Source organism: Priestia sp. YIM B13551 (assembly GCF_042787905.1).
Taxonomy (GTDB): domain Bacteria; phylum Bacillota; class Bacilli; order Bacillales; family Bacillaceae_H; genus Priestia.
In genome coordinates, this window is the sequence record NZ_JBHZOX010000005.1 from 113,281 (window position 1) to 343,966 (window position 230,686).

The following is a 230,686-nucleotide window of genomic DNA, read 5'->3' on the forward strand; positions in this document are numbered from 1 at the left end:
AACGGTGAGAAACTACTGCTGTGTAACCAGCACGTTTAGCCATTTCGATAGCTTCGAACGTTTCAGTTAATGTACCGATTTGGTTAACTTTGATAAGGATAGAGTTACCTACGCCTTGTTCGATACCTTGAGCAAGTTTTTTCGTGTTTGTTACGAATAGATCGTCACCAACAAGCTGTACTTTTCCGCCAATGCGCTCAGTTAATAGCTTGTGACCATCCCAGTCATTTTCGTCTAAACCGTCTTCGATTGAAACGATTGGGAATTCGTTAACTAACTGCTCGTAGAAATCTACCATTTCAGCAGAAGTTACGCCTGTACGGCCTTCGCCTGCTAAGTCATATTTACCAGTTTCTTTGTTGAAGAACTCAGAAGAAGCTACGTCCATACCTAATTGGATGTCTTTACCAGCTTCGTAACCAGCTTTTGTGATTGCTTCTACAATTACTTCTAATGCTTCACGGTTAGAACCTAAGTTAGGAGCGAAACCACCTTCGTCACCTACAGCTGTGTTTAAGCCTTTAGCAGATAAAACAGATTTTAACGCGTGGAATACTTCAGCACCCATACGGATTGCTTCTTTAAATGTAGGAGCTCCTACAGGTAAGATCATGAATTCTTGGAAGTCAACGTTGTTATCAGCATGAGAACCACCGTTGATGATGTTCATCATTGGAGTTGGTAATTGCTTAGCGTTGAATCCACCAAGGTAACGGTATAATGGAAGACCTACGAAATCAGCTGCTGCGTGAGCTACTGCCATAGATACACCAAGAATAGCGTTGGCACCTAATTTACCTTTGTTTTCAGTACCGTCTAACTCGATCATAAGGCGGTCGATACCGATTTGATCAGTTACGTCCATACCTACTAATTCAGGAGCGATAATTTCGTTTACGTTTTCTACTGCTTTTAATACACCTTTACCTAGGTAGCGAGATTTGTCACCATCGCGTAATTCTACTGCTTCGTATTCACCAGTAGAAGCACCACTTGGTACTAAAGCGCGTCCGAAAGCGCCTGATTCAGTATATACTTCAACTTCAACTGTTGGGTTACCGCGAGAATCTAATACTTCGCGTGCATAAATGTCAAGAATTGCTGGCATTTTAAAACTCTCCTTTATAATTAATTATTTAATTAATGTTTTACCTGTCATTTCTTTTGGCTGTGCTACGTCTAGAAGAGTAAGCATCGTAGGAGCTAGATCTCCTAGAATCCCGTCTTCACGAAGCTCTAAGCCTTGTTTGGTTACGATTACTGGAACAGGATTCGTTGTATGAGCCGTCATTGGATTACCTTCAAGCGTAATCACTTCATCAGCATTACCATGGTCTGCTGTGATGATTGCTGTACCGCCTTTAGCTAAAATTGCATCTACAATTTTGCCTAAGCACTCATCTACTGTTTCAATCGCTTTTACAGTTGGTTCTAACATACCTGAATGGCCTACCATATCAGGATTTGCAAAGTTTAATAAAATAGCGTCTTGCTTATCGCCTTCGATTTCTGCAAGCAACGCGTCCGTCACTTCATAAGCACTCATCTCAGGTTTCAAGTCATATGTTGCTACTTTTGGTGAATCGATTAAGATACGTGTTTCACCAGGAAACTCTGCTTCACGTCCACCGCTCATAAAGAACGTTACGTGAGGATATTTTTCTGTCTCGGCAATACGAAGCTGCTTTAAGTTATTTTGAGATAATACTTCACCAAGCGTGTTATCCAAGTTAATTGGCTTAAAGGCTACATATCCGTCAACTGTTTCGCTGAAGTGAGTTAAACATACAAAATGTAAGTGTTTTGGATGTTTTTCACCGCGATCAAATGAACGGAAATCTTCGTTTGCGAACGTATTTGAAATTTGAATTGCGCGATCCGGACGGAAGTTGTAGAAAATAACTGCATCTTCGTCTTGAATTGTCGCAACTGGCGATCCGTCTTCTTTTGTAATAACAGAAGGTAAAACGAATTCGTCATAGATTCCATTGTCATACGAATCTTTTACGCACTCTTCAGCGCTTGTATATGATGGACCTTCGCCGTACACCATTGCGCGATATGATTTCTCTACGCGCTCCCAGCGTTTGTCGCGGTCCATTGAGTAGTAACGTCCTGAAAGTGTTGCAATTTCACCAACGCCGTACTCTTCAATTTTTTCATTAAGTTCTTTTAAATACGTTTCAGCAGATTGAGGTGCTACGTCACGACCATCTAAGAAGCCATGAATGTAGACTTTTTCTAAGCCTTCACTCTTAGCTAGACGCAATAATGCATATAGATGTTCGATATGACTGTGTACACCGCCATCAGATAAAAGCCCGAAAAGATGAAGGTTTGTACCCTTTTCTTTTGCGTGCTTTACAGCTGCTAGAAGCGTTTCGTTTTGTTCAAACTCGCCTTCACGAATTGCTACGTTTACACGAGTTAAGCTTTGGTACACAATTCGGCCTGCGCCGATGTTTAAGTGACCTACTTCAGAGTTACCCATTTGGCCTTCTGGTAAGCCTACAGCTTCTCCAGACGCCTGAAGTGTAGCATGAGGATACTCGTTCCAGAAACGGTCGAAGTTTGGTTTTTTTGCATGTGTTACCGCATTACCTTTATCTTCATCGCGTAATGCAAAACCATCTAAGATGATTAATGCTACTGGCTTTTTACTCATTACTTACCAGCCTCCAAAAGCTGTAAGAAAGAATCTGCTTCTAAGCTTGCTCCACCTACTAAAGCTCCGTCAATGTCTGATTGAGACATATATTCTTTAATATTAGCAGGTTTTACGCTACCTCCGTATTGAATACGTACAGCATCTGCAACATCTTGAGAGAATTGTTCTGCAACAACGCTACGGATGTATGCACAAACTTCGTTTGCACCTTCAGCAGTTGAAGATTTACCTGTACCGATTGCCCAGATTGGCTCATATGCGATAACCGTTTGTTTTACTTGCTCATCAGTTAGACCAGCTAATGCTTTTTGTACTTGATTAGCTACAACTGTTTTTGTTTGATCTTGTTCGTACTCTTCGTTTGTTTCACCGCAGCAAACGATTGGTGTTAAACCGTGTTTGAATGCAGCAATTGTTTTTTGGTTTACTGTTTCGTCCGTTTCAGCAAACATTTCACGACGCTCAGAGTGTCCTAAAATGACATAGTTCACACCTAAGTCTGCTAAAGCAACAGGGCTCACTTCTCCAGTGAACGCACCGTTTTCTTCAAAGTGCATGTTTTGTGCACCAATTTTTAAGTCTGTGCCTTTAGTCGCTTCTACTAAACGATCTAAAAATAGTGCAGGTGCACATACTACTGATTCTACGCTTTCAGGAGATGGTACTGCTCCTTTTACTTCTTCAACAAAGCTAGTTGCTTCAGAAAGTACTTTGTTCATTTTCCAGTTTCCTGCAATAATTGGTTTACGCATGTATAACACCGTCCTTTGTTTATTGTGGGTTTTCCCTTCACGCGTTGGATGTCCAAGAGGGTGCTGTTAAAAGTGATTCGGTCCCTTTTATCTCTTGGTCATCCATCTTCGCTGCTTGATAATTTTTTATATTATCAGTCGTCAGGTCGGTCCTCCGTCTTACTGAAACATAAACTTACTTATCGTTTAATGCAACTACGCCTGGAAGTTCTTTACCTTCCATAAACTCTAGTGACGCACCGCCACCTGTAGAAATATGGCTCATTTTATCAGCTAAGTTGAATTTTTCAACAGCTGCTGCAGAGTCTCCTCCGCCGATTACTGAATATGTGTCAGTTGCTTCTGCTAAAGCTTCTGCTACTGCTTTTGTTCCGTTAGCAAATGCATCTAATTCAAATACACCCATTGGTCCATTCCAAATAACTAACTTAGAGTTTTTGATTACGTCAGCATAGATTTCACGCGTTTTCGGTCCTGCGTCTAAGCCTTCCCAATCGCTTGGAATATCTTCAATTGATACAACTTGAATATTAGCATCATTTGAGAAGTCATCTGCTACTACCACGTCCACTGGCATGTAGAAGTTTACTCCGTTTTTCTTAGCTTTTTCCATGAAAGATTTTGCAAGTTCAATCTTGTCTTCTTCAAGAAGTGATTTACCTACTTCATGGCCTAGTGCCTTAATAAATGTGTAAGAAAGTCCTCCACCGATGATTAAGTTATCTACTTTATCAAGCAAGTGGTCAATTACACCGATTTTGTCTTTAACTTTTGCTCCACCAACGATTGCAGTAAATGGACGTTCTGGGTTTGATAATGCTTTTGAAAGCACATCAAGCTCTTTTTCCATTAAGAAACCTGCTACTGCTGGAATATGTTGTGCAATTCCTTCTGTTGAAGCATGCGCACGGTGAGCTGCACCGAATGCATCGTTTACGTACACGTCTGCTAATTCAGCAAATGCTTTTGCTAATTCAGGATCGTTTTTCTCTTCACCTGGGTAAAAACGTACGTTTTCAAGTACTAAAACATCGCCTTCGCTCATACCGTCGATTGTTTTCTTTACTTCTTCGCCAAAAGCTTCGTCAGCTTTTGCAACGTCTTTACCAAGAAGAGCTTGTAAACGTTCTGCAACAGCATTTAGACGTAACTCTTCAACAACTTCGCCTTTTGGACGTCCAAGATGGCTAGCTAAAATTACTTTTGCACCTTGTTCTACTAAATATTGAATAGTAGGAATAGCTGCACGAATACGAGTTTCGTCTGTTACTTTTCCGTCTTTCATTGGTACGTTAAAGTCTACGCGACAAAATACTCGCTTTCCTTTTACATCGATGTCTTTCAACGTTTTTTTGTTCATCGTTAAAAGGCCTCCTTAAGTATTTATGGTACTAAGCAAGTAGGCTTCTATGTAATCATCAATCCACAAACCACCGTACATTTCATTTTATATATTGGCGCCTTTCTATATAAAGTGAAACTCCAGTTAGCTGCTTATGATGCTTTTTCATGTAGAAGCCAATACATAAATCAAGGAAGAGGGGGTATGCCCCTCTCTTCCTTAGCAAGTCTTATTATAGTCGTTCTATTTTCAGATATCCAATAAAAAAGGAAAGTCTAGTCGATTTCTGTCTTATTGAATCAAATAGAAGCGAATTTTAAGTTATTCTTATAGTCCTTTAGCAGCGATGTATTGAGCAAGGTCTACTACACGGTTAGAATATCCGCTCTCGTTATCGTACCAAGAGATAACTTTAACCATGTTACCTTCCATTACCATTGTAGATAATGCATCGATTGTAGAAGAGTTGATGTTACCATTGTAGTCACCAGATACTAGTGGCTCTTCGCTGTAACCAAGGATGCCTTTAAGATCGCCTTCAGCAGCTTCTTTAAGAGCGTTGTTTACATCTTCAACAGTTACTTCTTTGTCAAGTTCAGCAACTAAGTCTACTAAAGAAACGTTTGGAGTTGGAACACGCATAGCTCCACCGTTTAATTTACCTTTTAATTCAGGTAATACTAGAGATACAGCTTTAGCAGCACCAGTTGAAGTTGGGATGATGTTTTCAGCAGCTGCACGAGCACGACGGTAATCTTTATGTGGTAAGTCTAAGATTTGTTGGTCGTTTGTGTAAGAGTGAACTGTTGTCATCATTCCGCGTTTAAGACCGAACTTGTCATTTAACACTTTAGCAAATGGCGCTAAGCAGTTAGTTGTACAAGAAGCGTTTGAAATTACGTTGTGGTTAGCCGCATCGTATTTGTCTTCGTTAACACCCATTACGATTGTGATATCTTCGTCAGATGCTGGAGCAGAGATGATTACTTTTTTAGCTCCTGCTTCTAAGTGTTTCGCAGCGTCAGCGCGTTTTGTGAAGAATCCAGTAGATTCAACAACGATTTCTACGCCTTGTTTGCCCCAAGATAATTGAGCTGGGTCACGTTCAGCAGAGATTTCGATTGTTTTACCGTTTACTACTAAGTTGCTACCATCTACTACTACTTCTGCATCTAATTTTCCGTGTACAGAATCATATTTTAAAAGGTGAGCAAGCATGTTAGCATCTGTTAAGTCGTTGATTGCTACTACTTCAACGTTATCATTTTTTAAAGCTGCGCGGAATACATTACGGCCGATACGACCAAATCCGTTAATACCAATTTTTACTGCCATGGGTATTTCCTCCTTGAATGTAAAAAGTATTTTTTATATGAGGGATTAATTAAAATCCCTTACTAACTCTTTTGCGGCGCCTTCATCTGTAATGAGAATCGAATCATGCGCTTGTTGCATAAACGCTTTAATTGCCTTTGCTTTTGATGAACCTCCTGCAACAGCAATAACACATTTATTGTTCTTTAAATCATCGAGTTGTATGCCAACTGTTTTAACTTTATGAACAACTTCGCCTTGATGATTAAAATAGTATCCAAATGCCTCACCTACAGCATGTCCATTTTTCACTTTTTCTAAGTCAGCCTGTGGTGTTTTACGGCGTTCTGCCATTGTCATAGCGTCTCCTATTCCGTGAACAACCATACCAGCGGACTTGATTAAATGAAGCATGTCTTTAATAGATGGCTCACCGATAATGGATCGGTATGCTTCATCACTAAGCTGATCTGGAACATGAAGCAAGCGATAGTGACTCATGGACTTTTCAGCCATCTTAGCACAAATCGTGTTTGCTTGGTTTTGTACATTTTCACCTAGCCCTCCGCGAGCAGGTACAAAAAGTATATCAGGGTGTTTTGAATCAGGTGTCATCATTTCGGCAACGGCGGCAAGCGTTGTACCACCTGTAACAGCAACGGTATTTTTTTCACCAACAAGGCGCTCCTTGATACACGAAACAGATGCTCGACCCATTTCATTTTTGACCCAAGGAGACTGATCACTATCTCCAGATACAACAACAACTTCTGATAAAGAAAACGCCTCTTTTAATGTTGTTTCCAATAATCGAAGTCCTGAAACTTCCTTCATTACTTCTTCTAATTCAGCTAGAAGTAGTTCTCCCTCGTTTGTAAGCGTCATCCCACTAGGGTAAATGTCAATCAAATCTTGTTCTTTTAAGAATGTTACTTCGCTTCGTAACACACGTTCTGTTAGCCCAAGGCTTACAGCTAAGTTTCTGCGGCCAATCGGCTGCATTAAACGTATGTATTGCAAGATTTGATAGCGCTTTTGCATAACTGAGAGAAGTTCAGGTAATAATTTTCGTTGTACTTCTATTAAAGAACGCATGTTAAAATCCCCTTAAGGCATAAACTCGCTGGACATATTTTGTCCCGTATAGACATATTATGTCCCACCTTGCGCAAAAAAAATTCACCCTGCTACAAAATCTATTCTAACAGGAGTGAATCCTTTATTCAACTCATGTGTTGCCTATTTTTAAAAGTAAGCGTTTTCTTAATGGAATACCTGTTATTTTTCCATATTCCACTTCTTCTCCATCCATTTCTACTACAGGAATCGCAAGGTGATACTTTTCCAGCCACTCATCGTTTTTGTAAATATCTCGTTCAATAAGCTGCAAGGGAAACTCAGACTGCATCTCTGCAAGCAGCTTCTTTGCATCATCGCATAAATGACAGCCATTTTTGGTATACAGTACGACTTCCACATTCTCACTCCTTTACTGCGTCACAAAAAGTTTTCGTTGACTGGATGGTAGAACGTTTAATTGGTCTCGATATTTGGCTACCGTTCTTCTTGAAATAGTAACGTTATAATTGCTTTGCAAGACGTTAGCCAACTGCTGATCTGAAAGCGGACGCTGTTTGTTTTCTTCTGCTACTAGCTTTTTAAGCAGTTCTTTTACGTGAGTTGTAGAAGTCGCTTCGTTGTTGCCCAGTTGAATACTAGTTGAGAAAAAAGATTTCATTGAAAAGGTGCCAAAAGGCGTTTGAATATATTTGTGCCGAGTAGCACGGCTAATCGTTGATTCATGCACAGACGTTTGTTCCGCTACTTCCTTCATTGTTAACGGCTTCAAATACGAAGGACCCTTTTTAAAAAATGCTTCTTGTTCAACGAGTAAGGTATTCATTAATGCGTTTAATGTATCTTTGCGTGTGTGTAAACTTTTCATAATCCATTGGAATTCACGATATTTCTCTTGCAAATAAGAAAACATTTCTTGGTTCTGCCTATTTTTCAGCTGAAGTTTGTATTGTTCATTCACTGAAAGTCGAGGTTCCAAATCCTCATTTGCATAAGCAACGACATTTCCATCTTCAATTTTCACAATAAAATCCGGTACAATGAATCGTTCATTGGACTTCATATAAAACGATCCAGGACGAGGATTTAATTTCTTAATCTGTTCATGTAATTGTTGAAGAGCTTCAAGTGAGATTTGACATAACTTTGAGATTTTCATCCATTTTTTATACGCAAATTCCTCAAAGTGATGTGTCAAAATTTGCTCTATTTTTTCTGTCCATTGATTATTCCTTTTTAATTGAAGCATTAAGCACTCTTGTAAACTTCTTGCCCCTACTCCTGCCGGGTCCATCTGCTGCACAAGCTGGAGAGCCTTTTCAACCTGCTCTTGACCTTGGCCAAGCTGGTTAGCAAGTATGATTAACTCATCGTGCAAATAGCCAGCATCATCCAGACTATGAATAACAAACTCAACGGCTGCCTGCTCACATTCATCTAATTTTAACAATGCGGATTGATTCATTAAATGTTCGTACAGCGTTTCTTTAGGAGCTGGTATACTGCTCATATAATCTGTTGAATCAGAAGTTGCATGATTTTTTTGATTGTGAGATGTATAGACGGGCAGCTCTGAAAAATCTATAAGCGGATTTTGAAGCGCCTGCTCATGTAAAAACGCTACAATATCCATCGATGAATATTGTAAAAGAGAAATAGCTTGTGATAATTCTTTTGACATCGTCAGCTTTAACGACTGCTGCTGAAATAATCCAATCTCCATTATTTCTCCCCTCCCCTTCATCTATTTTACTATAAAAACGCTTTCAAAGAGCATGTAACTATTTTTTATATGTAATTTTTTCATCAAAAAATCTCCGTCAACCTTTGTTAACGAAGCGGTTCATCCTATTTTTAATTACTAACCATCAAAAAAGTAATAGAGCTATGCACCTTTATAACTTTTCATTATAATTCGCACCAACCACATGATCCGAGTAATAATCCGACATGACGTTTTCTTCGTCATGTCGAATTTTCTGCATGTGTATAATATATAGAAGAATTACTTATTGAATGGTTTGTGCCATTTGCATAAACTTGTCCAAGTTTTCTTCGTCGTTTTTCGTGAAGATGGTTAGCTTCATTGGTTTCTTTCCTTTAACCAACACAGCGTTTACCGTATGATCGCCAGATGTGGCTTCATACCAAACAGAATCTTTGAAGATTCCATTCTCTTCAAGATTCTTTTTCTCTGCTGCATTTTTATTAACTGCTGTTGCCGTTTGTTTAACAGATTGAGCAGCGTCGTCCATCGATGCTTTTGATGAAAGCATTTCGATACGCATAAATTGAGAATCATCTGAAGTTAATACTAACGCATCTTTTCCTGGTTCTTCACCCGTTAGTTTATAACCGTCCATTACTTGAATAGAATAATCTTGTTCTGGGCTTTTTGTTAGTTTTGTTTCTGAAGAAGACGTTGACTGTTCATCATCCGCTGTTTCGCTAGTTGATGATTGACTTCCTGAAGGTTTGGCTGAGACCTCGGAAGAATCCGCATCTTTTTTCGAATCTTCTTTTGCAGCGCCTGATGTTTGATCAGATTTAGAAGCTGTGTCCTGCTGAACATTTTCTGCTTGATCATTAGACTTCGGCTGAGCAGAATCTTCGTTCGTCCCGCATGCAGACAGCAATAGTGCTAACGATGCACTGACAATGAAAAGTTTGTTCATATATTTCATATTTATTCCTCCTCCGTGTTTCTTTTCCTTATATACTGTTTTATAGTATTCTGACAAATTCCGCAACCGGTACAATGGAATTAATTTCTTGCTTCCTTACGCGTATAAAGGGTTATAGGAGGAAAATAAATATTATTTTTTGAGAAGATGAGCCTTTTTACTCAAAATAAAAAACGTTGCGTAATCCGCAACGTTTTAAGACGCCCTCGACAGGATTCGAACCCACCCTAAGAGAACCGGAATCTCTTGTGCTATCCACTACACTACGAGGGCATATTTGTCACAACTTCCATTATAGGAGAGAAAACTTCTCTTTTCAATAGAATACTACGTTTATTTTTTTTAGAAGGGGGAAAAATTTTAATAATGTCAAAGAGGAATACATAGTCTTTTAAGCGAATATGTGTAGTAGAGGTTCTTTTGTTTGACCTTTATTGACCATACGTGTATTATAGGTACATAACAAATTATTCTTGTTAAGGAGGAATTTAATATGAACTTAATTCCTACAGTTATTGAACAAACAAACCGTGGTGAACGTGCTTATGACATTTATTCACGTTTATTAAAAGACCGCATTATTATTTTAGGTAGTGCTATTGACGATAATGTAGCTAACTCAATCGTTTCTCAGCTTCTATTCTTAGCTGCTGAAGACCCAGAAAAAGATATCTCACTTTATATCAACAGTCCAGGTGGCTCTATTACAGCTGGAATGGCTATCTACGATACGATGCAATTCATTAAGCCAAAAGTTTCTACAATTTGTATCGGTATGGCTGCATCAATGGGTGCTTTCTTACTGGCTGCTGGTGAAAAGGGCAAACGTTTTGCTCTTCCAAACAGCGAAGTAATGATTCATCAACCTCTTGGTGGTGCTCAAGGACAAGCTACTGAAATCGAAATTGCGGCAAAACGTATTCTATTCTTACGCGAAAAACTAAATTCAATTTTAGCTGAGCGTACAGGTCAACCGTTAGAAGTGCTACAACGTGATACAGATCGTGATAATTTCATGACTGCTGAACGCGCTTTAGAATACGGTCTAATTGACAAAGTATTAGAAAACGACCCTAAATAAGAAAAAAGCCTTTCCCGCTTTGGGAAAGGCTTTTTTATGCATCGTTCTCTACGTAAGCTACTAACGCATCCATTGCTTCTTTTTCATCTACCCCTTCAACAATGAGCGTAATAAGAGACCCATTATTAATCGCTAAGCTCATTAACCCCATGATACTTTTAGCGTTGACTACTTTCTCATCTTTCTTCAAGTACACATCAGATGTAAAACGAGTTGCTTCTTGCACAAATAGTGCCGCAACACGAGCCTGTAATCCCGTTTTTAATTTTACTTCTACTTGTTTTTCCATGATAAAATCCTCCCCCTTGCAATTCCCCTTATGTGACTGGCTGACCGGCGCGAAGCTTGTCTGCTATTTGGTCAATTTTACGCAACCGATGGTTAATGCCCGATTTGCTAATTTGACCTCCAGATACCATCTCACCAAGCTCCTTTAACGTAACGTCTTGGTATTCCACACGCAAACGAGCAATTTCTCTTAGCTTTTCTGGTAAGATGTCTAATCCAGCTGTTTCATCAATATAACGAATGTTTTCCACTTGACGAATAGCCGCTCCGATCGTTTTATTTAAGTTAGCTGTTTCACAATTAACTAAGCGATTAACGGAATTTCGCATATCTCGGACGATTCTTACATCCTCAAACCGTAACAGAGCGTTATGGGCTCCAATGATATTTAGAAACTCCGTAATTTTTTCAGCTTCTTTCAAATAGTTAATATAGCCTTTTTTCCGTTCTAATGTTTTACTATTCAATTGAAATTCGTTCATTAAATTGCATAAAGCTTCGTTGTGCTCTTCATACAATGAAAAGATTTCAAGATGGTACGATGATGTCTCTGGGTTATTAATAGAACCCCCGGCTAAAAATGCGCCTCTTAAGTAGGATCGCTTACAGCATTTTTTTTGTACTAGCTCTGGTGAAATACGATGTGTAAACGTGAATCCTTCTTCTACAATTTTTAAGTCTTCCAAAAGCATTCTCGTTTTCTCTACTAATCGAACAATATACACATTGTTTTTTTTCAACCGCATTTTCTTACGCACAAGCAGTTCTACTGAAACATCATAATTTTTCTTAAGCAGGACATAAATGCGCCGAGCAATCGCTGCGTTTTCTGTTTGAACATCAACCGTGAATTTTTTATTCGAAAAAGAAAGTGAACCATTCATTCGAATTAATGCAGAAAGCTCTGCTTTTGCACAGCAATCTTTGACTTCTAAATTCGTTAACTCTTTTTTTGTTTCTGATGCAAATGACATAACTTCACCTCCAATCTACATACGGAAATAGTGTTAAACACCCGTATTCGTTTTACCTTGCAGCGATGTCAGCATAGAATACACAAGCTTTGCTACTTTTTTTGTATCATGCCTAATTACGCTGCCGTCATACTGAATAATTTGATCTTCAATCACTTCTAACCCTAATTTTAGCAATACTTCACGATCATATTCTACAGGCTGAGCCTGCTCTACTTGGTATTTCTTTTTCAAAGGTGCTGGAATAGGTGCATTATTGACGATAATCGCATCTAAAAATGCACAAGGCATATGATTGTAAAGCGCTTTAATATGATCACTTGCCTTAAAGTCCAATGTCTCACCCGGCTGCGTCATCACGTTGCATACGTATACTTTCTTTGCTTTTGTCGAACAAAGCTCGTTACAAATATCCTGCACCAGTAAATTCGGCAAAATACTTGTATAAAGACTTCCGGGCCCCAACACAATTAAATCAGCTCGTCGAATCGCTTTTATTGTCTCGACAAGCGGTTTCACATCGGCGGGCGATAAAAATACTTTATTAATTTTTTTATTAACTTCTGGAATTTTAGATTCACCTGTTACGATGGATCCATCTTGCATCTCCGCATGCAGCACAACACTTTGATTAGCTGCTGGAAGTACTTTCCCTCTGACGTTTAGTACTTTGCTCATTTCTCGTATAGCATGCACAAAATCGCCAGTAATAGACGTCATAGCTGCAAGCAACAAATTGCCAAGAGAATGGCCTGTAAGCTCATTTCCTGTATCAAATCGATGCTGAAAAAGCTCTTCAACTAGTGGCTCTACATCAGATAAAGCAACTAGCACATTTCGAATATCACCAGGAGCAGGGATTTCAAGTTCATCGCGCAATCGGCCAGAACTTCCCCCGTCGTCTGCTACGGTTACGATGGCTGTAAGATCAAGAGGGTATTCCTTCAACCCTCTTAACAGCACTGGTAAACCCGTTCCTCCCCCAATGACGACAACTTTTGGAAGCTGTTCACTGCTCATCTATGATTTTCCTTTCTCCTCTCAATGTCACGATGAGAAATATGAGTTTTGTATTCATTCTGGAAATGGTGACCTAAATATTCAGCTAATGTGACGGAGCGATGCTGTCCGCCTGTGCATCCTATAGCAATGACCAGCTGGCTTTTACCTTCTCGCTTGTACTGTGGAAGCATAAACGAAAGTAAGTCTACTACTTTTTCAATGAACTTTTGAGTTTCCGTCCATTTTAATACGTAAGAAGAAACCTCTTCTTCAAGCCCTGTTTTAGGACGCATATGGTCAATGTAGTGAGGGTTTGGCAAAAAGCGCACATCAAAGACTAAATCAGCGTCAATAGGTACACCATATTTAAAACCAAACGACATCACATTAACAGTAAAAACCTGTGAAGCGTGCGACGAAAACTGAGTTAAAATCTTTTCTCTAAGCTCTCTTGGTTTTAACTCTGACGTCTCATAAATAAGCTGAGCTCTTCCCTTTAACTCCTCAAGAAGCTCACGTTCCATACCAATTCCTTCTAAAGGTAAACCCGAAGGAGCTAGCGGATGTGAACGTCTCGTTTCTTTATAGCGCGTCACCAATACAGAATCTTTTGCATCTAAAAATAAAATTTGTGGCGTGACCCACGTTGTTTCACTCATGTTATCTAATGCTTCAAACAGGCTTTCAAAAAACTCTCTGCCTCGCAAGTCCATAACAAGAGCAACTTTATTCATTTTATTCCCTGACTCTTTCATGAGTTCTAAAAATTTCGGTAGCAATGTAGGGGGTAAATTATCTACACAAAAGAACCCTAAATCTTCAAAACTCTGAATTGCTACTGTTTTTCCTGCACCTGACATTCCAGTAATAATCACTAATTGAATATCGCTTACAGACCCAGTACTCATTTTCCATCCCCCTCAATCTATGCATACATGTCTATTTATCATTAACAAGGATCAATTCGATAAGATAATAACTCGAAATCCGTTGTATACGTAAAGTTGCCATAAATAACACCCGACCCTTTTGCTACATAATCGATAATGTGATGATCTCCCGGTGCCATCGGCAATTCACTTACTTCACTCAAATTATGCCAACCGAGTTTGCCTTCTTCTGATTCTAGCACATTTGTCCCATCAAAATCTGTAGCAAAAAAAGTAAACATCATCCATTCAGATGAAATTTGATCGTTTTCTTTCATCGTAAAAGTAAAGATACCTTTTACAGTGGGATTTTTCAAATAAATTCCCGTTTCTTCACGAAATTCTCTCACAACAGAGTCTTTTACAGATTCTCCTTGCTCCATTTTCCCACCCGGGGCCACCCACCAGTTTCTTCGTGGCTTTTGAAGCAACAATACTTTATCGTCTTTCATTAATACACAATTTGTGACCCTTTGCATGTTTTCCACCTCATCATATGTATACTGACATTTTCTTTTATTATACTACGAAACAAACTTCTCTCACAACGGAGATGAACTAACTATTACTAAATTTTCTGAAAATAATCCATTGCTGTTATATACGGAAATTCAATCTGTTATAGTCACAAAAAAGAGGCATAGGAACACGTCCTATGCCCGACATACATATATTTTATAAAAGGGGGTCAATTACTATCTATATAGTACCCCATCAATGTTTCACAGGTGTTACAGAACAGTTAAAACCGAATTACGTTTTGTAAAAGATTGATTTCAGCCTTATTGCTGAATAGCTTTTAACTTTTCTTTTAACTCTTCTACATAGTGCTGAGCCGCTTGAGCAGCAATGCTGCCATCACCTGTAGCTGTTACAATTTGACGAAGAGCCTTTTCACGAACGTCTCCAGCTGCGAACACACCTGGTACTTTTGTTTCCATTTGCTCGTTCGTTTCAATATATCCTTCTTTATTCGTGATGTTTAGGCTTTCGAATGGTTTTGTTAGTGGAACCATTCCAACATAAATGAATACGCCGTCCGCACCGAACTCGCGCTCTTCACCTGTTTTTGTGTCTACTAACGTTACGCTGCCTACTTTACCGTCTTTTTCATTTACTTCTTTGACCGTTGTATTCCAAATAAAATCAACTTTTTCGTTGTCAAATGCACGCTGCTGTAGGATTTTCTGCGCGCGAAGCTCATCGCGTCGGTGAATAATTGTTACTTTTGTTGCGAAGCGTGTTAAATATACGCCTTCTTCAACCGCAGAGTCTCCACCGCCTACAACGACTAGCTCTTTACCTTTAAAAAATGCGCCGTCACATACAGCACAATAAGATACGCCGCGGCCGCCTAGTTCTTTTTCTCCTGGCGCGCCTAATTTTTTATATTCTGCACCAGTAGCAACGATTACTGAACGTGTTTTATATTCTTTGCTGCCTGCACGAACTGTCTTGTATTCTTCTCCGTCGATGATTTCTTTAATATCACCGTACGCATATTCCGCACCGAATTTTTTTGCATGCTCAAACATTTTGTTAGAAAGGTCAGGGCCAAGGATATGATCATAACCTGGATAGTTTTCTACATCTTCTGTATTAGCCATTTGACCGCCTGGAATTCCGCGTTCAATCATTAGTGTTGATAAATCTGCACGAGATGTATATACAGCAGCAGTCATACCTGCTGGACCTGCCCCAATAATAATGACATCATAAATTTTTTCTTCTGTCATTGCTTTACACTCCTTTTAGGAAATTCCTTCGTAGTTGATTCCAAATTTATGGATAATTATTTCGTTACCACTATCCTAATATGTTCTTCCTATTACCGTCTATTTTTTTGCTCAATTTAATAACGTATTCACAATTTTACTGTACTTTCTAACTGTTGCAGCGGAAATGGAATATTGTTTTGCCGCATCGGCTTGAGTAATAGCCTGCCTTTTTTCTTTCGCCCATATATATGTGACGGCTGCGGCCCATGCATTTACGTTCACATGCTGAAAATCATAGGATTGTTTATATACCTGTACATATACATAAAACCAAAAGCTTAAAAGATCCTGGGTATCACTTTCATTCTGCGATTCCATCTCCAGTTCAATAACATCTGCCACCTCAAAAATCACATGTTGTTTATCCTGCCATACATACGTATATACTTCATCCAAAAGTGTACTCATATGTATGGACGACTTGATTTCTTCTAAAAGAAGCAGACGCTGCTGTTCAGGAAGCTTTTTTGCCATATACAAGCTGTAAAGCTGATCGTGAACATTTTTTGTTGCACACTTCTTTTTCGCTGTAACATCCACTTTCGATTGAAAAACCTTCGCAGCTTTTTGACTGATGCGCCAAGGCTCCTCTCCTTCTTTATCAGGAACGTCTTCCAATGCCAGCTTCCACATTTCTTTAGCGAACGCTTCACGTCCGGTATAGTAAGAGGCATATGAGAGCCAATAATGAAATGAGTTGTCTCCTTGAAATCCTTGTGTATAAAGCTTTTTTAACCATCTGTATGATAGTTTGTATTGACCAATCAATGCAAATGTTGCTCCAAGCTTATAGCGGTGTTCAAATGACATTGGATAAACGCGGCTAAGCCCGTCTGTAAGCTCCTCAACTTCTTTATGCTTATGGCAATAATAATAGAAAATCAGCTGATTGCATAACGCATGAAGATTTCCAGGGTTTTTCTCCAATACTTCATTCAGCAAATCCATTGCCTCATCAATTTTATTTAAATAAAAATAAGCTAACGCTAAATTATTATATGCAGACCAGAATTCTGGATACTCATCAATTATTTCAGTTAACAAATCCACTGCTTCTTCAAAATTCGTTGCTTCAAGCAGTCGTTTTGCTTGTTCTTGTTTTATAATCAGCATGTCGCCTAGCTGATTTTTAGGCTCTTCATCTTCTTCATCCACATCAATTGATAGTAAATCTAACAGATCTGTAGCCGATCGAAAGAGGTCACCATTTGGAAAATGCTCAATGTAATACATCGCGTATTTTTTTGATTCTTCAAACAGTCCAAGATGCGCATAGCTGTTGGCTATATAGTAGTAACAGCTTCCTAATTTATCGTCCATATGATGAATCACATGGAGAAAAAGCTCGTTGGCATCTTGATAATCTCCCTGCTCCGTTAAAGCTACTCCAACGTTTGTAAGAAGCTGTGGATTACGGGCATTCTCTTTGTTTGCACGCGTTAAATACTTGAGCGCTTTATCCGACTCCTCTTCTTCAAACGCCTGCAGCGCTTTTTCGAAATAGAAGTCACCCGTTTGCGAAAATGGAATTACTTGTGCCATTTTTTGAATTACTTTTGAGTGTTTTTCCATTAAGCCCTCCAAATAAGTTGATAATTTCGACGTTCGTAGTATATCACATTTGCCAAGAAGTTTAATACCTCTATTCAAAAAAGGAGCCTGTAAGCAGTCGTTTCTTGACACAAATAAGAGAAGGTTTTGCCTCTTTTATCTAAAATGAGACAACTCCTTCTCTCCTTTCACTATGTAGCTATTAGCTAGAGTGACGCTCTTTTAATACTGATAGGACATCGTCTAAAGGCAGCTTTTGCTCACGAAGTAAAACAAGTACGTGGTACAATAAATCTGCAACTTCCCACTTCAGCTCATCATGGTCACGATTTTTTGCTGCAATAATCACTTCACCAGCTTCTTCTCCTACTTTTTTGAGGATTTTATCTACGCCTTTATCGAATAAGTACGTCGTATAAGCTCCTTCTGGCATTTCAGCTTCACGCTTAGCGATTACTTCTTCTAGCTCATTAATAATAGCAAACCGATTATCGTTTTGTTTATTTTCGCCAAGAATTGTTTCATTAAAGCAGCTGTAAGCGCCCGTATGACAAGCAGGACCTTGAGGCTCCACTTTTACAACAAGAGAATCGGCATCACAGTCATATGCCATGCTCACAATTTTTTGTGTGTTTCCAGAGGTTGCGCCCTTGTGCCACAACTCTTGTCGAGAACGGCTGTAAAACCATGTTTCACGTGTATCAATTGATTTTTGAAGTGATTCTTCGTTCATATAAGCCAATGTTAAAACTTCTTTGCTCACAGCATCTTGTACAATAGCTGGCACAAGTCCATCACTGTTGAATTTAATGTTTTCAATCGTCATCGAATGCTCACTCCTTGTTGTTTTGCATAGCTTTTAATTTCTTTTACAGATGTTTCTTTATAGTGAAAGATCGAAGCCGCCAAAGCCGCGTCAGCTTCCCCTTTTTCAAACGCATCGACAAAATCTTGACCATTTCCTGCGCCGCCAGAAGCAATAACAGGAACGCTCACCGCTTGGCTGACTGCTTTGGTTAATGCTAAATCAAACCCTGACTTTTCACCGTCTTTATCCATACTCGTTAACAAGATCTCACCCGCACCGCGCTTCACTGCTTCTCTTGCCCAGTCGATTACTTCCCAGTTCGTTGCGTTGCGGCCTCCGTGTGTATAGACTCGCCATGATTGTAAGCTTTCATCGTACTTAGCATCGATGGCTACCACAATACACTGAGCTCCAAAAAAATCGGACCCTTCTGTAATCAGTGTTGGATTGAGTACGGCCGCTGTATTTAATGACACTTTGTCTGCACCAGCACGAAGCATTCTTTTCATATCTTCTAATGCATTAATTCCTCCGCCCACCGTAAAAGGAATCGCTAGCTGAGATGCTACTTCTTCTACAACATGTACCATCGTTTTGCGTCCTTCATGAGAAGCAGAAATGTCTAAAAAGACTAATTCGTCTGCGCCTTCTTCATCGTAAAATTTCGCCAACTCTACAGGATCTCCTGCATCTCGAAGTTCCACAAACTGAACTCCTTTTACCACACGGCCGTCCTTTACATCTAAACAAGGAATGATTCGTTTTGTAATCATTACGCTTTCACCTCTTGAAGTGCTTCAGCTACTGTAAACTTATTTGTATAAAGTGCTTTCCCTACAATCGCACCAATAACGCCGTCAGCTTCATATTTCTTTAGTGCATCTAGATCAGCAAGTTTACTAACTCCCCCTGATGCAATCACACCTTTTCCAGTAGCCTTAGCCATTTCAACAATTCCTTCCACATTAGGACCAGACAGCATACCATCAGTAGAAATATCCGTGAAAATAAATGTTTCCGCACCAGCATTAGCCAATTCTTTTCCTAGTTCTGTCGCTTTGATTGTAGATGTTTCCACCCAGCCTTCCGTTGCAACATAGCCATCACGTGCATCAATACCAATAGCAATACGCGCACCATATTCCTTCAGCATTTTTTTCACAAATTCAGGATTAGAAATAGCTGCACTTCCTAAAATAACGCGGTCAATTCCGTTTTCTAAGTAGTAAGCAACGTCAGCTTCTGAGCGAATGCCTCCTCCAATTTGCACACGTACATCTAATTTCTTTTTCACGCCTAGCACAAATTCATCATTCACGCGCTTGGCCGCTTTTGCGCCGTCTAAATCAACCATGTGAATCCACTGAGCGCCTTCACTTGCGAATTGTGTGGCCATATCTACCGGAGAATCTCCGTACACCGTTTCTTTTGTGTAATCTCCTTGAAGCAAACGGACGCACTTTCCTCCGCGCATATCAATGGCTGGATATATTTCAAATTTGCTCATACGATGGGCTCCTTTTCTCTAAGAAGTTTGCATAATTTTGCAGCATTTGCATTCCGATTGCACTGCTTTTTTCAGGGTGGAATTGAGTGCCAAATACGTGTTCTTTTCCAACAACTGCTGGAACTTCAACATCATAAGGACTTGTTGCTAAAAGCACGTCTTGATCATTTGTTTTTACGTAATAAGAGTGAACAAAGTACACGTGACCTTCACTGATTCCATCAAGCAGAGCAGACTGCTGATGAAAATCTAAAGAGTTCCAGCCCATATGCGGAACTTTATATGTCTGTCCTTCGGCAGTAATGCCGGGAATACGCTCCACTCTCCCTTTTAACAGTTCCAGCCCTTTTGTTACGCCGTTCTCATCGCTTTCTTCAAATAAAAGCTGCATACCTAAACAAATTCCAAGCAAAGGCATTCCTTTTGCTACTTCTTCTTTAATAAAGTCCGTCAGCTTTGTTTGATTCAGCTGTTCCATCGCATCTTTGAATGCTCCAACTCCAGGAAGAATCAGCCCTTTTGCCTTTCTTAGTTCTGCAGGATCTGCGGAGATAATATAGTCATAGTTTAATCGTTCAAGAGCTTTACTTACGCTGTATAAGTTGCCCATCCCATAGTCGATAATGCCAATCATTTACAACATCCCTTTCGTCGAAGGCACACCTTTGACACGCGGATCAATCGTTGTCGCTTCGTCCAAAGCACGTGCTAATGCCTTAAATACCGCTTCAATAATGTGGTGTGTATTTTTACCGTAGTGTACAATTACATGTACATTCATGCGAGATTCTAATGCAAATTTCCATAAAAATTCATACACAAGCTCTGTATCAAATGTACCGACGCGCGACGCGGGAATGTCACCTTTAAATTCAAAATGAGGACGATTGCTTAAATCCACTACGACTTGAGCCAAAGCGTCATCCATTGGTACAAAAGCATTTCCATAGCGTTTAATTCCTTTTTTATCACCGAGCGCTTCTTTGAACGTTTGACCAAGGCAAATACCGATATCTTCCGTTGTATGGTGATCATCAATCTCCGTGTCTCCATCTGCTTTTACATCAAGGTTAAACTGTCCGTGTTTTGTAAATAAATCGAGCATATGATTTAAAAAAGGAACGCCTGTATCAATGTTCGCTTTTCCTTCTCCATCGATTCCAATGGCTAATGCAATATCCGTTTCGTTTGTTGTACGTTTAATACTTGACTCTCTCATTGTGAAACTCCTTTCAACTGTGCATGTAATAAGTAAAGAAAAGAACATTTCTACTCTTTTCTTTTAATCTCCACCTTATTTTTTAAAGCGTTCTTCAACCGCCCTTGCATGAGCTTCTAGCCCTTCTAAACGAGCAAACGCTGCGATTTTCGAGACATTTTTTTGCAGAGCTTGTTGGCTGTATGAAATGATACTAGACTTTTTCACAAATGAATCAACTGATAAAGGACTTGAGAATTTTGCTGTCCCATTTGTTGGAAGAACATGGTTTGGTCCCGCGAAATAATCGCCAACAGGTTCTGAGCTGTATCTTCCTAGAAAAATAGCACCGGCATGACGAATGGAACCTAAAAGTTCAAGCGGACTTTCAGTCATAATTTCTAAATGCTCAGGAGCTAATTGATTAACAGCTTCAATCGCTTCTTCTAATGACCCAGTCACATAAATAGCGCCATGGTTATCAATAGAAGGTTTTGCAATTTCTTTACGAGGTAAAGATTCCACTTGTCTTTCCACTTCTTCTTTAACAGCTTCGGCTAATTTCATAGAAGGTGTAACTAAAATGCTTGAAGCTAATTTGTCATGTTCTGCTTGAGACAATAAATCAGCGGCCACTTCGTTCGGCTTAGCCGTATCGTCTGCTAGTACGACAATTTCACTAGGTCCAGCAATTGAGTCAATGTCTACTAAGCCATATACTTCTCTTTTCGCTAATGCAACAAAGATATTACCTGGCCCTACAATTTTATCGACGGATTGAATTGTTTCTGTTCCATAGGCAAGTGCTCCTACTGCCTGAGCTCCCCCTACTTTATAAATCTCTTTGACCCCAAGCTCACTCGCTGCTACCACTACTCCAGCAGGAAGCGCGCCGTCTTTTCCTGGAGGTGAAACCATCACGATACGTTTTACACCTGCCACTTGAGCAGGAATGACATTCATTAAAACGGAAGAAGGATAAGCCGCAAGGCCTCCCGGTACATAAACACCTACTGCATCTAAAGGCGTTACTTTCTGCCCTAAAATGGTGCCGTCTTCTTTTGTTGTCATCCAAGACTGCTCGACCATTCTTTCGTGGTAATCACGAATGTTGTCAGCAGCTTCACGAATGGTTGACAGCATATCTGCATCAACCAGCTCATAAGCACGCTTCTTTTCTTGTTCTGTCACAAGCAAAGAAGAAAGCTCAACGCCGTCAAATTGGGCTGTATACCGTTTTAAAGCTTCGTCTTTTTGCTCTTGCACCTGCTTTAAAATATTTACGACAATTTCTCTTTGAGCACTTGTCCCTTGATCAATCGTACGCTTTAAGCTCACTTGTTCTGTTACACGTGTAATTTTCAATGTATGTCACCTCTTTTATACAGGTTGAACCACTTGGGCTAAACGATTCACTAAATCATCAATTCGTTCGTCTTTTAAACGATAGCTCACAGGGTTCACAATCAAACGCGATGTAATATCTTCAATGTGCTCCAATTCAACAAGTCCGTTCTCTTTTAGTGTTTGTCCCGTTGATACAATATCAACAATCCGATCAGCCAGGCCGATTAAAGGCGCTAATTCAATCGAACCATTCAATTTTATAATTTCTACTTGCTCTCCTTGCTCCCTGAAATAAGTAGATGCTACATTTGGATATTTAGTTGCCACTTTTTGAGCAATTTCTGATTTTTTAGCATTAGGCAAACCGGCAACGGCCAGATGACATTTACTAATATTTAAATCCAACAGCTCATAGACATCTCGTTCTTCTTCTAACATTACGTCTTTACCTGCAATACCAAGATCCGCTACTCCGTATTCTACATAAGTAGTAACATCCATTGGTTTTGCTAAAATAAAGCGCATGTTCTCTTCAGGAATATCTACAATCAGCTTGCGCGAATCGTCAAATTCTGGCGGCAATTGAAAGTCTGCTTGACGCAAAAGTTCAGCTGCTTCTTCAAAAATACGTCCTTTTGGCATTGCAATTGTTAATAGTTCACTCATTATTGTCCCCCCTTGCCTCGTTTTCCAATTAGAAACGTGACTTCTTCAAACTGTGCAGTAAATACATCAACATCATCAACGCCTGCAATTTCCTGAGTCACTACCCGGTATCCTTGCTTGCGCTGTTCAGCAGCTAAAGCTAATGCCTCATCCAAACGCTCCTGGCTATATAATATGCCGTATACTGCTGAAGGCTCATATACTTCTTCGCCCAGCGCTTCAATTAAGCGGTCCAGCTGAATTCCAAATCCTGTAGCTGGTGTTTTAGACGCAAATTTTTCAAGAAGCTGGTCATAACGTCCTCCATTACCGATATGGAAACCAACGTTTTCAGCAAAGACTTCAAATAAAATACCTGTGTAATAGCTCATATGACTGACTAAGTTAAAATCAATTTTAATTTCATCCGTTACACCGTATGCATCAAGCATATTCCATAGCTTTTTCAAATCGCCGGCTGCTTTTTTACCAGCTTCGTTTTCAACTAGTTCAACCGCTTCTTCAATCTTCTTTTCATCTCCGCGCAGGTTAAGCAGCTGAAGGAGACGCTGTTTATCAATAGAAGATAGATTCAAATCTTTTACATGATTACGATAGCCCACGTAATTTTTCTCATATAAAAAGCGGCGAAGCACGTTAGCACGTTCTTCATTTCCGACAATTTCTAAAAAAAGCGAATTAACAAACCCTATGTGGCCAATTGCCACTTTAAATGATTTAAGTCCCGCTCTTTTTAATGCGCCGATCATGAGAGCAATCACTTCAGCATCGCTGCTCATCGTAGCGTCTCCAATTAGCTCAACGCCTATTTGTTCAAACTCCGCCGGGCGGCCGCCCTCACGCTGCTGAGCTCGGAATACATTTGCTTCATAAGCTAAGCGCAAAGGAGAATTATTTAAAAGTTTTGAAGCGGCCACACGTGCAAATGGTGTTGTTACATCCGGTCGCAGCACAAGCGTATGCCCTTCTTTATCTAAAAGTTTAAACAATTGTTGATCTAAAATAGCTGATGCGCTTCCTACCGTCTCGTAGTATTCCACAGTAGGCGTTGCCATATATTGATAGCCCCAGCTGCCGATTTCATCTGCCAGCTGATTGCGAACTTGTTTTTTTCTTTCAAAAAGAGCTGGCAGGGTATCCCTCATTCCAAGAGGTTTTTCAAACATAAATAACTTTGACATTCCGACACGTCCTTTAAGCTTGATTTTATCTATTAAGGAACCATTGATAGGCTGATTTTACTTTATTACGCTAATGTATTAGCGAAATAACAAATTAAAGTTATTGATAGTTTACACCCGATAAAGTCAGCCGTCAACCGCCAGCTGTTCAAATTTACAAAAAAAACCACAGCTTAGTTCTTGCTAAGTTGTGGCTTTAGGTTCTGCTTCCCTGCGCTTTTCCATTTCTTCTTTTGTATAGATGACACGCATAGGGTTACCTCCAACAAAGAAACCGGGTGCTACATCTTTATGAACCACCGTTCCAGCCGCTACAACCGCTTCGTTGCCGATTGTTACGCCTGGAAGGATGATGCTATTTGCTCCAATCATCACTTCATCCCCAATGATGACATCTCCAAGACGATATTCCGTTATCAGATATTCATGAGCGAGAATAGTTGTATTGTATCCGATAACCGTATTGCGTCCTACTTGTATTTTTTCAGGAAACATAATATCGAGCATCACCATAAGGGCAAAGGATGTTTGAGGTCCTACTTTCATCCCTAAGCACGCTTTGTACAGCCAGTTTTTCATCGAAAGAAAGGGCGTATAGCGAGCGCATTGAATGATTAGGAAGTTGCGCACTACTTTCCAAAAAGGCACGGTCTTATAGACATGCCAAAGGGAATTAGCTCCTTTAACCGGATAGCGCGTCGTTTTTCTCACTGACGTTCTCCTTTTAATATATCAATTAAATCCGTCATATTTTCTAAAATAATATCAGGATTATAAGAAGCGATATGATCTCTTCCTTTTGCACTCCAAGCAACTCCAGCTGTTTTCGTATAAGCTCTTTGGCCAGAAACGATGTCATGATGGTTATCTCCCACCATCAGCGCTTCTTCAGGTTTAGCATTAAGCAGCTTCAGTGCTTTTTCTACTGGCTCAGGATGCGGCTTTGCATTTGTCACGTCTTCAATTGCGACAATCGTATCAAAGAACTGATCTAACTTTGTTAACTTAAGCCCCATCATGACCGTATTTCTTTGCTTTGTTGTGACAATACCTAATTTATAATCCTGCTCGTGCAGCCATTTAACTGTTTCAAGTACGCCTTCAAATTCTTTAACAAGCAAATCGTGATTGGCTAGATTATGCGTGCGATACATCTCAATCATTTCGTTTACTTTCGTTTTATCCATTTCTACAAACGTGTCGTATAAAGGAGGTCCCATAAACTGTAAAATATCTTCACGAGTATATTGTTCAGGATAATAGTGATTAAGCGTATGAGTAAAAGAGGCAATAATTAATTCATTTGTATCAATTAGCGTACCGTCTAAATCAAACAAAACCGTATTAATCGTCATTATTCATTTCCTTCCCTTGCGTCAAATCAAGTTTGTGTAAACCTTGTAGCTTTTCTTCATTTACGCCTTAGATTGTTCTTCTTCATTCTCTAAGTATTTCTGTTTACTCATTCCCGTCACGCGGCGGATAATAATTAAAATAATGGCTATTACAATCAGTGCAAGTGAAACAACTTGAGCGATTCTGAGTGTATGCGTCAGCATTAAGCTATCCGTGCGAAGCCCTTCTACAAAGAAGCGTCCAACTGAGTACCAGATTAAATAAGATAAGAAAATTTCTCCTTTTCGCAGACTGGTGCGGCGAAGTACCATCAACAGGATAAATCCAGCAAAATCCCATAATGATTCGTATAAAAACGTAGGATGATAATATGTACCGTTAATATACATTTGGTTAATAATGAAATTTGGAAGGTGCAACCCTTCTAAAAAAGCACGGGTAACCGGCCCCCCATGTGCCTCTTGATTCATAAAGTTGCCCCAGCGCCCAATGGCTTGGCCAAGGATTAAACTAGGCGCAGCAATATCAGCCAACTTCCAAAATGAAATCTTTTTTACTTTCGAATACACAATGGCAGTTAATACGCCTCCGATTAAGCCTCCATGAATGGCAATCCCACCTTGCCAAATCTGAGGTATTTCATTTAAATGCTTTGAATAGTATCCCCATTCAAAGGATACATAATAAATTCGCGCACAAATAATAGCTATTGGCACAGCAAATAAGATAAGATCAACAAATGTATCTTTTGATAAGCCTCTTCTTACGCTTTCTCTTGTCGCAATATAAAGACCTAATAGAACACCTGCACCGATAATTACGCCGTACCAGTAGACCGTTAGAGGGCCAATTTCAAGGAAAACGCGATCTAACGGCTGAATAGTTGCTTCCACAAGTTAACACCCTTTCTTATAAATCTTCACGATCTCCTTCTTCAATTACATCTGTTAGGCGTGCAGAAAATTGTTCTGCTGCGTTAATACCCATACGCTTTAAGCGGAAGTTCATTGCTGCCACTTCAATGATAACAGCTAAGTTTCGTCCCGGACGTACTGGCAATGTAATTTTTGTAACGTCTGTATCAATGATTTTCATTTTATCTTCTTCTAAACCAAGGCGATCATAATGTTTCTGCTGATCCCATGTCTCTAACTGAATAACAAGTGAAATTCGCTTATAGCTTCGTACAGCTCCTGCGCCGAATAGCGTCATCACATTGATGATCCCTAGTCCTCGAATTTCAAGCAAATGCTCGATTAAACCAGGCGCATTTCCTACAAGCGTGTCTTGGTCTTCTTGACGGATTTCCACACAGTCATCGGCTACTAGGCGATGTCCCCTCTTAACAAGCTCTAGAGCTGTTTCACTTTTACCAACGCCGCTTTTTCCCATGATTAATACACCAATTCCGTATATATCAACTAATACGCCGTGCAGGGCAGTAGTAGGTGCTAGCCGGCTTTCAAGAAAATTCGTTAAATGGCTGGAAAGTCGCGTTGTTTTAAAGCTTGAACGCAGCACAGGAACTGACTCACGCTCTGAAGCTTCAATAAGTTCTTTCGGTACATCCATTTCACGCGAAACGATGATAGCCGGCGTGATATCTGTACACATCTTTTCCATTCGAACTTTTTTTTGTTCATCATCTAACTGTTTAAAAAATGATAGTTCTGTTTTACCTAACAGCTGGATACGTTCCGCTGGGTAATATGTAAAATAACCTGCCATTTCAATACCTGGACGTGAAATATCACTCGTTGAAATAGGACGGTCGATTCCTTCTTCTCCGCTAATAAGCTCTAATTTAAATTTCTCAATGATGTCTTTTGTACGTACTTTAACCACCGTGCATCCTCCTTTTATGAACAGTCATATACCTGTTCATGTCTACAGTATATCCAACTCTCGCTTTTATGTCGCGTTTGGTTCTACTAGCCACTTTATTTTATCATTAATACGGAAAGAAAAGAAAAAAAAGATGGCATAGGCTGCATCGCCTTACCATCTTTTTTAGAAAATTAAATATTGCAAGAAAGTTATCTTCTATTTTGAAGCGGTTCAACAATCACTCGTTGAATAAGCGCATTTAAAAGCGACATGATTACCGAGGCTAAAAGCGCTGTACCAAACCCGTCAATATTAAAAGAATCTCCCATAACACTTTGTGTAATCATCAGCGTAATGGCATTAATAACGAATAAGAATAGGCCAAGCGTAAGAAATGTCACCGGCAGGGTAAGTAAAATTAAAATCGGCTTAACAAACACATTCAAAATCGATAGAATCAAGCTCGCGATAATAGCTGCACTGACTGATTCCAAGTGAAAGGTGTCAATATAACCTGCGATTACGATTAATACGAGGGCATTGATTAAAATACTAATGATTCCACGCAATAACATTTTTAGAAATCTCCTTCTTCATTTGGAACTAAAAACACAAAAATCATATATAAAATGACCGGGGTACCTACTGTAAAAAATAAACTGATGATAAACAATACGCGCAGTAGTGAAGCATCTATTCCGATATACTGAGAAATACCGCCGATAACACCCGCAAGCTTGCGATTTGTTCGCGAACGATACAACTTTCGCACGTTAATCATCTCCTTTGCTTTTTTACTAAACCAAGCGTTTTCTATTTTATAACAATTGAGCCCGTTTTGGATTCAGCTAACAATTTATAGCCTTTAGGCGAAGCGATATTGGCTTTGAAACGAAGTTGTTTCATCACCGTTTCTTTTTTCTCATCTACTATTTCCATCTCAGGAAGTGTACATGTAAAATTCCCAAAGTTAGATTTCAAATCTCCATCAACGGAGAGGTGGGGCGGCGTATAGAGCGTAATGCTCCCCGTAGTCGTTTTGAAAAATGCTTTTTCAATGCGCTCTCCTTTTAAATAAGTATCAATATCTCCGTTAAATGTTTGAACGTCAATTTTCTTTGTATCCCCATCAAATTTAACCGTTCCATTGATTGTTTCAAGCTCACATTTTGAAGCGAGTATTCGAGAAAGTTCCATATGCCCATTTGATGTCTCCATTTCAAGAGAATGGCTATTCACATCGTAAAAGCGGATGGTACCATTAGCTGTTTTGGCTTTCAGGTCTCGTACGCTTAGTCTTTCCCCATCGATTGAACCATTAAACATACGGAGCTTGACGCGTTCATATTCCATTTCTGGAATATAAATAATCGCCTTCACCTTCATTTGCTTTTGCTGAATTGCAAAGCGCAATTTGCCATTTTCAATGGAAAATGCCGTATGCTGCAAGAAAGTGCGGCGCGCTTCATCCGAATTCTCTACTTTGTAAATAGCAGCTTCACATTCTATTCGTACTTCTGTACTTCCCCAAGGGCGGAGTTGGACGCTTCCATTTGCTAAATCTACGTCAATCTCTTGAATATATGCTTCTGATTGTTGAAAGATGTGCTGAACGTCAATCGAAGGCCCAAAGTTAAAATCTAAATCTCCTTCTTTTACTTTTTTTACCGTTTGATCTACAAATGTAAATAATTTTTCCTTTAAAGAGCTTTGAGATGATTTAGAAGCGTACGTTTTTTTCTGTTTTCCTCCTACATAAGGGGATAGCTCAGCTTTATCAGGCGTAGCATAGGAAGAATCATTAGCTGAGTCTTTTTCCAGTGAATTTAGCAAAGTTAAAGCCTCATCCACGCTAAGTTTTCCTTCTTCTACCATCTGTAAAATTTGTTTGCGCTTTTCACTCATACGTTCCATCTCCTCTTTACGTTTTAGTCATTTAACTTTCTATTTGCTTAATATTTGTATCCCTTTTACAATATTCCATACAAACACCACAACATTAACTAAAGAAACAACAACTAAAGCTACAATTAAAAGAATAAATACCGTTCCACTAGAGCCAGTAAGAGCAGGAAGCAAGAAAAATAAGAATAAGATCGCTGTAGCGATAGGTAATAAATGTGACAAAAATGCAGTTTTTGCATGTTTCTTTACTTCTATGTTATGAACAACAAAATAAATAATAATAGGTAATAAAAATGGTGCAAAGAAAACGCTAAAATAATTTAAGGAAGATAGTATGCGATTTCCTTCCATAATAATCAGCTCCTTATATCATGTATTACGGTTTAATGAGTTAAAAAGTTTCATTCTTTATAAAAAAGACACCAATGCTGGTGTCTTTTAACGAGTTAATGCCTCTGCTTTTTCAACTTTTTTCTCCATACGCTTACGGTCACGTTCTAAAATTGGCTTCAAATAATGACCCGTATAGGATTCTTTTACTTTTGACACTTCTTCTGGCGTACCCGCAGCCACAATTTGTCCGCCTTTATCTCCACCTTCAGGTCCTAAATCAAGCAGGTAATCAGCAGCTTTGATGACGTCTAAATTATGTTCGATCACTAGAACCGTATCTCCATTTTCAACTAAACGCTGGAGCACTTTTAATAATCGTGCAATATCATCGACATGAAGACCGGTAGTCGGTTCGTCTAAAATGTACAGCGTTCTTCCTGTTGAGCGGCGGTGAAGCTCTGAAGCTAACTTTACACGCTGTGCCTCTCCACCAGATAAAGTAGTAGCCGGCTGTCCAAGCGTGATATAGCCAAGTCCTACATCGTAAATTGTCTGCAGCTTGCGCTTAATCTTTGGAATGTTTTCAAAGAAGTGAAGCGCGTCTTCAACGGTCATATCCAATACATCTGAAATGTTTTGATCTTTGTATTTCACTTCTAAAGTTTCACGGTTATATCGTTTGCCGTGGCAGACTTCACAAGGGACGTATACATCTGGCAAGAAATGCATTTCAATTTTAATAATACCGTCTCCTCGACAAGCTTCACAGCGGCCGCCTTTCACGTTAAAGCTAAAACGACCTTTTTTATATCCACGCACTTTTGCTTCGTTTGTTTGGGCAAATACATCTCGGATGTCATCGAATACACCTGTATACGTTGCAGGGTTCGAACGAGGCGTACGGCCTATGGGAGACTGATCAATATCAATGACTTTATCTAAGTGTTCAATGCCTTTGATTTCTTTATGTTCTCCTGCTTTGCTTTTTGCTTTATGCAGCTTTTGCGCCAATGATTTATGAAGGATATCATTTACCAGCGTACTCTTACCTGATCCAGATACACCTGTAACAGCCGTGAACATACCTAACGGAAGCTTTGCCTTTACATTTTTTAAATTGTTTTCTTTTGCTCCTATAATTTCAATCATTCGATCTTTATCTATTGACCGTCTTTCCGCTGGAAGAGGAATAAACTTCTCTCCTGATAGATATTGACCCGTTAAAGAGTTTTCATCCTCCATCACTTCCTGAGGCGTACCTTGAGAAACAACAGCACCCCCGTGTACGCCAGCTCCTGGTCCGATATCAATTAAATAATCAGCTGCCATCATCGTATCTTCGTCATGTTCTACAACAATCAACGTATTTCCAATATCGCGCATATCTTGCATCGTGCGAATTAAGCGATCATTGTCACGTTGATGAAGACCGATAGAAGGTTCATCTAAAATATAAAGAACCCCCGTCAAACGAGAACCAATTTGAGTAGCTAAACGAATCCGCTGTGCTTCTCCTCCTGAGAGAGTTCCAGCAGAGCGGTTTAATGTTAAGTAATCAAGTCCCACGTTAATGAGAAAGCTTAGACGCTCACGAATTTCACGCAGTATCATATCCGCAATCTTCATGTCTTTTTCAGATAGGCTGAGACTTTCAAAAAAATCATATGCTTCTTTTACCGAGAAGCGGGTTGTATCTCCTATATGCTTTTCGTCAATAAGCACCGCTAAGCTTTCACGTTTTAAGCGATTTCCTTTACATTTTGGACAAGCTTGCTGAGCCATGTACTTTTCCATTTGCTCACGGATATAATCTGAACTTGTTTCATGATAACGGCGCTCTACGTTCCGAAGCACGCCTTCAAATTCGATATGATTTTCTCTTACTTGGCCAAAATCATTTTCATAGCGAAAGTAAATTTTTTCTTTACCGCTGCCATATAATACTTTATCAAATAAATGTTCCGGGATATCTCGCACCGGCACGTCCATATCGATGCCGTAATGTGTGCATACGGCTTCAAGCAGCTGCGGATAGTATTGAGAACTTGTTGGCTCCCAAGGTGCAATTGCGTGCTGACGAAGCGTTAAGTCATAGTTAGGAATAACTAAATCTTTATCCACTTCCAATTTCGTTCCTAACCCGTCACACGTTGGACACGCCCCGTACGGACTATTAAATGAAAACATGCGGGGCTCAAGTTCTCCAATGGAGAAACCACATTTTGGACAAGCATGATGCTCACTAAAAAGCAGTTCTTCTTCACCTATCACATCAATAATTACTTTCCCTTCTCCAAGGCGAAGAGCTGATTCCAAAGAGTCCGACAAACGAGCGGCTACACCTTCTTTTACAACAACGCGATCAATCACTACTTCAATGGAGTGCTTTTTGTTTTTTTCCAGTTCAATTTCTTCTGTTATTTCACGCATTTCTCCGTCTACTCGAATGCGAACGTACCCTTCCTTTTTAATATCTTCTAACACTTTTACATGGGTACCTTTTCGTCCAGATACCACAGGTGCCAGTACTTGAAGTTTTGTGCGTTCAGGGTATTCTAAAATTCTATCTACCATTTGCTCAATCGTTTGAGATGTAATTTCAATTCCATGATTAGGACAAATCGGCTTTCCTACACGAGCAAACAAAAGGCGTAAATAGTCATAGATTTCCGTCACAGTTCCGACGGTTGAACGAGGGTTTCGGCTCGTTGTTTTTTGATCGATTGAAATAGCAGGCGACAATCCTTCGATCGAATCTACATCTGGCTTATCCATTTGACCTAAAAACTGTCTTGCATATGCCGAAAGCGACTCGACATAACGTCTTTGTCCTTCTGCATAGATTGTATCGAAAGCCAAAGAAGATTTACCAGAACCTGATAACCCTGTTAACACCACTAATTTGTCTCGTGGGATTTCAATATCGATATTTTTCAAATTGTGGGCTCGTGCACCTTTTACCACGATTTTTTCCATCGCCATGTTTTGTCACCCTTCCGCTTTTAATTCTAGAATCAAGTCACGAAGCTCAGCTGCGCGTTCAAAGTTAAGCGCTTTGGCTGCTTCTTTCATTTCTTGTTCCATTTCTTCTACGAGCTTTGCTTTTTCTTTTTTGTTGAGCTTATCAAAGGCCGGTGCTTCTTCATACGTTTCTGTATCTTCTGCTACTACTGTTGCACGAATTGAGCCTCGAACTTCTTTTTGAATCGTTGTTGGTGTAATACCATGCTCTTCATTGTAAGCTTCTTGAATACTTCTACGACGCTTGGTCTCATTGATAGCAATGTCCATGGAGTTTGTGATGCGATCTGCATACATAATGACATGTCCATTAGCATTTCGCGCAGCACGTCCGATGGTTTGAATAAGCGATCGTTCTGAACGCAAGAATCCTTCTTTATCCGCGTCTAATATGGTTACTAACGAAACTTCCGGAATATCTAAACCTTCACGAAGTAAGTTAATTCCTACAAGCACATCGTACTTTCCAAGCCGCAGCTCTCGGATAATTTCAATACGCTCGAGCGTCTTCACTTCAGAGTGAAGATATTGAACTTTAATGCCGATTTCTTTTAAGTAGTTCGTTAAATCCTCAGACATTTTCTTTGTTAACGTCGTAACGAGTACTCGTTCATTTCGCTTAATCCGGTCATGAATTTCTCCAATTAAATCATCAATCTGCCCTTCAATTGGTCGAACTTCAATATTTGGATCTAATAATCCCGTTGGACGGATAATTTGTTCAATCACATCAGGTGCCTTCTCAAGTTCATAAGGACCTGGTGTTGCGGAAACATGAACAATTTGGTTAATATGCTGTTCAAATTCATCAAATTTAAGCGGGCGGTTATCTAATGCGGACGGCAAGCGGAAACCATGGTCCACTAACACTTGTTTACGCGCTTGGTCTCCATTGTACATTCCTCTAACTTGAGGAATCGTAACGTGTGATTCATCCACAACAAGAAGGAAATCTTCCGGGAAGAAGTCCAGCAGTGTATAAGGTGTAGAACCAGCGGGACGAAGCGTTAAATGACGAGAGTAGTTCTCGATTCCCGAACAAAAGCCCATTTCTCTCATCATTTCTAGGTCGTAGCGCGTGCGCTGCTCCAAGCGCTGCGCTTCTAAAAGCTTGCCTGCTTCTTTTAGCTTCTCTAGCTGTTCTTCTAGTTCTTTTTCAATATTTTGAATGGCAACACGCATTTTTTCTTCTCTCGTGACAAAGTGAGATGCCGGGAAGATAGCTACATGTTCACGATCACCAATGATTTCTCCTGTTAGAGCGTCAACTTCTCGGATGCGGTCAATTTCATCGCCGAAAAACTCGACGCGAATACAGTGTTCATCTCGAGACACAGGGAAAATCTCCACAACATCACCGCGAACGCGAAACGTTCCGCGCTTAAAGTCAATATCATTTCTTTCGTACTGTACATCTACTAGCGTACGAAGCAGCTGATTGCGCTCTTTTTCCATTCCTACTCGAAGAGATACGACCATTTCTTTGTATTCTTCCGGAGACCCTAAGCCATAAATACAGGATACGCTGGCAATAATAATGACATCTTTTCGTTCAAAAAGAGAAGAAGTTGCCGAGTGACGAAGTTTATCAATTTCATCATTAATGCTCGCATCTTTTTCAATAAATGTATCTGTTTGAGGTACATAGGCTTCAGGCTGATAGTAATCGTAGTAACTGACAAAGTATTCGACTGCATTATTAGGAAAAAACTCTTTAAACTCACTGTACAATTGACCAGCAAGCGTTTTGTTATGAGCCATAATTAGTGTCGGCTTATTTATTTCCTTAATAACATTAGACATGGTGAAGGTTTTTCCCGTTCCTGTAGCACCTAACAAAACTTGATGCTGCTTACCTTCTTTAATTCCTTTCACGATCTTTTCAATTGCCTTTGGCTGATCACCTTGCGGTTGATATGGGGATACTAATTCAAACTGATCTTTCAAATGAAGGCCTCCGTTTCTATTTTCTTGTTTTATCTATTTTTATTACGATATGTAAAAACCGAAAACACGAACTGATATTCGTATTTTATCACTTTATAATCATAAATGAAACTAATGAGTATTAATCTTATATAGTGTTTGTTTGTTTTTATTTTTTACCCTGTTACTTTATTACCCACTAAATTCTTATACTACCCTTTTCGAAGGGAATACAACTCTTTAGATGAAAGCAACAAAAGAAAGTAAGCTGCGTTATTGTTTGAAAAAGATAGGCTTTTGCGCCAATTTCTAAATTATGATACAGTATAAAAAATATGTACTGAGAGGGGTTTAGTATGGCAAGCGTTGATCAAGTTCTTATAAATAACTCCTTTACAACAGTTGAAGAATCAACTTCTTTAGCTAAAGTGAAATCTGAACTTTCAAACTATGACTTCGTTGTAGTCACAGCAAATACCTTTTATGTAATACACAAAGATGAACGATACCTTTTAACAGGTCATGACAGGGCATCTTCCATAAAGAAAGTAATAGCGGATACAAATTGGCCTTCATCTTCTACTTCTACGTTAGCCAATTTACAAGCCAACACAAACTGGAACAGACCAGTCCTCATTCAAGCAGAAAACCAAGAAACCACAATAGGACTTGTAACACCTTCACAGTGGATTACACATTTGCATAGCCAAAATGAGATATTAGCTTCCTATTTTGATACATTGGCAGAAACCATTAATGATGCAGTGACAGCGGTCGATAATGAAGGAAATGTAATCTTGTGGAATACTGCTGCGGAACATACGTATAAGATTCAGAGAGATGATATTATTGGTAGAAAAATCGGAGAGCATTTCAAAGATGAATCCATCATTCTACATACGATTCTAAATGAAGGGCGCCCTGTTCGCGGAACGTATCATCGTCCTAATGAACAAACTCACGTGCTCATCAATGCATCTCCTATTATAAGAAACAATCGAGTCATAGGTGGAGTCGCAACTGAACATGACATTACCAATATTGTAAGATTAAATGAAGAAATTGATGTGTCTCTTCTCATTCCGAAAGATAATCCATTTTCTTCTTTCGCGGGTATCAGTCCTGAAATTAAGCAAGCCGTTGACATTGCCAAAAAAGTGGCATCTACAGATATGCCTATTTTATTAACAGGAGAACCTGGTTCTGGGAAAGAAATGCTGGCTCAGGCCATCCACTACGGGGGATCCAAACATAAAGAACCTTTTTTATCTTTAAATTGCGCCACTATTCCATCGGGACTCCTGGAAATTGAGCTCTTTGGTCATCAAAAAGATGTCTTTTCAGAAGATCCAACGACCATTGCGGGAAAACTGGAGCAGGCTCATAACGGGACGTTATTTATTGAAGAAATTGATAAAATGCCTCTTGAAATTCAAGTGAAGTTTCTCCGTTACTTGGAAGAACGATCCTTTTATCACGTTGGAGGCACGGAAGAAATTCAAGTCCAAACCCGAATTGTAGCCTCTACCACGACGCCTTTGGAAGAGTTGCTAAAAGCCGGTGAATTCCATGAAAATCTTTACTATTTGCTGACCGTCATCAACATTATTATTCCGCCGCTTCGAGACCATAAAGAAGACATCGAAGCATTGACTCAGCAATTTGTACAGGAATTTAGTAAAAAGTATAAAAAGAAGGCTCCTTTCATCAGCTCTGAAGTTCTCGAAGCCTTTATGCAATACGACTGGCCAGGCAATATTCGCGAGCTGCGAAATACGATTGAACGAATGATTTTTCTAAGTGATCAGTCATTGATTACCCTTACGCACCTTCCTGACAACCTGAAGGATGCAAGTTCTTTCACAGAAGTTCAAAAAGAGGAAGATTCTCTTCAAGAAGCTAGGCTAATAGAAGAGACTCTTCAAAAAACCTATGGAAACAAAAGTGCAGCAGCAGATCTGCTTGGCATTTCACGCGGCACCCTTTATAACAAAATCAAAGAATATGGATTAAACTAATCAAAAAATTCGACACAAGCATCTTTAGCTTCGTGTCGAATTTTTTGATTTCCTTTAGACTGAACTTATTTCTGTTTTCTCGCTGTCATCTTCCCTTGTGTAAATAATAGAAGATAATCATACCCTCCGGCTTTCGAGTCCGTTCCGGACATATTAAAACCTCCAAAAGGATGAACGCCAACTAATGCTCCTGTACATTTTTTGTTAATATATAAGTTACCGCAGTGCATAGTAGCTAACGCCCTTTGAATTCTCTCTTCGTTTTCAGAGAAAAAAGCTCCCGTCAAATCGTAGTCAGTTTCATTGTAAATCTCAATGGCTTCTTCCCAGTTAGCTGCTTTTGTCAACGCAAGGACTGGTCCAAAAATCTCTTCTTGCATAATTCGTGCTTTTGAATCCACATCTTTGAATACTGTAGGCTCTATATAGTAGCCATTTCCAGGAGCTTTAGCTCCCCCGGCAATAAGCTTTCCTTCCTCTTTGCCAATTTCAATGTAGGCTAATACTTTTTCATACGCTTTTTGATCAATAACAGGCCCCATAGAAGGATTGTCTTCAGGCAGTCCGACGGTTAATTCTTTTGTTAATGCGGTTACCTTTTGGGCAATCTCTTCATAAACAGATTCTACAACAATCGCTCGAGAGCCAGCAGAACACTTTTGTCCTTGAAATCCAAACGCAGATGCTACGATCGCTTGCGCTGCCGCATCTAAATCTGCCGTTTCATCTACCACAACGCCATCTTTTCCTCCCATTTCAGCAATGACGCGTTTCAGCCAAATTTGTCCAGACTGTACTTTTGAGGCACGTTCATAAATGCGACATCCTACTTCTCTTGATCCCGTAAAAGAAATAAAACGAGTTTGAGGATGTTCGACTAAATATTCTCCAACTTCTATGCCATCTCCAGGGATAAAATTCAGAACACCAGACGGAAGACCGACTTCTTCCATTAATTGAACAAATTTCGCAGCAATAATCGGTGCAGAATCAGCTGGCTTTAAAATAACCGCATTTCCAGATACAATTCCCGCTACAGTCGTTCCAGCCATGATGGCAAGCGGAAAATTAAAAGGTGAAATGACTACTCCTACGCCTAAAGGAATATACGTCATCTCTGTTGTTTCACCTTCTACCGGCGTTAAAGGTTGATGCTCATTCGTTTCACTTAAACGAATCATTTCTCGCGCATAAAATTCCATAAAGTCAATAGCTTCCGCGGTATCCGCATCAGCTTCTGCCCAGTTTTTCCCCACTTCATAAACGAGCATGGCAGAAAATTCATACTTTCTTTCTCTCATCAGCTCTGCTGCTTTGAATAAATAATCAGCACGTTCAGCAGGCGGGACGTTCTTCCATAATTGAAATGCTGCTAACGCTTCTTGCATTGCCTGCTCAGCATAAGCTTTAGTGCTACGGCTTACTCTACCAATCACTTCATCTACCTTTCCCGGGTTCGTAGAGACAATCACTTCTTCTGTTGAGATTTTATCTTTTCCAATCGTGAGAGGATACGTTTGTCCCAGTTCTTTTTTCACTTTCACTAACGCCGCTTGCATCGCTTGTTTATTCTCTTCTAATGAAAAATCAGTAAACGGTTCATTTTTAAAAACTGAGTTTTTTGTACTTACTGTCATTTCAACCAGTCCCCTTTAATTAGAAATTTATTTCGCGAAGTTTTTCAGCACAAACCATACGTTGGCGGGACGTTCGGCTAGGCGTCTCATGAAATACCCAAACCAATCAATGCCGTAAGGAACATAAACCCTGACTTTATATCCTTCTTTTACTAGACGGTCCTGCAGCTCTACACAAATTCCATAAAGCATTTGGAACTCAAATTGGTCATTTGAAATACCATTTTCTCTTACTAATCGTTTTGTGTACTGAATCATTTCTTCATCATGACTTGCTACAGCTGTATAGTGCCCATTTAATAAATGCATTTTAATGATTTTTTTATAGTTTTCATCTACGTCTTTCTTTTCCGGAAATGATACTTCTGGTGATTCTTTATAAGCTCCTTTTACTAGACGTAAATTGGCTTGATATTGATGTAAGTCATTCATATCTTGTTCTGTACGATAAAGATACGCTTGAATCACAATTCCAACATTATCGAATTCTTTGCGTAATTCTTTATACATATCAAGGGAGATTTGGCAGTGCAAGTAGTCTTCCATATCAATTCGAACAAAAATATTATTCATCCTGGCCGTGTGTAGAATTCTGCGCATATTTTCCATACAAAGCTCTTTGCTAATATCCAATCCTAAAGAAGTCATCTTTAATGATAAATTTGATTGAACGCCCGATTCTGCAATGGCTTCTAGTGCCTGAATGCACATGGCAGTAGACAACCTGGCCTCCTCTTCTGTAAAAACAAATTCTCCTAAATGATCGAGTGTAACAACTTTCCCACTATTGTTAAGCTCCTTGGATGTTTGAATTGCTGATTCGGTTGAGTCTCCAGCAACAAAACGAGCTGCCCCCATCCTCAATCCATACTTTTTAGCTAATTTGTTCATTGAATGATTTTTGCCAAGCGACTGAAACATCGTTCTCATTAATACTTCCATCAATCCTAAACCTCCTTTTATTTTTAAAAATCAAAAATAAACTAAATTTTCAGATTAATAATTTTATTTTTCTATACCCTTCTCACATTTCTGTACACTTATTTAAATAGATTTATACACAAGTGTTTAAAATATTTTATACATAAACATATTTGTCTAATTAATTTGATTATACTCGTTCATTAAATGAACCGAAACAATATTGTTATAAGTTCTAACTCATTTTTTTACATAAAAAAGCTCTCCACGTTGTGTAGAGAGCTTTTGTGTACAGTTTAATAATAAGCGATTAACTTATCATCAAAGCAACAATCTTTATTTTCCAGCAGCTAACATGCTTTTTGCATATATAAAACCGATGGCTGCTGAAAGTAAATCTATTAAAATAATAAGCGGATAATCTGCGTACCCTTTATATACAGAAACAGCTATCAACAAAAGCGTCAGCGCTGTGGCAACATATAAGTTATATGTTACTCTAGCAAACAGAACAAGCAATATGGCGGGTAGAAAAACTGCGGCAATCGTTTTGACTTCCACAAACATTTCTCCTTTTTATCCGTCTTTTAACCAGCTTGTGAATCACGTTTTGTATAATTGTGTACAAACAAAATACCTAGTTCATGATGTTCGTTGTCATACAATGCTCGCTGAGTAAAGCGAACTTCTCCATTTTCGTCAATAACTTCTAGCTTACAAAAAGCACGGTTATTAACTTGTAATGCTTCATAAAATTTATGGACCTCAGATACAGCGATTCCATTTACCTTAATAATCACTTCTCCTACTTTCAAACCCATTTTCTCTGCCGGAGAATGAGGGATGATTCCTAATACAACCAAACCTTGTGTACGCTTAGTAAACAGTGCGGGCGCCTTTTCATCGCTTCGACGCTGCTGCAAACGAATCCACTCTCTTCCTATGATCGCTAGAATAACAACAGCTACAGCGGCAAGAGGATAAAAAATAGCAGCAATCGTAATAATCGTTAATCCCACGCCTAATGCTAATACACGCTTACCGGTAAATTCAATAGATTTAAACGGCACCATACTTTGAATTCGCTGATAAAAACCGATAGCAAAAGGAACAAAAAACAGGCTAAATGATGTTCCGTCAATAGATAACACAGGCCACCATGGAAACACAGACGTAATGGCGCTGCCTGGAATTAAGACAAAAAGCGGGACAACCCATAATTTTTGAGAGTAATGAGCCCCAATTTCCTGCCCTCTTTTACTTTTCACAATGGCTGGAGACGTACCTTTTGCTCCAAATTTCCAAATTAAATATCCTTCTGCTAATACAAGCAGAGACATTAAAATAGTCAGAGAAGGTAAATCTGCGTTATGAGCTTGCACAGACCACGTTTGAATAAATCCTTCACCGAAACCAGATGCCGGAATAACCAAGGTTGCAAGCACAGCCAGTCCTACGGTGTAAGAAGGAGAAAGCCATTTAAACGTCCAAGGGCCGCTTATGATAAAAGTTAAAACAGCTACAAGCACAATCATTCCTATAGATACATAGACACCTAGCAACACGGTAACAACGGATAAAATCAACCCAATAATGATACCTGGAAAAAATAAATATTTTGCTTCTAAAATAAAATCAAACACGCGAACATGAAAATTCTGACGCTCTCTCTTGACGCGAGAAAGACCTACAAAAAACGAGACGAGCAGAAATAGATACGTTAACGGATGCAAAAACAAACGCCCGATACCTTTTAAGAGCTCTAATGCAAAATCCATTTTTTCACCACCTGTATTTTTCACATTTTTATTACAACATTTACGATTGATTGTTATGTATCATAGGCTTCTTTATTTTATCAAAATGCATCACTAACCGACAATGTTGTTTTTACTAAAAAAGTTCCGTGCTTTGGAAAAGCACGGAACTTTTTCTACTTCTTATTGACTAGCTAGCTTTAAAGCCGTTTGAAGCTGACGATCTTCATCTTTTGATTTAATTTTTTCTAGAAGTTTTGTTTGTAAAAGCGCTGCTGTATCTTCATCGATTTCACCTGTAGCTTTTTGCTTATTGGCTTTTTGGAATGCAGTTACAGCTGTTTCTGTCTCTTTACTAAAATATCCGTCTGTACGTCCAGGTTCAAAGCCAAGGCCTTTTAGCATCACTTGAGCATTCTTCACTTGGTCACCTGTCATATCACGTGTTAATGGCTTTTTATCAACTTGAATTGGATTTGCATAATAATAATCCGGCTGTTTGACTTCTACCGTTGGTTTTATACCTTTTTCGTTAATCCAGTTTCCATCAGGCGTTAGCCATTTATAGAACGTTAGTTTTAAATTACTGCCGTCTTCCATTGGAACAGCTTGTTGAACCGTTCCTTTTCCATAGGATTTTTCACCGACTAGCTTGTATCCTCCTGCTTCTTTTAATGCCCCGGCAAGAATTTCAGAAGCGGATGCACTTCCTCCATCAATCAAGGCCACAATTGGATAATCCTTTTGCTTTTTCATTGAAGAAACCACTTTTTGACGTTCACCGTTACGATCTTCAATTTGGATATATGGCTTTTTATTCGTTACTAATTTATCGAGCATTTTTTCAACACTCGTTAAATAGCCACCAGGATTTCCCCGAACGTCTAGAACTAAGCCATCAATATTTTTATTTTCAAGTTTTTTCAACTGTTTCGTAAATTCGTCTCCCGTTGACTCAGAGAATGACGTAATTTCCATGTAGCCAATTTTTTTATTGTTTACATTTTTAACAGAAGAATAGACGGTTTCAATTGGAATCTCATCTCTTACAACTTTTACTTTCATCGTTTCTTTCACGCCTGGTCGTTGAACATCTAATGTCACGGTAGAGCCTTTTTTACCGCGAATTTTTAATACTGCTTCGTTCAATTCCAGACCCGCGATACTTTTACCATCGATCTTTAAAATCTGATCATTTGGTTTTAATCCTGCTTTTTCCGCAGGAGATTGTTTAAACGGAGCTACGATTGTTACTTTTCCATCTACCATGCTTACTTCAGCACCAATTCCCTCAAACGATGAATCAAGAGACTGCGTGAATTGCTGTGCCGTTTTCTTATCCATGTAAGATGAGTGAGGGTCTCCTAAGGTTTGTACCATTCCTTGGATTGCGCCATCTAATAATTTTTTGTCATCTACATCTTTGTAATATTTTGAAGATATCAGTTCATAAGCTTGCTTGATTTTGTCTAGCTCTTCCTTTTCCACTTTACTATCATTTGAAGAAGTTGTAAGGGGGGTACTGACCGTTCCAGCATTTGCATACTGAATGCCAAAATATGTACCTGCTGCTCCAACAACTAAGGAGAGTGCCATTAATAGTGCAACGATTTTCCGATTCAAGTTCTTTCATCCTCCTCAACCTTAAGCCATCTCTTCTTATTATAATAGATACAACCAAAACTATGTAATAAAAAGGATGCATGTGTTATTTGTAGCAAAAGGCACCACACAAATCAAGTGCGATGCCTTTTTGTTAAACTATATGTTGAGCTTGTACCACGTATGCTAGGAACTTAAAATTTAATATAACTTTCAGGGTTTACAGCGGAACTTTTGCCTTTCCAATCGCCTTTATGCAATTCAAAATGCAGGTGAGCACCAAACGAACGTCCTGTGTTCCCTATATAACCTAATTGTTGACCTTTATTGATAGATTGACCGCTTGAGACGCTGTAGCTCTCTAAATGAGCATAAACTGTAACCCACGTCTGACCTTCTACATTGTGACGAATAAATACAGCATTACCAAAAGAAGAAGAATGATATGCTCTAATTACCTTTCCGCTTGCTGCGGCTACAACTGGCACACTTTCTCCTCGCTTTCCAATATCAATACCGTAGTGTCCTCTTCCAAACGTTTCTCGATACCCAAAATGAGATGTTACCGGGCCCTTTGCCGGCCTCATAAACGACCCGCTTGTAACAGGGGGTGCCTCCTCTGTTGCCCCGGCTTTTTCAATTTCTTGCTGTTGAGCTTGTGCTGCATTTTTTTGATCAGCTAAAATAGAAGCTTGCTCTTCTAATCCAACGGCTTCTTCATTAAATTCTTTTTCCTGATCTTTGAGCGTTTGCATGAGCTGATTCTTTTCATCCACTTGTTTTTGCAGCTGCGCACGAAGATTTTTAAGTTCTTCAAGCGCTTGATTTACTTCCGTTAGCTTGTTTTGAACTTTTGTTTCTTTCTCTTCTTTTGCCTTTTTATCAGCTTCATGCTGCATTAACAAATCGCGGTCAGCCCCTACAATTGTCGAAACCGCACTCACTCTGCTAATAAAGCCTCCGAAGCTTTCAGAGCCTAGCAGTACATCTATGTAATCCACAGACCCGCCATTTTCCTGTAAAGCACGAGCACGTTTTTTTAATAGCTCATTTCGTTTGTCAATTCGTTTTTTTACAACGTCAATCTCGCTTTTCAGCTTTTCGATGTCTTGCTTTGCTTTTTCTACTTCAGATTCACGGCTGCGGATATCTGCATTCGTTTGTCCGACTTCTGAATCCAAGCGCGCGATCTCAGCTTCTTCGTTTTTTTGCTTTTCTTGAACCTCTTTTAATTTCTCTTTATTTTGATTAATATTTTGGTTCACATCATCACTTTTTTTCTCTAAATCACTGAGTTTAGTAGTGCTGGCACTTTGTGCATAAGCAATTTTTTCATTACCTATCCAAGCCGCACTTAGTCCAACTAAAACTGCTGCTGTCATTACTAATGTCTTACGTGTCATTTGTTTCTCCCCATCTGCACATATTTCCCCGTATAAACGGGCATTAGCAAGACCCCCATTAGCACTTTTTTCTATTTTTATGTGTAATTACACAACAACCTCACATTTGATAAGCATCAAATGTGAGGTTGTTGTAATCTATTATGTTAAAAATCTATTCTTATTTTCGCAAGAACTTACGGATGGATAATGTACTTCCCCACATCCCAATTAGACCGCCGATCACTAGTAATAATAGCGACACTTGAAGCACGAATGGAAAGGCAGGTAAAAGTTCAAAGAATCCATCAAACTTAGGTTGAACTTCATTATATAAAAGGCTGTACACACCGATAATAACTGCAATTGGCACAATAGAACCAAGCACTCCTAAAAACAGACCTTCAATAAAGAACGGCCAGCGAATAAAGGAGTTTGTGGCTCCAACTAAGCGCATAATTTCAATCTCTTCACGGCGAGCTACAATCGTAATTTTAATTGTATTTGAAATTAGGAACATTGCTGTAAATAGAAGCCCTAAAATCAGCACTACTCCGATATTACGAGCTACTTTCAGCACTTTAAATAACTTTTCAACTTGATCTTGTCCGTATTGAACTTTTGCTGCATACGGATATTTCTCAATTTGTTTAGCTACTTTTGCGACATCAGTCGGCTCTTTTGTTTTAACAACAAATACATCATTTAATGGGTTTTGCTGTTCAAACGGTTCAAAAGCTTGTCCTTCATCACCCATACTATTAATTAAATCTTTTAACTCTTTATCTTTAGAAGAAAACGTCACCGTATCAACTTGCTTAATTGCATCTAGCTTTTCTTTCATTGCTTTTCGATCATCTGCTGTCGCTGCAGCATCAACGTGAACGCGAATTTCCACATCATTTTCAATCAATTTAGCAATGTGGTTTAAATTCATCATCAACATAAAAAATACGCCTACAAGCAAGAGCGTCACGGTAACAGCACTTGCAGATGCGAATGTCATCCAACCGTTTCTTCCTAAACTTTTAGATCCTTCACGTAAGTGGCGACCGAATGTCCTAGCCTTCATATCCGTATTCACCTCTTACTTCATCGCGCACAACATTTCCATTTTCAATCGCAATTACGCGCTTTCGAATTGCATTTACAATTTCACGGTTATGCGTTGCCATTAAAATAGTCGTACCGCGTTTATTAATCTCCTCAAAGATATCCATGATTTCCCACGAAGTCTCCGGATCAAGATTCCCTGTCGGTTCGTCGGCGATGACAACCTTAGGACTATTCACAATTGAACGCGCAATAGACACACGCTGCTGCTCTCCTCCAGATAGTTCATCAGGGAAAGAATCCATTTTACCCTTTAACTTAACAAGCTCTAGCACCTCTAGCACTCGCTTTTTAATTTCTTCGGGACTTTGCTCAATTACTTCTAGTGCAAAAGCAATGTTTTCATAGACCGTTAATTTTGGAAGCAGCTTGAAATCCTGAAAGACTACACCAATATGACGTCTAAAGATAGGAACTTTGCTATCTTTTATTTTTGCTACATTTGCACCGTTTACAATGATATTTCCTGAAGAAGGCTTTTCTTCACGATACATCATTTTAATAAAAGTGGATTTTCCTGCTCCACTTGGTCCTACGATATAAGCAAACTCACCTTGATTAATCTTGATGCTAATGCCATTGATTGCTTTTACACCGTTCGGATACGTTTTATATACATTTTGCATTTCAATCATAAGTAATCACCTAATCAAGTGTGTTATTTTAATACTATGTAAAACTTGTCAAAATACGACAAAACTCTACAATTCAAACCAAAAATTCGACTCTTCTCACGCGCTTTCTCATTATAACATCACTCTTCGTGAAAATAAGCCCCAAAAATATTACATTTTTATTTCAAATATGACATAAGTAGGATATTTTTAGTAAGGCATGAGAATTTATCCTTATTTTTAATTTTGTTATTTTTTACTGTTTATTTGCTTCTTATGAATATCGTTAGGCAGAGCACATTTATGTCTACTTTTGTACAAACAAGGTATGATAAATAAGAAAAAAGATGAGGAGAGATAGCATGATCACCATTTATGGAAGTTCACGAGAAAATGGAAATACGGAAGAATTGGCTAAAGCAGTCTTAAGTGGCATTGATACTGAAGAAGTTTACTTACGTCAGCATACCATTCACCCCATTACTGATATGCGTCACGATGAACTTGGGTTTACCAATCAACAAGATGATTATTATGATATAGCGAAAAAGATGGCAGCGCATGACACTATTTTATTTGTTACGCCTCTTTACTGGTACGGTATGAGCGGATTAATGAAGAACTTTGTGGATCGTTGGTCTGAAAGTCTTAGAGATTCGACAATCAACTTTAAAGAACAAATGAAAAATAAGCGCGTGTATGTATTAGTAGTAGGAGGCACAGGCGCATCTGTAAAGGCTCTTCCTCTTATTATGCAATTTCAATACATTGTCGATTTTATTGGCTCTTCTTTTAGCGGATACATCATTGGAGAAGCAAATGCACCTGGAGACATAGCGAAAGATGTCAAAGCTCAACAGCAGGCCGTTGTCTTAAACCAAAAATTAAAGCAGTTTTAACACAAAAATAAGACGGATATCCGTCTTATTTTTTCTTTGCCAGCCAAGCGGCAACTTTTTTTGCATCTTCTTCATTAATCAGTCCCTTTGGCATACCGCCTTGACCATTATTGATAATGTTTTCAATTTCAGCTTCTGAGTGCTTGCTGCCTACATGCTGCAAGCTCGGCCCATTTGCTCCTCCTAAATCTACACCGTGACAGCCTGTACAGTTTTTCTTCACAATATCTTCTGCACTCGCTGAAGATTCACCAGCAGATTCATTTTTAGAGCTTCCTCCGCCGCACGCGGACAAAACAAGCGCTAGACCGATTGTTAACGTCAGTAATACTTTTTTCAAGCCTTCTCCCCCTTGCTGTAGAGTTTTCACTCTATTATAACCTACTCCAGAATGTTTAAAACACTCTGTTTACAAGGACTTTGTTTCAATTTCATGAATTCTCTCATCACACTTATGTATACGATTAAGCAATTGATTCGTTTCCTAAACGTTTTTTGTATACTACGCGCGAAATTGTCACACTGAGCTCATATAAAAGCAGAAGTGGGACAATAACTAAAATATCTGAAATAAAATCAGGAGGAGTAATAAGTACGGATATCACAATTAAAACAAAATATGATAGCTTCCTTGCTCTAGCTAACCTTAATGGATTTAGAACCCCTAAGCGCGTTAAGAATAGAACAACTAAAGGCATTTCAAATAAAAAACCAAACGGTAAACAAAGATTAAGCATAAAACGAAAATAATGCTCAGCCGTAAACATCAGTGAAAACTGATCATTCGACAGGCCCGTTAAAAATGCTAAAACCATTGGAAATAAAACAAAATAACCGAATCCCAGCCCGCTTACAAACAAAAGAAAAAAGAATGGAATGAAGGTAATCAGAACCTTATATTCTTCCTTTTTTAACCCAGGTGAAACAAACTGAAATACTTGATAAGCAGCTACTGGAAGTGTAAAAGCAAGCGCAAAAACAAATGCAATCACCATATAAATCCATACGATTTCACTTGGTCCAAGTACCGCAAGCTTGCCGTCCAAATCTTTCACTAGCCACTGATAAATATCTTGTACAAATACAAAACTGACAATAAGTAAAACTACAAATGCACAAAGTGTTTTAATAATACGAACACGCAATTCTTCAAGGTGCTCCATCAAGCTCATTTCTCCCATTGTATTTCTCTCCTTTCTGACAAGTAGAAATAGACGAGTTTCCTCGTCTATTTCCTTACTTACAATGTGGATTCATTCTCTTTTTGTTCAGAAACGGTTGCAGTCTGCTTTTCTTTAACACTTTCATCATCTGATACGAGCCCTTTTGCTGCTCCTTTAAATTCAGTTAATGTTCGTCCAAACGCTCGTCCAACTTCCGGCAGCTTAGACGGTCCAAAAATTATTAAGGCAATGACTAAAATAATAACCAAACCAGGGATTCCAATATTAGAAAACATACTTGACCTCCTTTTCCTTACTCAGTTTACTGCTGGACTTTTTCTTTCTTTTTCAACTCTTGTTTTTCATGTGCTTTCCCGTGTGCCCGCATACGATCTTCCTCTACTTCCTTAGAAATCTTTAGTCCACGCGGTACGTTATTTACTTCAACTTCCTTCATACCTTTGCCATCTTTTTTATATTGAAAGGAAGCTCGAGTTGAAATTTCTGCACCAGGTTCTGTTACAAAAGGCACAACGCGATAATCGGCTTGCCATACATCAGGAGTCACCGTACACCTTACATATCCTCTGTAATCATTAAAAAATGTGAGGTGTGGATTTTGACTTAAAATTTTATCCGTATCAGCTCGTTTATCTGCTCCGTCCCCTCCGGAAGTGATGGAGGTGCCGATGAACTCTGCACCAATAATTCTTGAATTAAGGTTAGCAAAATCCGCGTATAAGTTAGAAGCCCAGTTAGCGTGTACATCTCCAGTTAGTACAATGACGTTGTCCAACTTTTTCTTTTCAATAAAATCAATGACGCGCTGACGATTCGCCGTATACCCATCCCATGCATCCATGCTGTATGTAGGCTTAGCAGCCGTTCCAAATTTTCTTGGCGCAAAGAAAATTTGTTGAGCCAGTACGTTCCAATGACACGCTGACTTTTCAAGATTAGTAAACAGCCATTTTTCTTGTTCATTCCCCAATAGCGTACGTTTGGGATCAAGAGATTCTGGCGTTTGCGGCTTTGTTCCGTCTCCGTTTGCTTGATCGTCTCTGTATTGACGCGTATCCAACACTTGAAAAGAAGCTAGTTTTCCATATGAAAAGTCACGATATAATCTCATATCCGCTCCGTGGGGCAAAGATGTTTGACGCAAAGGCATGTGTTCGTAATAAGCTTGATAAGCTGCCGCGCGGCGTTGGATAAATGCTTCTACTGATTGGCCTTTTTCAGGAATTACATTTGCATAATTGTTTTCTACTTCATGATCATCCCACGTCACAATCCACGGAAAAACAGCGTGAGCAGACTTCAAATTGGCATCTGACCTGTACTGAGCATGCCTGTTTCGATAGTCTTGCAGCGTTTGAATTTCTGCGTTGCTGTGAGTACGAACGTTTCCGCTTGCAGCCACGTACTCGTTTGGTCCATATTCATAGATGTAATCACCCAAATGAACGACAAAATCTAATTGTTCTTTAACCATATGCTCATAGGCTGTAAAGTACCCATGTTCATATTGCTGACACGAAGCAAATGCAAACGTCATACTGGCTACTTCTGCATTTGCTGAAGGAAGTGTTTTTGTTTTTCCAACCGGGCTTAACTCATGGCCGCTTTTAAATCGATAATAATAAATATGACTCGGCTTCAATCCTTTTACATCAACGTGAACCGAATGAGCAAGTTCAGGTCTAGCCACTTCTGTTCCTCGTTTGACAATTCGATGAAAGTCTTCATCTTCACTAAGCTCCCATTTTACTGGAATAGGTTGATTAGGCATTCCCCCGCCATTCAACGGGTCTGGTGCTAATCTTGTCCAAAGAACAATGCTATCTGCTAAAGGATCTCCTGATGCGACGCCTAGAGTGAACGGATAACTTGAAAATTTAGGCGCTGCAGCTGAAACTTCTACTGCATTTAAACCAATAGACTGAGCAATTGTTAAGCCAAGTGATACTCCCGCTACTTTTCCAGCTCCTTGCAAAAAACGCCGTCTATCAAACCCTTTACTCGAAGAAAAGCTATTCTGTTTCACTTGCTCTATTAATTCGTTTAACGATTTATTTTCCACTGCACATGCCCCTTCCTCATGATTTAACTCAAATTATAAATACTGTTTGTAAAAGGAATATAAAGGATTGTAAAGAAGCACTTACCGCAAAACAGGTATTTTTAACCATTTTGTTTCATTGACAAAATAAGCGAACTGACGACAGCAACCTTTAAATTTCTGCATTTTCTTAATTTTCTTTTTAACAATAGTTCTTTACGCTCGTTTTTCTTCATCCAAATTTCACAAAGTCCCAACAACTAAAAAAAGGCAGCATACCTAAGTATGCTGCCTTTTGATTAAATATGAGAACGTAAATACGCATCGATAAACGGATCTAGATCTCCATCCATTACGCTTTGCGTGTTTCCGACTTCCGTATTTGTGCGGTGATCTTTTACTAATGAATACGGATGGAATACGTACGAACGAATTTGACTTCCCCACCCAATATCTTTTTGTTCTCCGCGAATTTCAGCTAGCTGTTCTTGCTGCTTTTCAATTTCTAATTGATACAGCTTAGATTTTAACATTTTCATTGCTTGCTCACGGTTTTTAATTTGTGAACGTTCCGTCTGACAAGATACGACTACATTAGTTGGGAGGTGAGTAATACGAACAGCTGAATCTGTTGTATTGATATGCTGACCTCCGGCACCGCTTGCACGATACGTATCAACCTTCAAATCTTCCGTACGAATATCAATTGAAATTTCATCATTAAATTCCGGCATTATGTCGCACGATACGAATGATGTATGACGACGGCCTGATGAATCAAACGGAGAAATACGAACGAGACGATGAACGCCTTTTTCAGCTTTTAAATACCCATACGCATTATGACCTTTAATTAAAAGCGTTACACTTTTAATACCAGCTTCATCTCCAGGTAAGTAATCAAGCGTTTCTACTTTGAAACCTTTTTTCTCCGCCCAGCGCGTATACATACGTAGTAACATTGAACCCCAATCCTGTGATTCTGTTCCACCAGCACCTGGGTGCAGTTCTAAAATGGCATTATTTTTATCATACGGCTCGCTTAAAAGCAGCTGTAATTCAAAGTCATTCATGCCTGATATAAGCTCTTTTAATTCACTAACTAGTTCTTCTGCTAAATCTTCATCGTATTCTTCTTTTACAAGTTCATAAGACACTTGTAAATTTTCATATGTTTCATCCAAGTGGTTAAATTGATTTACTGCATCTTTCAAACCATTGGCTTCATTAATAACAGTCTGAGCTGCCTGCTGGTCATTCCAAAAATTTGGATCAGCCATAGTCTCATCTAATTCATCGATACGAGCTTGTTTTGTATCGAGGTCAAAGAGACCCCCTAAAGTCCGCTAATCGCTTAGCTGTTTTGTCAAGTTCTTGCTTAATTTCTACTAAATCCATGAGTTGAACACCTCTATTTTATTTTTGACGCACAGGAAGGAAATGAGAAGACTCATTTCCTTCCTGTACTAATTCATTCTATACTAATTGACTCTTACTTTATGATTCTTTACCGCAGCAGTTTTTATACTTTTTGCCACTTCCGCAGATACAAGGATCATTTCGGCCAACTTCTATCGCATTTACTTTTGGCTTCTTCTTAGCCGGCGCGTCTCCTTCTTTTGGATGAACAGCCGCCTGACCTTGCGCTACCTCTTGACGCTCAAGGTTGTTGTTAATTTCTGCTTTCATGATATACTTCGTCACTTCTTCTTCAATGGTTGCAATCATGTTTTCAAACATCGCAAAACCTTCCATTTGGTATTCGCGAAGAGGATCTGTTTGGCCGTACGCACGAAGGTGGATACCTTGGCGAAGCTGATCCATCGTATCAATATGATCCATCCATTTAGAATCAACCGCTCTAAGAACAACAACTTTTTCAAATTCACGCATTTGTTCTTCAGGGAGCTGCTCTTCTTTTTCATTATAACGAGCTTTTGCATGATCTACCAGCAGTTCTACCATTTCTTCAGGCTCTTTACGGCGAAGATCTTCTTCTGTGACTTCACCTTCCTCAAGAACATTAGCATTTACGTAATCAATAATCGCTTGTAAATTCCATTCTTCTTCTAATTCTTCACGCGGTGTGTTTACTTCAACCACACGCTGTAGCGTTGATTCAATCATACGTTCTACAATCGCACGCAGGTTGTCTGAATCAAGCACTTCAAAGCGCTGTTTGTAAATAACTTCACGCTGTTGACGAAGCACGTCATCATATTGAAGCAATTGTTTACGCGCATCGAAGTTATTACCTTCAACGCGTTTTTGAGCGGATTCAACAGCTCTTGTTACAATTTTACTTTGAATTGGCTGTGAGTCATCCATGCCAAGGCGATCCATCATTGCCATCATATTATCTGAACCAAATCGGCGCATTAATTCATCTTCCATGGATAGATAGAATTGAGATACCCCTGGATCCCCTTGACGTCCAGCACGTCCGCGAAGCTGATTATCAATACGGCGTGATTCATGACGCTCTGTACCAATTACAGCAAGACCTCCAGCTTCAACGACACCTTCACCTAGTTTGATATCCGTACCACGACCGGCCATATTTGTTGCGATTGTTACCGCACCTTTGTGACCCGCATTTTCAATAATATCCGCTTCACGCTCATGCTGTTTTGCATTTAACACGTGATGGCGAATTCCTTTTTTCTTTAATAAAGCTGATAAAACTTCAGATGTTTCGATCGCAACTGTACCAACAAGGACAGGCTGTCCTTTTGCGTGGCGCTCGGCAATATCTTCTACTACCGCATTAAACTTGCCTTCCATTGACTTATAAATTAAATCCGCTTTATCATCACGTGAAATTGGCTTGTTTGTCGGAATAACAACAACGTGCATGTTGTAGATATTACGGAATTCTTCTTCTTCCGTTTTAGCTGTACCCGTCATACCTGATAATTTTTCATACATACGGAAGTAGTTTTGGAATGTAATTGTAGCTAATGTCATGCTTTCATTTTGAATCTCAACGTTCTCTTTAGCTTCGATAGCTTGATGCAAGCCGTCGCTAAAACGTCTTCCTTTCATTAAACGACCAGTAAATTGGTCAACGATTACGACCTGATCTTCATCAATTACATAATCCACATCATTTTGCATCGTTACATGTGCTTTAAGCGCTTGGTTGATGTGATGATTTAGCGCTACGTGTGAAATATCAAATAAGTTTTCAATGCCAAATGCGCGCTCTGCTTTTGACATACCTTCTTCGGTTAGCTGAACGCTTTTTGTTTTGATATCAAAAGTAAAATCGGTTTCTTTATCAAGCGTGCGAACGAATGCATTAGCTTGAATATAAAGAGCAGTCGATTTCTGTGCGCTGCCGGATATAATAAGCGGCGTACGTGCTTCATCAATTAAGATAGAGTCAACTTCATCGATTACAGCAAAATGAAGCGGACGTTGAACCATTTGTTCTTTGTACAGCACCATGTTATCACGTAAATAGTCAAATCCGAGTTCATTATTTGTACTATACGTAATATCGGCTGCATATGCTTCTTGCTTTTCTTCACGCGTTAAATGGTTTAAGTTTAATCCTACTTTCAAGCCTAAGAATTCGTATAAACGACCCATTTCACTAGCATCACGGCTCGCTAAGTATTCATTGACTGTTACTACATGTACACCTTTTCCTGTAATAGCGTTTAAGTATACAGGCATAGTAGCTGTCAACGTTTTACCTTCACCCGTTTTCATTTCCGAGATATTCCCTTCATGCAGAGAAATACCCCCCATTAGCTGAACTTTGTACGGATACATGCCTAACACACGTTTCGCTGCTTCACGTACAACCGCAAAAGCTTCATCTAATAAGTTATCGAGCGATTCGCCATTTTGGTAGCGTTGTTGAAATTCAGCTGTTTTTTCACGAAGCTGATCGTCCGTTAAAGACGCTATTTCAGGACCTAACGCATCAATTTGGTCCGCCATTTTTTCTAAACGGCCGATTTGGCGTTGATTGCCGTCAAACACTTTTTTAAATAATCCAAGCATATTAAAACGCTCCTCTATTTATAATCAGTACATTTTATACTATTTTCATTCATATCTGTATCTTTCATTATAAAACATTCTGAGTAAAATTGTAACATTGCAGCTAAACAAGTAGCAACTTGTACCCTTTTTCGTCTGTCTCTTTACGAGTACTACTCTCTTAACGAGTTATTTTCTATTGTGATTTCCCCTACCTCACTCTTACAATAAAAAAGGGGAATGTAGAATGAACGTTCAATCGATTACAAAAGAACAAGCTTGGGAAGTCAGACATACCGTCATGTGGCCTGATAAAGATTTCAGTTATATTCAGCTTAAAGATGATCCATCAGGCATTCACTATGGACTGTTTGAAGAAGGAGAGTTAAAATCAGTTGTTTCCTTATTTATAACAGGTGATGAAGCTCAATTTCGAAAATTTGCTACTCTCAAAAAAGAACAAGGAAAAGGATATGGCAGTCGTCTACTAGAGGAGGTTTTTCTCAAAGCCAAGAACCTTGGGGTACGAAAGGTCTGGTGTAACGCACGAGAAAATAAAGTCTCTTTTTATCAGGCGTTCAACATGAAAAAAACGGCGCGTGTATTCACCAAATCTTCTACACGCTATATAGTGATGGAACTATTTTTTTAAGCAGCTAAAAAGCAGCGTGCGGAGGCACGCTGCTTTTACTTTACCGCTCTTGTTTAAGAGAGCCTATAATCTTAGTTTGGTTCAATCAATCCATATCGTCCATCTTTTCTTCGATATACAACATTTGTAATATTGGTCTCAGCGTTTGTAAATACAAAGAAACTATGTCCTAACATATTCATTTGCAAAATAGCCTCTTCACTATCCATTGGCTTTAAGTTAAATCGTTTTGTACGAACTAGCTCTAATTCATCTTCTTCAGTTGCAACAGCTACGTTCGCTTCGCTTTCTAATGCTGCGAACAGATACTTCTCAGCGCCTTTTTCACGCATTTTTCGATTTACTTTTGTTTTGTGTTTACGAATTTGACGCTCTAATTTATCTAGGACAAGATCGACAGCTGCGTATAAATCACTGTGTGTCTCTTCAGCTCTCAATACGAGATCATTCATTGGGATTGTGACTTCTATTTTTTGATCGTTATTGTAGACTTTTAAGTTTACATTTACGTCAGCAGTTGGTGTTTCGTCGAAATAACGCTCTAACTTACCAAGCTTTTTCTCTACGTATTCCCTAATTGCTGGAGTCACCTCAATGTTTTCACCGCGAATGTTATACATCATGTTCGAACTCCTCCTTTAATCCATTGCTATACCTCTACAATTCTACAATACCCGACACAATCCCTTCCTAAACTATTAAAATTTTTTGAAAATTTAGTGAAAATTTATGGAACCTGAGAAAAGTTTATGAAAAAACCAAAAAAATAGACCTTCTTCATAAGAAGAAGGGTTGTATTTTTTTACGTAGAATTAATTTTTTTTATCGTAAAACATCCCATCAAACGTTTTTGTTTCGTAAGGGTTTACATAGCTGTTACTATGCTTTTTTTTCGCTTTTAACAAACGGAGATCTACCATAATTTGATGCCGAATTAAGATCAGCTTTTGATCAATTTCCTTATTCATTTCGACAATTTTTTTACCCATCGATTCATTATCCCTACTTTTTGGCGGCAGTTTCTCTATGAGGTCACGTCTTTTTAATAGAAGATACTCTAACTTTTGAATGCCTTCTTCTCGATTTTTGTCAGAAAATGTTTGAATAAGCCGATAAATCTCATCCGTTAGCTGATATAGGTCGTTAATCATATTTATGCTTGACCGCCGCTTCCATGGACTTGCTGGCGGTGAAGCTGCACAACTTGCTTCCATGTATCGCGGAATTCTGTTACATATTGTTCGGCTTCATCCAAGCTTGCTGTGTCATTTTTTGTATTTGCTTCAATTAAACGCTGGTTAATATAGTCATACATAGCCATCATAGACTTAGCAACTTGCACGTTTGTATCAAGGGTAATCATTAATTCTTGAATAATATTTTGTGCTTTTAACAGATTCGTATTTTTCAGCTCAATATTTTTTTCCTGTATGCCTGTTCGTGCAAGCTTGATAAATTTTAAACATCCGTTATACAGCATAAGCGTTAACTCTCCTGGAGAAGCAGTCTGAACAGCTCCTTGCTGATACGCTTGATATGGATTATTTGCTGCCATAAACGTTCACTCCTTCTTAACTAAAATATTGCGATAACTGCGCGCTTTGAGCATTTGCATTTTGAATGGCTTTTTCCATTGCTGTAAACTGACGATAATACCGGTCCTCTACTTGTGTGAGCCTGCTTTCAAAACTAGTGATTTGGCTATTTACGCTTTTTAAATTCCGCCCAAGCAAAAATTGTTCACTTGTCCATGTTGAACGGCCAGCGCGCTGCTCAACTTTGGATACGGTTTGAGTAATCGTATCTCGTAAACGTCGTACAATCCCTTTTTCACTTGTTGTACTTCCACTTTTCATAAATAAATCCATCACAGACTGCGGATCTTTTTCAATTGCTTCTTTTAATTTAGTTCCATCGCCTTCTATGACTAGCTTGCCTCGATCGCTATAGTTTGCGCTAGTTGAAATACCAATGTCGGTTAGCTGCGAAAATGCTCCACTCACTCCTGATACAGAGGCATACCAGTTAGAACGCATTTGGTTTAGCCCGCTTGATAAAATTGAGTCTCCTTTTAACAAACCGCTTTTCGCCTTTTCATCCCACTGCTCAGCTTGTTTATCCGTTAGTTTTTCTCTTTCTTCATCAGTCAAAGGCTGATAGTTCCGGTCTCTTTCTTCCGTAATCTTTCCATTAATTTTCTCAATCAGTTCATTGTATTTGGTCACGAAATCTTTAATGGTATCAAATACTTTCTGCGTATCATTGCTTACGTTAACGCGCACATCTCCTGTGAAATTGTTTTGAAGGGTATAGGTAACGCCTCCCGTTGTAAATGTATTGGACTTACGAGTTGTTTCTAGACCGTTTAGCGTAAATTTTGCGTCTGTTCCACCGGTTTCTTTTTGAGTATCTAATTTTAAGAAATTTGTTAAAAACGCTCCTGAAAACACCATCTTTTGACCGCCTGCACCACCGGCTTTTGACAAATCTCCTGTGTCTTTGCGAGTAAAGACAACTTTATCTGTTCCTTCATCGTAAAAGGCTGAAATACCTACTTTTGAATTACTAAGTTGGGTCAAAACAGTATTTAATGACGCTGAGCCATCAAATTCAAATGACATACTGCCGTCTGCATTATCTCCTGTTGCTTTTCCGCTGCTGTCATACGTTGTAATAGAAAACTGGAGGACATTTTGCTTATACGTAAATCCTTGAACAGTGCTACCGTTTGTTAACGTGGAACCGAATGTCATTTCGCCCGTATTCATATTAACGAATACATCATTCTCTCCTATTAAAGTAGGATCGCCTGTAGTTTTTATATTAAATTCTTGAGAAGATTCTCCATTTTTCACTTGAATAGAAGAAGGCAGGCTTCCCTCAAAAATAGCTCCTTTGGATAACTTGGCAGTCTTTGTATCATCACTTATTGTAATATCAGGTTGCTTGACCTCTTTTCCACTCCACGCACTGCCAAGCAAGTTTTTTTGCTCCCATAAACTTTTAGCAGGGTCAATAGTGCCTTCTGAAATTTTCCCATTACTGATATTTTGCGCAGCAGTCGCCATTGTCACGTTTGAAAGTGTATAAGACGCGTTACCTGCTGAGGAAGTAGCTGCTGCTTTTACTTTCGTTTCATCCGATGAAGATACCGTTTTGGATGAATAAGAAGACTGCAAGGTCATATTAAAAGCGAGATTATTAAATTCCGATAACAGCAGGTTCATAGAGCGATAATCATCTCGCTGCCACTCTAACGTTTGCTTTTGTTTTTTCATTTTATCAATAGGCATACGTTCAGCCTTCATTAAATCACTGACAATTTGATCAATATCCATTCCGCTTGCTAACCCACTTACTCTTACCACTTACCATCACCACCGTTTTTTATTCATCTATTCATCAACTGTTAGCCATAAAACATGAGTATATTTTTTCGAATCACCCTATTCGTTTATAGGTTCAACACTTCTCTATTTTGTATCGGTAAAACAGTCATTTTTTTCATAGGTCAAATGGTGCAAGATAGAAAAAGCTCACTTATTTTTCTACAATAAGTGAGCTTTTTATTATTGGCCAAACAAGTTCAGTTTCTGGGATAAATTTCTTTGAATATCCTTAGGAATAAGATATGGTGCTAGATTTATAATATCTCGTAACGAATCAATGGTTACAGAGGCAGATAAATTTATATATTCATCCGTTGTATCTGCTTGCTCAAACGAAATGGAATCTGGCAAATTATTGAGCAGAGTAATTTCATTCATTTCTTTATCAACCGTGACATCAGAAGCCTTATCAATATTTAAGCGATCCCATACAACAGACATCGGAATCGGCATTCTTCCTAAATGCACGCTATTCACCTTTAAAACAAGCTTTCCATTTTCGGCATTTGGTGTTACGTCAACTACAAACTGTGATTCCATAAAAGATACTACATGTTTATTAATATAAAATTTTATATGTTCCGGAAGCAACTCGGCTTCTGCTCCGTCAACTGTTTCATCACTTTCATAAAGGTAGCTGCGCAAATAATCATTAACATCGCTCTCGCTTAACCGGTATCCTAGAACAGGAGATCCGCCGTTCAGTTCTAGCGATGTGGCATGATCGGACTTTTCTTGTGCCAGTGAAGATAATGAAGCAGTATGATCAAGCTTTTCAACATTTCTAACGGGACTAACGAAAAAATACACCCCAACTAAAAGAATAATAAATAGAAAAAGAACAGCTATAAATTTTTTCAAACACACGCACCCTCTCAAACATTCTTCTTGGAATATAATACCGATTTCTCTTTTATCATACAAGATATATAAGATAGTTGTCGAAAACTTGTATAAAATGTACGTATATACCAGACATCCCAAATGGCGAATAAGTCTATGATGAATAAATCGAGTCTTTTTTGACTTAAAATGCGTCAATTTTAGTAACTTAAAGTCGATTTTTATAGGAATTTGATAATTGGCACACTTCTTGCTTATTATAAAGGTAAGGGGAGGAATTTCTATTTATATTTTCAGAATTTACTTTATTTTCTAATAGTCTTTCGATAATTTTAAAGGAGTGAATACGATGGGAAACAAAACAGAATCACACGGAAAGTTAAAGCAACGTCACGTTTCCATGATTTCCATTGCAGGTATTATCGGAGCCGGCTTGTTTGTAGGAAGCGGATCCGTTATTAACGCAACAGGCCCAGCAGCAGTAGTTTCATATGCAGCAGCCGGACTGCTAGTCGTTCTATTGATGCGTATGCTCGGTGAAATGGCTATGGTAAACCCAGATAAAGGCTCATTCGCAACATATGCTCAGCAAGGAATTGGCGCGTGGGCAGGTTATGCTGTTGGATGGCTTTACTGGTTTTTCTGGCTAATTGTAATTGCGATTGAAGCCACTGCAGGAGGAGCAATTGTTCATGAATGGCTCCCTTCCGTACCAATTTGGCTTTTAAGCTTAATCTTAACCTTTGCATTAACTCTAACAAACTTGTTCTCTGTCAAATCATTTGGAGAATTTGAATATTGGTTTGCTATGATTAAAATTGTGGCAATCGTTGCTTTTATGGGAATCGGTTTAGCTATTATTTTCGGATTGATCCCAGGTACATCTTCACCTGGTCTAGCTAATTTAACGGGCCACGGAGGCTTTATGCCAAAAGGTACGAACTCTATCTTTTTAGGAGTTATTACCGTTATTTTCTCTTATTTTGGAGCTGAAATTGCGGCTATTGCAGCTAGTGAATCAGAAAATCCAGCAAAAGCTATCACCACTGCTATTCGCAGTGTCGTATGGCGAATTTTAATTTTCTATATTGGTTCAGTTGCTATTTTAGTAACTCTTTTACCTTGGAACTCAGCTGATTTACTAAAAAGTCCATATGTAACAATGTTAGAAATGGTCAATATTCCAGCAGCTGCACAAATTATGAATTTAGTCGTATTAGTATCCGTTTTGTCTTGCTTGAACTCTGCTTTGTATACGAACTCACGAATGATTTTATCATTAGCTCAAAAAGGACAAGCTCCTCGCGCTTTAGCAAAAGTAAGCAAATCAGGCGTGCCGGCAAGAGCTGTATGGATTAGCACAGCTGCCGCATATGTATGTGCTATCTTTAGCTTCGTTTCGCCGGATAAACTCTTTTTATTCTTAGTTAATGCATCGGGAGCCATTGCTCTTATTGTGTACTTAGCTATCGCTATTTCTCATTTACGCCTGCGTAAGAAAATGAATCGAGCAAACCAGCCAATTAAAGGGATGAAAATGTGGTTGTTCCCGTATTTAACATACGTAACAATTGCTGTTATTACCGTGATCTTCTTATCAATGGCATTTATTGATTCGATGCGCTCACAGTTTTTCTTAACTCTTGGATTAACCGCTGTGGTTCTTCTTTCATACTCGTTCATCAAAAAAACAAACAACAAGCGACCTGACGATCAATTTTCCGAGTCAGAAAATATTGCAAAATAAAAAAGCCGCAGATGCGGCTTTTTTATTTTGCTTTTGATTATTTCTCAACCGATATGTCACGATGAAGATTTCGAAGCGGCTGAGGAGGGCAAATACGTCGCGTCGCGTAAGAAACGATAAGAATAGTTAACAACCCGCCTACCATCGCAAATGTACGAAACGGAAACATGACCACTCCGTCTTCAATCATCGGATACGGAAGTAGCGCTTTTAAATGAAGCAGCGGTTCTCCTCCACCTATTCGAAGAACAAGAGACACAATAAACCCAGCCAAAGATCCGTACCAGTTAGCTCCTTTAAAGAATAAAGCACAAACCAACTGCGGAAAAAGTATACAATACACTAGGTCCCCTGATAAATACCATAAAGAGTAGACACTCTCAGAGTTTAAAGCAATTAGAGTTGCTCCCGTTCCAATGATAATGATAGAACGTTTAATAACTTTATCTAACTGCGCCTGTGTCGCATTTGGTTTTACAATCGGACGATACACGTTCCAGGCTGCCATCCCCGACGCTGAAAGCAACGAAGCCGCTACTGCAGCCATAACGGCAGCAGCTAGGCCTCCAAGCGCAATCGCTCCTACTAAATCGGGCGTTAGGTATTTAAATACATACGTTAAAATCATGGACGCGCTCTCAGGGCTTGACGCTCCAAATGAAGACCAGTCTGCACTATAACCTATCATTCCTATTAAAGTTGGAGGCAAGGCCGCTAACGCGCAAAAGATGCCGGCTGTAATAGATAGCCACATTGCTGCTTTTTCATTTTTAGCAGATAACACGCGCTGAAAATAAATTTGCCATGGAATACCACCAAAAATAAGTAAAAATGTGCTATCCCACCATTGCCAATATGTATTTCCCCATTTCGGATCTTCCCAGCCTTTTAATGGAGGAAATAAATGAAGAGAACCAGTCATGCCTTCTGAATAAGTAGAAAAAACGGCTCCCACCCCTCCCGTATTCGAAAATGCAAAGGGAAGCACCAGAAATAGCCCTAAAAACATAATAGAAAGCTGTAAGATATCGGTATGTGCTACTGCCCACAAGCCGCCAATCACGGTGTATGCAATGGCAATAAGTGCGGAAAGAATGATGGAAATTGAAAAACTGAGGCCTAAAATCACACCGAATGTTGTTCCTAAAGCAGTTAAGATAGCTGCGCTCCAAAACAGCTCTCCCAGTATAGCTGGAAAATAAAGAACCGTAGCCATTTTCTTACCGAAACGAGATTCTAGAGGATCGAGCATTGTCATAAACTCAAACCTTCTCATCTTTCTAGCAAAAAAGATACCGCCTAAAATCAAGCTGATTGAATAACACCATGGCGCTTGAGTCCATGTCAGCCCTGAGGAATAAACGGTTTCGGCCGTTCCAGCAATATACCCTCCACCTACCCAAGTGGCGGTCATTGTGAACATTGAAATCCATAGCGGCATAGATCTTCCTGCAACAAGCATATCATCTGATTTTCCTTTTTTACTTGCAGCGGCTCGAGCACCAATAAAATAAATAACACCATACATAATGAACATTAAAATGAGGCCTGGCCAATAGAGATCTGGATTATAGAGAGAATAGATAAATGCGACAACCATAAAGATGGAAAATCCTATAATAGTTGTCCATAAGGGGGTTAGTAGACGGTTGTTCCTGTTTGATTTCCCTGAAAAGTCAGAAGTCTCATTCGACTTTTCAGGCCTGGCTTGTTGTGTGTCTGAACGAAATGGTTTTTTAGCATTTTGCATCGTCTCACATCCTTTAAATTGATAAAGAAATCTAAAGACAAACTTGTCCTCTATTCCTTTTTCCTACCAGCATACAATTAAACCTAAAAATAGATTTTTTAGAATAAAATATAAATAGTTGGATTATAAATACCAATGCGAAGGGGAGAAATTACGTTTATATAATTATATTAAAATAATTTAAATCGACTTTTTTTATTGAACTCACAATTATTTTTCATCTTCCATCTAAACTCCTTTCTTAATTTCCACATTCAAAATCCTTTGTTTTTCAAGGTTTGTATGCAAGCAGATATAGTACTATGGTTAATATATCTGAATGTTTAGGATATTGTCAAAAAAGTTTGAGTGTTTTCATATAAAAAAAGAATAATATTCTCATAGCTCATACATAAAAAAACCTTTTGTATCAAGGGACATAGCAATCAGTGATTTTTTATCACTTTTTGTTAAATTTTTTCTTAATATCCGAATGATTAGTCTCTTACAGAGCAGATAATCTAATAAATTCTGAACATTTTGAGTTTTTGGATTTGACTAAATTAAATAACCGATGCTATAATTCGAATTGTTAAGAACGTTAAATATAAATTTAACAAATTCTATTATTTGGAGGTTGATGCTATTGGAACAAACACTTACGCTTGAAAAAATGCACATAAACGGCGAATGGGTTGAAGCACGCAGCGGCGAGAAAAGAGAGATTATAAATCCTTTTAATCAAGAGGTTATCGCTGTCGTTACAGAAGGAAATCGTGCTGATACTGTAGAAGCTATTGAAGCAGCTAGAAAAGCTTTTGATGCAGGTCAATGGTCTAAATTTACAGCGGCCCAAAGGGGTTCTTTACTATTTAAAGTAGCGGAAGAAATTCGTAATGATCGTGAAGAACTCGCAAAACTTGAAACCTTGAATACTGGAAAAACCCTCGTTGAAAGCCTGGCAGACATGGATGGAATTGCTGATGTCTTTCAATACTATGCTGGATTAGCAGATAAAGATGGTGGACAGATGATTGAGTCACCTAATCCCGATTCTGTTAGCCGCGTTGTCCGCGAACCTGTAGGTGTATGCAGCCAAATTACTCCTTGGAATTATCCTTTATTGCAAGCCTCTTGGAAATTGGCTCCGGCACTTGCTGCTGGGAATACAATTGTTATTAAACCAAGCGAAATCACCCCTTTAACAACTATTCATATGATGAAAATTTTTGAAAGAGTTGGCTTTCCAGCAGGCGTCATTAACATTGTACTCGGCCCGGGTGCGACCGTTGGACAAGAAATGGCAGAAAGTCACTTAGTAGATTTAGTTTCCTTTACAGGTGGCGGTGTATCTGGACGTAAAGTCATGCAGGCTGCCGCAGGCAACTTTAAAAAAATCGCTCTTGAACTTGGTGGGAAAAATCCGAATATCGTCTTTGCTGACGCTGACTTTGACACTGCAGTTGACTATGCATTAAATGCGGTCTTCTTTCATGCCGGTCAAGTTTGTTCAGCTGGTGCAAGATTACTCGTTCAAGATGATATTCACGATAAATTTGTTTCAGCAGTTATTGAACAAGCCAAAAAAATTAAGCTAGGAGACGGCATGGATGAAGCCACTCAAATGGGACCCGTCATCTCAAAAGAACACCTAGCTAAAGTGGAACATTACATTGAGCTTGGCAAACAAGAAGGTGCTTCCCTTGTTTTAGGAGGCAAACGTCCAACTCAGGACTCTTTACAAAAAGGCTTATTTATCGAACCAACTATTTTTACAAACTGTCATGGAGATATGAAAGTTGTCCAAGAAGAGTCATTCGGTCCGATTATGACCATTGAGCGCTTCAGCACTGAAGAAGAAGCAGTCGCACTTGCTAACGATACGATTTATGGATTAGCTGGAGCTGTTTGGACAAGTGATATGAATCGAGCTGAACGTGTAGTGAAAGCACTCCGTATGGGAACAACTTGGATTAACGATTATCATCCCTACTTCCCGCAGGCTCCTTGGGGAGGATATAAGCAATCTGGGATCGGAAGAGAGCTTAGCCACATTGGGCTAGAAGAATATACGGAAATTAAACATATTTATACGAATACAAATCCACAGCCAATGCGCTGGTTTCAATAAAATTCAAGGGGGAATGTAAAGATGTTTATGCGATTTGAAAGAATGGAACGTTTAAAAAGCTTTGAGATGCCAACGGTTGTAAAACATGGAATTGGTGCTGTAAAACATACTGGAGAGGAAGTAAAAAACCTAGGTGTGTCTAAGGTTTTACTAGTAACAGATCCTGGTGTAAAAAAAGTAGGTTTAGCAGATCCTGTAATCGCTAGTTTAAAAGAAGCGGACGTAGACGTTATTCTATTTGACCAAGTAGAAGCCAACCCTTCTATTCACGTGGTAGCAGACGGCACAAAAATGTACAAAGAAAATGGATGCAACGGACTAGTAGCTGTTGGAGGCGGAAGCTCAATGGATACGGCAAAAGCTATTGGTGTAGAAGTAGCTCATAATGCTCCCGTCTTAGATTATGAAGCAGCTGAAGGAAAAAAACCTTTAACAAAACGTATCCCTCCTTTAACAACCATTCCTACAACTGCAGGTACAGGAAGTGAAGTCACACAATGGGCTGTCATTACAGATCCTGTTCGTGAGTTTAAGTTTAATACAGGTGGACCTTTAATTGCTGCCCACTTAACAATTATTGATCCAGAACTGCACGTATCTATGCCTTCACATATTACGGCCGGTACAGGAATTGACGCATTAGCTCATGCAATTGAATGTTATACATGTCACTTTGCACAACCAATGACGGACTCTGTTGCTTTATTGGCTATTGAGTACGTTGGAAAATACTTACGACGTGCAGTTGCAAATGGACAGGATATCGAAGCACGCTATGGAATGGCGCATGCAGCTATGCTTGCTGGCCTTTCATATGGAAGTGAATCTGCAGGAGCAGCTCACGCGATGGCTCAAACATTAGGAGGCATTTATCCAATTGCCCATGGCCCTTGCGTAGCAGCAATGCTAGGTCCTGTAATGGAATATAACTGGATGGGCGAGCCTGAAAAATTTGCGCGCATAGCTCAAGCTTTAGGAGTTAATACACACGAATTAACGCTTGAAGAAGCAGCTCAAGCAGCTGTTCGTGAAGTATATCAACTAGTTAAAGATGTACAAATCCCTTCTTTAGAAGAACAAGGTGTTCCAAAAGAAGCGGTTTCTCGCTTAGCTCAAGAAGCATTTAATGATCCACAAACAGTTGGTAACCCTCGTGATTTAACTGTAAAAAGTTACGAATGGATTTATAACCGCTGTTTTGAAGCTACACCATTAACCGTATAAAAATGATAAAAAGGCTGTTGATTTTTCAACAGCCTTTTTTATTTACTCTTTCGCTAATTCTTCATTTAAAATATCGATGATTCTTCGGTCGTCAAAAACTTTCACTACTTTTTTCAAGAAATGATAATAATGTTTGGACTCTGTAATCTGCGCTAAATTACGCTTTGCTTTTACTGCGATCTCCTCAGGCACATCTTCATTATTTAAGAGAATCTGCAGCTTGTTTTCCGCTTCTTCGATTGCCTCTAAATTAACTGAAATTTCTCTTTGCCACTTCTTACAGAAAAATGAAAAAAAGGACTTAGAAAAATCTTTTTCTGCTTCATATAAGTCTTTTCGAACACCTTTTTTCCACACTTTGTGGACCATATCAATATTTTGCAGTGAACGAATGGATGTACTCATCGTTGGTTTACTCATACCCAATTCTTCACTCATTTGATCTAATGTAACAGGCTCATCCATAAAATAAAGCATGCCATACAGCCTTCCTACTGAAGGTGTGACCCCATATAAATCCATTGTATCAGCTAAAGCACTGACAACCACATCTTCTGCTTCTTTTAATAAATCATGATACTCTTGAACATCACTCATTTACTCTTCTCCTCTTTTGTTAAATTTATTTGAATTATATTTAATAAATTTAATGATACACGATAAAAAGGAAAAAAACAGAAATTCAGTTCAATTTTTTTGATAAAAAAGAAGCCTTTCTCTTAAAGAGAAAGGCTTAAGACATAGTGGGGAATACTATATGTTTATCTTTCCCGATTTAGATATTATTTATACTGTATATTTTTGATGATTTTCAAACTGATCGTTTTATTTCTTTTTCGGTAATTGTTTCAGCATATCAATAGCATGTAATGTAATTTGAGAAGCACTTTTATTTTCGTTACGTATTTCTTCATAAATCTCTTGTCTATGAATATCTACAGACTTTGGAGCTTGAATTCCTAACTTTATTTGATCACCATTAACTGCAAGGACGGTCACTTCAATTTCATCACCTATTTTGATTGTTTCATTTAACTTTCGTGTTAAAACAAGCATGGACTCACTCCTTATCTATTCATCTTACTCAAATAACCTGTGCTTCGTTTCGTAAGCTGTATTCATTAAAATCACTTGCTTAGCAAGCTGTTGCTTTGTATTAATAATAACAGGAGCCTGCAAATTAGCCGTTATCTTTTCCACAGAATCTGACATCGTAAGCAATACGTAAACAGCTGCATCTTCCGCTTGTTGTAATTGAAGCTTTTCGATTTCCTGAAGTTCTAGTTGAAAATCATAATCTAAAAAAAACTGAAATGGATCCGTGATAATAAAAGCTAATTCTTTGGTTTGAATAGACTGCAGAACTTGGAAAGCTTCGGCTTCTGGAAGTGGTAAAATAACAAATTCAGTTTCTTCCAAAAAACCTGGAATCCCTTGATTGAATGTCAGTGTTTGCTGATTATCTATTTCTATATCTCCATGATAGCTTGTTGAAATTTTCATCTCATCACACCTTTGCTAATTGATTTTTTCTTGTTATCTTTTTTCATTGTAAAAAAGCTCCTTCTGTTTAGAAGGAACTTTTTAACGCAAGAAATCTAGCAGCGTAGGCTGAATAATTTGAGCCCCTACTCCCAAAGCAGCACGATGCACGCTTTCTTGTACGGTTAAATCCGTAATGACTTTTTCAATATCTGCATCTTCATTATTTGAAAGCATCTTAGTAGCCGTAATTTCCTGTGAATCAAGGCGGTTTTCAATCAGCTCAAGCCGATTGCTTCTTGCTCCCAATTCAGATCGCTCCGCTAATAGCGTAGACAGCTGCGTGTCTACCTGTGTAGAGAGATCTTTTAGTGAGTTTACATCGTTTTGTTCAAAAGCTGTTTGAACATTGTTCATTAAGTCGAATGCACCTTGTCCAAAAATATTTTCAGGGTGAATATTGACTCTCAGCTGGATACCTTTTGAGACTTCAACTGAAAAAGGATCCAGGTTAATATTCGATTCTATCATACCGCTTGCATTCTCACTTATAGGCGCTGCTCCTACATTTACACCGTTAAAGATATAGTTTCCTGCCACCTGCGTATTGCCTACTTGCATATAATCCAGCTTTAACTGTTCAATTTCACGTGCAATTGCTTGGCGGTCATCACTTTCATTCGTACCGTTTAACCCTTGCACGACCAGCTCTTTAGTGCGCTGAAGAATGGAGTTGACTTGTTCAAGTCCGGATTCTGAACTATCAAACCAAGACTGAGCTTCTGTTAAATTACGTTTATATTGATTTACTTCAGAAAGATTAGAACGATAAGCCATTCCTTTAGTAGCCACTACCGGGTCATCTGAAGGACGAGTAATTTTCTTTCCCGTTGATAATTGGTTTTGAAGTGTCTCCAGCTTATTATAGCTATTGCTAATCTGTTTTAATGAATTAGCCGCTAACATTCCTTGTGTGACGCGCATCTTTACCTTCCTCCAGTTCCAAGACCGTTTACAATTTTATCAAGCATTTCATCAATCATAGTCACCATACGGGCACTAGCGTTATATGCATGCTGAAACTGAATCATATTGGTCATCTCTTCATCTAATGAAACTGCACTGGTAGACTGGCGCCTTTGCTCTACAGCTCCCTGAAGAGTTTCTGAATTACTTTTTAAGCGGTTGGCTTGTTGGGCATCTACTGACATTTGGCCAATAACAGATTGATAAAAGCCATCTAGGGAAACAGCTTGATTCCCGGAATTAATAAGCACCTTTTGACGAAATTGAGACAATAGCTGAGCATTTTGTCCATCTCCTTTGCGGCCAGTTCCATCATCCCCAGAGGAGGCCGAAGAAGCAGCAGCAATATTGTTTGTGTTTTGTTTAATTTTATCAGCAATAACAATTCCAGCTGCAGCTCCTTCTTTCTGAGAAATCTCATTAAAAAAGGACATACCAGTATCACCATCTAGCGTGACACCTTGTTGGTGCTTATCATTAAACCAATTTACAAATTCATATGCCATTTCATCTAAATCATCAATCATTGAAGCGTAAACACCTGTTTTATTACCACTATTATCTATATATCCAGAAGCCTCAATTAACCCTTTAAGTTTTCCTTGAGGAAATGACTCAGGGTTCCGTATCTCATCCCCTATATGAATTTCCGTCACATAGGAATCTTGATTTGTTTTCAAACTGATGGCATTTACTTGATGAGTTTTCCCATCTAAAAGAGTAATAGGCCCTTGAGACGTTTGAAGCTGAACCGTTACCACTCCTTCTGACGTTGCAGAAGCGTTCCCGCTGCTTTTTGTATACTCTAAAGAAACCGGCATAAATTTAGAAATCTCATCTAGCAGCCGATCTCTTTCATCATACAAATCATTAGGCAAATAGCCATTCGGTTCTACGTTTTGTATTTGTTGGTTCACATTACTTATTTGCTCTAACAAAGAATTCACTTGTGTTACCGCTACGTCACGCTCGTTTTGTAAATCACCTTGAACCGTTTTTAAAGAAGTAGATAAATAAGAGAAAGTATCGCCTACTGCTTCAGCTCGTTCAATCATAACAGACCTGGCTCCTGCTTCTGAAGGGTGTGAAGCTACATCTTGAATGGACTCAAAGAATTGATTAAAAACAGCTGAAAGTCCATCTTCAGTAGGTTCATTCATAATTTCCTCCATTTTTTCAAGAGCACCAGCGCGCGCATCCCAATACCCCACTTTAATGGTTTCATCTCGATACTGGGTATCTAAAAATGTATCACGTATTCGCTCTACCGTGCTGGCTTCTACTCCCATTCCTATTTGGCCCGCAGTTCCAGTCTGATTCATCCCTGGGGCTGGATAAGCTGGGAACGTTTCTAAACTTACTCGCTGACGCGTATAGCCCGGCGTATTTGCATTAGATACGTTATGGCCAATCGTGTAAAGAGCCGCTTGTTGGGCATCCATTCCTCGTTTAGCCACCTGCAAACCATGAAATGTTGAACTCATTCTGCTTTCCTCCGTTCTTTATGCCTTCGAATTAAAAATAGAGTTGGACTGAAACGATCTATTATTTGTTTTTGTGTAATTGAACGAATCCTCTCGTTTCGATGGAACAAGAAGGTCTAGTTCGGTATGAATCAGCTGCAAAGACTGTGTGAGCAGCTGATTGTTTAAGTCATTTGCATACTTTATATCTTGAATTATATCTATTAGCTGTTTTTGAAAGGGTATCAAGATGGAGTACTCAGAGAATGAGCCTGCTATTTCTTCAATGGAGCGAGCAGCATGTCCGCTTTTTTCCATCGCTTCTATACGTTTTGTTTCCAGTGCAGAAATAGCAGCTATATGAGATTGCTCTTTTTGCAAAGAAGCCGTCAATGCCTTTACATCTTGTTTAATAATAAAGTTCGTTTTCTCTTTAACAATAACAGACAAACTTTTGTGAAGCGTTACTTGTTTTTCTAGTATCGTTTGAATTTCTTGCACGTTCAATCAATGTCAGTCCTTTTATTTTTTATAGAAATCTACAATACTTTTAGCAATTTCTTTTCCGTTAATTTCGTATGTTCCGCTGTTAATTTGCTGTTTTAGTTTCTCCAATTTTTCAAGTCTTTCTGGAGATGGTTCATTTCCCTGAAGTTTCTTCGCCTCAGATGAAATATGAATCTGATCTTGTGGATTCTTTTTAGAGACCTGTTCTATTTTTTCTGATTGTTTTTTGTACGGATTTATTCCAAATAAGTTCGATGGGTTAATCTTCATCTCTCTCACCTCTTTTTATATTTGTATCCGTTATCTCTATTCATTATATCGGAATTTCCGCCTAAACCTTTAGCATCGGCAAGGAAGTTGAGACCATTTTCACAGTCCACCTTAAACATAGGTCTATAGATAGAGAATCTGCAAACACTCAGCACACTTTCACTCTTTTTTCCTTTCGTTAGAACGATAGGTGGGACGCGTCGGCTCTTCATTTGAACGAATCATCTCACGATTATGCTTTTCTAACCCATGTTTAATTTCTTGAGAGCATGAATGACAAAGTTTCCCTTCTCGAATCTGAGCGTTGCATTGCATGCATGGATAGCTTATATTTGGAAAATTAGTTAGCACTAAGCGACCTTGTCGAATAAATTGATAAATTAACGAATCTGAAACGCCCGTTTCTTTCATCACTTCGTAAGTCGTTGCTGTACGATTTGCTCTCTTCTTCAAGAATGAAGAAACACGTTGAAACAGAGCTTCTTCTTTGTCAAAACATGATTTACATATGTTTATTGATCCACTTTTTACAAATAAATGACCGCATTCCCTGCAATTATCTAACGTTCCCATATTCGAAACTCCTCATTTGTTTTTTATTTTACTATCGGTCAAAGTTTTAAATTATACATCTTCATGCACGAATTAAAGTGAGCGAACGAACTGAACGTGCCCCAGCTTCCTGCAAACAATTTGCCGCTTGGCGCACGGTTGCTCCTGTTGTATAAATATCATCAATCAAGAGAAATTCTTGATTCGTAACCATTGAGGAATCGACTACTTTAAATTCCAGCCTTTCTGCCAGCCGACTTCGCCTATTTTTCTTTGATTGCTTTGTTCCTGAACAGCGAACAAGAGGCATTTCTATGTTGTCACTGATCAGTTCAGCTAGCGCTAAAGATTGGTTAAACCCTCTCTCATATAATCTCTCGTCCGTTAAAGGTATAGGAACTAGTATAGCTTTTGGATTACATTCTTTTTTATAGAACTTATACCACTGCTCCTTGAATGCTTGGATAATTTCATAATCTCCTTGAAATTTAAAACGTTCTATTATGCTTTGCATAAAATCATTGTACGTATAAAGAGAACGGTTGAAAAAAGAAGCATCATTCCATTTCTGACAGTCCATACATGTGTCTAGCTCATAATGAGAAGAAGCGAGGTCTGCAAGAGAACGGCCGCATCCCCTGCAAATGCTACTGGTGATGATGGGACATTTTTGCAAGCAAACAGTGCAAATCCTGTCCGTTGAAGAAGGTTTTAACAATGACCTCCAATCGAAAGAAGAGACAAGAGGTTCAAAACAAATCAGACATATTGTCATCGATCAACCAGCCCTTCCTTATAAGCTAGAGCATTCATATATTCAATATGCTCTTTTGCTTTTCGCATAGACAGAGACTGCCCATAATGAAAAAAGACCACGTCTCCCGTTGGAAATTGAGCACTCCTCCCCACTCTTCCTGAAATCTGAACAAGAGCACTTTCAGTAAAAATCGTTTCTTCTGCTCCTAATACTGCAACATCTATGTTGGGAACCGTTACGCCTCGCTCTAATATTGTTGTCGTTACTAAAATAACTAGCTGCCCTTCTCTAAATTTCATTACTTTTTCTTTTCGCTGGGAATCTTCAGCATGGACACCGTCTACCTTTTCGGTTAGCTTCCGAATCATGTCTGTGATCGGAGCAATCCACTTAATTTGCGGGACGAAGATAAAGCATTGTTTCCCTTCATTTATTCTTTTTTTCAGCCATTTCTCAACATTAGCAGGCAAAGTATCTGTTTTCATTTTTTTCTTCCAATTGCCACACCATTCAAACCGAGGAACAGGAATAAGCATTCGGTGATAGCGGGCTGGAATTTTAACTACTTGTTTTTTCCCTTGCTCAACGTCTTTTTTTAATGATTCATTTGGAGTCGCTGTTAAATAAATCTTTGATGCAGCGTGTTTAGCTGCTTTTGCAACAGCATAGTGCAGCATAGGCTCTGTCGAATACGGGAATGCATCTACTTCGTCAATAATCAGCACATCGAATGCTTGATAATAATGCAGAAGTTGATGAGTGGTGGAAATAATAAGAGAGGATTCATGAAAACGGTCTTCGCTGCCTCCATACATAGCCAGCACAGACATATTCGGAAATGCCGATTGAATTCTTGGCTTTAACTCAATAACTACATCTGTTCTTGGAGTAGCAATACAGACTTTCTTTCCGCTGTTCAATGCTGCTTCAATACCTTTAAATAAAATTTCCGTTTTTCCTGCTCCGCAAACAGCCCAAATTAACAGCTCTTCATCCTTTTTTATAGCTTGAATGAGTTCATTTGAAGCACGTTCTTGAGCTTTAGACAGCATTCCTTTCCAATTCATCACGCTGCTTTTTGGCAGGACATTACTTGTTGGTCCTTCCCAGTTTATAAAAGGTGTGCACTCACTTACTTTCCCCATTACAATACACGCTCGGCAATAGTAGCACTCCTGGTGACATCTACTGCATGGAAATGAAGCAAAATAAAAGGGGCTATCACTTCCACACCGGTTGCATTTATATCTGTTTTCTTTCTGGGTAAGTGCTTTTTGATAGGAAATATATCCGTTTAGATAATGTTCATGAATGAGAGATAAAGGATAGGGAGTCTGAGTTAGTAGAAGTTGCTTTCCGCTTAGAGAACGCTGAAGATCTAAAGAGTAGGGGTATGAAGGATTTAAAGGTGGAGTTCTCCACGTATCGATTTTTGAGAGAGGAAAAGCAGCTGGGCTAGGTACTTGAACGGGATTTAGCAATTCTTGTTTAACAGTAAAAAGCATATCTTCATTCCTTTCCATGTTTATCGTACACATCTATATACGCAAAAAAAGGTGTTTTTTCCTGCAAAAAAACCAAATCAAATGATTTGGTTTTCGATTACTTTTTATACCAGCCTATACCGATGGCACCTTCACCTAAATGTGTGCCAATGACAGCGCCAAAATAAGAAAGGCTCCATTCAATATGAGGATATTCTTGTTCTAACTCTCGTTGAATTTCTTTTGCTTCATTTTCACGATTAGAATGAATAACTACAGCCTTCATAGGTACGTTTTCTTTTGCATCCTCATCAAGAAGCTCGGTAATTCGTTTTAATGCTCGTTTACGCGTACGAATTTTTTCAAACGGAACAATTTTTTTAGATTCAAAATGGAGCACGGGCTTTACTTGAAGCAGACTTCCAATAATAGCCTGAGCAGCATTTAGACGACCTCCACGCTGCAAGTGAGATAAATCATCTACCATAAAATACGCACGCATTGATAGTTTCATCTCTTCAAAACGCGCAATGATTTCGTCAGGATGTTTATTTAATTGGACCATCTCGGCTCCTTCAATCGCATAAAAGCCTTGAACCATACAGCTGATTTCTGAATCAAATACGTGCACGTCAAAGTCTTCTACCATGCTACCTGCCGTCAAAGCACCCTGATACGTTCCGCTAATTCCACTAGATAACGTAATAACGATAGCCGCATCGAATTGATCTCGTTTTAACTGTTCAAACAACTCTACAAATTCTCCGATAGCAGGCTGAGAAGTGGTTGGAAGATTTTTTGCTTCTTTAATTTTTTCAAAATATTGATCTGCAGTCATATCTACTTCTTCACGATATGTTTCTTCACCGAAAATAACGCTTAGCGGCACCATATGTATATGATAGTTTGATCGAATTTCCTCTGATATATAGGCGGTACTATCTGTAATAATTGCTGTTTTCATAAGATAGGGATCCATCCTTTGTTATATAAAATAATTTCACTCTATTCTACAACATTTAGGATTAAAATGCATGTAACGAGAGGTTTACCTATTAGTAAAAGCTCCCTCACGTATACATATTAATTAACAAACCTTGAATTTCTCCAACCCGCTTGAGTAAATTTAAACTGTCTTTTTCTTTTTGAAGGATATCATTTGTCAAGTCAACTAGTTTCGTATCCACTTCTTTCACTAACTTATATACTTTAGTCGTTCCTCTATGATTAAATCCTCTTTCTTCATGAAGTTCAAAACCATTTTTAACCACTTCGTTCATAAACTGCTTCACAAGCGTCTTGTATTTCCGCAAAGAATCAATAGTTTGACTTTTCACTAACTGCTTTCCCTGTTCTTCAATTTTATTTATCACTTGAGTTAAATGTTCATAGGTTAGTTCTTTTTGTTTCTTGGCCATTACTCCTGTAAATGAAACCGAACCACTTACTTCTTTTTCTCTAATGAGATTCATGGAAGAAGAAAGACTGTTAATTCGCTGTACCTCCACTATGTATCTCTCCTTTCTCTGTTAGTATACACTCCATTCAATTTAGACTTTTAGATGTGCTAGCTTGATTAGCTGAAAGTTTCGAGAGGCATCTGATGCGTGGATATGATGATTATCCTTTAGCTAAGAATGATACTTATGTGCTGTTCATAAGAAGACAGCTTGTTTTTTCGGAGCGAAGAGGTAACTTTAGGCGTCGCTTTTAACACTTCATTCCAAGCGTTAGAAAGCTTCTTCATCATTTGTTGAACTTCACATAAAATAAATGTATCTTTTTTTAAATTAGCCCTAATTAATCGCTCAGACATATAGTTGTATAGGGTATCTAACTGCTCTGCAATGATACCTGCTTGATATGTTAAGCCAATTCCTAGCCGATATAAAATATCGTTGCACTGTTTAATTTTTTCATTCGCTGTAAAATAATCGCTGTGTTGAATTGCTATAACAGCTTCATCAATATTTTGAATAAATTTTTCATACATCATAGCTGTTAGCTCTTGCGGAGATTTATGATAGATTAATTCTTCCGTTATAAAATTCAGCTTCATCACCTTCTTGTCTTCTTTAAATCAGTTTTCTATTTATTTCACTAAAAGCTAACTTTTAAATTTTTTAAAGGACACCAGTTGAAGTTTGAATAAATTCTTCTACGACCTCATATGTATCTGAATGTATTAAAGACCTTTTTTTACAAGAGCATGCATCAACTTGATGGACATTGTTTTGAGGTATGGATGCTTTCATCGAAGGTTGTAGGATCCTTAAGATTCCCTTTATGCTTAAACGAAGTTAAAGGACGAGTAAATGTGTAAAGGTATCATCCTTTGCCTTCCTAAAAGATATTTTCTCCCCTTAACTTATCGGTTGTTTTCCTCTCTCATTAAACATGACTTTTTACCTACAATTTCAAAAAAAGTTATAAAAAGAAAAAAAAAGTCCGATATGCCTAGTGGTATATCGGACTTTTGAACTTATCTTACTTCTACCCAACCGTTTTTGATTGCCACAACAACAGCTTGAGTACGATCATTTACATTCATTTTTTGCAAAATATTACTCACATGGTTTTTAACGGTTTTTTCACTAATATATAATGCTTCTCCGATTCCTCGGTTACTTTTACCATCAGCTAACAGTTGTAGCACTTCGCACTCACGACGTGTTAACAAATGTAGTGGACGGCGAATCTCAATTGGTTCGTGCGGATAAGAAGACGATTGTCCTTGAGCTGCTAGTCGACGGTACTCTTTTACTAAACTATGCGTTACCTTAGGGTGTAAATATGAACCACCTTCTGCAACTACTTTCACCGCCTCAATTAACGCATCCGCATCCATTTCTTTTAGCAGATAGCCTCGTGCACCTGTTTGTAAGGCATGAGTTACATATGTCTCATCATCATGGATAGATAAAATAATAACTTTAGCGTCCGGATTTACTTCTACAAGCTTTTTCGTAGCTTCTACACCATTTACAGCCGGCATGTTAATATCCATGATTACAACATCAGGTTGATGTTCTTCTACAAGGTCAATAACTTCGCTACCGTCGTCACCTTCTGCAACTACTTCAAAATCTTTTTCGAAATCTAAAATTCTTTTTACTCCTTCACGGAATAATTGGTGATCGTCGATTATGATAATTCTTGTCTGCATGTTTGATTCCTCCCCAAATCGAACAACAAATGTTTTACTCTATATTGACCCCTATTTATATACATATCTCTGCCTTTTTAAGCGGCTATAATCGGTACTTTAATCATAACAAGCGTGCCTTGGTTAATTTTCGAATGAACAGAAATAGTCCCATCTAACAAATCAACACGCTCTTTCATTCCTATTAAGCCGAACGAATTCTCTTTTTTCTCTTCTTGATTAAAACCGCAGCCGTCATCTTTGACAAGCAAAATAGCGTGTTCATTGTTGAACTCTATCTTCACTTGGATTTCCGTCGCGTCTGCATGTTTTAATGCGTTCGTTACAGCTTCTTGCACTAAACGAAACAGTGCTACTTCTAATTTTGAAGCAGTTCGCTTCTCTTGTCCAATGGAAATAAACGTAATCCGAGGCTTGCCTTCGTTATAATCTTCGATTGTATCAAGATATTTACGCAGCGTCGGAATTAGACCTAAGTCGTCAAGTGCCATCGGTCTTAAATCATATATAATTCGACGCACTTCGTATAGGGCAGAACGAACCATTTTTCGTAAATCTCGAATTTCTTCCATTGCTTCTTTTGCACTACGTTCCCGGTAAATTCGGTCAATTAATTCTGATCTCATCATAACATTTGCAAGCATTTGAGCTGGGCCGTCATGAATCTCTCTTGACAAACGTTTCCGTTCCTCTTCCTGAGCTTCAATAATCCGAAAGCCAAAATACTCTTTTTGAATGGCATCTTCTACTATTTCCCCTACTTGTTTTAAATCACTTGTTAAATAATTTAACACAACGGAAATTTGACCTACTAGGTGATCTGCACGTTTAATCGTTTCTTCTAATGTAAGCAAGCGTCTTTCTAGTTCATCTCGACGATTACGCAGCTGATATTCGCTTTGCTGATTCATCAGCAGCTTGGTTTGTAATTCGTGTGCTTTTTCATAAGCGTCTTTTACTTCAGGCTCTGAATAAATTTGAAAATGTCGGCTCACATCAGACAAACGCTTTCGAGCCAACCTTGCCTGAGTTTCCAATTTATCGCCTTGCTCTATCGTCTCAAGAACTTTCCCTTTTAACACTTCTAACTCTTCTTTTATTTGCTGATATTCTTGTCTGGCATCTTCAGAAAGGCGATAGACTTCATTTTTACTATCTCCCACTGTGCCAATAATCTTCTCGAAAATTTCATCAAGTGCCTTGCTTGTTAATTTATGTTTCGACATTTACTCACCCCAAACTATACTCACATTCGGAGAAATGTCTATACGTTCATGCTATATATAGTATTCGTATGACCTATCTGAATTGTGAGGATAAGATCCATATTTTCTCCCTATCTGACTTTTTATATCCAAAAAGTAACGGTTGTTTTTAGTACCCTCAAACTCGACATCAATCGACGCTTGACTCGCGTTATTTGAATAGATTACCATTTACGCTCACTCTTCAACAGTGACTAACTGCCTGTTTAAACCATTTCATTATTTAGCTATACAAGCCTGCACACTCTTTTATTATAACGTATATTCTGTATAGCTTGTTCAAGTGATGTTGAATTTGATTAATTGATGTCTTTTCATAAACATTTTATACTAATAGCAAGTAAACAGTACGTAAATACCCGTTTTTCTTCTATTTATAACGCTAAGGAGGATTTTTTGATTGTTATCACAATATTATACCGTAAAACAAGAAGGTTCACATGAAATCACTATTCAAAAATCTAGATTCATTTGTCATATGAAACGTGTAACAACTGAGGAAGAAGCTCAGCAATTTATCCAAGACATTAAAAAACAGCACTGGAATGCTACTCATAACTGTTCAGCTTACCTAATTGGAGAACGAGATCAATTTCAAAAAGCAAACGATGATGGAGAACCAAGTGGAACAGCAGGCGTACCAATGTTAGAAGTGCTCAAAAAAAGAGGCTTAAAAGATACCGTGGTCGTCGTTACGCGCTATTTCGGAGGCATTAAATTGGGCGCAGGTGGCTTGGTGCGCGCGTATGGAAAATCCGTTTCCGAAGCGTTAAATGAACTAGGTACAGTCAAACGAACTCTCATGGCGGTTATGCATACAACCGTCGACTATACATGGCTTGGAAAATTAGAAAATGAGCTTCGCAGTTCCGTTTATCTATTAAAAGAAATCCACTACGCAGATATGGTAGAGATTGAAACATTTGTAGAGGAAGCTCAAACAGAAGCATTTACTGAATGGATGACCGAGCTAACAAACGGCCAAGCAAACATTCGAGCAGGTGAGACGACCTATTTAGAAGAAGATGTAGAATGAATTATTTACTCTTATTAAAAAACATTGTACAATTGATAAATAGCGCAACTATTCTGATGGTTGCGCTACTTGTCAATGAGTAAAAAACCTCGTACAGATGCATAGCTTTGACGAGTTTGATTCATACATTCCAATTTATAACACATACTAAGTGTCACAATAAGTGTTCGAATATACGAATAAAAGGAGAAACCGTATGGCTCAATATAGACGTTTTCAAAAAAGAGTAAACAAACGGAAAAGAAAACGAAGGCTTTTTACATTTTTTCTGTTACCTATCCTTATTTTAGGGCTTTCTGCAACCGCTTATGGCTCTTATTTATTTGTTAAAGCTAAAACAGTAGCTTCTGATTCTTATGAAGGACTTGGAGATCGCGATAATTCTCCTATGCGTGATCGTAAAATCGATCCCAAAAAAGATGATATATCCATTTTATTTATGGGCGTAGATGATAGTGAAACCAGGAAATTCGGAAAATCAGCCCGTACGGATGCTTTAATTTTGGCGACCTTTAACGAAACCAATAAAACCGTAAAGCTTGTAAGCATACCTCGAGATTCGCGGGTTTATATACCTGAAGTGAACAGAAAAGATAAAATTACTCATGCACATGCTTACGGAGGTCCAAAAGCAACTGTAGAAACGGTAGAACAGCTGTTTAATGTCCCTGTTGATTACTATGTTAAAGTGAATTTTAAAGCTTTCACAGACATTGTAGACTCACTTGGGGGAATCGATTTTGATGTACCTTATGCGATGAGTGAAAAGGACTCAAAAGATCGTCATAATGCTATTGTCTTAAAACCAGGAAATCAACATTTAAATGGCGAAGAAGCGTTAGCTGTTGCTCGAACACGAAAACAAGACAACGATATTGAGCGAGGAAAAAGACAACAGCAGTTGATTGAAGCCATGATTAAAAAAGCTGCTTCCATTGGATCACTAAATAAATATGGAAATCTTATCGAAGCTGTTGGCGATAATATGAAAACGAATTTAATGTTCGGTGAAATGCTTTCGTTTTATGATTATGCTTCGAAAAAAGTAGACATCGAAACCATTAACTTAGACGGTAGCGATGAAAAAATTAACGGCGTGTACTACTTTAAACTAGACAATGATTCAGTGGAAAAAGTAAGTGAAAAGCTCCGCAAGCATTTAGGCATTGAATCAACTTCAGATACAACAGAATAATTAAAAAGACCTCTTGGATATCCAAGAGGTCTTTTTAATTAATTTTTTAAACGAAGTCCACGAACCATGTTAAGAATTGGCCTATATGTCTTATCAACTAGTCCTATCTTTTCAACAATAATTTCAATGGCTACAAGGAGGATAGCTAGTACAAGAAAAGACCCCCACATTGTTTGTACCTTTGAGAAGATAACTGCCGCTAAACCAAATATCGCACTCATTCCATAAATAATTAAAACCGTTTGTCTATGGCTGTACCCTAAGCGCAACAAGCAATGATGCAAATGAGATTTATCAGGAGCCGATAGCGGTTGATTTTTTACGATTCGGCGAATAATAGCAAAGAACGTATCTGAAATTGGTACCCCTAAAATAATAACTGGAACAATGAAGGAAATAACCGCTACATTTTTAAATCCTAACAGAGACAATACAGAAATCATATAGCCTAAAAACAGTGCTCCTGTATCGCCCATAAAAATCTTAGCGGGGTGAAAGTTGTAAAACAAAAATCCGAGCGTACTTCCCAATACGATGAAACCCATGCTTGTCACAAATACATTGCCCATCATAATAGCCATACCCGAGATGGTAATCAATACAATAGAGGAAACGCCGGCAGCTAATCCATCCAATCCATCAATTAAATTAATAGCATTGGTAATTCCTACAATCCATAATACCGTAATTGGAATACTTAACATTCCGAATTCTAATTTTCCGCCAAACGGCAAGTTAATGAAGTCAATTTGGACTCCACCGTATACAACAACAATTAATGTCGCTACTAGCTGACCGCCTAATTTGATTTTAGCGGATAGCTCAATCATATCATCTAAGACACCGGTAATGATGATAATGATGCTTCCGATTAAAATCGGCAGCGCATATTTACTGTCAGGCTGTAAAACGAGGTATCCAATAAGAAAACTAAAAAATATCGCCAAACCTCCAAGGCGAGGCATAATTTTTTGATGAACTTTTCGTTGATTTGGTTTATCCGTTGCACCTATTTTAAACGCCAGCTTCTTAACCAGCGGAGTGATCAGAATAGATGTAATAAAACAAATAAACAAGGTCAAATATAGCATGGAGACCCTCCTCAGGTTTATGTTAACCAAAACCATAAAAAATGTATCCAACTTTATATAATTGGATAGTATTTCAAATTGTGTATAACAATAATTACTTACTTATTCCCAAAATGGATTATATCACAATGATTCTACTACTTAAATAGAAATTTATTCTCAAAAATTAGCACATTTACAAACTATCAATAGAAAAGAACTGTATTTTTTGGTGTATAAACAGCTGATTTACTTTATTCTTGTGTGGTTATTTTATGTAGAACATTTTCTTTACTATACTTTATGAAAATATAAGCGAACTCCCCCCTTTTCGTCTAATTTATTCGTCATCTCTAACTCTTTTTCCTTTTTATTAAGCATATTTAAACCTTTATTTTTATTTCACATGGCCCCACTCATTATATGAACAAACTTTTGACCTATGCATGTCCACTATTTCAAACCACATTCACTGAATCGTTGTCCTTATCTTATATCATTTAAAAGTTAAAATATAGTGAAATGGATAGAGATGAAATTAAACAAAAAAAGGAATTTTATCAAAAAAATGAAACTTTTTTCGATACGGTTCGTAATACATAGTAGGAACAGCATCAATCATCTTACATAAAGGGGGTGTTGAATGAACTATGTTCGGTCTATCTGTTCAAACAGTGTATTTGTATGGATTAATTATCTGCGGAAGTCTCACCTTCTTATACATTTTATTTAGCGATTTGTTAGATGGATTATCTGAAGCGATACCTTTTTTTAACCCCACTCTTCTTTTTTCTTTTTTAACATTCTTTAGTGCCAGTGGATATTTGTTCACCTATACGTCATTGCAAAATTATTGGATTATTTCGATTTCCGCTCTTATTGCCCTTCTACTCGTTATTTTGCTCAACGTTTTTGTATTGATTCCTTTATCATCGGCTGAAGAGTCTCTTGCTTTTACTGAAGATTCGTTAAAAGGAAGACTTGGTACCATTATTACTTCCGTTCCTGCAGATGGTTATGGAGAAGTATTTATCGAAGGTGTTAGCGGCACTATCTCCAAACCCGCAGCCAGCTTTAAAAACACTGCTATACCTTTAGGCAGCAAAGTGCTTGTTGTAGATATACAAAGGGGCAACGCACTCGTTGTGATTTATGAAGAAGTTATGACCAATCACTCATTATAAATAGTATTAGGGGGAGTTTTATGTTTTCAACACCTATATTAGTTGTCGTTGGAATTGTTGTTTTTTTATTAATTGCGCTGATTGCCGTATTTATTACAAAATACCGTACAGCAGGTCCAGATGAAGCGTTAATTGTAACAGGAAGCTATCTGGGAAACAAAAACGTGCACATCGATGAATCCGGAAACCGCATTAAAATTGTTCGCGGCGGCGGTACGTTTGTGCTGCCAGTTTTTCAGCAGGCTGAGCCTCTGAGCTTGCTGTCAAGCAAACTGGAAGTATCTACACCTGAAGTATATACAGAACAAGGTGTTCCTGTTATGGCTGATGGGGTATCAATCATCAAAATTGGAGGTTCTATTTCAGAAATTGCAACGGCCGCTGAGCAGTTTTTAGGCAAAGCAAAAGAAGATCGTGAAACCGAAGCTAGAGAAGTCTTAGAAGGTCACCTTCGCTCGATTCTTGGTTCTATGACGGTAGAAGAAATTTACAAAAACCGTGAAAAATTCTCTCAAGAAGTACAGCGCGTAGCTTCACAAGATCTAGCTAAAATGGGGTTAATTATTGTATCGTTTACAATTAAAGACGTTCGGGATAAGAACGGCTATCTAGAATCTCTAGGGAAACCTCGTATTGCTCAAGTTAAGCGAGATGCTGACATCGCAACAGCGGAAGCTGAAAAAGAAACAAGAATCAAGCGTGCTGAGGCTCATAAAGATGCCCAAAAAGCGGAGCTTGAGCGAAATACAGAAATCGCGGAAGCTGAAAAAATGAATCAGTTAAAAACCGCTGAATATCGTCGCGAACAAGATATTGCCAAAGCTCGTGCTGACCAGGCATATGATCTAGAAACAGCTCGCGCGAAACAAGATGTAACAGAACAAGAAATGCAAATCCGCATTATTGAACGTCAGAAACAAATTGAATTAGAAGAAAAAGAAATTCTTCGTCGTGAGCGTCAATACGATTCTGAAGTAAAAAAGAAAGCAGATGCAGATCGTTACTCTGTTGAGCAATCCGCAGAAGCTGAAAAAGCAAAACAGCTTGCTGAAGCAGACGCCAACAAATATCGAATTGAAGCAATGGCTAAAGCTGAAGCTGAACGCGTTCGAATTGATGGTTTAGCAAAAGCTGAAGCTCAGCGTGCCCAAGGTGAATCTGAAGCTGAGATTATCCGCTTAAAAGGTTTAGCTGAAGCAGAAGCTAAACAAAAAGTAGCTGAAGCATTCGAGCAGTTCGGTCAAGCGGCTATTTTAGATATGATTATCAAGATGCTTCCTGAATATGCAAAACAAGTTGCAAGTCCTTTAGCAAATATCGACAAAATTACGGTTGTGGATACAGGAAGCAACGGTGAAAACAGCGGAGCTAATAAAGTGACTGGCTATGCAACAAACTTAATGTCTTCTCTTCAAGAATCGCTGAAAGCATCCTCAGGTATAGATGTGAAGGAATTGATTGAAAACTTTTCTGGAAAAGGAAATGTGCGACAAAGCTTGCACGAACTAACGGATGAAATCAAGCAACAAAACAAGAAAGAAGATATCTAAAAATAAAAAGCATGCGGACATAATCCGCATGCTTTTTTAACCTCTTAACACTCGGAGAAGAAACCTAGGTAATTCTAACTGACGCTTCCATCTCCATGGTTCTTTTAACAGTCGATAAAGCCACTCTAAACCAAACTTTTGAAAAACAGCAGGTGCTCGGTTCAATCGTCCTGAAATAACATCGAACGAGCCCCCTACGCCTTGATAAACAGAAGGATTGAGTTTCTCTTTATGAGCAATAATCCAATTTTCTTGGGCTGGACTGCCTAAAGCCACAAAAACAATTTCTGCTCCTGAATCATTAATCGTACGTTCAATGACTTCTTCATTTTTTTCGTAGCCATTTAATGTTCCAACAATTAAAATCCCTGGAAACATCTCTTCCAACTTAGCTTTGGCTTCATCTGCAATTCCAGGCTTGGCTCCGTATAAAAAAATTCTTTTACCGTTATTCGTTGCTTCTTTACACAGCTTCAGCATCATATCAATACCCGTTACACGCTCACGAATACGTCCCTTTTTGAGCTTTGAAGCTAAAATCACACCGATTCCATCTGGAATTTGATAAGTCGCTTGATTTAATAGTGACTTTAATTCCCTGTCTTCTTGTGCTTTCATAATTTTTTCAGGGTTGATTGCTACAATAAATGATTTTTGGCCTTTATCTATATCCTGAAGTAACTTTACCGCTAGCTCATCGTACGTGTCGCTACAAACGTCTATTCCTAAGATGTTTTCCTTCATTAAATCACCCGTATGTTGATTTTTTAGTTTTTTACAAACGAAAGACAGGCTGTTCAGCCCGTCTTTTTATAAAGTAGAAACTTTTGAATCACCAAGTAACACTACGTCAAAGCCTGCTGCTTTCCATTGATCACGCTGAATGCAGTTTTTCGTATCAAAAATAACTTTTGTACGCATGTGATTTTCAACAGCTGATGGAAGAAGCTCTTTGAACTCATTATGATCTGTTAAAATAAGAATCACATCCGCATGTGCAACAGCTTCATCCAAACTTTGCGTCTGACGTTCGATTTTATTCTCTTTGATATGAGGATCAAATGCTGTGTAATCAACGCCCAGCTTTTCTAAATGATGAAGTACATCTGTTGATGGACTTTCACGCATATCGTCAATATTTCCTTTAAAAGCTAAACCTAAAACAGCTACACGTCCATGTTGAATGCCCTTTTCATCTAGTAGGCTTTTCGTTTTCAATGCTGTATATTCAGGCATTGAATCATTTGTATGACGAGAAAGAGAAATAATTTTTGCCAGTTCTGGCTGAAGCTCCGTTAAGAACCAAGGGTCAACAGCAATACAGTGGCCGCCTACACCAGGACCTGGTAAATGAATGTTTACACGTGGATGATAGTTCGCTAACTTAATCGCTTCCCACGCATTTACACCAATTTTTTCACTGATTTTTGCCAGCTCATTTGCAAACGCAATGTTCACATCACGATATGTGTTTTCGATTACTTTCACCATTTCAGCTGTTGTAGCATCCGTTACGTGAATATTTCCTTTTACAAATGTTTTATAAAGCTCAACAGTCAAACGACTAGACTCTTCGTTAATACCACCGACAATACGGTCATTATTTACTAGTTCCTCAAATACCTTTCCTGGAATAACGCGTTCAGGTGAATGAGAAACAAATAACTCACTGCCTAATTCTAAACCAGTTTCTTTTAGCACAGGTAGCATAACGTCTTCTACTGTACGCGGAGGAACTGTGGATTCTAAAATTACTAAATTTCCTTTACGAACGTAAGGAACAATCGATTTTGTGGCTTCTCGAACATAGTTCAAGTTTGCCGTTTTATCTTCATTAATTGGTGATGGTACAGCAATAATAAAAATATCCGCCTCTTCAGCTGTTGTGCCTACCGTGAAGTGTCCGTTGTCAACTGCTGATTCTAAACGTTCTTGTAAGCCGTTTTCTTCTATATGAAGTTGCTTATTTTTAATTAATTCTACTGCTTTTTCATTTACGTCGACACCATGTACATATAAGCCGTGATTGGCAAACATAACAGCTGTCGGTAAACCTATATATCCTAAACCAACTACACACAATTTCTTTGTCATTGCAGAAAATCTCCTTTATATGACATGCTTAATAAATAAAACCTATCTGATATTATATCGAAAAATGTCATTTCATGATAGCATTTATATAAAAACATGAAATAATTTCTTTTACTTATTATTATGTAACATTTTATGAGAATTCATCAATAAACGATATAACCATCTTTTGTACAACGAGCTCTAACCCAAAAGAACTATTGAAAATCTCCTTGATTCCCAATAGTTCCCCTAGTAAATATATTTTACATATGCCCTTCTTTTTCGACAATTTCTCTAAAATAGCTCACTAACTCTTCTCGCAGCGGTTCTCTTTGCAGAGCTAAATCAATTGTTGCTTTAATGAATCCAAATTTATCTCCAACATCATAACGTTTTCCTTCGAAATAATAAGCAAGAACACGTTGAAATTCATTCAGACGTAAAATAGCATCTGTTAATTGAATTTCTCCTCCTGCGCCAATCTCTTCTCTACTTAAAATATCAAAAATTTCCGGTGTTAAAATATAGCGCCCCATAATTGCATAGCCTGAAGGGGCCTCTTCTGGATTCGGTTTTTCAACGAGCGTTTCTACGTCTAATAATCCTTTTTCAAGAGGCTCTCCTTTAGGACCTACAATTCCGTACTTTGAAGTTTCTTTCCTAGGCACCTCCTGTACACCAACTACAGCGCATTCATATTTTTCGTATACGTCCATTAACTGTTTCAAACAAGGTGTTTCTGATTGAACTACATCATCGCCTAGCATAACAGCAAAAGGTTCATCTCCGATAAAACTTCTTGCACAGTGAATGGCATGACCTAATCCTTTGGGTTCCTTTTGACGAATGTAGTGAACATTAGCCAAATTCGAAATCCCCTGCACTTCTTCGAGCATGTCCCACTTTTCCTTTGCGGCTAATGTTTCTTCTAACTCATATGATTTATCAAAATGATCTTCGATTGCTCGTTTTCCGCGACCGCTTACAATTAAAATATCTTCAATACCTGATGCTACTGCTTCTTCCACAATGTATTGAATCGTTGGTTTATCTACAATTGGCAGCATTTCTTTAGGCTGTGCTTTTGTAGCCGGCAAAAAGCGTGTCCCTAATCCAGCTGCTGGAATAATAGCTTTACGAATTTTCACTTACTTTTCCTCCTGTCAATGTCAATCGTGCTTATTGGTTATAGTATAGTAAGTCTGCGATTGAGTATGTACACAAAGTCATGTTGAGTCCATTTCTTTTTATAAAGAGTCATGTTGGATTCTGCTTTATCATAACAAAAGATTTTGTATAATTCTATTTTTATCATTTATAATGAAAAGAAAATTAATCACTTATAAATATAATTTTATGCTCCACTTATGTATAGAAAGGAATGGGATTATGAGTTCGTTTTCAGATCACTTACAGCACCAATTTATACATCATTTCCCGTACAGTGATGCACGCTATCGTACGAATGCCCAAGCAGGATTAGACCTTTACCGTACCCATTCATTCTTCATTTTGCACAATGATGAACAGATATTAAACGTTAAAATCGATTCGTTTTATGTTGAACTAAACAAGCAGCTGCTCCCTGAAAGTACCTGTTCTTGTCAGCATAACGGATTTTGTGAACACTGCTTTGCAGCGTTTTTTTATATGTATTCATTAATAGAACCGCTTGCGCCCCTATTCAAAGAATGGCGAAATCATGAAAAAGCAGCTTTGACTATGCTATCTGCCAAACAAGTGTTAAAAAAGCCGAAGGCAACTTTTCAAGAGTGGAGACAAACTTTTGAGGAGCAGTATACGCTTTTTATGCAGGGGCGGAACGAAAATGACCGTTCCATTTATCACGAATATTATCAGTACTATTACCGTGCTTTAGTGAAAAAGGCTCCTGAGCACCCATTGCTTTATGCTTTATTTTGTATGTATGGAGCGGTCCATACATTCTATAAACTATCAGCTCAATTACAGGCACATCAGCTTTCTACTAACATCGAGGAATCATTTGTATATAGTCACGTCTACAAAATAACAAATGAAATTTATGCTACCGCTGATTCATTAAAGCAAACGAAATACGATGGAGATGCATTATCTATTATAGAGGACAGCATTCCATACATCCGAGAATTATTGCATAAAGATATGCCTTTACAATACGAACGTATTGAGATTTATCGCGTTATTTGGCAAAAAGTCTTCACGTTAGAAAAGTGGCGAAAAACTGAGGAAAGCGAATTAAAAGCCAAGCACGTTTCTTTTATAAACAATACAGCTCTTTCCTATCTTTTATTCCTTCAAGAAAAAGATGGCGAAGCAAAAGAACGTTTGAGCGATGAAACACTACAAATGATTCCCTATCTTATTCCTTGGTTAAATGATTTATTGCACGAAAAAGAAACTGACCGCTTTGCTCAGTGGGGCTCTTATATAATGGCCTATATAGGAGATTACGTACGCACCGTTCCGACTACTTATCAAGGAAGCCGAAACATGGTCTCCATGATTGTAAATTTATTTCAGCACTATAAAGACTTAACGAACGATCAAACTTTGTATACTGAAGCATTACAAACATTACTTCCCTATAGTTTTATTGAATACAGTGATTTTCTATATGCTTCTGACCAATTGAAAAAGTGGGTTGAATTACAGGTGCTTCTTCAATATGACAGCATCAAATATGACGAGCAAACGATAGAAGCCTTAAAACAAAAAGATGAAAAGCTGGTTATTCCTCTTTATCATCAAATGATTTCAAAGCTGATTTATGAAAAAAAGAAAAGCAGTTATCAAGAAGCCTATATCTACTTACAAGAATTAAAGAGACTTTATCTACAAATGAATCGCTCTCTACTATGGGAACATTATATGGAAGAATTAGCGATAAAAACGAAGAAACAGCGCGCGTTTCAACAACTATTAGAAAAAGGAGATTTACTGAATGTTTGATTTGTTTCATTTAACACTTGAAGTCGAACCTGTACACGGTGACTTTTTTCTCTACTGTGTATCACCTAGCGGCCAAATTTTGCTCCCTGATACATGGAAAGATGCGCTGTTTCTATGGCATGAACAGACCTATTACGGAAGCGAAGCTACACAGGTTGAGATTAATGGAAAAAAAGGAATTCTTCTTTCTGCATGGCAAATGTTCACTTTCATACAACTACCTATTCAACAGCATGTGTTGAAACCGGCTTTGTCCGCTTCAGCGGAAGCTTATCAGCAAATTGCAGTCGATATGACAAAGAGGATTATCCAAGGGAAATTTCATTCTCTTCCTTTAAAAAAACAAATGACTGGATCGCTTTCACAAGCTGATGAGCAAGAGTGGCGAGCACAAATTAAAGAGAGCCTGTTAAAAAAAGAAGGAAAGGACTTTTTAATAAGCATAGAAGGCGAGAGCTATAATCCTCCCTTTGACCTTTCATTGCGTATTGTAGAGCCAACGACCGATGGAGATGTATGGATGGCTGAAACATTCGTGATTCCCCACGATGAAGCCAAAGAACCTTTTATACTGGGAAGAACGCTTCCTAAAGAGTGGAACCACTACGAATCATATATCGCTTACGAACACGAACGATGGAAAGCATTGGCTCCTACTTTATACCAAAAAGGCGCGTTTATTCAGTCTGTCCTAACAGATGAGGAAGTATGGGAATTTCTAACTCAAGATAGTCCAGCATTGATTAAACAAGGTGTCTCTATCCATTTGCCAAGCTGGTGGGAATCATTAAAAAAAGCCACCATCAAAGTATCTGGCGCTATAGAAAATACTTCATCTGCATTGTTTGGTAAGCAAGCTATCAGCAGCTTCCGCTGGTCATTTTCTATTGGCGATCAAACTTTCTCAGAAGAAGAGTTTCGGAAATTAGTCGAACAAAAACGCCGATTATTATCTATTAACGGACAGTGGATTCAACTGGATTCTAGATTAATTAAACAAGCGCAGAAAATTGTTAAAGAAGCTAGTAAAAAAGGCGTCTCAATTCATGAAATTTTAAAAACGAAGCTAACCTACATGGCAGACAGTAAAACCGATGAAGAAGAGGTAAAAGTTGAGTTCCAACTCCCCGCTTCCTTTCAATCATTTATTACATCCTTAACGGATTTAGAACGGCTGCCGGAAGTGCTGCCTCCCTCTGAATTTAAAGGTGCATTAAGACCTTATCAGCAGCAAGGTTTGAATTGGCTCATGTTTTTGAGAAAGTTTAACTTAGGAGGATGTCTAGCAGATGACATGGGGCTAGGTAAAACCATTCAATTAATTGGTTATTTAACAAATATTCATCAGTTACATAGCTCTCCTTCTCTTATCGTTTGCCCAACTTCTTTAATTGGAAACTGGGAAAAAGAATTACAGAAATTTGCCCCTTCTCTTCGTGTTCATGTTCATTACGGGCCGAAAAGAACCAACGGATACGCATTTGAGAAGATATGTGAAAGTACTGACGTTGTGATCACGACTTATCAAGTTGCTCTTTTGGATGTCGAATTGTTGAAAGGGTTTATGTGGAACAGCATTTCCTTAGACGAAGCACAACATGTTAAAAACCCGCAGACTAAACAGGCGAGAGCCATCCGTCAGCTGCAAGGAAGACACAAAATTGCGCTTACTGGAACTCCAATTGAAAACCGTCTGCTGGAACTATGGTCATTATTTGAATTCATCAATCCTGGTTACTTAGGAACAATCAATTCATTTAAAAACCGATTTGTAGCAGGCATTGAAAAAGGCGAGAAACCTGAACGAACTGTTGAGCTTAAAGCACTCATTCAGCCTTTCTTATTGAGAAGAACAAAACAAGATAAAAACATCGCCCGCTCACTGCCTGATAAACAAGAACAAAAAGAATATATCCCGCTGACAGCGGAACAAGCTTCACTTTACCAAGAGCTAGTTCAAGGAATGCTTCAAGAAACAGAGGAAAAAACAGGATTTGAACGAAAAGGCATGATTTTGCAAACACTAAATAAGCTAAAATTATTATGCAATCATCCAGCTTTGTACTTAAAGGAAAGTGCAGCTAAACAAACGGTACGGCGATCTCATAAAAGTGAAAAAATTATTGAACTCGTAGAGAGCATTCGCACACAGCAAGAAAGCTGTTTAATCTTTACTCAGTATATTGAAACAGGACTCATGCTGCAAAGAACCTTAGAAAAAGAAATCAACGAGCCGGTTTTATTCCTTCACGGAAGTTTGTCAAAAGAACAACGAGATGCGATGGTTGCTCAATTTCAAGCAAGGAAAAAAGCCATCTTTATCCTTTCTCTTCGCGCAGGTGGAACTGGATTGAATTTAACAGCTGCAAATCACGTTATTCATTTTGACCGATGGTGGAACCCTGCCGTTGAAAACCAAGCAACCGATCGCGCCCATCGAATTGGGCAGAATAAATTTGTTCATGTTCATAAGTTTATTACAAGAGGAACGATTGAAGAAAAAATTGATGAAGTGATGAATCAAAAACAACATCTAAACAATGAACTCATCCAAGGAGATCAATGGGTAACAGAACTTTCTAATAAAGAACTACAAGAGCTTCTTGCATACAGAAATGAATAAGAAAAATTATAAAATGTGTTACAACGTTACTAAAAAGAGGACTTTTTTACTTGTCCTCTTTTTTTATTAGATCATTCGACACAAAAAAATAAGTGCAAATCATTCTCCAGCTACTGATAAAGATACAAAAAGCGCAATAAATAGCGTTTTTTGAATAAAAAGGTATTTTTATAGCGAAAAAGACCCTTTACTTTCTCTTTAAATTCCAGCATATTTATACATATAATATTTTTGTAATTTAATAGACATATTGGAAAAATAAACACGAAACATTTACATAATTAGGGGGATTTATTAATGAAAAAAAGGCAGCTCGCTTTATCTCTAGGCACCATTGTTGGCGGGACATTCTTATATCAAGCATCAGCTGAAGCATCTGCTTCAACTGTTCAAGTGAAAGCTGGAGATACACTTTGGTCATTATCTACCAAATACCATACAACGGTAGAAGCTTTAAAAAGCGTAAATAAGTTATCTTCAAATACAATTCACATAGGACAAACGTTATCGATTCCTTCCGCTTCAACCTCTCAACCATCTAATAAGGAAGAAAAGCCTTCAGCTCCTGCTACTGGTTCGACCTATAAAGTTCAAAGCGGCGATACCCTTTGGAAAGTTGCTACTCGTTTTAATATGAACGTAGAAGAATTAAAACGTTTGAACGCTCTTTCTTCTAACATTATTTACATTAACCAAACGTTAAAAGTAAATGGAAGCAATAGCGCTTCGACTCCAACTACGAGTAAACCAGCAGAAACTCCTTCTAAGGATGCAAACGGAACTTACAAAGTTCAGCGTGGAGATAGCCTATCTAAAATAGCTTCGACATTTCACATGAGCGTCAGTGAGCTAAAACAAATAAACGGATTAACGTCTAATACGATTTATGTAAATCAACAATTAAAGGTATCAAAAAGCAGCCAAACAACTAGGCCAACAAAAAAACCAAGTACATCCACACCTTCAACTTCTAACGGAACATTAAATGTATCGCAAATGATTTCAGATGCAAAACGTTATATAGGTGTTCCTTACAAATGGGGTGGCACAACTCCTTCTGGTTTTGACTGCAGCGGATTCATTTATTATGTAATGAAACAACAAATTTCTACAACGCGCTATACGACGGCTGGTTATTGGAGTGTATCAACACCCGTCAGTAATCCACAGCCTGGAGACTTAGTGTTTTTTAATACATATTCTAGCGGTCCTACACATATGGGCATTTACCTTGGTAATCGTCAATTTATTCATGCTGGATCTTCTACGGGTGTAACCATCGCAAGCTTAGATAACAGCTACTGGAGCAAGCGCTACTTAGGGGCAAAAAGATTTTCTGAATAATTGATAGAAGCTGAAACAAAAGTATTTTAGTTGGAGGAAGATCCGAACGAGTTTGATTCTTGATGGAGAATCAAACTCGTTCGGATTTTTTCATTGGTAGGGTGGACGTAGGTTTCATATATGTAGGTTCTTCTAGCTGTTGAGCGGAGGGCAAAGCGAAGACTCCTGCGAGAAAAGCAGAATAGATGAGACCGCGCGCAAGTGACGAGGAGGCTCATCGGCCGTCCGAGGAAAGCAAAGCCTTGCACGGAAATCAACAGTGGTGTAACAAGTGATCCATACTAGCTCACCCCATTTGTTTGTCTTTAGATTGCATTAATTCAGTTATGTCTCAACCTCTTATATACAGCAAAAAAACCGTTAAATGATTTAACGGCTGAAATAGAGGAATAGTTCGGGGGTAGTGAATACTTTAGTTTTCTCTCTTGAGAACATAGAAAGAGCCTTGCTCTTAAAAAGGATCTATCTTCTATTATGATAGATAAGAGGAATTAAAACCTTAGCTGAACTAATCACCCCCTTTCATACTAGATAACTTTATTCTTCTTGTTGATTTGAATCAAATGAAGAAAAACCGGATGGCTTTCCACTTAAAAACTTAACAGCATCAGCCACAACGTCGGTCATATATACTCGTTGCTGAAGATTATTTTCAAATGTGCGCGTTTGTACACGCCCTACCACACCTACAACCGCTCCTTTATCACAGTAAGCAGCCGTATTTTCTGCATTTTTTCTCCACAGAGTAATGTTGACAAAATCAGCATCATATTCACCTTCAACATTTCGAAACGTTCGATTAATTGCTAAAGTAATAGTAGATACTGCAATCCCTTCATGGGTATATCGAAGCTCAGGTTTTTTTGTCAGTCTTCCTACAAGAACAATATGGTTAATCATAGTCTACCACTCCAACTGATTGAATAATGGGAATCTTTAAGCTCATTCATGTTATAATATGGATAACCTACTATTTACGTAAAGGAGGAAACATCAATGAAAACATTTAAACTTGTGTCATTTCAATTGGTTGATGATCAAGAAAAGCGTCAGTCTGTCTCACTAACTAATGGCCTTATTATTAATAAAGAAGACGGCGAAAATAACTGGATTTTAGAAGCAGTTATCGATAAGAAATGGTACGATGAATTTCATGTTTTGTTGAAAGATAAACAAAAAATGACGGTAGAAGCTAAAATTACGAAAGAAACAAATGATCCGGCTACCTTTATAGCTACCGTGGCTTCCATTACTTCAATTGGTGAAAATCGTATTAGTTTGTTGATGAAAGGTGTTTTAAAAGAACGGAGACTTCATTATGCTGAAATGCTCTTAGAGGATTTAATTAACCAAGGGTTATCAGGTCAAGATTTACTTCAACAGTTCAAACTGCAGCTTCGAAACAGACCGATAAAAAGTACATCTAAAAAATAAGTCAAGTCATCTCAAGGTGTCTGGATTTAAAAGAGAGGATTATTGTTTGCGGTCTTTTTCGTTGGTCCATGAGAAGGGTAAAGAAAAGAGAACTCACTGGAGAGGTACCTTTCTTTTTTTCCTAAAAATAAATGAGCACAACTAGAACGTTTGAAGCGATTATCTCTTATGCGAGCGCCTTGCCTTTTCAAATAAAAATTTGTCATTTTTTCACTCCTTTTTCTTTGTAATTCGTATATTAATGCATTTTTCCCCGTTATTCAACCATTTTTTTCAATATACCGAACAAAAAATAGGATTTTTTCACTATAAAAACCTCTATTTTTGTTCTTTTTTTTATATCCATGCAGAAAAATGAATCTTTTTAGAGAAAAAAAAGAAATAAAAACAGGTTTTATTCCCTTTATTGCAGAAGGTAAAGTGTATATGTTTCATATTGTGCGAATTCAGCATGTTACAAAGAACATGAACTACATTCGAACAATAAGACATATACTTATCTTTACGAAATCAGGTGATGCATATGAAGGATTTTGGAGAAAGAATTAAACATTTCAGACTAAAAGGAGGGTTTTCACAAGAAGAATTAGCAAATCAGTTGAATGTTTCTCGTACAACTATTTCAAAATGGGAATGTTCGAAACAAACGCCTTCCATTTTTGATTTTCTATCTCTATGTAATTGTTTTCAAATTACGCTGGACCAACTTATTGAGCCTTCCTCTTATAAACAAGATCATTTACATGACTTCCAACTTCTTTACTTAACAAGAAAATGTGAATCGGATTCACACGACGAGACCATTTTAACCCTCATAGATAAACAGCCCTTATTGAAACATGTGCTCTTACAATTTTCATCTCTGTCACCAACACTTCAAAAAGAGTTGCTAACGGATATTATACCTTTATTAAAGAAACTTTTTTCTGCTTTGCAGCGTCAATAAAAAAAGCTGCATCAGCAGCTCTTATGTACTATTCTTTTTTATCGCCTAAAGCAAACATAATATCTGTTTCGCAGACTAACTCTCCATCTACAGTTGCGATACCTTTTCCTTTGCCAATAGATCCACGCGCACGTACAATTTCAACCTCTAAACGCAGTTGATCACCAGGTCTTACTTGCTTTTTAAAACGGCAGTTGTCAATGCCTGCAAAAAATGCTAAACGTCCTTGATTTTCTTCTTTTTTTAGCATAGCTACTGCTCCTACCTGAGCCAAAGCTTCTACAATTAAAACCCCTGGCATCACAGGATAGTCAGGGAAATGCCCGTTAAAAAATTCTTCATTGGCAGATACGTTTTTTAAACCAACTGCTTTTTTTCCCTCTTCCACTTCTAAAATGCGATCGACCAATAAAAATGGATATCGGTGTGGAATAATTTCTTTAATTTGTTCAATATCAAGCATAAATAAGTCTCCTTTCAAACCGCATGTAACATACGATACTATTATCAATATACAGAATGCTCAATTGAGAAGCAACTACTTGCTTAAGCTCTGATTCCATTAACCAAGCCCATCATTTGATCTGCAATTGAAATAGAGCGGGAATTAAATTGATACGCACGTTGAGCAATGGACATATCAGTAAGTTCTTTACTCAAATCTACATTTGACTGTTCCAATTCCCCTTGCTCTACGCCTGCTGTTTCTCGAGCTTTTCCAGTCAAATCTGTAAACATATTCGGTTGGTTCATCCCTGCTGGAAAGGCAAATAGATTTTCTCCTTTAGCTTCTAGCACCTGCGGCTTTTGGACATTTGTTAACCCAAGTGTAAACTGGTCAACGCCCGTATTCGTAGTAACCGTTATCGTTCCACTTCCATCAATTTGTATATCTTTGAACGCGTTATTGAAAATAATAGCTTGACCATTTTCCCCCAGCACATCCTGACCAGAACCGTTTACTAATTTAACATCGTTCGGGCCTTCAGGGCTAAGATGAAAAGAACCATCTCGCGTATACTGTACAGGCTGTTGGGAATCGTTTACGGCAACTTGAAAATAAACGTTTGGATTAGATGCAGCTACATCTAATAGTTTATCTGTATTCTGAAAAGCACCCTGCGTCATATTCAAGCTCGTTTGATCTAAATAAGCGCCTGTGCCTTGCCGAATTCCGGCTGGCGTAAGCCGCTTTTCTGTTCCCTTATCTTCTTGATTGTTTACTTGTTGATACAGCATATCATTAAATGAAGCATCTCTCGCTTTATATCCTGTCGTATTTGTATTAGATAGATTATGACCAATGACATCAAGCTGCTGCTGCAGCTGTCCCATCGTATTGGCCGCTGTTATCATCGTACGGTTCATCCTTCTCATCTCCCCTGTTGCTTTTAGCGCACACGCCCAATTTCATTTGCCGCTTTATCCATGCTTCTATCGTAAGCTTGCATTATTTTTTGATTTGCCTCAAAAGCTCTGTAAGCCGTTAGTAAATCAGTCATACTTTGAGCAGCATCTACATTGGAACGTTCAACAAATCCTTGCTTTAACTGATAAGAAATGCCTGGATTATTCCTTGCTGAAGGCAAGGGCTGATTGTTCAGCGTTTCATACAATCCATTCCCTGCCTTTTTAATCGTTTGTAAGTCACTAGCATAAGCAATATCGATTTGTGCAACCTGCTGATTATTTTCCGTTACGTTGCCTTGTGAATCAACTGTAAAGTTTTCACTTTTTAGTTGAATTGGTTGATTATTTGTATTTAATACATAAGCTCCGGTAGACGTAGTTAAAAACCCTTCCTGATCTAATGTAAAATTACTGTTTCTTGTATATTGAGGCGTATTATCAGGGCTTTGTACCACAAAAAATAGTCCGCCCTCTTTTGTAGGTATATTTTGCTCCATCAATGCAATATCAGTTGATTGAGACGTTTGCTGAAGATCACCTTGTGTAAAATTTGGAACTGTTTCTTGCATATACACGCCCGTATTAATCGCACCTATGTCTTTTTTGTTCTGAACAGAGATGCTACGGTCAGTAGGTAAATCTTCAGATTCCATTCGCTGCAGCAACATATCAGGAAATGCCTTTAACGTACCTTGATCTGCTTTAAATCCTGGCGTATTAGCATTTGCTATGTTATTCGTTAATAAGTCAGTTTGACGCTGTTGAGACAGCATACCCGCTGCTGCCGTGTAAAACCCTTTAAACATACTTCATCCTCCTTACAAGTAAACGTTGTTCGTTATAGCCAGCTCAAAGAGTATAATAGATAAAAGAAGAGACTCCTCTGTATGAAACGAGCCAATAGAGGAGTCTTCATTTATTTAAACAATATTGCGACGAGATAGTTTATCAATATTATCGAGCATAATACCTGTTCCAACAGCTACACAACCCATTGGATTTTCTGCAATTAGCACAGGCACCTTTAATTCTTCCGCTAACAGCTGATCCATACCGTGAAGCAATGCTCCACCGCCAGTTAAAATAACGCCTCTGTCTATAATATCGGCAGAAAGTTCGGGAGGTGTACGCTCTAATACACTTTTCGAAGCTTGTACAATTACGCTGACAGACTCTCTAAGTGCCTCCTCTACTTCTTCAGAATAAACAGTAACCGTACGAGGTAGGCCTGAAACCATGTCTCGCCCTCGAATGTCCAACTCTTCATTACGAGCTTTAGGAAACACCGTACCAATTTTCACTTTAATTTCTTCTGCTGTACGCTCTCCGATTAAGAGCTTATATTTTTGCTTAATGTACTGCAAAATTTCGGCATCAAAACGATCACCAGCCATCTTAATAGAAGCTGCTGTTACGATATCGCCCATTGAAAGGACGGCCACATCGGTTGTACCTCCACCAATATCTACGACCATATTTCCGCTCGGCTGAAAGATATCCATTCCAGCGCCAATAGCCGCGACTTTTGGTTCTTCTTCCAAATAAATAGTTTTTCCACCGCTCTTTTCAGCAGCTTCGCGAATTGCTTTTTGTTCAACAGAAGTAATATTTGTTGGACAACAAATTAAAATGCGCGGCTTGGATAAAAAACCTTTTACATTTAATTTGTTAATAAAGTGTTTGAGCATAGACTCTGTAATTTCGAAGTCAGCGATAACACCATCTTTTAAGGGACGAATGGCAATAATATTACTGGGCGTTCTTCCTACCATACGTCTCGCTTCTTCCCCTACTGCTAGCACTCTATTTGTATTTTTATCAATCGCCACAACAGACGGTTCATTTAACACAATTCCTTTGCCTTTAACGTGAATTAAGACGTTAGCTGTACCTAAATCGATACCAATGTCTTTTGCTAACATACCTTAAATCCTCCTTCTATTTACATATCTTTGCATGATAACCATTCTTTTTTCCTAATTTACTATTTTATCACAATTTGTATATGTATGTTGTTATTAGCAAAAATATTTATTATATACCTATTTTATCCAAAAAATAAAATGCCCTATACTACCTCTATAAAAAAGGCAATATTGGGCATTTTTTCATTTTACAGTTTCTTCTTCCTTTTTGTATTTTAATTTTGTTGCTTCTCCTCCACGCAAATGCCGAATAGATTTATGATAATCAAGAATTTCTTTTACTTCATTTGCTAACTCAGGATTTATTTCTGGTAGACGCTCTGTTAAATCTTTATGGACAGTACTTTTCGAAACGCCAAATTCTTTCGCAATTACACGAACTGTTTTCTTTGTTTCTACAATATACTTTCCAATCTTGATAGTTCTCTCTTTGATGTAATCGTGCACACTACTCGCCCTCCCCAAATTGGATATGAGAAGTATCCAAGGGAATGTATATATTATCCCTTTTCTAACATTCTCTTTATAGGTTTGTAACAGTTTATTAGCTTGTGTGCAGATATATGCTAGAAAAGTCAGTAAGGACAAGTGATTTCTTATATTTTTTTGAAAATTTAGTGTTTTTTATTTACTTTTTTAACATAATGCATCTCATTTTAGAAAAATTCATAAAAAAAGAAGCTCGATTTTATCCAGCTTCTTTTCATATTTATGGTCTTGCCTTATGCATTTGGTTTAGACGTATCTGTTGAAGGTTGTTTTGAATCTTTATCTTCTTTAGTCTTTTCATCAGATGATTTTTCGCTATCCTTTGATTCTTCAGAAGAAGAGTCGTCTTTTGGTTCTGTCACTTCAGCTGCTTTGACTTCTTTGATAGAACTAACAGATTTCCCAAAATAACTGCTTGGATTAATTGCTACACCATCTTTACGAACTTCAAAATGCACATGTGTTTTTGCTTCTTGATTATATAAGCTTTTTCCAGCTTTTGCGATCGTTTGGCCTTGTTTAACAATATCTCCTACTTCTACATCAGCTTTCTCAAGAGATTGATACTGTGTGACTAAACCATCTTTATGATCAATTTCTACTACATAACCTAGTAAAGGATCTTTTGTTGCTTTTGTTACTGTACCGCTAGCTGCTGCTACAACATCAAATGATTTATCTCCCTTAACAGCTAAGTCAACACCTGTATTTGGATGATACGTATTGTTGTAGAAAACTAGTGCTTCTTCTTGCTGTTTTTCAGATGCTTGATCGTCGTAGAAAGGCTTTTTCACGATAGCTGATGCTTCACTAGCAACTGGCATTTTTAAATTTTCAAGCGAAGCATTTACCTCTACAGCGTCGTCTCGATAAGCCGTACCGTCTTGGCTATAGCCGCTTTTGTCTTCTTTGCTAATATCGTTTCCATTAGCTTGAAACCAAAGGACTGCTGTAAGAATAATTGCTGCACTCGCTAAATAGATAGCCGGGAACACCCAACGCTTTCTAACTAATTTTTGAACTTTCGATTTTGGAGAAGTACGTTTCTTTTCTTCCTCTCTCATATATCATCACCTCAGCAATCAGTCTGAACACAATTGAATGAATATATACACAGCGATAAAAAATTTTTTTCGATTATTTTTCAACAGATGAATCTAAAATATACATTTTATTTAAAAAAAGTGAAAACCATAAAAAAAGACCCTGCTATAAGGGTCTTTGAATTAGCGTTTAGCTGTCAATTGTGCAACAAACTGATCGTTAGGGGTAATCGCAACACCTGTATAATAATGAGTAACAATATCTTTATACGTTTTTCCTTCCAGTGCCATACCATTTGCTCCGTACTGACTCATCCCAATACCATGTCCATATCCTTTTGTGTTGATGATAATTTCATTACCTTTTTTTGTCCAATGAAAGTCGGCTGACGATAAACCCAGTTTTTCCCGAACATCTTTTCCCGACAGTTCTTTACCGTTTATCTTTACGTAATCTACGCGCTGCCCCGGCGTTCTAGAGACGATTTCACCTACTGATCCACTGTTTGTTAATTTCACTCCAAGCCTCTGTTCAAAGCTAGCAACAGACATTACTTTCTGATTTGTAAATTCAGGGGACTTTTTATCCCATGGACTAGCTACACTTTTTAGATAAGGAATGGAATTCTTCCAATACGCTTCTGAATTTTCAGTGTAACCATTGCTGGTAGAAAAGAACGTAGCATTAATTGGCTTATTTTTATACGTAAGAATTTGACCTTGGGTGTCCTTCACTGCTTCTTGAATTTTTTTGATTTTCCAATCATAGTCTTTGTTCCATCTGCTTCTTAGCTCATCTTTATTTAAATATACTTGGTACTCTACGGTATCAGTCACATCCGCTCCTTGGGGAAGATGACTATTTCCATTCATCATAGTTTGCACAATATAGGTTCTGGCTGCCAAACTTTGAGCCTTAAGTGCTTCAAGCTCAAAAGTAGCAGGCATTTCAGCTGCTACTACCCCTACAAGATAGTCTTCGAGCGGCAGTTTTTCTACTTTTTTCGTTTCCGTACGATAAACACTGACGTCAAGAGGAGACGCTGTCACTTTTTGTAGTTTTTCGGTTTTTGGGGTCTGTTTGACATTTTCATGTAGCTTTCCATCTGTCTTTTCAGTAAAAGGAACAACGAGAAGTGTTGGGATGAGTAACACAACGAAAAAAAAGATGACTCCTAGTACGACGATTGGCTTTGCTTGTTTCATGAACGCCTAGCCTCCATATCTATTATTTTGACAAGGAACACCTATATCCCTATATTCCATATGTATGGAGGTGGACAACCTTTTATGACAGCAAACCGGCCATAAGGGTCGTCCAACGACAAAAAAAGCATCTCGCTATGAGATGCTTTTTTTATGACATATTTATTTGACGTCTGAAGCCTGTTGAGTTTGTTCTACTTGCTTTGTTTCGTCATTTACACGTTCAATATCAGCGCCTAAAGCGGCTAATTTATTGTGGAAATTTACATAACCACGATCAAGGTGTTTTAATTCCGTTACACGCGTATAGCCGTCTGCTACAAGTCCTGCTAATGTTAACGCTGCTGCTGCACGAAGATCTGTTGCTGCTACTTCAGCGCCTTGTAGTTGAGAAGGTCCGTTAATAATAACAGAGCGCCCTTCAATTTTAATATCAGCGTTCATGCGGCGAAACTCTTCTACGTGCATAAAGCGGTTTTCAAAAACTGTTTCTGTAATCATACTTGTGCCTTCTGCTGCTAATAATAATGCCATCATTTGAGATTGCATATCCGTAGGGAACCCTGGATGAGGCATTGTTTTAATATCTACTGATTTTAGCTTTTCAGGTCCTACAACACGTAAGCCGTCGCCTTCTTCAGTAATTTCAACACCCATTTCTTCCATTTTAGCAACAAGTGAACTGATGTGCTCTGCTACTGCACCGCGTACAAGTACGTTTCCACCTGTAATAGCTGCTGCTACCATGAATGTTCCAGCTTCGATACGATCTGGAATAATTGCATGTTCTGCACCATATAATTTATTAACACCTTCAATACGGATCGTACCAGTTCCTGCACCGCGAACTTTAGCGCCCATTGCGTTTAAGAAGTTTGCTAAGTCGACAATCTCAGGTTCTTTTGCTACGTTTTCCATAATTGTAGTGCCTTCCGCTAATGCTGCTGCCATCATAATATTTTCTGTGGCACCTACACTTGGGAAGTCTAAATAAATTTTAGCACCTTTTAGTCTTCCTTCAACTTTTGCATCAATAAAACCATTTCCTACTTGAACTTTAGCACCCATTGCTTCAAAGCCTTTAAGATGCTGATCAATCGGTCTTGATCCAATCGCACATCCGCCAGGTAAAGCTACACGAGCCTCACCTGTACGCGCCAATAAAGGACCCATTACAAGTACTGAAGCGCGCATTTTTCTTACATATTCAAAAGGTGCATCTGTTTTTAACTCTCTTGATGCATCTACAACTACACGATTTGTTTCAAAATCTACTTCTGCATTCAGATGTCTTAAAACTTCGCCAATCGTAAATACATCGGAGAGAGCTGGTACATCATTTAGAATTGTTTTTCCTTCACTAGCTAATAAGGTTGCAGTGATAATAGGTAAAACGGCGTTTTTTGCTCCTTCAACTTTAACTGTACCGCTTAATCTATTTCCACCGCGGACGATGATTTTTTCCAAGGTATTCCCCTCCGCGTCCATTTTCTCTATATTAATATTCAGACGTAATGATAGGTGTGCCAACAACTATGGTTGTTTGACCGCCCATTCTTGTCTTGCGTAATGCAATTTGTAAGTTCATTTCCTGCTTTTTCGTTTGAAGAGCTTCTTTCCACAGTCCAGTATATGCTGAAACAGAGGTAAATGACTCTTCCACTAGAGATTCCACTGGTTTAGCATTGAAAGCTCGTAATAGGTCTTGAATTTCAACAGACAAAACACTTTCCATCTTATCATTGATTTCCCCCGTTGCACAAGAGAAAATTATGGGTTCTGATAGGAAAATTTTTTCATAATTTGTCTGAAATACATTTTGAAAATGGGTCATATTTTTTTCTTTTAAACCTTGTCCCGTTACATGATACGATATGTACGCATTGCTGTGTTCATCGATCGCATAAGTTAACAGAATGACTTCGTTCACATCTTCACTTTTGCGTGTACCTATTGCTTTCCATAGGTCTCTTTCCCTCTTCACTTCCCATTTAAAACCTCTAAAATTACTTTTAATACTTTTAGCTTGCGAATAAAAGGTTTTTTGGTCAGTAACAGCTTTTACTTCTTCTCTTGCATACAACGATACTTCAGTTAACGAAACATGCTGCTTATTTAAGGTGTGAACAATCTTCTCAATAGTAGTTTCATTGTTTTGGGCATTGCTCACATAACTTCCATGATATACGAATAAGCCAGTAATGAAAATAGCCAAAAAGACACTAATTTTTTTAAACATTTCGCCACTCCCTCTCCGTACTCATCAGTCTTTCCAGAAGGCGATGATACATACATGAAAAGGGTCGTCATATTTAGACATAGCGACATACATTAGCGTATAAATTCGTATATCTTCAATGAATGAACGTCTATTTTATCATAGACTCATAGCTTGCCAATCATTGAAAAAATGAGGGAATGCGCTGTGACCAAAATAAATAATCCAAAAAGAAATTACTTACTGTTGATGAAATCGTAATGGTCAATAAAATAAGCATTAATTTTGCTTGAAACACATGATTAGGTTTCATCAGCTTTTCAATTTGAAAGCCCTGCAAAGCATACCAAGTAATCACAATAAAAATCAAATGTGAAATCATGGTTAGTAACGTTTGCTGTTCAATTCCTCCAAACAATAAAAGCACTCCTTTTAAACACCATATGAAAAGAAGAGACGATCATCGTCTCTTCTTTTCATATTAAAGCACACTTATGCAAATTCGTAAACGGTAACATGAAAAACATTTATTTTATTCCCTATTTTAAGATCCTTTTCCATTATTGAGCAAAATAAAGAAGATGGATGCGCTTAGTTAAATGGAATATATAATCATAGATCAATGCTATTTGCTCTTCCCCTTGTGCATAATAGAGCAAAAAAGCCCTCTCATTCGTTTGAGAGGGCTTTTTTTAGAACTTACGTTGACTAATATCTAAACGATTGACTGCCCGTTTCAAGGCAATTTCAGCACGCTTAACATCAACGTCGTCTTGTTTGCTATCAAGGCGCATTTCAGCGCGCTTTTTCGCTTCTTCTGCACGAGCTACGTCAATCTCTTCAGCTGTTTCAGCAGCCTGTGCAAGAATTGTTACTTTGTCAGGTCTTACTTCAAGAAATCCTCCGCTAACAGCCACAAGTTCTGTACTGCTTGCTTTCTTCAAGCGGACGGCTCCAATTTGTAAAGGAGCAACCATCGGAATATGGCCATGTAAAATACCAAGCTCACCGCTCTGTGCTCGGGTACTTACCATTTCCACTTCTGATTCGTAAACTGGGCCATCAGGAGTCACTACACTGACATGGATTGTCTTCATTTAAAAAACCTCCTATGTCCCTTAAATTAAACTTCTACTCCCATACGTTTCGCATTTTCAATAACTTCTTCAATGCGACCAACTAAACGGAACGCATCTTCAGGTAAATGATCGTATTTACCTTCCAAGATCTCTTTAAATCCTTTAACAGTTTCTTTTACAGGAACATAAGAACCTTTTTGACCTGTAAATTGTTCTGCTACGTGGAAGTTTTGAGACAAGAAGAATTGAACGCGACGAGCACGTTGTACAACAAGTTTATCTTCATCAGATAACTCATCCATACCTAGGATTGCAATGATATCTTGTAACTCTTTATAACGCTGTAACGTTTGTTGAACTTGACGCGCAATTGCATAGTGCTCTTCTCCAACAATTTCAGGAGATAAAGCGCGAGATGTAGATGCTAATGGATCTACCGCAGGGTAAATACCCATCTCTGATAATTTACGCTCTAAGTTTGTTGTTGCATCTAAGTGAGCAAATGTTGTCGCTGGAGCTGGATCCGTATAGTCATCGGCTGGTACGTAAATCGCTTGAATCGATGTTACAGAACCTACGCTTGTTGACGTGATACGCTCTTGAAGCTGACCCATTTCCGTCGCTAATGTTGGCTGATAACCTACTGCTGATGGCATACGGCCAAGTAATGCTGATACTTCTGAACCCGCTTGTGTGAAACGGAAGATATTATCGATAAAGAATAATACGTCTTGACCTTGTTCGTCACGGAAGTATTCTGCCATTGTTAATCCTGTTAATGCAACACGTTGACGTGCACCAGGTGGCTCATTCATTTGTCCAAATACCATAGCCGTCTTCTTAATAACACCGGAATCTGTCATTTCATGGTATAAGTCATTACCTTCACGCGTACGCTCACCTACACCAGCGAATACCGAAATACCGCCGTGCTCTTGAGCAATGTTATTGATTAACTCTTGAATTAATACTGTTTTACCTACACCGGCACCACCGAATAGACCGATTTTTCCACCTTTAATGTAAGGAGCTAATAAGTCTACTACTTTAATACCTGTTTCAAGAATTTCAGCTTGTGTAGATAGATTTTCGAACTTTGGTGCTTGACGGTGGATTGGATCACGACGTGCACCTGCATCGATTGGGGCGTCTAAGTCGATTTTTTCACCTAATACGTTGAATACACGACCTAACGTAACGTCACCAACTGGTACTGAGATTGCTGCACCTGTATCTTCTACTTCTAATCCACGAACTAAGCCGTCAGTGGATGACATTGCTACTGTACGAACTGTGTTATCACCTAAGTGAATCGCAACTTCTAATGTTAATTCGATTGCAACTTCACTTGCACTGCTCGGTTTATGTGAAATTTTAAGGGCGTTATAAATTGCTGGAAGGTGTCCGTTGTCAAACTTTACGTCTACAACTGGACCCATGATTTGAGTAACGCGTCCTTTTGTCATCGTGTTCCCTCCTAACTTGCTTTTCCATTAAACTTTCTATTCTAACGCTGCCGCTCCGCCAACAATTTCCGTAATTTCCTGGGTAATTGCCGCTTGACGTGCACGGTTATATGACAATGTAAGATTATTGATAAGATCTTTTGCGTTGTCTGTTGCACTTTTCATCGCTGTCATACGAGCAGCATGCTCACTTGCTTTTCCATCAAGCAGGCCGCCGTAAATTAAACTCTCTGCATACTGAGGAAGTAATACTTCTAAAATCTCTTCTTGTGATGGTTCAAATTCATAACCAACAAGTTTACCAGAAGGTTGAAGATCTGTTAGAGGCAATAGCTTCTTCTCCGTCACTTCTTGTGAAATCGTATTGATAAAGTGATTGTAGTATAAGTAAAGTTCATCAAACGTACCGTCCGCAAACATTTGAACTGTTTGTGAAGCGATTCCTTGAATGTCAGCAAAAGCTGGCTGATCTGCTAAGCCTGTGATTTCAAGCAAAACCGGAATACCGCGTTTTACGAAGAAATCTCTCCCTACTCGTCCAATTGCAATCACACCATATTCATCAGGTGATTGATGGCGTTCTTCAATAGCTTGAGATACTTTTCGCAAAATATTACTGTTATATGCTCCTGCTAGACCGCGATCTGAAGTGATTACGATATAACCAGTCTTCTTCACGCTGCGCGCAGTTAACATTGGATGTGAAGCGCCTCTGCTGCCAAGGGCTACGCTTGAGACTACCTCTTGAATTTTTTCCATATATGGAACAAACGATTTTGCATTTTGTTCCGCTCTATTCAGCTTTGCAGCTGAAACCATTTCCATTGCTTTCGTAATCTGGCTCGTTTTTTTCGTCGATGTGATTCGAGTTTGTATATCACGTAATGATGCCAAAGGTTTCACCACCTTGTTTTAGAAGATCACGTGGTATGAAAGGTGAACAAATGTTCACCTTCACCTTATTGAAAGATTGTCTTAACATACCATGCTGACAATATATTATTCAGATGCAATAAATGTTTTCTTGAATTCTTCAAGTGCTGATTCGAATACGCCAGCTTCAGGAAGGCCACCAGTTGTACGGATTGATTCAAGTACTTCTTTACGGTTTGATTCTAACCATGTTAAGTACTCGTCTTCAAAGCGTGTAATATCTGATACTGGAACATCATCTAAGAAGCCTTTTGTTAATGCGTAAAGCACAGCTACTTGTTTTTCTACGCGAAGCGGTTTGTGTAAACCTTGTTTTAAGATTTCAACTGTACGCGCTCCTCGATTTAATTTTGCTTGAGTCGCTTGGTCAAGATCAGAACCGAACTGAGCAAATGATTCAAGCTCACGATACGATGCAAGGTCTAGACGCAGTGTACCTGCTACCTTTTTCATCGCTTTAATTTGTGCAGATCCACCTACACGTGATACAGAAAGACCAGCATTAATCGCAGGACGTACACCTGAGAAGAATAGATCTGACTGTAAGAAAATTTGTCCGTCTGTAATCGAAATTACGTTCGTTGGGATATAAGCAGATACGTCTCCTGCTTGCGTTTCAATAAATGGAAGAGCTGTTAATGAACCTCCACCTTTTGCGTCCGATAACTTTGCCGCACGCTCTAATAAACGAGAGTGCAGGTAGAATACATCCCCTGGATACGCTTCACGACCTGGAGGACGGCGTAATAGTAATGAAAGTTCACGATAAGCTGATGCTTGTTTTGTTAAGTCATCGTAAATAACAAGTACGTGCTTACCGTTATACATAAACTCTTCACCCATTGTTACTCCAGCGTATGGTGCTAAGAATAATAGTGGAGCTGGTTGTGAAGCTGATGCTGTTACAACGATTGTGTAATCTAGAGCACCGTGTTTACGTAATGTCTCTACTACGTTACGAACTGTTGATTCTTTTTGGCCAATCGCTACATAGATACATACCATATCTTGATCTTTTTGGTTTAAGATTGTATCGATTGCTACCGATGTTTTACCCGTTTGACGGTCACCGATAATTAACTCACGCTGTCCACGACCGATCGGCACAAGTGCGTCAATCGCCTTGATACCTGTTTGAAGCGGCTCATGTACTGATTTACGATCCATAACGCCAGGTGCAGCACCTTCAATTGGACGTGTTTTTGTTGTTTCTACTGGGCCTAAGCCGTCTACTGGCTGACCTAATGAGTTAACAACACGACCGATTAACTGCTCCCCTACTGGAACTTCCATGATGCGTCCTGTACGGCGAACTTCGTCACCTTCACGAATTTCCGTGTATGGTCCTAAAATAATGATACCTACATTGTTTTCTTCTAAGTTTTGTGCCATTCCCATGACACCATTTGAAAATTCAACCAGTTCTCCAGCCATGACATTGTCGAGGCCATGAGCACGTGCGATACCGTCCCCAACTTGGATAACAGTACCTACATCACTCACTTTAATCTCAGACTGATAGTTTTCAATTTGCTGCTTGATCAGCGCACTAATTTCTTCAGCTTTGATGCTCATGAATTTCACCCCTATCTACGATCTGTGTGCAAGAAGTCCTCGGTGGATCGTTTCTAATTTGCTGCTAATGCTGCCATCATAGATACGATTACCAATGCGAAGCTTCACGCCGCCGATTAGGCTTTTATCTACTATATTTGAAATATTTAACGTATGTTTTCCAACTTTAGAAGCAAATGATTGCGAGATTGCTCTTTTCTCATCTGCACTTAAAGGTTTGACAGAATAAACAGTTGCATCTGCCACGCCACGTACTTCGTTCGCTAGGAAACGATACTCTTTTACCATTTCGCTAACAATTTGAATGCGGTGACGCTCTAATAATAGAAGAACCGTATGTTGAACAGTTGGTGAAAGTTCAGCAAATGCCTCACTTACAAACTGTTTTTTTCGCTCAATTGTAATTTTTGGATGAGTTAATACATCCATTAATTCAGGTGTTTTAGCAAACACCTCTTCAACGATTTGTAGCTGGTCTTGCATTTCATCGATCATCTGTTTTTCTGTTGCTAATTGAAAAAGAGCTAGTGCATAGCGTTTGGCTACAGCTGGTTGACTCATCGTACATCCCCTACTTCTTGGATATATTCATGAATTAACTTCTCTTGATCTTGTTCAGAAAGTTCTTTTTCAATAACTTTCGACGCAATTAAAACAGATAATGAAGCAACTTGCTCACGTAACGCAGCAACTGCTTGATCTTTTTGCTGTTCGATTTCTTGTTTTGCTGCAGCTTTTAGACGCTCAGACTCTTCGCGTGCTGCCGCAATGATTTCTTCTTTTTTATCTTCTGCAGACTTTCTAGCGTTTTCCATCATTACTTGCACTTCTTGACGAGATTGCTTTAAGATTTCACGCTGCTCTTCAACAAGCTTCTTCGCTTCCTCATTTTGCTTTTCTGCTTCATCAATCTCACCGGCAATATGCTCTTCACGTTTTTTCATGATTCCCATTACAGGACCAAACGCGAATTTTTGAAGTAAAGCAAGTAGGATAAGGAACATCACTAATTGGAAAAGAATATCTCCACCATTAATGCCTGCTGCTCCTAACACAAACATGTTCGACACGGCCATGTTCACTCCCTTCAGAGACTCCACATATATAATTTACTTATTAAAGACATAAAGTAATGGCGAAGGTTCTTTTGAATGATCTTCGCCACATGTAACACATTATTATTTACCTTGTACCATGAATGCAATAACTACGGCGATAATTGGAAGCGCCTCAACTAAGGCAACCCCAACGAACATCATTGAAGTTAATGTACCACGTGCTTCTGGTTGGCGAGCTGTGCCTTCAATCGTCTTAGAAACGATAAGACCGTTACCAATACCAGCACCTAGTGCCGCTAAACCAATCGCAATTGCAGATGCTATTAAACCCATTTTATAAAGTCCTCCCTTAATATATATGATTTTGTTTAACTAAGTTTTGTTTTGTCCAAATTGGGTATTACTTGAACAAAGCTTTATAAATTAATGGTCGCTACTCACTTTGTGAGATAAATAAACCATCGTTAACATTGTGAAAATGAAGGCCTGAATTGCGCCTACAAAAATACTGAATCCTTGCCATAAAAGCATTGGAATAGCAGCTCCAATTGTACCTAAGAAGCCTGTTGTTGCTAAACCAGCTAGCAAGCTTAACAAAATTTCCCCAGCATAAATATTACCGTAAAGACGAAGGCCAAGCGTTAACGTATTGGCAAACTCCTCGATAATCTTAAGCGGGAATAAAAATGCCATTGGCTTGAAGTAATCTTTCGTGTATGCAGAGAAACCTCGCATTTTAATACCATAATAATGTGATAGTACAACTACCATAACGGCTAACGTCAGCGTAATTGCTGGATCAGCGGTTGGCGATTTCCACCATAAGTTATGGTCAATCACGATGGCAAATGGAAGACCCAACATATTTGACACAAAAATGTACATAAGTAAAGTTACACCTAGCGTCAAAAAGCGGCCACCTGTTTTCCAATCCATATTGCTATTAACGAGTCCTTTAACAAAATCTAAGACCCATTCAATAAAGTTTTGTGCACCGCTTGGCTTCATAGCAAGAGTACGAGTACATAAAACGGCAATTAAGAATACAATAACAGAAGCTACGGTAACCATAAGCAAGTTACTTTGACTAAAAGTAAGGCCTAGAAACTCTATAGTTGGTGATTCATGACCCAACTGTGTTCACCTCTCTTTCTATCTTCTACGCATATTTTGAACAACTAAATCTATGATAATGACAACGTAATACGTCATTAATCCCACAACTACACTAATAATATGAAAGGTTTTTGGATAAGAGATGGTAATCACAACTGCGAGAGCAGCTGTTGCAAATCTTACAACAGTCCCAATTGAACGGGGCTTTTTCCCCTCATCCAACGCCTGTCCAAACTGCTCAAACTTTCTTACTAAGTTCCACAAATTATACAAACTCAGGGCGGTTCCTAAAATTAAACCTGCAAAAACAGCCTTATAACTTGTAAATCCCCAGCCGAGAACGTATAATGCTAACAAATACAATATGTATGAACGAAGTCTTGGAAAAACGTGCTGCAAATCCTGCATGAATTATTAATCTCCTGAAAAAAAATGGTGGACTGTCCGCAGCATCATAAAAACACCTGCTGCTAGCCCTAAAAGAAGGCCTAAAATCAAAAATAGTGGTTCGGTGTCAAGCCATTGATCAGCCCATCTTCCAGAGAATAAGCCAATTAAGACTGAACCTGCTAACTGTGATAGAATGATTGACACTAATGCCATCGCTTGCAAAGGATGACGGTTGCGATCTTTCATAAGCTCATACCCCTTTTGCAAAATTTTCTTTTTTCCGAATTCTCTATCGTTTTTATAGCTCAATATATGATAGAAAGGCAAAAAAAATTGCTAAAAAAGGTAAAAACAGCTAATAAAATACGCAGAAATATTAACGGTTTTCACAGGTTGAAAACCTTATCATTTATATTCCCTGTAAGCATACAATAGCGTATATTTAATGTCAATGTGTTTAAGCTAAAAACTTCACAATCTCTTCTTATTGTTCACATTTCTGCCACACATAAAACCTCTTCAAATGAAAACATTTAAAGAGGTTCATTCAATCGTTATTGTACTTTGTACAACCTGCTCTTGTCTATGCTTTTTCACAAATGCAAATATTTGGTACGACCCCGGTACAAGCGATTCATCAATCGTTATTTTTCGTTTTCTCATGCCTCTTTCTACATCAACGTCAACATCTAAATACGATACAAACTGTAAAGACTGCTTATCAAAAAGAGCCACGCCTAACTGATCTGCTCCTTCAGGCAAAAACAGTTCATAGCTATACGTATTTTTCTCTTTTTCCGCTGCTACTTGCAATCCCATGACACGAGGATAATCTGGAATGCTAACCATGTACATATAAGGAAGCAAAAATGTTTCACGTGAATCATTTATTTCCAAATATCCGTCATATATACCTTTATTTTTAAAACGGGGCTGCACCGATAAAGTGACAGCTATTTCTTTTGTCTGATGGGGCTGCACCGTGACGGGTAATGGAACATCCCAGTTCACTCCTTCATCCCTTTTTGGAACGTTTAAGCGATACGTTTTTGCTTTATCAGACTGGTTATCAATTTTAAATGATAAGACTTTCTTTGATGGGCGCGTAAAAATACCGAAAGATAAAGAAGATGGATAAAATAAAGAGTCTGCTGTGACAGCTTTTGCTATTTGAATTCTCCCGGCTCCTTGTTCATATACGCGATACGTTTGGCCATTTAGCTGCTGCATTACTTTACTTGTGTTCATCAATGAAGCTTTGACTTGTTCAGGAGACCAGTTCGGGTGAGCTTGTAAAATAAGAGCGCACGCTCCAGCTACATGGGGCGCAGCCATACTTGTTCCATGCATGCGTTCATATCCCCCAGGAACTGTACTATTAATGAAGTAACCAGGTGCGACGACGTCCGGCTTGATTCCCCAAGTAGTCGTTACAGGTCCTCTTGAACTGAAAGATGTGAGCAAGTCTTGCACCACTTGCTTGCCAGTGCGTAAGTATGGCTGTTGAGACTGAATGTGTTGATTAATGGTATCACCGCTTTTTTTACTTACCCATATCACTGGAATATTTACTGACTCTTGTAGTTTACCGATTATGCTTTTTTCAGTCGGGCTATATAAAAGAACCGCTTTTGCTCCAGCCTGTTCAGCTTGTTTAATCTTTTTTTCAACCGCATTTCCTTCTGCTTTTAGCAAAATGACGTTACCCAACGCATGCTTTTGCTCTTTGGAATATTCTTCATTTATTACACGCAGCGTTTGATTAAACGTCCATGGACGAGACCCTTCTACTGGCGCCATCATAATTTTTTCTTTGTTAAATCCAATTGTTAGAAATTGAACTGTTGTCGGGGAAACAGAAGCGCCAACGGAAATAGCTTTTCCCGCTGTACCTGGAGAGCCCACGGTCCATAAACCTGGACCTGAATTGCCGCTAGATGTGACCGTTACAATTCCTTTTTCAACAGCCCGATCTAATGCTAAGCTTGTTGGTAAATCAGGACCATTCACATCATTTCCCAATGATAAATTAATAATATCTACATCATCTTGAATTGCTTTTTCGATAGCTAGAATAACACTTTCAGACGTTCCAGCTCCTCCAGGTCCAAGAGCCCGGTATGCGTAGATCTCTGCTTCAGGTGCTACACCTTTAATATTTCCATTTGCTGCAATAATACCAGCTACATGAGTGCCATGCAGAGTAGGCTCTCCTTGCTCCCGAGTGGTTTCCATCGGCTCATAATCTTTATCTATTACATCATACCCTCCTCTGTAGGTTTGTTTTAAATCGGGATGAGAATAATCAACACCCGTATCGATGACGCCTACTTTGATCCCTTTTCCTGTTAAGCGCTGATTATAAGTATCAAATAAGCCTCTTACCTGTTCTGAGCCAATGAAGGTTACGCTATTTTCTTCTGCAACCTGGTAGTTTTTAATAGAATGTGAACTAATAATAGAAGGATTATGAGATAGGTTTTCCAAATCCGAGATGGAGCCGTTTAACGAAAGTCCTGTAAACACCGTATGAAATTCGCTCTTAATCTTTATATTAGGATAATTTTTTTGTAGCTGACTTTTAAATTTGGCGAATTTTTCTTTTTTAATCATGACAATTATTGATTTTTCTTGATGATGCATTTCTTGTTTTATAGAAGGAAATGTGGGATTGAGCGACATTTGCCCTCCCCCGCTTCCCAATATAAAGCTAATCATTAACCATTTAATCCACATAAAAAAAACACCTCTCACACTATCGTGTCTCAAAGAGACACTTTTCATGTGAAAGGTGTTTAGAAATCTTACGAAAGCGGATTAAAAGCTTCCGGTCTGTTTTCACGACGGTTGAAATAGTAGCTAATAGCATCACAAATGCGTTTAGAAGCTAAGCCGTCTCCGTAAGGATTCGATGCTTGTGACATTTGCTTATATACGTCTTCATCTATTAACAGCTCTTTTGCTAGCGCATAAATCGTTTCTTCTTCCGTTCCTGCTAGTTTGAGCGTTCCTGCTTCAATTCCTTCCGGTCGCTCTGTTGTATCACGAAGTACCAATACAGGTACGCCTAATGAAGGAGCTTCTTCTTGAACACCGCCCGAATCTGTCAAAATAATATGAGCGCGCTCAGCGAAGTTATGGAAGTCAATTACATCTAACGGTTCAATTAAGTGAATGCGTGGGTCATTTCCTAAGATATCGTTTGCTGTTTCTCTAACTACCGGATTCAAATGAACAGGATACACAACTTGCACATCTTCATGTTCATCCACAATACGTTTAACAGCACGGAACATGTTTTTCATTGGTTCGCCTAAATTTTCGCGGCGATGCGCCGTTAATAAAATAAGACGATCATCTCCCAATTTCGTTAACACTTCATGCTCATATGTCTCTTTTACTGTCGTTTTTAACGCATCGATAGCTGTGTTTCCAGTCACAAAGATTCGCTCTTCTTTTTTATTCTCTGCTTGCAAATTAGCTGCAGACTTATCTGTCGGAGCAAAGTGTAAATCAGCGAGAACGCCTGTAAGCTGACGGTTCATTTCTTCCGGATATGGAGAATATTTATTCCATGTGCGCAAACCTGCTTCAACATGTCCCACCTGAATTTGATTATAAAAAGCTGCTAGTCCGGCAATAAACGTCGTAGTTGTATCGCCGTGTACAAGTACGATGTCCGGCTTTACTTTTTTCATTACGTCGTCCAAACCTTCTAATCCTCTGGTCGTTACGTCCATAAGAGTTTGGCGATCTTTCATAATGTTAAGGTCATAGTCAGGCTGAATGTCAAAAATGCTCAATACTTGGTCTAACATTTCACGGTGCTGAGCCGTTACTGTAACAATCGCTTCGAACTCCTCCGGCCGCTTTTTAAGCTCTAGCACTAGAGGGGCCATTTTAATTGCTTCTGGTCTTGTCCCGAATATCGTCATTACTTTAATTGGCTGCTTCATGTTCATCACCCGAATCTACAAATTATTTTGTACCGAATAAACGATCCCCTGCATCACCTAAACCTGGAACAATATATCCATGGTCATTTAACTTTTCATCTAATGCTGCAATGTAAATATCTACGTCAGGGTGTGCTTCTTTTACGATTTCCACACCTTCAGGAGCAGCAATTAAACACATAAATTTAATGTTTTTGGCGCCTCTTTTTTTAAGAGAGTTGATTGCTTCTACAGCTGACCCTCCTGTTGCAAGCATAGGATCTACTACAATAAAGTCACGCTCTTCTACATCATTAGGCAGCTTTACATAATATTCAACAGGCTGTAATGTTTCTGGATCACGATATAAGCCAACGTGTCCAACTTTAGCAGCTGGCATTAGTTTTAAAAATCCATCTACCATGCCGATACCAGCACGAAGAATTGGAACGATACCAAGCTTTTTCCCTGCAATAACTTTTGACTTTGTTTTGCAAACCGGTGTTTCAATTTCAACGTCTTCTAGCGGTAAATCACGTGTCGCTTCAAAAGCCATTAAGCTTGCCACTTCATCAACTAATTCACGAAACTCTTTCGTTCCCGTTTTTACATCGCGTATGTAAGTTAATTTGTGTTGAATAAGCGGGTGATCAAATACGTATACTTTGCCCATTGATATCTCTCCTTATATATAAAGATGTACACATTAAAATACCATTCAACGAATTGAATGGTACGTACTAGTAAAAACATATCTCTTGCTAATTAAATTTATACATTGCATTCATTTTACAGAAAAAAGTTTTTGAGTTCAAGCATTATTCAAAAAATGATTGAATTGCTACCACTTTCTCCATAAAAAAACAGGCACAAAGGCCTGTCTCTCTTAAAGTGATTTATACATTTCAAACTTGCTTGTTAAAGCTTCAACGCGTGTTTTAGCTTCAGCTAGCTTTTCTTCATCTTCAATATTTTTAAGCGTTAATCCGATGATAGAAGCAATTTCATCCATCTCTTCTAAGCCAAATCCGCGAGTTGTAACCGCAGCTGTACCAATACGGATACCGCTTGTTACAAATGGGCTTTGCTCATCGTAAGGAATTGTATTTTTGTTTGTTGTAATACCTACATCATCAAGTGCTTTTTCAGCTACTTTACCTGTCAAATTCATTGAACTTACGTCGATTAACACAAGGTGATTGTCTGTTCCTTCAGATACAAGAGCAAATCCTTCTTTCTTTAATCCTTCTGCTAAACGATTAGCATTGTCGATGATATTTTGAGCATAGTGCTTAAATTCATCTTGTAATGCTTCACCAAATGCTACTGCTTTTGCAGCGATAACGTGCATCAATGGACCACCTTGAATACCAGGGAAGATTGACTTATCAATCTTTTTCGCAAATTCTTCTTTACATAAAATCATACCGCCGCGTGGTCCGCGTAGTGTTTTATGTGTTGTAGTTGTAACGAAATGAGCATGTGGCACAGGATTTTGATGAAGTCCTGCAGCTACTAGACCAGCAATATGAGCCATGTCTACCATTAAATAAGCGCCTACTTCATCAGCGATTTCACGGAAACGCTTGAAGTCGATTGCGCGTGGATATGCGCTTGCACCAGCCACAATTAATTTTGGCTTATGTGTACGAGCTTTTTCTAATACATCATCGTAGTTAATACGATGTGTTTCACGATCTACGCCATATTCGATGAAATTGTACTGAACACCACTAAAGTTAACAGGACTTCCGTGCGTTAAGTGACCGCCGTGCGATAAATTCATACCCAGTACTGTGTCTCCAGCCTCTAAAACAGTGAAGTATACAGCCATGTTTGCTTGTGCACCTGAGTGAGGTTGAACATTCACGTGCTCTGCTCCGAAAATTTCTTTTGCACGATCACGAGCTAAGTCTTCTACTACGTCTACGTGTTCACAACCGCCGTAGTAACGTTTAGCTGGATAGCCTTCAGCATATTTATTTGTTAAAACTGAACCTTGTGCTTCCATTACCGCTGTTGTTACAAAGTTTTCTGAAGCAATTAGCTCAATCTTAGTACGTTGTCTTTGTAATTCATCCTTGATCGCATTATAAACTGCTGGATCTTGTTGCATTAGTTGTTTCTCCATCAAAATCCTCTCCTCATTTCGTATTCGCAATGTTCGTTATTTGTTGATTCAACTACATTGTAACATGATTTATTTAGAATAAAAAAGAAAAAATGTGTATTATTTTAATATATTTAATTACGAAAGTTCGTAAAACGCTCTCATTCCACCAATTAGTTTTGGACGCGTCTTTGCTACAGTAACATGAGCGTGTCCAACTGCGTTTAACGTACAACGAACGGGTACTGCGACATGCTTTAAATGCATACCAATGAATGTATCTCCAATATCAATACCGGCATCAGCTTTAATAAACTCTACCAAAACAGGATCTTTAAGCTGGCCATAGGCCTGTGTAGCCATCGCTCCGCCTGCTTTATGGATAGGAACAACACTAACGATTTCTAAACGCTCTTTGCGAGCTAATTCTCTTTCTACTACCAGTGCTCGATTGAGATGTTCACAGCATTGAAATGCTAAGTGGACACCCGTTTTTTTCCGAAAATCTGCTAGTGTATCAAAAATCATTTCTGCGACTTCCATTGCGCCTGCGGTTCCTATTTTTTCACCAATTACCTCGCTTGTACTGCATCCAATGACAAGTGTATGTTCTGAAGACAACTGCACTTGTGCTAAAAAATCAGATAAAACTGTTTCCAACTGCTCTTTCCATTTCGTAAGTTCAGACACGTTTTTCTTCCTTTCTTTCATTGAATACGTTCACATTATACAGTTACTGTTGCATCGCTTTGGTGCTCATACTGTTTAATTTTATTCACGCGATTTTCATGTCGGCCGCCTTCAAATTCTGTCATTAACCAAATTTTCGCAATTTCACGTGCAAGTCCCGGCCCAATGACACGTTCACCCATTGCCAAAATGTTGCTGTCATTATGTTCTCTTGTTGCTTTTGCACTGAACGTATCATGCACTAGAGCGCAGCGAATTCCTTTTACTTTATTAGCTGCTATACTCATACCGATGCCTGTTCCACAAATAAGAATGCCTCGACTTACTTCTTGGCTCGCCACTTTTTGAGCAACGGGAAGTGCATAATCCGGATAGTCGACAGACGCTGTGCATTCACACCCTAAATCCACATATTCAATATTTAATTCTTCCATTAAAGAGATAATTTCCTGTCGCAAATTTATACCTCCGTGGTCAGATGCAATAGCTACTTTCATCTTTGTTTCCTCCTCATATATACCTTCGTCTTATATTAAATTTCTGTTCATTTTAAGTCAGCAAAAATTTATGGAACCTTTTATAATTTGTCGACTATTTTGTTAATCATACGCTCTAACTCTTCTAAAGTCTGTTCGTACGTCTGTAATGATCCGCCAAACGGATCAGATACTTCACCTTGCTCGTCGGCAAATTCTTTTAGCGTAAATAATTTATCACTTACGTATGGAGCTTGGTTCAAAATCAGCATTTTATGCTGATCCGTCATCGTAAAAATATAAGTAGCCCACATCAATTGTTCTTCCGTTAATGCTGCCGAAGCATGAGAACAAGCTATGCCTTTCTGGTGAAGGGCAACTTGTGCATGAACAGAAGCTTCACTTCCATTTGAAGCGAATACACCTGCAGACTTCACGTTTATTCCATCTATCTCTTTAGCTTTGAGCAACGCTTCTGCCATAGGGCTGCGGCACGTGTTTCCTGTACATACAAATAAGATGTTTTTCAAGATACATCCTCCCTTGCTTTCACTATGTTCGACTATGTTGATATTCCACCCTATTGTATCTCTATTGCTTGCATAAATCCAGTTAGCTTTTCCGGGTATTTTTTATTCATTACCGCTTCATCCATCTCGAAAAAACGACTTCGCTTTCCTTCTTTTATCGCTGCAATCCAAAAGAAGCAAAAAAAGACCATAACCTGAATGGTCATGATCCTTTACCTATTTATATAGTTAAAAAGGTAGTAACAATTTGATTCCAAAAGCTAATAAAATGCTTCCGCCCAGTGCCTCACTATATGAACCAAGCCAGCCTTGCACTCTTCTGCCTAGCAGCAGTCCTAACCAAGTTAATAGCATACTCACTACGCCAAAAACAATAATGGTCAAAAACGTTCTTGCTCCAAAAATACCTAAGCTAAGTCCAACAGAAAAACTATCGAGACTCACGCTGAGCGCAAAAAATAACAGTCCAAAGCCAACTGGTTTGATAAACGGCGTATCGTCATGCTTAAAGGAGGAATAAATCATCTGCGCCCCAAGAATCAGCAATAAAATTCCACCGCCATAGGTAGCAAACATTCCAAGTTTATCAGACAAAAGTCGTCCAATAAACATGCCTAACAGCGGCATCCAAATATGAAATACACCGATAACAACACCAATGTAGAAAATTTGGCGAAAGCGTAAACGAATTAATCCCATTCCCAAACCAACTGAGAAAGCATCCATTCCTAAGGCAAACGCCATAATGACTAACGTGATCATTTCACTAATTAACTGAGATACATTCATCTTTACCCTCCTCGGACGTGCTCCTATTTCAAAATATGCACATTCGAAAAGGTTTAGAAGATGAATTTTATTGCTTAATCACGTGATGTCCTGCAGCTTTCATTAATCGGTTCATAACGGCATGACCGACTCCTTCTTCAGAAAAACTTTCACTAACGATAATATCTACGTCACACTCATTAAATGAACGAAGCGACTCGTATAAATGGCTAGCAACCGTCTCTAAATTTGAACGAGATCCACATGTGATAACCGCATCCGCTTTATACGCATCTTCATGTTCAGATGTCGTTAATACCCCCACTCGCTTACCCTGATCTTTATAGCCATCAATAATAGACTGGAAAAAATCTGAACTGCCGTCAACGATGACAAGCGGTGCATCAGGTGCGTAATGCGTGTATTTCATACCTGGAGATTTTGGCGCTTCTTTATCACTTAGTAACGCTCGATCTACTTTTACGGGACCAATGACATTTTCCAACTCTTTCTGAGTAATACCGCCCGGCCGTAAAATGATAGGAATCTCTTCTGTACAATCAAGGACAGTTGACTCTACTCCTACCCCTGTTGCTCCTCCATCTACAACTCCGCTAATACGCCCTTCTAAATCATTCATCACATGATGAGCTAGAGTGGGACTTGGCTTGCCGGAAAGGTTTGCACTAGGAGCTGCGATAGGCAAAGCCACTTTTTTTAATAATGCGAGGGCTACTGGATGTGAGGGCATTCTCACTGCGATGCTGTTTAAACCAGCCGTAACCTTATCTGAAACTCGATCTTTTTTGGGTAATATTACTGTAAGAGGACCCGGCCAAAAAGCATCGATCACTTTCTCTGCTTTTGAAGGAATCGACTCTACAAATGTATGAAGCTGCTCTTTATCTCCAATATGAACAATAAGAGGGTTATCACTAGGACGTCCTTTCGCTGCAAAAATTTTATCCACAGCTTTATCCGATGTTGCGTCTCCTCCTAATCCATACACCGTCTCTGTAGGAAAAGCAACCACTTCGTGATTGCGCAGCAAATCTGCTGCTTCTTCTATCTGTGGATAAATATCTTTTTCGTTCGTAAAATTATCCACAACCCATAACTTAGTTTCCATCTTCTTCAACTCCTTTTTCTTTCTATATCTAGGTTTTTTTTACTTTAAAAGTACAATATGTATCAAAGATAGTAAAATACATGCATTCATTATATCAACAAACAAGCTTTATCCACAAAATGTGGATAAAGCTTATGTTTTTGTGAATAACATTGTGGATACCCTATTAAAATGATTTATCCACATTTTCTTTTAACTAGCTGCATAAAACATCACATAGACATCCTGAGGGTTTGGTAACTTTTTTAAATAAGAATGTTCTTTTAACAACTCAGGAAGTGCACTGTAAGATGTTTGCTGAAAATTCATCATTTGAAAAAAATGTAGAGAAGATGCCTTATTTGTTAGTAAATATAGTTGCTTCACGCCATGCTTTTGAGCCAGCTGGACGATGCTTTTAAATAGCAGCAGAATATCAGATTGCATTAAAGAAGGAGACACCACAAGGGAGCGGAGAATTCCATCCACACCTTCTTTTTCAAACCCAACTGTTGCTAGCAGCTCGCCTTCTTCATTTTCCATTATGACAAATTGATGAATATGCTCTTCCACACCTGCTGTGCTGATGCCCGCTTTTTGTAAAAACTGCTGAATTCGAATATAATCATTTTCACTGGCAATTTTTAATTGTTCTCTCATTTTAATCACCTCAACTTGTTTTCTAGTAACAAATCTATGAGATGATTAAAAAAAGTAGAACTGAATTTTATTTTTAATGATTCTATTAATTAAATACTGACGATACCCATTCCACTACAAAAAACTTAACTTCTACAGAATCTTCTTTTGATTTAGAATCAGCTTTTTTCTTAGATGAAACAGACTTTTCAGCTTCTTTACTTTCCTTTTTTTCAGCCTTAGCACTTGTGTCTTCCTTTACTGTACTTGTATCTTTTGCAATTGCTTCTTTAGAAGATACTGTTGGTTGAGAAGATTCCTCAGCTTTCTGCTCAATAGAATCCGATGTAATAGTTGCAGATTGAATTTCTGTTTTCACTGCAGGCTCTTTACTTTCAGCCGATTTGTCATCTGTTTTGTCTGCAGATTTTGATTCAGAAGCTGCTGGTTTCTCTTTTTCTTCCTTTGGCTCTTCTTCAGATGGCTCCGGCGCTTTTACCGCTTCACCGTTTGAGAAATCTAAGAAGCATAAAGGAGGAAATAGTACACACCACCAGTTTGCTCCCTCTCCTTTGCCAAGAGTAATAAGCACGGCTTCATACTCACCTGCTGGATATAAAAACTGACCGTACAACTTAGTAGGAAACTCTACTTTTCCGAATTTAACATGAACAGATTCATTTACGCCCTCTTCTTTTAGCACTTCTTTCGCAATTGTTTCAAGCGCCGGCAAATTTTCTTTAATTGTTTTTCGAGCTACAGTTACAGATGTTAAATCTTTTACCCATTCTGTGATTTGTTCGTTCACGCGGTCACGAATCAGACGTTTTACGTACTGGTCTTTTTCACCGTCGCTGTTTGCTAAAATGCGCAGTCGAATTGCCTCGTCTGGAATGACTGCAGGCTGATTTGCCTGCACTTGGTTATGTGTATATATAAGTTGAGCATTTGCTCCAATAATTAATAAAATAAAATAAATGATAGCATATTTCTTCATTTCGGCCACCGCCCTTTCATAGGAACAGTATGGCCGAAAGCAAGATATCTTAAACTAGTAATTTAGTAAAAAAATGCATGATTTTCAAAAATCAAAGGGAAAATTATTCCCTCTGATTTTTTAGTTCTCGCGAAGTTGTGCAAAAACCATTCGATCTTTTCCATTAATATCATATACACATTCTACAAAAGCTGTCGGAAACGTTTTTTGCAGCATCTCAGCTACATCTTTTGTCTGTCCGGCCCCAACTTCAAATCCAATAATACTATTTGACTTCGTCACATATGGCAACTCTTCCATGAAACGTCGATAAAAATCCAGGCCATCTTTTCCACCAAAAAGAGCTCGGTTTGGCTCATGATCTTTTACCACTGTGGACAACTCATCATCTGCTGGAATATAAGGCGGATTAGACACAATTACATCAAATTTCTGATTCGATAATAGAAATGGTTGTAATAGATCTCCCTGTATAAACGTGACAGCAGCGTCCAAGTTTTGAGCATTTTCTTTGGCTACGCTTAAAGATTCTATAGCTATATCTGTTGCTGTAACTTCCACTCTGTCAAGCTCCAAAGCTAAAGTGATAGCAATTGCCCCACTTCCCGTTCCAATATCTACAAGCTCAATAGGCTGGTGTTGAAATTCTTTTTTTATTCGAGAAATCATTCCGTATACCAGCTCTTCCGTTTCGGGTCTTGGAATTAATACATGTTCGTTTACAATAAATGAACGCCCGTAAAATTCTTCTGTCCCGATTAGATATTGTACAGGCATACCTGCTTTATGAGCATGAACATCTTGTTCAAATCTTTTTAGGATTTCTTCTTCTAGTTCTTCCTGCAGAGAACCTAGCAAATGAGTTCTCGTCATCTGCAAGTGATGGCGAAGCAAGAGTTCTCCCGCGTTTTCATCTCGCTTTGCCTCTTTCAAAAAAGAAGAAGCCCACTTAAGGGCTTCAAATACTTTCATTAGTTCGAATCTTCCATTCTGCGCGCTTGGTCTTCCATGACTAATGCATCGATAATTTCATCAAGCTTGCCTTCTAAGATTTGATCTAGCTTTTGAATCGTCAGACCAATACGGTGGTCCGTTACGCGATTTTGCGGGAAGTTATACGTACGGATACGCTCGGAGCGATCTCCTGATCCAACTGCTTGTTTGCGCGTTGCATCGTACTCTGCTTGTGCTTCTCGCTGGAACTTATCGTACACGCGAGCACGCAATACTTTCATTGCTTTTTCTTTATTTTTAATCTGAGACTTTTCATCTTGACATGATACCACTGTATTTGTTGGTAAATGCGTTAAACGAACGGCTGACATCGTCGTATTAACACTTTGGCCACCAGGTCCACTTGAAGCAAATGTATCTACACGGATGTCTTTTTCATGAATGTCCACTTCGACTTCTTCCGCTTCAGGAAGACATGCTACCGTTGCTGTAGATGTATGAATACGACCGCCTGATTCTGTTTCAGGAACTCGTTGAACACGGTGTGCACCGTTTTCAAATTTCATCTTTGAGTACGCACCTTTACCGTTAATCATAAAGATAATTTCTTTATAACCGCCTACTCCAGTAGTCGTTGCTTCCATTACTTCTGTTTTCCAGCCTTGTGATTCAGCAAAGCGCGAATACATGCGGTACAAATTAGCTGCGAATAATGCTGCTTCATCTCCACCAGCCGCTCCACGAACCTCCATGATTACGTTTTTATCATCGTTTGGATCTTTCGGAATTAATAAAATACGTAGCTTTTCAACTAGCTCTTCTTGCTGCGTTTCTAACTCGGCAATTTCTTCTTTTACCATGTCACGCATATCTGCATCAAGCTTATCTTCAAGCATCGTTTTCGCTTCTGATAACTGCTCTTTTACATCTTTGTATTCCTGATAAGCGGCTACCGTTTGTTGTATATCTGATTGTTCCTTCGAATATTCTCTCAACTTAGAGGGGTTGTTTACGATCTCAGGGTCACTCAGAAGTTCGTTTAACTTCTCATAGCGCGCCTCTACCGCTTCTAAACGATCAAACACGTCATTCACCTCATTCTTTATCCATAACATTGTAATTATAGTATAGCTTTAAAATAGAGTCAAAACCTTGTTAATACACGTATATGAACAAAAAAACAGAACTGCGCGTTCTGTTTTTATCATCATAAAATTCTTGCTTTATTTTTCGACCATTTCGCTTGAGTCCACAGACACAGCTTGTCCTTTAGACTTTTGCACAACGTGGCAATGACGACATCTTGGTTCGTACGATTCCGACGCACCGACTAAAATAATAGGGTCGTCATAAGAAGCAGGCTCACCGTTAATCAAACGCTGCGTACGGCTCGCAGGAGAGCCACATGAAGCGCACACGGCCTGTAGCTTTGTTACCGACTCTGCAATAGCCATTAACTGCGGCATTTGTCCAAAAGGTTCACCTTTGAAGTCTTGATCTAACCCCGCTACAATCACACGAAAGCCTTGATCTGCTAAAGATTGAACAATTTCTAAAATATCTGTGTCAAAAAACTGTACTTCGTCTATCGCTACTACGTCTGTCTCTTCATTTACTCGCTTTAAAATATCGCGCGATGCCGAGATTGAATAAGCCATAACAGATGTACCATTATGTGAAACGACAGCTTCTTCGCTATATCGATTATCAATTGCAGGCTTGAATACTTGTGCTTTTTGTTTAGCAAACTGCGTACGGCGCACACGTCGAATCAACTCTTCTGATTTCCCTGAAAACATACTGCCACAAATTACTTCTATCCAACCGCTTTGTTTCATTACGTACACCACTGCGGGACTCTCCCTTCTTCTCGTTCCGTTTCTGAGCGAACCGCTACTAACTTAATCTACGTCTTCTATGTAGATCTTATTCTTATGATAAAGTACCCACTTTTTTATCAAGCAGACACTGTTTTTCTACTTTTATAAGCAAAAAAACAGGCAAGAAGTTAAGCTACTTGCCTGTTTGTTTCGACAATGTGATTATTTAAGACCGTATTTTTTGTTGAAGCGATCAACACGGCCACCAGCTTCAGCGAATTTTTGACGACCAGTGTAGAATGGGTGACATTCAGAACAAGTCTCAACGCGGATCTCTTCTTTTACAGAACCACTTTCAAATTCGTTTCCGCAAGTACATTTAACCATAACTGTTTTATAGTTTGGATGAATTCCTGTTTTCATTCGTTTCATCTCCTTCCGCCCTGAATCATTCTGAAACAGAGTTTATTGATAAAGATAGTGATGAAATAATAACTATTTCACTGTGTACTTTATCAACACACATGATGAAATTATAACAAGGGTTGTATGCTTTTGCAACCACATGTTTTATAACTTATCGTTTATTTGCTAGAAGCGTTTTTTTCTCTTCCGTTAACATCGAGAAGAACTCTTCATTTGTCTTTGTTTGACGTAAACGTTTTAAGAATTTTTCTGCAAAATCAGGAGCATCTGCCATTGATTTACGAATTGCCCATAAGTGGTCTAAATGCTCTTTTGGAATTAACAGCTCTTCTTTACGTGTGCCTGAGCGACGAATATCAATCGCAGGGAAGATACGTTTTTCAGCTAGTGAACGATCTAGATGCAGTTCCATGTTACCTGTACCTTTAAATTCTTCATAAATAACATCATCCATACGAGAGCCTGTATCAATTAAGGCTGTTGCTAGAATGGTTAAGCTGCCTCCATCTTCAATGTTACGAGCAGCTCCAAAGAATCGTTTTGGACGGTGAAAAGCAGCTGGGTCAATACCTCCTGATAGTGTACGACCGCTCGGTGGAATAACTAAGTTATAAGCACGAGCAAGTCTTGTGATGCTATCCATCAAAATGACAACATCTTTTTTGTGTTCGACTAATCTCATCGCACGTTCAAGGACAAGTTCCGCTACTTTAATGTGGTTTTCTGGCACTTCGTCAAATGTAGAACTGACAACATCACCGTCAACCGAACGCTCAATGTCCGTCACTTCCTCAGGACGCTCATCGATAAGAAGGACAATCAATTCTGCATCAGGATGATTTGTTGTAATGCTATTAGCAATTTCTTTTAACAGCATCGTTTTACCTGCTTTTGGCGGCGCGACAATTAGTCCCCTTTGCCCAAATCCAATTGGTGAAATCAAGTCAATAATACGCGTAGAGAAACTTCTTGGCTGAGTTTCTAGCAGCATTTGCTCATTTGGATAAATTGGCGTTAGCGCTGGAAAATGCACGCGATCTTTTGACGTTTCCGGATCTTCTCCGTTTACTGCTTCTACATGTAATAATCCGTAGTAGCGCTCATTTTCTTTTGGAGGACGAACTTTCCCCGATACCTTGTCTCCATTACGCAGATCGAAGCGACGAATTTGTGAAGCTGAGATATAAATATCTTCTGAACTCGGTGAATAGTTAATTGGTCGTAAGAAACCGAATCCTTCTGACTGAATAATTTCAAGAACGCCTTCCATAAATAAAAGCCCATCTTGTTCAGCTTGAGCCTTTAAAATAGCAAAGACAAGTTCTTTTTTCGTTAATTTACTATAGTACGAAACTTTATACTCACGAGCATGTTCATATAGCTCTTTTAATTTCATATTTTCTAAACTGGATAATGTTAAGTTCATTAGGACACCACGCTTTATAATGAATAATTTTTAACCGTTCCTCCCATATTAAATTCAAATATAAAATTGAGAGATGATATGGATGGAATAAATCTGTGAAAATGGAGAATATAACCTTTGAAGTATAATAAGTAGAATCAATTGATTAACTATACACTTTTAGAAGAATAATTCCGACATAAAACCATTTATATTATCTTGATAAATTTAACGTAGCAATTTATATTCTAACCTTTTTCTATCTTTTTAATCAATCTTTTTTTACTTTAGAAGATGAATAAAAAAAAGGAAATTTAATAGCTTACGAGAAGCGAGGAAAACCTTTTCATAATTTCACATTAAAGGAAATAAACTGGACGTTAAAATTAAGAAGTGAAATTTATCTTTTAGCTTCCCTTTTTATCTATTTACCCTATTCATAAATATATAAGCTACACAGACATAGAAGAACGCTCCTACGCCTGTGTAGCTTATTAAAAAGCTCATTTCTAAACTTTGCTTTCATGACTGTGGCACCGATTTGCCTCTATGAATTTTGAAATTGCTCAATTTCCTCTTGAGTCATCTCTTCACGCCAAATCATTGCCCCTAAATCCGATAGCTTGTCTACTAAATGACTGTAACCTCGGTCAATGTGCTCTAAACCCGTTACCTCTGTAATCCCTTTGGCCATTAAGCCAGCGGTTACGAGAGCTGCTCCTGCTCGTAAGTCCGACGCTTTCACACGTGCACCTTGTAAGTGAATGGGGCCATTAATAATAGCAGAACGTCCTTCTACCTTAACAGATGCATTCATTCGTCTCAGTTCATCAATATGCTTAAACCTTGCACCGTAAATTGTATCCGTCACAACGCTTGTACCAGACGCTCTTGTTAGAAGCGTCGTAAATGGCTGCTGTAAATCAGTTGGAAAACCTGGATATACTAGCGTCTTAATATCTACGGGCTTCAATAGCTGACGAGTCGCTACAAGAATCTGATCTGAGCTTGTTTCGATATGAATACCCATCTCACGCATTTTAGCCGTTAATGACTCCAAATGCTGAGGGATAACGTTGTCAACAACAACTTCTTTTCCCATACTCGCTCCCATGATCATATATGTGCCTGCTTCAATTCGGTCTGGAATGATGGAATGACGGCATCCTTTTAATTGATCTACTCCATCAATTCGAATAACATCTGTACCTGCACCTTTAATACGGGCACCCATACTTGTCAGTAACGTAGCTACATCAATAATTTCAGGCTCTTTGGCAGCATTCTCAATAACGGTACGCCCTTTTGCTCTTACAGCAGCGAGCATAATATTGATTGTTGCTCCCACGCTAACAACGTCTAAATAAATTCGAGCACCAATCAGTTCCTCAGCTCGAATGTAAATAGCTCCTTGTTCATTTGTTACTTTAGCGCCAAGAGCTTCAAAGCCTTTAATGTGCTGATCGATTGGTCTAGGACCAAGGTAACAGCCTCCTGGAAGCCCAACTACCGCTTTTTTAAAGCGTCCCAACATCGCCCCCATTAAATAATAAGAAGCGCGTAATTTTTTTACTTTCCCGTTCGGTAAAGGCATTGCAACCATTCCGGATGGATCTACTGTTAATTCGTCGTTATCAATGGTTACTTTCCCACCAATTTCTTCAACTAAATCCCCTAATAACTGCACGTCTGAAATATCGGGCAGACCTTCAATTGTAACAGGTGACTCGGCTAAAATTGTTGCTGGAATAAGCGCAACGGCACTATTTTTAGCACCACTGACGCGGACGGATCCACTTAAGGTAAAGCCACCTTGTATTTTTAACTTTTCCATTTATAGCTCCCTTCTAGTGAAAGAAAGTTTCTCACCTAGTAATTGAGGAAAATTTTGGTACAAAGAATACCTAAAAGAATGGTTATTTTTCCTATTACCTACTAGTGTACACGAAAATGAAAAAATCATGTATAGTTTCGACAAGATAAAAGAAAAATATGGCATTCACCTGTCAGGATGGTAAATGCCACACAAATTTATACATGTTTAGACATTTCGTTTTTCCCAATCTGCCAAAAATTGGTCAATCCCTGCGTTTGTTAACGGATGTTTGAACAATTGCATTAAAACTTTGTAAGGAATTGTCGCAATGTGTGCTCCATTTTTTGCAGCTTCTGTTACGTGCATCGGATGACGAATAGATGCTGCAATAATTTCTGATGGAATGTCATGAATCGCAAAAATATCTGCGATATCTGAGATTAAATCGAGACCATTAAAACCAATATCGTCTAATCTTCCTAAGAAAGGCGATACGTAAGTAGCACCTGCTCTTGCTGCCATTAATGCTTGGTTAGCTGAGAAAATAAGCGTAACGTTTGTCTTAATACCTAAACTAGTAAATTCTTTTACTGCTTTTAAGCCATCTGGAGTCATCGGTACCTTGATTGTAATATTCGGCGCAATCGCAGCAAGCTCTTTTCCTTCGCGAATCATGCCTTCTGAATCAAGCGCAATCACTTCTGCACTTACAGATCCTTCAACGAACTCTGTAATTTCACGAAGACGATCTTCAAACGTGATGTTCTCTTTAGCTACTAAACTAGGATTTGTTGTAACCCCCGCTAACAAACCTAATGAATGCGCTTCCTTAATTTCGTCTAAATTAGCCGTATCAATAAAAAACTTCATGAATGCCATCCCCCTGTGTTATGTATTCAGAATGATAAGAAAATTATAGTAAAAATAAAACCGCCTTACAATAAAAATAAGACGGTTTTATTTTTCAGACTCAACTAACTGCAAACAGGCAATCCGAAGATTTCAAATTATGCTTTGTTAGAAGAACCGAATTCACGCATTTTACCTTGAACCGTTTCTTTGATTGCTTCGCGAGCAGGTCCTAAGTATTTACGTGGATCATATTGTTCAGGTTGCGCAGCTAATACTTCACGAACAGCTTTAGCTGAAGCAATTTGGTTTTCAGTGTTTACGTTGATTTTAGCAGTACCTAAAGAAACTGATTTTTGGATATCTTTTGTTGGAATACCAGTTCCACCGTGTAAAACTAATGGTAAGCCTGTACGATCTCCGATTTCTTTCATTTCAGCAAAACCTAGGTTTGGTTCACCTTTGTATGGTCCGTGAACTGATCCTAATGCTGGAGCTAAGCAATCGATACCTGTACGGTTAACAAGTTCTTCACACTCGTTAGCATCTGCATAGATAACGCCCTCAGCAATAACGTCGTCTTCTTGTCCACCAACAGTTCCTAGTTCTGCTTCTACAGATACTCCGTGGAAGTGAGCTAGTTCAACTACTTTAGAAGTAATTGCAATGTTTTCTTCAAATGGGTGGTGAGAAGCATCGATCATTACAGAAGTGAATCCAGCATGGATTGCTTTTGCACATGATTCAAAGCTTGAACCGTGGTCTAAGTGAATTGCAACTGGTACTTGAACGTCGTAATCTTCGATTAGAGCTTCAACCATTGCTACAACAGTTTTGAAACCGCCCATGTAGCGTGCTGCACCTTCAGATACACCAAGAATAACTGGAGAGTTTTCTTCTTTTGCTGCTTGAAGAATAGCTTGAGTAAACTCTAAGTTATTTAAGTTAAATTGACCTACTGCATAGCCTTGTTCTTTTGCTGTAATAAGCATTTCTTTCATTGATACTAAAGGCATATTGAAATCCTCCTTAAAATCAACCTTAGATTAGATGCTAACCAAAAGGCACACTCAAATAGTATGCTCTTGAATTGAGTGTTTCATGTAGAAACAACGCGCATCTTTACATAATAGATTGTCGAATTATGAATACAGTAATTAGGATACCAACTAACAATGAAAACAGCAACATTTTTAGGCTGATATTCAAAATTTGTTAGGATGAAAACCCTACCAAAACCTTAATTCGACTTTACTGGTATATATTCCCTAACAACTTTTCGGATTTCATCAATATCAAACGGTTTTGCAAAGTGTGTTAATGCTCCTAAATCTTTTGCTTCTTGAATCATATCCAATTCACCATAAGCGGTCATAATGATGACTTTAATCGTTTCATCGTGCTGCTTTAACCTTTTTAAAATTTCAATTCCATCCATTCCTGGAATTTTCATATCTAATAAGACAAGATCCGGTGCTTGCTCTTTTGTAATATCAATCGCCTGGAAGCCGTTCGCCGCTTGAAATGTCGTATAGCCTTCTTTTTGCAGCACTTCCGTTAATAAAATACGTATACCATACTGATCATCAACAATTAAAATTTTCTCTGCCAATATAATCCCACCTTTTATATTCCTCTTCTACAGACAAAACTAACATATGTATTTCGCCTTTAAAACAAAAATCCCTGCTTATTAGAGAAATTGTTACAAAACATAGCTTTTTTTGTCATCCATCTAATTTCATTGCACTTTACTTTCATTGTAGCTCATTTCAAGATAGAATACAGATAGCTTTTTTCGTTATAATGTGTAGATAGACGGCTTTAGCCGCTTAAATCGAAGGGAGATTCTATGCTTAAAATTTTCACAACTCAACTTTCAGGTTTTTTTAAACGAATTGAAGAACAAGAAGAATTCCAATTTGAAGATGCCGCGCGTATTTTAGCACAGGCCTCTGTCGGAGAAGGATTTATCTATATTTATGGTGTAGAAGAAATGCACGCCATTACGCTTGAAGCACTAAGCAGTGCGGAACCTTTAAGTCAGGCAAAAGCTTTGCCTTTACATGAATTAGATCAGCTGACTAGCGTTGATCGCGTACTGCTTGTCTCTCGATTTTCAACAGATAATAAAGCAGTGGAAATAGCTGAACGTTTAAAGAAACAGGATATTCCATTTGTTAGCATTGCTGCTGTTCCTAAAGAGATAGCCGAACCTTCTTTAACAGCACTCGCAGATGCTCATATTGATACAAAATTGTTAAAGCCGCTTATTCCTGGAGAAGACGGCTCAAGATTTGGTTTTCCAGCAATGATGGTCGCTTTATACGCGTACTACGGTTTAACTTTCACATTAAAAGAAATCGTAGAAGAATATGAATAAAAAACACGCTGTCTTTAGACAGCGTGTTTTTTATTTCACTTATTTGTTTTGGCTTGACTCCATTGATGCGCGAATAAATTCTCTGAACAATGGTTGCGGTCTTGTTGGACGAGATGTGAACTCTGGGTGGAATTGTGAAGCCAAGAACCATGGGTGATCTTTTAGCTCTACAATTTCAATTAAACGGCCGTCTGGGCTTGTACCAGAGAAGATAAAACCTTTCTCTTCCATTTGTTGACGGTATTCGTTATTAAATTCATAACGGTGACGATGACGCTCATATACCACTTCATCTTGATATGCTTCATATGCAAGCGTATCTTCAGACAATTTACAAGGGTATAGTCCTAAACGCAGTGTACCGCCTAGGTCCTCTACGTCTTTTTGTTCTGGTAATAAGTCGATAATTGGATAATTTGTTTCAGGTGCAATTTCCGCTGAATGTGCGCCTTCTAATCCTAATACATTACGTGCAAACTCAACTGATGCCAACTGCATACCTAAGCAAATACCTAAGAATGGAACCTTTTGCTCACGTGCATATTGTGTTGCTACAATTTTACCTTCAATTCCACGATCACCAAATCCACCTGGAACTAAGATACCGTCTACATCGCCAAGTAAATCTTGAACATTTTCTTTTGTTACAAATTCAGAATTTACCCACTTGATGTTTACATCTGCATCGAATGCATATCCAGCATGTTTCATTGCTTCTACGACAGAAATATAAGCATCTTGAAGCTCTACATACTTACCAACCAATGCAATTTTTGTCGTATTTGAAAGTCCTTTTACTTTCTCAACCAGTGCTTTCCACTCAGTCATTTCTGCTTCTTTGCAATCTAATTTCAAGTGATCGCATGTGATTTGATCTAGGTGCTGCTCTTGTAGAGATAGTGGAATTTCATATAATGTTTCAGCGTCTGCACACTCAATAACCGCTTTTGGATCAATGTCGCAGAATAAAGCTAGCTTGTCTTTCATATCTTCAGAAATTGGCATTTCCGTACGAACAACGATAACATTTGGCTGAATACCTAAGCTACGTAATTCTTTTACACTATGCTGTGTTGGTTTTGTTTTCATTTCACCAGCAGCTTTTAAATATGGCACAAGTGTACAGTGGATATACATAACGTTGTCACGGCCAATATCGCTTTTGATTTGACGAATAGCTTCTAGGAAAGGAAGTGATTCAATATCTCCTACCGTTCCGCCGATTTCAGTAATAACAACGTCCGCATTTGTTTCTTTACCTGCACGGAAAACGCGTTCTTTAATTTCATTTGTGATGTGCGGAATAACCTGAACTGTTCCGCCTAAATAATCACCGCGACGCTCTTTTTTCAATACTGTTGAATATACTTTACCTGTTGTTACGTTGCTGTAGCGATTTAAGTTGATATCGATAAAACGCTCATAGTGACCTAAGTCTAAGTCTGTTTCCGCGCCGTCATCCGTTACGAATACCTCACCGTGTTGGTATGGACTCATTGTTCCTGGGTCTACGTTAATGTATGGATCAAACTTTTGAATCGTTACGTTCAACCCACGGTTTTTTAATAAACGGCCTAAAGAAGCTGCTGTAATCCCTTTTCCTAGAGATGATACAACACCGCCTGTTACGAAAATATACTTTGTCATCTATACTTCCCCCTCTAAATAATTTGAACTGTACAATATTAAAAGTTTTCACATAAACAATCACAATTCATTCATTGTGCATGCGAAATTATAAGAAACCTTATGAATGTGAAACGTTCAAGAACCAAAAGAAAGTTTCTATCAAGGATTTATAAGAACATATCGGGGTGTAAAACATGGATAGATAAAATAAAAAAATTGCTCCCAATACCAAAACTGGATTGGGAGCAATAGTCTATTTTAAATAAAAACTTTTTAAATGCTTGTTTAAAGAGCCCAAAAAAGATTCTACCTACTTCGCTTGAAAAAGTCAAGAAGGATTATTTTTCTTTTTCGTCCTCATAATCTTCTTCTTCGTCTTCCTCATCATCGTCTAGATCATCTTCTAAATCGTCAAAATCGTCTTCTGCAAGATCATCTTCATCTTCTTCTAGCTCGTCAATGTCTTCAAAATCTTCTTCTTCGTCTAGATCATCAACATCTTCATAATCCAAATCTTCTTCTAAATCATCAAAATCTTCAACTTCTTCAACAACAGCTTTTTTTGCTTTTTTCTTTTTAGGTTTTGCAACCGGAATAACTTCTTCTTCAGCTTGGTCAAAAGGATACCATCCACGAAGACCCCAGTGGTTGTCCCCTACTGTTAAAAAGCGACCATCAATATTAATATCTGTATAAAACTGAGCTAATCTCGTTTTTAATTCTTGATCTGACATTTCAGCTGCTGCTTTAATTTCAGCAATAATTTCTTGGAATGACATTGCTTGACGATCTGTTTTTTCTTCTAGAAGCGCATAAGCAATCTCAATCATCGACATTTCTTTTAAATCCGTTTTTGAGTACTGTGCTAAACTCAAATCTGGCACATCCTTTCTATGGCTATGTATATCGAAAATCTATTAAATCAATTCATCATATGTGTAAATGATGGAAACGAATAAATACATACCATTCATTATAAACAAATTCAATACATTTATGCTAGCCTCGTTTCTAAAATTCTCGAGAATTTCGCATAAAACAACGAAAAAATAGACATTTTATCACTATAATACATTCTACTTAATACGCCAACAGCATCCTTTAACCAAAAGGAATTCACCATCAGTTATTCTGACTCCGCTAGGGTTAGGTCTATAAAAGCCGAGATGACCAACAAACGGTCATCTCGGCTTTTAATATATCACTATATACTAACGATACATTATTACATATTTCGGCGATATTGCCCACCGCATTCATATAAAGCTCGCGTAATTTCTCCTAAGCTGGCTACTTTAACGGTCTCCATTAACTCTTTAAAAATGTTCTCTCCTTCTGTTGCAGCTTTCTTTAACCTTTTCAGCGCATCTTCTCTTTTTTCTTCATGCTGCTGTTGAAACTTCTGAAGCTGATTAATTTGATGATTTTTTTCTTCTTTTGATGCGCGGGCTAACTGCATGTCATCAACTGAGGAATTTTCCTCTTCATTTGGATTAATATACGTATTTACTCCTATAATAGGTAAAGCTCCCGTATGTTTTTGCATCTCATATTCCATCGATTCATCTTGAATCTTACCTCGCTGATACTGCATTTCCATCGCACCTAAAACGCCGCCTCGATCATTTAAGCGTTGGAACTCAGCCAAGACCGCTTCTTCTACCAAGTCTGTTAGTTCATCAATAATAAAAGAGCCCTGTAGTGGATTTTCGTTTTTAGTTAATCCATGCTCTTTTGTAATGATTAATTGAATGGCCATCGCTCTTCGTACAGATTCCTCTGTCGGTGTTGTAATTGCTTCATCATACGCATTGGTATGAAGAGAGTTGCAGTTGTCATGAAGAGCCATTAAGGCTTGCAGCGTCGTACGTATATCATTAAAATTAATTTCCTGTGCATGAAGCGATCGGCCGGATGTTTGAATATGATACTTAAGCTTTTGACTGCGTTCATTCGCGCCGTATTTATCACGCATCACAATTGCCCAGATTCTTCTCGCTACACGTCCGATAACCGTGTATTCAGGGTCAAGTCCATTACTAAAGAAAAAAGATAAATTAGGAGCAAAATCATCAATGTGCATGCCTCGGCTCAAGTAATATTCCACGTACGTAAAACCGTTGGCTAATGTAAACGCGAGCTGAGAAATTGGATTGGCTCCTGCTTCAGCAATATGATAGCCTGAAATAGAAACAGAATAATAGTTGCGCACTTTCTCGTCAATAAAGTACTGCTGAATATCTCCCATCATTTTTAATGCAAATTCTGTGGAAAAAATACACGTATTTTGCCCTTGGTCTTCTTTTAAAATATCCGCTTGAACGGTTCCTCTCACTTGTTTCAACGTACCCGATTTTACGTCCTCGTATTCCTCTTCTGTTAAAGGACGCTTCAGCTCCTCTTCCTTCTTTTCCACCTGCTGACTGATAGCTGTATTCATAAACATAGCTAGTAATATTGGAGCCGGCCCATTGATCGTCATCGAAACGGAAGTCGACGGATGGCAAAGATCAAATCCCCTATACAAGAGTTTCATATCATCAAGCGTACAGACATTTACGCCGCTTTCGCCAATTTTCCCGAAGATATCCGGCCTTGGATCCGGATTTTCTCCATAAAGCGTTACAGAATCAAACGCTGTACTTAAACGCTTAGCCTCATCATCTTTTGACAAATAGTGAAAGCGGCGATTTGTTCGTTCTGGTGTTCCTTCGCCTGCGAATTGGCGCTTAGGATCTTCTCCTTTTCGTTTAAACGGAAAAACACCTGCTGTATAAGGAAACGCACCCGGCACATTTTCTTTATAAAGAAAACGAAGAACTTCCCCGTATTCTTCAACTTTTGGAAGGGCCACGCGCGGAATACGCAGTCCTGATAGGGTATCAACTTGCAGAGAGGTTTTAATTTCTTTATTTCTTATGTTTGTAATAAGTTCTTCTTGCCCATACTGACTTTTTAATTTAGGCCAGTTTTCCAGCTTTTCAATCGATTCAGCCGTTAGCTGTTTTTGATATTTCTCCTTTAGCTGAGTGAGCTCTTGCTTGGCCGTTTCTGTTTCCACTTCCTCCAGAGCACCCTCTAGCTGATAAAATTTACGCGCTGTTTGCACTTGAACATCCGTATTGCGGTGATAAGAGCGAACGCTATTTACAATCTCCTGTAAATATTGCTGTTGATCATTAGGAATGATGGTATATTTCTTTTCACTTACGCGCTCTGATGATTTTTCTACGTGCCAAGACGTACGGCATGTTTGATGCAGATGATTTACAAGATCTTCAAATAAAATATTTGTTCCCCCGTCGTTGAACTGACTCGCAATTGTTCCGTAAATTGGCATAGTAGAGAGATTATTTTCAAACAGCTGATGATTGCGCTGATATTGACGCTGCACTTGTTTTTTTGCGTCTTCGGAACCTTTTTTTTCAAATTTATTGATTACAATAAAGTCTGCGTAATCAATCATTTCAATCTTTTCTAACTGCGACGGCGCGCCAAATTCGCTTGTCATTACATAAAGAGAGACGTTTGCAATATCTTTAACTTGAGCATCAGCTTGCCCGATGCCGCTTGTTTCGACAATGATAATGTCGAAACCCGCTTTTTTCACGACGGCAATTCCATCTCGAATGGCCGCCGATAGCTCATGTCCAGATGAACGTGTGGCCAAACTTCTCATATACACACGAGGAGACGCTGCGATGTTCATGCGAATTCGATCCCCAAGAAGCGCTCCTCCGGTTTTTTGTTTAGTTGGATCAACGGATAAGACAGCTACATGAATATCTGGAATATGTTCAATAAACCTCCTTACTAATTCATCCGTAAGCGAACTTTTCCCCGCTCCTCCTGTTCCTGTGATTCCAATAACCGGTATTTTTTGATCCGTCTCGCTTTCGATTACACTTTCTCGGATTTCTTCAAGAGCGGCTGCATGCTCTTTTGCGTATTCATAGGCCTCATTTTCAGCGCATGTAATAAGCTGGGCAATTAAACGGTCATTAGCCGGCGTTAAGGTTCGATCCTTCGGCAGTGCAGGGGGATTGGTGTAATAACAATCATCGATCATAAATTGAATCATGCCTTCTAAACCCATTTTTCGTCCATCTTCCGGAGAAAAGATTTTAGAAATGCCGTAATCATGAAGCTCTTGAATCTCACTCGGAATAATTACCCCTCCTCCTCCGCCATAAATTTTAATATGAGAAGCCTGTTGTTCTTGGAGTAAATCGTACATATACTTAAAATATTCTACGTGGCCGCCTTGATAAGAAGAAATGGCAATCCCCTGAACATCCTCTTGTATGGAAGCGTTAACAATTTCTTCAACAGATCGGTTATGCCCCAGGTGAATGACTTCTACCCCCTTGGCTTGAAGAATTCGTCTCATAATATTAATGGACGCGTCGTGGCCGTCAAACAGGCTAGAAGCGGTTAAAAAACGAAGCGGTCTTTTGCTTGTATTCAAACTGTCTCCCCCTCACACAGTTGTTGAAATGAAAAATTTTTAAGTAAAAAATCTAACTGCATATTTGTATATTCTTCTAATGAATAATGCTTTTGCAGCCACCATCTGCGAAATGCCCACATCTGACCTTGAACAAATAAATGATGAGCAAACAGCGAAATTTCTTTATCCGTAAGTGCAAATTGATTGTTTTCTACGCAGCCTTCGATAATAACCTTAAACATTTCAACCATATCTAGCTCTTTTTTTAATACATATGGAAGCGCATCTTTAGACAACGATTTCGCTTCTTGGTACATGACTAATACTTCATCTTGAAGCTCATCCACAACTTTAAAATAGTGCTGAATCGCTTGTTGAAGCTCAGCGATTGTATAACGATCCACTACCATCTCTTCTAATCGCACTCTCACTTCATCGTAAATATTGTCACATACAAGATATAAAACATCTTCTTTAGATTGAATATATTCGTAAAGCGTACCAATGCTGAACCCAGCGGCTTTGGCAATTTCCCTTGTTGTTGTTCGGTGAAAACCTTTTTCCTTAAATAGCGTGACGGCCCCTTTAATCATTTGATTACGACGCTCTACAATCAGCTTTTCATCTTTAATGGATGTGAGAACTTCTCTCTTTTTCATTTTTTCACCTCTCCTACAACAAGTGTTTTATTTAGCAAGATACCTAGAAATGACAAGACGCTGAATCTCTTGTGTCCCTTCATAAATTTGCGTGATTTTTGCATCTCTCATAAAACGTTCTACTGGATAATCTTTTGTATAACCGTACCCTCCAAATACTTGAACAGCTTCTGTCGTTACTTTCATTGCTGTATCCCCAGCATATAATTTTGACATGGCTGATTCTTTGCCATATGGCAGCCCTTGGGACTCCAGCCAAGCAGCTTGATAGGTTAACAGTCTTGCAGCTTCTATACTCGTGGCCATGTCGGCTAGCTTAAAAGCAATTCCTTGCTGAGAAATAATTGGCTTACCAAATTGCTGACGTTCCTTGGCATAAGCTACGGCCGCATCTAACGCCCCTTGAGCAATTCCTACAGCCTGCGCTGCAATGCCATTTCGGCCGCCATCTAGTGTCATCATCGCAACTTTAAATCCTTCTCCTTCATTTCCTAGCAAATTTTCTTTTGGAACACGGCAGTCCTCGAAAATAATTTCTGTGGTAGGTGAAGAGCGAATGCCCAGTTTCTTTTCTTTTTTACCAACTGAAAATCCCGGCATATCTTTTTCAATAATAAAAGCGCTCGTGCGTTTTTCATTGGGGTCGATGCGAGCAAATACAACGTAAATATCCGCTTCGCCGCCGTTTGTAATAAAGATTTTAGAGCCATTTAAAATATAATCTTCTCCGTCCTTTACAGCGAGCGTTCTCATTCCTCCTGCGTCTGATCCAGCACTCGGTTCGGTTAATCCATAAGCACCTATTTTCTCACCCGTTGCCATAGGTTTCAGGTATTTTTGTTTTTGTTCTTCTGTTCCGAATGTATAGATTGGCCAGCCGGCTAGAGAAGTATGAGCCGACAAAGTAACGCCTGTCGATGCACATACTCTAGACAGTTCTTCAACGGCAATGCAATAAGCTAGATAGTCACTGCCAATTCCTCCGTATTGCTCCGGCCATGGAATACCTGTTAATCCTAGATCAGCCATTTGCGTAAAGATTCCTCTGTCAAAACGTTCTTCTTCATCTCGTTGTGCAGCTGTCGGAGCCACTTCGTTTTTGGCAAAGTCCCGCACCATTTTTCGAATCATTTCGTGTTCTTCTGAAAGTTTAAAAAACATGATTATTCCCCCTATAATTGACTGCTAATGACGATGCGCTGAATTTCGCTTGTACCTTCGTAGATTTCGCATACTTTGGCATCGCGAAAATACCTCTCTACTGGATAATCTTTCATATAACCATAACCTCCCAAAACTTGAATCGCATCGATTGCTACATTCATCGCTGTTTGGGAAGCAAATAATTTCGCCATTGAGGCTTCTTTTTTACAAGGAAGTTTTTGATCATATAAAAAAGCGGCTCTATACATTAAAAGCTTCGCTGATTCAACAGCCGTTTCCATATCAGCCAGCTTAAAGGCAATACCCTGCTGAGATAAAATCAGTTTTCCGAATTGATATCGTTCATTTGCATAGTTTTTAGCTGCCGTTAACGCACCTTCAGCAATTCCTACCGCCTGAGCAGCAATACCAATTCTTCCGGCATTTAAATTAGCCATCGCAATTCGAAAGCCTTCACCTTCTTCTCCGAGACGATTTTCTACAGGTACCTGCATATTTTCAAAGTGCAGTTGAACCGTTCGAGAACCGTTAAGACCCATCTTATGTTCATCTTTTCCTACTGAAAATCCCTCCATCGTCTTTTCAACGATAAAAGCGCTCATCCCTCTCGACCCGCGTTCGGGGTTCGTTTTAGCAAATACAATATACGTATCCGCTTCTCCGCCGTTTGTAATGAAAAGCTTTGAGCCATTTAAAAGATAGTGGTCTCCTTTTCGTTCTGCCTTTGTTTTTAAGCTTGCAGCATCAGACCCTGCACTAGGTTCTGTTAAACAAAAAGCACCTAAATATTCACCTGTCGCCAGTTTTTTTACATATTTTTGTTTTTGATCTTCCGTCCCAAATACGACAATAGGATTCGTACCTACAGAAGTATGAACAGACAAAATGACGCCGAGGGCTGGACTTACTTTTGATATTTCGTGGATGGCAATCATGTACGACACAAAGTCCAGTCCGCCCCCTCCGTATGCTTGAGGAACGGGAATGCCCATCAGGCCAAGATCAGCCATCTGCTTTAATAAACCTCGAGGAAATTCACCCTTTTCCATGTTTGGCACAGCCGCAGCGACTTCTTTTTCACTAAAATCAGCTACCATCTTTTTAATCATGTGTTGTTCAGACGTAAAAAAGATCATTTCGCCACTCCTTTATGTTTCGTACGTAAAAAATCCTTTTCCTGTTTTTCGACCAAGCCACCCTGCCTTTACATATTTCCTAAGCAATGGACAAGGACGATATTTGTCATCACCAAACCCTTTATGAAGCGTTTCCATAATAAATAAACATGTATCGAGGCCGATGAAATCTGCTAATGTCAAAGGTCCCATTGGATGGTTCATTCCTAGTTTCATCACTTGATCAATATCCTCTTCGTTTGCTACACCTTCATAGAGCGTAAACACAGCTTCGTTAATCATTGGCATTAAAATTCGATTTGAAACAAACCCTGGAAAATCATGAACTTCCACTGGGGTTTTATTTAATTTTTTCGTTGTTTCATAGACTGCTTGATACACTTCATCGGTAGTAGCCAGCCCTCTAATAATTTCAACGAGTTTCATCACCGGAACAGGATTCATAAAGTGCATGCCAATTACTTTTTCAGGTCGAGTGGTCACAGCTGCAATTTCAGTAATAGGAAGCGAAGACGTGTTGGTTGCTAAAACAGTATGACTCGGGGCTAACGAATCCAACTCCGCAAAAATGGCTTGTTTGACTTCCATCTTTTCCACAACCGCTTCGACAATTAAATCTGCTTTTTGTGCTGCTGTTATTTCATTTGCCAGGTGAAGGCGCTCCATAATTTCTTCATATTCCTTAGCTGAGAGAGAACCTTTTCCCACCTGCTTTTTCAGACGTTTATCAATACCTTCTATTCCTTTTTGTGTATTTTTTTGATCAACGTCATACAAAGAAACTTGATATCCGCTCGCAGCAAATACTTGTGCAATTCCTGCTCCCATCTGACCTGCTCCAATAACCATAACTGTTTCAATATTCAAGTTGGTATCCCCCTTTTACACTTCTACCATGATGGCATCACCTTGGCCGCCGCCGCTGCAAATAGAAGCAATGCCCAGGCCGCCGCCTCGTCGTCTTAATTCATGAATGAGCGTTACAACAATACGGGCACCGCTTGCTCCAATTGGATGTCCAAGTGCTACTGCCCCCCCGTTCACATTTACTTTTTCAGCCGGAAGTCCCGCAATCTCCATACTCATCAACGCTACTGCTGAAAAAGCTTCATTGATTTCAAACAGCGCAATATCGTCTGCTGTTTTATTTGTTTTTTGCAGTAGCTTGTTAATAGCAAACCCAGGCGTTTTCGGAAATTCCCTTGGCTCCATCGCAAGAGAAGTATGGTTTACAATCGTAGCCAACGGCTCATAGCCATTTGCTTTTGCTACATCTTCATCCATTAGCATGAGCGCAGCTGCTCCGTCATTCACGCTAGGTGCATTTCCTGCTGTAATAGTTCCGCTGTGACCAAATACAGGCCGAAGAGACGAGAGTTTTTCTAACGACGTATCTTTTCTTGGTCCTTCATCTTTTTGAACCGTTATCGTTCCTTTTTTAGACGGAATATCAACTGAAATTCTTTCTGCAGTCCATATCCCTTTCTCTTCTGACTCCACCGCTAATTGATGACTGCGAAGGGCCCATTCATCCTGCTTTTCTCGGGAAATATTCATTTCAGAAGCTATTTCATTTCCATACGTACCCATTTGAACTCCTGTAAAGCTGCATGTCAATCCGTCATGAACCATCAAATCCGTCACAACACTATCTCCCATACGGAATCCCCATCTTGCTTTTGGAAGAAGATACGGTGCGTTACTCATCGATTCCATTCCACCTGCAATGATTGTTTTTGCTTCTCCTAATCGAATCAGCTGATCAGCAGTTGTAATGCTGCGCATGCCCGATGCACAAACTTTATTAATGGTTTCCGTCTCTACTTGCCACGGTAAACCTGCATAATGCATGGCTTGCCTAGAAGGCAGTTGTCCTTGGCCCCCTTGCAGCACGCACCCCATAATAACGGAATCAATTTCTGTAAGTCCCTTTGATGCTGCTTGAATCGCTTTCCCGCCTAGTTCTGCCGCTTTTAGTCCACTTACGCTGCCACCTAATTTTCCAAAAGGTGTTCGAACTGCACTCACAATAACTGTTTTCCCCACTATTGTTTCCTCCTCTTTTTCCTAATCTTTGTCCTTCCCGATTGAACGCTTGCTCAATTTCCTTTCTGTAAAAAGTAGAGATGAAGACCATCTCTACTTCTCCTTTATGAAACCTGTTCTTGCGCGTCACCATAAATTGACTTTTCAAGCAGTTCTGCTACGTCATACGTATGAACCTGTTCTTCTACTTCTTTTGCTTTTGTTCCGTCACTTAGCATCGTTAAGCAGTACGGGCAACCTGAACTGATAATGCTTGGGTTAACAGCTAAGGCTTGTTCCGTGCGCGCTACATTAATGCGCTGGCCGGTCGTTTCTTCCGTCCACATTAACCCTCCTCCTGCTCCACAGCACATACCATTTTCACGGTTGCGATCCATTTCAATCAAACGAACACCTGGAATCGCTTTCAAAATTTCTCTTGGTGGACTGTATACTTCGTTATATCTTCCTAAATAACAGGAATCATGGAAGGTAATTTTTTCATTAACCGCGTGTTTTGGTGACAGCTTACCTTCTTTCACCAACATAGCTAATAATTCTGTGTGATGATACACTTCTCCTTCAAAACCGAAATCTGGATATTCATTTTTGAAGATATTGTAAGCATGTGGATCAATCGTAACAATTTTTTTGATTTCATTTTTTTCAAATTCAGCAATATTTTTAGAAGCTAACTCTTGGAATAAAAATTCATTGCCCAACCTGCGCGGCGTATCACCAGAATTTTTTTCTTTATTTCCTAAAATCGCAAATGAAACACCCGCTTCATTGAGAAGCTTTGCAAACGATAGAGCGATTTTTTGGCTGCGGTTATCATAAGATCCCATCGAACCTACCCAGAACAAATACTCAAACGTTTCACCGGCTTTACTTACTTCTTTAACAGTCGGAATGTGAACATCTTCTCTTACATGCCGCCATTCTTCACGCTCTTTTCGGTTTAATCCCCAAGGGTTTCCTTGACGTTCAATATTCGTCATGGCACGCTGAGCATCCGCGTCCATCTTTCCTTCAGTTAATACTAAAAAACGTCGTAAATCTATGATCTTATCTACATGCTCGTTCATTACGGGACATTGATCTTCACAGTTTCGGCACGTTGTACATGCCCAAATTTCTTCTTCTGTAATGACATCTCCGATTAAAGCTGGATTATATTCTGCTGTTGCTGCAGCCTCTGCTCCGCCTTGGCTGGCCGCCATCATCGCCAGCTGATTCCCTTTTGTTTTGGAGAATGCATACGTAGGAACCCAAGGTGCCTTAGATGTCACAACCGCTCCTTTTTCTGTTAAGTGATCGCGCATCTTTAAAATTAAATCCATTGGAGATAAAATTTTCCCTGTACCCGTTGCCGGACACATATTCGTACATCGACCGCATTCTACACAGGCATATAAATCAATAAGCTGATGCTGTGTAAATTCTTCAATCTTTCCAACTCCAAACGTCTCCTGCGTCTCATCTTCAAAATCAATCTTTTCAAGCTTACCTGGCTTAGAAACACGGTTAAAAAATACGTTAGCCGGTCCAGCCAGTAAATGAGCATGTTTTGATTGAGGAACATATACTAAAAACGTCAATAACACGGCTAAGTGAATCCACCATGAAACATAAAAAATGGAAATAGCGGCAACATCATTGATTCCCTTAAACAAGATGGCAATAGATGACGCAATCGGTTCTGTCAATGCTGGTTCATGATTATGCCAGATGATTGACATAGCGTTTCCAACCAGCACTGACAGCATAAGTGCTCCAATAAAAATCAGTACTAAACCAGATTTAAACCCTCTTTTTAAACGCACAAGCTTTTCTACGTAGCGGCGGTGAAAAGCCCAGACAACTGCTACTAAAATCAAAAACGTCACAATTTCTTGAAAAAATGTAAAGCCGGGATATAAAGGTCCAAGCGGCAAATGTTTACCTGGAAGCAAACCTTTTATAATGAAGTCTAACGCGCCGAACTGAACTAAAATAAACCCATAAAAAAACATGACGTGCATAATTCCACTTTTTTTATCTTTTAACAGCTTCTTTTGTCCAAACACGTTCACCCAAATTTTTTGCAGCCTTTCTTTTAACCGCTGATCAAATTCAACTTTTTTTCCTAATTGAATATACTCAATGCGTGTGCGAATTAAATATACAAACAAAGAAACAGCGTAAGCGGTTACAATAATAAAAAAGAGAAAATTCACCCACAGCAACCCTGTCATCTCGTCCCCTCCTTGAATAATTTGTTACCTTTCTTTCCTCCTAACGACTAAATTTTCTGATAATATATCTGTTTTCATTGTATATAATGAATGAGCATTCAGTCAATATCTTTTCTTTCTTTTGTTCATATTCTATTTAAACAAGGTGACACTAAGAACAACATAAAATGTATTTACATCGGGAAAAGAGGTGACATGATGAGCGGCATGGTTGTAATTTTACTTTTTATTATTTTTATTGCTTGGCTTGCAATTGACCTTGGCGTTGGAAAGAAAGTATTTTCTCAGGCTGAAAATACATTTCCAAAGCGCCGTGCTTCTCTTTTTTTGTTCGCAGACGGGAATGTCTTGTATAAAGATTTATTTCACGAAATAGAAAATGCCTCTTCATTTATCCATTTATCGTTTTACATCGTACAAAATGATGAAGTTAGCCAAGATTTTTTAGATTTACTAGTCCAAAAAGCACAGCAAAATATTGAAGTCCGGTTATTGGTAGACCGTGTGGGAAGCTATAAAATCAAGAAAAACAAAATTGCATTCTTAAAAAAACAAGGTGTTCATTTTGCTTACAGTCGAACGCCTCGGTGGCCTTATTTGTTTTATACACTCAACGCACGCAATCACCGTAAAATAGCCGTTATTGATGGGAAAGTTGGCTACATTGGCGGTTTTAATATCGGAAGAGAATATTTAGGACTCGACGCTAAGCTTGGGGTATGGAAAGATTACCACCTGCGTATGGAAGGTCAAGGCATACAAGATCTTCAAATGCAGCTGTTGAGCGACTGGTATGCTGCTACCGGCTTAGACCTGCGTAAAGTGGAAAGATACTTTCCACCAACCTCTGAAGGAGACTATGTCATTCAGCTAAAGTCGACTGAAGGTTTTTCACTTGAAGAAAGCTTTTTATCGATTATCAACCAAGCCAATAGGGAATTGTACATAGGTACTCCTTATTTTATTCCAAGTGAACCTTTGATGAATGCTTTACTGCAAGCTCGTGCACGAGGAGTGCAAGTTCATATTTTAATTCCAATGCGTGCAGATCAACCGCTTGTTCATCATGCTGCGTTTGCCTATCTTCCCACATTACTTCAAGCAGGTTGTATGATTTATCAATATTATTACGGTTTTTACCATGCAAAAGTATTAATTGCAGACAATGTTATCTGCGATGTAGGAACGGCTAATTTTGATAAAAGAAGCTTGTTCTTAAATGCTGAAATCAACTGTTTAATCTATGATGCCACATATATTGAAGAGGTAAAGAATAGCTTTAAAGCTTGTATGGGGGAATGCCCGGTTTTGTCTTTAGAAGATGTGAAAAACCGAAAATGGAGTGAAAAACTCAAGCAAGGATTTGCAACCTTTATTTCTCCGTTACTTTAATGAACGAAAAGAGGAAGATTTATAATGAAAATTAGATTTGGCTATGTCTCACATGCCCTGTCGCTTTGGGACTGCTCACCAGCTAAAACCCTCACCTTTACTAGATGGGCAAAAATGAAAAAAGACGAGAGGCTGGATAAGCTTCATCACGTTACAAAACAAAATTTGAATCATACTAAGCGTGCTTTGCATTTTAATATTGCGCATGAAATTATGCTGTATCGATTGTCATCTTCTCTTGTCCCTTTAGCTACTCATCCTGAAGTAGACTGGAATTACATTGATGCGTTCCAAGACGACTGGTCAGAGATAGGAGAATTGATACGGAATCACCAGCTGCGCGTGAGTTTTCACCCCAATCAATTCACATTATTTACAAGCGATAAAAAACACATTACTGAAAATGCGGTAAAAGATATGGATTATCACTATAGAATGATTGAAGCGATGGGAGTATCAGGTCAAGCTCTTATTAATATTCATGTAGGAGGAGCCTATGGCAATAAAGAAAAGGCGATCGGTCGATTTCATGAAAACATTCAAACGCTGCCACCTGTCATTAAAAAGCGCATGACTCTTGAAAATGATGATAAAACATACACAACTGAAGAAACATTAGCTGTATGCGAAAAAGAGAAAGTCCCTCTCCTCTTTGATTATCACCACCACAAAGCAAATGAAGGAGAGGAACCTCTTGAGCTATTGCTCCCTCGTATCTTTGACACGTGGAAACATATCGGGTTAAAACCAAAAGTACATATCTCTTCTCCTAAATCTGAAAAAGAATTTAGAAGTCACTCTGATTATGTCTCAACTGATTTTATCGCACCTTTTTTGCAAATGGCTAAAGATATCGGACAAGATTTTGACGTAATGATTGAAGCAAAGTTAAAAGATAAAGCGCTGCTAAAATTAGTGGAAGATTTAGCATCAATGAGAGGAGTAAAGCGTACGGAAGGTGCCACACTTGTTTTTTAAATAAAAAAGAGCCAAGAGGCTCTTTTTTTGTTACATTTTTTCAGGTGCTGAAACACCAATTAGTTTTAAGGAGTTTTGAAGCGTTACTTGAACAGCTTTCACTAGTTCAATACGCGCTTTACTTGTTTCTACATTATCGCTGTCTAATACTTTTTCTGCATTATAGAAGCTATGGAACGTAGAAGCGAGATCAAACACATAATTCGTAATGCGGTGCGGAATACGTTTTGTTGCTGCTTCCGCTACGGCCTGAGGGAACTCTCCGATTTTCTTCAGCAGTTCCATTTCTTTTTCTGCACTAATTAATGAAAGGTCAGCGCCAGATGTTGATTGAATCCCCATCTCTTCACCTTGACGAAGAATACTGCAAATACGGGCATGAGCATATTGCGCGTAGTATACAGGATTTTCATTAGATTGAGAAACAGCTAAATCTAAATCAAAGTCTAAATGTGTATCCGCACTTCTCATCGCAAAGAAGTAGCGAGTTGCATCAAGGCCTACCTCTTCTACTAGATCACGCATTGTTACTGCTTTACCTGTACGTTTGCTCATCTTCATTTTTTCGCCATTTTGATACAGTTGAACCATTTGAATAATTTCTACTTCCAGCGTATCTTTTTCATAACCAAGCGCTTGAATCGCCGCTTTCATACGAGGAATATATCCATGGTGGTCGGCTCCCCAAATGTTAATTAGCTTATCAAATCCGCGTTGAATTTTGTCTTGGTGATACGCAATATCTGGTGTTAAGTACGTAAATGAACCGTCATTTTTAATTAACACACGGTCTTTATCATCACCAAATGTCGTAGAACGGAACCACGTAGCACCTTCTTCTTCATATACATGGCCTTGTTTTTTCAGCGTTTCAAGTGCAATTGAGATTTTATCATTTTTATAAAGAGACGTTTCAGAATACCATACGTCAAATTTCACACGGAACTGTTCAAGATCACGCTTTAATTTAGCTAACTCATAATCTAACCCGTATTGACGGAAGAATTCAAAACGCTCTTCTTCAGAAGCATTTGCATACTTGTCTCCGTGCTCTTTTGCTAGCTCTTTTCCGATGTTTATAATGTCAGCACCATGATAGCCGTCTGCAGGCATTTCTTTCTCTAAACCAAGAGCCTGCATGTAGCGTGCTTCTACTGAATAAGCCAGGTTATTAATTTGGTTACCAGCATCATTGATATAATATTCACGTGACACATCGTAACCTGCTTTTTCAAGAACATTACATAATGAGTCTCCAACTGCAGCACCGCGGGCATGTCCTAAATGTAAATCCCCTGTCGGATTAGCTGAAACAAACTCAACCTGTACTTTTTGTCCGTTCCCTACGTTTGTTTGACCGTACGCTTCACCAGCTTTTACAATCGTTGGGATAAGCTCTGTTAAATAAGAGTTATTCATATAAAAGTTGATGAATCCAGGGCCTGCAATGTCAATTTTCTCGATAGATGCTTTTGATTTATCGAAGTTTGCTACAAGCTCTTCAGCGATAACACGCGGTGCTTTTTTGGCAATACGAGCTAGCTGCATAGCCATATTGGTAGAATAATCACCATGTGTTTTATCTTTTGGGGTTTCTAATAGAACTTCTGGAAGTTCTGCTTTTTCAGCAAGTCCTGCTTTGACCACAGCATCTTGAATTTCAGCTTTTAATTTTTGCTGCACTTGTTCGACGATGTTCATTTTTTCTCCTCCTTGAATGTAATGGTTAACGCATATTTCCCGGTAGGCTGACCCTGTACTTCTAGATCATACGTTAAAAATAATCGACCCTTTTGAGTCATTTGTTTATATTCAATGTTATGAGCGAATGTTAGTAAATCCATACGTCCATAAGGGCTTATATAAGTTCCTTCGATCTGTACCTTTTTACGAAACGATTGCTTCATTTGAACAGCACCGGTTCGATTAATTGATACTTCATCTTCGCTAATTTTCACCATTGTTCTAATATCTCCGATTTCCTCTTGGCGCTCTGTGTATGTAAGATAAATTTTCGATCCTTTTTCATAATACATACCTTTTGCATTTACCGATGTTGTCTCTTTTCGGTGACCATCGCGGATATCCGTCACAATTTTAACTTCAATGGGTTTCTTGACTTCTGAAGCGTTACTCACAAAAGACACTTCCTTATTAAAATGAATACGTTATAACTTAAATAGTATAAACATTCTAAAGAAAGAATTCAATAATACTTCAAAGGAAATATGATAGATACGCCGAGAATTCACCTTTTTACAGGACGTGACGCATTCACATATTCCAAATAAAAAAGGCAGCCACAGCGGCCGCCTTTTACTTTATTTATTTCTTTTGTACCCAGCCTAAGATCATTTCGCGAATAAGCTTGCTTGCTGTATTAGCTGTTTGTTCAGACGGATCATAAATTGGAGCTACTTCTACTAAATCTCCCCCGACAATGCGAAGATCTGATTTAGCAATTGCGTGAATAGAAGCTAAAAGCTCTTTTGACGTGATACCGCCTGCATCTACTGTTCCTGTACCAGGAGCGTGCGCTGGATCTAATACATCGATATCAATTGTTACATAAACAGGACGACCTGCAAGTGTTGGTAGAATCTCTTTTAACGGCTCTAGAACTTCAAATTTTGAAATATGCATGCCGTTTTCTTTTGCCCATTGAAATTCTTCTTTCATTCCTGAACGAATACCAAATGAATAAACATTCTCCGGTCCGATTAGTTCTGCAACTTTACGAATCGGAGTGGAATGAGAAAGTGGTTCTCCTTCATACTCTTCACGAAGGTCTGTATGAGCATCCATATGGATAATGGCCAAATCCGGGTATTTTTTATACATAGCTTTCATAACAGGCCAAGAAACCAAATGCTCTCCGCCCATGCCTAATGGGAACTTGTCTGCTGCTAAAAGCTGGTCGATATACTCTTCAATCATATTTAAGCTGCGCTGAGGATTCCCAAATGGAAGTGGAATATCTCCTGCATCAAAATATTTTACTTCCTCTAGCTCTCGATCTAAATACGGGCTGTATTCTTCTAATCCAATTGATACTTCACGAATACGAGTTGGGCCAAATCGTGAACCTGGACGATAGCTAACTGTCCAGTCCATTGGCATTCCATAAAGAACCGCTTCACTTTCTTCAAAAACAGGGTGACTGCCGATAAATACATTACCTGAATAAGCTTCATCAAAACGCATATTTTGTTCCTCCTTCATTATTCATAGAAAAGATGCCAGCCTTAAACCTCTGGCATCTCACTTGTATGTGATAACTTATTTAATAAGATCTTGCACAAATTTAGGTAAAGCAAATGCGGCTTTGTGCAATTCTTTTGTGTAATACTTTGTATCAATATCGAAGAAACGATCTTCGCTTACTTCTAATGGATCATGTTTCTTTGACCCCATTGTAAATGTCCATAAACCGCTTGGGTACGTTGGAATATTTGCTACGTATAGACGTGTAATCGGGAAGATTTCTCTTACATCACGCTGAACATTTGAGATAAGTTCTGGCGTAAACCAAGGGTTGTCCGATTGAGCAACAAAGATACCATCTTCTTTAAGTGCTTTTGAGATACCTGCATAGAATCCTTTTGTAAATAAATTTACAGCTGGACCTACTGGCTCTGTTGAATCCACTAAAATGACATCGTATTCGTTCTCGCTTTTAGCGATGTGCATAAATCCGTCATCTACTTGTACATCAACACGAGGATCTTCTAGTTTGCCCGCAATTGAAGGTAAGAATTTTTTTGAGTACTCAATAACTTTTCCATCGATATCAACTAACGTCGCTTTTTTTACGCTTGGGTGTTTTAAGATTTCACGGATTACGCCTCCGTCTCCTCCACCTACAACTAGTACGTTTTCTGGATTTGGATGCGTAAATAACGGTACGTGCGCAACCATTTCATGATAAACGAACTCATCTTTTTCTGTTGTCATTACCATACCGTCAAGTAGGAGCATGTTACCAAACTCTTCTGTTTCAACCATGTCTAATTTTTGAAACTCCGTTTGCTCTGTATGTAAAGTGCGATTAATTTTAGCTGTAATACCAAAGTTCTTTGTTTGCTTTTCTGTGAACCATAATTCCATTTCAAACTCTTCCCTTCTATTTTGAGAATTAACCTATGCATAGATTACCCTAACATAATTTATACAAACATGAAAAAAGTATAGATGAATTCAGCAAAAAAGCAAGTAAAATTTTTAGCAATGGAGGTTTAAAACCACCTTTTCTATTTCATACTGATGATAGATACAAGCTTTAGAATCTACTTGCATCGCTCTTTTAATAGAATTTTGTTGTGTTGAAAACAACATGTACGGTGCATAGTGACACATATTGGTGGTGAATAGAAATGGAAACGGTATTAACCGAACATTTAAAAAAGGCAAGACGCATCTTCCGAATTCTTCTCGTCCTTGGTATATTAGCGGGGGCTTTATTATTGTTTGCCTACATAAGCATCTTTCTCTACGCCAAAATCGCTGGCCCCCCTCCGCTAAACGTTTCTCAAACAGCTGTTTTCTACTCAGCAAACGGTAAAGTTCTTGATGAAGTTCACAATGGACAAAAGCGCTACTGGGTTTCACTTAATCAAATTTCACCTTACGTAAAAGATGCGACTTTAGCCGTTGAAGATAAGCGCTTCTATGAGCATCACGGCTTTGATATGCATCGAATCGCCGGAGCAGTTGTAGCTGATATAAAAGCTATGGGAAAAGTACAGGGTGCGAGTACCATTACTCAGCAGTATGCACGAAACTTGTTTTTAGAGCACGACAAAACGTGGACTAGAAAGCTTCAAGAAGCTCTGTATACGATTCGGTTAGAAATGAATTATAGTAAAGACCAAATTCTAGAAGGCTACATGAATACGATTTACTACGGTCATGGAGCTTATGGAATTGAAGCGGCAGCTAGGCTGTATTTTGATAAGCACGCCAAAAATTTGACGTTAAGTGAAGCGAGTATGTTAGCAGGTATTCCAAAAGGCCCTAGCTACTACTCTCCTCTTATTCATCAAGAAAATGCAAAAAAACGACAAAATATCATTTTATCTCTTATGAAAGAGGATGGAATTATTACAGCCAAGCAAGCAACAAAAGCGCTTGTAACACCTCTAGCATTCGCAAAGCCTGCCGAAAAAGATCCTAATAAAGAAGATGCTTCTTACTTTATGGATGCAGCGCTAGCAGAATTAAAGCAAGATTTAGGCATTGATGAAACCATGATTTACACAAATGGACTTCGCGTTTATACAACGCTGGATGAAAAGATGCAGCGAACGGCAGAAGAAAAAATGAAGGATGTTATCAGCAGCTCTTCAGACGTACAAAGTGCATTTGTTGCGATGAATCCTAAAAATGGACAAGTGAAAGCTCTTATTGGTGGAAGAGATTATGAAAAGAGCCCGTTTAATCGCGCGACTCAAGCAATAAGACAGCCTGGCTCAACGATGAAGCCATTTTTATACTATGCGGCGTTAAAAGATGGTTTTACTGAATCTACTCCAATGAAAAGTGAAGAAACGACGTTCAAATTGGAAGATGGCGTTTCGACATACACGCCTAGTAACTATCACAATTATTATGCAGATGCTCCTATTACAATGGCTCAAGCCATCGCACTTTCAGATAATATTTATGCCGTAAAAACGCATTTGTTCATTGGGGAAAACCGCTTGATTGAAACTGCTAAAACACTTGGAATATCATCACCTTTAAAGAAAGTTCCATCTTTAGCTCTTGGAACTTCGCCTGTCAAAGTCATTGATATGGTTAATGCGTACGGCATCTTTGCTAATGGCGGAAAAGAAATTCGTCCAACATTTATTAAACGAATTGAAACCCATGACGGAGAAGTTGTTTATCAAGCTCCTTCCGAACAGAAACAAGTCATTGATAAGCGCTATGCTTTTCTTACTACCCATTTAATGACAGGCATGTTTAATCAAAAGCTAAATGGCTATACAACCGTCACAGGAAAGCCTATTTCTAAATATGTATCTCGTCCTTACGCGGGAAAATCCGGCACAACCTCTACGGACAGCTGGATGATTGGCTACTCTCCTCAGCTCGTTTCAGGCGTTTGGGTTGGATATGATCAAGGAAGGACAATGGATGATGTAGCTGAAAAAGGATACGCAAAAAAAATGTGGGCATTATTTATGGAAGATGCTTTAAAAGGGAAGAAAAAAGAAAAGTTTAAAGCACCAAACGGATTAATGAGCGTAAACATTAATCCTCAAAATGGAAAGTTAGCATCCAAATCATGCCCTGTTCAATATAAAGCTTATTATTTAACTGGAACACAGCCAAAAACATATTGTACTGATCACATCGATCATGCAGCAAAAACGAAGAAAAAAGAGCGTGAAAAAGAAGATAAAAAGTTTCACTGGTTACCCAAATGGTTTGATTAAAAAAAGCTTAAGGCCAAGGCCTTAAGCTTTTTTAGCATTACGATGTTTGAAGCGCTTCTTTTAAGTCATCATTAGATAACGTCCAAATTTCTTCATTATGAGACTTCAAAAACTCACGAAGCAAATCCTTAGACTTGCTATCCATTTCTTCCACCATAATGCGTCGTTTTAAGGATTTATCCATTTTGTTTACATGTTCAGGAAGTGACTTATAGCCGCGGCGTATTTCACGATCAACGGTCATTTCACATGCTGTCATACCTGCGTAGTAAGGTCCTTCTTGCTTGCGATCAATTGTTACCCACACAAGCCAATATAACTTGCCGTTTGGCACCTCGTCTTTATTCGGTAAGAACTTAATTCCTTTTTCCACTACACTTCTTGCATGCATCGCACCGATATCCACAAATACTTCTTCGTCGCTCGGACAAACAAAAACTGGTGAAATGTTTTCTAAACTTAACGCTCCAACCCCGTAACCGCCGTGGCCGTCGGTTGAATCGTCTTTTATGATATTAAATCCTATACTTTTCTTTTTTGACTGAGTCATAGTAAGCCTCCTCTATTCATTAAATCAGTGGTGCTAATATCTGCTGAAAGATATTCATAACAAACATTGCTGCTCCGTTTAGAAGCGGCCAGATCACAATTCGATCCAGAGGTGTAATCACAAGAATCAAAAATACAAAAATGCCCCAAGACTCATACTGCGTCATTTTGGCTCGCGTGGACGGCGGAACGAGATCTTCAATCACGCGGTAGCCGTCTAAAGGCGGAAAAGGCAACAAGTTAAATACACCTAGCGTTAGGTTTATTTGAATAAATAATGTAACAAAACGATAAAGCGCATCATTGTCCACTGCGGCGTTATTCATCAAATAATAAATAAGCAAGCCGATAAATGCCAACACCAAGTTGCTAAACGGTCCCGCTATCGATACTAGAATACCAGCTAAACGTGGCTTTTTAAAGAAATAGCGATTAACAGGAACCGGCTTCGCCCACCCAAAACCTGCGATGATTAACAAAAGCGTTCCAAATGGATCTAAATGAGCCAGCGGAGAAAGCGTTAGCCTTCCTTGCTTTTTAGCTGTGTGGTCTCCAAATAAATAAGCTACATACGCATGTGCAAACTCATGCAGCGTGAATGCAACAATAAGCGTCATTACCACGTAAGGAAGGTCTTGCAATGAAAAAGCTAAAAAATGTTCCACTCTTTATCTCCTTTATTTTAAAATAATTTCTACCTATCACATCTACTAGATGAATCTTTTTTTGCGGTAAGAAAGATACAAGGTTTCTTCAAATATGCCCTAAAAGTTCTCAAAGACCAGCGATGTGCTTCCTTTAGGCACACCTGTTTTTTATATCGATGTTATTATAAAAGTATACTACAGATTATGGCCTCCATCACTATCTCATACTGTCATTTTATTCAGAAAACGGGTACACTAATCATATAATGATCAAAAAGGAGTGTACACATTATGCCAGTTGTAACTGTTAAAATGCTTGAGGGCCGTACAGATGATCAAAAAAGAGCTCTTGTTGAAAAAGTAACGGATGCTGTTGTTGAAACAACAGGTGCAGCACCTGAAAAAGTATCCATTATCATCGAAGAAATGTCTAAAAACCATTACGCTGTAGCGGGCAAACGCATGAGCGATCAATAACGCCTACATAAAAAAGATGCCATAGGAATGAACCTATGGCATTTTTTTAATGGACAGACAGCGTTGCCTGAAGTTTTTCAATATATTTGTATGCTTCTGAAATGTCTTCTTCTGTATAGTTTTGCTTACGCTTTAACGTAAACACTTTCTCTTTTACTTCTTCTTTCGGTAAATTATCGAAATATAAAATCGTAGAGACAAGCTCCAAAAATTTCGAGCTTTGTTCGTTCATATCCTTCATACATTCCTGCAAGTGAGGAAGTTCTAAGTCATAGTGGCTTAGAAATCCTTCCCCCGCTTCTGTTAATACGTAGCGATACTGCATATACCCGCCTTTTTTCTCTTTAATTTCACTTAAAAAGCCTAAGTTACACAGCTCTTCAATTCGAAGCGTTAATTCCTCAGAATAAGGTCCAAAAAAGTGAAAATTATACTTTTCATAAAAAGGAAACTTCAGCTTTTTTCCGATAAATATCATCTTTTGTAACTTTTTTCTGCCAACAACTTCTCCCGCCGCGGAAAATACTTTCACAATCTTTGCGTGATCGTTTAACACAGCCCCTTCAACTCCTATACTATTTAACTCTGATCTCCTTTTAGTAAGTTTATAATCTGATCTTTAACTTTTCGCTTAGACGACAATTGATCAATGAGATCTTGTGGAAAATATAATTTATGATCGGTTCTCTTTTTCCCTGAAATTGCTTCAACAATCTCCGACTGACGTGATAATTCACGCACTTCATTATTTGGCATCAACAGATGAATCGGCAAACGCTCTTCCTCTTCACCCGGTCGATAAAAATCGTATGGTAAGTCGCTTGAAGAATCGACGACTAAATAATAATCTGGATTAATGCCCGCTTTTTTAAATAATGTTGTAAGCTCCATCCACATCTTCATTTGTGAATTCGGATTAAACTCAATGTATTTAAAAAGCTGACGATTCATAAATCTTCGGCATAGATCAGATAAAATTTCATCCTCTTCTTCTTCCCACGCTTGAAAATAAAATAAAATAACAGATTCATCTAATTTCAAATACTCTTTTAGCGATATTTCTTCTTCAAAAATCGAATAAAAATGAGTTGGCTCCTGCTTAAACTCATAGTAATGATGATGGAGCTCTTTTGCACGATGTAAAATTTTTGTCAAAATCACTTCAGCACTTCTCGTAACAGGATGAAAATACACTTGCCAGTACATTTGATAGCGGCTCATAATATAATCTTCAACCGCATGCATACCGCTGTGTTTAATCACGGCTTGGTCTTCCCGAGGGCGCATAACACGCAGAATTCGCTCCATATCAAAATGACCGTAGCTTACTCCTGTGTAATACGCATCACGCTGCAAATAATCCATGCGATCTGCATCAATTTGACTGGAAATCAAACTAACGACAAGCTTATTTTCATATGTTTTCGCAATTACTTCAGCCACTTTTTTAGGAAAATCCTTTCCTACTTTCGTTAACACTTGATTTACCTCTGTGTCACCTACGATAATGGCTTGTGTAAATTCTTCATGGTCTAAGTGGAAAACCTTCTCAAACGAATGTGAAAACGGACCGTGACCTAAATCGTGCAGTAAAGCAGCACAAAGACAAAGAAGACGCTCATCTTCATTCCATTCAGGGCGTCCTTGAAAACCGTCATCAATAATACGGCGCACAATTTCATAAACACCTAAGGAATGACTAAAACGGCTGTGCTCAGCCCCATGAAACGTTAAGTATGTCGTTCCTAGCTGTCTAATACGACGCAGCCTTTGAAATTCGGCTGTCCCAATTAGCTCCCAAATAACACGATCTCTTACATGGATATAGCGGTGAACAGGATCTTTAAATACTTTTTCTTCACTGAGTTTTTCATTAGGATATGTCATTTACATACCTCTCTATCTTCACTTTGTTGTTGCTATAATTTTTCGACACTCACTTCCTATTTTCCTATTCAGAATAAAAAATCACCTTGTCAAGCAACCAAGGTGATTTACCTAACAAACAAGGCGATTCTGTTTGTAAGAAGCTCGTTCGACAAATAAGTAGCAGAAAAGCAGCTATTTATTGTTTCACTATCTATTTTTTTACTTTTTTCTCAATCTTCTCGATTAATTCATCCTCTGTTGGCGCTGCTACAGGACGGTTGTTTACAAATGCAAATGACTTTTTACGTCCGGGTCCACAGTAAGACTGGCAGCCGATTTGTACTTCAGCTTGTTCATCTATTTTTTTAAGTCGAGGTAACAACGTTTTGACGTTTGTTGCCTGACAATCATCACAAATTCTAAATTCATTTGCCATGTTGACACAATCCTTTCAAAATTGGTTCATCATTTTGTCTAAGGGGTATTTTACCCCTATTTGAAGTCCGATGCAAGTTAAAGAAGGAAGCAAAATCTATCATACTCCTAGAAGAAATGGTATAAAGTATGGATTTTTTGTACATGATGATACTACAAAACATGATTACTATGAGTCATGGAAAATAGAGGAGTGAACAAAGTGAAAGATAGACAAGATGCTTGGACAGAAGAAAACGACTTATTATTAGCTGAAACAGTATTGCGCCATGTCCGCGAAGGAAGTACGCAGCTGAATGCGTTTGAAGAAGTGGGAGATGAATTAAATCGCACTTCAGCAGCATGTGGATTCAGATGGAATGCTGTAGTACGCCATCAGTATGAAAAAGCACTTCAGCTAGCCAAAAAACAGCGAAAACAGCGCATGCGTGCACTTGGACAAGAGCAAGGCAAAAAGAAATTATTATATACGCCACCAGCATCTGTAGAGCATGTGGAACAAATGATGTCTGCACCTACAGCAACATATAGCTTATCTGAAACACAAGTAGAAAAAAGCAGCAGTGAAGAGCTTTCAATGGCTGACGTTATTCGCTTTTTGCAAACAATGCCAAATCAAGCGAGCAATTTACAGGCATTGCAAAGCGAAAACAAACGCTTGATGCAAGAAAATACAGAATTAGCTAAGAAAAACACAGAGTTGGAAAAACAAATCAAACATCTCGAGGCAAATGCTACTACTATTCAAGAAGACTATGAAACATTAATGCAAATCATGAACCGTGCGCGAAAGTTAGCTCTATTCGATGAAGAAGAACGTTCTTCTACTACATTTAAAATGGATCGTAACGGAAATCTTGAGAAAATGGCTGAATAAGCTACATGAACGAAGAAAGAGGGATGTCAAACTTGGCTCTTCTTTCTTCTTTTTCTATTTTACAGCCAATGACACGACGCCTTTATGCTATAATATGTTCGTTTACTGTTTATAAAGGGGTTTGAGATATGCAGCAGAATAGTTTAAAGCTTTTAGCACAGCCCGCTTGGCGTATTATTGATCAATCCAGTCTAGGTCCTCATTTTGATGCCCGTCATTCTTTTGCCATCGATGACACGCTTTGTACAACCGTTGGAAGAGGTGAATCTCCAGCTGTCATGCGCTCATGGGTGCATCACGATACGATTGTATTAGGCATCCAAGATACAAAGCTCCCTCATTTAGCTGAAGGTGCAGCTTATTTACATGAACAAGGATATAAAACAATCGTCCGCAATTCAGGCGGCCTCGCTGTCGTACTTGATCAGGATGTTCTAAACATTTCTTTAATTTTTCCTGATGCAGAAAAAGGAATTGATATTGATCGTGGATATGAAGCCATGTTTGATTTGATTAAGGTCATGTTTGCATCTTACGGGACAGCAATTGAAGCGAAGGAAATCGTAGGCTCTTATTGTCCCGGCAGCTTCGATTTAAGCATTCGCAATCAAAAGTTTGCAGGCATTTCACAGCGACGCGTTCGCGGCGGAGTGGCTGTACAAATTTACTTATGCGTTAAAGGAAGCGGTTCTAAGCGTGCTTCTCTCATTCAAGAGTTTTACAAAAAAGGTCTCCAAAACACGGAAACTAAATTTTCATACCCAGATATCGAGCCTCACACAATGGCTTCTCTATCTGAACTATTACAGATTGAGTTAACTGTATCTGATGTCATGCTGCTTTTATTGCAAACACTGAATAGTATGAGCTCTTCTCTTGTAAATATGCCTTTAAATGCTACTGAACAAGAGCTGTTTGAGACGCAGCTGCAGCGCATGTATGACCGCAACGAAAAAGCATTAGGTTCATTAGCCGAATAAAAAAACTCCGCCCTAGGACGGAGTTTTTTTATTACAATGCTTGAGCTGCTGTGATTAAAGCAAGCTTGTACACATCTTCTTCGTTACAACCGCGAGATAGATCGTTTACTGGTTTGTTTAGACCTTGTAAGATTGGACCTACTGCTTCGAAGTTTCCTAGGCGCTGTGCAATTTTGTAACCAATGTTACCTGCTTCAAGGCTTGGGAATACAAATACATTTGCATCTCCTTTAATCACTGAACCTGGTGCTTTCTTTTCAGCTACAGAAGGAACAAATGCTGCGTCGAATTGGAATTCGCCGTCTAATGTTACGCTTGGTGCTAATTCTTTTGCAATTTCTACTGCGTTTGCTACTTTTTCTGTTTCCGGAGATTTTGCTGATCCTTTTGTTGAGAAGCTTAGCATAGCAACACGAGGATCAATATCGAACATTTCAGCTGTACGAGCACTTTCGATAGCAATTTCAGCTAAATCTTGGCTATCAGGTGAAATATTGATTGCACAGTCAGCAAATACGTATTTTTGATCGCCACGAACCATGATAAATACGCCAGATGTTTTCTTAACACCTTGTCTTGTTTTGATAATTTGTAGAGCAGGTCGCACTGTGTCTGCTGTAGAATGAGCGGCTCCGCTTACAAGACCGTCCGCTTTGTTCATATGAACAAGCATTGTGCCAAAATAATTTTCATCTAATAAAATTTTGCGAGCATCTTCTTCTGTTGCCTTACCTTTACGACGCTCAACAAATGCTGCTACCATTTCATCAAATTCAGAGTAGCTTTGAGGATCTAAAACCTCAACACCGTCTAATTTTACGTTTAGTTCTGCTGCTTTTGATGCTACAGCGTCTTTGTTTCCAACAACGATAGGCTTTAAGATATTGTCGGCAGCTAAACGAGAAACAGCACCTAATACGCGCTCATCTAATCCCTCTGGGAATACGATTGATACATCGCTAGCTGATACTTTTTGTTTTAAACCTGTAAATAAATCACTCAAAGTAAATCCTCCTCGATATGTAAAAAACTTTTCTCATAATAGGATACTCCACTTTTTTTAAAAATCAAAGGCATGTCCTTCAAGAATCCATGATTACAAAAAAGTCTTTTAATTCTTAATTTTCCGCTAACACCTAAAATAAAACCTGTTTTTACTTTGCGACAATTGTTTAAAGTTTAGTCACAAAATCACAGGTTTTTCATTCCAGTTCTTCGGACAAACTATGATATAGTAGAATTGGAATTTATCATAATCGGACAATAGGAGTGAAACGAAATGGCAGAAGCAGCACAAACATTAGACGGTTGGTATGCACTTCATGATTTCCGTTCAATCGATTGGGGCGCTTGGAAGCAGTTATCAAGCGACGATCGCCAAGCGGCCATCCATGAATTTTTAGGTTTGATTGAGAAATGGAAAGGAACTGAAGCTGAGAAGCAAGGCAGCCATGCTTTATATACCATTGTCGGCCAAAAAGCAGACTTTATGCTAATGCTTGTTCGTCCTACTATGGAAGAACTAAATGAAATTGAAACAGAATTTAATAAAACAAAGCTTGCTGAGTTTACCATTCCTACTTATTCATACGTATCAGTAGTTGAGTTAAGCAACTACTTACCTGCTGGGGAGGATCCTTATGAAAATCCTCAAATCCAAGCTAGACTATATCCAACTTTACCAAAAGCTAGTCATGTTTGCTTTTATCCAATGGATAAACGTCGTCAAGGAAATGACAATTGGTACATGCTTCCTATGGAAGAACGCCGCAGCTTAATGCGCAGTCATGGAATGATTGGACGTCAATACGCTGGAAAAGTAAAGCAAATCATTACGGGTTCTGTTGGTTTTGATGATTATGAGTGGGGCGTTACTCTTTTTGCAGATGACGTACTTCAATTTAAAAAATTAGTATACGAAATGCGTTTTGACGAAGTAAGTGCTCGCTACGGGGAATTTGGCAGCTTCTTTGTCGGAAATTTATTAAAAGAAGAAGCTATTGCACGTTTTTTACACGTTTAAACTAAGCCGCAAAAGCGCTCATCGCTTTTGTAACGCCTAGAGCAATAAATATCAATGAGCTTTATCTAAAAAACCTGTTTCCAAGTGGAAACAGGTTTTTTATTTTCTAGCCATGGCATATTCGCACTTACAGGACCATATATATACAACAGTGTCACAAGTAAGCGAGGTGGGATAATGGCAGTCGTTGCACACAACGAAGAAGATGTTAAGCTCCTAGCCAGACTCATTCGAGCTGAAGCTGAAAGTGAAGGAAAACAAGGGATGTTACTGGTAGGAAATGTAGGCGTGAACCGCGCTAAAGCTCCCTGTTTAGATTTTAGAAATATAAGAACCATTCGTCAGATGGTGTTTCAAAACCCAGGCGGATTTGAAGCAACTCAAAAAGGCTACTTTTATCAGCGTGCCCGCCAGTCTGAAATTACACTTGCACGACGTGTATTAAGAGGGGAACGTTTTAACCCCGCGGAAAACTCACTGTGGTTTTTCAAGCCCAGCGGCGACTGTCCTGCTCAATGGTATAACCAAAATAACACAGGACGATTTAAATCTCACTGTTTCTTTGCACCAACTCAAGCTGATTGTCCAGGAGTTTACTAATTTCTTTTTGTTTGAAGGAGGTTCCTATGAAAAAACCAAAGTCTAATCAACCGCAACAGCAATATATGCAAAATCCGTATATGAGTCCAAACTACCCTTATTATATGCCTCAGCCGCAGCAGCCCCAGCCAGGCGGCCAGCAGGTTCAAGGGCAAAGCCAAGGAGGTCCGCCCCCTACCTCTTCTGGAGGCAGTGGTGCCCCGCAAGACCCAAATCAACTGCCCATTGAAGAATCATATATTGAAAATATTTTACGTTTAAATCGAGGAAAAATAGCGACTGTATATATGACGTTTGAAAATAATACGCAGTGGAACGCGAAAGTCTTTAGAGGGGAAATTGAAGCAGCCGGACGCGATCATATCATTTTAAGTGATCCACAAACTGGCACTCGTTATTTACTGCTTATGGTTTATCTCGATTACATCACTTTTGAGGGTCCAATCAAATATAATTATCCGTTTAGCGGTGGAGGTCAGCAGTTGAGCAATTATTCTCCGCGTTAAAAAAACCCCTTTTCAGGGGTTTTTTTATAGCCATTTTACAGCTGCAACAACAATTAAAATCCAAGCCACAATAAACGCAACTCCACCTAGCGGAGTAATCGCGCCGAGAACTTTAATACCGGACGTACTTAATACATAGAGACTGCCTGAAAACAGCACAATCCCCGCGAACATAATCCAGCCCGAAGCTGTTAACAGAGAAGATTGAGGAAATTTGCTTAATAGAAACGCAATGACAAACAGCCCCATTGCATGGAACATTTGGTACTGCACTCCCGTTTTCCATACCTCTAAATACTTCTCTGAAATTTTCCCTTCTAACCCGTGTGCTCCAAAAGCACCAAGAGCAACCGCTAACATCGCATTGATTGCACCGATTATTAAAAATAGTTTCATGTTTTTCTCCTCACTTTAGAAATCAAACAGACTATCGCCATTTGCATCATCTGATTTCAATTTCGTTCCCTCAAAATTAGGTTTGGATGACTGAATAATCTGTTGCTGCATAATCTCAGGAGATTGCATCATTTCCGGTGAAGACATTACAACAGGCTTTGAAACCGAGACAGGTTTCGATACTGAAACCTCTCCATTTTGATCTAATGCAAGCTCACACAGTGCTTTTATGGCAACCAATTGATCTCGAACGTTCGCACTATTCGAATGGTGCTTTGCTTTTTGTACTTCTGCACTAATTTTATCAAGGAGCTGCGCCATTTTTATATCCATGTAGACACCTCATCTTACATTCAATATGACTTTATACAGCTATTTTATCAAAAGATGAAATAGGAGGCTATGTCTGAAGCTAATCTTCATGAAATGCTCACTTTTACACATCGTCAATTTGCCAATCAATGGATTGACGTCCGTATTGGAGCAAAAACTCATTTGCTCGTTGAAAGTGATTATTGCCAAAAAAGCCTCGATTAGCCGAAAATGGGCTAGGGTGCGGGCTTTCCAAAATTAAATGGTGCGAATGGTGAATAAGCTCTTTTTTAGCTTGTGCATGCTTGCCCCACAGCAAAAACACAACTGGCTCCTCTTTTTGTGCCACTAATTCAATAATACGGTCCGTCAGCTGCTCCCACCCTTTTCCTTTGTGAGAGTTCGCTTCTCCTCTCCTAACCGTTAAAACAGTGTTAAGCAAAAGAACGCCTTGTTCTGCCCATTTGACTAAATAACCGTTATTCGGAATGTGATAATCCATTTCATTTTTCAGCTCTTTGTAAATATTCACTAAAGAAGGCGGTGTTTTTACTCCTGGTTGAACAGAGAAGCTCAGTCCATGCGCTTGATTTGGTCCATGATAAGGATCTTGTCCCAATATGACCACTTTTACATTTTTATAATCCGTATAGTGTAAAGCATTAAAAATATCATATTTATCAGGGTAAATGGTGTGGTGATTATATTCATCCACTAAGAATTCTCGAAGCTGTATGTAGTAGTCTTTTTGAAATTCTTCTTCTAATAAAGGAGCCCAGTCATTTTTTAAAATACTCATTGCTTATCACCTCATAATAATCTTTTTTGTTATTTTATCGTAAACTCTGCCCCCTGCTCAAACGTTGCCTGCTTTAAATATGCTGAGAGCCTGGGCATATTTTAATATTGTCATGTTCAATGAAACTTTGTATACACTTATAAAGAGTGTATTTTTATATTAAAGGAGGGATTCCATATGATCATCAGCAATCCCCACCAAATAGACGTAACCTACAGCCTGGGTGTTACACCCGTTGAACCAATGATACCAAGAAAATACACCGTTTTCCCAGGTCAACACACTTCTGTTCCTTCCATTCAAATCGGCATTGAATTTGCCTACGATCATATGCAAAAAGAGCGGAACGAATATTTAGCATCCTTCGTCTTTGATAAAGGTTTTTATTCCCTTACTGTGTATTATTATATCGGTGCACATACATTAACAGATGGAACCATTACACGCTACCTTCACTTTTTAGAACAGCTCCCTGTTATTCTATCGTCCATCTATCACGCTGATGCTTCTTTTTTCGAAAAACATCCACTTTTAATGCACTGTCCTATTTTTATCATCGCCGATAGCCCTGACTTGCCATTTTCAACAAAAAAATCTATCGGTTCCCTGTATCAATATAAATAAATGAGAAAAGCTACTGTTAAAATAACGGTAGCTTTTTCTCCGTATTCGAAACAAAATACTTTTAAACTTGTTAAAAACATGGAATAATAACTACAAATTGTTTTAATCTATTTGCGTTAACCCTTTAAAATCGTTACAATTTATTAGTAGTTCTATACATAAAGGAAAAGGTAAACAAGCAATCATTCGTTTGTTTATAAAGGCCGAGTTTAACGGGCAATGAATCCCCAGATTTCATTTAAGTGTTGTCTGTTAAAGCGGAAAAAAATTGAACGTAACTACGACAAAGTGAGGTCCTAGAAGTAATGACAAATGTACAACCAAAATCCATTATCGTAATTTTTGGCGCTACAGGTGATTTAGCAAAACGTAAGTTATTCCCCTCTATTTTCCGCTTATATAAAGCGAACAAACTATCGGAAGATTTCGCTGTTGTTGGTGTCGCAAGAAGACCTTGGACTAACGACGAATTACGCGAAAATGTAAAAAAATCAGTGAGCAGTTTCAGAAACAGTGACGCTGACATTGAAAAGTTTGCTTCACATTTTTATTACCAACCGTTTGACGTAACAGATGTCGCTTCTTATCAAGAATTAAAAAGCCTAACAGAAAGCCTTGATGAGCAATACAACGTGCCTGGAAATCGTATTTTCTATCTAGCAATGGCACCTGAATTTTTCGGAACAATTGCTTCGAATTTAAAAAATGAAGGTTTAACACAAACAGACGGTTGGAGTCGCCTAGTCATTGAAAAGCCATTTGGCCATGATTATCCTTCTGCTAAAGAACTAAATGAACAAATTCGCCATGCATTTAAGGAAGATCAAATTTATCGTATCGACCACTACCTCGGTAAAGAAATGGTGCAAAATATCGAAGTTATCCGTTTTGCAAATGCTCTATTTGAACCGATGTGGAACAACCAATACATTTCAAACATCCAAATTACGTCTAGCGAGACGCTTGGTGTAGAAGACCGTGGCCGTTACTATGAATCTTCAGGTGCCCTTCGAGATATGGTACAAAACCATATGCTTCAAATGGTGGCCCTGCTTGCAATGGAACCGCCAATTAAATTAACACCGGAAGAAATTCGCAGTGAAAAAGTAAAAGTATTACGTGCTCTTCGCTCTTTATCAGTAGATGAAGTAGATGATTATTTTGTACGAGGCCAATACGGCAAAGGTGTACTTGAAGGAGAAGAAGTGATCGGCTATCGCGAAGGAAACTCGGTTGATCCTGAGTCTAATACCGCTACATTTGTATCTGGTAAGCTTATGATTGATAACTTCAGATGGGCTGGCGTACCAATTTATATCCGTACAGGTAAACGCATGAAAGAAAAAGCAACGACAATTGTTGTACAGTTCAAAGACTTACCAATGAACCTGTACTTCAATAAAGATAAAGAAATTCACCCAAACTTGCTTGTCATTCATATCCAACCGGAAGAAGGCATTACGCTTCACTTAAACGCGCGTAAAACGCCGGGTGCAACATCGTCCACACCAATTAACTTGAACTATTGCAATAACTGTGGAGATAAAATGAATACACCGGAAGCTTATGAGCGCCTTATTTATGATTGCATGCTTGGAGATGCAACGAACTTTACTCACTGGGATGAAGTAGCCCTTTCTTGGAAGTTTGTTGATACCATTTCAGAAGCATGGGAAAGCACAAAAGCACAAAACTTCCCGAACTACGAATCAGGTTCAATGGGACCAAAAGAATCAGACGCATTGCTTGCTGAAGACGGTTTTCACTGGTGGCCAGTCGGCGAAGACAACTTCTCACCTAAAGAGTAAATAAAAAAAGCAGCTGTAGTATACAGCTGCTTTTCTTGTTTTTTATTTTAACCACTCAGTATGGAATACGCCCTCTTTATCAACACGTTGATATGTGTGAGCTCCGAAGTAGTCACGTTGCGCTTGTAAAAGGTTCGCTGGTAACGTTTCTGTACGGTAGCTGTCATAGTAAGCTAATGCACTTGAGAAACTTGGTACAGGAATACCTTGTTTAACCGCAATTGAAATAACTTCACGAAGAGCCGACTGATAGCCTTCTACGATATCCTTGAAGTATGGGTCTAATAATAAGTTTGTTAGATCTGCATCGCGATCGTAAGCTTCTTTAATTTTTTGTAAGAATTGTGCACGGATGATACAACCACCACGGAAGATCATTGCAATATCACCGTACTGTAAATTCCAGTCATATTCTTCAGAAGCTGCTTTCATTTGAGCAAACCCTTGCGCATATGAACAAATTTTACTCATGTACAATGCTTTACGGATTGCTTCTACTAATTCGGTTTTATCACCTTCAAATGCAGCTGCATTTGGACCGCTCAATACTTTGCTTGCTTTTACACGTTCTTCTTTCATAGCTGAAATAAAGCGCGCAAATACAGATTCCGTAATGATTGGTAGTGGTACACCTAAATCAAGCGCACTTTGGCTTGTCCATTTACCTGTACCCTTTTGACCTGCAGTGTCTAAAATAACGTCTACAAGTGCTTTACCTGTTTCTTCATCTTTTTTCGTAAAGATATCAGCTGTGATTTCAATTAAGTAGCTATCTAGCTCGCCTTTATTCCATTCAGCAAATACTTCATGTAGTTCATCTGTTTCTAAACCTAATACGTTTTTCATAATGAAGTATGCTTCACAAATTAACTGCATATCGCCGTACTCGATGCCGTTATGAACCATTTTTACGTAGTGACCTGCACCATTTGGTCCAATGTATGTGCAGCAATCATCGCCTTCAACTTTCGCTGAAATAGCTGTTAAGATTGGTTTTACAAGTTCATATGCTTCTTTTTGTCCGCCAGGCATGATTGAAGGTCCTTTTAATGCACCTTCTTCTCCGCCGGATACGCCTGTACCGATGAAATGGATACCTAATTCTTCTAGCTCTTTGTTACGACGAATTGTATCCTGGAAGAATGTATTTCCGCCATCGATTAAAATGTCGCCTTTTTCTAAGTATGGTTTTAACGAATCAATTGTTGCATCTGTAGCAGCACCAGCTTTAACCATTAATAAAATTTTACGCGGTTTTTCAAGAGAATTAATAAACTCTTCCACACTGTATGTACCTGCAAAATTTTTACCTTCTGCTTCTGTTTTTAGGAACTCTTCTGTCTTTTCAGGAGAGCGGTTATAAACTGAAACAGAATAGCCTCTGCTCTCAATGTTTAGCGCCAAGTTTTTCCCCATAACCGCTAAACCGATAACACCGATTTGTTGTTTTGCCATGTTAAATTCTTCCCTTCATGTGTAATATGAATTGGTCAACCTAATCGTAACTGAACATATCATAAAGAAAGTTACAGATTCAAGTTTGATATAACCATAATCATACGTTTTATTATACACATTTGAAAAGAATCATGCTCACCGAACATTGATTATTTTGAAGAAAATTTCGATAAAATAAGCGAAATGAACGCAGTTACTAATCATCCGTACATTCTTAACTACCTTTAGACGCATTTTAACATTTTCTTAAACAATTACTTTTGTTAAAATATTAAGCAGTTAATCATTTCAATGAATTGATGATCAACACGGTTGTTACCGTTTTACTATATTTATTGCAGCTAAAAAAGCTGTACTAGTACTTATTTTGTTTTATGAAGAGGGATTTTATATATGACGAAACCAATCAAAGATCCGTTCAAGGAAAATTTTGATACGCTTGAAGAATTCGCTGATCGCATTAGCGAAGTATTGAACTGTCCTATTACCATTGAAGATGCTAATCATCGCTTATTAGCTTATAGCACCCATGACGAAAGAACGGACCAGGCGCGTATTGCCACGATTATTGGAAGAAGAGTTCCGGAAAAAGTCATCAACAACTTATGGAAAGAAGGCATTATTCCTAAACTGCTTGAGACAAATGAACCTGTGCGTGTGAAAAATATAAATGAAATTGGACTTGGAGATCGTATAGCTATTTCCATCTGGAAAAATGAAGAAGTTCTAGGATTCATCTGGGCTGTTGAAATTGAGAAAGCCTTAGGCGACGAAGAAGTAGAGCTATTAAAAAAAGCTGCGAATGTATTAAAAAATAAATTGCTACAGCTTCAAATTCGAAAGTATAAACGAGAGGAACGTTCACAGGAATTCTTCTGGAAATTATTAACTGGTCACATTAAGTCTCGCCAGGAAATTTCAGAAGCGTTTTATGAAGCTCAAATTACAGCTCCATCAACGTTTTCCATTGCTATCTTCCGCTTCCAAGAAGATATTACGCCTGAAGCTGAACGTCAAATCTCGTATATGCTAAAAACGATGCATCGCTTGAAAATCGTTCTTTATACGATTGATTGCAATGACTTAATCTTACTGCTTTCTTTGGATGCGGTTGAAAACCCTCTTGATGAACAGCGAGATTTTGCAGACTATTTTAGAGGCAACATGTATGAACGCTTTGATGTTACTCAAATTAAAGCCAGCTGCAGCAGTATTTATTCATCGCACGATCATATCGAAAAAAGTTATAAAGAAGCCTTGAACGTATTAGATATGAAAAGTAAGTTTCCAGAAGAAACGAAAGAGATTATTAACTATCAGGAATTAGGTATTTATCAATTTCTTGATGTTATTTTAGAGAAGCGCGTGCAAGATCAATTTGAAAACCATTCTTTAAAGAAGCTAACTGATTACGATCTTCGTCATAATAGTAACTTGGTGGAGACTCTCGAAGTATTTTTAAATAATGATAATAACATTAACGAAGCAGCAAAAGAATTAAATGTGCATATGAATACACTTAGCTATCGATTAAAGCGAATTTCAGAGATTGGTGATATTAACTTAAAGGACGTTAATCAAAAAATGACTCTTTATATTGATATTAAGTTAATGAAATATAAAAAATAACAGATAATGTAACTTCTTTTAACATTGAGCTATTCGTTTATGAGAAAATAAATGAATAGCTCTTTTTATTCCCTTATGATGTTAGATGTCCTTACATAAAAATTAAAAATTCTGATAAGTAAGCGTTTACATTTGTGTGTTTAAACAAAAACCACTTCTTCAATTCTTCTTTCTAGACAAAGAAATTTCATAAAACTTTCTTTATACTAAAGGTACACAAACGACCAAGGGGGAAATTAATCATGATTATTGGCGTACCAAAAGAAATCAAAAACAACGAAAACCGAGTAGCGATTACACCAGCAGGCGTAGCATCATTTGTTGGTACAGGTCATCGTGTATTAATTGAAAATGAAGCGGGTATTGGAAGTAACTTCACAAACGAAGATTATGTAAAAGCTGGAGCTGAAATTGTTGAGACAGCAGCTGACGTTTGGGCACAAGCTGAAATGGTTATGAAAGTAAAAGAACCACTAGCAAGTGAATACGGCTATTTTAGACCAGGTCTTATCTTATTCACATACCTTCACTTAGCAGCTGAACCAGCACTAGCAAAAGCATTAAAAGATAGCGGCGTAACAGCCATTGCTTATGAAACAGTAGCAGTAAATCGTACATTGCCTCTATTAACACCTATGAGTGAAGTAGCAGGACGTATGGCTGCTCAAATCGGTGCTCAATTCCTTCAAAAATCAAATGGTGGAAAAGGAATTTTATTAGCGGGTGTTCCTGGAGTTAGCCGCGGAAAAGTAACGATTATCGGAGGCGGCGGTGTTGGTACAAATGCTGCAAAAATCGCAATCGGTCTCGGTGCTGATGTAACAATTATTGATTTAAGTCCTGAACGCCTACGTCAATTAGACGATATCTTTGGCAACCAAATCAATACGCTAGTGTCAAATCCTTACAATATTGCGGATGCAGTAGCAGAGTCAGATTTAGTGATTGGCGCAGTATTAATCCCAGGTGCAAAAGCTCCAAAACTAGTAACAGAAGAAATGGTGAAAACAATGAAGCCAGGTTCTGTTATTGTTGACGTAGCAATCGACCAAGGTGGTATCGTTGAAACAATCGACCACATTACAACACACGATCAGCCGACTTATGAAAAGCACGGGGTTGTACACTATGCAGTTGCAAACATGCCGGGAGCAGTTCCTCGCACATCAACAATTGCTTTAACAAACGTAACCGTACCTTACGCACTTCAAATTGCTTCTAAAGGTGTTCACAAAGCAATCGCTCAAAACGAAGCGTTAAAATTAGGAGTGAACGTTGCAAACGGAGCCATTACGTACGAAGCAGTTGCACATGATTTAGGTTATGATTATGTGTCAGTAGACGTAGCTCTTGAAAAAGAATTAGCTTCTATCTAATAAATAGTGAAAAACGCCCTTAACCCGCTGTTAAGGGCGTTTTTATTTTGCATGAACAACAATTAGCTATAAAAAACACGACTATTTAAAGCTTTGTGTATCTGTTCACTGGTAATCTCCGGTACTATTGGCCAGAATTCAGGAGTAGGAAACATAAGGTTACTAGGCGTTCTATTATGATTTCCATCTAGTTCATGAAAAGGTTCTGGATCATCCGTCTCGTTAAAACGATTCGTAATAAACATAAAATGACCCAATTCATGTGCGAGAAGATACTCATCTGTACTTGCATTTGTCATAATAATAAGCGGAAAAGAATTATAAGTTACAGCGAGAGTAGATGAATAATCAAAATTAACAGGCCCAAATCTATTTCCATTCATGTAAAATACATACACATCAGCATTTTGACAAACTTTTCGGCCAGTTTTAAGCATTGCTTGTACCATTGTAAGATGACTAGACCCTCCAATTGGAAAATTTTCCGCATTACTAACAATGCCACTGATGTTTTCCAAAAAAACAACTGAACGTGTAATAGTAAATGTAACACCTTGGATTAATCGGTTTTTCTCATATTGTTTCCATATTTTATTAGCAGCCGCTATGTCTCTTTTTACACGATTGGGAACTATAGACTGATTATCTGTGGAGTTTCTATCAACTTTAGCTCCTGGTAATACAATTATACAAACATTTAAAGTGCCTGCCTTAACAGTTCGGAAGTGATCGTTTGTTAAATTTGAATTCATATAATAATCTTTGTGGTTTTTTTTGCGAGGTTGTGATTTATTGAAAGAATACGAATCGTCTTTATAACTGTCATGATTAGAATGTTTTTTTATGTGAATCACCCTTTCTTAAGTTTCTCTTTATTTTATTCATGAAAAGAAAGAGTGCTTGTACCATAAGTTAAAAGAGGCTAAGACAAAAGTATACACTTAGGATTCATACAGTTTTTAGAAATTGAATATCTACATTAAAAGCGATAAAATAAAAGAAAAAGTGAAAAGTGAATGGAAGAAATTTATCTAAAACACATTGGGCAGCTAAAAACCGACCGGTGGAAGTTTTACTCTATTTTCTCTATGAACTTAAAATACGGGAGGATTTTTTATGACAATGAATAAAGCATTAACCATTGCGGGTTCTGACAGCAGCGGCGGAGCTGGCATTCAAGCAGATTTAAAAACATTCCAAGAACTGGGTGTTTACGGAATGACAGCTTTAACAACAATTGTAACAATGGATCCCGATAACAGCTGGTCTCATAACGTATTTCCACAAGAAGTTTCAACTGTTGAACAGCAGTTGAAAACAATTGTAAAAGGCGTAGGCGTACAAGCTCTAAAAACAGGTATGCTTGGCTCAGTGGAAATTATTGAGCTAGCCGCAAAAACAATTGAAGAATATGGTTTAAAAAATGTCGTAGTAGATCCTGTGATGGTATGTAAGGGAGAGGACGAAGCGCTTCACCCCGAAACAACTGTCAGCTTGCGTGATGTACTAGTTCCAAAAGCAACAGTCGTAACGCCTAACTTATTTGAAGCTAGTCAATTAAGCGGACTTGGTCCTATCAAAACGGTGGATAAAATGAAAGAAGCAGCCGTCAAAATTTTTGACCTTGGTGCCGAATATGTATTGATTAAAGGCGGAAGTAAATTGGCGCATGAAAAAGCAATCGATTTGCTTTATGATGGAAAGACGTTTGAGATCTTAGAGTCTGAACGTATTGAAACGACATTTACGCACGGTGCTGGATGCACATACTCAGCTGCGATTGCCGCTGAATTGGCAAAAGGCAGTGACGTCAAACAAGCTATTTATACAGCAAAAGAATTTATTACAGAAGCAATTCGTCATTCGTTTGCTTTAAATCAATATGTTGGACCAACAAACCACGGTGCATACCGTCGTAACAAGGAGAAAGTAACAAACTAAAAAGCATGCCTAAAGGCATGCTTTTTAGTTTGCTTATTGTTTAACTGTTTCAAGCGCATTTAAAATAGCTTGAGCTACGCCGTGCTCGTCATTTGTTCCTGTTACGATATGGGCAAATTCTTTAATTTCTTGAGGGGCATTCCCCATCGCTACAGCACGTCCAACTCGCTGAAACATCGATACGTCGTTATAATTGTCTCCAATGGCCATCGTTTCTTCTAAAGAAATATGGCGCTCTTGAACAAATGATGTAACTGCAATTCCTTTTTGAGCATTTTCATCATTTATTTCAATATTTTCTTTACCAGATGCACTGACTGCAATCGAATCTAACTTCACAAGTTCTATTTTTGCCTGCTCTAACTTTTCTTCGTCAAAAGAGAAAGCAAGCAGCTTATAAATGTCCTTGTTTGGATCTTGAAACAACGCTTCATACTCTTCAATAAGCTTTACTCTGCCGCTATTGAAACGCTCTTTTGCCGCTTCTAACGATTTTTCATAATTATCTTTTAAGCTAGCGCTTAAATAAATATCCATTAATACCGACAAAGCTTTTTCATAGTCATTTGAATACGTACCTTCACTTGTATAGACTTCAAAGTACAACTGAAACTTCTTAAAAATATTTTCTACTTCGCGAATAGATTCCATCGTCATGCCTACTGAATATTGTTTTTCCCCTTGTGGATTCCGAAGCTCTGCTCCGTTTGCACAAATTAAATATGTATGAAGTCCTGCTTCTTCTAAAACATAACGGGCCTCTTCATAAGAACGTCCCGTAGCAATAACAACTTCCACCCCTGCCTTTTGAGCTGTCTTAATCGCTTGGGCATTTTCTTTACTTACAACTTGTTCACTATTTACTAAAGTTCCATCCATATCGATCGCAATACATTTAATCATGATGTACCCCTTCCTATGTATCTTTGCTCTCTTATTTTATTCTAGCATATGTTTTTTTGCGCTTTGCTACTTGCATGTAAAAGATTTACTAATTTTTTGTATACGCTCTGTTATAATCTGTTCCTTTTCTTGCTTTTTCGAAAACCTCTTTGATCGTCTTTAAATGCAAATCAGCTGTTGAATATACGTGAAAATTCATATCCTCTTCCTTCAGATGCTTACCAACGCCGATAGAAACCATATCTGTTTGATTAATAGCTTTTATACCCGCCTCTCCATCTTCTATAGCCACACATGCATAGGGTGTTACTTTTAATTGATCGGCAGCTGTCAAAAATATTTCTGGATCTGGTTTTCCCTTCTTTATTTTTCTCACATCCACAATGCAATCAAAAAAAGGACGTATTCCTAACGCATCCACTACAGTATTTGCATTTGAACTAGAAGAAGCAATCGCCGTTTTAATACCTTGTTTTTTACAATCCTCTAACAACAATTGTATTCCTGGAAGTAAGTGATTCTTTGTCATTTCCTTTATTAATGCTTGATAATGCTTATTCTTTTCATCAGCAAGCTGTTCTTTTTTTTCCACTGTGAGACGTACGTTGCCTTGTGCAGCAATGAGCTCTACAGTTTTCACTCGGCTGATTCCCTGCAGCTGCTGATTCAGTTCTTCAGAAAATGAAACGTTAAGTTGATCTGCTACTTTTTTATTTGCTTTATAATATAAATGTACCGTATCTGCAATAACACCGTCTAAATCAAAAATAATCGCTTTTAGCTCTTCTTTTTTCATATTATCCTCCTCTGTACTTGTCTTTATGCCATTATTTGAATGCTTTTATTACATTCCATCATGTTAAAATACCGTTGATATTGTTCACTTTATCATAAAAATTTTTTCATCATTTATGATTCATGAATAAATTTTTCAAAAAAAGAGAAATTACAGTCTTGCATTATGAAAGCCCTTTTATTACAATAGGGTTATGCAAACGGTTGCACTATCTTGGAAATATAGTTTATCAAAAAATAAAATGAAAACCCATACATAGGGGAAGGGGAAAAACTATGAAAAAGTTCTTTTCATTTGATTTTTGGCAGAAATTTGGTAAGGCTTTATTAGTAGTAGTAGCGGTTATGCCCGCAGCTGGTATTATGATTTCACTTGGAAAGCTAGTTGCAATGACTGGGGGAGACATCACTGCTGTACAAACAATTGCACGCGTGATGGAAGATATAGGTTGGGGGATCATTACAAATCTTCACATCTTGTTCGCTGTTGCCATCGGGGGATCTTGGGCAAAAGAACGTGCTGGCGGTGCATTTGCTGCACTCATTGCATTCATTCTTATTAATCGAATTACAGGAGCCATTTTCGGAGTTAAAGCAGAAATGCTCTCAGATTCAAAAGCAACGGTTCAATCACTGTTTGGACAAGAATTAGTTGTAAAAGACTACTTCACATCTATTTTAGGATCTCCCGCTCTTAACATGGGAGTGTTCGTAGGAATTATCGCTGGGTTTTTAGGCGCGAATTTATTCAATAAATATTACAACTATGATAAATTGCCTGAAGCCCTTTCGTTTTTTAACGGTAAGCGCTTCGTACCATTTGTGGTCATCGGTGGTTCAGTTGTAACGGCACTGCTTTTATCCATTGTATGGCCGTTTATCCAAGGTTCATTAAACAGCTTCGGACAGTGGATTGCAACATCTAGAGACACAGCTCCTATTCTAGCACCATTTATTTTCGGAGCATTAGAGCGCCTGCTTCTTCCATTTGGTCTTCATCATATGCTGACAGTTCCTATGAACTACACGGAGCTAGGTGGTACGTACAAAATTTTAACGGGTTCTGGAGCAGGTTCCACTGTTGCTGGTCAAGACCCTTTATGGCTTGCTTGGATTGCAGATTTAAATAATTTCCGCGCTGCAGGAGATATGGACAGCTACAAACAGCTCTTACATGACGTTACACCTGCACGATTTAAAGTAGGACAGATGATTTTATCTTGTGCGTCATTAATTGGAATCGCTTTAGCAATGTATCGTAACGTAGATCCTGACAAACGTTCGAAATATCGTTCAATGTTCTTTTCAGCTGGACTAGCTGTTTTCTTAACAGGCGTAACAGAACCGATTGAATTTATGTTCATGTTCGCGGCACCTCTTCTATACGTCGTATACGCCATTATGACGGGACTGGCTTTTGCCATTGTTGATATTGTTCATGTTCGAGTACACTCATTTGGTGTAATTGAACTATTAACACGTACACCAATGATTATCAAAGCCGGACTATGGGCTGACTTAATGAACTTTGTCATCGCCTGCCTTGTATTCTTTGGCTTAAATTTTGGAGTGGCAAACTTCTTAATCAAACGTTTTAACTTCCCAACGCCGGGACGTAACGGAAACTATATCGATGAAGAAACAACTGCAACAAGCAGCAAGCAGGTGAAAAATGATTCGCTTGCCCCAGTCATTATTGGACTGCTTGGCGGAGAAAACAATATTGAAGACGTTGATGCTTGTATGACTCGCTTACGTGTAACGGTAAAAGATATACATGCCGTTGCAGGAGAAAGTGAGTGGAAACAAAACGGAGCCCTTGGTTTAATCTTGAAAGATAAAGGGGTACAAGCTATTTATGGACCTAAAGCGGATGTTTTGAAATCCGACATTCAAGATTTGTTAGGAGCTTAACATAATGAAGCTATTAACGTTAAATTGCCACTCTTGGCAAGAGGAAAATCAGCTAGACAAGTTATCTTGTCTAGCTGAAGTAATTAAAAAAGAAAAATATGATGTCATTGCTTTACAGGAAGTAAGCCAAAAAGTAGACGCACCTTATGTATATGACTACATTCGTAGCGATAATTACGCTTGGCTTTTAGCAAAAGAACTGGGTAAGCAAGGTGAAGACTATCAATTGGTATGGGATTTATCTCATATAGGCTATGAAGTGTATGAAGAAGGAATTGCCATTTTAACGAAACACCCGATTATTGAGGAGCATTCATTTTTTGTTTCACAAACGTCAAATATTGACTATTGGAAAACGAGAAGAATTGTTGGAGCAACAATCGAATATGAAAAAGAACTCCTTACGTTTTATTCTTGTCATCTTGGCTGGTGGGATGACGAGGAAGAGCCGTTCAAGCAGCAAGTTGATACGCTGCTAGCTCATGTACACAAAGATAACCCATTTTTCCTACTCGGAGACTTTAATAATGACGCTCATAGACGAAATGAAGGTTACGACTACCTGTTGAGCCAAGGCCTCTATGATACGTATACTCTATCGAACAAAAAAGACAGCGGTATTACAGTTAAAGGTAACATTGCTGGATGGGATGATAATGAACGGGCACTGCGCCTTGATCTAATTCTATCGAGTCATGCGCAGGATATTCAGTCATCAACTGTGGTTTTTAACGGCATACATTATCCCGTTGTTTCCGACCATTTTGGGGTAAGCGTTGAAGTGAAATAAGTGACATAAAGCGAACGAATAGCGTTCGCTTTTTTTCGTGTGATTATGATGATGTGAAAATCATCTTCTTTACTGCTTTATCTATCGTTTTAGAAGTGTCCGATAAACTTTCGCATTTTAAAAAGTAGGTGTGCTATAATATTGTGATGTTGGCGATATGCAACCCATTTTTGCATGTTTATCGATGAAATCGCTCAACTTAATAGTAAGATGATACATGTAAGCTCTATTTAAATGAACACCCGTTGTCATTATCATAAACTAATAAAGAAAAATAGGTGTGAAACAATCATGAAAATTTTGTTGATTTCAAATATGTATCCTTCGGAACAATTCCCAAGCTATGGTGTATTTGTTCAAAACACTGAAAAAATTTTAGTTCAACATGGTATTCAAGTTGATAAAATTGTCATGCAAAAAAAGACAAGCAAATTAAGCAAGCTTTTTAGCTATGCTTCTCATTATGCTAATGTCGTCTTGACGGGCTTGACAAAAAACTACGACTACCTTTACGTACATTATGCATCTCATAATGCTCTTCCGCTGCTGATTCTTAAAAAGCTAAAGAAGAATGTGAAGATTGTGACAAACGTGCATGGTTCAGACGTTGTACCTGAAGTACCTTCACAGGAAAAGTATCAGCCTAGAGTAAATGACTTATTACAACATTCCACTAAAATTATTACTCCTTCTCCTTATTATAAAGGGCTCGTTGAAGAGAAATATAAGGTTCATAACTCAATCTATATTTTTCCAAGCGGAGGAGTGAATAAAGATCTGTTTCACCCTTATGCAGATAAAAGCAAAGCTTATCAAGAACTAAACTTGGACCCTACTATCCGTTATCTTGGATGTGTAAGCCGCATTGATGTGGGTAAAGGATGGGAATACTACCTGCAAGCAATTGCAAAAGCTGAACAACAAATGCCCACTTCTTACAAATACCTATACGTTGGAAGCGGAAAAGACGAAGCTGCATTTAAGGAAATGATCAAGACTCTGGGCCTAGAGGAAAAAGTCATCCATTTCCCTCTCCTTCCTCAGTCCTCTCTTGCTTACGTATATAATGCGATTGAAGCATTCGTGTTTCCGACCGTAAGAAAAGGAGAAAGTTTGGGCTTAGTCGGCCTCGAAGCTATGGCTTGCGGAGCACCCGTAATTGGGAGTCAGATTGGTGGTCTAAAAGATTACATTATAGACGGAAAGAATGGTCTATTCTTTGAGCCTAAAAATGTAGACGAACTAGCTTCACAGCTACAGGCTTTTATTAATCTTCCTGAAGATGTGAAACAGCAAATGTCTCAACAGGCGTTACAAACAGCAAACCGCTACACAGTAGATGTAATTGCTGAACAACTCCCAACAATTTTTTTTGATGAGGTGGAAAAATGAAAGTCGCAGTTTTAATTCCTTGTTATAACGAGGAAGTAACAATTGGAAAAGTAATTGACGATTTCAAACGCGAACTGCCTAGTGCAGATATTTATGTGTACGATAACAATTCAAAAGATCGCACAAGTGAAATTGCACTTGAACACGGGGCAATCGTCAAAAAAGAATTCAAGCAAGGAAAAGGAAACGTTGTACGTTCGATGTTTCAAGAAATTGATGCAGATTGTTATGTCATGGTAGATGGGGATGATACGTATCCTGCAGAATTTGTTCATCAATTAATTGAGCCTATTAGAAATCGAGAAGCTAACATGGTCATTGGAGATCGTTTATCAAACGGAACGTATCTCGAAGAAAACAAACGTGCTTTCCATAATTTTGGTAACAACTTAGTACGTTCTTTAATTAACGGCCTGTACAAAAGCAACATTAAAGATATCATGACAGGTTATCGTGCGTACGATAAATTATTTGTAAAATCAATACCTGTGATGAGCCCGGGATTTGAAATTGAAACAGAAATGAGTCTTCACGCGTTAGATAAACGCTTCCGCCTAAAAGAAATCGCGATCGATTATCGCGATCGACCTGAAGGCAGCGAATCGAAACTTAATACGTTCTCTGATGGATTTAAAGTGTTACGAATGATTTTTACGTTATTTAAAGAGTACAAGCCGCTTCAGTTCTTCTCCATTTGGACAGTGTTATTTATTGTCGCAGGATTAGCTGTTGGTGCTCCAGTACTTTATGAATTTTTTGATACAGGCTTTATTACCAAAGTACCTTCATCTATCTTAGCAACTGGATTGATGGTGTTAGGTGTTTTATCTTTCGTCTGTGGATTAATTCTAGATACAATCGCTTCATTAAATCGCAAGCAATATGAATTAGAACTAAATAAAAAAATTGAACAGATTGAACAAGTAGGAGAATAACAATGATGAAGAATAAAAAAAGTATTTTGCTGCTTACAGTAACAGCTTTAATTATTCTTATCGGTTTAAGTATTGGTAATCCAGACGGTGTTCAATATCTTTCCCTTTTTGCTGCACTTGTATTTACCATCATAAGCTCTATTTTTATTTATAAAAATAGAGCTTATGCTTCATTTAAACCGCTAGAATGGCTATTGCTGATTGTTTTTTCGTTTATCGTACAGTTTTCGCTTTTAGATAACTTACATATGACGAGCTCAACTATTTTTTCACTCGTTTTGTATGCCATCAGCCGTACTTTATTGGCAATGCTGCTGACGGCCGCTGTACTCAGCGCTATCAAACAGATAAACGATTTTCACTATAAATTTGCACACCCAAAGCGTTACCTAGGAATTGTTACGATTCTTATTTTAGCTGTTAGTCTATATTACTGGCTCGCCTTTTTCCCAGCGGCCATGACTCCCGATTCATTAGCACAGTGGAGACAGGCACATAACGGAGAATTTAACGATTGGCATCCTATTATGATTACGTGGCTGATTATGCTGCTGACAAAAATATGGGATAACCCAGGAATTGTAGCATTCACGCAAATTGTTGTTGTAGTAAGCATATACGCCTATACGTTTGACTTTTTCATTAAACGCAAAGCACACCCTGTTATGATTGGACTTTTAACAGCTATTATTGTCATTATTCCAAGCTTTTTAATCTTTTCAATTATTATTTGGAAAGATATTTTATACAGTGCTTTTCTGCTGTTTTTTACGGTGAATATTGCAAAAATCTATTTATCAGAAGGTGCTTGGATTAAAAGTAAAGCAGGCTTTTTCTTACTTTTACTTTCCGCATTTGGAGTAGCTTTCTTTAGACATAATGGTTTTCCTGTATTTGTTTTGACTTTCCTTTTAATGATCGTCTTATTCAGAAAAAATTGGAAACCTCTTGTCACGATTTTCTTAGTCGTCTTTATTTTACAAAAGATTGTTACAGGCCCTGTGTTCACTTGGCTTGATGTACAGCCTTCGGATCCAAATGAAGCTTTGTCTATCCCAACTCAACAAATCGCAAACATCATTTCAAATGATGGGGAGATGTCAAGAGAAGAGCGCGAATATTTTAATAAAGTGCTTCCTATTGAATTGTGGAAAGAAAAGTACAATCCATATAAAAGCGATCCTATTAAATTCACTTGGAAATACTACGACCGCGAGTTTATTTTTAATGATCTAGGTCTTTATTTTAAGAATTATGCTAGCATTGTCATCAAAAATCCTTATCTAGCAACGGAAGGCTTTCTCAAACAAACGGCTTTAGTATGGCAAATCAATCCTTTTAAAGATGGCTACACAGATACGTATGTAACCAACATTTATTACGGCAATGATTTAGGTCTTAAAAATAAAGTAATCGAGCCGTTTATTACGCATACTGCCAATGCTTACTTAGCTATTTTTAAGCACCCTGTTTTTACATTCTTATGGAAACCAGCTTTTTATCACTGTGTCATTTTATTATTTTCATTAATGCTAGTGATTCGAAGAGGAATTACGTCACTTATTATCGTCATTCCTTGGGCTCTTAACACGCTTTCTGTTCTTGCGGCATTGCCGGCTCAAGATTTTCGATATTTATTAGCAAGCGTATTTGTGTCTTTCTTCTTTATTGGTCTTCCTTTTGTCCGATTTGATCAGAAAGAAAGGGATGTGACCTCCTGATGGAGAGCAATTACAACAAAAAGCTAGGAATCACACTCATTATCGTGGCTTCCCTGTTTACAGCTGTTGGACAACTTTTTTGGAAGTTGTCCGAAGCTTCATTTAACTTAAATTTAATTATTGGTTTTTTTCTTTATGGATTAGGAGCGGTTTTTATGATTGCCGCTTTTAAATTTGAAAGAGTTTCCTTACTTCATCCATTTTTAAGCCTAGGATACGTAATCAGCATTGCTCTTGGTTTCTTTCTATTAAATGAAACTATTAGCCCTATGAAGCTGGTCGGTACTCTTATTATTATCGTAGGTGTAATTTTAGTAGGTGGCCAAGATGAATAGTATCCCGCTTTTAATTATTATGACCCTTTTAGGTTCAGTTGGAGCTGTCTTTTTCAAGTATATTTCTACGTATTTAAATGAAAAAAAGATAAAGCTAGCGCTTATTTGCTTTGTGGGTGGCGGCCTTTTTTACGGGACGGCAGCTCTGCTTAATGTGTATGTTTTAACGCTGTTACCTTATTCTATTGTATTTCCGCTCACGTCTATTACGTATATTTGGACATTAACATTCGGTTACTTTCTAATTAAAGAAAAAGTTACAACAAAACAAGTTATCGGCTGTATTCTTCTAATTGTCGGATGCTTCTTTATTGCTAATAGTTGATGAGATAACTTGAAAAGGTAGGAGTTTCGCATGAAAAACTTAAAATTCGCGAGCATTTTACTGCTCATATCAACATTATTTTTAAAATTTTCTAGTATGATTCGTGATTTAGTTATTGCTAACTATTTCGGTACAAGTTATATCGTCGATTCATACAACGCAGCAATGATCATTCCAAACGCTTTTATTTTATTTATGTTAACGGGGATGAAGGATGCGTTTATTCCTAGTTATTTACGTTATGAAAAAGAAAATAAAGGAAAGGTTCATTTGACTAATATTGTTAAATCAACCTTTCTTATTTGTTTCATTATTTCGGTTCTCGGATCAATTGCCGCTTTCTTTTACTTTCCCGCTTCGTATTCTAATTTTTCCAAAGCAGCAATTGAACTAGGAATTTATACGGGCGTTATGTACTTCCTATCTCTTTCACTAGTTGGAGTGAATGCCGTATACGAAGGTGTATTTGATGCACGAAGTCAATATTCTTTCTCCGTGTTTTCTCAAACGGTTGTCGTACTATTTACGATTTTAAGTACAATCCTATTACATTCAATTATGGGCGGCTATGCAATTGCTCTTGGCTATTTTATAGGAACAATTGCTTCTTTCTTAATTAAAGTTGTCTATTTTAAACCGCAGCATCTGCTGTTATGGAAGCAAAAAATTGACCGTGATGAAGTGGTGGCTTTTTATAAAGTATTCATCCCTGTTGGTGTGACCATTATGGTCGGTCAAATTAATTTAACTGTAAACTTCTTCTTTGCTGGCTCCTTTGGTGAAGGTGTTATTTCATACTTAAATTACGCCTTCAGACTTGTAAGTATTCCCCAGGCAATATTCGGGGTTACGGTCGCAACCATTATTTATCCGCTGATTGCAAGAGCCATTTCTGAAAAAGATGAAGAACGCTTTAAATCAGGAATTGAAAAAGGGATTACGTTTATGCTGATGCTGCTAATTCCGACGATTGTTATTATGATCTTTTATATGAAAGACATTGTAATGATTGCTTATCAGCGCGGTGCATTTGACGCACATTCAACGTTAAAAACAACGGATGTATCTTATTATTACCTAGGTTCGGTGTTTTTCTATTCGCTGCAAGCTGTTCTTGCAAAAGGATTTTATTCTCTTCAAAAAGGTTATCTTATTATGAGAGCAGGCTTATTATCCATTGTGTTAAATATCATCTTTAACATGATTTTCACTAAATTTATGGGATACCAAGGATTAGCACTTTCCATGTCAGTGGTTGCCTTTTTCTACACGGCCATCGTATTCGTTATGCTGGCAAAACAAATCAATCACTTCCATTACGGATATCTAGTGAAAGAAACAGGAAAAATTCTTTTAGCTTCCGTACCTGTTGCTATCGTCATGTTCTTCTTAAAGGACATCGCATTTTTGAATTCATTACATGTTATCTTACGATTTGGTATTGTCTGTATTGCAGGTGGTTTAGTATACTTAATGTCGACGCTATTATGCAGAGTAGAAGGTGTTATGCTTTTAGTTAAAAGAAAACGTTAATTCACGTAAAACAGGAGAGTACTATATGAAGAACACATACTGGTTATTTTTTCTGTTCGTTGGTTTTATTTCAATTCAGCCAATTATTGATATGCTAACGACGTACATGGTTTTGAACATGGATAGTGGTCTCTCAATTGGGGTTGTTATTCGCTTTCTATATATGATTTTTGCAGGTGTCCTACTTTTAGTGTTTGCCAAACAGTCAAAATGGGCTAGATATTCGATTATCTACCTTATTGCTTTTGCACTCTTTCTTGGACTCAATATCTACTTAAATCATCAATGGAAAGATCCTTATTATATTGGGCAAGAAATTAAATTTTTCAATAAGGTTGTTTATATGAACGTTACCTTACTTGGAATGATTGTGATGTTTTCACATTATCGATCGTCTGTGGATGTAAAAAGAATACTGAGCAAAAACTTATTGACTGCTTCACTCATCATCAGTATTGTTTTTATCGGTACAATGCTAACAGGTACAGCACTAGAGAGTTATCAGTATAATAAAATCGGATTCAAAGGCTGGTTTTATGCAGCGAATGAGCTAGGGGCAACCATTGCTATTTTGCTTCCTCTGACACTGCTTTTAGCTTTAGATAAAGTACGTTCGTTTTCAAAAGCTTATTACTGGATTCCTTTTATCTTATTAGCCGTTTCATCCATCATGCTTGGAACGAAAGTAGGCTTAGGTGCCGTTATTCTTTCTTTAGTTGTAGCAACAGTTATCTTATTTGCAAAATTATTTACGAATAAACGCAGCTTAATTAAAGCCAACTTAGTAATCTCAATTCTGCTTTTAATTGTAACCGGAGCAACTACTCCGATTTCTCCAGCTTATAAAAACACATATACGCACATCGATATGTTAGAAGCTAAAAAAGAGAAAACAGAGAAAGAAAAGCCGGAAAAGAAAGAAAAAGAAAAGCCTGCTAAAAAGAAAAAACAAAAGGAATCAAATTTAGATGACAAAGATATTCAAAATCTGATTCTAAGCAGCCGTGAGCAATTTTTAGCTCATCATAAGGAAGAGTATGCAAAAGCACCTATTGCACGAAAAATGATAGGTATGGGCTTTTCTGGTGACTATACCAAGCAGCTTCCGCCAAAGATGATTGAAATGGATTTTTATGATTTGTTTTTCTCTTTAGGTATCATCGGATTTTTACTATGGGTTCTTCCACTTCTAGTAGTTGGTTTAACCGTGTTGGTTCGATTACTTAAAGACCCATCACAGCTTCTGGATGAAAGCTTTATGATGTATAGTACAGCAATTGTATTAGCTCTTGGAATTGCTTTTGTAGCTGGGCATGTCTTCACCGCACCAGCCGTTACCATCTATTTTGCAGCAGCTGCTGCTTATCTGTTCGTCATTCATTTTAAACAAAAACAAGCATAAAAAACAGGCCATTGAAGGCCTGTTTTTTTATCTTTTTAATGGCTGAAGGCTTAATACCGTATCACCCGCATTAACGTTTATTTCTTGATCATGAGCAAAAAAACTCAATGCCTTTCCTTGCTTGCTCACTGCTAGTAAAAGAGAATCATCGCTTTTCTCCTCAAGATATGTTTCATACGTATATTTATCCGTAATTTTTGTATTGTAAATCGTATATCCGTGCTCCATTTTATGATGCAGAAACTCCCACGTAATTCCTTTCTTAAAGAGCATGCGTCCTCTTACTGTGTGCATAATTTCATCGACGTCTTCTCTTGGATCTTCTTGTTCACGAATGCTCAATTGAAAAACATTGTTCCGCCCCATATCTTGAAGAAAAGCAGTACAAACAAGCGCATTATATGCATCTAACTCAGTTGCAGCAATCACGTATTCATAAGGAGTTAAATCTAGATGATATTCCGTTTGCTCAGCTAGAACTTCTCCGTGATACACATCTACTTCCGCTCTGCGCGCAACTCTTAAACGCTCCCACGAAGAATCAGCAACTAATACTGGATAGCCCAGCTGTTTTAACTTGGAAGCAAAGGCAACCGTAAAATCATTGCTTCCTACAAGCAAAATACCAGGTTCTTCTCCAATTGATAAATCAAGCTTCTTAGCTAGCCATGAAAGGGAAAAACCGTGTGCACAAACCGTAGCAAACACTAAAGCAAATGTCAGAGTTGTTAGGATGGAAGCATCTTTAAATCCTTCATCAATTAGTACTTTCGCAAAGTAGCTCGAGACCGTTAACGCTACAATTCCGCGCGGGGCAATCCAGCCAATCAGTATTTTTTCTTTTATAGATAAATCTGTCCCTACCGTTGATAAAAAGATGGAGACAGGTCTGACAATAAACAGCATAAGTAAAACAAACAAAATAATATTCCAATGAAAAATTTCAGTAATGGTCTTCATCGTCAGTCCAGCCGTTAACATGATAAAAATAGTAGAAGTCAATAGAACCGAAATGTTTTCTTTAAAATGTCGCATATCACTAATAGATGAAATATGCATATTAGCAAGCGTAATCCCCATCGCTGTTACTGCTAGAAGACCTGTTTCATGCTTAATTTCATCAGCTACCGTAAAGCAGGCAATAACGACAATAAATACGACCGGAGATTTTAAATACTCTGGAATATGACCCTTTTGAAACATCCATCCTATTCCGCGGCCAAGAAGCCACCCTATTAAAACAGCAATAATAGAGGCTGCAAAGAAAAAGAGAATTGTTTTTCCACTCACTTCTCTCAGCACTAAAAATTGAACAATTTCAAACGAAAAAACGGCCAGCAGTGCACCAAATGGATCAACAATAATACCTTCCCATTTTAAAATCGCTGCTGGTTTTGGTTTTAATTTAGCTTGTCGTAAAAGAGGTAAAATCACGGTTGGACCCGTCACAATAAAAAGCCCTCCGATAACAATTGCCACCGCCCATGATAAATCCGCTATATAATGAGCAGCTAAAGAGCCTAAAACCCAAGCTAGCATGGCTCCGAGCGTCACAATGCGAAACACGGGCTTTTCGATTCCCCTTACCTCTCTCATGTCTAAATTCAAGCTGCCTTCAAATAAAATAACAGCTACAGCAATCGATACAAAAGGATCAAAAAGCTGAGCAAATTGTGCTTTAGGATCAATTAAACCTAAAATAGGGCCTGTTAGTAGTCCGATAATTGACATCACGACAATTGCTGGTAACTTAAATCTCCAAGCCAGCCACTGAGATAGAACTCCTAGTCCCACTACGAGCGTGATATGTATAAGCATAGGTTCCATTGTATCTTCCTTCTCTCGTTCGCATAATGTGTATATATTTTCCCTAAAATAAACCGATGTTATACAGGAAGAAACAAACACTACCTTGTTTTACCACTTTTTCAAAAATGCTAAACGCATACTCTTTTCTTTGAATCCAAGCTGCTTTCTTTCTTTCATTCGACACATATTTTACTCGTGTTTGTCGAATTTCACTTTATTATCAAATAATAAAAAGCCTTTAGCTTCTGCTAAAGGCTTTTTGCCGGATGATCCAATTCATATAGCTTTTGATAGTGACTGTTCGTCGCAAGTAATTCGTCATGCGTTCCTCGAATGGCTATCTTACCATCTTGCAAAAATAAGATTTCATCCATTTTTTCCATCCCAACTAAATTATGCGTAACCCAAATTAGGGTTTTGTCTTGAAGAGTTTCAAAGATAGTGGATAACAGACGCTTTTCAGTGATAGCATCCAACCCTGCAGTTGGCTCATCTAGCATAACAATTGGCGTATGCTGAAGCAGAACACGTGCTAACGCAATCCGCTGACGTTCTCCTCCCGAGAAGCGCTGACCTGTTTCGAGCATCGGCGTTTGATATCCTTGGTGCAAACCTTCCACAAGGGAGTGCATATTCACTTGCTTCATGGCCTCAATTACTTCTTCTTTTGTGGCCTCTTCATTAGCTAGTAATAAATTGTTGGCTACGCTTGTATTAAATAAATAAGGATTTTGATTTAATACCGAGATGAGTTTTGGTACATCTTCACGAACTTCAGCAACAGACTGACCGTTTAGCTGAACTGTACCTTCTGTAGGTACTAAGGAGCCTTGCAGCAACTTTAATAGAGTCGATTTTCCAGCTCCACTCTTGCCAAGAATCGCAATTTTTTTCCCTTGCTCGACTTGAAATGAAAGATCATGAATTACTGACTCCTCCTCATTACTATAGCGAAAGCTTACATGCTCAACTTTTAATCTAACCGAATTCCATGAACCTTTATAAGGTAGAGAAAGAGTATGTTTTTTCTTTTCGTTCACATCTTCCCAGTTCTTTTCCATTGCCTGTACTCTATTTAATGATTCTTCAAACTGAGGAATCTTTTCTACTGCATTAGATACTGGCAGCAGCGCTTCAGATAAAGGAAATACTACTAAAATAAAAGCAGCAATAAACACACCTGCAAGCTCTTTATCTGCAAAAAGAGAAGCCCCAAACCAAATCATTGTGACAATTAAACCTGCTACAACAAGTTGTCCAAACAATTCTCGATAATACGTCCATAGTTTAAGCTTACGATCCATGCCGTCTAACTCATTTTCTGTTTTGTTATACGAATGAAAAAATGACTGCTGCTGACCGCTTAACACCCAATCAGCCACTCCTAAAAAGCCGTCTGTGACCTTGGCATATAACTGTGCTTTGCTTGATTTATATCGCTGATTGGCTGCCTTCATATGCCAAAGGGAAAAAAGCGGCATCACTACTACTAATAAAAATAAATAGATGGCAATCAAACATGCAAACTTTAGGCTAAAGAATCCTAAAGCTACAATCGAAATAACGTATAAAATAACAGCTGAAATTGTTGGAAGAATGGTACGCAAGAATAAGTCTTGTAAACTTTCAATATCTTCCGCGAGAACTCCTAAAACATCTCCTGTTTGATAGCGAGATGTAGCAATTAACGGTTCAATCAAATGATAAAGACGTGTACGCATTTTAGCTAAAATACGAAGAATAAAATCGTGACTGACAAGACGCTCCGCATAACGGAAAGCGGCTCGGCTTAAACCAAATGTACGCACAAGTACAATTGGAACATACACCAATAAAATCGTTTCTGGCCGTAAGGAAGAAGCTGAAATCAAATAACCTGACGTGAACATTAACGCGCAAGCAGAACCAATCGTTAACATGCTTAGTAATAAAATAGAAAAGATACGATATTTATATGTTTTAAAGTAGGGCCATATCCAACTTTTATATTTCATCATATCTCCTCCTCTTCATGTAAAAATTGATAGTAAGCTCCTTTTTTTCGAATCAGTTCTTGATGATTACCGATTTCTGCAACTTTTCCGTCCTCTATTACAACAATGAGATCCATGTCTTTCATCCAATGCAGACGGTGTGTAGCTAAAATAAATAACTTCTCTTGGAACATCGTTAAAATATCTTGCTTTAATTCATATTCCGTTTCAATATCGACTTGTGCCGTTGGTTCATCAAGCATAATAATAGGGCGGTCGCTTAGAAATGCCCTTGCTAGAGCAATTCTTTGAGCTTGGCCGCCGCTAAGCTGCCGTCCTCCATCTCCGATCATTTCATTTTCCTTCTCAGACATCTGTTGAATCATAGATAAAAGCCCTGCTTTCGTTAAAGCATCTTCATAATCATATGAGCCGCCTCTATCTTGATAAAATTCAATATTTTCTTTTACTGTTCCATTAAAAATAAATGGATGCTGAGGGATATACGTAATCTGCTTTTGCCAAGCATCTGAGCGTAAATCAATTGGCACGCCGTTTACTTCAGCAGAGCCTTCTGTAGATTGCACAAAGCCGCTTAGTATATCAATAAGCGTCGATTTTCCAGCGCCGCTTTTTCCGATGATTCCAATTTTCTTCATTCCTTTAACATGCAGTGACACATCTTCAAGAGAAGGTGGATGCTCTTCGTCATATTTGACGGTGATATGCCTTAATTGAAGTTCACTGCTTTCAGTCCAACTAGGAACATCTTCTTTTTTAGTCGGCGTTTTTTCAGCCTGCTTCACAATCTTAAGTAATGCATCTCCGGATTCTTTTCCGTCTAATGTTGCATGGTAATCATTTCCTACTTCTCGTATCGGCAGGAAGTATTCAGGCGCCAGCAATAAAATCATAAGTGCAGGCTCTAATGTCATCGAACCATTCACCAGCCGCAAACCAAGCATAACAGCTACGATGGCTACAGATAACATCGTAAAGAAATCTAAAGCAAACGTAGATAAAAAAGCAATTCGGAGCGTTCCCATTGTCGCTTTTCGATAACGGTCACTGACTCTTTCAATCGTTTCAGCATGCTCCTTACTTTTCCCGAGAAATGTTAAAGTTTCTAACCCTCGAAGCGAATCTACAAAGTGGTTCGACAACACGTGATATGTCTCCCATTGGCTATCTATTTTTTTTTGTGCAGCCAGTCCGAGCAAAATCATAAATAAAATTAAAATTGGCATGGTCACAAGTAAAATAATGCCTGAAAGCCGATCATGATACCAAACGAAAGCAAGCACTAGCCAAGGTGTAACGCTAATGGCGGCCAGTTTAGGCAAAAACAGCTCGAGATAAGCGCGAAGCTTCTGTAGGCCTGTGGTGATGAGCGTCACCAAGTTTCCTGTTCCTTCATCTTTGGTAAAACGCGGTCCTAATGCAAAAATGCTTTTCATGACTATCAAACGCAGTTCCTGAGTCGTTTTGACTCCAAATTGATATGACGTTTTTTTCACTATAAAACCTATGATCTGACGAACCATAAAGGCAGACAAAAACAATCCGATTGCTTTTGTCTGCGAAGTTAAACTTTCACCATGAAAAAGAGCGGTAATTACTTCGGCGAGCCACTTAGCTTGAAAAATAATGGCTACACTTTGAATAGTAATAAGCCCTATTAACATGGCAAGAACCATTTTTATTCCGTTGTAAACCATTAAATTTCTACCCATTAATACTCCATATGCTCCTTATGATCTACACGCTTTCTGAAAACGTAGTAGCTCCAAATTTGATAACCTAACACAAAAGGCAGTAACGCAATAGCAGCGTAAGACATAATCTTTAAGGAATAATTCCCTGATGCTGCATTATGAATCGTTAAACTATAGCTTTCATTGATTGAACTAACCAAAACGGTTGGAAACAATCCTGCAAATATAGAGGAAATTGATAAAATCAAAATTAAGCCAGACATAGCAAATGCCCATCCGTCTTTTTTACGTGTAAGGAAAAATCCTGCTAGTAAATACACGAAAATACCGATGAAAAATGTATATAGCATCAAGCGGCTATGATTACTGAATAAATCTGTTTCAAAAAACGTCATGCCTGAAAAGATAAGAAGTAATAAGGCATTTATAGGCAAAAGCTTCATAGCGACTTTCCGTGAACGATCTCTAATATCGTCCATCGTACGGATCGTCGCAAAAATAAGTCCGTGCCATAAGCAAAGCATTGTTAACGTAACGCCGCCTGTGATGGTATATAGATTAACAATATCGGAAAAGCCGGCATTCATTTGCATGTTGCGCTCAACAGGCAGTCCTTTCATTAGCGCTGAAAATAAGATACCAAAAATGAGCGGTGGAAAAAGACTTCCAAAGAAGATAACCCAATCCCATGCATTTTTCCACGCTTGTTTTTCAACTTTCCCTCGAAATTCAAATGCTACACCGCGGCCAATAAGCGAAAGCAAAAGAAGAACAAAAAGAACATATGACCCGCTTAATAGCGTTGCATACCAGTTTGGAAAAGCGGCAAACATAGCACCGATTGCTGAAATTAGCCAAACTTCATTTGCATCCCAAAAAGGACCAATTGTATTAATAAAAGCTCGTCGCTCTAAGTCGTTTCTTCCTAAAAAACGAGACACCATGCCAATCCCAAAATCAAAGCCTTCTAAAAAGATAAAACCAACAAACAGAATGGATACTAGTAAATACCAGAATTCATTAAGAGAAAACATTGTATCCCTCCTTTGTAAACGGATCAGTTGATACTACTTTTGTATGTGCTTCGTGATCGTGATCTGGACCTTTTTTAATTTCTTTAACGAACAAGAACACCATAATCACAGCTAAAATTAAATAAAAGAACGAAAACGAGATAATAGAAAACAGCAATTCACCTGCTGTTACACCAGGAGACACGGCATCTTCCGTTTTCATATAGCCAAATACAACCCAAGGCTGACGGCCAATCTCTGTCATAATCCAACCTGCTGAGCTTCCAAGGAACGGAAAGGCAATGGCAATCGTCATAATACGTAAAAATAGTTTGCTTTCTTGAAGTTTTTTACGAGAAAGCAAGTACGTGCCCCAAATACCTAATGCACATAATACCCCACCTAGACCAGCCATAATGCGGAAACTCCAAAATGTTGTCCGAACGGGTGGAATATAATTTCCTGCTCCATATTTCGCCGTGTACTGCTCCTGCAGCTCGTTCATCCCAGGAACGGAACCTGAAAATTTCCCGTATGATAAGAAGCTTAATAAATAAGGTATTTTGATTTCACTCGTATTTTTCTTTTCATCGGGGTGAATATTTGCTGTTACCGTCCAAGCGCCTGGACTCCCGCTGTTTTCCCATAATCCTTCACTTGCGGCCATTTTCATCGGCTGTGTTTTAACTAAGTATCCAGCCTGTTCATGACCAGATAACGCAATTCCTACACCTGAAACTAACCCTACAATAATGGCAACTTGAAATGATTTTTTGGCAAAAGCCACATGTTTTTTCTTCAAGAGCATAATGGCACTGACACCCGTGATAAAAAAGGCGCCTGTTGCAAACGAACCTAAAATGGTATGAGGGAATTCAACCCACAGCTGACCGTTTGTTAACAATTTAAAGAAGTCATTCATTTCTAAACGTCCATTATTCAGCTCCATTCCAACCGGATGCTGCATAAAAGAATTAGCCGTTAAAATAAAGAACGCTGAAAAAATAGTACCTAGACTAACAAGCCAAATACATAGACAGTGCAGCCATTTAGGCAAACGATCCCACCCGAAAATCCACAGTCCGAGGAAAGTGGACTCCATAAAAAACGCGAGCAGTGCTTCAATAGCAAGCGGCGCACCGAATACATCTCCTACAAACCGTGAGTACTCTGACCAGTTCATGCCAAACTGAAATTCTTGTAAAATACCTGTTACGACTCCGACAGCAAAGTTAATCAGGAATAAGTGCCCCCAAAACTTTGCCATCTTTTTATACTGTTCATCTTTTTTTACTACGTACATCGTTTCCATGATCGCTACTAAAAAGACAAGACCGATAGATAGCGGTACAAAGATAAAATGAAACAGCGTCGTTGATGCAAATTGAATACGTGATAGTATAACTGTATCCATCTTCTTTCTCCTTTCATATATAAGAACATTCATCATTTCATAGATACTTTGCTTATTTCTGAGCATCTTTTACTTACATTGTGAAACATTGAGCATAACAATTCGAGATATATGCTCAATGTTTCACATACATATGTAATATCTCTCTTTCTATCTACATAGTATAGTCTATTTTTTTAGCTGTGCACGTACATTTTTTGAACGTTTTTAGACTAAAACGTGACTTTCTTGTGACAAAAAAGTGAAGGATCTCTTTATTTTTTTCATAAAAAAAGCACGCTCTGATTTGAGCTTGCTTCTCTACGGTCGATATTTTGCTTTGGCATTTAATTTAGATTGACGAATGATTTGGTTGATGACTTCAGAAAACACAATACCAATGGCAATTGAACCTGAAATCATAAAAGCTTTCGCTGCAAGACTAATCGCTTCATTATAGTTATTTTCTACAAAGTTACGCATGGCATCGTATGCTGTTCCTCCTGGAACTAGCGGAATAATACCTGCTACGGTGAAAATAATGATCGGCGTTCGGTAAATTTTTGCGTAAATTTGACTAATAATAGCAATAAAGAAGGCCGATGCAACTGTGCTTGGAATTTCATCTACGCCATAGAACGTTAGCAAATAGTAAATGAGCCAGCCAATCATTCCGACAAAGCCACTTTTTAATAATGATTCACGTGGAACATTAAAAATAATCCCAAATGCTGCTGAAGCAATAAAACTTGTAATTATCTGCTCTACGATATGCATATGATGCCTCCCTTCTATAGAAGCGTAAATACAATGGCAATACCTGCACCGATAGCGAATGCCGTCAGAAACGCTTCTGCTCCTTTTGATAATCCAGACAGTAAATGTCCTGCCATTAAATCTCGCACTGCATTGGTAATGGATAAGCCAGGAACGAGAGGCATAACGGATCCAATAATAATTTTATCAATTTGCGTGCCTAGTCCTGAAGCAACTAAAAGAGCTGATAAAAGTCCAATAACTAACGAAGCGGTAAACTCAGCAAAAAAGCGAATCGGAATAAGACGGTGGAAATACACCACGGTTAAAAATCCGAGACCTCCTGAAAACATAGCTGGAATAAAGTCCGACCATAAACCTTGAAACATGATTAAAAAGCATCCGCTAGAAATGGATGCAGCTGCAAGTTGAACCCATAGTGGAAAAGCTACGTTCGTTGCTTCAATTTCTTGTAGCATTTCATACGCTTCCTCCAAGGAGATGTTTCCTTGACTGATTGTTCTTGAGACGCTATTTACCATGGTTACTTTTTTTAAATCTGTCGTTCGTTCCGAAATACGAATTAACTTCGTTTTCGTCGGTTCTTTCGTTTCAAGTGAAAACATAATCCCTGTTGGCGTCACATAGCTGTGGGATTTTTTTATACCGTAAGACGCTGCAATCCGCATCATTGTGTCTTCTACTCGATACGTTTCTGCTCCGCTTTCTAACATAATTTTACCTGCTAGTAAGCTAACGTCCATAATTTCATATTTATCTAATTTTTGTTGTGTCATCAAATCGCTCCAAACATATTAAAGCTTGGTTTTTTCCCCTACAGCATACAGTGTATAAGAAAGAGGGAAGTGGACGCAATGGTTAATGCAAAAAAGTGTGGACTTTTTGTCTCACACTTTCAGGAATAGTATATACATTCCTTATCAATTCATACGTTTTGTGGTCTCGCGCTCTACTAATACAGGTGCCATTTTATACTGTATCTGATCTATTTCTTGCTGATCCTGAATTTGCTGAAGTAAGAGGTTTACTGCTTTTTCAGCCATTTTTTCCATCGGTTGACGGATAGTTGTTAGTGGAGGATGCGCTTCACTAGCTTCTGTAATATCATCAAACCCTATAACAGACAAATCTGCTGGAACGTGAAGCCCATTTTGCCACGCACAGTGTATCACTTTCAGAGCAATGTAATCCGTAGCACAAATAAGCGCAGTTGGAGGCTCTGGATGATGAGCTAGCTTATTTATAAACTGATATAGTTCATCTGAGTTATTCATATCTTCTTTCACAAACTTTGCGTTTGCTGACGGTACATACTGATAAAAAAGAGACAGACGGTGTTCGACTCCGCTTACAGCTTTTCCAACGAACCCTATATTCTTATGACCAAGGTCCGTTAAGTGAGCAACAGCTAATTGCATTCCCACCGCATCATCTACATGTACAATCGGCCAAAGTGCAGAAGAGGCGTCTCCTGTAAGAGAAACGTAAGGCGTTTGATATTGTTTTAATATATCTACAAACGGATGCTGAGCAGCTACATAGTCTAATAAAATGACCCCATCAAACCAATGGTTCATCATAACATTTAATTGACGCTCAGCCGTTGTTTCTTCGTAATCCGTGTGTCCAATAAGAACATCCATCCCTCGACTTTGGACTTGTTGCTGTACCTTTTTTAATAGTTCAATTAGAAACGGATCTTTTAAATCTCTAATTAATATCCCGATAATCCCTGTTTTTTGGGCCCGCAGAGCTGCCGCAAATGGATTCGTCTGATACCCTAAATGAGCTGCTGCTTTTAGTACTTTTTGTTTAGTTTTTTCACTGATTTTAATTTTACCGTCTTTATTATTGAAGATTCTTGATACCGTAGCTAATGAAACTCCCGCTTCTTTTGCTACTTCTGTAATCGTGACTTTTTTTCTCCCCATTCGTACCGACTCCTATTTTCTTTTAGTCTATCGACCAAGTAAACATTTTTCTTTATTATACTACTAGAAGCCGGAACCACCGAAAACTACCTTCCCTACTTTTCACTAAACAGCCACTTTAACACATCTTGAATTTTTTGATCCCAATATGCCCAGTCGTGACTTCCTTTTCCTTCTTCATATGTAAAACAAATAGGCTCTTGCTTACATCGCTCGGAAAAACGTTTATTTTCCTGATATAAAAAATCTTCCGTTCCACAGCATTGATAAATACGCGGAGTCACTTCTCCATAGCGCCGGCGATTTTCAAGCAGCCAGAAAAGATCATCTTCAGGTCTAATAACAGGCGGCATGCCAAAAATCAAAGGATAATCTAAGAACTGAACTTCTCCTCGCCCTCCAAGCCCTTCAACGTCCATCACTCCTGATAAACTGGCAGCTGCAGAAAATTGATGTGGTTTGCGAAACGCCCATTTTAAAGCGCCGTACCCTCCCATAGAAAGGCCAGCTACAAAATTATCTTCTCTTTTTTCCGATAATGGAAAGAATGATCTAGCCAATTGAGGAAGTTCTTCTGTTACAAACGTCCAATACTTTTTTCCATAAGCCATATCTCTATAAAAGCTACGATCTACATTTGGCATTACAACTGCAAGTCCTAATTCTGATGCGTAGCGTTCAACCGAAGTCCTTCTCATCCATATCGTATGATCATCAGAAAGACCGTGTAATAAATAGAGCGTAGGGTGTTTCTCACTTCTTGTATTGGTTTTTAAACCAATTTGACATTTTGTTTGCTGCGGTATCAAAACGTTCATTGAAGTACTTATTTGCAATACTTCTGAAAAAAAATCACATTGAATAAACGCCATATTTCTCTTCCCCCCTACTTTTTCTTCCCTATTGATTGATAACAAAACGTACATAATTCATATAAAAGTTAAAAAATAGTTTGATTATTTACAATTTTTAGTTTAACATAAAAACATCTTTTATGAAAACGTTTTACGTATAACGTTTTTTTAATTAAAATAGTGACCGAGATTCAAAGGAGGAATTTATATGGGGATAGTAAAAGTAACTTCTGACGAGTATAAGGAGCAAAAAGGAAATCTATTTTTCGTGATTTTCATTTCATGTGCAGCTGCTTTTGGAGGGTTACTTTACGGCTATGACACAGCCGTCATTTCAGGAGCTATTGGGTTGATGGAAGTACATTTTAATCTTAGTCCAACGATGGTAGGTTTTGTTGTATCTAGTCTGCTGCTCGGTGGTGCCGTTGGGGTACTTGCTTCAGGGAAACTGAGTGATCGATTCGGTAGAAAAAGCATCTTACTTTTAGCAGCTTCTTTATTTATCGTGTCCGCAATTATGCAAGCGCTATCTTCATCCATCTCTTTTGTGATTATTTCTCGAATTATTGGAGGACTAGGCATTGGTATGGCTTCTGTTCTTTCGATTACCTATATTTCTGAAATAGCCCCTCGGCACATGCGCGGCCGCTTAGGCTCTCTTTATCAATTTGCTGTTGCTGTTGGGATTGTTTCTGTCTATTTTGTAAATGACTACATTTTATCTATTGGGGAAGACGCTTGGCAGAATTCCACGGGATGGCGCTACATTATCGGCGCTTCTGGCATTCCAGCTCTTTTATTTCTTCTTATCCTTTCTACTGTTCCTGAAAGTCCGAGGTGGCTGGTAAAAGCAAACCGCACTTTAGAAGCTATGGACATTTTAATTAAAATCAATGGTACACACATTGCACGCCAAGAGCTGTATCATATTGAGCAATCGTTAAAAGAAAATCAACCGGCTTCTCTTTCGCTTTTTAAAGAGGCTGGTCTTCGAAAAGCGCTGCTTATTGGTATTCTACTTGCAGCCTTTCAACAGCTTGTCGGAATTAATGCCATTATTTATTACGCCCCGCAAGTTTTTGAAGCAGCTGGAGCTAGAGGAGATTTATCGCTCCTTGTTACGTCTATGATTGGTGTAGCTGCCTTTTTAGGCGTTCTTTGTTCCATGTGGCTTATCGACCGGATTGGCCGCAAAGCTTTATTGCTTATTGGCACAGCTGGTATGGCCGTTACGCAGCTTCTCGTTTCCTTTGGATTTCATTCTCAGGGTACTGAAGGGTTGACTACTAGTTTACTTATTGTTTTTTATTTATTTCTTTTTAATATTTCTATGGGACCGGTTGTATGGGTTGTGATTTCGGAAATTTTTTCTAATCACGCGAGAGGCTATGCAATGTCTATTTCTACGTTTTTCTTGTGGATAGCTAATTGGTTTGTATCTCAGTTTTTCCCTATCCTTTGGAACAAAGCTGGAGGATCTTTCACATTTTTATTCTTTATGATTATGTGTATTGCTTCATTTTTGTTTATATGGAAGTGGGTTCCGGAAACAAAAGGAAAGTCACTTGAAGAAATTGAACATATATGGAAATAAGAGAAGCCTGGGCATATGCCTCAGGCTTCTTTTTTATCGAATTTGTCCATCTCCGTAAATAATATATTTTAGCGTTGTTAATTCCTTTAATCCCATCGGTCCACGCGCATGAAGCTTTTGTGTACTAATTCCGATTTCTGCCCCGAAACCAAACTCTTCTCCGTCCGTAAACCTCGTTGAAGCATTCACATAAACAGCGGCTGAATTAACGCGCTGTAAAAAACGCTGAGCATGAGCATAATTTGTTGTTACAATCGCTTCAGAGTGATGTGAACTATGAACATTAATATGGGAAATCGCTTCATCGATATCATCTACGATTTTAACCGCCATGATGAAATCCAAGTATTCTTTCTTCCAATCCTCATCCCCTGCTGGAACAAGATCTGGAACGATTGTTAGCGCACGTTCATCACCGCGTACTTCTACATCTTTCTCTCGTAGCGCTTGAACAATAATCGGCAAAAATTCATGAGCCGCTCGTTCATGAATAATCAGCTTTTCGGCTGAGTTACACACCGCTGGACGAGATGTTTTTGCATTAATGACAATATTGGCCGCCATGTCACCGTCATATTCTTCATCAACATAAATGTGGCAGTTCCCAGTTCCTGTCTCAATAACGGGAACCGTTGCATTTTTTACCACCGCTTCAATTAAACCAGCACCGCCTCGAGGAATTAATACATCGATATATTCATTTAATTTCATTAACTCCAGTGCTGTTTCTCTCGACGTATCTTCAATAAGCTGTACGCTATGCTCAGGCAATCCTGCACTTGCCGCAGCTTGAGATAATACAGAAACAATCGCTTGATTCGAATAAAACGCCTCGCTGCCTCCGCGCAAAATAACTGCATTTCCTGCTTTTAAGCATAAGCCTGCTGCATCACACGTAACGTTTGGACGCGCTTCATAAATAATTCCTATGACACCAATAGGTACACGCTGCTGCCCAATTTGTAAGCCATTTGGTCGCTTCGCCATAGACAGCACTTCTCCTACTGGATCGGAAAGCGCAGCTACTTGGCGCAGGCCGTCTGCCATTCCGTGAATCCGCTCTTCATTTAAAAATAGGCGATCCAACATAGCTTTTGATGTGCCTTTTTGAACGGCTTTTTCTACGTCTAATTTATTTGCTTTTAAAATCGCTTCTTGCTGACTCAATAAAGCAGCCGCCATTTTATAAAGTGCCTGCTGTTTTTGTTCGCTCGTTACATTTCCTAAGAAATAAGAGGCTTCTTTTCCCTGCTTTCCTTTAAGCTGCAATTCACTCATTTCATTACTCCTTCAGCTTGTTTTAAGAATAACGTTCCAATTTCTTGGCCTTCAATAATATCTCGCAAAATACTTGGTTCTTTACCATTTGCTAGGATTAAGCTCACGCCTGCACTTGTAGCTGTTTTAGCAGCGGTAAGCTTTGTGACCATTCCGCCTGTTCCAACGTCAGTTCCACTATCTCCAGCAAAATTCTCAAGCTCCGGTGTGATGCCATCTATTACTTTCATTAATTTAGAATTAGGGTTTTTTGTGGGATCTGAATCAAAGAAACCGTCAATATCAGATAAAATAACAAGTAAATCTGCGTGAATCAAAACTGAAACAATGGCGGATAAATTATCGTTATCTCCAAAACGTACGATGTTTTCAATCTCATCGATTGCAACTGTATCGTTTTCATTCACAATAGGAATTACTTTGTCTTCAATTAATTTTTCAAACGTGTTCACAACGTTATTGCGCACATGTTCATCTTCGATTACATCTTTCGTTAACAGTACTTGACCAACGATGTGGCTGTACTCACCAAAGAATTTACTATAGATATGCATAAGCTCACATTGCCCGACAGAGGCCGCTGCTTGTTTGTCTCGAATAGAAGTTGGCTTTTCTTTTAACTTTAGTTTTTTTACTCCTACTTGAACAGCACCTGATGTAACAAGCACAACTTCTTTTCCTGCATTCATTAAATCAGATAAAACACGCGCTAGTTTTTCAATGCGTGCTAAGTTAATATCTCCATTATCATAGGTCAACGTAGATGTCCCTACTTTGACTACAATACGCTTGCTATTTTGTAACTCTTGACGATGGTTCACTCTTTTCATCTCCCTAACTAAAAACACCTAAATGCGTACTAATTTTTTTTAAAATTATAGCAGAGATTATGCGAAAAGTCTTATAGTTTTTCAAAGGGAATTTGAACTTTCTAATTTTTTAAATAATTAAGGGAAAAACTGGTGATAAAAGCGCTTTCTTCTTTTATAATGAAAGTTGTAAGGGGAACACACAATTACATAACGTTGTGTAGTAGTACAAACATCAGACAACTAAGGGATAGGGGGATTTGTAATGAATGCGGTTACCATTGTTATTGGATCTATCTGTATTTTAATGATTGCGTATCGGCTTTATGGAACATTCATGGCTGTTAAGGTCTTGAAACTAAACGATGCGCAAAAAACGCCAGCACATGAGCTTGAAGATGGAAAAGATTATGTGCCAACCAACCGATGGGTAACATTTGGTCATCACTTTGCAGCTATTGCAGCTGCTGGTCCGCTTGTTGGACCTATCTTAGCAGCTCAGTTTGGCTATTTGCCCGGACTGCTCTGGCTTTTAATCGGAGCTGTAATCGGAGGAGCCGTTCACGATGCAGTTGTGTTATTTGCATCTATGCGCCAAAAAGGCCAGTCACTTTCAGAAGTGGCTAAAAAAGAGCTAGGACCCGTCGCTGGTTTTTGTACAGGTTTAGCTATGCTTTTTATCATTACCATCACAATGGCCGGTTTATCTATGGTCGTGTTACACGCACTTGAGAAAAATCCTTGGGGTACATTCGCTGTTGGAATTACGATTCCGATTGCAATGGGGGTAGGTATTTACCACAAAAAAACCGGTAATTTAAAAGCGGCTTCTACCGTCGGCTTCATTTTAATTTTAATCGCCGTATTTAGCGGTCCTTATATTCAAGGAACAGCTTTAGGAGATTTTTTAACGCTAGATATTAAAACACTTTCAATTATTCTTCCCGTTTATGCATTTTTCGCAGCGGCCTTGCCCGTTTGGCTGCTTTTAGCACCTCGAGATTATTTAAGCAGCTTTATGAAAATTGGTGTCTTTATCGCGCTGATTGTAGGCGTGTTTTTCGTAAATCCAGCAATTCCATTTCCTGCAGTTACTGAATTTATTCACGGAGGCGGCCCTATTTTAGCAGGACCTGTGTGGCCGTTCATTTCCATTACGATCGCCTGCGGTGCTATTTCCGGCTTCCATGCATTTGTTGGTTCAGGGACAACCCCTAAGATGCTTGACCGCTGGAGTGACATTAAAGTTGTAGGCTTCGGGGCGATGTTAGTCGAATGCTTGGTAGGAATTATGGCATTAATTGCCGCAACAGCTTTACATCCTGGAGACTATTTTGCAATCAACTCTACACCTGAAGTATTTAAAACGCTCGGTATGAACGTGACAGCTCTTCCTCGGCTTAGCCAAGAGATTGGTCTAAACTTGGAAGGCCGTACAGGCGGCGCTGTTACACTGGCTGTAGGCATGACGTATATCTTCACGGAAATTCCTTGGTTCAGCCACCTGTCTTCTTATTTTTTCCAGTTCGTCATTATGTTTGAAGCAGTGTTTATTTTAACTGCTATCGACGCTGGCACACGCGTTTCCCGCTATTTAATTCAAGACTTTTTCGGTGAATTTTATAAGCCCTTGAAGCGAGTAGACTGGCTTCCCGGGTCCATTTTTGCAAGCGCCCTAGCCTGTTTTATGTGGGGGTACTTATTGTTCTCAGGAGATATTGGCTCCGTTTGGGCGCTGTTCGGCGTATCGAATCAGTTAATGGCCTCTATTGGTTTAATTATTGGAGCAACCGTCATTCTTAGAATTGCAGATAAACGTTCCTATATGCTTACTTGCCTTATTCCATTAGCCTACCTTTACGTGACGGTTAACTACGCGGGTTATTGGATGGTTAAGAATGTGTATTTAAATGAAGCTGCGGCAGGTTACAGCATATTAAATGCGACTCTTTCAATCATCATGCTTATACTCGGTCTCATTATTATGATAGCCGCGATTCAAAAATGGACACAGCTTTGGCGCACGCCTCAGGCTGAGCTGGCAGCGAAAGCAAACTTAACACAAAATATATAAAACGAACACGCTTGCTTATATAAGCAAGCGTGTTTTTGATATGGTAATAGCCGGTCAAAATAATTGCACACCAGGCATTTTTATTATTAAACTAAATATACTATACAGAAAATTTTTAAAATAGTTCGTACACTTCACATGCTATATACCCCATTGGCTACATCTCAAAATCAACACTTTAAATTATAATAATTATAATTTAGTATTGATTTTTTATTTAAAAATGTTATTATTATTTCTAACATAATAAAATTCAAATAAGAGGTGGTTCTAAGATGACAACAAACAAGAATAACCTAACGACTAGTTGGGGAGCTCCGGTTGGAGATAATCAAAATTCAATGACCGCTGGTTCACGCGGACCTACTTTAATTCAAGATGTTCACCTTTTAGAGAAATTAGCCCATTTTAACCGAGAGCGTGTTCCCGAACGCGTCGTACACGCAAAAGGCGCCGGTGCCCACGGCTATTTTGAAGTGACAAATGATGTTTCAGCCTATACAAAAGCAGCTTTCCTTTCTGAAGTAGGAAAACGAACGCCTCTATTTGTTCGCTTTTCAACAGTAGCTGGTGAAAATGGCTCAGCAGATACCGTTCGCGACCCTCGCGGGTTTGCTGTTAAATTTTATACAGAAGAAGGAAACTACGACTTAGTCGGAAATAATACACCTGTATTTTTCATCCGAGATGCGATTAAATTTCCTGACTTTATTCATACACAAAAACGCGATCCACGCACACATTTAAAAAACCCGACGGCCGTTTGGGATTTCTGGTCTTTATCTCCTGAATCTTTGCATCAAGTTTCTATTTTAATGTCTGACCGCGGTATCCCGGCAACTTTACGCCATATGCATGGATTTGGCAGCCACACATTTAAATGGGTTAATGCCGAAGGAGATGGCGTTTGGGTAAAATATCACTTTAAAACAGAGCAAGGCGTAAAAAATCTGTCTCCAGACGTAGCTGCAAAGCTAGCTGGTGAAAATCCAGATTATCATACTGAAGATTTATTTAATGCCATTGAAAAAGGCGATTTCCCTTCATGGAAGCTGTACGTTCAGATTATGCCATTAGAAGACGCTGATACGTATCGCTTTGATCCGTTTGACGTAACAAAGGTTTGGTCACAAAAAGACTACCCGTTAATTGAAGTAGGTCGCATGGTCTTGGACCGCAATCCAGAAAATTATTTTGCCGAAGTGGAGCAAGCTACATTCTCACCTGGAACGCTTGTACCAGGAATTGACGTATCACCTGATAAAATGCTGCAAGGTCGACTATTCGCATACAGCGATGCACATCGCTACCGCGTGGGTGCTAACCATCAAGCGCTACCGATTAACCGTCCGCGCAATGAAGTAAATAACTATCAGCGTGATGGTCAAATGCGCTTTGACGATAACGGCGGCCGTTCTGTTTACTACGAGCCAAACAGCTTTGGTGGTCCGACAGAATCTCATGAAAACAAACAAGCGGCATACCCTGTTTCAGGCGTTGCCGATAGTGTTGCATATGATCATAACGACCATTACACGCAAGCAGGTGACTTATACCGCCTTCTAAGCGAAGACGAGCGTACACGACTAGTTGCAAACATCGTTGAAGCTATGAAGCCTGTAGAAAAAGAAGAGATTAAACTGCGTCAAATTCAGCACTTCTACAAAGCGGATCCAGAGTATGGAACACGCGTTGCAGACGGTTTAGGATTATCTGTTCCGCAGCAAGTAAAATAAAGAGATCAGTTTTCCAAATGAGAAAATAAAGGTATTTTTCTCATTTTAGATTCTCATTTATTATCAATTAGTTTAACATTTTATCACTAAATAAGTATCCATATTTTATGGATACTTATTTAAATTCTTGTAAAAAGAGGAAGGGATGAAGAAATGATTGGACAAGAAATAAGATGTAATCAGTGTGATAGAGAAATAAAAGTACTAAAGCACAGTACACTTTGCGGTTGCGGAATAAAATTACGAACGCTAAAAAAAGAGAAGCAACCAGCATAATGAGGTTGCTTCTCTTTTTTTACTAGATATGCTGTTTATATTCACTCACATTAAAGAGTAATCGTTACTTTAAATAAATCTCCGTCAATTTCAATATTCAGTTCTCCTCCGTGCAAATCAATAATTGACTTAGCAATAGCTAAACCAAGTCTAGAGTCTTTGGTTTATCTCGAGGTATCCCCACTTTTAAAACGTTCAAACCGCTCATCGTTTACAACTAAAATCGCATATTCGTCCATTGATTTCTCACTCTCCTTTCAAAAGTATGTCATGGGTCATTTCGTCTATGGGTTTTACTGTAAACTGCATTTTTTAAGAAAAAAGAAGAAAAAATTTTAAGATTTTCTTAAGCTTCATATGTTGAAAAAGGTTTAAAGAATAGGGATAACAGGAACGTTAAAAGAAAAAATATAATCAATTCCTCATTTGATTCTAAAGAACTATCCGTGAGCGATTATATCTTTTTATTTAAAAGGAGGATGATTTAACTTGGAACGGAATCATACAATTATGCAATTTTTCGAATGGCATGTGCCAGCTGATGGCGAGCATTGGCAACGCCTCAAAGAGCTCGCTCCTCAACTAAAAGAACAAGGAATTGATTCCGTGTGGATTCCCCCTGTTACAAAAGGTGTTTCATCAGAGGATAATGGCTACGGCGTTTACGACTTATACGATCTTGGCGAATTTGATCAAAAAGGAACCGTTCGTACAAAGTATGGAACCAAGCAAGAGCTGCATGATGCGATTGATGCCTGTCATAATCACGGAATTAATGTCTATGTGGATATTGTGATGAATCATAAAGCTGCAGCAGATGAAAAAGAAACGTTCCACGTCATTGAAGTGGATCCCATGAACCGAACAGAAGAAATTTCTGAACCTTTTGAAATTGAAGGGTGGACAAAGTTTACATTTGAAGGGCGCGGCGATCAATATTCTTCTTTCAAATGGAACTTTAATCATTTTAACGGCACTGATTACGATGATAAAAATGGAAAAGAAGGCGTTTTTCGTATTGCCGGGGAAAACAAAAGCTGGAACGAAAATGTCGATCAAGAGTTTGGCAACTACGATTATTTAATGTTTGCGAATATTGATTACGATCACCCTGAAGTTCGAGAAGAAATGATCAAATGGGGAAAATGGTTAGCAGACACCCTGCAGTGCGACGGTTATCGATTAGACGCCATTAAACATATTAACCACGATTTTATTAAAGAGTTTGCCCACGAATTGTCCTCTTCTCAAGAAAAGCCATTTTATTTTGTGGGAGAGTTTTGGAATCCAGAGTTAACAGCCTGTCAGGAATTCCTAGACGTGATTGATTATCAAATTGATTTGTTTGACGTATCGCTGCACTATAAACTGCATGAAGCCTCTCAGCAAGGAAGAGATTTTGATTTAACCACGATTTTTGATGATACATTAGTCAAGACTCACCCTTTGAATGTTGTCACATTTGTAGATAACCATGACTCTCAGCCAAATGAATCTTTAGAATCTTGGGTAGAAGATTGGTTCAAACAAAGTGCTTACGCTCTAATTTTACTTCGTGAAGACGGCTATCCTTGTGTGTTTTACGGAGACTATTTTGGGATAGGCGGAGAGCACCCTATTGAGGGAAAAGAAAAAGATATTTCCGCTCTCTTGCATGTACGCTATGACAAAGCATACGGTCAGCAAGACGATTATTTTGATCACCCGAATACCATTGGATGGGTAAGGCATGGTGTAGAGGAATTTGAGAAGTCTGGATGCGCTGTGGTGATGTCAAACGGCGAAGATGGCGAAAAGAGAATGTTCGTCGGCGAACACCGAAGTGGACAAACGTGGATCGACTTCACAAACAACCGAGAAGATCAAGTTGTGATTGAAGAAGATGGCTACGGACAGTTTCCTGTAAATGGCGGCTCTGTATCCGTTTGGGCTGAAGCATAAAAAAAACAGTGGCCTGCGCCACTGTTTTTTTTACCATAGACCGAGCAGTTTCCACCACAAGCCGCCAATTCCAATCCAAATGATAATATGAATAATTGAAATTAAAAAGCCGAGCGACCACCATTTTTGCTGCGTTACATATCCACTACCGAAGAACACCGGTGCCGGTCCACTGCCGTAGTGAGTTAAACAGCCAAATAAATTGCTAAAGAACGCTAAAATTAATGCTGACAGTAACGGAGGCGCACCAGCGGCCACGATGACAGATAAAAATGCTGCGTACATAGCGCTGACGTGAGCCGTATTACTCGCAAAAAAGTAGTGAGAATAAAAATACGCAACAGCTAGTACAATCAACGCCGTCATCCAAGACATATGACTAACAGTGCCTTTCATCAGATCACTGAACCAAGGAATCATGCCTAGATCATTTAAGAAGGTTGCCATCATAACCAACACAGCAAACCAAACTAATGTATCCCATGCTCCCTGTTCTTTTTTGATGTCCGACCAGCTTAGTACTTGCGTTAAAAGCAGCGTACATAGACCAATAAAAGCAGTTGTTGTTGCATTAATATTTAAATTAGCGCCAAAAATCCACAGCACAAGAAGAAGTAAAAATACGCCAATCATGTACCATTCTTCTTTCTTTAGCGGACCCATCTCATTTAATTTTTTTACTGCAATTTCAGATGCTTCCGGTGTTTCTTTTAATTCTGGCGGATACAGCTTATAAATAACAAGCGGAATAACAATTAAACTAATAATTCCAGGTACAATTGCAGCCGCTGCCCATCCAACCCATGAAATAGTCTTTCCTGTAATTTGTTCCGTCATTTTAACAGCAAGAGGATTGGCCGCCATTGCTGTTACAAACATAGCGGATGTGATCATATCTCCTTGAAACGATACTTTTATTAAGAAAGCACCGACTCTGCGCTCCGTACCGTCTCCAGTTCTCGATCCATATGTTTCGGATAAAGAACGAATGATTGGAAGAATAATTCCTCCAGCTCGTGCTGTATTAGACGGCATTGCAGGTGATAAAAGCAAGTCACTTACGATAAGAGAATACGATAATCCCAACGTCTTTTTACCGAACAAACGAACGAAGATATAGGCAACCCTTGTTCCTAGACCAGTCTTAATAAAACCTCTAGAAATAAAGAATGCAATAACGATTAACCAAATCGTCGTATTTTGAAAACCGCTGAGCGATTGTTCAAGTGTTAATGTATTAGTTAATACAATAATGGTTAAAGATAAAATAGCTACACTGCCTAATGGCAATGGTTTAATGATAAGCCCTACGATAGTAGCCACAAAAATAGCGAATAAGTGCCAAGCCTTCACATCAAGTCCGGACGGAGGTGTAATAAACCATAAAACAAGTCCGATTGCCAGACAAATTAATAAAGGAATAAATTTCACTTCGCCGGCAGGCTTTTTTGTTGTTTCAGCCATAATCTTTCTCCTTTCATGTTTTTTAATAATAGTAGTATGCTCTTTCTACTTCGTACCCAATACTTATCCCATTTAAAATAAAATAATTGTAAAAATACGTTTCGTAAGGATGATATTGTAAAATTGTGAAGTGTTGAGCATAATTCCTTTATTATTTTATCATATATATTGACAATATTTATCTCCTACCTTCATTTTGTCCCCTTCAAATAGCTTGTAATCGTTATTTTATCAAAAATAAATAAACTGCATGAGTTCATCATGCAGCCTTGCATTTAGCGATTTATTTTTTGAATAAACACGACTTTTAAATAATTACCTGACTTAAATTCTTTTATTGTTTTAAAATCAGATGGAAGAGCGAACTGCTCCATCATTTTGTACCGTTCCCCTTTTTCATTAAAAGCTTTTTCAATAAACGAATGGAATTTTTTCATATCAAAATTGCTTGCATTCGTAGATGCTACAATGACACCGTTTGGCTTTGTAAGCGCAATGGCTTCTTTTAATAAATCTTTGTAGTCTTTTGCCGCGCTAAACGTATGCTTTTTCGACTTAGCAAAGCTTGGCGGATCTAGCACCACAAGATCGAAGGTCATGTTCTTCTTGACCGCATATTTAAAATACTTGAAAACATCTTCTACGATAATGTCCTGTGCTTCGTGATCAATTCCATTTACACTAAATTGCTCAATTGTTTTTGCCAAGCTGCGGTTGGCTAAATCGACACTTGTTGTTTTCGCAGCTCCTCCAAGAGCGGCCGCCACTGAAAATGCGCCTGTATACGAAAACATATTTAGCACGGTCTTTCCTTTTGCATATTTATCTCGAATTGTTTTACGGACGTCTCGCTGATCTAAAAAGACTCCCACCATCGCTCCGTCATTTAAGTAAACGGCAAAACGAATACCATTTTCTTTTACAATTAAAGGGAATTCACCTTTATCCCCTGCTACAAAATCATCTTCTTCAATATACTGCCCCTTTACGTTAAAACGTTTTTTCTGGTACAGCCCTTTAAAGTTAGGCGCAGACTTTAAGGCTTCAATGACGTATTCTTTAAATTGATAAATTCCTTCACTATACCAACTCATGACGTAATATCCGTCATAATAATCAATAATCAAGCCGCCGATTCCATCACCTTCACTATTAAATATGCGAAAAGCAGTTGTGTCTTCAGACGCATAAAAGTCATGACGAGATGAAATAGCTTGCTGAATTTTTCTAGCAAAAAACGCCGCGTCAATTTGCTCACTTTTCTTCTTCGTAAGAATCCATCCGTAGCCTTTGTTTTGTTTTCCATAATAGCCTTTGGCTAAAAATTGATTCTTGGAAGTAACTAAGTTAATAATAACCCCTTCTTCTTGCAGTTTATGACCATCAACAAGCGCATCTTTTTCAATGAGTGGATAACCCTTGTTCACTTTTTTAATAAAAGCTTCTTTGGCTATAACTTGTACTTCTTTTCTCATGTGTACACCCTATCTATTTAATTTATTTCATTCTAGTTCTATCCATTTTACAACAATAATCTACATTTATCTTAACATAGATAAACAGCCCCGTTTCTAGTTATAAATAGAAAAGCAGAGGATGCCTTGAAGCACCCTCTGCTTGATATGAATGAAAAATGAAATGTATGTTTTATGTTTTAAGATAAAAAATTATGAGCACTCTTGTCCCGTATAAGCATCGAACTTAAGCGTCTGCTGCTTGCTTCCGCTCACTAAGGTTAATACGTATACAGTTATTGAGTTTTCTGTTATAAGCTCAATATGCTCTACTTTTCCTTCTTGATGTTTTAAAGCAAGAACTTTTACATCGTTCTCCGTTAACGGCTGAAGTTTATCTTGTTTTACATGTGTGATTTCACCCGAAACCGCATCGATTGTGATTGTGTATTCCGTATTATCTTTGATTATTTTTACTGTGAAAATCGCTGCGTTTTTATCATATTCTACCATTCTCACCTTACCTACATATGTAGCCAATGCAAGATCTTTTGCATCTTGCCTCGTTAATAGCTTCACTGCTTGCTGAGAAGTATTAACTACTTTTCCGGTGAAAGCATCTAACGTTACGGTATATTGAGTGCTATCTTTAAGAATCACTGCGATATACTGACTAGTGGCTTCTTTAAACTCTAGACTATATACGTAACCACTATATTGTTTGACAGCTCCTTCTTTTATTTTTTGCTCTGACATTAGCTGCAGCTCTTTTTTATTCTCATGAATGACTTTTCCCGTTAGACCATCTACAGTTAACGTATATTCTACTTTGCCATCTACTACAGTTAACGTATATTCACGCGTTTCTTTGTTAAAGGTAATAGATTGAATAGCGCCTTTATACTGCTTAGAAACAGATTCTTTCACTTGATTTTGTGTCCATAACTTCACTTCTTGCTTCTTTACTACTTTTCCAGTGCTCGCACTTACTTCTACAATTCTTTGCTCCAGGTTATTCGTTACAATTGTAATTACATACACACTTGATTCCTGCTTAAATTCCGTAGACGTAACTGTCCCTTTGCAATCTTGTAGAGCAATACCTTTTGCCTGAGCTTGCGAGATACTCACATGTTCAGTTGTTTCTGCTTTAGCTGTCTTCATTTCTGCAGCGTGACTCGTTGTAATAGAGCTAAATGCAATTGCAGTTCCTAAAGCAGATGTAGACAATACTTTTGCCCATTTAATCATCCTTGAATTTCCTCCTTTTTCACCATTAGACTTTCCGTCTAATTTATGGCGTTTTATCTAGTACGCCGTTCATTATGCAAAAGATTTCTGAGAATAAGACGAATAGAAGCTTAAAGTTAGCTGAAGATATAAGAATAGCTACTATTTTTCAGCTTGCTTTCAGCTATTATTCAGTGCTGTTTCAGATAAAAAAGCATAATAGAAAGTAGAGGAGCAAAGGAGTTTTCAACATGATGGAACAACTAAAAGGAATTAAAGTCTTGCTTATAGATGACGAACCAACTATTTTACAGTTTTTATCTTTGGGTTTAACGAATGAAGGATTTGATATTAAAGCTACCCAAGACGGAATTGAAGGAATTAATGTAGCTAAAGAATTCAAGCCCCATATCGCTATTGTAGATGTTATGCTTCCAGGAATGGATGGATTTGAAGTATGCCGCTTGTTGAAGAAAATGGGAGATATAGCTGTCATTATGCTAACAGCAAAAGATCAAGTAGACGATCGGGTAAAAGGGCTGACTATTGGAGCAGATGATTATATGGTCAAACCTTTCAGTTTTGAAGAACTTCTTGCGCGCATTAAAGCTAGAATCCGCAATCAATTTCCCAACTTATTAGACGAAGTATCAATCGGTCCATTTAAAATTGATGACCGCCGCAAAGAAATTAAATACCTTAATCACATACTTGATTTATCCCCTACTGAATATGCACTCTTAAAATTCTTGGTTATTAATCACGGTCTCGTACTAAGTAAATCCACCATTTTAGATCGAGTGTGGGGATATGATTTTGGAGGAGAAGAAAACATTGTAGAAGTATACATTCGATCACTGAGAGAAAAATTACAGGACCATAGCCGAACCGTCATTCGAACGCTTCGCGGTGTAGGATACCGGATTGATATTTCATGAAGCACAAACGGTTCTTTCATCTGAACTCTCTTCGCCTTCAGCTCTTATTCAGAAGTTTGCTTGTTATTTTGAGTTTACTGATACTGATAGGCTTGTTTCAATACGTGTTCATGAAGCAATTTATTTACACGAATAAAATTAAAAGCATCGAAGACCAAATTCACTTGATTCCCGATGATGTCTGGAAACATGATATTGAAACAAGCCAGAATGTAAAAAGATCAAGACCCATGGTTTATTTCCCGGGTGTTAATATTACCTTTATCAATCAAAAAAGCACATTTTTACGGCTGGCTAAGGATCCACATCATTCTTACTTTCCTAAGCTTTCTGCATCTACATATAAACAAGTAATGAAAAACATCAAACAGCCGGACAACACGATGAGCCTCATAAAGAAAATCGATGGTCATCAAGAGCAAGTCATTGTTTTAAAACCAATTGTCTTTGACGGAGAAATCCAGGGAGTTATTCAAATCAATACTCCAACAGAATCACTAAGAGACCTGTTAATCAGACAAATGATAATCTTTTTAATGCTTTCACTTACTGCAATGACCATTGCTTTTTTTGTTTTTTCTTCTGTTTTAAAACAGACGTTAATCCCTTTGTTTACTATTACTAAAAAAGTGGAGCATATTAATGCAGGAAGCTTACATGACCGCTTGCCTGTTAATCAAGGACAAATCGAAATGGATCGCCTTTCTCTTTCTATTAACGAAATGCTTGAGCGTCTTGAAGAAGCATTTAAAGCTGAAACAGATGCCAAAGAACAAATGCGGCGCTTTGTGGCGGATGCTTCTCATGAACTGCGAACGCCGCTTACATCCATTCATGGCTTTTTAGAAGTTTTACTAAGAGGGGCTAGCAGTAATCCAGACCAATTAAACGACGCATTAAAAAGCATGTATGGGGAGTCCAAAAGACTGCGCAAACTGATTCAGGATCTTCTGCTTCTTGCTCAGCTTGATCAACTTCCGACGTTTCAAAAAGAGTGCTGTTTTGTAGATGAATTGATTTTAGATATGAAACCTCAATTAATGCTATTGGCCGGGAACAGAAAAATTTTATTCGACTTCCCAAGCCCTCTACCATCAGACATTAACAAAGATCAATTTAAACAAGTTGTTTTAAACTTATTTTCCAACGCAGTACAGCATACAAATCCAACTACAGGAGTTATTCAAGTGATAGGAAAAGCAAATGAGAAAGAACTTTCATTAACAATACAAGATAACGGTCACGGCATTCCTCAAGAACACCTTGCTCATTTATTTGAGCGATTTTACAAAGCTGATGCTTCACGCTCTCGAGCATACGGAGGAGCAGGTTTAGGTTTAGCCATCAGCGCATCTATTATAGAGCTGCACGGGGGAAAAATACGTGTAAAAAGCAAATTAAATGTAGGAACTGCTTTTGAAATTGTATTGCCCTTAACGTAAAAAAAGACGATTGCTGTAAAGCAATCGTCTTTTTTATCAAATCAGCACACTTTTCCTGTTTGAGGGCTTATTTTTACAGTATGTTTTACATTGTCTGTTCCTTTGATCACAAACGTGTATGCTTGTTCACTGAACGAAACAGATTGAACCGTTCCTTTGTGCTGTTGAAGAGCAGCTTGTTTAGCTTGTTCTTGTGTAAACTTTACCGCTTCGACTTTAATTACTTTTCCAGTTTCAGCGTTTACTTTCACATGGTGATCTTTGTTGTCTTTTCCGTGGATCAAAAATGTGTATACATCATTTGCATATGAACTTGATTGAATCGTTCCGCTGCAATTTTTTAATGCAATCGTTTGAATCTGTGCTTTTGTAAATGCAGCGCTTTGAATTTGAATCACTTTTCCACTTTGTGCATTCACTTTTACGTGGTGATCACGGCTATCTTTTCCGTGAATTAAGAACGTATATACTCCATCGTTGAAGCCTACCGACTTAACCGTTCCTCCACAGTTTTTCAACGCTACTGCTTGTGCCTCACTTCGAGAAAAAGATAGTTTTTCAACCTTTACCACTTTTCCGCTGTGTGCATTTACTTTCACGTGATGGTCTTGATTATCTTGTCCGTGAATTAAAAACGTATAGGCGTTATTTTCAAAAGAAACTGATTGAACCGTTCCTCCGCAGTTCTTTAAGGCAATTGCTTTTGCTTGAGCTTGCGTATATGTTGCCGCTTCGGTATGAGCCGACGCTTTTGTTGAAGTAATGTGCTGGCCGTCTGAAGCAAATGCGCTTGTCATTGAACCAAGAGCGATAGCTGTTCCAATTGTGGCACCTCCCACCGCTTTTGCTACTACTGCTTTTCCTGCTAATACTTTTCCAATCATGATTATACCTCCGCCTAATTTCCAATGTATTTACAGCACAAGCTAAAGTTTTTAGCAGCGGTCATTTATCAAAATAGCGCTATTGGAGTAACGTTTTTTTCTGCTAAAATACCTTTCACTTTTGCTGTACGAGCCAAAGCGCTTCCTGTCGCCTTTAGCTATGTGTTTATTGTAAGAGCAGAACATGAATTCACTGTGAAGCCCAGCTGAATGCTATCTGAACAAATTCTGAAAGATAGCTGAATAACTTCTAGTTAAACTTGTCATGTAAATGTTCAACGTTCTTAACGACAGCTCAACAAATCCAGCGCTTCTCTTTATATTTCCTCAACAATCAAATGATTTAATAAGTGTATGAATACAATTTGGAGGTTATCAACCATGAAAAAACGAGTATCTCTTGGACTATCTCTCACTCTTTTAGCTTCTAGCGCCGCTTCTGCTTTTGCAGCAGAGCATCATCCAGTTCAACATCCAAAACAAATCAAAAGCGTCGAGTTTCAGCCAATGAAAGCACCTACTACGATTGAAAATATGATTAAAACGTATACAGAGGCATCTGTAAAAGTAACGTATAAAGATGGAAGCGTTGAAGAAACGCCGCTTAACTATAACCAACTCTTTCTTTCAAAAGATAAAATTGTCGATAATAAAGGGGAATTAATCGCCGCAGGTACACCCATCGATGCAAACGGGGATCCAATTATTGACCGAAGCGTTCCTGATAAGCCCTCACCGTACGTATCAGACGCACCGGATTCAAACAGCTTTATCACCATCAACGGTAAGTCTTATATTATTTCACATTATGAATATGAATCCGTTAATAATGCTGGAAAAGAGATTTCCGGTCTTCCTGCTTCAATGACGCTTACACAAGTTGATCGAGATGATAAAACAGGAAAACTAACCGTCAACCATGCTAAAAAAATTGATTTTTCTAATGTGAATGGTTTATGGACGCCGTGTAATGGCTCTACAACAGATTGGGGTACTCACCTTGGTTCAGAAGAATACGAGCCTGATGCACGTGCTTTTGAAGACCCTTCATCTAGCTCTTATAAAGACGTCACGAACTTCGCTAAGCTTTATTTCGGTGACACGTCAAAAGCAAATCCTTACTACTATGGCTGGATTCCAGAAATTTCAGTGGATGAAAGCGGCAATGCGTCCGTCGTAAAACATTACAGCACAGGTCGTTTTTCACACGAAATGATGCAGGTACTTCCAGATAATAAAACCGCTCTTTTTGGCGATGATGGATCTAATACCATGATGTTTATGTATGTAGCAGATAAGGAGAAAGACTTCTCAGCAGGAACGCTTTATGCAGCAAAATTCAAACAAACGAGTACGAACAATGGAGGTAAAGGCGACCTTCATTGGATTAAGCTTGGCCATGCAACAGACAGTGAAGTGAAAACAATAATCGACAAAGGCACAAAATTTAGTGATATTTTTGAAACAGCTGAACAGCCTACAAAAGGATTTAAAGCAGTCAAAACCGCCGCAAGTAAAAAAGTTGAATATTTAAAAGTAAAGCCTGGCATGGAAAAAGCAGCTGCCTTTTCAGAATCACGCCGATACGGTGCAATTTTAGGTGCAACATCTGAATTCAACAAGATGGAAGGACTAACGGTTAACAAAAAAGATAAAAAAGCGTATATGGCTATTTCTTACCAAAATAGTGCCATGCTAAAAGAATCTGGTGCTGTCCAAGATGATATCCAGCTTCCAAGATTAGAGTCTGGTGTGACCTACCAGCTGAACTTAGGATCGCATCAAAAAGACCAAGCAAAAGGCAAGATTAACAGTCGCTACGTTCCTGCAAGCATGGAAGGGCTACTGATTGGACAAGACCTAGAAAAAGCAGATGCATACGGTAATACAGCAGATCCAAATAAAATTGCCAACCCTGATAACCTTACGTATTCAAATGACTTAAATACACTCTTTATCGGAGAAGACAGCTCACTGCACACAAACAACTTCGTATGGGCTTACAATGTAAAAACCAAAAAACTATCGCGCATTCTTTCAGTTCCAGTGGGAGCAGAAGCAACAGGACTTCGTGCAGTAGAAAACATTAAAAACTCTCGCTACGTACTAAGTAACTATCAGCACCCGGGCGAGGACATCAGCGACAAAAATATTACCGCTGTTGATAAAGAAGAGCTAGCTAATGCAATGAAAGAAAGCATTGGCATTCAAGAAACAGGTGGTGTAGGATACATTTCTGGACTGCCTTCTAAGGACGGCGCTCCTTACAAAAAGCATTAATACGTAATGAAGCCACGTCTGTTGTACAGTGACAGACGTGGTTTTTTATATATTATATAGTAAAAGTTATTTATAAAATCGTTTATCGTAATCATAATTATGGTGAATACTTTATAATATCCTTAGAGAAAGTGCCTAAACACAAACCAAATGCTTTAGGATATTTATTCGCAGGTATCCGGTACATGCCTTCAGGCTCGCTTTTAATTGCTTATACCCCACTAATACTAGATATAAAATTTGTTTCAATAAGTATTTCCAGCAAAACAAAACCACTCGTTCCCTTGCACTTTTCGTTCCATACCATTAAAGTATATATTGGTTGAAGTTTATACTGGCATTCAACCTGATAAAAGAAATTACACTTTTTAATTTTGGGAATATGTTTTCCCTAAAAGAAAGGGTTTAGATATAAGATGAAAGATAATTTTTGGCATGAGTTGCCGCGTCCGTTTTTTATTTTGGCACCGATGGAAGCTGTGACGGATGTCGTTTTTCGCCATGTTGTGACCGAAGCAGCACGACCTGACGTATTTTTTACAGAGTTTACGAATACGGAAAGCTACTGCCACCCGAAAGGAAAAGATAGCGTAAAAGGACGATTGACGTTTACAGAAGATGAACAGCCAATCGTTGCGCATATTTGGGGAGACAAGCCTGAATACTTCCGTCAAATGAGTATCGGCATGGCTGAAATGGGCTTTCGCGGAATTGATATTAATATGGGCTGTCCTGTACAGAACGTTGCAGGAAACGGAAAAGGTTCTGGTCTGATTCGCCGTCCAGATACTGCGGCTGAGATTATCCAGGCAGCCAAAGCTGGAGGGCTTCCAGTAAGCGTAAAGACTCGTCTTGGCTATACGCAAGTTGATGAGTGGTACGACTGGCTGAAGCACATTTTAGAACAGGATATCGTGAACCTTTCTATTCACCTTCGTACGAAAAAAGAAATGAGCGATGTTGACGCGCACTGGGAGTTAATTCCGGAGATTAAGAAGCTTCGTGACGAAATTGCGCCTCATACGCTACTAACAATTAACGGTGATATTCCTGACCGCCAGAAAGGTCTTGAACTTGCTGAAAAGTACGGCGTTGATGGAATCATGATTGGACGCGGAATTTTCCATAATCCGTTTGCGTTTGAAAAAGAAAAGAAAGAGCACACAAGCGAAGAGCTATTAGAACTTCTTCGCCTGCAGCTAGATCTTCATGATAAGTATTCTGAAGAATTAGAGCCGCGCCCTTTCAAACCGCTTCGACGCTTTTTCAAAATTTACGTTCGCGGATTCCGCGGTGCAAGCGAATTAAGAAATCTACTCATGAGCACGGAAACAACTGACGAAGTGCGTGCGTTGCTTGATGAGTTTAAAGACAGAGCTGGAGTGAAAGAAGACGAAAGTTTTTCTGTTTCTTAAATAAGATCTCGTTTGCTTAAACTCAATTGTTCTAACATTTTATCGGAGAGAAGAACCTCTTGTTCTTTTTTATAGACGTGTGCTATTTATCCACATATGATAAAAGCTGAGGCAGAAGGTTTTACATTTCCTTCTGCCTCAGCTTTTAATAAAAAAATATCCACACGTTCTATTTATGATAAGGTTCATTTCGAATAATACGAAAAGCTCGGTAAATCTGTTCTACTAATACTAGGCGCATAAGCTGATGAGGAAACGTCATCTTTGAAAAAGAAAGGGCTGCGTTTGAGCGTTTCATTACTTCGCTGCTTAAACCAAGCGACCCGCCAATGACAAACGCTATTTTGCTTTTTCCGTAGGTAGCTAATGAATCAATTTCTTTTGCGAGTTCCTCGGAAGATTTTTGTTTTCCGTTAATAGCTAATGCGATTACGTGAGTATCGTCTGAGATTTTCGCTAAGATGCGCTCTCCTTCTTTTTGTTTCACCTGTTCCATTTCAGATTCACTTAAGTTTTCTGGCGCTTTTTCATCTGCAAGCTCAATAATTTCTACTTTTGCATAGCTTGATAAACGCTTTAAATATTCTTGAATGCCTTGTTTTAAGTATTTTTCTTTTAGCTTCCCAATGGTTATAATAGAGATATTCACAGGCTATTCTCCTCTCCTTTATCTCTTATCCACAGATATTATCCACATATCCACATGCTATATCCACATTTTGTATAAGAATATTAGTTCCCTACTACATATACAGCTTCATTGTCACAATATTCACAGCTTTTTTTGTCAGTAGAATTTTCTATTTTTTCAAAAACCGGCGCTAGCTCAATCTCATCTACCATTACATCCAGCGCTAGTTCTGTATGTTCCAAACAGCAATATATCTTCATGTATTTATCTTCCTCTCTCTATTCTTTTCATTAAAAAACCACAGGAGTTTATCCCCTGTGGATAACTTTTCTTTCACTTCATTTGACGCGTTAATTTTACTTCTGTGGATTTCTTTTTGCCATCGCGATAGAACGTTACGTTCATTTTATCGCCAATTTCTTTTTCAATGTAGAGGTGTTTGCGAAGTGTCGCAATGTCCCTTACTTTGCTGTGATCTAACTCAACAATCACATCATATTCCTTTAATCCGGCTTTAGCGGCTGGCGAACCTGGCTCGACTTTTAGAACAGCAACTCCGTTTACTACATCATGCGGTAACTTAAGGGTTTCTTTTAAATGATACCCTGATACCTCACTTAATGATAGTGTACTAACTCCAAGATACGGACGTCTGACTTCACCATATCGTTCTAAGTCATTAATAATGGGCCTAGCCATGTTGATTGGAATGGCAAGACCAATGCCTTCTACTGCTTCTTGGGCAATTTTCATGGAATTAATACCGATTAATTCACCATCAATATTAACAAGAGCACCCCCGCTATTACCAGGGTTAATGGCGGCATCTGTTTGAATAACTTCTGATTGCCAATCAGGGTTTCCATCGCCATTCAAATCTTGAGGAATGACACGGTTAACCCCTGAGACAACTCCTTGTGTAACGGAGCCAGAAAATTGAAGGCCTAACGGGTTTCCGATAGCAATCACTGGTTCACCAGCTTTAAGCTTATCAGAATTTCCGAAGGTAGCCACTTTTGTCACGTGGCCTGCGTCAATTTCAAGAACTGCTAAGTCCATTAAATCATCGCTGCCAAGAATTTTAGCCGATACCCTTGTACCGTTACTGAAGCTCACTTCAATTTCGTTAGCGCCTTTAATGACATGATAGTTTGTCACAATATAAGCTTTGTTGCCTTGCTTTTTGTAAATAACACCTGAGCCCGTTCCGGCATCAGTTCGTTCATCATTCCAAAAGCTTTCAGAGTTCTGAATGTTTACAACTCCTACAACTGCTGCATTGGCTTCAGAAACAGCTTTTGTGACGGCCGTAGTGACGTCAAGAGATACTGACTTTTGAATGGTAGATCCTGTTTGTTCATCTCTATTTTCATCCGTCATCCATCCATCTGGCAAAATCCCGTTCCTCACCAAGGCTGGCATAAGAAGCAGTACAATAAGTGCACCTATAATTGCTCCAATCAGAGCAGAAGCGAAATATCCTCTGCGGCGTTTAGGCGGCCGACTATTTGGCTCTTGGCCTTCATCATAATGTTCCACACTATCACCGAACCCTTCATTTATCATCGTGAATGTCTGCATTCACGTACTAAATGAAGTTATTTTTCGCTTCCTTTCTAGAGACTATACATAAACAATATCAGTTGGTCTTTTTGGGTCTGTATCACATAGGAGAATATTGTCCTCTACATTGATGTCTTTTTGTTGTAACACTTGCGCAACAGACATGCGGGCAATTTCCTTCATGTTATTGTCTTGACTCAAATGCGCTAAGTAAATGCGTTTGGTTTGATCTCCAATCACATCTGCCATTGCAAGAGCCGCGTCTTCATTTGATACATGTCCCACGTCGCTTAGAATTCGTCTTTTAATGCTCCAAGGGTAGCGCCCCATTCTCAGCATTTCAACATCATGATTGCTTTCAAATACGTACATATCGCTATTTTTAATCGTACCTTTCATGCGGTCACTTACATAGCCGGTATCCGTAATAAGGGTTAATTTTTTAGATCCTTGATGAAAGACATAAAACATAGGCTCTGCAGCATCATGCGAAACGCCAAAAGACTCCACTTCCAATTGACCAAACGATTTCGTTTGGCCAATTTCAAAGTGAAACTTCTGTTCCGTATCAATGTTGCCGATCAAGCCATCCATTGCGTTCCACGTTTTTTCATTTGCGAAAATAGGGAGCTTATATTTACGTGCCAGAACACCTAGTCCTTTAATATGGTCACTATGTTCATGAGTCACTAAAATTCCTGATAAATCCGGGATATTGCGATTTACTTGTTGAAATAGAGCTTCCATTTGTTTTCCGCTCAGCCCTGCATCAACTAGTAAGGAATGTTCTCCATCACTTACTAAAATCGCATTTCCTGTGCTCCCACTCGCTAGCACGCTGAAATGCAGGCTCATTTATCTCACTCCAAATACTTATTTATTTCCTTTTTTAATAATCTGCCCTTCAAAGGCATTGACAAAATAACTCGTGTCTCCATTTACAATAACATGCCAAGTTGGTGCTAAAACTTGAGAATTTAATAACGGCAGATCAAACGTATAGTACCCAAACTCTACTTTTGTTACAGAATCTTTCTTTTTCAATTCACCCTTCAAAAACAAATTTTCCAATGCTTTTAAAGGCGTTAAAACATCCTGCTCATCATCCAACGTTTTCACAGAACCCAGCATCGTTTGTTCATAAGAAATAATTTCATCTTTGTCATTTAAGTGAGCAACAATCATGCCATTTTCATTATCAAAGATTTTATGCTTCTTATATTTTTGAAAGAATGTAACTGTTTTTTTCTCTTTGTTAACATTCCATAGCTCATAATCCTTACCTGAGATCACATACCGTTTTAGAAATTGACTTAGCTTTGCTTCGGGACTTTTTTCAGGTACTGAAAAAGGTTTGTCTAATGCGCTTCGAATTGTTTTTTCCTCAAGCAGCGTTGCTTTTTGTTCTTTAAGCTTTTTTAAATCTTCATCTTTAAACAGTTTGCTTTTAGCATTTAACGACGAAGCTTCCTTCACATCTACAGGTAAATGTTTATATTCAATGCCTTCACTCGTTAATTGTTCTTCAACGCTCGACTCCACAAATAGAGAGTACTGATCTTCTTGATGAGTTTTAAAAATCTGATAGCCTAAGTAAATATTAAGAATCAAGAAAGTGAAAATAAAGATGGTTTTTGTTCTATTCCAATCCATCGTTATCGCCTCCTTCGGTCGGCGGTGCAATTCGATACCACTTGCTATTATAATAATAGAACCAAGAAGGAACGAGTTTGACAGAGTTAGAATTAAACTCAACCGTCTTTTCACCGGTTTTTGGCTGCTGTGAGACTTCTTCTAGCTGATAGCCTATTGAAATATCTTTTAACAGATTCGGGTCAAAGTTTTGGTGTTTTTCAATTAATTGAATCACTTTTTGAGATGACTGCAGCTTTTCTACACTCGAATCCTGTACTCTCACAAAACGATAAAGAGGACGACGGTAATTTAAAATCTCCGCATTTCCCCATCTCTGATATATTTCAGTCATTCCCTGATTGCTGTAAACTGGATAGTTATCTTTATAATAACGATAGCTAATTTCTTTTGTAATACGATTCCAGCTGTTGAACCTGTAATTAGATTCCGTCCAGCCGCCGTGGTCATTAACGAAGCTAAAGCTGCGATTTATTAAATTATAATCTTCCATTACTTCGGTCGTGGAATTTACAAGATTCACATATTCCATCACATCTGTCTTCGTATTAACATTAATCACTTTTGTACCTTCGGTGTAGACATCTCGGTTTGTAGACGTTTCTTTCCGTGCATAGTCTGGGTTGTTAAAAAGCGCTTCTTTATATTTTTCAATATCTAAATGCCTCATGCTCGTATAGTAGACTTCACTATTCATCGTGATATTATTTTCCGGAAGGAAGATATACCGATTTTTGTTTTCTTTATATACAAAGCTCGGGGCATACGTACGTTTCATTTTATCTTCTAATTCTTTGATATCATCTTTGGCCAAATTCTTGACTGTAACCGAATAAATCTTTTTTTGCTCATAATTCACAAGATACACGCTTACGAAAAAGGAAGGTGTACGCTTAATTTTAATGAGTACACGGTCAAATGTTTGATTAGGCAAAGACGTTTGAGAAAATGAAAAAAGCTGTTGAAATGTTTTCAAAGGTAGCGCGTCTGGATACAACACTTCAATAGAATTACTTCCATGGACATAATTTAAAAATCCATCAGGAGAAATAGCATCCGAAACGTCCGTCACATTCGAAAATTTCCACTTTTTCATTTCATTTACCCATTTGTTTACATCATCTTCGTCGTGAGACATGTAGTGATTATCGTTTCGATGATAGAGAACTTCTGTTGGAAGAATATGATCTTCTATTTTACTTTTTGAACTCACTTCAACTTCCTGCAAATGTTGATTTTTTGAAATGACCTTATAAGAAGGCTGATACGTCCATATATGATACGTCATAATTAAACTGGAAGCGACGAGAACAACTAAGATGGCCGTTTTGATATGTTCATATCTCATTCCCATTCGTCATCATTCTCACTTTCAATCGGAAGAGTAAAGTAAATCGTTGTTCCTTTTCCTTCCTGACTATCTGCCCAAATACGTCCATCATGTGCTTCAATAATTTCCTTGGCAATAGCAAGCCCTAATCCTGTTCCGCCTAATTTACGCGTTCGTGCTTTATCTACACGATAGAAGCGTTCGAAAATTTTAGCTAAATTTGATTTTGGAATTCCCATACCTTGGTCTTTAATGCTCACAACAATTTCATGCGTATGCTGAGCAATTGAAAATGTAATGGTTCCGCCTTCAGGTGAATATTTTATTGCATTGGAAATAATGTTATCTAATACTTGTGTAATTTTATCTTGATCGATAGCGACATAGATTGCTTCATTTGGCAAGTCGCGCACGAACGAAATACCTTGTTCAATTGTCATTTCAAAGCGATCAATGATGTAATGATAGAACTTCACAAAATTGATTGGGTCACGACTAAATCGGTAGTCTTGGCTATCTAGCTTAGATAATTGAAGCAAGTCGTTAACGAGACGAATCATTCGTTCTGTTTCCGTTTGCGTTACATTTAAAAATGTTGGAGCTAAGTCCTTATCTTGCCATGCTCCTTCTGCAAGCGCATCTAAATAACTGCGCATCGTTGTTAACGGCGTACGCAATTCATGTGAAACATTGGCTACAAATTCTCGGCGATCTTGATCAATTTTCTCCTGCTCTGTAATATCATGCAAGACAATGATAATCCCGTTAATAAAACCGGTCTCTTTTTGAATAGCGGAAATGGTAGCTCTTAAAATAAAGGGATCTGATTTTGTACTAAAGTCCAAAATTAATGACTCTTGATTAGCGAGCAAGCTTTCAAACGTATGCGTTTCTTCAAGATCTAATAGGGAAACAACTGGATCAGACAAAACCGTTTCACGTGAAACATTTAGCATAGCTGCAGCTGGATCATTAATTAAAATTACTCTTCCCTTTCGATCCGTAGCAATAACGCCGTCCGTCATATGAGCTAATACCGAACTAAGCTTACGGCGCTCCCCTTCTGTAGTTGCCTGTGCTTCTTGAAGCTTTCTTGTTAAGTTGTTGAATGTGAGAGCTAGCTGACCAATTTCATCATACCCGTATACCTTAGCTTTTCTCGTAAAATTCCCTTTGGCCATCTCAAGTGCTTGTTTTCTCATTTCAGACATTGGACGAGTAATCGTCTGAGCTAAAAACACGCCTAAAATAGCTGTAATAAAAAGAGCAATCACCGTACCTGCCTTAAAGATCTGATTGATATTACTCATTTGATCGTAAACAGGCTCCATGGAAGCTGTTAAGTAAATAGCACCTAAGATTTCTTCGCTAGACTGAACTTTTCCATTTTTATTAGTTGAATTTGATTGACTGGCACCTACTTTATCCTGTAAACGAATAGGCTGTATCATAACTCTGATTCGCTGTCCGCTTTGATCAACAAATACATTATCAGAGTTCGTTCCTGCTAACAACGCATTTGTAATCGCTAAATCATTAGTCTTTTTACCTATGATCTGTTGAGGATTTGAGTTCGATGTAGCAATGATTCTTCTATTTTGGTCAATGACTCTTACTTCAGAGATGTCATTCATATCATTTGAAGCTAAATTGGGTCTTGAAGCAAAATCTCGTAAAATAGTCTTTAAGTCTTCCTCAAGAGTGGGCGAATCATCATCACGATTTTTCACCATTTCTTGTCCAATGTTATACGTCAGCAAGTCTGTCCGCTCTTGAAGAGACGTTCGAAAGTTGTTAACTAATTCTTTTTCTAATTGTCGTGCAAAATAGACCCCAATAATTTGCATCGCAATTAAAATGAGCAGCACATAAATCAATACAAACTTTAAATGAATAGATTGCAGGAGCCTTACTTTCTTCATCTAAAATTACTCCTGCTCTGGGCTGCGTAAATAATAGCCTACTCCACGTCTTGTTACAATCCACATTGGATGGCTTGGATTATCTTCAATTTTTTCACGTAATCTTCGAACTGTTACATCTACCGTACGCACATCACCAAAATAGTCATAACCCCATACAGTTTGAAGCAAGTGTTCACGCGTCATGACTTGTCCAATGTGTTTCGCTAAATAATGCAGCAGCTCAAATTCACGGTGAGTCAGTTCAATCGTTTCTCCGCGCTTAGACACGATATAAGCATCTGGGTGAATAACAAGTGCTCCAATTGTAATTTCATTCGTTTCGCTTTCTTCCGTTGGAGCAGCTACCTGCTGATGTCTACGCAAATTAGCTTTTACACGTGCTAATAATTCACGCGTACTAAACGGCTTAGTTACATAATCATCTGCACCTAATTCTAGACCTAAAACTTTGTCAATTTCAGAGTCTTTTGCTGTTAACATGATAATTGGCATATCATATTTTTTGCGTACTTCTCGGCAAACTTCCATTCCATCTTTCTGAGGAAGCATAATATCTAATAAAATCATTTCAGGCTGTACTTCTTCCACTTTTTCAAGTGCTTCTACGCCATCATAAGCACAAAATACTTCGTAACCTTCTTTTTGCAAATTAAACTTTAAAATATCTGCAATCGGCTTTTCGTCATCTACGACTAAAATACGTTTATCCATGATCATCGTTCTCCTTTATTAGTTGAAGCAAAATATAAAAGATAGTATTCATACTGTTTGAATACCGTAGTTTTATTATACTTGATAACCCTTGAAACGTCACAAGTTCATCCTCTACTATACATGAAGATATATGATTTTCAACCATCTCTAAATACAAAAGTAATATATTACCACAAAAGAGATACAAAGCAAATAACGTTTTCTTTTAAATGTAAATAAAAGAAAAAAGCATGACTTTAAATAAAGTCATGCTTTTTGATGGCTCGGGACGGAATCGAACCGCCGACACAAGGATTTTCAGTCCTTTGCTCTACCAACTGAGCTACCGAGCCAAAATGGCGGTCCCGACGGGAATCGAACCCGCGATCTCCTGCGTGACAGGCAGGCATGTTAACCGCTACACCACGGGACCTCAGTCTATATGCTATGTATTAAAAATATTAAAAATGACCCGTACGGGATTCGAACCCGTGTTACCGCCGTGAAAGGGCGGTGTCTTAACCGCTTGACCAACGGGCCACGTTGTAATAAAAGTGAGCCATGAAGGACTCGAACCTTCGACCCTCTGATTAAAAGTCAGATGCTCTACCAACTGAGCTAATGGCTCATGTTATATCTCTTAGCGACGCTTATTATAATAACATGATATTTCATATGAATGCAATAGTTTTTTTAAAACTTTCTTTTTATTATTGAGCTTTTTTTAAAAATCTTGTTAACAAAGCACCAATTATAAATAAAAAAGGTTAGCTCACGAGGAGCTAACCTTTTTTATTTAGCTATATACACCACGTAATACATTTGTTTGTGTGCGATCTGGACCTACAGAGAAAATAGATAAAGGAATACCTGTTAATTGAGACACTCGCTCTAAGTAGTGGCGAGCGTTATCAGGTAACTCATCTAATGTTTTCACACCCGTAATATCTTCTGTCCAACCTGGAAGCTCTTCATATACAGGTTCGCATTCTGCAAGTGTTTTTAAGCTAGCAGGGAATTCTTCCATAACTTCCCCTTTATAACGGTAAGCTACACAAATCTTTAATGTCTCAATTCCCGTTAATACATCAATTGAGTTTAAAGATAAATCTGTGATTCCGCTAACGCGACGAGCATGACGTACAACTACACTGTCGAACCAACCTACACGGCGAGGACGACCAGTTGTTGTACCATATTCACGTCCTACTTCACGGATTTGATCACCGATTTCGTTTGTTAATTCAGTTGGGAAAGGACCGTCACCAACACGAGTTGTATACGCTTTTGATACACCTACAACGTGTTTGATTTTAGATGGACCTACACCAGAACCAATTGTTACTCCACCCGCTACTGGGTTTGAAGATGTAACAAATGGATATGTTCCTTGGTCGATATCTAACATAACACCTTGTGCGCCTTCAAATAGTACACGACGTCCTTCGTCTAACGCATCATTTAATACTACTGATGTGTCAACAACATATTTTGCAACTTGTTGACCATACTCATAGTACTCATCTAAAATTTCTTCTAATGTAAAGCCTTCTACTTCATACATTTTTTCAAGAAGGCGATTCTTTTCAGCTAAGTTTTGTGTTAATTTTGCTTCAAATACTTCACGGTCTAGTAAATCAGCAATTCGAATACCAACACGTGCTGCTTTATCCATATAAGCTGGTCCAATACCTTTTTTCGTTGTACCAATCTTATTTTCACCTTTACGTTCTTCTTCAACTTCATCTAATTTTAAATGATACGGAAGAATCACATGAGCTCGGTTACTAATACGTAAGTTTTCTGTTGTTACACCGCGATCATGTAAGTATTTTAATTCTTGAACAAGCGCTTTTGGATCGACAACCATACCGTTTCCAATTACACATGTTTTGTCATTATAAAAAATACCTGAAGGAATTAAATGTAACTTATAAGTTTCACCATTAAACTTAATTGTATGACCTGCATTGTTCCCACCTTGGTAACGTGCAATCACTTCTGCATTTTCTGATAGGAAGTCTGTAATCTTCCCTTTTCCTTCATCTCCCCATTGTGTTCCTACTACAACGACTGAAGACATATCTTAAGCACCTCCGCTTAGTAAGCAACAGCTCACTACGACATAATTTAACCATGGATAAGTGTATCAATTTATCACGCTAAAGTCAATTAAATCCGAACGATTTAACAAAAGTTATTACAAATATATCGTATTTTGCGGAACGAATGCGATAACAATAAAATAAAACCTCTCATATTGAGAGGTTTTATGCACCAGGCGGCACTCCTGCGTCATCAAAGCGCCGCTCGAGATTAACGAATTTATTGTACTCTTTTACAAAGGCAAGCTGTACGGTTCCAACTGGACCGTTACGCTGCTTGGCTATAATAATCTCGATAATATTTTGATTTTCTGTATCTTTTTCATAATAGTCTTCACGATATAAGAAAGCTACGATATCGGCATCCTGCTCAATACTTCCGGATTCACGGATATCAGACATCATTGGTCGCTTATCTTGTCTTTGCTCTACTCCACGGGAAAGCTGTGATAAGGCGATAACAGGAACTTCTAATTCACGAGCTAAAGCTTTTAACGCACGAGAAATTTCAGATACTTCCTGCTGTCGGTTTTCTCCGCTTCGTCCATTTCCTTGAATGAGCTGTAAGTAGTCAATTAAAATCATCCCAAGCCCGCCTTCTTGTTTCAAGCGACGACACTTAGAACGAATTTCACCTACACGAATACCCGGTGTATCATCAATATAAATCCCTGCATTGGACAAAGATCCCATTGCCATAGTGAGCTTTCCCCAGTCATCAGCTGTAAGCGAACCTGTACGCAGCCTTTGTGCATCAATATTTCCTTCCGCACACAGCATCCTCATAACAAGCTGCTGAGCACCCATCTCTAAACTGAAGATGGCTACGTTCTCATCCGTTTTCGTTGCAACGTTTTGCGCAATATTTAAGGCAAAAGCCGTTTTACCTACAGATGGTCGAGCCGCTACAATGATTAAATCATTTCGCTGGAACCCTGCTGTCATTCTATCTAAATCACTAAACCCGGTTGGGATACCTGTAATGTCACCTTTTCGATTGTGAAGAACTTCGATATCATCGTACGTTTGTACAAGTACATCTTTGATATTTTGAAACACACCGCTGTTTTTACGCTGTGCTACTTCTAAAATGTTTTTTTCCGCTTCATTTAATAAAACTTCCACTTCGTCTTCCCTTGCATATCCTTCTGAAGCAATATGCGTTGCAGTACGAATTAAACGGCGTAAAATCGACTTTTCTTCTACGATTTTACCGTAATACTCTACGTTTGCAGCCGTTGGAACAGAGTTAGCTAAATCACTTAAATACGATACGCCGCCAACTTCTTCTAGGATTTTTTGGTCAGCTAATTCAGACGTTACCGTTACCAAATCAACCGGTTCACCTTGGTCAGAAAGTTTCAGCATACATGTAAAGATTTTCTGGTGCGATGCCCGGTAAAAATCTTCAGGTATTAGCAGTTCAGATGCTAAGGTTAAAGAAGAAGGCTCTAAGAAAATGGCCCCTAATAGCGCTTGCTCTGCTTCAATATTCTGAGGCGGAAGACGATCAGCAAAAAGATCACTCATATTTCTATGCCCCTCTTATATTCTTTCAGTATTTTCTTTCATCATAAATGTTGGCGCGAACAAATACAAGTCCGCGCCAACCCTTTATATTATTTACTTATTTCTCAATCTTACGTTTATTTTTGTTCAGTCACGTGTACCTTTACCGTAGCCGTTACTTCCGGGTGTAATTTAACCGGTACATTTGTGTAGCCTAATGCGCGAATTGCATCATTTAATTCAATTTTACGCTTATCTACTTTAATTTTGTGCTTTTTCTTTAATTCTTCAGCAATTTGTTTGCTTGTGATAGAACCGAATAAACGGCCACCTTCACCAGATTTTGCTGTTAATTCAACTGTTAGTTCTTCAAGAGTTGCTTTTAACTCTTTGTTTGCTTGAAGTTCTGCAGCTGCATCTTTTTGCTCTCTATTTTTTTGTGCTTCTAATACTTTCACATTACCGCCTGTAGCTTCAACAGCATAACCATTTTTTAATAAGAAGTTATGTGCATAACCGTCTGAAACATTTTTCACTTCACCTTTTTTGCCTTTTCCTTTTACATCTTTTAAGAAAATTACTTTCATGATTTTTTACCTCCATCTAAGTACTCATCAATTGCTTGTTTAAGCCGTTCTTCAGCTTCATCCAAACTAATGTCTTGAAGCTGAGTAGCAGCATTCGTTAAGTGGCCTCCGCCTTGGAGACTTTCCATAATAACTTGTACATTGATATCTCCCAGCGATCTAGCACTAATGCCAATTAGATTATCCCGTCGCTTAGAAATAACAAACGAAGCAACCACTCCGCTGATTGAAAGCAGCGTATCTGCAGCTTGCGCAATTAACACTTGATCATACATTTTGTTTGGTTCAGCTCGTGAAATGGCAATACCTGCTGTATAAATCTCTGCATGTTCAATAAAGCGTGCTCGCTGTACATATTGCGTGATATCTTCTTTTAAAAACTTTTGAACAAGAACCGTATCTGCGCCTTGAGAACGTAAAAAGGACGCTGCATCAAACGTACGAGATCCCGTGCGTAATGTAAAGCTTTTTGTATCGACAATAATACCGGCTAAAAGTGCTGTTGCTTCTAGCATATCAATTTTAAATCGTTTTGGCTGGTATTCAAGAAGCTCAGTAACGAGTTCTGCTGTCGAGGAAGCATATGGCTCCATATAGACAAGAAGAGGATCTTCGATAAAGTCTTCTCCTCGTCTATGATGATCAATGACCACGACATTTTCAATACGATTTAATAACCTTTCTTCAATAACCAGGGACGGCTTATGCGTATCTACTACTACTAAAAGAGTATCATCACTCACAAGATTTAAGGCTTCTTCAGGCGTAATAAATCGTTCCCACAGGCCTTCTTTCTTTTTAATCTCTTCCAGCATTCGCTGAACACCTGTGTCGATATGATCAGGATCTAATACAATAAAACCGTCTTTCTGATTTACTTGGGCTACTTTTAGTATCCCAATAGCAGCTCCTACAGCATCCATATCCGGATACTTATGACCCATGATAATCACTTTTCCACTCTCTGTAATGAGCTCTTTTAACGCGTGAGAAATAACTCTTGCACGCACGCGCGTCCGTTTTTCCATTGGGTTTGTCTTACCTCCAAAGAATTTCACTTTTCCATTCGGCTGTTTAATCGCTACTTGATCTCCACCACGACCTAAGGCCAAATCCAAGCTAGATTGAGCCAAAGCACCCAGTTCGGGTAAATCAGCCGCACCAGCCCCAATACCGATACTCAATGTAAGCGGTATATTTTGTTTAGACGTCTCTTCTCGAACTTGGTCTAAGATAGAAAATTTACTTCGCTCTAAATGAATTAAGATTTGTTCATTCATAATCGCAATAAACTTTTCAGAAGACGTACGTTTAATAAAAATACCGTATTCTTGAGCCCAATTATTTAATATTGAGGTTACT

General features: G+C 38.5%; 217 protein-coding genes, 5 tRNA genes and 1 pseudogene (2 of these 223 running past the window's edge). 49 read left to right on the forward strand and 174 right to left on the reverse strand.

What is annotated here, in order from left to right:
• The 10 genes from eno to ACFX4N_RS22325 all read right to left on the reverse strand — a co-directional run.
• Positions 1-1,108, reverse strand: partial view of a phosphopyruvate hydratase gene (gene eno, locus ACFX4N_RS22280; RefSeq protein ID WP_013059698.1) — the 5' portion only. It extends 188 nt beyond the left edge of the window; 1,108 of the gene's 1,296 nt are visible here — the first part of the coding sequence; its start codon is at positions 1,106-1,108; its stop codon lies beyond the left edge, outside the window.
• A gap of 24 nt (positions 1,109-1,132) precedes the next feature.
• Entirely contained in the window at positions 1,133-2,665 is a 1,533-nt protein-coding gene (gene gpmI / locus ACFX4N_RS22285) for a 2,3-bisphosphoglycerate-independent phosphoglycerate mutase (protein WP_013059699.1), read from the reverse strand.
• Positions 2,665-3,420 carry a triose-phosphate isomerase gene (tpiA, locus tag ACFX4N_RS22290; RefSeq protein ID WP_013059700.1) on the reverse strand — a complete coding sequence of 252 codons (756 nt, stop codon included), beginning with the start codon at positions 3,418-3,420 and terminating at the stop codon, positions 2,665-2,667. Before tpiA ends, gpmI begins: the two co-directional genes overlap by 1 nt.
• A gap of 175 nt (positions 3,421-3,595) precedes the next feature.
• The gene (locus tag ACFX4N_RS22295) at positions 3,596-4,780 is read right to left on the reverse strand and encodes a phosphoglycerate kinase (protein ID WP_013059701.1); all 1,185 of its coding nucleotides are present in this window, start codon (positions 4,778-4,780) and stop codon (positions 3,596-3,598) included.
• A gap of 309 nt (positions 4,781-5,089) precedes the next feature.
• Positions 5,090-6,097: a type I glyceraldehyde-3-phosphate dehydrogenase gene (gene gap, locus ACFX4N_RS22300; protein ID WP_013059702.1), complete on the reverse strand. Its 1,008-nt coding sequence runs from the start codon at positions 6,095-6,097 to the stop codon at positions 5,090-5,092.
• Between the two features lie 45 nt (positions 6,098-6,142).
• The gene (locus ACFX4N_RS22305) at positions 6,143-7,171 is read right to left on the reverse strand and encodes a sugar-binding transcriptional regulator (RefSeq protein WP_013059703.1); all 1,029 of its coding nucleotides are present in this window, start codon (positions 7,169-7,171) and stop codon (positions 6,143-6,145) included.
• 133 nt (positions 7,172-7,304) lie between these two features.
• Entirely contained in the window at positions 7,305-7,553 is a 249-nt protein-coding gene (locus ACFX4N_RS22310; RefSeq protein ID WP_025601476.1) for a glutaredoxin family protein, read from the reverse strand.
• A 12-nt stretch (positions 7,554-7,565) separates the two neighbouring features.
• Entirely contained in the window at positions 7,566-8,876 is a 1,311-nt protein-coding gene (rpoN, locus tag ACFX4N_RS22315; protein ID WP_013059705.1) for an RNA polymerase factor sigma-54, read from the reverse strand.
• Positions 8,877-9,162: 286 nt separating this feature from the next.
• The gene (locus ACFX4N_RS22320; RefSeq protein WP_057275307.1) at positions 9,163-9,837 is read right to left on the reverse strand and encodes a hypothetical protein; all 675 of its coding nucleotides are present in this window, start codon (positions 9,835-9,837) and stop codon (positions 9,163-9,165) included.
• Between the two features lie 201 nt (positions 9,838-10,038).
• A tRNA-Arg gene (locus ACFX4N_RS22325) sits at positions 10,039-10,110 on the reverse strand.
• 220 nt (positions 10,111-10,330) lie between these two features.
• Between ACFX4N_RS22325 and clpP the strand changes: the two genes are divergently transcribed.
• Positions 10,331-10,918, forward strand: a complete 588-nt coding sequence (clpP, locus tag ACFX4N_RS22330; RefSeq protein WP_013059707.1) for an ATP-dependent Clp endopeptidase proteolytic subunit ClpP — start codon at positions 10,331-10,333, stop codon at positions 10,916-10,918.
• A gap of 34 nt (positions 10,919-10,952) precedes the next feature.
• Here the strand turns inward: clpP and ACFX4N_RS22335 are convergent, their stop codons facing one another.
• The 25 genes from ACFX4N_RS22335 to uvrB all read right to left on the reverse strand — a co-directional run bounded on the left by ACFX4N_RS22335 (position 10,953) and on the right by uvrB (position 34,536).
• A complete protein-coding gene (locus tag ACFX4N_RS22335; RefSeq protein ID WP_013059708.1) occupies positions 10,953-11,207 on the reverse strand; it encodes an HPr family phosphocarrier protein in 255 nt (84 codons plus the stop codon).
• Between the two features lie 28 nt (positions 11,208-11,235).
• Complete coding sequence (gene whiA, locus ACFX4N_RS22340; RefSeq protein WP_013085390.1) at positions 11,236-12,180, reverse strand: DNA-binding protein WhiA; 945 nt, start codon at positions 12,178-12,180, stop codon at positions 11,236-11,238.
• 33 nt (positions 12,181-12,213) lie between these two features.
• Complete coding sequence (locus tag ACFX4N_RS22345) at positions 12,214-13,200, reverse strand: gluconeogenesis factor YvcK family protein (RefSeq protein WP_057275305.1); 987 nt, start codon at positions 13,198-13,200, stop codon at positions 12,214-12,216.
• Positions 13,197-14,090, reverse strand: coding sequence for an RNase adapter RapZ (gene rapZ, locus ACFX4N_RS22350; RefSeq protein WP_013059711.1), 894 nt, complete (start codon positions 14,088-14,090; stop codon positions 13,197-13,199). Before rapZ ends, ACFX4N_RS22345 begins: the two co-directional genes overlap by 4 nt.
• Before the next feature lie 41 nt (positions 14,091-14,131).
• Complete coding sequence (locus ACFX4N_RS22355) at positions 14,132-14,590, reverse strand: 8-oxo-dGTP diphosphatase (protein ID WP_013059712.1); 459 nt, start codon at positions 14,588-14,590, stop codon at positions 14,132-14,134.
• A gap of 303 nt (positions 14,591-14,893) precedes the next feature.
• Positions 14,894-15,847 carry a thioredoxin-disulfide reductase gene (gene trxB / locus ACFX4N_RS22360; protein WP_013059713.1) on the reverse strand — a complete coding sequence of 318 codons (954 nt, stop codon included), beginning with the start codon at positions 15,845-15,847 and terminating at the stop codon, positions 14,894-14,896.
• A 111-nt stretch (positions 15,848-15,958) separates the two neighbouring features.
• Entirely contained in the window at positions 15,959-17,461 is a 1,503-nt protein-coding gene (locus ACFX4N_RS22365) for a tetratricopeptide repeat protein (protein ID WP_025601653.1), read from the reverse strand.
• Between the two features lie 181 nt (positions 17,462-17,642).
• Positions 17,643-18,266, reverse strand: a complete 624-nt coding sequence (gene hisIE / locus ACFX4N_RS22370; protein ID WP_013059715.1) for a bifunctional phosphoribosyl-AMP cyclohydrolase/phosphoribosyl-ATP diphosphatase HisIE — start codon at positions 18,264-18,266, stop codon at positions 17,643-17,645.
• Positions 18,263-19,021 (reverse strand): imidazole glycerol phosphate synthase subunit HisF, encoded by a 759-nt coding sequence (hisF, locus tag ACFX4N_RS22375; RefSeq protein WP_013059716.1) that lies wholly within the window; start codon positions 19,019-19,021, stop codon positions 18,263-18,265. The genes hisIE and hisF overlap by 4 nt, the downstream gene beginning before the upstream one ends.
• The gene (gene hisA, locus ACFX4N_RS22380; protein ID WP_013059717.1) at positions 19,021-19,755 is read right to left on the reverse strand and encodes a 1-(5-phosphoribosyl)-5-[(5-phosphoribosylamino)methylideneamino]imidazole-4-carboxamide isomerase; all 735 of its coding nucleotides are present in this window, start codon (positions 19,753-19,755) and stop codon (positions 19,021-19,023) included. Before hisA ends, hisF begins: the two co-directional genes overlap by 1 nt.
• Positions 19,742-20,389 carry an imidazole glycerol phosphate synthase subunit HisH gene (gene hisH / locus ACFX4N_RS22385; protein ID WP_013059718.1) on the reverse strand — a complete coding sequence of 216 codons (648 nt, stop codon included), beginning with the start codon at positions 20,387-20,389 and terminating at the stop codon, positions 19,742-19,744. Before hisH ends, hisA begins: the two co-directional genes overlap by 14 nt.
• Entirely contained in the window at positions 20,390-20,974 is a 585-nt protein-coding gene (hisB, locus tag ACFX4N_RS22390) for an imidazoleglycerol-phosphate dehydratase HisB (RefSeq protein WP_013059719.1), read from the reverse strand. It lies immediately after the preceding gene.
• Positions 20,975-21,049: 75 nt separating this feature from the next.
• Positions 21,050-22,318 carry a histidinol dehydrogenase gene (gene hisD, locus ACFX4N_RS22395; RefSeq protein WP_013059720.1) on the reverse strand — a complete coding sequence of 423 codons (1,269 nt, stop codon included), beginning with the start codon at positions 22,316-22,318 and terminating at the stop codon, positions 21,050-21,052.
• A 15-nt stretch (positions 22,319-22,333) separates the two neighbouring features.
• Positions 22,334-22,966 carry an ATP phosphoribosyltransferase gene (gene hisG / locus ACFX4N_RS22400; protein ID WP_013059721.1) on the reverse strand — a complete coding sequence of 211 codons (633 nt, stop codon included), beginning with the start codon at positions 22,964-22,966 and terminating at the stop codon, positions 22,334-22,336.
• Positions 22,966-24,147, reverse strand: a complete 1,182-nt coding sequence (locus ACFX4N_RS22405; RefSeq protein ID WP_013059722.1) for an ATP phosphoribosyltransferase regulatory subunit — start codon at positions 24,145-24,147, stop codon at positions 22,966-22,968. The genes hisG and ACFX4N_RS22405 overlap by 1 nt, the downstream gene beginning before the upstream one ends.
• A gap of 183 nt (positions 24,148-24,330) precedes the next feature.
• Positions 24,331-24,858, reverse strand: a complete 528-nt coding sequence (locus ACFX4N_RS22410; RefSeq protein ID WP_107918143.1) for an acyltransferase — start codon at positions 24,856-24,858, stop codon at positions 24,331-24,333.
• Positions 24,855-25,502, reverse strand: a complete 648-nt coding sequence (gene ppaX / locus ACFX4N_RS22415; RefSeq protein ID WP_013059724.1) for a pyrophosphatase PpaX — start codon at positions 25,500-25,502, stop codon at positions 24,855-24,857. The genes ACFX4N_RS22410 and ppaX overlap by 4 nt, the downstream gene beginning before the upstream one ends.
• A gap of 60 nt (positions 25,503-25,562) precedes the next feature.
• Positions 25,563-26,396 (reverse strand): prolipoprotein diacylglyceryl transferase, encoded by an 834-nt coding sequence (lgt, locus tag ACFX4N_RS22420; RefSeq protein WP_057275301.1) that lies wholly within the window; start codon positions 26,394-26,396, stop codon positions 25,563-25,565.
• A 16-nt stretch (positions 26,397-26,412) separates the two neighbouring features.
• Positions 26,413-27,348, reverse strand: a complete 936-nt coding sequence (gene hprK / locus ACFX4N_RS22425) for an HPr(Ser) kinase/phosphatase (protein ID WP_013059726.1) — start codon at positions 27,346-27,348, stop codon at positions 26,413-26,415.
• A gap of 191 nt (positions 27,349-27,539) precedes the next feature.
• Positions 27,540-27,905: a phage holin family protein gene (locus ACFX4N_RS22430; RefSeq protein WP_013059727.1), complete on the reverse strand. Its 366-nt coding sequence runs from the start codon at positions 27,903-27,905 to the stop codon at positions 27,540-27,542.
• A gap of 2 nt (positions 27,906-27,907) precedes the next feature.
• A complete protein-coding gene (locus tag ACFX4N_RS22435) occupies positions 27,908-28,102 on the reverse strand; it encodes a PspC domain-containing protein (protein ID WP_013059728.1) in 195 nt (64 codons plus the stop codon).
• Positions 28,103-28,143: 41 nt separating this feature from the next.
• Positions 28,144-29,235, reverse strand: a complete 1,092-nt coding sequence (locus tag ACFX4N_RS22440; protein ID WP_013059729.1) for a DUF4097 family beta strand repeat-containing protein — start codon at positions 29,233-29,235, stop codon at positions 28,144-28,146.
• A gap of 39 nt (positions 29,236-29,274) precedes the next feature.
• Complete coding sequence (locus ACFX4N_RS22445) at positions 29,275-29,586, reverse strand: hypothetical protein (RefSeq protein ID WP_098900921.1); 312 nt, start codon at positions 29,584-29,586, stop codon at positions 29,275-29,277.
• An 87-nt stretch (positions 29,587-29,673) separates the two neighbouring features.
• Positions 29,674-32,550, reverse strand: a complete 2,877-nt coding sequence (uvrA, locus tag ACFX4N_RS22450) for an excinuclease ABC subunit UvrA (RefSeq protein WP_053487810.1) — start codon at positions 32,548-32,550, stop codon at positions 29,674-29,676.
• Between the two features lie 6 nt (positions 32,551-32,556).
• Positions 32,557-34,536 (reverse strand): excinuclease ABC subunit UvrB, encoded by a 1,980-nt coding sequence (gene uvrB / locus ACFX4N_RS22455; protein ID WP_013059732.1) that lies wholly within the window; start codon positions 34,534-34,536, stop codon positions 32,557-32,559.
• Positions 34,537-34,871: 335 nt separating this feature from the next.
• Here uvrB and ACFX4N_RS22460 point away from each other — a divergent pair, with 335 nt between their 5' ends.
• Positions 34,872-36,533 carry a sigma-54 interaction domain-containing protein gene (locus ACFX4N_RS22460; protein WP_029319330.1) on the forward strand — a complete coding sequence of 554 codons (1,662 nt, stop codon included), beginning with the start codon at positions 34,872-34,874 and terminating at the stop codon, positions 36,531-36,533.
• A 65-nt stretch (positions 36,534-36,598) separates the two neighbouring features.
• Here the strand turns inward: ACFX4N_RS22460 and pruA are convergent, their stop codons facing one another.
• The 8 genes from pruA to ftsE all read right to left on the reverse strand — a co-directional run bounded on the left by pruA (position 36,599) and on the right by ftsE (position 45,580).
• Entirely contained in the window at positions 36,599-38,170 is a 1,572-nt protein-coding gene (gene pruA / locus ACFX4N_RS22465; protein ID WP_377262490.1) for an L-glutamate gamma-semialdehyde dehydrogenase, read from the reverse strand.
• Positions 38,171-38,197: 27 nt separating this feature from the next.
• Positions 38,198-39,112 (reverse strand): proline dehydrogenase family protein, encoded by a 915-nt coding sequence (locus ACFX4N_RS22470; RefSeq protein ID WP_025601664.1) that lies wholly within the window; start codon positions 39,110-39,112, stop codon positions 38,198-38,200.
• A gap of 315 nt (positions 39,113-39,427) precedes the next feature.
• Positions 39,428-39,652, reverse strand: coding sequence for a DUF2198 family protein (locus ACFX4N_RS22475; protein WP_013059736.1), 225 nt, complete (start codon positions 39,650-39,652; stop codon positions 39,428-39,430).
• A gap of 26 nt (positions 39,653-39,678) precedes the next feature.
• Positions 39,679-40,869 carry a PDZ domain-containing protein gene (locus tag ACFX4N_RS22480; RefSeq protein WP_013059737.1) on the reverse strand — a complete coding sequence of 397 codons (1,191 nt, stop codon included), beginning with the start codon at positions 40,867-40,869 and terminating at the stop codon, positions 39,679-39,681.
• Between the two features lie 162 nt (positions 40,870-41,031).
• Positions 41,032-42,471 (reverse strand): S41 family peptidase, encoded by a 1,440-nt coding sequence (locus tag ACFX4N_RS22485; protein WP_013059738.1) that lies wholly within the window; start codon positions 42,469-42,471, stop codon positions 41,032-41,034.
• Positions 42,472-42,644: 173 nt separating this feature from the next.
• Positions 42,645-43,853 carry a murein hydrolase activator EnvC family protein gene (locus ACFX4N_RS22490; RefSeq protein ID WP_057275298.1) on the reverse strand — a complete coding sequence of 403 codons (1,209 nt, stop codon included), beginning with the start codon at positions 43,851-43,853 and terminating at the stop codon, positions 42,645-42,647.
• Between the two features lie 160 nt (positions 43,854-44,013).
• The gene (gene ftsX / locus ACFX4N_RS22495) at positions 44,014-44,904 is read right to left on the reverse strand and encodes a permease-like cell division protein FtsX (RefSeq protein ID WP_057275297.1); all 891 of its coding nucleotides are present in this window, start codon (positions 44,902-44,904) and stop codon (positions 44,014-44,016) included.
• The gene (ftsE, locus tag ACFX4N_RS22500) at positions 44,894-45,580 is read right to left on the reverse strand and encodes a cell division ATP-binding protein FtsE (RefSeq protein WP_013059741.1); all 687 of its coding nucleotides are present in this window, start codon (positions 45,578-45,580) and stop codon (positions 44,894-44,896) included. Before ftsE ends, ftsX begins: the two co-directional genes overlap by 11 nt.
• A gap of 341 nt (positions 45,581-45,921) precedes the next feature.
• On the opposite strand from ftsE, the gene ACFX4N_RS22505 reads away from it, so the two are divergent.
• Positions 45,922-46,458 carry a flavodoxin family protein gene (locus tag ACFX4N_RS22505; RefSeq protein ID WP_013059742.1) on the forward strand — a complete coding sequence of 179 codons (537 nt, stop codon included), beginning with the start codon at positions 45,922-45,924 and terminating at the stop codon, positions 46,456-46,458.
• 25 nt (positions 46,459-46,483) lie between these two features.
• Here the strand turns inward: ACFX4N_RS22505 and cccB are convergent, their stop codons facing one another.
• From cccB to secA, 6 genes are all read right to left on the reverse strand, one after another.
• A complete protein-coding gene (cccB, locus tag ACFX4N_RS22510) occupies positions 46,484-46,798 on the reverse strand; it encodes a cytochrome c551 (protein WP_013059743.1) in 315 nt (104 codons plus the stop codon).
• 124 nt (positions 46,799-46,922) lie between these two features.
• Positions 46,923-47,639: a twin-arginine translocase subunit TatC gene (gene tatC / locus ACFX4N_RS22515; RefSeq protein WP_057275295.1), complete on the reverse strand. Its 717-nt coding sequence runs from the start codon at positions 47,637-47,639 to the stop codon at positions 46,923-46,925.
• A gap of 59 nt (positions 47,640-47,698) precedes the next feature.
• Positions 47,699-47,917: a twin-arginine translocase TatA/TatE family subunit gene (locus ACFX4N_RS22520; RefSeq protein ID WP_013059745.1), complete on the reverse strand. Its 219-nt coding sequence runs from the start codon at positions 47,915-47,917 to the stop codon at positions 47,699-47,701.
• 26 nt (positions 47,918-47,943) lie between these two features.
• On the reverse strand, positions 47,944-49,677 hold the full coding sequence (locus ACFX4N_RS22525) for an alkaline phosphatase D family protein (protein ID WP_377262585.1): 1,734 nt from the start codon (positions 49,675-49,677) through the stop codon (positions 47,944-47,946).
• 305 nt (positions 49,678-49,982) lie between these two features.
• Positions 49,983-51,081, reverse strand: a protein-coding gene (prfB, locus tag ACFX4N_RS22530; protein ID WP_115655064.1) for a peptide chain release factor 2 whose coding sequence is annotated in 2 segments (ribosomal slippage) — positions 49,983-51,017 and positions 51,019-51,081 — 1,098 coding nt in all. Because the reading frame shifts where the segments join, the coding sequence is not laid out codon by codon here.
• A gap of 99 nt (positions 51,082-51,180) precedes the next feature.
• Positions 51,181-53,697 carry a preprotein translocase subunit SecA gene (gene secA / locus ACFX4N_RS22535; protein WP_013059748.1) on the reverse strand — a complete coding sequence of 839 codons (2,517 nt, stop codon included), beginning with the start codon at positions 53,695-53,697 and terminating at the stop codon, positions 51,181-51,183.
• Positions 53,698-53,923: 226 nt separating this feature from the next.
• Between secA and ACFX4N_RS22540 the strand changes: the two genes are divergently transcribed.
• Complete coding sequence (locus tag ACFX4N_RS22540) at positions 53,924-54,328, forward strand: GNAT family N-acetyltransferase (RefSeq protein ID WP_013059749.1); 405 nt, start codon at positions 53,924-53,926, stop codon at positions 54,326-54,328.
• Positions 54,329-54,399: 71 nt separating this feature from the next.
• On the opposite strand, the gene hpf is transcribed toward ACFX4N_RS22540, so the two are convergent.
• The 5 genes from hpf to ACFX4N_RS22565 form a co-directional block, all read right to left on the reverse strand.
• Entirely contained in the window at positions 54,400-54,951 is a 552-nt protein-coding gene (gene hpf / locus ACFX4N_RS22545; RefSeq protein ID WP_013059750.1) for a ribosome hibernation-promoting factor, HPF/YfiA family, read from the reverse strand.
• Positions 54,952-55,140: 189 nt separating this feature from the next.
• Positions 55,141-55,479, reverse strand: coding sequence for a flagellar protein FliT (gene fliT / locus ACFX4N_RS22550; RefSeq protein ID WP_057244822.1), 339 nt, complete (start codon positions 55,477-55,479; stop codon positions 55,141-55,143).
• Positions 55,480-55,481: 2 nt separating this feature from the next.
• A complete protein-coding gene (fliS, locus tag ACFX4N_RS22555) occupies positions 55,482-55,883 on the reverse strand; it encodes a flagellar export chaperone FliS (protein WP_013059752.1) in 402 nt (133 codons plus the stop codon).
• A gap of 16 nt (positions 55,884-55,899) precedes the next feature.
• Complete coding sequence (gene fliD, locus ACFX4N_RS22560; protein ID WP_029319343.1) at positions 55,900-57,696, reverse strand: flagellar filament capping protein FliD; 1,797 nt, start codon at positions 57,694-57,696, stop codon at positions 55,900-55,902.
• 201 nt (positions 57,697-57,897) lie between these two features.
• Positions 57,898-58,578 carry a hypothetical protein gene (locus ACFX4N_RS22565; RefSeq protein WP_029319345.1) on the reverse strand — a complete coding sequence of 227 codons (681 nt, stop codon included), beginning with the start codon at positions 58,576-58,578 and terminating at the stop codon, positions 57,898-57,900.
• 331 nt (positions 58,579-58,909) lie between these two features.
• Between ACFX4N_RS22565 and ACFX4N_RS22570 the strand changes: the two genes are divergently transcribed.
• Positions 58,910-60,307 carry an amino acid permease gene (locus ACFX4N_RS22570; RefSeq protein ID WP_013059755.1) on the forward strand — a complete coding sequence of 466 codons (1,398 nt, stop codon included), beginning with the start codon at positions 58,910-58,912 and terminating at the stop codon, positions 60,305-60,307.
• A gap of 37 nt (positions 60,308-60,344) precedes the next feature.
• On the opposite strand, the gene ACFX4N_RS22575 is transcribed toward ACFX4N_RS22570, so the two are convergent.
• Entirely contained in the window at positions 60,345-62,057 is a 1,713-nt protein-coding gene (locus ACFX4N_RS22575; protein ID WP_192100758.1) for a high affinity choline transporter 1, read from the reverse strand.
• 619 nt (positions 62,058-62,676) lie between these two features.
• Between ACFX4N_RS22575 and betB the strand changes: the two genes are divergently transcribed.
• A complete protein-coding gene (gene betB, locus ACFX4N_RS22580; RefSeq protein ID WP_192100757.1) occupies positions 62,677-64,167 on the forward strand; it encodes a betaine-aldehyde dehydrogenase in 1,491 nt (496 codons plus the stop codon).
• Between the two features lie 21 nt (positions 64,168-64,188).
• On the forward strand, positions 64,189-65,391 hold the full coding sequence (gene gbsB, locus ACFX4N_RS22585) for a choline dehydrogenase (protein WP_016765895.1): 1,203 nt from the start codon (positions 64,189-64,191) through the stop codon (positions 65,389-65,391).
• A gap of 42 nt (positions 65,392-65,433) precedes the next feature.
• Here gbsB and cudC read toward each other — a convergent pair whose 3' ends face one another.
• From cudC to ACFX4N_RS22660, 15 genes are all read right to left on the reverse strand, one after another.
• Positions 65,434-65,988 (reverse strand): choline uptake/conversion transcriptional regulator CudC, encoded by a 555-nt coding sequence (gene cudC / locus ACFX4N_RS22590; protein WP_029319352.1) that lies wholly within the window; start codon positions 65,986-65,988, stop codon positions 65,434-65,436.
• A gap of 228 nt (positions 65,989-66,216) precedes the next feature.
• Positions 66,217-66,447, reverse strand: a complete 231-nt coding sequence (csrA, locus tag ACFX4N_RS22595) for a carbon storage regulator CsrA (RefSeq protein WP_013059760.1) — start codon at positions 66,445-66,447, stop codon at positions 66,217-66,219.
• A 24-nt stretch (positions 66,448-66,471) separates the two neighbouring features.
• Positions 66,472-66,894: a flagellar assembly protein FliW gene (gene fliW / locus ACFX4N_RS22600; protein ID WP_013059761.1), complete on the reverse strand. Its 423-nt coding sequence runs from the start codon at positions 66,892-66,894 to the stop codon at positions 66,472-66,474.
• A gap of 81 nt (positions 66,895-66,975) precedes the next feature.
• Entirely contained in the window at positions 66,976-67,857 is an 882-nt protein-coding gene (flgL, locus tag ACFX4N_RS22605; protein WP_057275290.1) for a flagellar hook-associated protein FlgL, read from the reverse strand.
• A 2-nt stretch (positions 67,858-67,859) separates the two neighbouring features.
• The gene (gene flgK / locus ACFX4N_RS22610; RefSeq protein ID WP_057275289.1) at positions 67,860-69,383 is read right to left on the reverse strand and encodes a flagellar hook-associated protein FlgK; all 1,524 of its coding nucleotides are present in this window, start codon (positions 69,381-69,383) and stop codon (positions 67,860-67,862) included.
• An 18-nt stretch (positions 69,384-69,401) separates the two neighbouring features.
• Entirely contained in the window at positions 69,402-69,863 is a 462-nt protein-coding gene (locus tag ACFX4N_RS22615) for a flagellar protein FlgN (RefSeq protein ID WP_223269021.1), read from the reverse strand.
• A 21-nt stretch (positions 69,864-69,884) separates the two neighbouring features.
• A complete protein-coding gene (gene flgM / locus ACFX4N_RS22620; protein ID WP_029319359.1) occupies positions 69,885-70,139 on the reverse strand; it encodes a flagellar biosynthesis anti-sigma factor FlgM in 255 nt (84 codons plus the stop codon).
• 159 nt (positions 70,140-70,298) lie between these two features.
• Positions 70,299-70,712, reverse strand: a complete 414-nt coding sequence (locus tag ACFX4N_RS22625) for a TIGR03826 family flagellar region protein (RefSeq protein WP_013059766.1) — start codon at positions 70,710-70,712, stop codon at positions 70,299-70,301.
• Positions 70,713-70,773: 61 nt separating this feature from the next.
• Positions 70,774-71,271, reverse strand: coding sequence for a ComF family protein (locus ACFX4N_RS22630; protein ID WP_028409678.1), 498 nt, complete (start codon positions 71,269-71,271; stop codon positions 70,774-70,776).
• Positions 71,272-71,462: 191 nt separating this feature from the next.
• Positions 71,463-72,971: an ATP-dependent helicase ComFA gene (locus ACFX4N_RS22635; protein ID WP_199866524.1), complete on the reverse strand. Its 1,509-nt coding sequence runs from the start codon at positions 72,969-72,971 to the stop codon at positions 71,463-71,465.
• Between the two features lie 79 nt (positions 72,972-73,050).
• The gene (locus ACFX4N_RS22640; RefSeq protein ID WP_013059769.1) at positions 73,051-73,896 is read right to left on the reverse strand and encodes a DegV family protein; all 846 of its coding nucleotides are present in this window, start codon (positions 73,894-73,896) and stop codon (positions 73,051-73,053) included.
• 106 nt (positions 73,897-74,002) lie between these two features.
• Positions 74,003-74,440 carry a YaaR family protein gene (locus ACFX4N_RS22645; RefSeq protein WP_013059770.1) on the reverse strand — a complete coding sequence of 146 codons (438 nt, stop codon included), beginning with the start codon at positions 74,438-74,440 and terminating at the stop codon, positions 74,003-74,005.
• A 119-nt stretch (positions 74,441-74,559) separates the two neighbouring features.
• Complete coding sequence (fliS, locus tag ACFX4N_RS22650; protein WP_098547092.1) at positions 74,560-74,991, reverse strand: flagellar export chaperone FliS; 432 nt, start codon at positions 74,989-74,991, stop codon at positions 74,560-74,562.
• 423 nt (positions 74,992-75,414) lie between these two features.
• On the reverse strand, positions 75,415-76,098 hold the full coding sequence (locus ACFX4N_RS22655; protein WP_013059772.1) for a response regulator: 684 nt from the start codon (positions 76,096-76,098) through the stop codon (positions 75,415-75,417).
• Positions 76,099-76,175: 77 nt separating this feature from the next.
• Positions 76,176-77,324, reverse strand: a complete 1,149-nt coding sequence (locus ACFX4N_RS22660) for a sensor histidine kinase (RefSeq protein ID WP_013059773.1) — start codon at positions 77,322-77,324, stop codon at positions 76,176-76,178.
• Between the two features lie 439 nt (positions 77,325-77,763).
• On the opposite strand from ACFX4N_RS22660, the gene ACFX4N_RS22665 reads away from it, so the two are divergent.
• Together ACFX4N_RS22665 and ACFX4N_RS22670 are read left to right on the forward strand one after the other, a co-directional pair.
• Positions 77,764-78,399 (forward strand): YigZ family protein, encoded by a 636-nt coding sequence (locus tag ACFX4N_RS22665; RefSeq protein WP_029319369.1) that lies wholly within the window; start codon positions 77,764-77,766, stop codon positions 78,397-78,399.
• Between the two features lie 196 nt (positions 78,400-78,595).
• Positions 78,596-79,594, forward strand: a complete 999-nt coding sequence (locus ACFX4N_RS22670; protein WP_013059775.1) for an LCP family protein — start codon at positions 78,596-78,598, stop codon at positions 79,592-79,594.
• Positions 79,595-79,632: 38 nt separating this feature from the next.
• Here ACFX4N_RS22670 and ACFX4N_RS22675 read toward each other — a convergent pair whose 3' ends face one another.
• A complete protein-coding gene (locus ACFX4N_RS22675) occupies positions 79,633-80,685 on the reverse strand; it encodes a glycosyltransferase family 4 protein (RefSeq protein ID WP_013059776.1) in 1,053 nt (350 codons plus the stop codon).
• 629 nt (positions 80,686-81,314) lie between these two features.
• Between ACFX4N_RS22675 and ACFX4N_RS22680 the strand changes: the two genes are divergently transcribed.
• Positions 81,315-81,848: an NfeD family membrane protein gene (locus tag ACFX4N_RS22680; protein ID WP_013059777.1), complete on the forward strand. Its 534-nt coding sequence runs from the start codon at positions 81,315-81,317 to the stop codon at positions 81,846-81,848.
• 20 nt (positions 81,849-81,868) lie between these two features.
• Entirely contained in the window at positions 81,869-83,398 is a 1,530-nt protein-coding gene (locus tag ACFX4N_RS22685) for a flotillin lipid rafts scaffold protein FloT (RefSeq protein WP_013059778.1), read from the forward strand.
• Between the two features lie 36 nt (positions 83,399-83,434).
• Here ACFX4N_RS22685 and ACFX4N_RS22690 read toward each other — a convergent pair whose 3' ends face one another.
• The 3 genes from ACFX4N_RS22690 to galU form a co-directional block, all read right to left on the reverse strand.
• Positions 83,435-84,142 (reverse strand): WecB/TagA/CpsF family glycosyltransferase, encoded by a 708-nt coding sequence (locus tag ACFX4N_RS22690; RefSeq protein ID WP_163081369.1) that lies wholly within the window; start codon positions 84,140-84,142, stop codon positions 83,435-83,437.
• Between the two features lie 66 nt (positions 84,143-84,208).
• Positions 84,209-85,492, reverse strand: coding sequence for a nucleotide sugar dehydrogenase (locus ACFX4N_RS22695; RefSeq protein ID WP_013059780.1), 1,284 nt, complete (start codon positions 85,490-85,492; stop codon positions 84,209-84,211).
• 245 nt (positions 85,493-85,737) lie between these two features.
• Positions 85,738-86,622, reverse strand: coding sequence for a UTP--glucose-1-phosphate uridylyltransferase GalU (galU, locus tag ACFX4N_RS22700; protein ID WP_029319374.1), 885 nt, complete (start codon positions 86,620-86,622; stop codon positions 85,738-85,740).
• A gap of 241 nt (positions 86,623-86,863) precedes the next feature.
• On the opposite strand from galU, the gene ACFX4N_RS22705 reads away from it, so the two are divergent.
• The 3 genes from ACFX4N_RS22705 (at position 86,864) to ACFX4N_RS22715 (ending at position 92,393) form a co-directional block, all read left to right on the forward strand.
• Positions 86,864-88,426: a hypothetical protein gene (locus tag ACFX4N_RS22705; RefSeq protein WP_029319376.1), complete on the forward strand. Its 1,563-nt coding sequence runs from the start codon at positions 86,864-86,866 to the stop codon at positions 88,424-88,426.
• Positions 88,419-91,049 (forward strand): DEAD/DEAH box helicase, encoded by a 2,631-nt coding sequence (locus tag ACFX4N_RS22710; protein ID WP_057275286.1) that lies wholly within the window; start codon positions 88,419-88,421, stop codon positions 91,047-91,049. The genes ACFX4N_RS22705 and ACFX4N_RS22710 overlap by 8 nt, the downstream gene beginning before the upstream one ends.
• Before the next feature lie 297 nt (positions 91,050-91,346).
• Entirely contained in the window at positions 91,347-92,393 is a 1,047-nt protein-coding gene (locus ACFX4N_RS22715) for a C40 family peptidase (protein WP_377262514.1), read from the forward strand.
• 537 nt (positions 92,394-92,930) lie between these two features.
• Here the strand turns inward: ACFX4N_RS22715 and ssb are convergent.
• Positions 92,931-93,293: a single-stranded DNA-binding protein gene (ssb, locus tag ACFX4N_RS22720; protein WP_016765913.1), complete on the reverse strand. Its 363-nt coding sequence runs from the start codon at positions 93,291-93,293 to the stop codon at positions 92,931-92,933.
• Positions 93,294-93,389: 96 nt separating this feature from the next.
• On the opposite strand from ssb, the gene ACFX4N_RS22725 reads away from it, so the two are divergent.
• Positions 93,390-93,827, forward strand: a complete 438-nt coding sequence (locus ACFX4N_RS22725; RefSeq protein ID WP_014457773.1) for a YwpF-like family protein — start codon at positions 93,390-93,392, stop codon at positions 93,825-93,827.
• 523 nt (positions 93,828-94,350) lie between these two features.
• Positions 94,351-94,773 (forward strand): helix-turn-helix domain-containing protein, encoded by a 423-nt coding sequence (locus ACFX4N_RS22730; protein ID WP_025752508.1) that lies wholly within the window; start codon positions 94,351-94,353, stop codon positions 94,771-94,773.
• A gap of 28 nt (positions 94,774-94,801) precedes the next feature.
• Here the strand turns inward: ACFX4N_RS22730 and fabZ are convergent, their stop codons facing one another.
• The 41 genes from fabZ to ACFX4N_RS22935 form a co-directional block, all read right to left on the reverse strand.
• Positions 94,802-95,236, reverse strand: a complete 435-nt coding sequence (gene fabZ, locus ACFX4N_RS22735) for a 3-hydroxyacyl-ACP dehydratase FabZ (protein WP_013059788.1) — start codon at positions 95,234-95,236, stop codon at positions 94,802-94,804.
• Between the two features lie 83 nt (positions 95,237-95,319).
• A complete protein-coding gene (locus tag ACFX4N_RS22740) occupies positions 95,320-96,141 on the reverse strand; it encodes a flagellar hook-basal body protein (RefSeq protein ID WP_192100754.1) in 822 nt (273 codons plus the stop codon).
• A gap of 23 nt (positions 96,142-96,164) precedes the next feature.
• Positions 96,165-96,989 (reverse strand): flagellar hook-basal body protein, encoded by an 825-nt coding sequence (locus ACFX4N_RS22745; RefSeq protein WP_057275283.1) that lies wholly within the window; start codon positions 96,987-96,989, stop codon positions 96,165-96,167.
• Positions 96,990-97,103: 114 nt separating this feature from the next.
• Positions 97,104-98,105 (reverse strand): rod shape-determining protein, encoded by a 1,002-nt coding sequence (gene mreB / locus ACFX4N_RS22750; protein WP_013059791.1) that lies wholly within the window; start codon positions 98,103-98,105, stop codon positions 97,104-97,106.
• 186 nt (positions 98,106-98,291) lie between these two features.
• Positions 98,292-98,555: a sporulation transcriptional regulator SpoIIID gene (gene spoIIID / locus ACFX4N_RS22755; protein ID WP_013059792.1), complete on the reverse strand. Its 264-nt coding sequence runs from the start codon at positions 98,553-98,555 to the stop codon at positions 98,292-98,294.
• A 275-nt stretch (positions 98,556-98,830) separates the two neighbouring features.
• Entirely contained in the window at positions 98,831-99,661 is an 831-nt protein-coding gene (spoIIQ, locus tag ACFX4N_RS22760; protein ID WP_028409695.1) for a stage II sporulation protein SpoIIQ, read from the reverse strand.
• 162 nt (positions 99,662-99,823) lie between these two features.
• The gene (gene spoIID / locus ACFX4N_RS22765) at positions 99,824-100,846 is read right to left on the reverse strand and encodes a stage II sporulation protein D (protein WP_013059794.1); all 1,023 of its coding nucleotides are present in this window, start codon (positions 100,844-100,846) and stop codon (positions 99,824-99,826) included.
• Positions 100,847-101,008: 162 nt separating this feature from the next.
• A complete protein-coding gene (gene murA / locus ACFX4N_RS22770; protein ID WP_013059795.1) occupies positions 101,009-102,313 on the reverse strand; it encodes a UDP-N-acetylglucosamine 1-carboxyvinyltransferase in 1,305 nt (434 codons plus the stop codon).
• 31 nt (positions 102,314-102,344) lie between these two features.
• Positions 102,345-103,085, reverse strand: a complete 741-nt coding sequence (locus ACFX4N_RS22775) for a YwmB family TATA-box binding protein (protein ID WP_013059796.1) — start codon at positions 103,083-103,085, stop codon at positions 102,345-102,347.
• A 160-nt stretch (positions 103,086-103,245) separates the two neighbouring features.
• A complete protein-coding gene (locus ACFX4N_RS22780; protein ID WP_013059797.1) occupies positions 103,246-103,482 on the reverse strand; it encodes a DUF1146 family protein in 237 nt (78 codons plus the stop codon).
• 274 nt (positions 103,483-103,756) lie between these two features.
• A complete protein-coding gene (locus tag ACFX4N_RS22785) occupies positions 103,757-104,161 on the reverse strand; it encodes a F0F1 ATP synthase subunit epsilon (protein WP_013059798.1) in 405 nt (134 codons plus the stop codon).
• A gap of 26 nt (positions 104,162-104,187) precedes the next feature.
• Positions 104,188-105,609, reverse strand: coding sequence for a F0F1 ATP synthase subunit beta (atpD, locus tag ACFX4N_RS22790; protein ID WP_013059799.1), 1,422 nt, complete (start codon positions 105,607-105,609; stop codon positions 104,188-104,190).
• 36 nt (positions 105,610-105,645) lie between these two features.
• Entirely contained in the window at positions 105,646-106,503 is an 858-nt protein-coding gene (locus ACFX4N_RS22795) for a F0F1 ATP synthase subunit gamma (protein ID WP_013059800.1), read from the reverse strand.
• A 105-nt stretch (positions 106,504-106,608) separates the two neighbouring features.
• Positions 106,609-108,117, reverse strand: coding sequence for a F0F1 ATP synthase subunit alpha (atpA, locus tag ACFX4N_RS22800; protein ID WP_013085461.1), 1,509 nt, complete (start codon positions 108,115-108,117; stop codon positions 106,609-106,611).
• A 15-nt stretch (positions 108,118-108,132) separates the two neighbouring features.
• The gene (locus ACFX4N_RS22805; RefSeq protein ID WP_013059802.1) at positions 108,133-108,678 is read right to left on the reverse strand and encodes a F0F1 ATP synthase subunit delta; all 546 of its coding nucleotides are present in this window, start codon (positions 108,676-108,678) and stop codon (positions 108,133-108,135) included.
• Positions 108,675-109,193 carry a F0F1 ATP synthase subunit B gene (locus tag ACFX4N_RS22810; RefSeq protein WP_013085463.1) on the reverse strand — a complete coding sequence of 173 codons (519 nt, stop codon included), beginning with the start codon at positions 109,191-109,193 and terminating at the stop codon, positions 108,675-108,677. The genes ACFX4N_RS22805 and ACFX4N_RS22810 overlap by 4 nt, the downstream gene beginning before the upstream one ends.
• A 102-nt stretch (positions 109,194-109,295) precedes the next feature.
• Complete coding sequence (atpE, locus tag ACFX4N_RS22815) at positions 109,296-109,508, reverse strand: F0F1 ATP synthase subunit C (RefSeq protein WP_013059804.1); 213 nt, start codon at positions 109,506-109,508, stop codon at positions 109,296-109,298.
• A gap of 90 nt (positions 109,509-109,598) precedes the next feature.
• Positions 109,599-110,309, reverse strand: a complete 711-nt coding sequence (atpB, locus tag ACFX4N_RS22820; protein WP_013059805.1) for a F0F1 ATP synthase subunit A — start codon at positions 110,307-110,309, stop codon at positions 109,599-109,601.
• A gap of 18 nt (positions 110,310-110,327) precedes the next feature.
• Complete coding sequence (locus ACFX4N_RS22825) at positions 110,328-110,699, reverse strand: ATP synthase subunit I (protein ID WP_013059806.1); 372 nt, start codon at positions 110,697-110,699, stop codon at positions 110,328-110,330.
• Positions 110,700-110,705: 6 nt separating this feature from the next.
• Positions 110,706-110,927 carry an AtpZ/AtpI family protein gene (locus tag ACFX4N_RS22830; protein ID WP_013059807.1) on the reverse strand — a complete coding sequence of 74 codons (222 nt, stop codon included), beginning with the start codon at positions 110,925-110,927 and terminating at the stop codon, positions 110,706-110,708.
• A gap of 297 nt (positions 110,928-111,224) precedes the next feature.
• Positions 111,225-113,417, reverse strand: a complete 2,193-nt coding sequence (locus ACFX4N_RS22835; protein WP_057275282.1) for a S8 family serine peptidase — start codon at positions 113,415-113,417, stop codon at positions 111,225-111,227.
• A gap of 68 nt (positions 113,418-113,485) precedes the next feature.
• A complete protein-coding gene (gene wecB, locus ACFX4N_RS22840) occupies positions 113,486-114,637 on the reverse strand; it encodes a non-hydrolyzing UDP-N-acetylglucosamine 2-epimerase (protein WP_025601419.1) in 1,152 nt (383 codons plus the stop codon).
• Positions 114,638-114,659: 22 nt separating this feature from the next.
• Positions 114,660-115,289 carry a uracil phosphoribosyltransferase gene (gene upp, locus ACFX4N_RS22845; protein ID WP_013059810.1) on the reverse strand — a complete coding sequence of 210 codons (630 nt, stop codon included), beginning with the start codon at positions 115,287-115,289 and terminating at the stop codon, positions 114,660-114,662.
• Positions 115,290-115,502: 213 nt separating this feature from the next.
• Positions 115,503-116,747 (reverse strand): serine hydroxymethyltransferase, encoded by a 1,245-nt coding sequence (locus tag ACFX4N_RS22850; protein WP_013059811.1) that lies wholly within the window; start codon positions 116,745-116,747, stop codon positions 115,503-115,505.
• Positions 116,748-116,864: 117 nt separating this feature from the next.
• Complete coding sequence (locus ACFX4N_RS22855; RefSeq protein WP_029319400.1) at positions 116,865-117,416, reverse strand: TIGR01440 family protein; 552 nt, start codon at positions 117,414-117,416, stop codon at positions 116,865-116,867.
• Between the two features lie 35 nt (positions 117,417-117,451).
• On the reverse strand, positions 117,452-117,913 hold the full coding sequence (rpiB, locus tag ACFX4N_RS22860; protein WP_013059813.1) for a ribose 5-phosphate isomerase B: 462 nt from the start codon (positions 117,911-117,913) through the stop codon (positions 117,452-117,454).
• A gap of 80 nt (positions 117,914-117,993) precedes the next feature.
• A complete protein-coding gene (locus tag ACFX4N_RS22865) occupies positions 117,994-118,422 on the reverse strand; it encodes a low molecular weight protein arginine phosphatase (RefSeq protein WP_013059814.1) in 429 nt (142 codons plus the stop codon).
• A 50-nt stretch (positions 118,423-118,472) separates the two neighbouring features.
• Complete coding sequence (locus ACFX4N_RS22870; RefSeq protein ID WP_328143026.1) at positions 118,473-118,628, reverse strand: hypothetical protein; 156 nt, start codon at positions 118,626-118,628, stop codon at positions 118,473-118,475.
• 22 nt (positions 118,629-118,650) lie between these two features.
• The gene (locus ACFX4N_RS22875) at positions 118,651-119,211 is read right to left on the reverse strand and encodes a manganese efflux pump MntP (protein ID WP_013059815.1); all 561 of its coding nucleotides are present in this window, start codon (positions 119,209-119,211) and stop codon (positions 118,651-118,653) included.
• Between the two features lie 67 nt (positions 119,212-119,278).
• The gene (locus tag ACFX4N_RS22880) at positions 119,279-120,319 is read right to left on the reverse strand and encodes an L-threonylcarbamoyladenylate synthase (protein WP_013059816.1); all 1,041 of its coding nucleotides are present in this window, start codon (positions 120,317-120,319) and stop codon (positions 119,279-119,281) included.
• A gap of 192 nt (positions 120,320-120,511) precedes the next feature.
• Entirely contained in the window at positions 120,512-120,958 is a 447-nt protein-coding gene (locus ACFX4N_RS22885; RefSeq protein WP_013059817.1) for a GNAT family N-acetyltransferase, read from the reverse strand.
• A gap of 85 nt (positions 120,959-121,043) precedes the next feature.
• A complete protein-coding gene (gene spoIIR / locus ACFX4N_RS22890; protein WP_274588756.1) occupies positions 121,044-121,934 on the reverse strand; it encodes a stage II sporulation protein R in 891 nt (296 codons plus the stop codon).
• A 120-nt stretch (positions 121,935-122,054) separates the two neighbouring features.
• Entirely contained in the window at positions 122,055-122,906 is an 852-nt protein-coding gene (prmC, locus tag ACFX4N_RS22895; RefSeq protein ID WP_013059819.1) for a peptide chain release factor N(5)-glutamine methyltransferase, read from the reverse strand.
• The gene (gene prfA, locus ACFX4N_RS22900) at positions 122,906-123,973 is read right to left on the reverse strand and encodes a peptide chain release factor 1 (RefSeq protein WP_013059820.1); all 1,068 of its coding nucleotides are present in this window, start codon (positions 123,971-123,973) and stop codon (positions 122,906-122,908) included. Before prfA ends, prmC begins: the two co-directional genes overlap by 1 nt.
• A 138-nt stretch (positions 123,974-124,111) precedes the next feature.
• Positions 124,112-124,726: a thymidine kinase gene (locus ACFX4N_RS22905; RefSeq protein WP_153252841.1), complete on the reverse strand. Its 615-nt coding sequence runs from the start codon at positions 124,724-124,726 to the stop codon at positions 124,112-124,114.
• Between the two features lie 204 nt (positions 124,727-124,930).
• A complete protein-coding gene (rpmE, locus tag ACFX4N_RS22910) occupies positions 124,931-125,131 on the reverse strand; it encodes a 50S ribosomal protein L31 (RefSeq protein WP_013085477.1) in 201 nt (66 codons plus the stop codon).
• A 154-nt stretch (positions 125,132-125,285) separates the two neighbouring features.
• Positions 125,286-126,560 (reverse strand): transcription termination factor Rho, encoded by a 1,275-nt coding sequence (gene rho / locus ACFX4N_RS22915; RefSeq protein ID WP_013059823.1) that lies wholly within the window; start codon positions 126,558-126,560, stop codon positions 125,286-125,288.
• 526 nt (positions 126,561-127,086) lie between these two features.
• Positions 127,087-128,373, reverse strand: coding sequence for a UDP-N-acetylglucosamine 1-carboxyvinyltransferase (locus ACFX4N_RS22920; protein ID WP_013059824.1), 1,287 nt, complete (start codon positions 128,371-128,373; stop codon positions 127,087-127,089).
• Positions 128,374-128,580: 207 nt separating this feature from the next.
• Positions 128,581-129,225, reverse strand: coding sequence for a fructose-6-phosphate aldolase (gene fsa / locus ACFX4N_RS22925; protein ID WP_057275280.1), 645 nt, complete (start codon positions 129,223-129,225; stop codon positions 128,581-128,583).
• Positions 129,226-129,362: 137 nt separating this feature from the next.
• Entirely contained in the window at positions 129,363-130,220 is an 858-nt protein-coding gene (locus ACFX4N_RS22930; RefSeq protein ID WP_013059826.1) for a class II fructose-bisphosphate aldolase, read from the reverse strand.
• Positions 130,221-130,444: 224 nt separating this feature from the next.
• The gene (locus ACFX4N_RS22935) at positions 130,445-130,819 is read right to left on the reverse strand and encodes a response regulator (RefSeq protein WP_087944205.1); all 375 of its coding nucleotides are present in this window, start codon (positions 130,817-130,819) and stop codon (positions 130,445-130,447) included.
• Between the two features lie 237 nt (positions 130,820-131,056).
• Between ACFX4N_RS22935 and ACFX4N_RS22940 the strand changes: the two genes are divergently transcribed.
• Entirely contained in the window at positions 131,057-131,587 is a 531-nt protein-coding gene (locus ACFX4N_RS22940; protein ID WP_057275279.1) for a DUF2529 family protein, read from the forward strand.
• Between the two features lie 39 nt (positions 131,588-131,626).
• Here the strand turns inward: ACFX4N_RS22940 and ACFX4N_RS22945 are convergent, their stop codons facing one another.
• The 9 genes from ACFX4N_RS22945 to ACFX4N_RS22985 all read right to left on the reverse strand — a co-directional run bounded on the left by ACFX4N_RS22945 (position 131,627) and on the right by ACFX4N_RS22985 (position 144,887).
• Positions 131,627-133,234, reverse strand: a complete 1,608-nt coding sequence (locus ACFX4N_RS22945; protein ID WP_013059829.1) for a CTP synthase — start codon at positions 133,232-133,234, stop codon at positions 131,627-131,629.
• Between the two features lie 320 nt (positions 133,235-133,554).
• Positions 133,555-134,091, reverse strand: coding sequence for a DNA-directed RNA polymerase subunit delta (gene rpoE, locus ACFX4N_RS22950; protein WP_013059830.1), 537 nt, complete (start codon positions 134,089-134,091; stop codon positions 133,555-133,557).
• Positions 134,092-134,441: 350 nt separating this feature from the next.
• Positions 134,442-137,684, reverse strand: coding sequence for a fused isobutyryl-CoA mutase/GTPase IcmF (icmF, locus tag ACFX4N_RS22955; RefSeq protein ID WP_192100752.1), 3,243 nt, complete (start codon positions 137,682-137,684; stop codon positions 134,442-134,444).
• Positions 137,681-138,325, reverse strand: a complete 645-nt coding sequence (locus tag ACFX4N_RS22960) for a TetR/AcrR family transcriptional regulator (protein ID WP_013059832.1) — start codon at positions 138,323-138,325, stop codon at positions 137,681-137,683. Before ACFX4N_RS22960 ends, icmF begins: the two co-directional genes overlap by 4 nt.
• A gap of 27 nt (positions 138,326-138,352) precedes the next feature.
• Complete coding sequence (locus ACFX4N_RS22965) at positions 138,353-139,486, reverse strand: acyl-CoA dehydrogenase (RefSeq protein ID WP_013059833.1); 1,134 nt, start codon at positions 139,484-139,486, stop codon at positions 138,353-138,355.
• A gap of 11 nt (positions 139,487-139,497) precedes the next feature.
• Entirely contained in the window at positions 139,498-140,625 is a 1,128-nt protein-coding gene (locus ACFX4N_RS22970; protein ID WP_192100751.1) for an acyl-CoA dehydrogenase, read from the reverse strand.
• Positions 140,626-140,637: 12 nt separating this feature from the next.
• On the reverse strand, positions 140,638-141,492 hold the full coding sequence (locus tag ACFX4N_RS22975) for a 3-hydroxybutyryl-CoA dehydrogenase (protein ID WP_013059835.1): 855 nt from the start codon (positions 141,490-141,492) through the stop codon (positions 140,638-140,640).
• Between the two features lie 15 nt (positions 141,493-141,507).
• Entirely contained in the window at positions 141,508-142,671 is a 1,164-nt protein-coding gene (locus ACFX4N_RS22980; protein WP_098547069.1) for an acetyl-CoA C-acetyltransferase, read from the reverse strand.
• A gap of 104 nt (positions 142,672-142,775) precedes the next feature.
• Positions 142,776-144,887 (reverse strand): (Fe-S)-binding protein, encoded by a 2,112-nt coding sequence (locus ACFX4N_RS22985; protein ID WP_061859836.1) that lies wholly within the window; start codon positions 144,885-144,887, stop codon positions 142,776-142,778.
• Positions 144,888-145,085: 198 nt separating this feature from the next.
• Between ACFX4N_RS22985 and cls the strand changes: the two genes are divergently transcribed.
• Together cls and uvsE are read left to right on the forward strand one after the other, a co-directional pair.
• Positions 145,086-146,279: a cardiolipin synthase gene (gene cls, locus ACFX4N_RS22990; protein WP_057275273.1), complete on the forward strand. Its 1,194-nt coding sequence runs from the start codon at positions 145,086-145,088 to the stop codon at positions 146,277-146,279.
• 24 nt (positions 146,280-146,303) lie between these two features.
• Positions 146,304-147,257, forward strand: a complete 954-nt coding sequence (uvsE, locus tag ACFX4N_RS22995; protein ID WP_057275272.1) for a UV DNA damage repair endonuclease UvsE — start codon at positions 146,304-146,306, stop codon at positions 147,255-147,257.
• A 30-nt stretch (positions 147,258-147,287) separates the two neighbouring features.
• On the opposite strand, the gene argS is transcribed toward uvsE, so the two are convergent.
• The 4 genes from argS to speE all read right to left on the reverse strand — a co-directional run bounded on the left by argS (position 147,288) and on the right by speE (position 151,364).
• Positions 147,288-148,958: an arginine--tRNA ligase gene (argS, locus tag ACFX4N_RS23000; RefSeq protein ID WP_025601750.1), complete on the reverse strand. Its 1,671-nt coding sequence runs from the start codon at positions 148,956-148,958 to the stop codon at positions 147,288-147,290.
• The gene (locus ACFX4N_RS23005; protein WP_014457736.1) at positions 148,955-149,395 is read right to left on the reverse strand and encodes a YwiB family protein; all 441 of its coding nucleotides are present in this window, start codon (positions 149,393-149,395) and stop codon (positions 148,955-148,957) included. Before ACFX4N_RS23005 ends, argS begins: the two co-directional genes overlap by 4 nt.
• A 187-nt stretch (positions 149,396-149,582) precedes the next feature.
• Entirely contained in the window at positions 149,583-150,461 is an 879-nt protein-coding gene (speB, locus tag ACFX4N_RS23010; protein WP_013059842.1) for an agmatinase, read from the reverse strand.
• A gap of 75 nt (positions 150,462-150,536) precedes the next feature.
• Positions 150,537-151,364 (reverse strand): spermidine synthase, encoded by an 828-nt coding sequence (speE, locus tag ACFX4N_RS23015; RefSeq protein WP_013059843.1) that lies wholly within the window; start codon positions 151,362-151,364, stop codon positions 150,537-150,539.
• A gap of 266 nt (positions 151,365-151,630) precedes the next feature.
• On the opposite strand from speE, the gene ACFX4N_RS23020 reads away from it, so the two are divergent.
• A complete protein-coding gene (locus ACFX4N_RS23020; protein WP_013059844.1) occupies positions 151,631-153,697 on the forward strand; it encodes a transglycosylase domain-containing protein in 2,067 nt (688 codons plus the stop codon).
• 37 nt (positions 153,698-153,734) lie between these two features.
• Here ACFX4N_RS23020 and ACFX4N_RS23025 read toward each other — a convergent pair whose 3' ends face one another.
• Positions 153,735-154,247 (reverse strand): YwhD family protein, encoded by a 513-nt coding sequence (locus ACFX4N_RS23025; RefSeq protein WP_013059845.1) that lies wholly within the window; start codon positions 154,245-154,247, stop codon positions 153,735-153,737.
• Between the two features lie 19 nt (positions 154,248-154,266).
• Complete coding sequence (locus tag ACFX4N_RS23030; protein ID WP_013059846.1) at positions 154,267-154,911, reverse strand: site-2 protease family protein; 645 nt, start codon at positions 154,909-154,911, stop codon at positions 154,267-154,269.
• 273 nt (positions 154,912-155,184) lie between these two features.
• Between ACFX4N_RS23030 and ACFX4N_RS23035 the strand changes: the two genes are divergently transcribed.
• Positions 155,185-155,370 carry a 2-hydroxymuconate tautomerase gene (locus ACFX4N_RS23035; RefSeq protein ID WP_013059847.1) on the forward strand — a complete coding sequence of 62 codons (186 nt, stop codon included), beginning with the start codon at positions 155,185-155,187 and terminating at the stop codon, positions 155,368-155,370.
• A 46-nt stretch (positions 155,371-155,416) separates the two neighbouring features.
• Here ACFX4N_RS23035 and ACFX4N_RS23040 read toward each other — a convergent pair whose 3' ends face one another.
• From ACFX4N_RS23040 to ACFX4N_RS23050, 3 genes are all read right to left on the reverse strand, one after another.
• Positions 155,417-155,926: a YwgA family protein gene (locus tag ACFX4N_RS23040; protein ID WP_013059848.1), complete on the reverse strand. Its 510-nt coding sequence runs from the start codon at positions 155,924-155,926 to the stop codon at positions 155,417-155,419.
• A 23-nt stretch (positions 155,927-155,949) separates the two neighbouring features.
• On the reverse strand, positions 155,950-157,257 hold the full coding sequence (locus ACFX4N_RS23045) for an HD domain-containing protein (protein ID WP_013059849.1): 1,308 nt from the start codon (positions 157,255-157,257) through the stop codon (positions 155,950-155,952).
• A gap of 193 nt (positions 157,258-157,450) precedes the next feature.
• Positions 157,451-157,675, reverse strand: coding sequence for a YuzB family protein (locus ACFX4N_RS23050; RefSeq protein WP_013059850.1), 225 nt, complete (start codon positions 157,673-157,675; stop codon positions 157,451-157,453).
• Positions 157,676-157,876: 201 nt separating this feature from the next.
• On the opposite strand from ACFX4N_RS23050, the gene ACFX4N_RS23055 reads away from it, so the two are divergent.
• Both ACFX4N_RS23055 and lipL read left to right on the forward strand, forming a co-directional pair.
• Positions 157,877-158,551, forward strand: coding sequence for an RsfA family transcriptional regulator (locus ACFX4N_RS23055; protein WP_029319426.1), 675 nt, complete (start codon positions 157,877-157,879; stop codon positions 158,549-158,551).
• 128 nt (positions 158,552-158,679) lie between these two features.
• Positions 158,680-159,531: an octanoyl-[GcvH]:protein N-octanoyltransferase gene (lipL, locus tag ACFX4N_RS23060; RefSeq protein WP_013059852.1), complete on the forward strand. Its 852-nt coding sequence runs from the start codon at positions 158,680-158,682 to the stop codon at positions 159,529-159,531.
• Positions 159,532-159,562: 31 nt separating this feature from the next.
• Here lipL and pta read toward each other — a convergent pair whose 3' ends face one another.
• Complete coding sequence (pta, locus tag ACFX4N_RS23065) at positions 159,563-160,534, reverse strand: phosphate acetyltransferase (protein ID WP_013059853.1); 972 nt, start codon at positions 160,532-160,534, stop codon at positions 159,563-159,565.
• 276 nt (positions 160,535-160,810) lie between these two features.
• On the opposite strand from pta, the gene hemQ reads away from it, so the two are divergent.
• The 3 genes from hemQ to gerQ all read left to right on the forward strand — a co-directional run bounded on the left by hemQ (position 160,811) and on the right by gerQ (position 162,660).
• Complete coding sequence (gene hemQ, locus ACFX4N_RS23070) at positions 160,811-161,554, forward strand: hydrogen peroxide-dependent heme synthase (protein WP_013059854.1); 744 nt, start codon at positions 160,811-160,813, stop codon at positions 161,552-161,554.
• Positions 161,555-161,731: 177 nt separating this feature from the next.
• Entirely contained in the window at positions 161,732-162,154 is a 423-nt protein-coding gene (locus ACFX4N_RS23075; RefSeq protein ID WP_016765947.1) for a cell wall hydrolase, read from the forward strand.
• Between the two features lie 26 nt (positions 162,155-162,180).
• A complete protein-coding gene (gene gerQ, locus ACFX4N_RS23080; RefSeq protein WP_013059855.1) occupies positions 162,181-162,660 on the forward strand; it encodes a spore coat protein GerQ in 480 nt (159 codons plus the stop codon).
• A 24-nt stretch (positions 162,661-162,684) separates the two neighbouring features.
• Here the strand turns inward: gerQ and ACFX4N_RS23085 are convergent, their stop codons facing one another.
• The 3 genes from ACFX4N_RS23085 to ACFX4N_RS23095 form a co-directional block, all read right to left on the reverse strand.
• Positions 162,685-163,056 carry a DUF423 domain-containing protein gene (locus tag ACFX4N_RS23085; RefSeq protein WP_013059856.1) on the reverse strand — a complete coding sequence of 124 codons (372 nt, stop codon included), beginning with the start codon at positions 163,054-163,056 and terminating at the stop codon, positions 162,685-162,687.
• A gap of 15 nt (positions 163,057-163,071) precedes the next feature.
• Positions 163,072-163,377: a YwdI family protein gene (locus ACFX4N_RS23090; protein ID WP_223269014.1), complete on the reverse strand. Its 306-nt coding sequence runs from the start codon at positions 163,375-163,377 to the stop codon at positions 163,072-163,074.
• Positions 163,378-163,492: 115 nt separating this feature from the next.
• The gene (locus ACFX4N_RS23095) at positions 163,493-164,167 is read right to left on the reverse strand and encodes a uracil-DNA glycosylase (RefSeq protein ID WP_057275270.1); all 675 of its coding nucleotides are present in this window, start codon (positions 164,165-164,167) and stop codon (positions 163,493-163,495) included.
• Between the two features lie 177 nt (positions 164,168-164,344).
• Between ACFX4N_RS23095 and ACFX4N_RS23100 the strand changes: the two genes are divergently transcribed.
• On the forward strand, positions 164,345-164,791 hold the full coding sequence (locus ACFX4N_RS23100) for a staygreen family protein (protein ID WP_057275269.1): 447 nt from the start codon (positions 164,345-164,347) through the stop codon (positions 164,789-164,791).
• Positions 164,792-165,096: 305 nt separating this feature from the next.
• The gene (gene zwf / locus ACFX4N_RS23105; RefSeq protein WP_057275268.1) at positions 165,097-166,599 is read left to right on the forward strand and encodes a glucose-6-phosphate dehydrogenase; all 1,503 of its coding nucleotides are present in this window, start codon (positions 165,097-165,099) and stop codon (positions 166,597-166,599) included.
• 42 nt (positions 166,600-166,641) lie between these two features.
• Here the strand turns inward: zwf and gndA are convergent, their stop codons facing one another.
• The gene (gene gndA, locus ACFX4N_RS23110; protein WP_013059861.1) at positions 166,642-168,054 is read right to left on the reverse strand and encodes an NADP-dependent phosphogluconate dehydrogenase; all 1,413 of its coding nucleotides are present in this window, start codon (positions 168,052-168,054) and stop codon (positions 166,642-166,644) included.
• A gap of 396 nt (positions 168,055-168,450) precedes the next feature.
• On the opposite strand from gndA, the gene ACFX4N_RS23115 reads away from it, so the two are divergent.
• Together ACFX4N_RS23115 and ald are read left to right on the forward strand one after the other, a co-directional pair.
• Entirely contained in the window at positions 168,451-169,686 is a 1,236-nt protein-coding gene (locus ACFX4N_RS23115) for a PucR family transcriptional regulator (protein ID WP_057275267.1), read from the forward strand.
• Between the two features lie 242 nt (positions 169,687-169,928).
• Positions 169,929-171,062 carry an alanine dehydrogenase gene (gene ald, locus ACFX4N_RS23120; RefSeq protein ID WP_013059863.1) on the forward strand — a complete coding sequence of 378 codons (1,134 nt, stop codon included), beginning with the start codon at positions 169,929-169,931 and terminating at the stop codon, positions 171,060-171,062.
• A gap of 62 nt (positions 171,063-171,124) precedes the next feature.
• On the opposite strand, the gene ACFX4N_RS23125 is transcribed toward ald, so the two are convergent.
• Positions 171,125-171,814 carry a hypothetical protein gene (locus ACFX4N_RS23125; RefSeq protein WP_235567489.1) on the reverse strand — a complete coding sequence of 230 codons (690 nt, stop codon included), beginning with the start codon at positions 171,812-171,814 and terminating at the stop codon, positions 171,125-171,127.
• 364 nt (positions 171,815-172,178) lie between these two features.
• Here ACFX4N_RS23125 and pdxK point away from each other — a divergent pair, with 364 nt between their 5' ends.
• Positions 172,179-173,003 (forward strand): pyridoxine/pyridoxal/pyridoxamine kinase, encoded by an 825-nt coding sequence (gene pdxK, locus ACFX4N_RS23130; protein WP_013085513.1) that lies wholly within the window; start codon positions 172,179-172,181, stop codon positions 173,001-173,003.
• Between the two features lie 33 nt (positions 173,004-173,036).
• Here the strand turns inward: pdxK and ACFX4N_RS23135 are convergent, their stop codons facing one another.
• Both ACFX4N_RS23135 and pgmB read right to left on the reverse strand, forming a co-directional pair.
• Positions 173,037-173,906, reverse strand: a complete 870-nt coding sequence (locus ACFX4N_RS23135; RefSeq protein ID WP_013059866.1) for a Cof-type HAD-IIB family hydrolase — start codon at positions 173,904-173,906, stop codon at positions 173,037-173,039.
• Between the two features lie 88 nt (positions 173,907-173,994).
• Positions 173,995-174,702 (reverse strand): beta-phosphoglucomutase, encoded by a 708-nt coding sequence (gene pgmB, locus ACFX4N_RS23140; RefSeq protein ID WP_057275265.1) that lies wholly within the window; start codon positions 174,700-174,702, stop codon positions 173,995-173,997.
• Between the two features lie 275 nt (positions 174,703-174,977).
• Between pgmB and ACFX4N_RS23145 the strand changes: the two genes are divergently transcribed.
• The 9 genes from ACFX4N_RS23145 to ACFX4N_RS23185 all read left to right on the forward strand — a co-directional run bounded on the left by ACFX4N_RS23145 (position 174,978) and on the right by ACFX4N_RS23185 (position 185,048).
• Entirely contained in the window at positions 174,978-176,615 is a 1,638-nt protein-coding gene (locus ACFX4N_RS23145; RefSeq protein WP_025752447.1) for a PTS transporter subunit IIBC, read from the forward strand.
• 4 nt (positions 176,616-176,619) lie between these two features.
• The gene (locus tag ACFX4N_RS23150) at positions 176,620-177,405 is read left to right on the forward strand and encodes an endonuclease/exonuclease/phosphatase family protein (protein ID WP_013059869.1); all 786 of its coding nucleotides are present in this window, start codon (positions 176,620-176,622) and stop codon (positions 177,403-177,405) included.
• Positions 177,406-177,696: 291 nt separating this feature from the next.
• Positions 177,697-178,797 (forward strand): glycosyltransferase family 4 protein, encoded by a 1,101-nt coding sequence (locus ACFX4N_RS23155; RefSeq protein ID WP_192100748.1) that lies wholly within the window; start codon positions 177,697-177,699, stop codon positions 178,795-178,797.
• Positions 178,794-179,732, forward strand: coding sequence for a glycosyltransferase family 2 protein (locus ACFX4N_RS23160; protein WP_013059871.1), 939 nt, complete (start codon positions 178,794-178,796; stop codon positions 179,730-179,732). Before ACFX4N_RS23155 ends, ACFX4N_RS23160 begins: the two co-directional genes overlap by 4 nt.
• 5 nt (positions 179,733-179,737) lie before the next feature.
• Positions 179,738-181,453 carry a DUF6020 family protein gene (locus ACFX4N_RS23165; RefSeq protein WP_244659746.1) on the forward strand — a complete coding sequence of 572 codons (1,716 nt, stop codon included), beginning with the start codon at positions 179,738-179,740 and terminating at the stop codon, positions 181,451-181,453.
• Positions 181,453-181,788 carry an EamA family transporter gene (locus ACFX4N_RS23170; protein ID WP_013059873.1) on the forward strand — a complete coding sequence of 112 codons (336 nt, stop codon included), beginning with the start codon at positions 181,453-181,455 and terminating at the stop codon, positions 181,786-181,788. Before ACFX4N_RS23165 ends, ACFX4N_RS23170 begins: the two co-directional genes overlap by 1 nt.
• Positions 181,781-182,113, forward strand: a complete 333-nt coding sequence (locus tag ACFX4N_RS23175; protein WP_013059874.1) for an EamA family transporter — start codon at positions 181,781-181,783, stop codon at positions 182,111-182,113. The genes ACFX4N_RS23170 and ACFX4N_RS23175 overlap by 8 nt, the downstream gene beginning before the upstream one ends.
• 30 nt (positions 182,114-182,143) lie before the next feature.
• A complete protein-coding gene (gene murJ, locus ACFX4N_RS23180; RefSeq protein WP_013059875.1) occupies positions 182,144-183,646 on the forward strand; it encodes a murein biosynthesis integral membrane protein MurJ in 1,503 nt (500 codons plus the stop codon).
• A gap of 25 nt (positions 183,647-183,671) precedes the next feature.
• Positions 183,672-185,048, forward strand: a complete 1,377-nt coding sequence (locus ACFX4N_RS23185; protein ID WP_192100746.1) for an O-antigen ligase family protein — start codon at positions 183,672-183,674, stop codon at positions 185,046-185,048.
• A gap of 27 nt (positions 185,049-185,075) precedes the next feature.
• On the opposite strand, the gene ACFX4N_RS23190 is transcribed toward ACFX4N_RS23185, so the two are convergent.
• The 9 genes from ACFX4N_RS23190 to ACFX4N_RS23230 form a co-directional block, all read right to left on the reverse strand.
• Positions 185,076-186,875 carry a cation:proton antiporter gene (locus ACFX4N_RS23190; RefSeq protein WP_192100745.1) on the reverse strand — a complete coding sequence of 600 codons (1,800 nt, stop codon included), beginning with the start codon at positions 186,873-186,875 and terminating at the stop codon, positions 185,076-185,078.
• Between the two features lie 230 nt (positions 186,876-187,105).
• Entirely contained in the window at positions 187,106-188,851 is a 1,746-nt protein-coding gene (gene cydC, locus ACFX4N_RS23195; RefSeq protein ID WP_301264612.1) for a thiol reductant ABC exporter subunit CydC, read from the reverse strand.
• Positions 188,851-190,563, reverse strand: coding sequence for a thiol reductant ABC exporter subunit CydD (gene cydD, locus ACFX4N_RS23200; RefSeq protein WP_029319458.1), 1,713 nt, complete (start codon positions 190,561-190,563; stop codon positions 188,851-188,853). The genes cydC and cydD overlap by 1 nt, the downstream gene beginning before the upstream one ends.
• The gene (cydB, locus tag ACFX4N_RS23205; protein WP_043977563.1) at positions 190,563-191,579 is read right to left on the reverse strand and encodes a cytochrome d ubiquinol oxidase subunit II; all 1,017 of its coding nucleotides are present in this window, start codon (positions 191,577-191,579) and stop codon (positions 190,563-190,565) included. Before cydB ends, cydD begins: the two co-directional genes overlap by 1 nt.
• The gene (locus ACFX4N_RS23210) at positions 191,566-192,972 is read right to left on the reverse strand and encodes a cytochrome ubiquinol oxidase subunit I (protein WP_053487837.1); all 1,407 of its coding nucleotides are present in this window, start codon (positions 192,970-192,972) and stop codon (positions 191,566-191,568) included. Before ACFX4N_RS23210 ends, cydB begins: the two co-directional genes overlap by 14 nt.
• A 300-nt stretch (positions 192,973-193,272) precedes the next feature.
• Positions 193,273-193,728 carry a threonine/serine exporter family protein gene (locus tag ACFX4N_RS23215; protein ID WP_013059882.1) on the reverse strand — a complete coding sequence of 152 codons (456 nt, stop codon included), beginning with the start codon at positions 193,726-193,728 and terminating at the stop codon, positions 193,273-193,275.
• 14 nt (positions 193,729-193,742) lie between these two features.
• Positions 193,743-194,504 (reverse strand): threonine/serine exporter family protein, encoded by a 762-nt coding sequence (locus ACFX4N_RS23220; protein ID WP_013059883.1) that lies wholly within the window; start codon positions 194,502-194,504, stop codon positions 193,743-193,745.
• Positions 194,505-194,648: 144 nt separating this feature from the next.
• Positions 194,649-195,659 (reverse strand): LacI family DNA-binding transcriptional regulator, encoded by a 1,011-nt coding sequence (locus ACFX4N_RS23225; RefSeq protein ID WP_013059884.1) that lies wholly within the window; start codon positions 195,657-195,659, stop codon positions 194,649-194,651.
• A gap of 95 nt (positions 195,660-195,754) precedes the next feature.
• Positions 195,755-196,531 carry an alpha/beta hydrolase gene (locus ACFX4N_RS23230; RefSeq protein ID WP_192100743.1) on the reverse strand — a complete coding sequence of 259 codons (777 nt, stop codon included), beginning with the start codon at positions 196,529-196,531 and terminating at the stop codon, positions 195,755-195,757.
• Between the two features lie 190 nt (positions 196,532-196,721).
• Here ACFX4N_RS23230 and ACFX4N_RS23235 point away from each other — a divergent pair, with 190 nt between their 5' ends.
• A complete protein-coding gene (locus ACFX4N_RS23235) occupies positions 196,722-198,107 on the forward strand; it encodes a sugar porter family MFS transporter (protein ID WP_192100742.1) in 1,386 nt (461 codons plus the stop codon).
• A gap of 33 nt (positions 198,108-198,140) precedes the next feature.
• Here the strand turns inward: ACFX4N_RS23235 and ACFX4N_RS23240 are convergent, their stop codons facing one another.
• Together ACFX4N_RS23240 and proB are read right to left on the reverse strand one after the other, a co-directional pair.
• Positions 198,141-199,385 carry a glutamate-5-semialdehyde dehydrogenase gene (locus ACFX4N_RS23240; protein WP_098196928.1) on the reverse strand — a complete coding sequence of 415 codons (1,245 nt, stop codon included), beginning with the start codon at positions 199,383-199,385 and terminating at the stop codon, positions 198,141-198,143.
• Entirely contained in the window at positions 199,382-200,215 is an 834-nt protein-coding gene (gene proB, locus ACFX4N_RS23245; RefSeq protein WP_055991570.1) for a glutamate 5-kinase, read from the reverse strand. Before proB ends, ACFX4N_RS23240 begins: the two co-directional genes overlap by 4 nt.
• Positions 200,216-200,459: 244 nt before the next feature.
• Between proB and cstA the strand changes: the two genes are divergently transcribed.
• Positions 200,460-202,268 (forward strand): carbon starvation protein CstA, encoded by a 1,809-nt coding sequence (cstA, locus tag ACFX4N_RS23250; protein ID WP_192100741.1) that lies wholly within the window; start codon positions 200,460-200,462, stop codon positions 202,266-202,268.
• A gap of 275 nt (positions 202,269-202,543) precedes the next feature.
• Complete coding sequence (gene katA, locus ACFX4N_RS23255) at positions 202,544-204,004, forward strand: catalase KatA (protein ID WP_029319474.1); 1,461 nt, start codon at positions 202,544-202,546, stop codon at positions 204,002-204,004.
• Positions 204,005-204,330: 326 nt separating this feature from the next.
• On the opposite strand, the pseudogene ACFX4N_RS23260 reads toward katA, so the two are convergent.
• Positions 204,331-204,489: pseudogene (locus ACFX4N_RS23260) on the reverse strand (ATP-binding protein); the annotation flags it as partial.
• Positions 204,490-204,769: 280 nt separating this feature from the next.
• Here ACFX4N_RS23260 and ACFX4N_RS23265 point away from each other — a divergent pair.
• Complete coding sequence (locus ACFX4N_RS23265) at positions 204,770-206,221, forward strand: alpha-amylase (protein ID WP_013059891.1); 1,452 nt, start codon at positions 204,770-204,772, stop codon at positions 206,219-206,221.
• A gap of 30 nt (positions 206,222-206,251) precedes the next feature.
• Here ACFX4N_RS23265 and ACFX4N_RS23270 read toward each other — a convergent pair whose 3' ends face one another.
• The 3 genes from ACFX4N_RS23270 to ACFX4N_RS23280 form a co-directional block, all read right to left on the reverse strand.
• Positions 206,252-207,685, reverse strand: a complete 1,434-nt coding sequence (locus tag ACFX4N_RS23270) for an anion permease (protein WP_013059892.1) — start codon at positions 207,683-207,685, stop codon at positions 206,252-206,254.
• 275 nt (positions 207,686-207,960) lie between these two features.
• The gene (locus tag ACFX4N_RS23275; RefSeq protein WP_013059893.1) at positions 207,961-209,160 is read right to left on the reverse strand and encodes a class I SAM-dependent rRNA methyltransferase; all 1,200 of its coding nucleotides are present in this window, start codon (positions 209,158-209,160) and stop codon (positions 207,961-207,963) included.
• 192 nt (positions 209,161-209,352) lie between these two features.
• On the reverse strand, positions 209,353-210,390 hold the full coding sequence (locus ACFX4N_RS23280; RefSeq protein ID WP_013059894.1) for a PepSY domain-containing protein: 1,038 nt from the start codon (positions 210,388-210,390) through the stop codon (positions 209,353-209,355).
• 233 nt (positions 210,391-210,623) lie between these two features.
• Here ACFX4N_RS23280 and ACFX4N_RS23285 point away from each other — a divergent pair, with 233 nt between their 5' ends.
• Together ACFX4N_RS23285 and ACFX4N_RS23290 are read left to right on the forward strand one after the other, a co-directional pair.
• Complete coding sequence (locus tag ACFX4N_RS23285; protein WP_192100772.1) at positions 210,624-211,307, forward strand: response regulator transcription factor; 684 nt, start codon at positions 210,624-210,626, stop codon at positions 211,305-211,307.
• 110 nt (positions 211,308-211,417) lie between these two features.
• Entirely contained in the window at positions 211,418-212,749 is a 1,332-nt protein-coding gene (locus ACFX4N_RS23290; protein WP_234014980.1) for a sensor histidine kinase, read from the forward strand.
• Positions 212,750-212,790: 41 nt separating this feature from the next.
• On the opposite strand, the gene ACFX4N_RS23295 is transcribed toward ACFX4N_RS23290, so the two are convergent.
• Positions 212,791-213,633, reverse strand: coding sequence for a PepSY domain-containing protein (locus ACFX4N_RS23295; RefSeq protein WP_013059897.1), 843 nt, complete (start codon positions 213,631-213,633; stop codon positions 212,791-212,793).
• 24 nt (positions 213,634-213,657) lie between these two features.
• On the opposite strand from ACFX4N_RS23295, the gene ACFX4N_RS23300 reads away from it, so the two are divergent.
• The 3 genes from ACFX4N_RS23300 to ACFX4N_RS23310 all read left to right on the forward strand — a co-directional run bounded on the left by ACFX4N_RS23300 (position 213,658) and on the right by ACFX4N_RS23310 (position 217,328).
• Positions 213,658-213,843, forward strand: a complete 186-nt coding sequence (locus ACFX4N_RS23300; protein WP_098547088.1) for a hypothetical protein — start codon at positions 213,658-213,660, stop codon at positions 213,841-213,843.
• A 171-nt stretch (positions 213,844-214,014) separates the two neighbouring features.
• Entirely contained in the window at positions 214,015-215,913 is a 1,899-nt protein-coding gene (locus tag ACFX4N_RS23305) for a PhoX family protein (protein ID WP_377262563.1), read from the forward strand.
• 416 nt (positions 215,914-216,329) lie between these two features.
• Positions 216,330-217,328, forward strand: a complete 999-nt coding sequence (locus ACFX4N_RS23310) for a tRNA dihydrouridine synthase (RefSeq protein ID WP_192100739.1) — start codon at positions 216,330-216,332, stop codon at positions 217,326-217,328.
• Positions 217,329-217,497: 169 nt separating this feature from the next.
• On the opposite strand, the gene rlmH is transcribed toward ACFX4N_RS23310, so the two are convergent.
• The 16 genes from rlmH to ACFX4N_RS23390 all read right to left on the reverse strand — a co-directional run.
• A complete protein-coding gene (rlmH, locus tag ACFX4N_RS23315) occupies positions 217,498-217,977 on the reverse strand; it encodes a 23S rRNA (pseudouridine(1915)-N(3))-methyltransferase RlmH (RefSeq protein ID WP_013085547.1) in 480 nt (159 codons plus the stop codon).
• Between the two features lie 83 nt (positions 217,978-218,060).
• Complete coding sequence (locus ACFX4N_RS23320; protein WP_013059901.1) at positions 218,061-218,219, reverse strand: CxxH/CxxC protein; 159 nt, start codon at positions 218,217-218,219, stop codon at positions 218,061-218,063.
• A 73-nt stretch (positions 218,220-218,292) separates the two neighbouring features.
• A complete protein-coding gene (locus tag ACFX4N_RS23325; RefSeq protein WP_013059902.1) occupies positions 218,293-219,525 on the reverse strand; it encodes a S1C family serine protease in 1,233 nt (410 codons plus the stop codon).
• Positions 219,526-219,582: 57 nt separating this feature from the next.
• A complete protein-coding gene (locus tag ACFX4N_RS23330) occupies positions 219,583-220,377 on the reverse strand; it encodes an MBL fold metallo-hydrolase (protein ID WP_014457688.1) in 795 nt (264 codons plus the stop codon).
• An 18-nt stretch (positions 220,378-220,395) separates the two neighbouring features.
• Complete coding sequence (locus ACFX4N_RS23335; RefSeq protein ID WP_029319486.1) at positions 220,396-221,175, reverse strand: two-component system regulatory protein YycI; 780 nt, start codon at positions 221,173-221,175, stop codon at positions 220,396-220,398.
• Positions 221,162-222,463 (reverse strand): YycH family regulatory protein, encoded by a 1,302-nt coding sequence (locus tag ACFX4N_RS23340; protein ID WP_235860910.1) that lies wholly within the window; start codon positions 222,461-222,463, stop codon positions 221,162-221,164. Before ACFX4N_RS23340 ends, ACFX4N_RS23335 begins: the two co-directional genes overlap by 14 nt.
• Before the next feature lie 56 nt (positions 222,464-222,519).
• On the reverse strand, positions 222,520-224,427 hold the full coding sequence (walK, locus tag ACFX4N_RS23345; RefSeq protein ID WP_013059906.1) for a cell wall metabolism sensor histidine kinase WalK: 1,908 nt from the start codon (positions 224,425-224,427) through the stop codon (positions 222,520-222,522).
• A gap of 6 nt (positions 224,428-224,433) precedes the next feature.
• Positions 224,434-225,141, reverse strand: a complete 708-nt coding sequence (yycF, locus tag ACFX4N_RS23350; RefSeq protein ID WP_013059907.1) for a response regulator YycF — start codon at positions 225,139-225,141, stop codon at positions 224,434-224,436.
• 262 nt (positions 225,142-225,403) lie between these two features.
• Positions 225,404-225,476 (reverse strand) — tRNA-Phe (locus tag ACFX4N_RS23355).
• A 4-nt stretch (positions 225,477-225,480) separates the two neighbouring features.
• Positions 225,481-225,556, reverse strand: a tRNA-Asp gene (locus tag ACFX4N_RS23360).
• A gap of 35 nt (positions 225,557-225,591) precedes the next feature.
• Positions 225,592-225,663 (reverse strand) — tRNA-Glu (locus ACFX4N_RS23365).
• A gap of 15 nt (positions 225,664-225,678) precedes the next feature.
• A tRNA-Lys gene (locus tag ACFX4N_RS23370) sits at positions 225,679-225,751 on the reverse strand.
• 168 nt (positions 225,752-225,919) lie between these two features.
• Positions 225,920-227,206 (reverse strand): adenylosuccinate synthase, encoded by a 1,287-nt coding sequence (locus ACFX4N_RS23375; protein ID WP_013085553.1) that lies wholly within the window; start codon positions 227,204-227,206, stop codon positions 225,920-225,922.
• Between the two features lie 187 nt (positions 227,207-227,393).
• Positions 227,394-228,758, reverse strand: a complete 1,365-nt coding sequence (dnaB, locus tag ACFX4N_RS23380) for a replicative DNA helicase (RefSeq protein ID WP_013059909.1) — start codon at positions 228,756-228,758, stop codon at positions 227,394-227,396.
• Between the two features lie 116 nt (positions 228,759-228,874).
• Positions 228,875-229,324, reverse strand: coding sequence for a 50S ribosomal protein L9 (gene rplI / locus ACFX4N_RS23385; protein ID WP_013059910.1), 450 nt, complete (start codon positions 229,322-229,324; stop codon positions 228,875-228,877).
• Positions 229,321-230,686, reverse strand: partial view of a DHH family phosphoesterase gene (locus tag ACFX4N_RS23390; protein WP_057275249.1) — the 3' portion only. It continues 608 nt past the right edge of the window; the window shows 1,366 of its 1,974 coding nt (coding positions 609-1,974); the start codon falls outside the window, past its right edge — the gene reads right to left on this strand; it ends in the stop codon at positions 229,321-229,323. Before ACFX4N_RS23390 ends, rplI begins: the two co-directional genes overlap by 4 nt.

Bases quoted from the DNA above. Each gene is read 5' to 3' on its own strand.
- ACFX4N_RS22725 (WP_014457773.1), top strand. From the start codon at position 93,390: ATGAAAACATTTAAACTTGTGTCATTTCAATTGGTTGATGATCAAGAA.
- katA (WP_029319474.1), top strand. From the start codon at position 202,544: ATGACAACAAACAAGAATAACCTAACGACTAGTTGGGGAGCTCCGGTT.
- tatC (WP_057275295.1), bottom strand. From the start codon at position 47,639: ATGGGAGAAATGAGCTTGATGGAGCACCTTGAAGAATTGCGTGTTCGT.
- ACFX4N_RS22690 (WP_163081369.1), bottom strand. From the start codon at position 84,142: ATGAAGGAAAACATCTTAGGAATAGACGTTTGTAGCGACACGTACGAT.
- ACFX4N_RS22810 (WP_013085463.1), bottom strand. From the start codon at position 109,193: ATGGCCGTGTCGAACATGTTTGTGTTAGGAGCAGCAGGCATTAATGGT.
- hisH (WP_013059718.1), bottom strand. From the start codon at position 20,389: ATGATTGGCATTATCGACTATGGGATGGGCAACTTATACAGCGTAAGT.
- cls (WP_057275273.1), top strand. From the start codon at position 145,086: ATGAGCGGCATGGTTGTAATTTTACTTTTTATTATTTTTATTGCTTGG.
- ACFX4N_RS23215 (WP_013059882.1), bottom strand. From the start codon at position 193,728: ATGCATATCGTAGAGCAGATAATTACAAGTTTTATTGCTTCAGCAGCA.
- ACFX4N_RS23270 (WP_013059892.1), bottom strand. From the start codon at position 207,685: ATGGCTGAAACAACAAAAAAGCCTGCCGGCGAAGTGAAATTTATTCCT.
- ACFX4N_RS23240 (WP_098196928.1), bottom strand. From the start codon at position 199,385: ATGAGTGAATTGCAGCTTAAAGGAAAGCAGGGAAAAGAAGCCTCTTAT.
- betB (WP_192100757.1), top strand. From the start codon at position 62,677: ATGCTATTGGAACAAACACTTACGCTTGAAAAAATGCACATAAACGGC.
- ACFX4N_RS22635 (WP_199866524.1), bottom strand. From the start codon at position 72,971: ATGGAAAGGAATGAAGATATGCTTTTTACTGTTAAACAAGAATTGCTA.
- ACFX4N_RS23145 (WP_025752447.1), top strand. From the start codon at position 174,978: ATGAAAAAGTTCTTTTCATTTGATTTTTGGCAGAAATTTGGTAAGGCT.
- ACFX4N_RS22745 (WP_057275283.1), bottom strand. From the start codon at position 96,989: ATGTTTAAAGGGTTTTACACGGCAGCAGCGGGTATGCTGTCTCAACAG.
- fliS (WP_013059752.1), bottom strand. From the start codon at position 55,883: ATGGCAGCAAATAATCCATATCAAGCGTATCAGCAAGGAGCTGTTCAG.
- hisB (WP_013059719.1), bottom strand. From the start codon at position 20,974: ATGAGAGAGTCAAGTATTAAACGTACAACAAACGAAACGGATATTGCA.
- ACFX4N_RS23090 (WP_223269014.1), bottom strand. From the start codon at position 163,377: ATGGCGCAGCTCCTTGATAAAATTAGTGCAGAAGTACAAAAAGCAAAG.
- pruA (WP_377262490.1), bottom strand. From the start codon at position 38,170: ATGACAGTAAGTACAAAAAACTCAGTTTTTAAAAATGAACCGTTTACT.
- ACFX4N_RS23295 (WP_013059897.1), bottom strand. From the start codon at position 213,633: ATGATTGGAAAAGTATTAGCAGGAAAAGCAGTAGTAGCAAAAGCGGTG.
- ACFX4N_RS23275 (WP_013059893.1), bottom strand. From the start codon at position 209,160: ATGAGAAAAGAAGTACAAGTTATAGCCAAAGAAGCTTTTATTAAAAAA.
- ald (WP_013059863.1), top strand. From the start codon at position 169,929: ATGATTATTGGCGTACCAAAAGAAATCAAAAACAACGAAAACCGAGTA.
- ACFX4N_RS23035 (WP_013059847.1), top strand. From the start codon at position 155,185: ATGCCAGTTGTAACTGTTAAAATGCTTGAGGGCCGTACAGATGATCAA.
- ACFX4N_RS23305 (WP_377262563.1), top strand. From the start codon at position 214,015: ATGAAAAAACGAGTATCTCTTGGACTATCTCTCACTCTTTTAGCTTCT.
- ACFX4N_RS22430 (WP_013059727.1), bottom strand. From the start codon at position 27,905: ATGTTATTGCGTGGAATCATTAGTATTTTAATCAATGCCCTCGTATTA.
- ACFX4N_RS23135 (WP_013059866.1), bottom strand. From the start codon at position 173,906: ATGATTAAATGTATTGCGATCGATATGGATGGAACTTTAGTAAATAGT.
- ACFX4N_RS22965 (WP_013059833.1), bottom strand. From the start codon at position 139,486: ATGTTTTTTAAACTTTCAGAAGAACACGAAATGATTCGAAAAATGGTG.
- ACFX4N_RS22405 (WP_013059722.1), bottom strand. From the start codon at position 24,147: ATGTCAAAGTTATTTATGTTTGAAAAACCTCTTGGAATGAGGGATACC.
- ACFX4N_RS22675 (WP_013059776.1), bottom strand. From the start codon at position 80,685: ATGCTATATTTGACCTTGTTTATTTGTTTTATTACATCTATTCTGATC.
- uvsE (WP_057275272.1), top strand. From the start codon at position 146,304: ATGAAAATTAGATTTGGCTATGTCTCACATGCCCTGTCGCTTTGGGAC.
- cydC (WP_301264612.1), bottom strand. From the start codon at position 188,851: ATGAAATATAAAAGTTGGATATGGCCCTACTTTAAAACATATAAATAT.
- rpoN (WP_013059705.1), bottom strand. From the start codon at position 8,876: ATGGAGATTGGATTATTTCAGCAGCAGTCGTTAAAGCTGACGATGTCA.
- murJ (WP_013059875.1), top strand. From the start codon at position 182,144: ATGAAAAACTTAAAATTCGCGAGCATTTTACTGCTCATATCAACATTA.
- ACFX4N_RS23300 (WP_098547088.1), top strand. From the start codon at position 213,658: ATGTATTTACAGCACAAGCTAAAGTTTTTAGCAGCGGTCATTTATCAA.
- ACFX4N_RS22295 (WP_013059701.1), bottom strand. From the start codon at position 4,780: ATGAACAAAAAAACGTTGAAAGACATCGATGTAAAAGGAAAGCGAGTA.
- ACFX4N_RS23185 (WP_192100746.1), top strand. From the start codon at position 183,672: ATGAAGAACACATACTGGTTATTTTTTCTGTTCGTTGGTTTTATTTCA.
- argS (WP_025601750.1), bottom strand. From the start codon at position 148,958: ATGAACATCGTCGAACAAGTGCAGCAAAAATTAAAAGCTGAAATTCAA.
- yycF (WP_013059907.1), bottom strand. From the start codon at position 225,141: ATGGATAAACGTATTTTAGTCGTAGATGACGAAAAGCCGATTGCAGAT.
- ACFX4N_RS23235 (WP_192100742.1), top strand. From the start codon at position 196,722: ATGGGGATAGTAAAAGTAACTTCTGACGAGTATAAGGAGCAAAAAGGA.
- proB (WP_055991570.1), bottom strand. From the start codon at position 200,215: ATGAAAAGAGTGAACCATCGTCAAGAGTTACAAAATAGCAAGCGTATT.
- rpmE (WP_013085477.1), bottom strand. From the start codon at position 125,131: ATGAAAACAGGAATTCATCCAAACTATAAAACAGTTATGGTTAAATGT.
- ACFX4N_RS22875 (WP_013059815.1), bottom strand. From the start codon at position 119,211: ATGAATGTATCTCAGTTAATTAGTGAAATGATCACGTTAGTCATTATG.
- ACFX4N_RS22920 (WP_013059824.1), bottom strand. From the start codon at position 128,373: ATGGAAAAGTTAAAAATACAAGGTGGCTTTACCTTAAGTGGATCCGTC.
- ACFX4N_RS22940 (WP_057275279.1), top strand. From the start codon at position 131,057: ATGCTTAAAATTTTCACAACTCAACTTTCAGGTTTTTTTAAACGAATT.
- trxB (WP_013059713.1), bottom strand. From the start codon at position 15,847: ATGACAGAAGAAAAAATTTATGATGTCATTATTATTGGGGCAGGTCCA.
- ACFX4N_RS23165 (WP_244659746.1), top strand. From the start codon at position 179,738: ATGAAGAATAAAAAAAGTATTTTGCTGCTTACAGTAACAGCTTTAATT.
- ACFX4N_RS22345 (WP_057275305.1), bottom strand. From the start codon at position 13,200: ATGAGCAGTGAACAGCTTCCAAAAGTTGTCGTCATTGGGGGAGGAACG.
- ACFX4N_RS22740 (WP_192100754.1), bottom strand. From the start codon at position 96,141: ATGAACCGTACGATGATAACAGCGGCCAATACGATGGGACAGCTGCAG.
- ACFX4N_RS22440 (WP_013059729.1), bottom strand. From the start codon at position 29,235: ATGAGTGAAAAGCGCAAACAAATTTTACAGATGGTAGAAGAAGGAAAA.
- ACFX4N_RS22775 (WP_013059796.1), bottom strand. From the start codon at position 103,085: ATGTTTAAAAAAATTAGTGTCTTTTTGGCTATTTTCATTACTGGCTTA.
- tpiA (WP_013059700.1), bottom strand. From the start codon at position 3,420: ATGCGTAAACCAATTATTGCAGGAAACTGGAAAATGAACAAAGTACTT.
- ACFX4N_RS22715 (WP_377262514.1), top strand. From the start codon at position 91,347: ATGAAAAAAAGGCAGCTCGCTTTATCTCTAGGCACCATTGTTGGCGGG.
- walK (WP_013059906.1), bottom strand. From the start codon at position 224,427: ATGAAGAAAGTAAGGCTCCTGCAATCTATTCATTTAAAGTTTGTATTG.
- ACFX4N_RS23155 (WP_192100748.1), top strand. From the start codon at position 177,697: ATGAAAATTTTGTTGATTTCAAATATGTATCCTTCGGAACAATTCCCA.
- ACFX4N_RS22640 (WP_013059769.1), bottom strand. From the start codon at position 73,896: ATGAAAACAGCAATTATTACAGATAGTACCGCCTATATATCAGAGGAA.
- secA (WP_013059748.1), bottom strand. From the start codon at position 53,697: ATGCTTGGATTATTTAAAAAAGTGTTTGACGGCAATCAACGCCAAATC.
- ACFX4N_RS22520 (WP_013059745.1), bottom strand. From the start codon at position 47,917: ATGTTTTCTAATATTGGAATCCCTGGTTTGGTTATTATTTTAGTCATT.
- atpA (WP_013085461.1), bottom strand. From the start codon at position 108,117: ATGAGCATCAAAGCTGAAGAAATTAGTGCGCTGATCAAGCAGCAAATT.
- clpP (WP_013059707.1), top strand. From the start codon at position 10,331: ATGAACTTAATTCCTACAGTTATTGAACAAACAAACCGTGGTGAACGT.
- ACFX4N_RS23025 (WP_013059845.1), bottom strand. From the start codon at position 154,247: ATGACTCAGTCAAAAAAGAAAAGTATAGGATTTAATATCATAAAAGAC.
- pgmB (WP_057275265.1), bottom strand. From the start codon at position 174,702: ATGAAAAAAGAAGAGCTAAAAGCGATTATTTTTGATTTAGACGGTGTT.
- speB (WP_013059842.1), bottom strand. From the start codon at position 150,461: ATGCGTTTTGATGAAGCTTATTCAGGTAATGTATTTATCGGCAGTCAC.
- hisIE (WP_013059715.1), bottom strand. From the start codon at position 18,266: ATGACGATTGAAAACATTAAATTCAACAGTGATGGACTTGTGCCAGCT.
- gbsB (WP_016765895.1), top strand. From the start codon at position 64,189: ATGTTTATGCGATTTGAAAGAATGGAACGTTTAAAAAGCTTTGAGATG.
- ACFX4N_RS23230 (WP_192100743.1), bottom strand. From the start codon at position 196,531: ATGGCGTTTATTCAATGTGATTTTTTTTCAGAAGTATTGCAAATAAGT.
- ACFX4N_RS22660 (WP_013059773.1), bottom strand. From the start codon at position 77,324: ATGTCGAAACATAAATTAACAAGCAAGGCACTTGATGAAATTTTCGAG.
- ACFX4N_RS22830 (WP_013059807.1), bottom strand. From the start codon at position 110,927: ATGAAAGATCGCAACCGTCATCCTTTGCAAGCGATGGCATTAGTGTCA.
- ACFX4N_RS23125 (WP_235567489.1), bottom strand. From the start codon at position 171,814: ATGAATTCAAATTTAACAAACGATCACTTCCGAACTGTTAAGGCAGGC.
- ACFX4N_RS22930 (WP_013059826.1), bottom strand. From the start codon at position 130,220: ATGCCTTTAGTATCAATGAAAGAAATGCTTATTACAGCAAAAGAACAA.
- ACFX4N_RS22805 (WP_013059802.1), bottom strand. From the start codon at position 108,678: ATGAGTCAACCAGCTGTAGCCAAACGCTATGCACTAGCTCTTTTTCAA.
- fsa (WP_057275280.1), bottom strand. From the start codon at position 129,225: ATGAAGTTTTTTATTGATACGGCTAATTTAGACGAAATTAAGGAAGCG.
- ACFX4N_RS23340 (WP_235860910.1), bottom strand. From the start codon at position 222,463: ATGACGTATCATATATGGACGTATCAGCCTTCTTATAAGGTCATTTCA.
- ACFX4N_RS23190 (WP_192100745.1), bottom strand. From the start codon at position 186,875: ATGGAACCTATGCTTATACATATCACGCTCGTAGTGGGACTAGGAGTT.
- ACFX4N_RS23075 (WP_016765947.1), top strand. From the start codon at position 161,732: ATGGCAGTCGTTGCACACAACGAAGAAGATGTTAAGCTCCTAGCCAGA.
- ACFX4N_RS23335 (WP_029319486.1), bottom strand. From the start codon at position 221,175: ATGGATTGGAATAGAACAAAAACCATCTTTATTTTCACTTTCTTGATT.
- ACFX4N_RS22680 (WP_013059777.1), top strand. From the start codon at position 81,315: ATGTTCGGTCTATCTGTTCAAACAGTGTATTTGTATGGATTAATTATC.
- ACFX4N_RS23085 (WP_013059856.1), bottom strand. From the start codon at position 163,056: ATGAAACTATTTTTAATAATCGGTGCAATCAATGCGATGTTAGCGGTT.
- ACFX4N_RS22960 (WP_013059832.1), bottom strand. From the start codon at position 138,325: ATGAAAAAGAGAGAAGTTCTCACATCCATTAAAGATGAAAAGCTGATT.
- ppaX (WP_013059724.1), bottom strand. From the start codon at position 25,502: ATGACGATTAATACGGTTTTGTTTGATTTAGACGGTACGCTAATTGAT.
- fliS (WP_098547092.1), bottom strand. From the start codon at position 74,991: ATGAAGCTGAATTTTATAACGGAAGAATTAATCTATCATAAATCTCCG.
- ACFX4N_RS22445 (WP_098900921.1), bottom strand. From the start codon at position 29,586: ATGGAAGGAAATCGCATACTATCTTCCTTAAATTATTTTAGCGTTTTC.
- ACFX4N_RS22905 (WP_153252841.1), bottom strand. From the start codon at position 124,726: ATGAAACAAAGCGGTTGGATAGAAGTAATTTGTGGCAGTATGTTTTCA.
- ACFX4N_RS22730 (WP_025752508.1), top strand. From the start codon at position 94,351: ATGAAGGATTTTGGAGAAAGAATTAAACATTTCAGACTAAAAGGAGGG.
- ACFX4N_RS22480 (WP_013059737.1), bottom strand. From the start codon at position 40,869: ATGGATTTTGCATTAGAGCTCTTAAAAGGTATCGGGCGTTTGTTTTTG.
- gerQ (WP_013059855.1), top strand. From the start codon at position 162,181: ATGAAAAAACCAAAGTCTAATCAACCGCAACAGCAATATATGCAAAAT.
- ACFX4N_RS23285 (WP_192100772.1), top strand. From the start codon at position 210,624: ATGGAACAACTAAAAGGAATTAAAGTCTTGCTTATAGATGACGAACCA.
- ACFX4N_RS23115 (WP_057275267.1), top strand. From the start codon at position 168,451: ATGACGAAACCAATCAAAGATCCGTTCAAGGAAAATTTTGATACGCTT.
- ACFX4N_RS22705 (WP_029319376.1), top strand. From the start codon at position 86,864: ATGAGTTCGTTTTCAGATCACTTACAGCACCAATTTATACATCATTTC.
- ACFX4N_RS23160 (WP_013059871.1), top strand. From the start codon at position 178,794: ATGAAAGTCGCAGTTTTAATTCCTTGTTATAACGAGGAAGTAACAATT.
- rplI (WP_013059910.1), bottom strand. From the start codon at position 229,324: ATGAAAGTAATTTTCTTAAAAGATGTAAAAGGAAAAGGCAAAAAAGGT.
- ACFX4N_RS22365 (WP_025601653.1), bottom strand. From the start codon at position 17,461: ATGGAAAAACACTCAAAAGTAATTCAAAAAATGGCACAAGTAATTCCA.
- rpiB (WP_013059813.1), bottom strand. From the start codon at position 117,913: ATGAAAGTAGCTATTGCATCTGACCACGGAGGTATAAATTTGCGACAG.
- ACFX4N_RS22320 (WP_057275307.1), bottom strand. From the start codon at position 9,837: ATGAAATATATGAACAAACTTTTCATTGTCAGTGCATCGTTAGCACTA.
- ACFX4N_RS22880 (WP_013059816.1), bottom strand. From the start codon at position 120,319: ATGGAAACTAAGTTATGGGTTGTGGATAATTTTACGAACGAAAAAGAT.
- csrA (WP_013059760.1), bottom strand. From the start codon at position 66,447: ATGCTTGTTTTAACACGAAAGTTAAATGAAACAATCAAAATAGGTGAT.
- ACFX4N_RS23375 (WP_013085553.1), bottom strand. From the start codon at position 227,206: ATGTCTTCAGTCGTTGTAGTAGGAACACAATGGGGAGATGAAGGAAAA.
- ACFX4N_RS22885 (WP_013059817.1), bottom strand. From the start codon at position 120,958: ATGAGAGAACAATTAAAAATTGCCAGTGAAAATGATTATATTCGAATT.
- wecB (WP_025601419.1), bottom strand. From the start codon at position 114,637: ATGAAGCAGCCAATTAAAGTAATGACGATATTCGGGACAAGACCAGAA.
- ftsX (WP_057275297.1), bottom strand. From the start codon at position 44,904: ATGAAGGCTAGGACATTCGGTCGCCACTTACGTGAAGGATCTAAAAGT.
- ACFX4N_RS22695 (WP_013059780.1), bottom strand. From the start codon at position 85,492: ATGACAAAGAAATTGTGTGTAGTTGGTTTAGGATATATAGGTTTACCG.
- rho (WP_013059823.1), bottom strand. From the start codon at position 126,560: ATGAACTTAACATTATCCAGTTTAGAAAATATGAAATTAAAAGAGCTA.
- ACFX4N_RS22575 (WP_192100758.1), bottom strand. From the start codon at position 62,057: ATGCAAAATGCTAAAAAACCATTTCGTTCAGACACACAACAAGCCAGG.
- fliT (WP_057244822.1), bottom strand. From the start codon at position 55,479: ATGATTAACGACCTATATCAGCTAACGGATGAGATTTATCGGCTTATT.
- flgM (WP_029319359.1), bottom strand. From the start codon at position 70,139: ATGAAGATTAACCCATCGAACTTATTTGGAATAAATCCGTACAAAAAA.
- ACFX4N_RS22670 (WP_013059775.1), top strand. From the start codon at position 78,596: ATGGCTCAATATAGACGTTTTCAAAAAAGAGTAAACAAACGGAAAAGA.
- hisG (WP_013059721.1), bottom strand. From the start codon at position 22,966: ATGAGTGAACTATTAACAATTGCAATGCCAAAAGGACGTATTTTTGAA.
- atpE (WP_013059804.1), bottom strand. From the start codon at position 109,508: ATGGGTTTAATAGCATCTGCAATTGCGATTGGTTTAGCGGCACTAGGT.
- ACFX4N_RS23150 (WP_013059869.1), top strand. From the start codon at position 176,620: ATGAAGCTATTAACGTTAAATTGCCACTCTTGGCAAGAGGAAAATCAG.
- atpD (WP_013059799.1), bottom strand. From the start codon at position 105,609: ATGACAAAAGGACGCGTTACTCAAATCATGGGTCCAGTTGTAGACGTA.
- ACFX4N_RS22945 (WP_013059829.1), bottom strand. From the start codon at position 133,234: ATGACAAAGTATATTTTCGTAACAGGCGGTGTTGTATCATCTCTAGGA.
- whiA (WP_013085390.1), bottom strand. From the start codon at position 12,180: ATGTCATTTGCATCAGAAACAAAAAAAGAGTTAACGAATTTAGAAGTC.
- ACFX4N_RS22870 (WP_328143026.1), bottom strand. From the start codon at position 118,628: ATGACCATTCAGGTTATGGTCTTTTTTTGCTTCTTTTGGATTGCAGCG.
- gap (WP_013059702.1), bottom strand. From the start codon at position 6,097: ATGGCAGTAAAAATTGGTATTAACGGATTTGGTCGTATCGGCCGTAAT.
- hemQ (WP_013059854.1), top strand. From the start codon at position 160,811: ATGGCAGAAGCAGCACAAACATTAGACGGTTGGTATGCACTTCATGAT.
- ACFX4N_RS23100 (WP_057275269.1), top strand. From the start codon at position 164,345: ATGATCATCAGCAATCCCCACCAAATAGACGTAACCTACAGCCTGGGT.
- ACFX4N_RS22305 (WP_013059703.1), bottom strand. From the start codon at position 7,171: ATGCGTTCTTTAATAGAAGTACAACGAAAATTATTACCTGAACTTCTC.
- upp (WP_013059810.1), bottom strand. From the start codon at position 115,289: ATGGGCAAAGTATACGTATTTGATCACCCGCTTATTCAACACAAATTA.
- ACFX4N_RS22970 (WP_192100751.1), bottom strand. From the start codon at position 140,625: ATGATCTTTTTTACGTCTGAACAACACATGATTAAAAAGATGGTAGCT.
- speE (WP_013059843.1), bottom strand. From the start codon at position 151,364: ATGGAATTATGGTTCACAGAAAAGCAAACAAAGAACTTTGGTATTACA.
- mreB (WP_013059791.1), bottom strand. From the start codon at position 98,105: ATGTTAGCAAAAGACATTGGTATCGATTTAGGTACAGCTAACGTCTTA.
- ACFX4N_RS23325 (WP_013059902.1), bottom strand. From the start codon at position 219,525: ATGATAAATGAAGGGTTCGGTGATAGTGTGGAACATTATGATGAAGGC.
- lipL (WP_013059852.1), top strand. From the start codon at position 158,680: ATGCAGCAGAATAGTTTAAAGCTTTTAGCACAGCCCGCTTGGCGTATT.
- gpmI (WP_013059699.1), bottom strand. From the start codon at position 2,665: ATGAGTAAAAAGCCAGTAGCATTAATCATCTTAGATGGTTTTGCATTA.
- fabZ (WP_013059788.1), bottom strand. From the start codon at position 95,236: ATGCTTGATATTGAACAAATTAAAGAAATTATTCCACACCGATATCCA.
- ACFX4N_RS22825 (WP_013059806.1), bottom strand. From the start codon at position 110,699: ATGCAGGATTTGCAGCACGTTTTTCCAAGACTTCGTTCATACATATTG.
- hisF (WP_013059716.1), bottom strand. From the start codon at position 19,021: ATGATTACAAAACGAATCATTCCTTGTTTAGATGTAAAGGACGGCCGT.
- ACFX4N_RS23225 (WP_013059884.1), bottom strand. From the start codon at position 195,659: ATGGGGAGAAAAAAAGTCACGATTACAGAAGTAGCAAAAGAAGCGGGA.
- ACFX4N_RS23170 (WP_013059873.1), top strand. From the start codon at position 181,453: ATGGAGAGCAATTACAACAAAAAGCTAGGAATCACACTCATTATCGTG.
- spoIIQ (WP_028409695.1), bottom strand. From the start codon at position 99,661: ATGAGAGAGGAAGAAAAGAAACGTACTTCTCCAAAATCGAAAGTTCAA.
- ACFX4N_RS22685 (WP_013059778.1), top strand. From the start codon at position 81,869: ATGTTTTCAACACCTATATTAGTTGTCGTTGGAATTGTTGTTTTTTTA.
- ACFX4N_RS23020 (WP_013059844.1), top strand. From the start codon at position 151,631: ATGGAAACGGTATTAACCGAACATTTAAAAAAGGCAAGACGCATCTTC.
- ACFX4N_RS22355 (WP_013059712.1), bottom strand. From the start codon at position 14,590: ATGCAAAGGGTCACAAATTGTGTATTAATGAAAGACGATAAAGTATTG.
- ACFX4N_RS22785 (WP_013059798.1), bottom strand. From the start codon at position 104,161: ATGAAGACAATCCATGTCAGTGTAGTGACTCCTGATGGCCCAGTTTAC.
- ACFX4N_RS23320 (WP_013059901.1), bottom strand. From the start codon at position 218,219: ATGAAGATATATTGCTGTTTGGAACATACAGAACTAGCGCTGGATGTA.
- ACFX4N_RS22655 (WP_013059772.1), bottom strand. From the start codon at position 76,098: ATGCAGACAAGAATTATCATAATCGACGATCACCAATTATTCCGTGAA.
- hisA (WP_013059717.1), bottom strand. From the start codon at position 19,755: ATGAGCAAATTTGAAATATATCCAGCCATTGATATGCGCGGAGGAAAG.
- ACFX4N_RS23220 (WP_013059883.1), bottom strand. From the start codon at position 194,504: ATGACACAACAAAAATTAGATAAATATGAAATTATGGACGTTAGCTTA.
- uvrA (WP_053487810.1), bottom strand. From the start codon at position 32,550: ATGGCGATGGAAAAAATCGTGGTAAAAGGTGCACGAGCCCACAATTTG.
- prmC (WP_013059819.1), bottom strand. From the start codon at position 122,906: ATGAAAGTATTTGAAGCCCTTAAGTGGGCTTCTTCTTTTTTGAAAGAG.
- ftsE (WP_013059741.1), bottom strand. From the start codon at position 45,580: ATGATTGAAATGCAAAATGTATATAAAACGTATCCGAACGGTGTAAAA.
- rapZ (WP_013059711.1), bottom strand. From the start codon at position 14,090: ATGAGTACTGGGTCTGTAAGCGATATTCAATTAGTGATTATTACTGGA.
- spoIIR (WP_274588756.1), bottom strand. From the start codon at position 121,934: ATGAAGAAATATGCTATCATTTATTTTATTTTATTAATTATTGGAGCA.
- ACFX4N_RS23095 (WP_057275270.1), bottom strand. From the start codon at position 164,167: ATGAGTATTTTAAAAAATGACTGGGCTCCTTTATTAGAAGAAGAATTT.
- ACFX4N_RS22540 (WP_013059749.1), top strand. From the start codon at position 53,924: ATGAACGTTCAATCGATTACAAAAGAACAAGCTTGGGAAGTCAGACAT.
- ACFX4N_RS22985 (WP_061859836.1), bottom strand. From the start codon at position 144,887: ATGACAGGGTTGCTGTGGGTGAATTTTCTCTTTTTTATTATTGTAACC.
- ACFX4N_RS23310 (WP_192100739.1), top strand. From the start codon at position 216,330: ATGAAAGATAATTTTTGGCATGAGTTGCCGCGTCCGTTTTTTATTTTG.
- cydB (WP_043977563.1), bottom strand. From the start codon at position 191,579: ATGTTTTCTCTTAATGAATTCTGGTATTTACTAGTATCCATTCTGTTT.
- ACFX4N_RS22625 (WP_013059766.1), bottom strand. From the start codon at position 70,712: ATGGGAACGTTAGATAATTGCAGGGAATGCGGTCATTTATTTGTAAAA.
- fliW (WP_013059761.1), bottom strand. From the start codon at position 66,894: ATGAAAATTTCAACAAGCTATCATGGAGATATAGAAATAGATAATCAG.
- ssb (WP_016765913.1), bottom strand. From the start codon at position 93,293: ATGATTAACCATATTGTTCTTGTAGGAAGACTGACAAAAAAACCTGAG.
- cudC (WP_029319352.1), bottom strand. From the start codon at position 65,988: ATGAGTGATGTTCAAGAGTATCATGATTTATTAAAAGAAGCAGAAGAT.
- ACFX4N_RS23210 (WP_053487837.1), bottom strand. From the start codon at position 192,972: ATGGATACAGTTATACTATCACGTATTCAATTTGCATCAACGACGCTG.
- spoIID (WP_013059794.1), bottom strand. From the start codon at position 100,846: ATGAAACAAGCAAAGCCAATCGTCGTACTAGGAGTCATCTTTTTTTTC.
- ACFX4N_RS23045 (WP_013059849.1), bottom strand. From the start codon at position 157,257: ATGACATATCCTAATGAAAAACTCAGTGAAGAAAAAGTATTTAAAGAT.
- ACFX4N_RS23280 (WP_013059894.1), bottom strand. From the start codon at position 210,390: ATGATTAAATGGGCAAAAGTATTGTCTACATCTGCTTTAGGAACTGCA.
- ACFX4N_RS22710 (WP_057275286.1), top strand. From the start codon at position 88,419: ATGTTTGATTTGTTTCATTTAACACTTGAAGTCGAACCTGTACACGGT.
- ACFX4N_RS22570 (WP_013059755.1), top strand. From the start codon at position 58,910: ATGGGAAACAAAACAGAATCACACGGAAAGTTAAAGCAACGTCACGTT.
- zwf (WP_057275268.1), top strand. From the start codon at position 165,097: ATGACAAATGTACAACCAAAATCCATTATCGTAATTTTTGGCGCTACA.
- dnaB (WP_013059909.1), bottom strand. From the start codon at position 228,758: ATGAGTGATCTTTTTGCTGATCGTCTTCCGCCTCAGAATATTGAAGCA.
- ACFX4N_RS22335 (WP_013059708.1), bottom strand. From the start codon at position 11,207: ATGGAAAAACAAGTAGAAGTAAAATTAAAAACGGGATTACAGGCTCGT.
- ACFX4N_RS23175 (WP_013059874.1), top strand. From the start codon at position 181,781: ATGAATAGTATCCCGCTTTTAATTATTATGACCCTTTTAGGTTCAGTT.
- gndA (WP_013059861.1), bottom strand. From the start codon at position 168,054: ATGGCAAAACAACAAATCGGTGTTATCGGTTTAGCGGTTATGGGGAAA.
- pdxK (WP_013085513.1), top strand. From the start codon at position 172,179: ATGACAATGAATAAAGCATTAACCATTGCGGGTTCTGACAGCAGCGGC.
- hpf (WP_013059750.1), bottom strand. From the start codon at position 54,951: ATGATGTATAACATTCGCGGTGAAAACATTGAGGTGACTCCAGCAATT.
- flgK (WP_057275289.1), bottom strand. From the start codon at position 69,383: ATGAGTTCAACATTTCATGGTTTGCAGGTGGCTAAACGAGGAATGGAT.
- ACFX4N_RS22490 (WP_057275298.1), bottom strand. From the start codon at position 43,853: ATGACACGTAAGACATTAGTAATGACAGCAGCAGTTTTAGTTGGACTA.
- ACFX4N_RS22835 (WP_057275282.1), bottom strand. From the start codon at position 113,417: ATGTGGATTAAATGGTTAATGATTAGCTTTATATTGGGAAGCGGGGGA.
- ACFX4N_RS23330 (WP_014457688.1), bottom strand. From the start codon at position 220,377: ATGAGCCTGCATTTCAGCGTGCTAGCGAGTGGGAGCACAGGAAATGCG.
- ACFX4N_RS22460 (WP_029319330.1), top strand. From the start codon at position 34,872: ATGGCAAGCGTTGATCAAGTTCTTATAAATAACTCCTTTACAACAGTT.
- ACFX4N_RS22470 (WP_025601664.1), bottom strand. From the start codon at position 39,112: ATGGAAGTATTAATGAGAACGATGTTTCAGTCGCTTGGCAAAAATCAT.
- cydD (WP_029319458.1), bottom strand. From the start codon at position 190,563: ATGGGTAGAAATTTAATGGTTTACAACGGAATAAAAATGGTTCTTGCC.
- ACFX4N_RS23290 (WP_234014980.1), top strand. From the start codon at position 211,418: ATGAAGCAATTTATTTACACGAATAAAATTAAAAGCATCGAAGACCAA.
- ACFX4N_RS22630 (WP_028409678.1), bottom strand. From the start codon at position 71,271: ATGGACTGTCAGAAATGGAATGATGCTTCTTTTTTCAACCGTTCTCTT.
- ACFX4N_RS23050 (WP_013059850.1), bottom strand. From the start codon at position 157,675: ATGGCAAATGAATTTAGAATTTGTGATGATTGTCAGGCAACAAACGTC.
- flgL (WP_057275290.1), bottom strand. From the start codon at position 67,857: ATGCGCGTCACACAAGGAATGTTAGCGGCTAATTCATTAAAACAGATT.
- ACFX4N_RS22850 (WP_013059811.1), bottom strand. From the start codon at position 116,747: ATGGAGAAACAACTAATGCAACAAGATCCAGCAGTTTATAATGCGATC.
- cstA (WP_192100741.1), top strand. From the start codon at position 200,460: ATGAATGCGGTTACCATTGTTATTGGATCTATCTGTATTTTAATGATT.
- ACFX4N_RS22505 (WP_013059742.1), top strand. From the start codon at position 45,922: ATGATCACCATTTATGGAAGTTCACGAGAAAATGGAAATACGGAAGAA.